Source organism: Streptosporangium sp. NPDC048886 (assembly GCF_055586905.1).
Map to the genome: position 1 here is coordinate 1 of NZ_JBVJHH010000008.1, position 226,244 is coordinate 226,244.

200 protein-coding genes, 1 other RNA gene, 2 pseudogenes and 1 riboswitch are annotated in these 226,244 nt (G+C 72.1%); of the genes and pseudogenes, 102 read left to right on the top strand and 101 right to left on the bottom strand.

Translation table 11 applies throughout. The features are described 5' to 3' along the window. Positions 1-182, bottom strand: a pseudogene (locus ACZ6R6_RS11455) (membrane dipeptidase); the annotation flags it as partial. Positions 183-298: 116 nt separating this feature from the next. Continuing rightward, a complete protein-coding gene (locus ACZ6R6_RS11460; protein WP_470092368.1) occupies positions 299-1,738 on the bottom strand; it encodes a flavin-containing monooxygenase in 1,440 nt (479 codons plus the stop codon). Between the two features lie 80 nt (positions 1,739-1,818). Here ACZ6R6_RS11460 and ACZ6R6_RS11465 point away from each other — a divergent pair, with 80 nt between their 5' ends. The 4 genes from ACZ6R6_RS11465 (at position 1,819) to rnpB (ending at position 5,094) form a co-directional block, all read left to right on the top strand. After that, positions 1,819-2,655 (top strand): Nif3-like dinuclear metal center hexameric protein, encoded by an 837-nt coding sequence (locus ACZ6R6_RS11465; protein WP_470092370.1) that lies wholly within the window; start codon positions 1,819-1,821, stop codon positions 2,653-2,655. Continuing rightward, the gene (locus ACZ6R6_RS11470; protein WP_470092372.1) at positions 2,652-3,392 is read left to right on the top strand and encodes a zinc ribbon domain-containing protein; all 741 of its coding nucleotides are present in this window, start codon (positions 2,652-2,654) and stop codon (positions 3,390-3,392) included. The genes ACZ6R6_RS11465 and ACZ6R6_RS11470 overlap by 4 nt, the downstream gene beginning before the upstream one ends. Beyond that, positions 3,389-4,630 carry a bifunctional RNase H/acid phosphatase gene (locus ACZ6R6_RS11475; protein WP_470092374.1) on the top strand — a complete coding sequence of 414 codons (1,242 nt, stop codon included), beginning with the start codon at positions 3,389-3,391 and terminating at the stop codon, positions 4,628-4,630. The genes ACZ6R6_RS11470 and ACZ6R6_RS11475 overlap by 4 nt, the downstream gene beginning before the upstream one ends. Before the next feature lie 71 nt (positions 4,631-4,701). After that, positions 4,702-5,094: RNase P RNA component class A (gene rnpB, locus ACZ6R6_RS11480), an RNA gene on the top strand. A 159-nt stretch (positions 5,095-5,253) separates the two neighbouring features. On the opposite strand, the gene ACZ6R6_RS11485 is transcribed toward rnpB, so the two are convergent. Next, positions 5,254-6,354, bottom strand: coding sequence for an AI-2E family transporter (locus ACZ6R6_RS11485; RefSeq protein WP_470092376.1), 1,101 nt, complete (start codon positions 6,352-6,354; stop codon positions 5,254-5,256). A 334-nt stretch (positions 6,355-6,688) separates the two neighbouring features. Here ACZ6R6_RS11485 and ACZ6R6_RS11490 point away from each other — a divergent pair, with 334 nt between their 5' ends. From ACZ6R6_RS11490 to ACZ6R6_RS11505, 4 genes are all read left to right on the top strand, one after another. Continuing rightward, positions 6,689-7,000: a UBP-type zinc finger domain-containing protein gene (locus ACZ6R6_RS11490; protein WP_470092378.1), complete on the top strand. Its 312-nt coding sequence runs from the start codon at positions 6,689-6,691 to the stop codon at positions 6,998-7,000. After that, the gene (locus tag ACZ6R6_RS11495) at positions 6,997-7,998 is read left to right on the top strand and encodes an acyl-CoA desaturase (protein ID WP_470092380.1); all 1,002 of its coding nucleotides are present in this window, start codon (positions 6,997-6,999) and stop codon (positions 7,996-7,998) included. The genes ACZ6R6_RS11490 and ACZ6R6_RS11495 overlap by 4 nt, the downstream gene beginning before the upstream one ends. Before the next feature lie 117 nt (positions 7,999-8,115). Continuing rightward, positions 8,116-9,087, top strand: coding sequence for a LysR family transcriptional regulator (locus ACZ6R6_RS11500; RefSeq protein WP_470092382.1), 972 nt, complete (start codon positions 8,116-8,118; stop codon positions 9,085-9,087). Between the two features lie 151 nt (positions 9,088-9,238). After that, positions 9,239-9,589: an STAS domain-containing protein gene (locus ACZ6R6_RS11505; protein WP_470092384.1), complete on the top strand. Its 351-nt coding sequence runs from the start codon at positions 9,239-9,241 to the stop codon at positions 9,587-9,589. Between the two features lie 76 nt (positions 9,590-9,665). On the opposite strand, the gene ACZ6R6_RS11510 is transcribed toward ACZ6R6_RS11505, so the two are convergent. Both ACZ6R6_RS11510 and ACZ6R6_RS11515 read right to left on the bottom strand, forming a co-directional pair. After that, on the bottom strand, positions 9,666-10,370 hold the full coding sequence (locus ACZ6R6_RS11510; RefSeq protein ID WP_470092776.1) for a DUF5994 family protein: 705 nt from the start codon (positions 10,368-10,370) through the stop codon (positions 9,666-9,668). 238 nt (positions 10,371-10,608) lie between these two features. Next, a complete protein-coding gene (locus ACZ6R6_RS11515) occupies positions 10,609-11,055 on the bottom strand; it encodes an STAS domain-containing protein (RefSeq protein WP_470092386.1) in 447 nt (148 codons plus the stop codon). 190 nt (positions 11,056-11,245) lie between these two features. On the opposite strand from ACZ6R6_RS11515, the gene ACZ6R6_RS11520 reads away from it, so the two are divergent. Next, positions 11,246-11,521, top strand: a complete 276-nt coding sequence (locus ACZ6R6_RS11520; protein ID WP_470092778.1) for a GntR family transcriptional regulator — start codon at positions 11,246-11,248, stop codon at positions 11,519-11,521. A gap of 22 nt (positions 11,522-11,543) precedes the next feature. On the opposite strand, the gene ACZ6R6_RS11525 is transcribed toward ACZ6R6_RS11520, so the two are convergent. Continuing rightward, the gene (locus ACZ6R6_RS11525) at positions 11,544-11,720 is read right to left on the bottom strand and encodes a hypothetical protein (RefSeq protein ID WP_470092388.1); all 177 of its coding nucleotides are present in this window, start codon (positions 11,718-11,720) and stop codon (positions 11,544-11,546) included. After that, a complete protein-coding gene (locus tag ACZ6R6_RS11530) occupies positions 11,717-11,932 on the bottom strand; it encodes a hypothetical protein (RefSeq protein ID WP_470092390.1) in 216 nt (71 codons plus the stop codon). Before ACZ6R6_RS11530 ends, ACZ6R6_RS11525 begins: the two co-directional genes overlap by 4 nt. Positions 11,933-12,082: 150 nt before the next feature. On the opposite strand from ACZ6R6_RS11530, the gene ACZ6R6_RS11535 reads away from it, so the two are divergent. Both ACZ6R6_RS11535 and ACZ6R6_RS11540 read left to right on the top strand, forming a co-directional pair. Then, complete coding sequence (locus tag ACZ6R6_RS11535) at positions 12,083-12,553, top strand: helix-turn-helix domain-containing protein (protein WP_470092392.1); 471 nt, start codon at positions 12,083-12,085, stop codon at positions 12,551-12,553. Beyond that, complete coding sequence (locus ACZ6R6_RS11540) at positions 12,543-13,229, top strand: hypothetical protein (protein WP_470092393.1); 687 nt, start codon at positions 12,543-12,545, stop codon at positions 13,227-13,229. The genes ACZ6R6_RS11535 and ACZ6R6_RS11540 overlap by 11 nt, the downstream gene beginning before the upstream one ends. Positions 13,230-13,510: 281 nt before the next feature. Here ACZ6R6_RS11540 and ACZ6R6_RS11545 read toward each other — a convergent pair whose 3' ends face one another. The 8 genes from ACZ6R6_RS11545 to ACZ6R6_RS11580 all read right to left on the bottom strand — a co-directional run bounded on the left by ACZ6R6_RS11545 (position 13,511) and on the right by ACZ6R6_RS11580 (position 23,399). Further along, positions 13,511-14,083, bottom strand: a complete 573-nt coding sequence (locus tag ACZ6R6_RS11545; RefSeq protein WP_470092395.1) for a hypothetical protein — start codon at positions 14,081-14,083, stop codon at positions 13,511-13,513. Positions 14,084-14,336: 253 nt separating this feature from the next. Further along, positions 14,337-16,280: a carbohydrate-binding protein gene (locus ACZ6R6_RS11550; protein WP_470092397.1), complete on the bottom strand. Its 1,944-nt coding sequence runs from the start codon at positions 16,278-16,280 to the stop codon at positions 14,337-14,339. A 76-nt stretch (positions 16,281-16,356) separates the two neighbouring features. Further along, the gene (locus ACZ6R6_RS11555; protein WP_470092399.1) at positions 16,357-17,352 is read right to left on the bottom strand and encodes a LacI family DNA-binding transcriptional regulator; all 996 of its coding nucleotides are present in this window, start codon (positions 17,350-17,352) and stop codon (positions 16,357-16,359) included. After that, complete coding sequence (locus ACZ6R6_RS11560) at positions 17,349-19,097, bottom strand: glycoside hydrolase family 36 protein (protein ID WP_470092401.1); 1,749 nt, start codon at positions 19,095-19,097, stop codon at positions 17,349-17,351. Before ACZ6R6_RS11560 ends, ACZ6R6_RS11555 begins: the two co-directional genes overlap by 4 nt. Further along, a complete protein-coding gene (locus ACZ6R6_RS11565) occupies positions 19,094-19,921 on the bottom strand; it encodes a carbohydrate ABC transporter permease (RefSeq protein WP_470092403.1) in 828 nt (275 codons plus the stop codon). The genes ACZ6R6_RS11560 and ACZ6R6_RS11565 overlap by 4 nt, the downstream gene beginning before the upstream one ends. After that, positions 19,918-20,841 (bottom strand): carbohydrate ABC transporter permease, encoded by a 924-nt coding sequence (locus ACZ6R6_RS11570; protein WP_470092405.1) that lies wholly within the window; start codon positions 20,839-20,841, stop codon positions 19,918-19,920. The genes ACZ6R6_RS11565 and ACZ6R6_RS11570 overlap by 4 nt, the downstream gene beginning before the upstream one ends. Before the next feature lie 122 nt (positions 20,842-20,963). Continuing rightward, a complete protein-coding gene (locus tag ACZ6R6_RS11575) occupies positions 20,964-22,307 on the bottom strand; it encodes an ABC transporter substrate-binding protein (protein ID WP_470092407.1) in 1,344 nt (447 codons plus the stop codon). A gap of 606 nt (positions 22,308-22,913) precedes the next feature. Then, the gene (locus tag ACZ6R6_RS11580; protein ID WP_470092409.1) at positions 22,914-23,399 is read right to left on the bottom strand and encodes a hypothetical protein; all 486 of its coding nucleotides are present in this window, start codon (positions 23,397-23,399) and stop codon (positions 22,914-22,916) included. 266 nt (positions 23,400-23,665) lie between these two features. Here ACZ6R6_RS11580 and ACZ6R6_RS11585 point away from each other — a divergent pair, with 266 nt between their 5' ends. After that, positions 23,666-24,403 carry an ABC transporter ATP-binding protein gene (locus ACZ6R6_RS11585; RefSeq protein ID WP_470092411.1) on the top strand — a complete coding sequence of 246 codons (738 nt, stop codon included), beginning with the start codon at positions 23,666-23,668 and terminating at the stop codon, positions 24,401-24,403. Next, entirely contained in the window at positions 24,397-26,865 is a 2,469-nt protein-coding gene (locus ACZ6R6_RS11590; protein WP_470092413.1) for an ABC transporter permease, read from the top strand. Before ACZ6R6_RS11585 ends, ACZ6R6_RS11590 begins: the two co-directional genes overlap by 7 nt. 151 nt (positions 26,866-27,016) lie before the next feature. On the opposite strand, the gene ACZ6R6_RS11595 is transcribed toward ACZ6R6_RS11590, so the two are convergent. Further along, a complete protein-coding gene (locus tag ACZ6R6_RS11595; protein WP_470092415.1) occupies positions 27,017-27,535 on the bottom strand; it encodes a pyridoxamine 5'-phosphate oxidase family protein in 519 nt (172 codons plus the stop codon). A 192-nt stretch (positions 27,536-27,727) separates the two neighbouring features. Here ACZ6R6_RS11595 and ACZ6R6_RS11600 point away from each other — a divergent pair, with 192 nt between their 5' ends. After that, on the top strand, positions 27,728-28,252 hold the full coding sequence (locus ACZ6R6_RS11600) for a winged helix-turn-helix transcriptional regulator (RefSeq protein ID WP_470092417.1): 525 nt from the start codon (positions 27,728-27,730) through the stop codon (positions 28,250-28,252). A gap of 49 nt (positions 28,253-28,301) precedes the next feature. Here ACZ6R6_RS11600 and ACZ6R6_RS11605 read toward each other — a convergent pair whose 3' ends face one another. The 5 genes from ACZ6R6_RS11605 to ACZ6R6_RS11625 all read right to left on the bottom strand — a co-directional run bounded on the left by ACZ6R6_RS11605 (position 28,302) and on the right by ACZ6R6_RS11625 (position 33,252). Then, the gene (locus ACZ6R6_RS11605; RefSeq protein WP_470092419.1) at positions 28,302-29,288 is read right to left on the bottom strand and encodes a DUF1838 family protein; all 987 of its coding nucleotides are present in this window, start codon (positions 29,286-29,288) and stop codon (positions 28,302-28,304) included. Positions 29,289-29,428: 140 nt separating this feature from the next. Next, positions 29,429-30,028 (bottom strand): GTP-binding protein, encoded by a 600-nt coding sequence (locus ACZ6R6_RS11610; protein ID WP_470092421.1) that lies wholly within the window; start codon positions 30,026-30,028, stop codon positions 29,429-29,431. After that, complete coding sequence (locus ACZ6R6_RS11615) at positions 30,009-30,404, bottom strand: DUF742 domain-containing protein (protein WP_470092423.1); 396 nt, start codon at positions 30,402-30,404, stop codon at positions 30,009-30,011. The genes ACZ6R6_RS11610 and ACZ6R6_RS11615 overlap by 20 nt, the downstream gene beginning before the upstream one ends. Beyond that, positions 30,401-30,832 (bottom strand): roadblock/LC7 domain-containing protein, encoded by a 432-nt coding sequence (locus tag ACZ6R6_RS11620; protein WP_470092425.1) that lies wholly within the window; start codon positions 30,830-30,832, stop codon positions 30,401-30,403. The genes ACZ6R6_RS11615 and ACZ6R6_RS11620 overlap by 4 nt, the downstream gene beginning before the upstream one ends. Next, on the bottom strand, positions 30,829-33,252 hold the full coding sequence (locus tag ACZ6R6_RS11625; RefSeq protein WP_470092427.1) for a sensor histidine kinase: 2,424 nt from the start codon (positions 33,250-33,252) through the stop codon (positions 30,829-30,831). Before ACZ6R6_RS11625 ends, ACZ6R6_RS11620 begins: the two co-directional genes overlap by 4 nt. A gap of 253 nt (positions 33,253-33,505) precedes the next feature. Between ACZ6R6_RS11625 and ACZ6R6_RS11630 the strand changes: the two genes are divergently transcribed. Beyond that, positions 33,506-34,126, top strand: coding sequence for an L-threonylcarbamoyladenylate synthase (locus ACZ6R6_RS11630; protein ID WP_470092429.1), 621 nt, complete (start codon positions 33,506-33,508; stop codon positions 34,124-34,126). 61 nt (positions 34,127-34,187) lie between these two features. Here ACZ6R6_RS11630 and ACZ6R6_RS11635 read toward each other — a convergent pair whose 3' ends face one another. The 8 genes from ACZ6R6_RS11635 to ACZ6R6_RS11670 form a co-directional block, all read right to left on the bottom strand. Beyond that, complete coding sequence (locus ACZ6R6_RS11635) at positions 34,188-34,967, bottom strand: SDR family NAD(P)-dependent oxidoreductase (protein ID WP_470092431.1); 780 nt, start codon at positions 34,965-34,967, stop codon at positions 34,188-34,190. A gap of 88 nt (positions 34,968-35,055) precedes the next feature. Further along, a complete protein-coding gene (locus ACZ6R6_RS11640) occupies positions 35,056-35,523 on the bottom strand; it encodes a hypothetical protein (RefSeq protein ID WP_470092433.1) in 468 nt (155 codons plus the stop codon). Between the two features lie 95 nt (positions 35,524-35,618). After that, positions 35,619-36,017 (bottom strand): STAS domain-containing protein, encoded by a 399-nt coding sequence (locus ACZ6R6_RS11645; protein WP_470092435.1) that lies wholly within the window; start codon positions 36,015-36,017, stop codon positions 35,619-35,621. 71 nt (positions 36,018-36,088) lie between these two features. Further along, positions 36,089-36,445 carry an STAS domain-containing protein gene (locus ACZ6R6_RS11650; RefSeq protein ID WP_470092436.1) on the bottom strand — a complete coding sequence of 119 codons (357 nt, stop codon included), beginning with the start codon at positions 36,443-36,445 and terminating at the stop codon, positions 36,089-36,091. Between the two features lie 46 nt (positions 36,446-36,491). Continuing rightward, the gene (gene fxlM / locus ACZ6R6_RS11655) at positions 36,492-37,685 is read right to left on the bottom strand and encodes a methyltransferase, FxLD system (protein WP_470092438.1); all 1,194 of its coding nucleotides are present in this window, start codon (positions 37,683-37,685) and stop codon (positions 36,492-36,494) included. A 201-nt stretch (positions 37,686-37,886) separates the two neighbouring features. After that, complete coding sequence (locus ACZ6R6_RS11660) at positions 37,887-40,130, bottom strand: SulP family inorganic anion transporter (RefSeq protein WP_470092440.1); 2,244 nt, start codon at positions 40,128-40,130, stop codon at positions 37,887-37,889. A 72-nt stretch (positions 40,131-40,202) separates the two neighbouring features. Beyond that, positions 40,203-41,747 carry a hypothetical protein gene (locus ACZ6R6_RS11665; protein ID WP_470092442.1) on the bottom strand — a complete coding sequence of 515 codons (1,545 nt, stop codon included), beginning with the start codon at positions 41,745-41,747 and terminating at the stop codon, positions 40,203-40,205. A 183-nt stretch (positions 41,748-41,930) separates the two neighbouring features. Further along, complete coding sequence (locus ACZ6R6_RS11670) at positions 41,931-42,497, bottom strand: YbhB/YbcL family Raf kinase inhibitor-like protein (protein WP_470092444.1); 567 nt, start codon at positions 42,495-42,497, stop codon at positions 41,931-41,933. A gap of 120 nt (positions 42,498-42,617) precedes the next feature. Here ACZ6R6_RS11670 and ACZ6R6_RS11675 point away from each other — a divergent pair, with 120 nt between their 5' ends. After that, complete coding sequence (locus ACZ6R6_RS11675; RefSeq protein ID WP_470092446.1) at positions 42,618-46,010, top strand: AfsR/SARP family transcriptional regulator; 3,393 nt, start codon at positions 42,618-42,620, stop codon at positions 46,008-46,010. A gap of 42 nt (positions 46,011-46,052) precedes the next feature. On the opposite strand, the gene ACZ6R6_RS11680 is transcribed toward ACZ6R6_RS11675, so the two are convergent. From ACZ6R6_RS11680 to ACZ6R6_RS11695, 4 genes are all read right to left on the bottom strand, one after another. Further along, entirely contained in the window at positions 46,053-46,388 is a 336-nt protein-coding gene (locus ACZ6R6_RS11680) for a hypothetical protein (protein ID WP_470092448.1), read from the bottom strand. Position 46,389: 1 nt separating this feature from the next. Continuing rightward, positions 46,390-49,500, bottom strand: coding sequence for an SNF2-related protein (locus ACZ6R6_RS11685; RefSeq protein WP_470092450.1), 3,111 nt, complete (start codon positions 49,498-49,500; stop codon positions 46,390-46,392). Positions 49,501-49,599: 99 nt separating this feature from the next. Next, the gene (locus ACZ6R6_RS11690) at positions 49,600-50,406 is read right to left on the bottom strand and encodes an ABC transporter permease (protein WP_470092452.1); all 807 of its coding nucleotides are present in this window, start codon (positions 50,404-50,406) and stop codon (positions 49,600-49,602) included. Beyond that, the gene (locus tag ACZ6R6_RS11695) at positions 50,403-51,377 is read right to left on the bottom strand and encodes an ATP-binding cassette domain-containing protein (RefSeq protein WP_470092454.1); all 975 of its coding nucleotides are present in this window, start codon (positions 51,375-51,377) and stop codon (positions 50,403-50,405) included. Before ACZ6R6_RS11695 ends, ACZ6R6_RS11690 begins: the two co-directional genes overlap by 4 nt. A 142-nt stretch (positions 51,378-51,519) precedes the next feature. Between ACZ6R6_RS11695 and ACZ6R6_RS11700 the strand changes: the two genes are divergently transcribed. Both ACZ6R6_RS11700 and ACZ6R6_RS11705 read left to right on the top strand, forming a co-directional pair. Further along, positions 51,520-52,119 (top strand): PH domain-containing protein, encoded by a 600-nt coding sequence (locus ACZ6R6_RS11700; RefSeq protein WP_370879709.1) that lies wholly within the window; start codon positions 51,520-51,522, stop codon positions 52,117-52,119. Further along, the gene (locus ACZ6R6_RS11705) at positions 52,116-53,885 is read left to right on the top strand and encodes a PH domain-containing protein (protein ID WP_470092456.1); all 1,770 of its coding nucleotides are present in this window, start codon (positions 52,116-52,118) and stop codon (positions 53,883-53,885) included. Before ACZ6R6_RS11700 ends, ACZ6R6_RS11705 begins: the two co-directional genes overlap by 4 nt. Before the next feature lie 187 nt (positions 53,886-54,072). On the opposite strand, the gene sepH is transcribed toward ACZ6R6_RS11705, so the two are convergent. Then, the gene (sepH, locus tag ACZ6R6_RS11710; RefSeq protein WP_470092458.1) at positions 54,073-55,590 is read right to left on the bottom strand and encodes a septation protein SepH; all 1,518 of its coding nucleotides are present in this window, start codon (positions 55,588-55,590) and stop codon (positions 54,073-54,075) included. 606 nt (positions 55,591-56,196) lie between these two features. On the opposite strand from sepH, the gene ACZ6R6_RS11715 reads away from it, so the two are divergent. Further along, complete coding sequence (locus ACZ6R6_RS11715; protein WP_470092460.1) at positions 56,197-57,234, top strand: hypothetical protein; 1,038 nt, start codon at positions 56,197-56,199, stop codon at positions 57,232-57,234. A gap of 9 nt (positions 57,235-57,243) precedes the next feature. On the opposite strand, the gene ACZ6R6_RS11720 is transcribed toward ACZ6R6_RS11715, so the two are convergent. Together ACZ6R6_RS11720 and ACZ6R6_RS11725 are read right to left on the bottom strand one after the other, a co-directional pair. Next, complete coding sequence (locus ACZ6R6_RS11720) at positions 57,244-58,560, bottom strand: D-arabinono-1,4-lactone oxidase (RefSeq protein WP_470092462.1); 1,317 nt, start codon at positions 58,558-58,560, stop codon at positions 57,244-57,246. Positions 58,561-58,671: 111 nt separating this feature from the next. Further along, on the bottom strand, positions 58,672-59,862 hold the full coding sequence (locus ACZ6R6_RS11725) for an MFS transporter (protein WP_470092464.1): 1,191 nt from the start codon (positions 59,860-59,862) through the stop codon (positions 58,672-58,674). Positions 59,863-59,988: 126 nt separating this feature from the next. Between ACZ6R6_RS11725 and ACZ6R6_RS11730 the strand changes: the two genes are divergently transcribed. Further along, positions 59,989-61,260, top strand: coding sequence for a lytic transglycosylase domain-containing protein (locus ACZ6R6_RS11730; RefSeq protein ID WP_470092466.1), 1,272 nt, complete (start codon positions 59,989-59,991; stop codon positions 61,258-61,260). Between the two features lie 34 nt (positions 61,261-61,294). Here ACZ6R6_RS11730 and ACZ6R6_RS11735 read toward each other — a convergent pair whose 3' ends face one another. Continuing rightward, positions 61,295-62,257 carry a ferrochelatase gene (locus ACZ6R6_RS11735; RefSeq protein WP_470092468.1) on the bottom strand — a complete coding sequence of 321 codons (963 nt, stop codon included), beginning with the start codon at positions 62,255-62,257 and terminating at the stop codon, positions 61,295-61,297. Positions 62,258-62,371: 114 nt separating this feature from the next. Between ACZ6R6_RS11735 and ACZ6R6_RS11740 the strand changes: the two genes are divergently transcribed. Both ACZ6R6_RS11740 and ACZ6R6_RS11745 read left to right on the top strand, forming a co-directional pair. Beyond that, entirely contained in the window at positions 62,372-64,354 is a 1,983-nt protein-coding gene (locus ACZ6R6_RS11740) for a S9 family peptidase (RefSeq protein WP_470092470.1), read from the top strand. Between the two features lie 34 nt (positions 64,355-64,388). After that, entirely contained in the window at positions 64,389-65,183 is a 795-nt protein-coding gene (locus ACZ6R6_RS11745) for an inositol monophosphatase family protein (RefSeq protein ID WP_470092472.1), read from the top strand. 47 nt (positions 65,184-65,230) lie between these two features. On the opposite strand, the gene ACZ6R6_RS11750 is transcribed toward ACZ6R6_RS11745, so the two are convergent. Continuing rightward, complete coding sequence (locus ACZ6R6_RS11750; RefSeq protein WP_470092474.1) at positions 65,231-65,389, bottom strand: hypothetical protein; 159 nt, start codon at positions 65,387-65,389, stop codon at positions 65,231-65,233. Positions 65,390-65,604: 215 nt separating this feature from the next. On the opposite strand from ACZ6R6_RS11750, the gene ACZ6R6_RS11755 reads away from it, so the two are divergent. From ACZ6R6_RS11755 to ACZ6R6_RS11775, 5 genes are all read left to right on the top strand, one after another. After that, positions 65,605-66,258, top strand: coding sequence for a response regulator transcription factor (locus ACZ6R6_RS11755; protein ID WP_306867559.1), 654 nt, complete (start codon positions 65,605-65,607; stop codon positions 66,256-66,258). Positions 66,259-66,338: 80 nt separating this feature from the next. Continuing rightward, positions 66,339-67,637 carry a sensor histidine kinase gene (locus ACZ6R6_RS11760; protein ID WP_470092780.1) on the top strand — a complete coding sequence of 433 codons (1,299 nt, stop codon included), beginning with the start codon at positions 66,339-66,341 and terminating at the stop codon, positions 67,635-67,637. A 271-nt stretch (positions 67,638-67,908) separates the two neighbouring features. Next, entirely contained in the window at positions 67,909-68,208 is a 300-nt protein-coding gene (locus ACZ6R6_RS11765) for a DUF4193 domain-containing protein (RefSeq protein ID WP_012893211.1), read from the top strand. Positions 68,209-68,294: 86 nt separating this feature from the next. Continuing rightward, the gene (locus ACZ6R6_RS11770; protein WP_470092477.1) at positions 68,295-69,101 is read left to right on the top strand and encodes a hypothetical protein; all 807 of its coding nucleotides are present in this window, start codon (positions 68,295-68,297) and stop codon (positions 69,099-69,101) included. Positions 69,102-69,154: 53 nt separating this feature from the next. Next, complete coding sequence (locus ACZ6R6_RS11775) at positions 69,155-70,528, top strand: alpha,alpha-trehalose-phosphate synthase (UDP-forming) (protein ID WP_306867568.1); 1,374 nt, start codon at positions 69,155-69,157, stop codon at positions 70,526-70,528. 171 nt (positions 70,529-70,699) lie between these two features. Here ACZ6R6_RS11775 and ACZ6R6_RS11780 read toward each other — a convergent pair whose 3' ends face one another. Further along, positions 70,700-70,996, bottom strand: a complete 297-nt coding sequence (locus ACZ6R6_RS11780) for a DUF4235 domain-containing protein (protein WP_470092479.1) — start codon at positions 70,994-70,996, stop codon at positions 70,700-70,702. 91 nt (positions 70,997-71,087) lie between these two features. On the opposite strand from ACZ6R6_RS11780, the gene valS reads away from it, so the two are divergent. The 7 genes from valS (at position 71,088) to ACZ6R6_RS11815 (ending at position 77,999) form a co-directional block, all read left to right on the top strand. Beyond that, positions 71,088-73,640 carry a valine--tRNA ligase gene (valS, locus tag ACZ6R6_RS11785; protein ID WP_470092481.1) on the top strand — a complete coding sequence of 851 codons (2,553 nt, stop codon included), beginning with the start codon at positions 71,088-71,090 and terminating at the stop codon, positions 73,638-73,640. A 312-nt stretch (positions 73,641-73,952) separates the two neighbouring features. Next, positions 73,953-75,137, top strand: coding sequence for an AI-2E family transporter (locus ACZ6R6_RS11790; RefSeq protein WP_470092483.1), 1,185 nt, complete (start codon positions 73,953-73,955; stop codon positions 75,135-75,137). A gap of 11 nt (positions 75,138-75,148) precedes the next feature. After that, positions 75,149-75,703, top strand: a complete 555-nt coding sequence (locus ACZ6R6_RS11795) for a PaaI family thioesterase (protein ID WP_470092485.1) — start codon at positions 75,149-75,151, stop codon at positions 75,701-75,703. After that, the gene (dut, locus tag ACZ6R6_RS11800) at positions 75,700-76,143 is read left to right on the top strand and encodes a dUTP diphosphatase (RefSeq protein ID WP_470092487.1); all 444 of its coding nucleotides are present in this window, start codon (positions 75,700-75,702) and stop codon (positions 76,141-76,143) included. Before ACZ6R6_RS11795 ends, dut begins: the two co-directional genes overlap by 4 nt. Before the next feature lie 33 nt (positions 76,144-76,176). Beyond that, positions 76,177-76,860, top strand: a complete 684-nt coding sequence (locus ACZ6R6_RS11805; RefSeq protein ID WP_470092489.1) for a DUF3710 domain-containing protein — start codon at positions 76,177-76,179, stop codon at positions 76,858-76,860. 47 nt (positions 76,861-76,907) lie between these two features. Continuing rightward, positions 76,908-77,300: an OB-fold nucleic acid binding domain-containing protein gene (locus tag ACZ6R6_RS11810; protein ID WP_306867587.1), complete on the top strand. Its 393-nt coding sequence runs from the start codon at positions 76,908-76,910 to the stop codon at positions 77,298-77,300. Positions 77,301-77,333: 33 nt separating this feature from the next. Continuing rightward, a complete protein-coding gene (locus tag ACZ6R6_RS11815) occupies positions 77,334-77,999 on the top strand; it encodes a DUF3159 domain-containing protein (RefSeq protein ID WP_470092782.1) in 666 nt (221 codons plus the stop codon). A 135-nt stretch (positions 78,000-78,134) separates the two neighbouring features. Here ACZ6R6_RS11815 and ACZ6R6_RS11820 read toward each other — a convergent pair whose 3' ends face one another. Both ACZ6R6_RS11820 and ACZ6R6_RS11825 read right to left on the bottom strand, forming a co-directional pair. Beyond that, complete coding sequence (locus ACZ6R6_RS11820) at positions 78,135-78,806, bottom strand: potassium channel family protein (protein WP_306867589.1); 672 nt, start codon at positions 78,804-78,806, stop codon at positions 78,135-78,137. Continuing rightward, complete coding sequence (locus ACZ6R6_RS11825; protein WP_470092492.1) at positions 78,806-79,471, bottom strand: potassium channel family protein; 666 nt, start codon at positions 79,469-79,471, stop codon at positions 78,806-78,808. The genes ACZ6R6_RS11820 and ACZ6R6_RS11825 overlap by 1 nt, the downstream gene beginning before the upstream one ends. Before the next feature lie 115 nt (positions 79,472-79,586). Here ACZ6R6_RS11825 and ACZ6R6_RS11830 point away from each other — a divergent pair, with 115 nt between their 5' ends. From ACZ6R6_RS11830 to ACZ6R6_RS11845, 4 genes are all read left to right on the top strand, one after another. Continuing rightward, a complete protein-coding gene (locus ACZ6R6_RS11830; RefSeq protein WP_470092494.1) occupies positions 79,587-81,701 on the top strand; it encodes an APC family permease in 2,115 nt (704 codons plus the stop codon). Positions 81,702-81,820: 119 nt separating this feature from the next. Beyond that, positions 81,821-83,068, top strand: coding sequence for a class I SAM-dependent RNA methyltransferase (locus tag ACZ6R6_RS11835; protein WP_470092496.1), 1,248 nt, complete (start codon positions 81,821-81,823; stop codon positions 83,066-83,068). Between the two features lie 464 nt (positions 83,069-83,532). Continuing rightward, positions 83,533-83,682 carry a hypothetical protein gene (locus ACZ6R6_RS11840; RefSeq protein ID WP_470092498.1) on the top strand — a complete coding sequence of 50 codons (150 nt, stop codon included), beginning with the start codon at positions 83,533-83,535 and terminating at the stop codon, positions 83,680-83,682. Further along, entirely contained in the window at positions 83,679-84,098 is a 420-nt protein-coding gene (locus ACZ6R6_RS11845; RefSeq protein WP_470092500.1) for an NUDIX domain-containing protein, read from the top strand. The genes ACZ6R6_RS11840 and ACZ6R6_RS11845 overlap by 4 nt, the downstream gene beginning before the upstream one ends. A 110-nt stretch (positions 84,099-84,208) precedes the next feature. Here ACZ6R6_RS11845 and ACZ6R6_RS11850 read toward each other — a convergent pair whose 3' ends face one another. From ACZ6R6_RS11850 to ACZ6R6_RS11880, 7 genes and pseudogenes are all read right to left on the bottom strand, one after another. Further along, a complete protein-coding gene (locus ACZ6R6_RS11850) occupies positions 84,209-84,772 on the bottom strand; it encodes a CGNR zinc finger domain-containing protein (protein ID WP_470092502.1) in 564 nt (187 codons plus the stop codon). Further along, positions 84,769-85,365 carry a pyridoxamine 5'-phosphate oxidase family protein gene (locus tag ACZ6R6_RS11855; protein ID WP_470092504.1) on the bottom strand — a complete coding sequence of 199 codons (597 nt, stop codon included), beginning with the start codon at positions 85,363-85,365 and terminating at the stop codon, positions 84,769-84,771. Before ACZ6R6_RS11855 ends, ACZ6R6_RS11850 begins: the two co-directional genes overlap by 4 nt. Next, positions 85,362-85,784 (bottom strand): nuclear transport factor 2 family protein, encoded by a 423-nt coding sequence (locus tag ACZ6R6_RS11860; protein WP_470092506.1) that lies wholly within the window; start codon positions 85,782-85,784, stop codon positions 85,362-85,364. Before ACZ6R6_RS11860 ends, ACZ6R6_RS11855 begins: the two co-directional genes overlap by 4 nt. Further along, a pseudogene (locus ACZ6R6_RS11865) lies at positions 85,699-86,840 on the bottom strand (alpha/beta fold hydrolase). The gene ACZ6R6_RS11860 and the pseudogene ACZ6R6_RS11865 overlap by 86 nt, the downstream one beginning before the upstream one ends. A gap of 2 nt (positions 86,841-86,842) precedes the next feature. Next, the gene (locus tag ACZ6R6_RS11870; RefSeq protein WP_470092507.1) at positions 86,843-87,466 is read right to left on the bottom strand and encodes an HD domain-containing protein; all 624 of its coding nucleotides are present in this window, start codon (positions 87,464-87,466) and stop codon (positions 86,843-86,845) included. Continuing rightward, positions 87,463-88,599 (bottom strand): MFS transporter, encoded by a 1,137-nt coding sequence (locus tag ACZ6R6_RS11875; protein WP_470092509.1) that lies wholly within the window; start codon positions 88,597-88,599, stop codon positions 87,463-87,465. The genes ACZ6R6_RS11870 and ACZ6R6_RS11875 overlap by 4 nt, the downstream gene beginning before the upstream one ends. Then, the gene (locus ACZ6R6_RS11880) at positions 88,596-89,159 is read right to left on the bottom strand and encodes an NADPH-dependent FMN reductase (RefSeq protein WP_470092511.1); all 564 of its coding nucleotides are present in this window, start codon (positions 89,157-89,159) and stop codon (positions 88,596-88,598) included. The genes ACZ6R6_RS11875 and ACZ6R6_RS11880 overlap by 4 nt, the downstream gene beginning before the upstream one ends. Before the next feature lie 93 nt (positions 89,160-89,252). Here ACZ6R6_RS11880 and ACZ6R6_RS11885 point away from each other — a divergent pair, with 93 nt between their 5' ends. From ACZ6R6_RS11885 to ACZ6R6_RS11895, 3 genes are all read left to right on the top strand, one after another. After that, entirely contained in the window at positions 89,253-89,540 is a 288-nt protein-coding gene (locus ACZ6R6_RS11885) for an AfsR/SARP family transcriptional regulator (protein ID WP_470092513.1), read from the top strand. Positions 89,541-89,829: 289 nt separating this feature from the next. Continuing rightward, positions 89,830-90,369 carry a carboxymuconolactone decarboxylase family protein gene (locus ACZ6R6_RS11890; protein ID WP_470092515.1) on the top strand — a complete coding sequence of 180 codons (540 nt, stop codon included), beginning with the start codon at positions 89,830-89,832 and terminating at the stop codon, positions 90,367-90,369. Between the two features lie 281 nt (positions 90,370-90,650). Next, entirely contained in the window at positions 90,651-91,580 is a 930-nt protein-coding gene (locus ACZ6R6_RS11895; RefSeq protein ID WP_470092517.1) for a DMT family transporter, read from the top strand. On the opposite strand, the gene ACZ6R6_RS11900 is transcribed toward ACZ6R6_RS11895, so the two are convergent. Beyond that, on the bottom strand, positions 91,514-94,453 hold the full coding sequence (locus tag ACZ6R6_RS11900; RefSeq protein ID WP_470092519.1) for an AfsR/SARP family transcriptional regulator: 2,940 nt from the start codon (positions 94,451-94,453) through the stop codon (positions 91,514-91,516). The genes ACZ6R6_RS11895 and ACZ6R6_RS11900 overlap by 67 nt on opposite strands. A 461-nt stretch (positions 94,454-94,914) precedes the next feature. On the opposite strand from ACZ6R6_RS11900, the gene ACZ6R6_RS11905 reads away from it, so the two are divergent. After that, the gene (locus ACZ6R6_RS11905) at positions 94,915-95,115 is read left to right on the top strand and encodes a hypothetical protein (protein WP_470092521.1); all 201 of its coding nucleotides are present in this window, start codon (positions 94,915-94,917) and stop codon (positions 95,113-95,115) included. Between the two features lie 74 nt (positions 95,116-95,189). Here the strand turns inward: ACZ6R6_RS11905 and ACZ6R6_RS11910 are convergent, their stop codons facing one another. Both ACZ6R6_RS11910 and ACZ6R6_RS11915 read right to left on the bottom strand, forming a co-directional pair. Then, complete coding sequence (locus ACZ6R6_RS11910; RefSeq protein ID WP_470092523.1) at positions 95,190-95,936, bottom strand: Clp protease N-terminal domain-containing protein; 747 nt, start codon at positions 95,934-95,936, stop codon at positions 95,190-95,192. Positions 95,937-96,000: 64 nt separating this feature from the next. Then, on the bottom strand, positions 96,001-97,077 hold the full coding sequence (locus ACZ6R6_RS11915) for a glycoside hydrolase family 18 protein (RefSeq protein ID WP_470092525.1): 1,077 nt from the start codon (positions 97,075-97,077) through the stop codon (positions 96,001-96,003). 147 nt (positions 97,078-97,224) lie between these two features. Between ACZ6R6_RS11915 and ACZ6R6_RS11920 the strand changes: the two genes are divergently transcribed. The 6 genes from ACZ6R6_RS11920 (at position 97,225) to mug (ending at position 106,199) form a co-directional block, all read left to right on the top strand. Beyond that, positions 97,225-98,148 carry an LLM class F420-dependent oxidoreductase gene (locus tag ACZ6R6_RS11920; RefSeq protein ID WP_470092527.1) on the top strand — a complete coding sequence of 308 codons (924 nt, stop codon included), beginning with the start codon at positions 97,225-97,227 and terminating at the stop codon, positions 98,146-98,148. A gap of 260 nt (positions 98,149-98,408) precedes the next feature. Next, positions 98,409-99,953, top strand: a complete 1,545-nt coding sequence (locus ACZ6R6_RS11925) for a 3' terminal RNA ribose 2'-O-methyltransferase Hen1 (protein WP_470092529.1) — start codon at positions 98,409-98,411, stop codon at positions 99,951-99,953. Then, a complete protein-coding gene (locus ACZ6R6_RS11930; RefSeq protein WP_470092531.1) occupies positions 99,946-102,486 on the top strand; it encodes a polynucleotide kinase-phosphatase in 2,541 nt (846 codons plus the stop codon). The genes ACZ6R6_RS11925 and ACZ6R6_RS11930 overlap by 8 nt, the downstream gene beginning before the upstream one ends. 106 nt (positions 102,487-102,592) lie before the next feature. Then, on the top strand, positions 102,593-103,756 hold the full coding sequence (locus ACZ6R6_RS11935; RefSeq protein WP_470092533.1) for a VLRF1 family aeRF1-type release factor: 1,164 nt from the start codon (positions 102,593-102,595) through the stop codon (positions 103,754-103,756). 407 nt (positions 103,757-104,163) lie between these two features. Further along, positions 104,164-105,573, top strand: a complete 1,410-nt coding sequence (locus ACZ6R6_RS11940; RefSeq protein ID WP_470092535.1) for a sugar porter family MFS transporter — start codon at positions 104,164-104,166, stop codon at positions 105,571-105,573. Between the two features lie 140 nt (positions 105,574-105,713). Beyond that, positions 105,714-106,199 (top strand): G/U mismatch-specific DNA glycosylase, encoded by a 486-nt coding sequence (mug, locus tag ACZ6R6_RS11945; protein ID WP_470092784.1) that lies wholly within the window; start codon positions 105,714-105,716, stop codon positions 106,197-106,199. A gap of 31 nt (positions 106,200-106,230) precedes the next feature. On the opposite strand, the gene ACZ6R6_RS11950 is transcribed toward mug, so the two are convergent. Both ACZ6R6_RS11950 and ACZ6R6_RS11955 read right to left on the bottom strand, forming a co-directional pair. Next, positions 106,231-106,764 (bottom strand): DUF1707 SHOCT-like domain-containing protein, encoded by a 534-nt coding sequence (locus ACZ6R6_RS11950; protein ID WP_470092537.1) that lies wholly within the window; start codon positions 106,762-106,764, stop codon positions 106,231-106,233. Positions 106,765-106,771: 7 nt separating this feature from the next. After that, entirely contained in the window at positions 106,772-107,527 is a 756-nt protein-coding gene (locus ACZ6R6_RS11955; protein WP_470092539.1) for a PadR family transcriptional regulator, read from the bottom strand. A 223-nt stretch (positions 107,528-107,750) separates the two neighbouring features. Between ACZ6R6_RS11955 and ACZ6R6_RS11960 the strand changes: the two genes are divergently transcribed. Continuing rightward, positions 107,751-109,001: an MFS transporter gene (locus tag ACZ6R6_RS11960; RefSeq protein ID WP_470092541.1), complete on the top strand. Its 1,251-nt coding sequence runs from the start codon at positions 107,751-107,753 to the stop codon at positions 108,999-109,001. A 162-nt stretch (positions 109,002-109,163) separates the two neighbouring features. Here ACZ6R6_RS11960 and ACZ6R6_RS11965 read toward each other — a convergent pair whose 3' ends face one another. Beyond that, positions 109,164-111,125, bottom strand: coding sequence for a ricin-type beta-trefoil lectin domain protein (locus tag ACZ6R6_RS11965; RefSeq protein ID WP_470092543.1), 1,962 nt, complete (start codon positions 111,123-111,125; stop codon positions 109,164-109,166). A 212-nt stretch (positions 111,126-111,337) separates the two neighbouring features. Here ACZ6R6_RS11965 and ACZ6R6_RS11970 point away from each other — a divergent pair, with 212 nt between their 5' ends. The 7 genes from ACZ6R6_RS11970 (at position 111,338) to ACZ6R6_RS12000 (ending at position 121,063) form a co-directional block, all read left to right on the top strand. Further along, positions 111,338-112,066 carry a metal-dependent hydrolase gene (locus tag ACZ6R6_RS11970; RefSeq protein WP_470092545.1) on the top strand — a complete coding sequence of 243 codons (729 nt, stop codon included), beginning with the start codon at positions 111,338-111,340 and terminating at the stop codon, positions 112,064-112,066. A 185-nt stretch (positions 112,067-112,251) separates the two neighbouring features. Then, the gene (gene acnA, locus ACZ6R6_RS11975; RefSeq protein ID WP_470092547.1) at positions 112,252-115,023 is read left to right on the top strand and encodes an aconitate hydratase AcnA; all 2,772 of its coding nucleotides are present in this window, start codon (positions 112,252-112,254) and stop codon (positions 115,021-115,023) included. A gap of 332 nt (positions 115,024-115,355) precedes the next feature. Next, the gene (locus ACZ6R6_RS11980) at positions 115,356-115,958 is read left to right on the top strand and encodes a TetR/AcrR family transcriptional regulator (RefSeq protein WP_470092549.1); all 603 of its coding nucleotides are present in this window, start codon (positions 115,356-115,358) and stop codon (positions 115,956-115,958) included. Between the two features lie 677 nt (positions 115,959-116,635). Continuing rightward, positions 116,636-117,751 carry a sugar ABC transporter substrate-binding protein gene (locus ACZ6R6_RS11985; RefSeq protein WP_470092551.1) on the top strand — a complete coding sequence of 372 codons (1,116 nt, stop codon included), beginning with the start codon at positions 116,636-116,638 and terminating at the stop codon, positions 117,749-117,751. Positions 117,752-117,813: 62 nt separating this feature from the next. Further along, complete coding sequence (locus tag ACZ6R6_RS11990) at positions 117,814-118,578, top strand: ATP-binding cassette domain-containing protein (RefSeq protein ID WP_470092553.1); 765 nt, start codon at positions 117,814-117,816, stop codon at positions 118,576-118,578. Then, on the top strand, positions 118,575-119,822 hold the full coding sequence (locus tag ACZ6R6_RS11995; protein ID WP_306867665.1) for a sugar ABC transporter permease: 1,248 nt from the start codon (positions 118,575-118,577) through the stop codon (positions 119,820-119,822). Before ACZ6R6_RS11990 ends, ACZ6R6_RS11995 begins: the two co-directional genes overlap by 4 nt. A gap of 35 nt (positions 119,823-119,857) precedes the next feature. Continuing rightward, positions 119,858-121,063 carry an ROK family transcriptional regulator gene (locus ACZ6R6_RS12000; protein WP_470092555.1) on the top strand — a complete coding sequence of 402 codons (1,206 nt, stop codon included), beginning with the start codon at positions 119,858-119,860 and terminating at the stop codon, positions 121,061-121,063. A gap of 82 nt (positions 121,064-121,145) precedes the next feature. Here ACZ6R6_RS12000 and ACZ6R6_RS12005 read toward each other — a convergent pair whose 3' ends face one another. From ACZ6R6_RS12005 to ACZ6R6_RS12015, 3 genes are all read right to left on the bottom strand, one after another. Continuing rightward, positions 121,146-121,670 (bottom strand): hypothetical protein, encoded by a 525-nt coding sequence (locus tag ACZ6R6_RS12005; RefSeq protein ID WP_470092557.1) that lies wholly within the window; start codon positions 121,668-121,670, stop codon positions 121,146-121,148. Between the two features lie 222 nt (positions 121,671-121,892). Next, complete coding sequence (locus tag ACZ6R6_RS12010) at positions 121,893-122,672, bottom strand: neutral zinc metallopeptidase (RefSeq protein ID WP_470092559.1); 780 nt, start codon at positions 122,670-122,672, stop codon at positions 121,893-121,895. A gap of 90 nt (positions 122,673-122,762) precedes the next feature. After that, a complete protein-coding gene (locus ACZ6R6_RS12015; protein WP_470092561.1) occupies positions 122,763-123,554 on the bottom strand; it encodes a neutral zinc metallopeptidase in 792 nt (263 codons plus the stop codon). A 167-nt stretch (positions 123,555-123,721) separates the two neighbouring features. Between ACZ6R6_RS12015 and dxs the strand changes: the two genes are divergently transcribed. Then, complete coding sequence (dxs, locus tag ACZ6R6_RS12020) at positions 123,722-125,641, top strand: 1-deoxy-D-xylulose-5-phosphate synthase (protein WP_306867674.1); 1,920 nt, start codon at positions 123,722-123,724, stop codon at positions 125,639-125,641. On the opposite strand, the gene ACZ6R6_RS12025 is transcribed toward dxs, so the two are convergent. After that, the gene (locus ACZ6R6_RS12025) at positions 125,586-126,248 is read right to left on the bottom strand and encodes a DedA family protein (RefSeq protein ID WP_470092563.1); all 663 of its coding nucleotides are present in this window, start codon (positions 126,246-126,248) and stop codon (positions 125,586-125,588) included. The two genes, dxs and ACZ6R6_RS12025, sit on opposite strands and share 56 nt — an antisense overlap. Positions 126,249-126,402: 154 nt before the next feature. Between ACZ6R6_RS12025 and ACZ6R6_RS12030 the strand changes: the two genes are divergently transcribed. Continuing rightward, entirely contained in the window at positions 126,403-127,872 is a 1,470-nt protein-coding gene (locus tag ACZ6R6_RS12030) for an amino acid permease (protein ID WP_470092565.1), read from the top strand. Positions 127,873-128,046: 174 nt separating this feature from the next. On the opposite strand, the gene ACZ6R6_RS12035 is transcribed toward ACZ6R6_RS12030, so the two are convergent. Both ACZ6R6_RS12035 and ACZ6R6_RS12040 read right to left on the bottom strand, forming a co-directional pair. After that, positions 128,047-130,119, bottom strand: coding sequence for a 3-hydroxyacyl-CoA dehydrogenase NAD-binding domain-containing protein (locus ACZ6R6_RS12035; protein WP_470092567.1), 2,073 nt, complete (start codon positions 130,117-130,119; stop codon positions 128,047-128,049). Next, complete coding sequence (locus ACZ6R6_RS12040; protein WP_470092569.1) at positions 130,116-131,315, bottom strand: thiolase family protein; 1,200 nt, start codon at positions 131,313-131,315, stop codon at positions 130,116-130,118. The genes ACZ6R6_RS12035 and ACZ6R6_RS12040 overlap by 4 nt, the downstream gene beginning before the upstream one ends. Before the next feature lie 148 nt (positions 131,316-131,463). Between ACZ6R6_RS12040 and ACZ6R6_RS12045 the strand changes: the two genes are divergently transcribed. Continuing rightward, positions 131,464-132,456 (top strand): LacI family DNA-binding transcriptional regulator, encoded by a 993-nt coding sequence (locus ACZ6R6_RS12045; protein WP_470092571.1) that lies wholly within the window; start codon positions 131,464-131,466, stop codon positions 132,454-132,456. Positions 132,457-132,735: 279 nt separating this feature from the next. Here the strand turns inward: ACZ6R6_RS12045 and ACZ6R6_RS12050 are convergent, their stop codons facing one another. From ACZ6R6_RS12050 to ACZ6R6_RS12075, 6 genes are all read right to left on the bottom strand, one after another. Continuing rightward, positions 132,736-133,425: a hypothetical protein gene (locus ACZ6R6_RS12050; protein ID WP_470092573.1), complete on the bottom strand. Its 690-nt coding sequence runs from the start codon at positions 133,423-133,425 to the stop codon at positions 132,736-132,738. A gap of 137 nt (positions 133,426-133,562) precedes the next feature. Then, positions 133,563-134,390: a sugar phosphate isomerase/epimerase family protein gene (locus tag ACZ6R6_RS12055; RefSeq protein WP_306867685.1), complete on the bottom strand. Its 828-nt coding sequence runs from the start codon at positions 134,388-134,390 to the stop codon at positions 133,563-133,565. A 26-nt stretch (positions 134,391-134,416) separates the two neighbouring features. Then, positions 134,417-135,547: a dihydrodipicolinate synthase family protein gene (locus ACZ6R6_RS12060; RefSeq protein WP_470092575.1), complete on the bottom strand. Its 1,131-nt coding sequence runs from the start codon at positions 135,545-135,547 to the stop codon at positions 134,417-134,419. Then, positions 135,547-136,689 (bottom strand): Gfo/Idh/MocA family protein, encoded by a 1,143-nt coding sequence (locus ACZ6R6_RS12065; protein ID WP_470092577.1) that lies wholly within the window; start codon positions 136,687-136,689, stop codon positions 135,547-135,549. Before ACZ6R6_RS12065 ends, ACZ6R6_RS12060 begins: the two co-directional genes overlap by 1 nt. 135 nt (positions 136,690-136,824) lie before the next feature. Next, positions 136,825-138,051 (bottom strand): HRDC domain-containing protein, encoded by a 1,227-nt coding sequence (locus ACZ6R6_RS12070; protein WP_470092579.1) that lies wholly within the window; start codon positions 138,049-138,051, stop codon positions 136,825-136,827. Beyond that, on the bottom strand, positions 138,048-138,644 hold the full coding sequence (locus ACZ6R6_RS12075; RefSeq protein ID WP_470092581.1) for a DUF3000 domain-containing protein: 597 nt from the start codon (positions 138,642-138,644) through the stop codon (positions 138,048-138,050). Before ACZ6R6_RS12075 ends, ACZ6R6_RS12070 begins: the two co-directional genes overlap by 4 nt. 684 nt (positions 138,645-139,328) lie before the next feature. Between ACZ6R6_RS12075 and hemE the strand changes: the two genes are divergently transcribed. Beyond that, complete coding sequence (gene hemE / locus ACZ6R6_RS12080; RefSeq protein ID WP_470092583.1) at positions 139,329-140,366, top strand: uroporphyrinogen decarboxylase; 1,038 nt, start codon at positions 139,329-139,331, stop codon at positions 140,364-140,366. 15 nt (positions 140,367-140,381) lie between these two features. Here the strand turns inward: hemE and ACZ6R6_RS12085 are convergent, their stop codons facing one another. Continuing rightward, positions 140,382-141,479 (bottom strand): DUF4349 domain-containing protein, encoded by a 1,098-nt coding sequence (locus ACZ6R6_RS12085; RefSeq protein ID WP_470092585.1) that lies wholly within the window; start codon positions 141,477-141,479, stop codon positions 140,382-140,384. Positions 141,480-141,610: 131 nt separating this feature from the next. Between ACZ6R6_RS12085 and hemG the strand changes: the two genes are divergently transcribed. From hemG to ACZ6R6_RS12100, 3 genes are all read left to right on the top strand, one after another. Further along, entirely contained in the window at positions 141,611-143,050 is a 1,440-nt protein-coding gene (hemG, locus tag ACZ6R6_RS12090; RefSeq protein ID WP_470092586.1) for a protoporphyrinogen oxidase, read from the top strand. A gap of 90 nt (positions 143,051-143,140) precedes the next feature. Further along, complete coding sequence (hemQ, locus tag ACZ6R6_RS12095; RefSeq protein ID WP_306875617.1) at positions 143,141-143,782, top strand: hydrogen peroxide-dependent heme synthase; 642 nt, start codon at positions 143,141-143,143, stop codon at positions 143,780-143,782. A 288-nt stretch (positions 143,783-144,070) separates the two neighbouring features. Beyond that, on the top strand, positions 144,071-144,583 hold the full coding sequence (locus ACZ6R6_RS12100; RefSeq protein WP_470092588.1) for a hypothetical protein: 513 nt from the start codon (positions 144,071-144,073) through the stop codon (positions 144,581-144,583). A gap of 316 nt (positions 144,584-144,899) precedes the next feature. Here ACZ6R6_RS12100 and msrB read toward each other — a convergent pair whose 3' ends face one another. Further along, entirely contained in the window at positions 144,900-145,301 is a 402-nt protein-coding gene (gene msrB, locus ACZ6R6_RS12105) for a peptide-methionine (R)-S-oxide reductase MsrB (protein ID WP_470092590.1), read from the bottom strand. A gap of 355 nt (positions 145,302-145,656) precedes the next feature. Between msrB and ligD the strand changes: the two genes are divergently transcribed. Next, positions 145,657-146,661 (top strand): non-homologous end-joining DNA ligase, encoded by a 1,005-nt coding sequence (ligD, locus tag ACZ6R6_RS12110; protein ID WP_470092592.1) that lies wholly within the window; start codon positions 145,657-145,659, stop codon positions 146,659-146,661. Between the two features lie 54 nt (positions 146,662-146,715). Here the strand turns inward: ligD and ACZ6R6_RS12115 are convergent, their stop codons facing one another. The 5 genes from ACZ6R6_RS12115 to ACZ6R6_RS12135 form a co-directional block, all read right to left on the bottom strand. Continuing rightward, positions 146,716-148,914: an acyl-CoA dehydrogenase gene (locus tag ACZ6R6_RS12115; RefSeq protein WP_470092594.1), complete on the bottom strand. Its 2,199-nt coding sequence runs from the start codon at positions 148,912-148,914 to the stop codon at positions 146,716-146,718. 70 nt (positions 148,915-148,984) lie between these two features. Then, positions 148,985-150,424: an aldehyde dehydrogenase family protein gene (locus ACZ6R6_RS12120; RefSeq protein ID WP_470092596.1), complete on the bottom strand. Its 1,440-nt coding sequence runs from the start codon at positions 150,422-150,424 to the stop codon at positions 148,985-148,987. A gap of 231 nt (positions 150,425-150,655) precedes the next feature. After that, the gene (locus ACZ6R6_RS12125) at positions 150,656-151,015 is read right to left on the bottom strand and encodes a hypothetical protein (protein WP_470092598.1); all 360 of its coding nucleotides are present in this window, start codon (positions 151,013-151,015) and stop codon (positions 150,656-150,658) included. 48 nt (positions 151,016-151,063) lie between these two features. After that, a complete protein-coding gene (locus tag ACZ6R6_RS12130; protein ID WP_470092600.1) occupies positions 151,064-152,101 on the bottom strand; it encodes an ATP-dependent DNA ligase in 1,038 nt (345 codons plus the stop codon). 116 nt (positions 152,102-152,217) lie between these two features. Beyond that, positions 152,218-152,952, bottom strand: coding sequence for a pyrimidine reductase family protein (locus ACZ6R6_RS12135; RefSeq protein WP_470092602.1), 735 nt, complete (start codon positions 152,950-152,952; stop codon positions 152,218-152,220). A 122-nt stretch (positions 152,953-153,074) separates the two neighbouring features. On the opposite strand from ACZ6R6_RS12135, the gene ACZ6R6_RS12140 reads away from it, so the two are divergent. Further along, on the top strand, positions 153,075-153,479 hold the full coding sequence (locus ACZ6R6_RS12140) for a hypothetical protein (protein ID WP_451933332.1): 405 nt from the start codon (positions 153,075-153,077) through the stop codon (positions 153,477-153,479). A gap of 59 nt (positions 153,480-153,538) precedes the next feature. Here the strand turns inward: ACZ6R6_RS12140 and glgX are convergent, their stop codons facing one another. Both glgX and ACZ6R6_RS12150 read right to left on the bottom strand, forming a co-directional pair. Beyond that, entirely contained in the window at positions 153,539-155,659 is a 2,121-nt protein-coding gene (gene glgX / locus ACZ6R6_RS12145; protein ID WP_470092604.1) for a glycogen debranching protein GlgX, read from the bottom strand. Positions 155,660-156,188: 529 nt separating this feature from the next. After that, the gene (locus tag ACZ6R6_RS12150; protein WP_470092606.1) at positions 156,189-156,617 is read right to left on the bottom strand and encodes an OsmC family peroxiredoxin; all 429 of its coding nucleotides are present in this window, start codon (positions 156,615-156,617) and stop codon (positions 156,189-156,191) included. A 228-nt stretch (positions 156,618-156,845) separates the two neighbouring features. Here ACZ6R6_RS12150 and ACZ6R6_RS12155 point away from each other — a divergent pair, with 228 nt between their 5' ends. Together ACZ6R6_RS12155 and ACZ6R6_RS12160 are read left to right on the top strand one after the other, a co-directional pair. Further along, entirely contained in the window at positions 156,846-157,376 is a 531-nt protein-coding gene (locus tag ACZ6R6_RS12155; protein ID WP_451934760.1) for an RNA polymerase sigma factor, read from the top strand. Beyond that, complete coding sequence (locus ACZ6R6_RS12160) at positions 157,373-158,497, top strand: hypothetical protein (RefSeq protein WP_470092608.1); 1,125 nt, start codon at positions 157,373-157,375, stop codon at positions 158,495-158,497. Before ACZ6R6_RS12155 ends, ACZ6R6_RS12160 begins: the two co-directional genes overlap by 4 nt. Positions 158,498-158,571: 74 nt before the next feature. Here ACZ6R6_RS12160 and ACZ6R6_RS12165 read toward each other — a convergent pair whose 3' ends face one another. Continuing rightward, a complete protein-coding gene (locus tag ACZ6R6_RS12165) occupies positions 158,572-159,156 on the bottom strand; it encodes a hypothetical protein (RefSeq protein WP_470092610.1) in 585 nt (194 codons plus the stop codon). 205 nt (positions 159,157-159,361) lie between these two features. On the opposite strand from ACZ6R6_RS12165, the gene ACZ6R6_RS12170 reads away from it, so the two are divergent. Then, positions 159,362-159,967: a hypothetical protein gene (locus ACZ6R6_RS12170; protein WP_470092612.1), complete on the top strand. Its 606-nt coding sequence runs from the start codon at positions 159,362-159,364 to the stop codon at positions 159,965-159,967. Here ACZ6R6_RS12170 and ACZ6R6_RS12175 read toward each other — a convergent pair. Together ACZ6R6_RS12175 and ACZ6R6_RS12180 are read right to left on the bottom strand one after the other, a co-directional pair. Then, the gene (locus ACZ6R6_RS12175; protein WP_470092614.1) at positions 159,960-161,579 is read right to left on the bottom strand and encodes an isovaleryl-CoA dehydrogenase; all 1,620 of its coding nucleotides are present in this window, start codon (positions 161,577-161,579) and stop codon (positions 159,960-159,962) included. The genes ACZ6R6_RS12170 and ACZ6R6_RS12175 overlap by 8 nt on opposite strands. 148 nt (positions 161,580-161,727) lie before the next feature. Then, entirely contained in the window at positions 161,728-163,176 is a 1,449-nt protein-coding gene (locus ACZ6R6_RS12180) for an ankyrin repeat domain-containing protein (RefSeq protein WP_470092616.1), read from the bottom strand. A gap of 177 nt (positions 163,177-163,353) precedes the next feature. On the opposite strand from ACZ6R6_RS12180, the gene ACZ6R6_RS12185 reads away from it, so the two are divergent. The 3 genes from ACZ6R6_RS12185 to ACZ6R6_RS12195 all read left to right on the top strand — a co-directional run bounded on the left by ACZ6R6_RS12185 (position 163,354) and on the right by ACZ6R6_RS12195 (position 165,653). Then, on the top strand, positions 163,354-164,082 hold the full coding sequence (locus tag ACZ6R6_RS12185) for a DUF1707 SHOCT-like domain-containing protein (RefSeq protein ID WP_470092618.1): 729 nt from the start codon (positions 163,354-163,356) through the stop codon (positions 164,080-164,082). 274 nt (positions 164,083-164,356) lie between these two features. Next, positions 164,357-164,854 (top strand): SigE family RNA polymerase sigma factor, encoded by a 498-nt coding sequence (locus ACZ6R6_RS12190; protein WP_470092620.1) that lies wholly within the window; start codon positions 164,357-164,359, stop codon positions 164,852-164,854. 1 nt (position 164,855) lies between these two features. Then, the gene (locus ACZ6R6_RS12195) at positions 164,856-165,653 is read left to right on the top strand and encodes a hypothetical protein (RefSeq protein WP_470092621.1); all 798 of its coding nucleotides are present in this window, start codon (positions 164,856-164,858) and stop codon (positions 165,651-165,653) included. Positions 165,654-165,689: 36 nt separating this feature from the next. Here the strand turns inward: ACZ6R6_RS12195 and ACZ6R6_RS12200 are convergent, their stop codons facing one another. From ACZ6R6_RS12200 to ACZ6R6_RS12215, 4 genes are all read right to left on the bottom strand, one after another. Continuing rightward, positions 165,690-166,448 (bottom strand): sirohydrochlorin chelatase, encoded by a 759-nt coding sequence (locus ACZ6R6_RS12200; RefSeq protein WP_470092622.1) that lies wholly within the window; start codon positions 166,446-166,448, stop codon positions 165,690-165,692. After that, on the bottom strand, positions 166,445-167,173 hold the full coding sequence (locus tag ACZ6R6_RS12205; RefSeq protein ID WP_470092786.1) for a phosphoadenylyl-sulfate reductase: 729 nt from the start codon (positions 167,171-167,173) through the stop codon (positions 166,445-166,447). Before ACZ6R6_RS12205 ends, ACZ6R6_RS12200 begins: the two co-directional genes overlap by 4 nt. 82 nt (positions 167,174-167,255) lie before the next feature. Continuing rightward, positions 167,256-167,399, bottom strand: coding sequence for a hypothetical protein (locus tag ACZ6R6_RS12210; RefSeq protein ID WP_012893136.1), 144 nt, complete (start codon positions 167,397-167,399; stop codon positions 167,256-167,258). A 34-nt stretch (positions 167,400-167,433) separates the two neighbouring features. Then, complete coding sequence (locus ACZ6R6_RS12215; protein ID WP_470092623.1) at positions 167,434-169,116, bottom strand: nitrite/sulfite reductase; 1,683 nt, start codon at positions 169,114-169,116, stop codon at positions 167,434-167,436. 545 nt (positions 169,117-169,661) lie between these two features. Between ACZ6R6_RS12215 and ACZ6R6_RS12220 the strand changes: the two genes are divergently transcribed. From ACZ6R6_RS12220 to ACZ6R6_RS12250, 7 genes are all read left to right on the top strand, one after another. Further along, entirely contained in the window at positions 169,662-170,474 is an 813-nt protein-coding gene (locus ACZ6R6_RS12220; RefSeq protein ID WP_470092624.1) for a TIGR03084 family metal-binding protein, read from the top strand. 33 nt (positions 170,475-170,507) lie between these two features. Further along, a complete protein-coding gene (locus ACZ6R6_RS12225; protein WP_306867745.1) occupies positions 170,508-170,906 on the top strand; it encodes a YccF domain-containing protein in 399 nt (132 codons plus the stop codon). Positions 170,907-170,985: 79 nt separating this feature from the next. Then, positions 170,986-171,951, top strand: coding sequence for a YihY/virulence factor BrkB family protein (locus ACZ6R6_RS12230; RefSeq protein WP_470092626.1), 966 nt, complete (start codon positions 170,986-170,988; stop codon positions 171,949-171,951). Between the two features lie 8 nt (positions 171,952-171,959). Further along, a riboswitch (ZMP/ZTP riboswitch) is annotated at positions 171,960-172,041 on the top strand. Positions 172,042-172,072: 31 nt separating this feature from the next. After that, positions 172,073-173,329, top strand: coding sequence for a serine hydroxymethyltransferase (gene glyA / locus ACZ6R6_RS12235; RefSeq protein ID WP_470092628.1), 1,257 nt, complete (start codon positions 172,073-172,075; stop codon positions 173,327-173,329). A 363-nt stretch (positions 173,330-173,692) separates the two neighbouring features. Next, positions 173,693-174,811: a ribosome small subunit-dependent GTPase A gene (gene rsgA, locus ACZ6R6_RS12240; protein ID WP_470092630.1), complete on the top strand. Its 1,119-nt coding sequence runs from the start codon at positions 173,693-173,695 to the stop codon at positions 174,809-174,811. A 200-nt stretch (positions 174,812-175,011) separates the two neighbouring features. After that, a complete protein-coding gene (locus tag ACZ6R6_RS12245) occupies positions 175,012-175,386 on the top strand; it encodes a hypothetical protein (RefSeq protein WP_470092632.1) in 375 nt (124 codons plus the stop codon). A gap of 53 nt (positions 175,387-175,439) precedes the next feature. Continuing rightward, entirely contained in the window at positions 175,440-175,685 is a 246-nt protein-coding gene (locus tag ACZ6R6_RS12250; protein ID WP_470092633.1) for a hypothetical protein, read from the top strand. 231 nt (positions 175,686-175,916) lie between these two features. Here ACZ6R6_RS12250 and ACZ6R6_RS12255 read toward each other — a convergent pair whose 3' ends face one another. The 4 genes from ACZ6R6_RS12255 to ACZ6R6_RS12270 all read right to left on the bottom strand — a co-directional run bounded on the left by ACZ6R6_RS12255 (position 175,917) and on the right by ACZ6R6_RS12270 (position 179,660). Beyond that, positions 175,917-176,231, bottom strand: a complete 315-nt coding sequence (locus tag ACZ6R6_RS12255) for a WhiB family transcriptional regulator (RefSeq protein WP_012893126.1) — start codon at positions 176,229-176,231, stop codon at positions 175,917-175,919. A 103-nt stretch (positions 176,232-176,334) separates the two neighbouring features. After that, on the bottom strand, positions 176,335-176,997 hold the full coding sequence (locus ACZ6R6_RS12260; protein ID WP_306867758.1) for a sucrase ferredoxin: 663 nt from the start codon (positions 176,995-176,997) through the stop codon (positions 176,335-176,337). Positions 176,998-177,600: 603 nt separating this feature from the next. Then, the gene (locus ACZ6R6_RS12265; RefSeq protein WP_470092636.1) at positions 177,601-179,097 is read right to left on the bottom strand and encodes a glycerol-3-phosphate dehydrogenase/oxidase; all 1,497 of its coding nucleotides are present in this window, start codon (positions 179,095-179,097) and stop codon (positions 177,601-177,603) included. Then, positions 179,094-179,660, bottom strand: a complete 567-nt coding sequence (locus ACZ6R6_RS12270) for a TetR/AcrR family transcriptional regulator (RefSeq protein WP_470092638.1) — start codon at positions 179,658-179,660, stop codon at positions 179,094-179,096. Before ACZ6R6_RS12270 ends, ACZ6R6_RS12265 begins: the two co-directional genes overlap by 4 nt. A gap of 46 nt (positions 179,661-179,706) precedes the next feature. On the opposite strand from ACZ6R6_RS12270, the gene ACZ6R6_RS12275 reads away from it, so the two are divergent. Beyond that, the gene (locus ACZ6R6_RS12275; RefSeq protein WP_470092788.1) at positions 179,707-181,272 is read left to right on the top strand and encodes an FAD-binding oxidoreductase; all 1,566 of its coding nucleotides are present in this window, start codon (positions 179,707-179,709) and stop codon (positions 181,270-181,272) included. A gap of 116 nt (positions 181,273-181,388) precedes the next feature. Here ACZ6R6_RS12275 and ACZ6R6_RS12280 read toward each other — a convergent pair whose 3' ends face one another. Continuing rightward, positions 181,389-181,817, bottom strand: coding sequence for an acyl-CoA thioesterase (locus ACZ6R6_RS12280; RefSeq protein WP_470092640.1), 429 nt, complete (start codon positions 181,815-181,817; stop codon positions 181,389-181,391). 137 nt (positions 181,818-181,954) lie between these two features. On the opposite strand from ACZ6R6_RS12280, the gene ACZ6R6_RS12285 reads away from it, so the two are divergent. Together ACZ6R6_RS12285 and ACZ6R6_RS12290 are read left to right on the top strand one after the other, a co-directional pair. Continuing rightward, the gene (locus ACZ6R6_RS12285) at positions 181,955-183,463 is read left to right on the top strand and encodes a metallophosphoesterase family protein (protein WP_470092642.1); all 1,509 of its coding nucleotides are present in this window, start codon (positions 181,955-181,957) and stop codon (positions 183,461-183,463) included. 35 nt (positions 183,464-183,498) lie between these two features. Further along, entirely contained in the window at positions 183,499-185,094 is a 1,596-nt protein-coding gene (locus ACZ6R6_RS12290) for a bifunctional 3'-5' exonuclease/DNA polymerase (protein WP_470092644.1), read from the top strand. A 4-nt stretch (positions 185,095-185,098) separates the two neighbouring features. On the opposite strand, the gene ACZ6R6_RS12295 is transcribed toward ACZ6R6_RS12290, so the two are convergent. The 5 genes from ACZ6R6_RS12295 to ACZ6R6_RS12315 form a co-directional block, all read right to left on the bottom strand. Beyond that, positions 185,099-186,367 carry an MFS transporter gene (locus ACZ6R6_RS12295; protein ID WP_470092646.1) on the bottom strand — a complete coding sequence of 423 codons (1,269 nt, stop codon included), beginning with the start codon at positions 186,365-186,367 and terminating at the stop codon, positions 185,099-185,101. Between the two features lie 86 nt (positions 186,368-186,453). After that, on the bottom strand, positions 186,454-188,517 hold the full coding sequence (locus ACZ6R6_RS12300; protein ID WP_470092648.1) for a serine/threonine-protein kinase: 2,064 nt from the start codon (positions 188,515-188,517) through the stop codon (positions 186,454-186,456). Between the two features lie 229 nt (positions 188,518-188,746). Further along, positions 188,747-190,156 (bottom strand): YlbE family protein, encoded by a 1,410-nt coding sequence (locus ACZ6R6_RS12305; RefSeq protein ID WP_306867774.1) that lies wholly within the window; start codon positions 190,154-190,156, stop codon positions 188,747-188,749. A gap of 67 nt (positions 190,157-190,223) precedes the next feature. Then, positions 190,224-191,621: an FdrA family protein gene (locus ACZ6R6_RS12310; RefSeq protein WP_470092650.1), complete on the bottom strand. Its 1,398-nt coding sequence runs from the start codon at positions 191,619-191,621 to the stop codon at positions 190,224-190,226. Further along, positions 191,611-192,501: an oxamate carbamoyltransferase subunit AllH family protein gene (locus ACZ6R6_RS12315; RefSeq protein ID WP_470092652.1), complete on the bottom strand. Its 891-nt coding sequence runs from the start codon at positions 192,499-192,501 to the stop codon at positions 191,611-191,613. Before ACZ6R6_RS12315 ends, ACZ6R6_RS12310 begins: the two co-directional genes overlap by 11 nt. Positions 192,502-192,693: 192 nt before the next feature. On the opposite strand from ACZ6R6_RS12315, the gene ACZ6R6_RS12320 reads away from it, so the two are divergent. The 7 genes from ACZ6R6_RS12320 to cutA all read left to right on the top strand — a co-directional run bounded on the left by ACZ6R6_RS12320 (position 192,694) and on the right by cutA (position 203,057). After that, positions 192,694-194,256, top strand: coding sequence for a PucR family transcriptional regulator (locus ACZ6R6_RS12320; protein ID WP_470092654.1), 1,563 nt, complete (start codon positions 192,694-192,696; stop codon positions 194,254-194,256). Positions 194,257-194,299: 43 nt separating this feature from the next. After that, on the top strand, positions 194,300-194,521 hold the full coding sequence (locus ACZ6R6_RS12325) for an RNA-binding S4 domain-containing protein (protein WP_306867781.1): 222 nt from the start codon (positions 194,300-194,302) through the stop codon (positions 194,519-194,521). 123 nt (positions 194,522-194,644) lie between these two features. Continuing rightward, positions 194,645-197,419, top strand: a complete 2,775-nt coding sequence (locus ACZ6R6_RS12330; RefSeq protein WP_470092656.1) for a toll/interleukin-1 receptor domain-containing protein — start codon at positions 194,645-194,647, stop codon at positions 197,417-197,419. 397 nt (positions 197,420-197,816) lie between these two features. Then, positions 197,817-199,214 carry a uracil-xanthine permease family protein gene (locus ACZ6R6_RS12335; protein ID WP_470092658.1) on the top strand — a complete coding sequence of 466 codons (1,398 nt, stop codon included), beginning with the start codon at positions 197,817-197,819 and terminating at the stop codon, positions 199,212-199,214. Then, positions 199,211-200,080, top strand: a complete 870-nt coding sequence (locus ACZ6R6_RS12340) for an FAD binding domain-containing protein (protein WP_306867788.1) — start codon at positions 199,211-199,213, stop codon at positions 200,078-200,080. The genes ACZ6R6_RS12335 and ACZ6R6_RS12340 overlap by 4 nt, the downstream gene beginning before the upstream one ends. 39 nt (positions 200,081-200,119) lie before the next feature. Beyond that, complete coding sequence (locus tag ACZ6R6_RS12345) at positions 200,120-200,599, top strand: (2Fe-2S)-binding protein (RefSeq protein ID WP_470092661.1); 480 nt, start codon at positions 200,120-200,122, stop codon at positions 200,597-200,599. 49 nt (positions 200,600-200,648) lie between these two features. Then, positions 200,649-203,057 carry an aerobic carbon-monoxide dehydrogenase large subunit gene (cutA, locus tag ACZ6R6_RS12350; RefSeq protein ID WP_470092663.1) on the top strand — a complete coding sequence of 803 codons (2,409 nt, stop codon included), beginning with the start codon at positions 200,649-200,651 and terminating at the stop codon, positions 203,055-203,057. Between the two features lie 87 nt (positions 203,058-203,144). Here cutA and ACZ6R6_RS12355 read toward each other — a convergent pair whose 3' ends face one another. The 3 genes from ACZ6R6_RS12355 to ACZ6R6_RS12365 all read right to left on the bottom strand — a co-directional run bounded on the left by ACZ6R6_RS12355 (position 203,145) and on the right by ACZ6R6_RS12365 (position 206,926). After that, entirely contained in the window at positions 203,145-204,389 is a 1,245-nt protein-coding gene (locus ACZ6R6_RS12355; RefSeq protein WP_470092665.1) for an MFS transporter, read from the bottom strand. 148 nt (positions 204,390-204,537) lie between these two features. Beyond that, positions 204,538-205,479, bottom strand: coding sequence for a cytochrome d ubiquinol oxidase subunit II (gene cydB / locus ACZ6R6_RS12360; protein ID WP_470092667.1), 942 nt, complete (start codon positions 205,477-205,479; stop codon positions 204,538-204,540). 10 nt (positions 205,480-205,489) lie between these two features. Further along, on the bottom strand, positions 205,490-206,926 hold the full coding sequence (locus tag ACZ6R6_RS12365) for a cytochrome ubiquinol oxidase subunit I (RefSeq protein WP_470092669.1): 1,437 nt from the start codon (positions 206,924-206,926) through the stop codon (positions 205,490-205,492). Positions 206,927-207,258: 332 nt separating this feature from the next. Here ACZ6R6_RS12365 and ACZ6R6_RS12370 point away from each other — a divergent pair, with 332 nt between their 5' ends. Both ACZ6R6_RS12370 and ACZ6R6_RS12375 read left to right on the top strand, forming a co-directional pair. Then, positions 207,259-207,654, top strand: coding sequence for a hypothetical protein (locus tag ACZ6R6_RS12370; protein ID WP_470092671.1), 396 nt, complete (start codon positions 207,259-207,261; stop codon positions 207,652-207,654). 149 nt (positions 207,655-207,803) lie between these two features. Further along, a complete protein-coding gene (locus tag ACZ6R6_RS12375; protein WP_470092673.1) occupies positions 207,804-208,319 on the top strand; it encodes a hypothetical protein in 516 nt (171 codons plus the stop codon). 92 nt (positions 208,320-208,411) lie between these two features. Here ACZ6R6_RS12375 and ACZ6R6_RS12380 read toward each other — a convergent pair whose 3' ends face one another. Then, the gene (locus ACZ6R6_RS12380) at positions 208,412-209,281 is read right to left on the bottom strand and encodes a polysaccharide deacetylase family protein (protein WP_470092675.1); all 870 of its coding nucleotides are present in this window, start codon (positions 209,279-209,281) and stop codon (positions 208,412-208,414) included. A gap of 158 nt (positions 209,282-209,439) precedes the next feature. Here ACZ6R6_RS12380 and ACZ6R6_RS12385 point away from each other — a divergent pair, with 158 nt between their 5' ends. The 11 genes from ACZ6R6_RS12385 to ACZ6R6_RS12435 all read left to right on the top strand — a co-directional run bounded on the left by ACZ6R6_RS12385 (position 209,440) and on the right by ACZ6R6_RS12435 (position 220,141). Next, complete coding sequence (locus ACZ6R6_RS12385; RefSeq protein ID WP_470092677.1) at positions 209,440-209,625, top strand: hypothetical protein; 186 nt, start codon at positions 209,440-209,442, stop codon at positions 209,623-209,625. 120 nt (positions 209,626-209,745) lie between these two features. Continuing rightward, positions 209,746-210,132 carry a VOC family protein gene (locus ACZ6R6_RS12390; protein WP_470092679.1) on the top strand — a complete coding sequence of 129 codons (387 nt, stop codon included), beginning with the start codon at positions 209,746-209,748 and terminating at the stop codon, positions 210,130-210,132. A 280-nt stretch (positions 210,133-210,412) separates the two neighbouring features. Next, entirely contained in the window at positions 210,413-211,495 is a 1,083-nt protein-coding gene (locus tag ACZ6R6_RS12395) for a fatty acid desaturase family protein (RefSeq protein WP_470092681.1), read from the top strand. 247 nt (positions 211,496-211,742) lie between these two features. Beyond that, positions 211,743-212,459 carry an SRPBCC family protein gene (locus ACZ6R6_RS12400; RefSeq protein WP_470092683.1) on the top strand — a complete coding sequence of 239 codons (717 nt, stop codon included), beginning with the start codon at positions 211,743-211,745 and terminating at the stop codon, positions 212,457-212,459. Between the two features lie 118 nt (positions 212,460-212,577). After that, positions 212,578-215,367: a Na+/H+ antiporter subunit A gene (locus ACZ6R6_RS12405; RefSeq protein WP_470092685.1), complete on the top strand. Its 2,790-nt coding sequence runs from the start codon at positions 212,578-212,580 to the stop codon at positions 215,365-215,367. Continuing rightward, positions 215,364-216,182 (top strand): Na(+)/H(+) antiporter subunit C, encoded by an 819-nt coding sequence (locus ACZ6R6_RS12410; RefSeq protein ID WP_470092687.1) that lies wholly within the window; start codon positions 215,364-215,366, stop codon positions 216,180-216,182. Before ACZ6R6_RS12405 ends, ACZ6R6_RS12410 begins: the two co-directional genes overlap by 4 nt. Positions 216,183-216,375: 193 nt before the next feature. Beyond that, positions 216,376-217,989: a Na+/H+ antiporter subunit D gene (locus ACZ6R6_RS12415; RefSeq protein WP_470092689.1), complete on the top strand. Its 1,614-nt coding sequence runs from the start codon at positions 216,376-216,378 to the stop codon at positions 217,987-217,989. Next, positions 217,986-218,528, top strand: a complete 543-nt coding sequence (locus ACZ6R6_RS12420) for a Na+/H+ antiporter subunit E (protein ID WP_470092691.1) — start codon at positions 217,986-217,988, stop codon at positions 218,526-218,528. Before ACZ6R6_RS12415 ends, ACZ6R6_RS12420 begins: the two co-directional genes overlap by 4 nt. After that, entirely contained in the window at positions 218,525-218,785 is a 261-nt protein-coding gene (locus ACZ6R6_RS12425) for a monovalent cation/H+ antiporter complex subunit F (protein WP_306867816.1), read from the top strand. Before ACZ6R6_RS12420 ends, ACZ6R6_RS12425 begins: the two co-directional genes overlap by 4 nt. Before the next feature lie 34 nt (positions 218,786-218,819). Then, the gene (gene mnhG / locus ACZ6R6_RS12430) at positions 218,820-219,149 is read left to right on the top strand and encodes a monovalent cation/H(+) antiporter subunit G (protein WP_470092693.1); all 330 of its coding nucleotides are present in this window, start codon (positions 218,820-218,822) and stop codon (positions 219,147-219,149) included. Positions 219,150-219,241: 92 nt separating this feature from the next. Further along, entirely contained in the window at positions 219,242-220,141 is a 900-nt protein-coding gene (locus ACZ6R6_RS12435; RefSeq protein ID WP_470092695.1) for a hypothetical protein, read from the top strand. 132 nt (positions 220,142-220,273) lie between these two features. Here the strand turns inward: ACZ6R6_RS12435 and ACZ6R6_RS12440 are convergent, their stop codons facing one another. Further along, the gene (locus tag ACZ6R6_RS12440) at positions 220,274-220,936 is read right to left on the bottom strand and encodes a response regulator (RefSeq protein WP_470092697.1); all 663 of its coding nucleotides are present in this window, start codon (positions 220,934-220,936) and stop codon (positions 220,274-220,276) included. Then, entirely contained in the window at positions 220,924-222,105 is a 1,182-nt protein-coding gene (locus tag ACZ6R6_RS12445; RefSeq protein WP_470092699.1) for a sensor histidine kinase, read from the bottom strand. Before ACZ6R6_RS12445 ends, ACZ6R6_RS12440 begins: the two co-directional genes overlap by 13 nt. A 210-nt stretch (positions 222,106-222,315) precedes the next feature. Here ACZ6R6_RS12445 and ACZ6R6_RS12450 point away from each other — a divergent pair, with 210 nt between their 5' ends. After that, positions 222,316-222,744 carry a DUF6069 family protein gene (locus tag ACZ6R6_RS12450; protein WP_470092701.1) on the top strand — a complete coding sequence of 143 codons (429 nt, stop codon included), beginning with the start codon at positions 222,316-222,318 and terminating at the stop codon, positions 222,742-222,744. A 209-nt stretch (positions 222,745-222,953) separates the two neighbouring features. On the opposite strand, the gene ACZ6R6_RS12455 is transcribed toward ACZ6R6_RS12450, so the two are convergent. From ACZ6R6_RS12455 to ACZ6R6_RS12465, 3 genes are all read right to left on the bottom strand, one after another. Then, positions 222,954-224,132 (bottom strand): acyltransferase family protein, encoded by a 1,179-nt coding sequence (locus ACZ6R6_RS12455; protein WP_470092702.1) that lies wholly within the window; start codon positions 224,130-224,132, stop codon positions 222,954-222,956. Next, on the bottom strand, positions 224,125-225,078 hold the full coding sequence (locus tag ACZ6R6_RS12460) for an alpha/beta hydrolase (RefSeq protein WP_470092704.1): 954 nt from the start codon (positions 225,076-225,078) through the stop codon (positions 224,125-224,127). The genes ACZ6R6_RS12455 and ACZ6R6_RS12460 overlap by 8 nt, the downstream gene beginning before the upstream one ends. Before the next feature lie 241 nt (positions 225,079-225,319). Further along, positions 225,320-226,183 (bottom strand): haloalkane dehalogenase, encoded by an 864-nt coding sequence (locus ACZ6R6_RS12465; RefSeq protein ID WP_470092706.1) that lies wholly within the window; start codon positions 226,181-226,183, stop codon positions 225,320-225,322. Positions 226,184-226,244: the final 61 nt, after the last annotated feature.

Consider the following 226,244-nt stretch of genomic DNA (forward strand, 5'->3'; position numbering starts at 1 on the left):
CGGTACTCGTCGTCGATGAAGACCGGCAGCACCTGCACGTTCACCCCGCCCTCGTGGAGCTGGGGCAGCCAGCGCTCGCGGAAGAACGACGCCCACTGCCGCGGGGGGCGTGCCGTGACCGCCATCAACAGGTCGTTGTGGGTATCGGCGACCACGGCGTCACGGTGGAGGTCAGCGGACACGGGCAGGCCCTTCTTCGCAGGTGGCTCTCGTCACCGCCGACGCTATCGACAGTCCGCGCCCGGCGCCCGGACGGGGCACCGTGTGAGGCCGGCGGGTGGCGGGCGGGGCGGGCCGGTCAGCGCGCGAAGCGGAAGGCCGCCGGACGGGGGGCCCTGGTGATCCGCCGGTAGACGGTCGTCGGAGCCGGCCAGTTGTTGGTCACCCGGCCCGCCGAGTTCTTGTACCAGCTCGTGCAGCCCGCCCCCCACACCATGGTGTCCATCGCCCGCCCCAGGCTCCGCCGCCAGGCGTCCATCGCCTCCGGCCTGACCTCCATCGGTCCTCTCCGCGCGAGGTGCGGCAGGCAGCCCATGACGTATCCGACCTGGCATTCGATCATGAAGACGATCGAGTTGTGGCCGAGGTTGGTGTTGGGGCCGTAGAGCAGGAACAGGTTCGGGAAGTGCGGCACCGCGATGCCCAGGTAGGCCTCCGCCCCGTCCTTCCACTCCTCGCCGAGACGGCGCCCCTGACGGCCGGTGATCTCGATGGGGGCCAGGAAGTCGGTGCTGTGGAAGCCGGTGGCGTAGACGATCACGTCGGCCTCGCGGAGGCCGGCGGCGGTCTCGACGCCCGCCGCGGTGATCCGGGTGATCGGTTCGGTGACGAGGTCCACGTTGGGACGGGTCAGCGCGGGATAGAAGTCGCTGTCGATGACGACCCGCCTGCAGCCGACCGGATAGCCGGGGGTCAGCCTGGCCCGCAGCAGCGGATCCCGGACCTGGTCGTGCAGATGGGCCAGGGCGCGTCTGCGCAGCATCCCCGCGCTCCACCCGCCGGCCAGGGCAGGGTGGAGGGCGCCCTCGGCATATCGGTAGACCCACTCGCGGTAGCCCCGCTGCAGGAACGGCACATGGCGGAAGGCCGTCCGGACGCCCTCGCCGAAGACGGCGTCCGGCTTGGGGATCACCCAGTTGGGGGTGCGCTGGAAGACGTCCACCCGCCCGGCGACCTCGGCCACCCGGGGGATGAGCTGCGCCGCCGACGACCCGTTCCCGATCACCGCCACCCGCCTGCCGGTCAGGTCCTGCGCGTGGTCCCAGCGGGCGGAGTGGAAGGCCGCGCCCGCGAAGTCCGGCATTCCTGGGATGTCGGGCAGCCGGGGGCGGTTGAGCTGCCCCACCCCGGACACCACCACGTCGAAGAGCTGCTCGCCGGCCGCGGTGCGCACCCGCCACCTGCCCAGCGACTCGTCGAACGTGGCGGCCGTGACCTCGGTGTCCAGCCGGATCCGCGGGCGCAGGCCGTACTTGTCGGCGCACATCTCCAGGTAGGCGAGGATCTCCGGCTGCCCGGGATAGCGGCGGGTCCAGCTGGAGTATCTCTCGAAGGAGAAGGAGTACAGGTGCGAGGGGATGTCGCAGCCGGCTCCCGGATAGGTGTTGTCCCGCCAGGTGCCCCCGACGCCGGGCCCCTTCTCGAAGATCGTGTAGGAGCCGATCCCCGCCCGCTCCAGCTGTATGGCCATGCACAGCCCGCCGAAACCGGCACCGATGATCGCGACAGTCGGACTCACAGACCAGCCCTCCGGAGGTCGGGATCCACTTACATTAAGCGATTCGCCTCCGTCCGGACATAGGCCGGTAGTCTGCGCACGTGCCTACCCTCGCCGACGTCGTCCGAGAGCTCGAATCGACCTACGACCCCCGATGGGCGGAGTCGTGGGACGCCGTCGGGCTCGTCTGCGGAGAGCCCTCCTCGGAGGTGCGCAGAGTCCTGTTCGCGGTGGACCCGGTGGCCGCCGTCGCCGACGAGGCCGTCGAGTGGGGCGCCGACCTGATCGTCACCCATCACCCGCTCTACCTGCGCGGCACCACGAGTGTCGCGGCCACCACCTTCAAGGGCCGTCTGGTCCACACGCTTATCAAGAACGACATCGGCCTCTTCACCGCCCACACCAACGCCGACGTCGCCGACCCCGGCGTCTCCGACGCGCTCGCCCGCGCCGTGGGCCTGGCCGGTCCGCTCACGCCCCTGCTGCCCTCGGCCGACGACCCGCGGCGCGGGCTCGGCCGCGTCGGCTCGCTGCCCGCCCCGCTGTCGCTGCGCGAGTTCGCCCGGCAGGCCGCGCGCGGGCTCCCCGGCACGGCGGGCGGGCTGCGGGTCGCCGGTGACCTCGACCGCGAGGTCCGGCTGGTGGCGGTGAGCGGGGGATCGGGAGACTCCCTCCTCGGCACGGCCCGCGCCGCCGGGGTGGACGTCTTCCTCACCGCGGACCTGCGCCACCACCCGGCGTCCGAGTTCATGGAGGCCCCCGGCGGGCCGGCGTTGATCGACGCCGCCCACTGGGCCACCGAGTGGCCCTGGCTGGCCGAGGCGGCACGCCGTCTGGAGTCCGGATTGGCCGGGAAGGGGATTACTGTTGAGACGCGCGTATCCGAGACGGTCACGGACGCTTGGAAGACAACAGCAGAGTGCGAGGATTTGAAGTGAAAGCAGCCCCGGCGGCCCAGAAGCGTCTGCTCGACCTGGCCGAACTCGACTCCGTCATCGACCGGCTGGCCCACCGCCGCCGCACCCTGCCCGAGCTGGCCGAGATCGACGAGGTCTCCACCCGCGTGGCGAGGCTCGCGACCCAGGTGATCGCCGCCGAGACCGAGGCGGGCGACCTGGCCCGCGAGCAGTCCAAGGCCGAGGCGGACGTCGACTCGGTCCGCATCCGCGCCGAGCGCGACCAGAAGCGCCTCGACTCCGGCCAGGTGTCCTCGCCGAAGGACCTGGCCAGCCTCCAGTCCGAGATCGCCTCCCTGAACCGCCGCCAGGGCGACCTGGAAGAGGTCGTGCTGGAGATCATGGAGCGCCGCGAGTCGGCCGACGCGCAGGTCGCCAAGATCGTCGCTGAGCGCGACGAGCTCGCCGCCGCCCGCGGCGCCGCCGAGGACCGCAGAGACGCCGCCTTCGCCGAGATCGACAAGGAGAGCGCCGAGGTCAAGGGCAAGCGCTCGGGCGTCGCCGCCGACATCCCCGCCGACCTGCTGGCCCTCTACGAGAAGCTCCGCGAGCAGTTCGGGGTGGGCGCCGCGATGCTGCAGGGCGCCCGCTGCCTGGGCTGCCGCACGAGCCTGTCCATCGCCGAGATCAACCGCATCAAGGCCGCCTCGCACGAAGAGGTCATCCGCTGCGAGGAATGCCGCCGCATCCTGGTCCGCACCGCAGAGTCGGGGCTGTGACCGCCTACGTCGTCGAGGCCGACGGCGGGTCCCGGGGCAACCCCGGCCCCGCCGGCTACGGCGCCGTCGTCAAGGACGCCGCCGACGGCCAGGTGCTGGTCGAGACCGCCGAGGCGATCGGCACCCAGACCAACAACGTCGCCGAATACCGCGGCCTGATCGCGGGCCTGCAGTCGCTTCTCGCCCTCGCGGGCGACGGCGCCGTCGTCGAGGTCCGGATGGACTCCAAACTGGTCATCGAGCAGATGGCCGGCCGCTGGAAGATCAAGAACGAGGGGCTGCGCCCGCTCGCGCTGGAGGCGGGCGCCCTGGCCCGGCGCCTGCGGGTCACCTGGCAGTGGATCCCCAGGGAGAAGAACAAGGACGCCGACCGGCTGGCCAACGAGGCCATGGACGCCGCCGCCAAGGGCCGCCCCTGGCAGCTCAGCGGATCCTCGATGGCCGGCTCCACCGCGGGCGGAGCCCCGTCCCGCGGGGCCGGCTCTCCCGCCTCCGCGGCCGCCGCCGCGCAGGACTCCCTCCTCGACCTCCTCGACTCCGATGACGTCTCATCGGGGCAGCAGGCCGTGGCGGCCACCACCACCGGCAGCGGCTGGCGCGCGCCCACGACCGTGGCGACCTCGCTGCTCCTGCTCCGGCACGGCGAGACGCCGCTCTCGGTCGAGCGCAGGTTCTCCGGGCTCGGCGACCCGGAGCTCACCCCCAACGGCGTCGCCCAGGCCGAAGCCGCCGCCGCCAGACTGTCGCGCGGGCCGTACGGCGTCCAGGTGGTCGTCAGTTCGCCGCTCAGGCGCGCCCGCGCCACCGCCGAGACCGTCGCCGCCCGGCTCGGGCTGGAGGTGGTCGTCGACGAGGGGCTCAGGGAGGTCGACTTCGGCGACTGGGAGGGCCACACCTTCACCGAGATCCAGCGCCGGTGGCCGGACCTGCTCGCCGCGTGGCTGGCGGACCCGTCCGCCGCGCCGCCGGGTGGGGAGAGTTTCGGGGAGGCGGCGCGGCGGGTCCAGGCGACCGGAGACCGGCTGGTCGAGCGCTACGAGGGCAGGACGGTCCTCGCCGTCTCCCACGTCACGCCGATCAAGATGCTGCTCCGGTCCGCGCTGCTCGCTCCCCTCGCCGCGCTGTACCGCATGCATCTCGACCTGGCAGCCCTGTCCCTGATCGAGTACTACGCCGACGGCCCGGCGGTGGTCAAGGTGTTCAACGACACCTCGCACCTGGCTGAGACGGCACCCTGATTCCACCGGAGGCGACTTGCCACTCGGTTGGAGACCACTTGAGGAGCCGTTAGGCTGGGACGCACGGCGGACGAGCCGGCCGGGCGGCCGCGTCGGGTCTCTTCGGAGACCCGCCGAGGAAGGTCCGGGCTCCACAGGGCAGGGTGGTCGGTAACGCCGACCCGGGGTGACCCGCGGGACAGTGCCACAGAGAACAGACCGCCTCCCGCGAGGGAGGTAAGGGTGAAACGGTGGTGTAAGAGACCACCAGCGCCCACGGTGACGTGGGCGGCTTGGTAAACCCCACCTGGAGCAAGGTCAAGAAGGGATGCTCCCCGGAGTGTCCCGCGCACGACGTTCGAGGGCTGCCCGTCCGAGTCGTGCGGGTAGACCGCTTGAGGCCGCCGGCAACGGCGGCCCTAGATGGATGGTCGCCCCTTCACGTCAGTGAAGGACAGAACCCGGCCTACAGGCCGACTCGTCCGCCCTCCCCGCCCCCGACCTGCGGCGGAGCCCTCGTTTAGGGAGCTGGAAACCCTGAGAGGGCACATCGGGGGCACATTCAGGCGGCTCCGGCCGCCGCAGCGAAGGCGTTGTCCAGCGCCGGCCGCGCCCGCTCGGACGCCTCTCGGTCGAGGACGAGGTCAGTCCTCGGGAACGGACGGCTTGCCGCCCGCCGGTCTGTCCGGCGGGTTGGGATCGCCCTGAGCGGATACGGCCGGCGTTTCTGCCTTCCGGGCCGGCCGGGGAGGGGAGACGGGCCTACCTTCCGTGAAGAGCTCGGGTATCGCCCGGTAGAGAATCGCGACGATCGGCACGGCCACGACCGCGCCCGCGATACCGGCGAGGATGCCGCCGACGGCGAGCACGACGATGATCGCCAGCGGGTGGAAGTGAAGCACCCGGCCGACGATCAACGGCTGCAGGACGTGGTTCTCCAGCTGCTGCTCGACGATCAGGATGCCGAGAAAGACCAGGGCGAAGACCGGGCCCTTCGCGCCGAGCGTGACCAGCGCCGCCACGGCTCCGGCGAAGAAGATACCCACGATCGGGATGAAGCTGGCCATGAAGATCAGCACGGCGAGCGCGGCCCAGAGCGGGACGCCCATGACCGCCAGCACGATGCCGATGACGACCCCGTGCACCGCGGCCACGGCCACGGTTCCCTGTACGTAGTGGGAGAGCGTGACCCAGGCGACCCGGCCGGCCCGGTCGACCCGGGGCGCGGCCGTACCGAACGCCTTGAGGAACCAGGCCCAGATCCGGTCGCCGTCCTTGAGCAGGAAGAACGTCACGAACAGCAGCAGTACGATCGAGGCCAATACCTCCAGTACCACGACGGTACCGGCGAGCACCGTAGAGGTGATCTGCTGCTGCCGTTGGGTGACCATGTCGGCGATGTCGTCGACCCATCTGCTGATCTGGTTCGGCTCCAGGTGCAGGGGGCCGGTGTAGAGCCAGCCCTCCACCGTCTTGGCGGTCTGCCGCACCTGTGTCACCAGGCCGGGGAACTCTACGGCGGCCCGTACCCCGATGATCCAGAATGTCCCGCCCAGCACCGCGAACGCGACGAGCATGGTGGTCCACGTGGCGTAGATCGCTCGCCACCCTGCCGCGCGCAACCGCCTGGTGAGCGGGAACAGCAGCGCGGTCAGCAGCAGGGCGACCGCCACTGGCAGGGCGACGATGCGCATCGTCGCCACGAAGCCGAACACGTAGTTGGCCACGAAACCGACGAGGATCAAGCACCCGCTCCATGCGGCCATCCGCGCCAGCGTAGGAGGCACGAGCCCCCAGAGAGGTTCCCCGTCCGACTTTGCGCGTTTCAGACTGTTACCTCTGTTTACGGTGCGCATACTCGTCTTCTGCCCTTCAGTGGGCAGTTCAGGCAATATCGAAACACCTGAACCGTGACCGGCCAGAGGATCGATGTCCGGAGGGCGGCCGAATGCCGGGCTCGTGATCGCGGTTGATGATGAGGTTTGCTCAAATCGGATGTTTCCCCTGGTCCGCCCGCCGCGTTGACTTGAGGGGAGATCAGTCGACGTAATTCCTACCGCTGTCGATAAGGGGGTCGCGATGACCCTGGACATGCAAGGCGCCGGTATCCCGGCACACGCGAGCCCGAACGGTCAGACCGCGTGCTGCGACCACCTGGACACGGCTCCGGCCGCCGAGCGCGGACCACCGGAATGCGAGCAGTGCCTGGCCCGGGGACTGGCCTGGAAGAGCCTGTGGGCCTGCCTGACCTGTGGCTGGGTGGCCTGTTCCGACGATTCGCCGGGTGGCCACGCGAGGAAGCACTACGAGGAGACCGACCACGCGGTGGTCGTCTCGCTGGAACCGGATGCGGCCTGGCGCTGGTGTTACGTACACGGACGGATCGCATGACCGAGAATGGAAAGAGACTCATGACCCTCTCGACCAGGGCGCTGAAACGCCACGCAGACTACGACGGCGAATCCCCTTTCCCCGAGACCGCGCAGCACTTCACGGCGGGCAAGTCCCAGATAGGGCTGATGGCGGCCCTCGTCGTCATGCCGTTGGCCGCGCTGGGAGCAGGCATCTGGCTGGCGTGGGGCAACGGGCTCGCGCTCCACGATCTGCTGCTGGCCGGAATCCTCTACGTGGTCACCGGGCTGGGGGTCACCGTCGGATTCCACCGGCTGCTCACCCATGGTTCTTTCACCGCCCGGCCGTGGCTGCGGGTGGTGCTGGCGGTCGCCGGGTCGATGAGCTTCCAGGGCAACGTCATCGACTGGGTGGCGACCCACCGCCGCCACCACGCCTTCACCGATCGACCGGGCGATCCGCACTCCCCTTACCGGTACGGCACCAGCCTGCGCGGGCAGCTTCGGGGGCTTGCCCACGCGCACCTCGGCTGGATGTTCACCGATGATCCGACTCCGGCCACCCGGTATGCTCCCGACCTGCTCGCCGATCCGGCCATGGTCAAGGTGGCGCGTGCCTTTCCCGCCCTGTCCATCGGGTCCCTGGCCTTGCCGTTCCTGGCCGGTTGGGTGATCAGCGGAAGCCTGTACGGCGGGCTGACCACGTTCCTGTGGGCCGGGTTGATCCGCGTCACCCTGCTGCAGCACGTCACCTGGAGCGTCAACTCCCTCTGCCACGTCATGGGCAGCCGGCCGTTCAGAACCCGCCGGCATGACCGGGCGACGAACCTGTGGCCGCTGGCCCTGCTGTCGTTCGGGGAGAGCTGGCACAACGGCCACCACAGCGAGCCCACATGCGCCCGCCACGGCATGGGCCGCCATCAGATCGACCCCTCTGCCGGGTTCATCCGTCTCCTCGAACGGCTTGGGTGGGCTGAGGCCGTACACTGGCCCGACCCTGGCCGACTGGAAAGCCGCCGTGTCGGCGGGTCCAGATGAGATGAGTTTTCAGAGTTCGGATGGTCCGCCGCCGTACCGCGGCCGGCCGCCCCGAGGGCCTATGGTGGAACCAGACGGTCCACATCAGCGCCGCCCGGTTAGGAAGGGGTGGCGGGCATGGAACTACGCCAACTCCGCTACTTCGTGACCCTGGCAGAAGAGTTGCACTTCGGCCGGTCGGCGGCCCGCGAGCACATCGTGCAGTCGGCGTTGAGCCAGCAGATACAGCGGCTTGAGCGTGAGCTCGGGGTGCGGCTGCTGAATCGCAGCACCCATCATGTCGAGCTCACCCCGGCCGGTGCCGCCTTCGTCGTCGAGGCACGTCAGATCCTCGACCACGTGGGCCGGGCGGCGCAGGCCGCGCGCAGCGCCGTCGCCATCCCGCGCACGCTCCGGGTCGGCATCATCGACGCCGGCTACGACTCCATGCCACAGATCCTGCGCGAGGTCCAGCGGCGCCTTCCGGACCTGACGATTCACCAGGTCGAAGCCAGCACTCCCGACCAGTACCGGCAGTTGGCTGACGGGCGCCTGAACATCGGGATCGGACGAGCCTCCCAGACGCCTCCTGACATCGACTCCGAGCTGATCCGGCTCGACCCGCTCGGTGTGCTGGTCCCCGACGATCACCGCTTTGCCGCGCAGGAGGGCGTACCCGTCGCCGCGCTCTCCGACGAACCGCTCCTTTTCGGAGAGGACGCCCGGTCGCCGGAGTTCAACCAGTTCGTCATCGAGCTCTGCCGCACCGCCGGCTTCACGCCCACCGTCTACGAGGGGACCGTCGAGAGCACCCGTGCCGCCGCCGACCTCGTGCTCCAGCACCGCTGTGTGCTCTGCGTCCCCTCCTCCTCACGCACCTCCAGCCAGCCGGGTACCGTCTGGCGTCCTCTGATCGAACCCGTTACGCGCTACCCATGGTCGCTACTGTGGCGTTCCGGCGACCGGTCCACTCACGTCATCGCTGTCATCGACAGCGCCAGACAGCTCGCCCGCCGGCTCGGCTGGCTGCAACCCGCCGTCCCGCCCACCGACCTGACGCCCGACCCGGGTGTGCCGACGGTCATCAGCGGCGGTGATGAGCCTTTCTGAGATTGGACGTTTCCCCGGAGCCGGCAGGCGGCTTCACTGGGGGTCGTCACCGTGACAGGAGCGGTCGTCTTTCGGGAGGTCTCTCCTCGCGGAGGCCGTGGCCGGCAGTTGCCTGTGAACGGCTGATCGCGTTCATCGAGAGGAGGTCCGCATGGACCTGTCAACACACACCCACTCTCGCTGGACGGTCTGCAGCGTCGCCGGAGAGGTCGACATCTCCACCGCATCCGCGTTCCGTGAGTGGCTGCTGACCGTCCTGGACGGGCCGGGACAGGGAGTTCTCCTCGACCTGTCCGCTGTCACGTTCATGGACGCCAGCGGACTGGGGGTGCTCGTCTTCATCAAACGCATGGTCGAAGAGCGTGACGGGACGCTACGCCTGCTCGCCCCGCCTCCGGCGATCCGCCGGCTGCTGGAAGCCGGCGGTCTGTCCGGTCAGTTCCCCGTGAGTATCGACCCGGTGACCGTGGAGCGGACCGGGCCGGTGCTCGGGACCGCCTGATCCGCCGGGGGCCCGGCCGGCGCAGCCGGGCCCGGGGTCCGGGGAAGGCGCGACGTATCAGCGTGACACGCCGAGATCACGCCTGTCCGGCAAGAGTGTCCAGGCGGGCGTTCCCACATCCGCCCTCATTCTCCCAGCCGTCCTGCCCCTCGTCGGTTTCCTGCTGAAGGGGGGACTCCGCAGACCGGTCCCGGAGGATGTTCCGACCGGTGGTGGGGACATCTGAGGATGACTGCCCGTTCACCTCGCCGGTGGCCGACGCGAATGCGGCCTCCGCGGATGCCTCCGTGGCCTCCGGGGGGATCACTCGCAGTGTGATGCCTTGCCTGCCCCTGACGCTCAGGGTGACCAGCCGAATGTCCATGGATCGGAACCATCCGACCCTGACTGCCCGGCCGGGGGCTGGAATCCGGTGCGGGATGTTGTCCCAGGCGTCCACGTTCAGTCCCACCCGGAGGGTCATCTCCCCGAGGCGCTGGTCGAGGGCCGCGATGAGGTCCGGAAGTTCCGCCGACGCGTCGGTTGACCGGGGCCACCATGCCCCATCCACCGGTCCTGGACGGTCGCGGGCAGGCGCGATGCTCAGCCTTACGGTGGTTGCCTTCGCGGCAGGCACCGACCGAACGTGGGTGACGGGAACCGCCGGGGGGAAGGTGGCTTGCGTTGTCGTCATGATCGACCGACTGTCCCGGCCCGGCTGGGCCGTACTGATGAAACGCCTCGGACGGCGTCGGCATGATTGCCGGCGTGCGAAATATCCTCGACAATTTCCATTGTACATCTTTTGATAGATCAACAGGAGTGTGCATATCACCGCAACCCGTCAGGGGCTGTCGAAGATACCGCGCCCGGCCGGGCGGATCTCATCGGCGGGAGATCCCAGGAATCAGCCCGACGGCCGTCCGGATTCAAGTGACAGGAGTTCTCGCGGTCACGCCGTAGGAGTTCGGAATACTTTCCGGATTCATCCGCCCTGTGAATCCGGCACAGAAAATGGAGGGATTCTATGGGCGGGGCGGTCAGGGAGGCGGCGGTGACCGCCGGAAATCCGGTGCCCGTGTGGGGCGGCGCGGCGCGGCGGGAGCCGGGATGGGCGTCGTGACGTCCAACTGGAGCCGGGGCGCCTCGCGCCGGCCGGTGAGGTTGAGCAGGCGGCGCACCCGCGGCGGAGTGGACCGCAGCGGCAGGACATGACCGTCTTGGAGTTGAGCCGCGGTGACGACCAGGGCGCGCAGGCCACCGACGTCGATGAACTCCAGACCGGCCAGATTCACGTATGTGTCACCGTCGCTCGGGATCGAGTCCAGTAACCGGACGAGGACAGGCAGCGAGAAGCGGTCGAGATCTCCGTCGATCTGCAGTCCTGACGGGTTGAGGAAACAGGTGATGCGCAGCCGACTATGGTGGTGTACGGCCGGTTCGGGGGTGAAGGCGTGTGGAACATCGGCATCGTCCGTGATGCTCATGCCGATTCTCCAAGAGAACGTCGAACACGATGACCGTAAAGTTCGGCAAACATTGCGGTGTTTCGGTGGTGTCTGCCTGATCACGCGGTGGTCCAAGCATCCGGCGGAATCGCCCGGACGGAAACGAGTAATCGCAGATGAACTCATCACGGGCCACGGGTGGTGATCGTGCGGCCCGTTCCCAGGGCCGATCCGGCGCGGGACTTTGGCGCCCGGCGACCCGCTGCCCTCCACCACCCGGCTCGCGACCGCCTACGACGCGTCGCTGAGCGTGGTGAAGCCGGCCGTCGAGGTCCTACGGGCCGAAGGGCCGGTGATCGGCCGGCAGGGCAGGGGCGTCTTCGTCCGCGAGGACTCCGCCCCCACCCCGCCGGCCTCCGATGAGCTCGCCGAGATCCGCGCCACGCTGCGGGACCTGTCGGAGCGGCTGGAGCGGGTGGGATCCAGGCCGGCCGAGCGCGAGTAGCGCGCTCATCCCCGCACCGCGCTCATCCCCGCATGTGGCAGCCGGTGACCCGGCGGGCCAGGCCCGCCGCCCTGCTCGGCGGAAGGTCGGCCAGGCGCATCCGCCGGTCCTCCTGACGCATCCCGACCAGGACGAGCACGTAGCCGGCGGCTACAGCGATGCCGAGCACGAGAGCGATGATCAGGGGGATCGCGGTCACGTCCAGATCACCCCCGCCTTGACGAGGCCGCGCGGACGGTTGGCCGGACGTCGGAGCTGTCCGTTCCTCGTGGTCGTCCTGTGCTTGGCCGCCTGACGCCGCCTCCAGCGGTCCCGGGCCCGGCACCTGCGGCAGAGGAACCGCCCCTGCTCCGGGGCCGCGCCGCACTCGCAGGCGGGCGTCTCGCCGATCGATCCGATGTAGTTGATCATTGCCGTCTCTCCTCTCGTCGCGGTCGGTGGTGCCGTGCGGTACCGAGAATGCGGTGGAGGGGCGGGACGAGATCACTACAGGACGGGACATGTTCAGGACGTCCGGACTACGATTGCCACGTCCCTGGACGTCCCCTCTGGGCAGGTGGAATGGCGAACGAGCGACTGCGCGCGGCCCTGCTCGAACGCGGGGCATCGGTGGCCGAACTGGCCGAGGCGATTGCGGTCGACCCGAAAACGGTGGAGCGGTGGATCGCCAAGGACCGCACGCCGTACCGAAAGCACCGTTACGCAGTGGTTCCGTTCCTGGAAATGGACGAGAGATACCTGTGGCCCGAGGCGCTGACGCCTCAGCAGGTGGCCGCCGCGTCCGAGAGCGAGATCGTCACCGTCCACCCGCATCGCTGGGCCGTCCCCAGGGACGCCTGGGGACGTCTGTTCACACACGCCGAGCGAGAGATCGGGGTGCTGGTTTACAGCGGCATCTTCATCGCTCAGGACACCGGCATCATGCGGACGTTCACGGAGAAGGCCAAGGCCGGTATACGGGTGCGCATCCTGCGCCGCCCAGGTCTCCCAGGCCAGGGCGTCCGCGGCTCCGACCGCAGCCGTGGTCGGTAACTTCAACTACACGCACCCGTCGCTGGAGGACTGCCACGCCACCACCAGGGCGCCCAGATCAACCGACGCGTATTCCCGCATGCAGGAGCGACCACATTCCGCATGCTGGACCACCTGGATCGGACACGGAGGATGGGAGGAGTACGACGACAACGGCGTCAAGAAGCGCAAGAACAGGACGGCCTGGTGGGTCAGGATGTTCCCCGGGCCCCTGAGAATCCCGGCGGCGGTGCTGGACAAGGTGACCGACGATGACGTGTTCACCTTCCGCGCAACCTGGGTGGCGCACACCTACATCGGTGACGCCACCGGAAATGCCGTCTGCAAGGGCGGCGCAACCACCGACGGCCTGAAGCCGCAGAACATCAAGTTCTCTGTGAAGCTGACTGACTTCGGCGTCTGGAACAGAGGCGTCCGTCGCACGGAACTCGACGATGATCTGAACGATGTCCAGATCGAATTCGACCTCTCCGCGCGAGGATGCGAAATCCAGAAGGGGAATCCCACCCAGCTCAAGACGATCGCGAGCTGGCGTGCGACGCCGTATGTCGAGTATCTGCTCAGGGCGTCCAAGCCGGCGGCTGTATCTACATCAGATCTGGCCGGGGGTTCACGATGTCCAAGAGCAAGGATAGTGAATTCCTGGACGTCATCCTCCACATCGAGAAGGCACTGAACCCGGCGACGAACGCCGGCACCTACCCGCCGTATCGCCCTGGAGACACCACCGCTGGACGAGATATCAAACTCCCGCCGGTCAAGGGCCCGCTGGGCAACGAACTGCCGAAGGTCATCGCGGGCAACTACGCGAAGCCGTCGAACACCCCTGAGGGCCAACCCCTGCGGAGGGGTGAGGACGAGAACTACGAAGAAAACCGGAAAATCTTCTCCAAGCATGAGTTCTCTATGTGGACGACCGGCGATGAGGCCGCGCGGCTCTCGGACCGGTTCGACGGCTCACACGTCGTCAGGGCCGAAGGGTGGGAAATAGGGCTCGCTGAGGCGGGTGACCCGAAGGCCGGGGGTCCGCGCGGCGGCGATGTCGACGTCGACCTCTGCATGCAGAACGAGCTCGGTGAGGTGATCGAGGGGTGGCAACGACCCGAAGTCGCCATGCGCCAGAGCGAGAGATCTCAGGCCCACGATGTCCTTCAGGCCCGACAGGTCCGCCACGTCTACATTCGACAAGATGAGTCGGCGGACGGGGGTTCCGCTCAATTGCTTCATATCCACCCTGGCGGGGCCGCCCAACTGGAGCAGCTGCCACGACCGGCCCGTCAACGGCCCCAGATCCATGCCGTTCTCGTCCCACAGCAGCGCCTGCGTCACGGCCGGCAGCGACCTGACGGGCTCGAACGTCCCCACCCACTCGAAGTCGGTGGTGAGGCGGCGTCGACGCAGGATCGGAGCCGCGGGCGGGGGCGTGAGGGTGTCGGAGCCGCACAACACTCGCCGCCACACCGGCGAGAGATTCACCCAGAACTCCTCCCAGACGTCGTCCGAGACGGACGCGCTCTCGCTGCCGGTCATCAGTGCCTTCCTTGTCCCATCGCATCATCGGACGGTGCCGGCTTCCTCAAACCCCCCGCACGCAGTGCTCCATCGGATGGCCGAGCCGGGACGATGACGCGCGGCTCTGCCCGAAACGACATTCGAACGGCCAGTGGCGGCAGCCCAGCGGCCTTCAGCCCGCTGTCGTCACTGGCCGTTCCGTTGTTGCTCAAGCCCTGTGCCGATCCCGGAAGGCGGGAAGCCGGTACGGCGGGGCGGCGGCGGACGTGGGTCAGCCGGAGACCTTGACCGTGGCGGTCTGGCCGGCGCGCACGGGCACCAGGGCGACGGTGTAGCCGACGCCGTCGATCACCTTGGGTATGCCGATCATGCGGTGCCCGTCGACCTCCAGCCAGCGGTGCTTGCCCGGGAAGCGTGCCTCCCAGAAGGTCTGACGGTCGGAGCCGTTCGTGAGCGTGGTCGAGGTCTGGCCGTCGTGCCGGACCGTCACCTTGCCGTCCCCGACCGGCACGTCGGCCACCTCCAGCCAGCCGATGTCGGCGGGCAGCCGCGACTGGGTGGCGACGGTGCGCCGCGGGGCGTCGGGCTGGATGCCCATCAGTCCCTCGACCGTCTGGCTGACCAGGGTGAACGACACCTCGGGGTAGTCACCGTTGAGCCCCTGGCGCCCGACGACGTGCCTGTTGTCACGCCTGTCGTAGACGCTCTGCATCCACTTCCAGGCGGTCTCGTTGCGGTTGTGCCTGAAGAACGTGTCAGGCAGGTAGGTGAACGCCTCGATGTTGACCGGCCCCTCCGGGCCGGAGGCCTGGGTGTCGATGAAGTCGAGGTAGGCGTCGTTGCGCGGGCCGGCGTCGATGATCCCCTTCATCGGCATGAACCAGCTGTTCTCCTTGCCGAAGCCGGTCACCGGCTCGCCGGCGACGTTGTAGGCGCGGACGAAGTCGGTGCTGCCCTCCTTCCGGCTCCAGGTGTCGTTGAAGTAGCGCTTGAGCTCGCGCGCCTTGGCCGCGTACTCCGCCGCCAGCTTCAGGTCGCGCTTGTCGACGGCGAGGTCCGCCAGCGCCCTGTACGCCTGGTACTGGGAGCCGATCCCGTCACCGGCCTCGATCAGCGGCTCGCCGTCCTCGTTGTAGCTGGCCGTGCCCTGGAAGATGCCCTTGCCGGTGCCCTCGGCGACCTTGACGGAGCCGTTGGAGCGCGTGCCGTCGTGCAGCTCGACGAACTCCTTGGTGGCGTGCCTGTAGTAGTCCCAGAACACGGGGTCGTCGATGTAGGAGCGGTCACCGCTCCAGCGGAACGCGTGGTTGGCCTTCTCGACCAGCTCGAACGTGGCCGGCACCTCGCGCACGAAGTTGGTGGGGCTCCGGTAGTCGATGGAGAGGTTGGTGGAGGCGTCGAAGTTGAGCGCCCACACCGGGTAGTACTTGTGCTCCTCGGTCGCCGAGGCGGCGAACGAGCGGAGCATCGTCTTGTTCTCGTCGGACAGGCCGAGGATCTGCGCTCCGGCCAGCTGGTGGGCGAAGTCGCGGGAGTAGTAGCCGCTGCGGTGGGCGTATCCGGCCCAGTAGGTGGAGGCGTAGCTGCCCTGGCCGGTGCCGGCGGGCTGGCGCTCGTCCACGTTGAGCGGGCCGGAGACTCCGCTCTGGTGCACCCAGCTGCCCGCCTTGTCCTTGGCCCAGTCGAACAGCTCCACGATCTTGGTGTTGGATGAGCTCACGCGGGGCTCGGCGGTCGTGCCGGGCGAGACCATCACGTCGTCGGCGTTCACCCAGCCGGAACCGGAGCCGAACACGATCTTCAGCTGGTCGCCCTCGGCGAGTTCCACGTCGGAGACGGTGTAGCGGGTGTAGGTGGAGCGGGCCGGCAGGGTCACGGAGCCGGCGGCGACGCCGTTGCGCAGCACGGTGAAGGTGCCGCCCGCGCCGCCGGTGGCGATCCAGGCGGAGACGGAGTAGCGGCCCGCGGCGGGGGCGACGACGGCCTGGCTTACGCTCCTGCCCTCACCGGAGTCGAGGTAGATCAGCTTGGTGCCGCCGTGCGGCAGGTTGGTGGCGACTCCGGTGCCGGAGGTGAACGTCCAGCCTTCGGTGCCCTTCTCGAAGCCGGGGTTGACCACGACGAGCGGGCCGCCCGCCGCCGCCTGGGCCGGGGTCAGGGCCGCGGCGGCGAGAAGGGAGGAGCCGAGCAGGACGGATAACGCGATGTACCTCATGGGGTCTCCCGATTCAGGGGGTGATCGGATGAATCTCAGGCGATTAACGGTGAGATGAGGCGGAAATTCGAGAAAATCAGGCGGAGCGCGGCGGCGCCGTCGACGCCCGCACCACCAGCTCCGGATTGAACAGAAGCTCGCCCGGCGGCACCTCGCGGTTGCTCACCAGGGCGACCACGCTACGGGCCACTTCCTTGGCCAGGCGGTCGATGGGCTGCCGGACCGTGGTCAGCGGCGGATCGACGAACTCCATGATCATCGAGCCGTCGTAGCCCACGACCGAGACGTCGCCGGGCACGGACAGGCCCTCCCTGCGCACACCCCGTATGGCGCCCAGCGCCATGAAGTCGCTGGCCGCGACGATCGCGGTGACGTCCTGCCTGAGCAGGGTGGACGTGGCCGACTGGCCGCCCTCGATCGTGTAGTACTGCCGGACCACCCACTGGTCCGGCTCCTCCACCCCACGCCGCTCCAGCGCGGAAAGGAAGCCCTCCACCCGGCGATCGGCGGGCCTGTTGCCGACGGGACCGGCGGCCATGCCGATCCTGCGGTGCCCCAGCGCGAACAGGTGCTCCACGGCCAGCTCGGCGGCGAGGAAGTCGTCGGTGGAGAAGACCGGCGCTTCGTGCCCCTCGAAGCCGCCGTTGACCCCCACGAACGGGATCCGCCGCGCGGCCAGCACGTTGTATGTCTCCGGGTCGGCGTTCTCGACCGTGTTGCTGGCCGACAGGAACACCACCCCCGCGACGCCGTGGTCGGCCAGCGCGGTCACGAACTCGCGCTCCTGGATGCCGCCCGGCAAGGCCGGGCAGAGCACGCCCTTGAGCCCGTGTGGCGCCAGCGCCGACTCGATCAGCTCGGCGACGTCGGCGAAGAACGGGTTGGACAGCCACGGCGTTATCACCGCGACGATCTGCCCCCGGGTGGAGCGCTCGTAGCCCAGCTCGGCCATGGCCCGCTCGACGGCCTCGCGGGTCTTGGCGGAGACACCGGAGCGGCGATTGACGACCCGGCTGACCGTGGCCTCGCTCACGTCAGCCCGCGCCGCCACCTCGGTGATGCCGATCTTCACGGGGTCTCCTCCAGAGTCGCCAGGCCCGAGGGCGGGACGACCAGCGCGCACAGGCCGGGCTCGAGCCGCCGTTCCACCCGCTCGATCATAGATCCGGCCGCGTCGTAGACGGTCTGCTCCACCATGATTCCCGGTCCCGTGATCTCGAGGACGAGGCGCCCCGCGGCGGTGCCGTTGACGAGTGTGATCCGCCGGTGCCGCGCGGTGTCCAGCACGGCCACCCGGTCGGCGCTGACAGTGATCACACAATCTTCTCCCCGCGACGCCGTGATGACCGGGTACAGCTCGTCGGGGCGGCCCGGCTCCACCTCGCCGTCGAGCAGGAGAGGCCGCAGCCTGCGCCACTGGCCGAGCCAGAACGCCACCATCCGCCGGTGCTCCTCGCTGAGCCCGGCGAGCCTCGCGGAGATCTGGGGCACGGCGTGCAGCGGGCCGATGAGCTGGCGGGCGGCGCTCCGCGCCTCCCCCTCAGGGTCCCACATCAGCATGTCGGCGTGGACGGCCCCGCGCACGGAGAGCAGGCCGACGTCGATCGTGCGGACCCGGTTGGCGGTCACGTCGGCCGGGCAGTCGTCGGCCCGGAGCATGTTGCCGAAGGGCGCCATGCCCGGCCCGACGTACGGCTGGCGCAGCTCGATCAGCACGTCGGGCCGGATGGCCTCGAGCGCGGTCCGGAGCTCGGTCAGCAGCACGTGCATGGCGGTGCCGACGTCGGTGATGTCCGCGTCATGCGCGGGCGTGCCCGCGTAGACCATGACCTGCTCCAGGAAGTCGAGCTTGAGCCCGTCGAGCCCGTAGTCGGCGACCAGCGAGGCGCACAGCTCCACCACATGCCGCCTGACCTCGGGCCTGCGCGGGTCGAGCACCCGCGCGCCCGGCACAGCGGCCGGAGCCGGAGCGTAGGGCGACAGCTCCGCGAAGCATTCGGCTTCCGGGCCCAGCAGCAGCGGGGCGACCCAGAGGAGATACTTCAGCCCGAACTCCCGAACCCGGGCGACGTGTCTCGCGAGGTCTGGAAACTTCGTCTTGTCCGGACGCCAGTCCCCTACGCCCGGATAGCCTCGCCCGTTCCCCAGCTCCTGCCATCCGTCATCGATGATGATCACTCCGCAGCCCAGCTCCGCCGCCAGCGCCGCCTCGGCCTCGATGGCCGACTCCTCGACGTCCTGGGTGAAGCTGTACCAGGTGGAGTAGACCGGCAGCCGCGCGGCCTCGGGCACGGGCGCCAGCCCCGCCCCCAGCCAGGTCCGCAGCCCGCGCATCGCCGCCGCGACCGACGGGGCCGTCCTGGCGAAGACCATCCTGTACGGCGAGGCGCCCGCAGGCACGGTCAGGTGCACGACGAAGGTCTTGTTCTCCTCCGAGACGCCGAAGCGCATCACGGTCTCCGGCACCGGATCGACGGCGGCGAAGGCGAGCAGCGAGCGGCCGGCGCTGTCGTACAGGCAGCCCGCGGCGACCCCTTCGACCAGCGACACGTGCACCAGGCCCGCCCAGTCGGCGACGAGCGGGCGGCTCCAGGAGCGGGTGGGGTGCCAGAACCCCACCACGTCGCCCAGCGGGACCGAGAGCCGGACCTCCGCCTCCCCGTCGGAGCGGATCTCCAGCAGGTCGGGGCCGTCCTGTTGCGCGATCAGCTCCCAGCTCGCCGACGCGCCCGGCGTATGCGTCAGGACGGCCAGCCGTACGTCGTCGAGCAGGTGCTCGGTTGGCGCGGGCGCTAGCCCGGCGGTCGTGACGCTCACTCTTTCACCGCTCCTGCGAGAAGTCCGGACACGAAGTGTCGTTGAAGTAGAAGGAAGAGCAGGGCCATCGGGAGCGCGGCGACGGCCGTTCCGGCGAGGATCTGGCCGTAGTCGGTCTCGGTGGCGCCCTGCAGGGAGGCGATCGCGAGCGGGATCGTGTAGGCGTCCCGCGTCCGCAGCGCGATCAAAGGCCAGACGAAGTCGTTCCACTGGTAGAGGAACAGGTAGATGCCCAGAGCGGCGAGAGCCGGTCGCATCGGCGGCAGCACCACGCGGACGAACAGCCGCAGCTCCCCGCAGCCGTCGATCCGGCCCGCGGCCAGCAGCTCGTCGGGCAGCGCGGACATCGACTGCCGCATCAGGAAGATGCCGAACGGCAGCGCCAGATTGGGCAGCACGATCGCCTGATACGTGTTGAGCCAGTCGAGCGCCAGCATCATCTTGAACAGCGGTACGAGCGTGACCTGGCTGGGGATGACGAGGCCGAGCATCAGCAGGCCGAAGAGGAGCTCCTTGCCGCGAAAGTCGTACTTGGCGAAGCCGTACCCCGCCATCGTGCACACCAGGCCGGCCAGCACCGTGTAGATCGTGGAGATCAACACCGAGTTGAGCACCACCCGGCTGAAGCCGATGCCGGCCTCCAGGTTGGCGAGGTTCTCCAGCAGGTGCCCACCCGGCAGCAACGGCGGCGGGCTGTCGAAGACCTCGGCCGTGCTGTGTGTGCTGCCCACGACCAGCCAGTAGAACGGCACCAGCACCACGGTGACGGCGATCAGCAGCGACGACGTCAGCATGACGCCGCCCGCCGCGTTTCTGCGGTTCACGACTTGTCTCCCAGGAAGCGGAACTGCACGATGCCGAGGAACCCGATGATCACGGCGAGCGCGTAGGCGATGGCCGAGGCGTAGCCGAAGTCGAAGAACTTGAAACCGTTGTTGTAGAGGTAGAGACCCAGAGTCAGCGTGCTGTTGTCGGGGCCGCCGTTGGTGAGGACGTACGGCTCGTCGAACAGCTGCAACGTGCCGATCGTGGACATGACCAGCGTGAGCAGGACGACCGGGCGCAACCCCGGCAGGGTCACGTGCCTGAACCTCTTCCACGCGTTCGCCCCGTCCACGGCGGCCGCGTCGTAGTGGTCCCTGGGCAGCGCCTGCAGCCTCGACAGGAAGATCACCGCGTTGTAACCGGTGTAGTGCCAGGTGAGGGCCAGACCCAGGGCGATCCGCGCCCAGAGCGTGTCGGCCAGCCACGGCACCGCCGGGATGCCGGCGAGCCCGAGGAACCAGTTGACCAGGCCCGACTGCGGGTTGAGCAGGACGGCGAAGAGGACGCCGTATGCCACGAGCCCCGTCACCATCGGAAGGAAGAAACCGAGCCGTATGAAGGCGCGGAACCTCAGCAGCGCCGAACCGAACGCCACAGCCAGTCCGATCGCGATGGCCAGCATCAGCGGCACCTGGACGACGAGGATGACGCCGGTGTTGCGCAACGCGGTCCAGAACAGCGGATCTTTGAGGAGCCGCTCGTAGTTGGCCGTCCCGGCGAAGCTCTGCAGCGCCCCGTCGGTCCGGAAGAGGCTCAGCCAGAACGACCACGCGATCGGGTACAGCTTGAAGACCGCGAACAGGGCGAGCGCGGGCAGCACGAACAGGTAGGGGGCGGCCTTCGTTCCCGGGCGGCGCACCCGTCGGGGCGTCTTGGCGGACGCCCCGACGGTGGCCCGCTCGGAGACCACTGTGCTCATCAGTCGCTCACCCCTCCTCATTCGCTCCGCGGACGGCCTCGTCCCTCGGCCGGCCACTGCGCTCACTGCGTCGGGTTCGCTCCGTGCTCATCAGTCGCTCACCACTCATGGCTTCCCAGCCGTCATCGCAGGACCTTGCGGCCGGTCTGCTGGGCGATCAGGTCCGCCGCCTCCTTGAGGACCGTGGCCGGGTCCGCGCCCTTGAGCAGCACCTTGCTCTGCGCGTCGGTGACGGCCTTCAGCGCGCGGGAGTAGTCGGCGGAGTAGTTGGTCACGTAGGACGGCTGCTTGAGGGCGTTGAGGAAGACCTCACCCTTCTTCTGGCCACTGAAGAACTCCGACTTCTCGTGGAAGGCAGGGTCGTCGTAGGCGGCCAGGAGGGCGGGCGCGATGCCCTTCTCCTTGTAGATCTTCACCTGCGAATCAGGCCTGGTCAGCACGTACTCCGCGAAGGCGAACGCGGCGGCCTTGGCCTTGCTGGTGTTGGCGACGGCCAGGTGGGTGGAGTTGACGGTCGCGGAGACCTTGCCGCCGGCAGTGACCGCCGGGGGGAGACGGACCTTCCACTTGCCCTTCTCGTCGGGCACGGTCTCCTCGATGATGCCGCCGAACCAGGTCGGCATCGCCTGCACCGCGACGGCGCCCTTCTTGATCGAGGCGATCATCGCGTTCCAGCCGCCCGCGGTGTCGGCCACCAGGCCCGCGTCGTTCAGCTTCTTGATGATCGTCATGGCGGTGACCGCCTGGGGCGTGTCGAGCGTGATGTTGCCCTGCATGTCGAAGTAGAAGCTGTCCTGGAGCTGCAGGAGCGTCTGGAAGAAGCCGGCCGAGTCGCCCACCGAGGCCGGCTTGTCGATGCCGATCAGCTGGACGCCGGTCTTCTCCTTGAGTTTGATGCCCGCCTCGATGACCTCGTCCCAGGTCTGCAGGGCCTCGACGTCGACGCCGGCCTTCTCGAACAGGTCGGCCCGGTAGTAGAAGCCGGCCGAGTTCGCCTCCCACGGCAGGGCGTAGACCTTGCCGTTACGGCTCACCGTCTCCCACATGCCCTGGACGAACTTGTCCTTGTGCTTGTCGGCGCCGAGCGGCACGAGGTCGGCCAGACCGTCCGGGAACTTCTCGATGTAGGCGGGCAGGTAGTCGACGCCGATGTGAAGCACGTCGCCCAGCCCCTGGCCGCCGGCCGCGAGGCCCGCAGTGATCTTGTCCCAGATGGCCGGGTTGCCGATGTCCTGGACGTCGACCTTGATGCCGGGGAATTCCTTCGTGAACTCCGGCACCAGTGCCTTCATCATCGCCGCGGGGCCCTGCCAGCTCCACACGGTGATGTCGCCGGTGGCGGCGGCGCCCGTCGGACCGACGGGCGCGGGGGCGGCCGTGGAGCCCGCGCCGCAGGCGGTGAGGACCGTGCTCCCGGCGGCCAAGGCGCCGAGCTGGAGGAAACGGCGGCGGTCGAGGTGGGCCATGTGCGGCCTCCTGGGGGGTGCGTGCGATTGGCCTGACGCGCTGGAACGTTACCCCCACGTTTCGGTCGATTGCAATAATTGGATGAAATATTTCAGTAGACTGTGAGTCCACTCCTGCAACTTATGTGGACCACGAGTGGCGGAACCGGCTCCCTTGGGACCTGAGAGAGGTGCGAATACTCGCCGGTCACTCCATTCGGACGAGTGCGATGGACACCCTTGAGGGGGAGACGGGGGTGGACCTGCAACGGAACCGTTCCGTACGGTAAGCGCATTCCCGCAGGTCAGAGTAGGGCGCCGTACAAAGCGTGCTCGGAGGCGTTGGCGTACGGAACGGTTCCGGCACCGACGCGGCCGGCTTCCGATCTTTGGTTTCGAGGGCGGGTGCCGCCAGCGGCATCCGTCGCCTGAAGCACAGCGGACTCGACGTCCACCTGCTGGCCGAGAACCGGCGCCGGCGCGACCCGATCGAACGGTGCGCGCCGGCGCGACGGCGAGCGGCACCAGGCGCTGCGCACCTTCACCGACGGCGGGACCGCAACACCGCCTCACACGATCACACGTCCCGCCGGCATCCACCGCCTGGCCAGAGCGGAAGGTCGCCGATCAGGCGCCTGCCCTTCCCCGCGGGTCAGCGGGTGTCCGGCTGGTGCGCTGACTGTCCCGGTTCCAGATTTCGGTGCATCGAGGGAGGTCTTCGATGCCTCCGCCTTCGGGGATCATGCCCCAGAGGAAGGGGATCAGGTATCGGGGTGGTCCGCACAGGAGCACGGCCAGTTCGTTCTCGGTGACGGTGAGGGCGAATGCCGGGCCCCGTTGCCCGGGGTCCCAGCCCTGTCCGAGGGCCTGTCGGATGCAGCCGGCGACGAGGACGGGCCGGACCGCGATCGTGCGCTCTCCGTCCCAGTTGTCCGGCCGGGCGCAGGGGAGCGACACCACGAGAACGCACCCCGGCTTCTCGGCCCGCTCGGCGGCGAAGGTGAGGGGACTCCAGCCGTTGCCCTGGGAGTAGGTGGGCCTGTGCCCGATACGCCAGCGGAAGGCGGCGCCGTCGACGGTGATGGGCCGTGAGCCCTTTCTGGGCATCGTCACGGGCGCCTCCAAGCTTCTTCTCTGCTCCGTCGCTGTTCCGTGGAAGTGCCAGAAGCAGCGAGAAGTGACGCTGGACGCCCGTAAGCGTAACCGCTGCCCGTCTCCATGATCGAGCTGTTTTCGCGGGCGACCTGATCATGTGAACGAGTCCCTCCCGTACGGCTAGCCCTACCAACGGATGGGGGTTCACCGGCTCGTGCCCGGAATATCCGAATCTCTAGCGTGAGGTCCGAACAAACAGTGGATCCGGAGACAGGGGACGACAGGTGGCGACGCACGCGGTGCGCCTCAACGCGGTGACCAAGACTTACGGGAAGGAGGTGTACGCGCTACGCGGGGTCACGGTCGACCTGCCCCGCGGCGGCTTCACCGCCGTCATGGGCCCGTCGGGTTCCGGCAAGAGCACTTTCCTGCACTGCGCCGCGGGGCTGGACACACCCACGTCGGGAACGGTCCACATAGGCGAGACGGAGCTGTCGCGGATGAACGAGACCCAGCTCACCAAGCTGCGCCGGGAGAAGGCGGGTTTCGTCTTCCAGGCGTTCAACCTGATCCCCTCGCTCAGCGTGGTCGACAACGTCCTGCTGCCGTTCCGGCTCGCGGGCACGCGGCCCGATCACGCCTGGCTGGCCGAGGTGATCGAGCGGGTCGGACTGGGCGAGCGCGCGCGGCACCGGCCGTCCCAGCTGTCCGGCGGGCAGCAGCAGCGGGTGGCGATCGCCCGCGCGCTGGTGACCAGGCCGGAGGTGGTCTTCGCCGACGAGCCGACGGGCGCGCTGGACACCCAGACCGCCGCCGAGGTGCTCGTCCTGCTCCGCCAGGTGGTGGACACGACGGGCCAGACCGTGGTGATGGTGACCCACGATCCGGTGGCCGCCTCCTACGCCGACCGGGTGCTGTTCCTGGCCGGCGGCGCGCTGGTGGACGAGGTACGCGCCGCCGGGCCGGAGACGATCGCGCGGCGCATGGCCGTGCTCGGCCGTCCGGGGGCCGTGCGATGCTGAGGCTTGCCCTGACCACCTCGCGCGGCCGCCTGCTCTCGCTCGCGGGCCCGTTCGTCGCGCTGCTGTTCGCCGTGGCGCTGGTCGCCTCGTGCGGGCTGCTCATGGACAGCGGCCTGCGCGCCCACGTTCCCGCCGAGCGGTACGGCGCGGCCCCGGTCGTGGTGGCGGGACAGCAGCAGGTCACCCTCCAGACGGAGGAGCCTGACCTGGGGCAGCAGCTGTCCGAGCCGGTCGCGATCCCGGCCGCCCTGGCCGGGAAGATCGCCAAGGTGCCCGGTGTCACCCGGGTCGTGCCCGAGACCAGCTTCCCGGTCGGGCTGGCGGGCGCCGACGGGCGTGTGATCGGGCGTTCCTGGGGGTCGGCGGGGCTCACGCCGTACACCCTGCAGAAGGGGCGCGCGCCCGCCGCGGCGGGAGAGATCGTCGTGGACGTCGCGCTGGGCCGGAAGGTGGGCGAGAAGGCGCGCGTCGCCGGCAGGGACGGCGTCCGGGAATACACCGTGACCGGGATCGCCGGGCCCGGCCTGGCCCGGCAGGCGTCGGTGTTCTTCACCGGGGAGCGCGCCGAGGAGTTGTTCGCCCGCCCCGGCAAGGTCTCGGCGTTCGGGGTGTTCGGCGAGGGCGAGGGCGAGCGGCTGGCGGAGCGGGTCGAGCGGGCGCTCGGCGACTCCGTGGCGGTGTACACGGGAGACCAGCGCGGGCTGGCTGAGGACGCCTTGGCGCTGGAGGGCCGGGAGCTGCTCATCGTGCTCAGCGGCAGCCTCGGCGGCGTGATCGTCATGGTGGCGGTGCTGGTGGTCTCCGGCGCGTTCGGGCTCGCCGTCCGGCAGCGAGACCGGGAGATCGCGCTGCTGCGGGCGATCGGGGCGACGCCCAAGCAGGTCCGCGCCATGATCGGACGGGAGGCACTGGCCGTCGGGCTCGTGGCCGCCGTGCCGGGGCTGCCGCTGGGAGTCGCGGTGGGGAGGTGGTTGTTCGGCCAGTTCGTCGCGCGGGGCATGGTGCCGGAGGGGTTCACGCCGATGGTGGGGCCCGTTCCGATGCTGGTCGCGGCCGGGGTCGGGCTGGTCACGGCCTGGCTGGCCGCCCGCGGCGCCGTACGGCGTGCCGCCCGTATCAGGCCGACCGAGGCACTGGGCGAGGCCGCGGTCGAACGCAGGGAGCTCGGCCGCGGCCGGATGATCGCCGGTCTGGTCTTCCTCGCCCTGGGCGCGTCCGCCTCGGGCCTGTCCGTGGTCGCGGCCGGGGAGACGGCCGCGGCGAGCGCCGGCGCGATCGTGCTCCTCCTCATCACCGCCGCCGCCCTCCTGGGCCCCTGGCTGGTACGGCTGGCCGTACGCCTGGCAGGCGGCGTGGTCGGCCGCACCTCGCCGGTCAGCGGCTACCTGGCCGTGGCGAACACCGGGACGGCGGCCAAACGGCTGGCGGCCGTCGCCAGCCCGCTCATCCTGATGTTCGCCTTCGCCTCGACCACCCTTTTCTCCCAGTCCACCCTGGGCCACGCGGCCACCCAGCAGGCGATGGAGGGCAACCGCGCCGACTACGTCCTGGAGTCGGCCGGACCGGGCCTGCCCCCCGACGTCGTCCGGGCCGCACGGGACCTGCCCGGCGTCAAGGGGGTGACCGAGACGATCGGCACCACGGTGATCGCCGACACGGAGGAACTGGGATCACGCACGCTGAAGCCGCTGGAGGCGATCGGCCTGACCGTCCCCGCGCACGGGATCGACCTCGGCGTCACGTCCGGCTCGCTGGACCGGCTGCGCGGCGACAGGGTGGCGCTGAGCACGCTGGCCGCCGGCAGTCTCGGCGCCTCGGTGGGAGACACGGTCCGGCTGCGTCTGGGCGACGGCACACCCGTCAAGCTGACCGTGGTGGCCCTCTACGAGCGCGGTCTCGGGTACGGCGCCGTCGCCCTGCCGTACCCGCTGGTGCGCGACCACTCGGAGGCCGGGATGGCCGGCCGGGTGTACGTCACGGGCGGCACGGCGGAACGGCTCACCGCGCTGGCCCCCGGCCTGACGGTCCTGGACCGGGCGGGCGCCGGCGCGGCGGTCAACGCGGCGCAGGAGTTCGGCGACTGGGTCAACCTCCTGGTGCTCGGGCTGATCATCGTGTTCATCGCGATCTCGGTGGTCAACACGCTGGTGACGGCCACCGGCGCGAGGGTCCGGGAGTTCGCGCTGCTGCGCCTGATCGGCGGCACCCGGCGGCAGGTGCGCGGCATGGTGCGCTGGGAGGCACTGCTGGTCGGCGGGCTCGCGGTGATCACCGGGACCTTGATCGCGGCGCCGACGCTGGTGGCGCTCAGCTACGGGGTGACCGGTTCGCCGCTGCCGCACGTGCCGTCCGTCGCCTATGCGGCGATGGTGGTGGCCACGATGGGGCTGGCGTACGCGGCGACCCTGACGCCGGCCCGGACCGTGCTGCTGGGCCGGCCCGCCGAGCAGATCCGCGGGTGAGCTCAGACTCGGTGCCGGACAACCTTGAGCGACCGGCAGGCTTGAGCGACCGGCAGGAGGGCCGGCACCGCGAGGGCGGGGCTCCTCCTGCCGGCCCGCTGGATCGCCGCCGCCGCGGCAGGCGAGGCCGGCCGGTATGGCGCCGGGTCCGTCAGAAGCGCCAGCGGGTCGCGGTCAGGCCGTCCGGGCCGTACCCGAAGGCGCGCACGGGCGTCACCCGGTAGAAGGCGTACTCGGGGGGGCCGGGGAGGCTGCCGTCGTAGACGGAGCCGTCAAGTATCGTGAACCGCCACTGATACTTCGCCATGAAGGCGTCGGCCACCTGCCGGAGCCGGTCCGGGTCCTGGACCCGGGTGGCGGTGCCCTCGACCACGAGGTCGAGGTCCGCGCCGGCGACGGTGAGGACGCAGTTGGGGTTGCCGTCGAGGTTCCTGGCCTTACGGGAGGCCGGGCGGGTGGCGATGTACGGCGCCCCGTCCGCCCAGCCCGGCATCACCGGCATGGCATGCGGGCGTCCGTCGGGCCGCACCGTCGACAGCCACGCCTTCGACGCCGCCTGTAAGCACGCGGACGCCTGGCTCCATGGCTTCACCGTCGCCGCGTCGGTGCTCATCGGTGTCGCGTCCGCCTCGCTGAACAGCAGCTCGGCGACAGGCATCGGATCGGTCATGTGGGGTGGTCCCTTCGGTCGGATCACGGCAGGCGTTCAGGCGTTGTATCCGTCGTGCGGCCGCCACCGGCTGTAGGGCCGGGGCTGCGGCCGTCCTTCGGGCGAGTCCCCCGGGCCCTCGGCCACAGGACGTCAGATCGCACCATAGCCGAGTCACTTTCCTGAGGGAAGGGACTCGGCTAGACTGGCCGCATGCAGCGAACCCGGTTCGGCGACATGGCCTGCTCCATCGCCCGCACCCTGGACATCATCGGTGAGCCGTGGTCTCCGCTGATCCTGCGCGACGTCTACGTCGGCATCACCCGCTTCGAGCACCTCCAGCAGGACCTGGGCATCTCCAGCAAGGTGCTCACCGCGCGGCTGAAGTGGCTGGTCGACAACGACGTGCTGCAGCGCCGGGAATACTCGCACCGCCCGCCGCGCCACGAGTACACGCTCACCGCCAAAGGCCGGGAGCTGTGTGACGTGCTGCTGGTGCTGGTGCGCTGGGGCGACCGGTGGACCGCCGGGGCGTCAGGCCCGCCGGTGCTCCACCGACACCACGCCTGCGGCCAGATCAGTCACGTGGAACTGCACTGCTCGGTATGCGACCAGCCGATGCGCGCCACGGACATCGACGTGCTGCCCGGTCCCGGAGCCGATCCCGGTCCCGGAACCGATCCCGGTCCCGGAACCAGAGCCGGTCCCGGTCCCGGAACCGAGGCGGCCTCGGCCTGAACCGCCGCCCAAGCCGGCCTGTCCGCCGACGACGACCTCACGCGTGGCGTCATGCCCTCCCGTTGGCGGCGCACCAGCCGGCCCACGTGGTGGCGCCCTTGCCCAGCTGCTTGTTGTAGAAGGAGGTCCAGGAGTTCTCGCTCGGGCCGGGCGCGGTGGGAGCGGCTCTGAAGAGCGGGTAGGCGGTGTCGACCTCCGCGCGCAGCCACGGCTCAAGGTCGTTGTAGGACTGCAGCGACCAGCTGCGGGCGTGGTAGGTGAGCTGCCCGCGGACGTCGGTCTCCGGCAGGCACATGAACGGCGCCCACGGGCTCGTCCGCGCCCAGCTGATCTTGGTCTTCATCGCGCCCTTGGGGACGGTGCCCGCGACCGTGCGGGCCGCGACCTCGCGATCGTCGACGTAGAAGTCGAACATCTCCTGGGCCGCGTAGACGCCGTTCACCAGCCCGAACGGCTCGCCCAACGCGGCCTTGAGGTCGGCGCGCACCGGGATGTCACTGGTCCACTCGGTCTCGTCGTGCATCTGCCGCAGGGGCGGGCCGGCATAGGAGGAGGTGACGTTGAACGGGCCGAAGTTCACCGTGTCGTTGTTGATGGGGACGACGGGGTAGGTCTTGAGGTCGATCGGGTTCTTCCACTCCCGCAGGATCTTCGTCGGGTCGGCGGGGTCGGTGTAGAAGACGATCTCGCGGGAGAGCTGGTAGAGCTGCGTGGTGCCGGGCACCCGGTACAGCCGCCGGATGTTGTAGCCCTCGACGTTGAACAGTTTCTGGCCGTGGCGCAGCTGCGGGTCGTGAGCGTTGCCCTCGATGTTGGCGTAAACGGCCCCCGAGATCCGGAAGACCATGTCCTGCCCGTCCGGACGCCCATTGGTCTGCAACGACAGCTGCCCGCTCCGGTCGGTGACCGTCCGGTAAACCGGCCCCGGATGCGTCGGATCAGCCGACTCCCCGCCCGCCGCCGCCCCGGGGACGGCGACGCACACGGACACCGCGGTGAGGGCTGCCGACAGGGTCAGACCACGACGATTGAACAAGAGTGCTCCTGCGATGCCGAGAGACGACGGGACCATTCTGATCATTCCAGACGGGGACCACTCTGATCACTTCAGCCGGCGGGAGCCGGCCTCAACCGGGCCTGTCGTTGACGACCCGGCCCGGTCCTGGGACGGCCTGGTCAGGCCACGGGGTGCGGTGCGGTGCGGGACCGAGCGGCCATCAGGTGGTCGATGAGCGCCAGCAGCACGTCGCGGACCGCCGTCCGGTCGCGGGCGTCGCAGAGCACCAGCGGCACCTGCGGATCGAGATCGAGCGCCTTGCGGATCTCCTCCTGCGTCCGGTCCCTGACACCGTGGAAGCAGTTGACGCCGATGACGAAGGGGATGCCGCGGCTCTCGAAGAAGTCGATCGAGGCGAAACTCACCTCCAGCCGGCGGGTGTCGACCAGGACGACCGCGCCCATCGCTCCGTTGACAAGGTCGTTCCACATGAACCAGAAGCGTTCCTGCCCGGGGGTGCCGAACAGGTAGAGCACGAGTTCGCTGTTGATGGTGATGCGCCCGAAGTCCAGCGCGACGGTGGTGGTGGACTTGCCGCCCACCCCTTCCAGGTTGTCCACGCCGACGCTGGCATGGGTCAGGTACTCCTCGGTCCGCAGCGGGGCGACCTCGCTCACCGCGCCGACCAGGGTCGTCTTCCCGACGCCGAAACCACCGGCGACAAGGATCTTCACTGCCAGGGGAGCGGCGTCCCCGTGGTCAGAGCTTGCGTAATCCATCCCTCACCGCCTCAAGGATTGTCATACCGGGGAAGCCGCCTGCCTGTGCGAAGGCCAGCGGCGGTCGGGCCCGTATCTGACCGGCCTCGATCAGATCGCCGATGAGGATCTTGGTCACCGACACCGGGAGGTTCAGCGCGGAGGCGACCTCGGCCACCGCCATGGGCCGCTTGCACACAGCGAGGATGGTGCGGTGCTCCGGCTGCATTCTCCGCAGGCCGTGCCCGGCCTCCGGAGAGGCCGTGGAGACCGTCGTCACCAGGGTGATCAGCGTCAGGTCGTCCCGCTCGGGGGCGGTCCGTCCGCCGGTGATCGTATAGGGACGGACGAGGGACTCGTCGGCGTCGTCGTCGAAGCCCTCCGTCCAGTGCTTCATCTGTGTCTCCCCGCGTCCTCGGCCTGCGGGGTGCGCGCGTCGGTCCCCAGCTTCTGGCCGACCTGCTGGACCAGGGTGTGCATCGCGACGCTCATCAGCTCGGCGTCGACCTCCTGGGAGGCGACCACGGCCAGATGGGTGCCGCGGCCGGCAGCCGTGACGAACAGCCACAGGTCGGCCATCTCGATGATGACCTGGTGGACCGGTCCGCCGCTGAAGAGCTGCCCGACACCTCGGGCCAGGCTCTGCTGGCTGGTGGCGATCGCGGCGAGGCGTTCGGCGTCCGAGCGTTCGATGGTCCGGGACCGGCTGATCAACAGACCGTCGTCGGACAGCACGATGGCGTGCCGGGTGCCCGCGACCTGATCGACCAGACCGTCCAGGAGCCAGTCCAGGTCGGTGTCGGTGGCGGTGGTTCGCTGCGTCATCTTCGATCTTCCGTCGTAGGGGAGCTCGGCTCGGGGGATCCGTCCGGCCGGGGTTGGAAGGCGTCGTCACCGGTCCGGCGCCTGCGGGACTGCCGCTGGAACGCGCCGATCGTGGCGCTGGACCGGCCGGGCTGGTCGCGTACGGCCCAGGTCTCCTGGTCGGCCTGTCCGTCCCCGTCCGCCGGGACCCTGAGCTCGGTGATCAGGTTGGCCTGGCGCACCCGCTGGGGCAGCGGCTCGCGGCCGGACGGCAGGGACGCGGCGTCCCGATCCGGTGATCCGGCGGCGGGTGCTGTCACATATGCCATCGCGCGTCCTCTGGAGCGGGTCGGCAACCGCGCGTCCTCGTGGGGCGGGCGGGGACCGGCCGCGTCCTCCTGCGGGTGGGGCCGCGGACCGGTGGGGTCCCGGGGGACATCCTCGGGGGCCGGGGCCGGGGCCGGCCCGGGCACCGCGCGGGGGCGGTCCACCACCAGCGATTCCGGGAGCAGCACGATGACACGGGTGCCGCTGAAGGCCGACGGCCGCAGTTCCACCTGGAGACCCAGGCCCGCGGAGAGCCGAGCGACCACGTACAGGCCGAGACGCACATCGTCGGCGTGGGTCATCACATCGAGCTGCGGCGGCGACTGCATCAGGGCGTTGGCGGCGGCGTACTGCTCGGGTTCCATGCCCAGACCGCGGTCCTCGATCTCCACGGCGAGGCCCCGGCTGACCGGTGCGGCCCGCACCTCGACGGGGGTCAGCGGCTTGGAGAAGGCGGTGGCGTTCTCCATCAGTTCCGCCAGGACGTGGACCAGCGGTCCCACCCCGCGCTCGGTCACCCAGGGTTCGCCCTCGACGTCGATCGAGATCCGCCGGTAGTCCTGGACCTCGCCCTGCGCGGCGCGCAGTACGTCGAGCAGGCGTACCGGCTTGCGCCAGCGGCGCTGTGGCTGGCCGCCGCCGAGGATCACCAGGTTCTCCTCGTAGCGGCGCAGCCGGGCGGTGAGGTGGTCCAGGTCGAACAGGCCCTCCAGCACCTCGGGGTCCTCGTGCCTGCGCTCCAGCTCGTCCAGCTTCTTCAGCTGAAGGCCGATGAGGATCTGGGTACGGCGGGCGATGCGCTGGAGCATGCGTTGGAAGCCGCGGTGCTGTTCGGCCTGCCGTACGGCGGTGAGGACGGCGCTGCGGCTGGCCAGATTGAGGGCCTGCCCGAGCTCGCCGAGCTCGTCGGGGGTGGGCTCGACCAGGTGCACCTCCGCGTCCACGTCGACGTCCTCGCCGCGCTCCAGCCGGGCGACCACATCGGGCAGCCGCTCCTGGAGTTCATGGGCGTCCTCGCGCAGGTGGAGGATGCGCCGGCGGAGAATGGCGGTGAGACGCCAGCTGGTGACGACGACCAGGACCAGGGCGAGCACGCCCACGGCGGTGATGCTGATGAAGGTCACGAAGAGCTGGTTGGCGTGGCTGTAGCCGATCCTGGCGACGTTCTCGAGCCGGAGGCCGAGGAGTTGCACCAGTTGCTCGGTGACCGTGTCAACCGAGGCGCGCCACACGGGGGCGACCTCGCGGAGTGTCACCTGGCTGCTCTCGGCGCCGGTCCCGGGGGTGACCAGCCGCCCCTCCAGGGCGGTCATGGTCTCCCACGCCTTGCTGGTCATCAGCGTCGCGTACTTGGTCTCGTTGCCGGTGAGACTGGGGATCACCCGGGACCGCAGGAGGTGTTTCCTGGTGCCGATGGCGTCGGCGACGAGGCCGTACTCCTCCCTCGTCAGGCGCCCCTTCTCCCAGCCGCGGGCCAGAACGGCGTGTTGGCGGCCGATCATGTCGACGGCCCAGAAGAGGTCGACCAGTGTCTGCGCCTTACCGGTCACCTCTGCGTGATCGGTCTGGCTGAGGGCGCTGAACACGCTGAGGTCCGACTCGAGGACTCCGCTGTAGTAGTCGAACGCCTTCTGCTCGCTGGCCCAACCGGCGTCCACCGCCTGGCGCTGCTGGTCGAGGAGTCCGAGGCCGCGTCCGGTGCGGGCGATGGCGTCGGCGAGCCCCTCCTGCGCGTCGGTGGTGTCCAGGGCGGTCAGCGGGCGGAAGGCGCTCACGGCCTGGTCGGTCAGCACGCGCTGCTCGGCGAGCTTGGCGCGGGTGGTGCTGTGGGGGCTGGCCTGCATCTCCGCGGTGAGCTGTCGCTCCTTGTCAAGGCTGAAGAACAGGTCGGCCGCGGGGCTGCCGACAGTTGTGGTGGCCAGGTCCAGCTGGACCTTCTCCGCCCGCCACTGAGAGGACAGCTGGTACATGCCCGAACCCAGCAGCGGGGTGAAAGTGATGCTCGGTACGAAAACGACGATGATCAGCACGGTGCGCAGTGGCAGCCGGCGGGCACCGGCCAGCCGCCGCGGCCGGTCGCCGGTCGCCCCCGGCAGCCCGTCCCCGTCGCCCATGATTGCCGTTCTTCGCCGCCCGACCCTGCCCAACCTGGCCACGTGCAGGACACTCTCCTCAACGATCGGTGCGTCTATGACGAAAATCGCCAAAGTAGGCGATTGGTTGCCCGATAGTAGCCATACGGCAGTTGGGGCGGAAGCCCCCGTTCCACCGTTCCGGCCGTCCCGTCAGCCGCCCGGCGACCGCTGTGGACGGACCATGCGGCCCCACGGATCGTGGTGAGGAGCATCCGCTTCTAAGCTCCCATGCATGGCAAGGTACTTCGACGTGCATCCGGACAACCCACAACCTCGGGCCCTCCGTCAGGTGGCGGACCTCGTCCGCGCGGACGGGCTGATCGCGTACCCGACGGACTCGTGCTTCGCGCTCGGGTGCCGGCTGGGCAACCAGGAGGGCATCGACCGGATCAGGGAGATCCGCCGTCTCGACAGCGGCCACCACTTCACTCTGGTGTGCCGGAATTTCGCTCAGCTCGGCCAGTTCGTCCACGTCAGCAACGCGCTGTTCCGCTCGATCAAGGCGGCGACTCCCGGCAGCTACACCTTCATCCTGCCGGCGACGAAGGAGGTGCCGCGCCGGCTGCTGCATCCCAGGAAGAAGACCGTCGGCGTCCGGATCCCGGATCATGCCGTCGCGCAGGCGTTGCTGGCCGAACTCGGCGAACCACTGCTGTCGAGCACCCTGCTCCTGCCCGACGAGACCGAACCCATGACACAGGGCTGGGAAATCAAGGAAAGACTCGACCCCGTGGTGGACGCGGTGATCGACGCCGGTGAGTGCGGCGCCGTGCCGACGACGGTCGTCGACTTCTCGCAGGGCGGGCCCGAGATCCTCCGCAGGGGCGCCGGAGACCCGTCCCGCTTCGAGTAGCACGGCCGTCGCCGTCCAGGGTGCTGCCGTTGCGGCCCTCACCCATGCTCCCGCGACGGACTCAGTGGACGGAGAATCCGCCGTCGACGAAGATCGACTGTCCGGTGACGTAACCGGAGGCGCGGCTCGCCAGGAACACCGCCGCGCCCGCGAAGTCCTCGGCCAGACCGTTGCGTCCGACCATCGTGCGCGCGGCCAGCGCCGCCACCTTCTCGGGGTCGGACGACAGCCGCGCGTTGAGCGCCGTCATCACGAATCCCGGCACGAGCGTGTTGCAGGTGACGCCACTCGACGACCACGCCTCGGCCTGCGAGCGCGCCAGTGACTCCAGCGCTCCCTTGGAGACGCCGTAGGCGCCGCTCTGGACGAACGCCCGGTGCGCCTGCTGGGAGCTGATGTGGATGATCCGCCCGAACCCCCGCTCCGCCATACGGGGACCGAACCGCTGTCCCAGAAGGTGGGGCGCCGCCAGATTCACCGCCATCGTGACGTCCCACACGTCCTCGCCCAGCTCGCTCATCGGCGGGCGCAGGTTGATCCCGGCGCTGTTGACGAGGATGTCGGGCTCTCCGAACGCCTCGACCGCCTTCTCCGCCGCCAGGCGCACACCGTCGCGGGTGCTCAGGTCCGCGCTCACCCAGGCCGCACGGCAGCCGTGGGCCGTCAGGCCGTCGACCGTGGCGATCAGGTCCGCCTCCCTGCGCGCCACGACCACGACACTCGCCCCCGCGCGCGCGAGTGCCTCGGCTATGGCGCGGCCGATGCCGGAGCTTCCGCCGGTCACCATGGCGACCCGGTCGTCCAGGGAGAACAGTTCGGACAGGTAAGGCTGTGTGGTCATGCCCGCACACTCTAGGGGATCGGTCCCGGGGCGCTGAGGGAGGCCGGGAGTCGACCCACGGACCGGCTCCACCGGCCGTGGGCCGGGCTCAGCCGCCCTGGGACCAGACGCCCTCCCAGCCGGAGCACCTGCCGGTGACCCTGGCCGAGGTCCCCCGGCAGACCTTGGCCTGGGCGGACAGCATGTAGCCGGCGTTCACCCGGAAGGCGAGGGTCCGGGACTGCGAGCAGTTCTTGAAGGTCGCGGTGCGGTGCCTGCCCCTGTCCGTAAGCCACTTGATCTTCAGCCACGAGCAGGTGCGCGCGCCTCCGCCGTCGTACAGGTCGCCGGAGATCCGCAGGCCGGAGCCGGTGCTCCGGACGACGCCGCCGGCCCAGCCCTTGGTGTCGGAGGAGGCGGTCGGTCCCCAGTGCCGGGTCCCGGCCGCGGAGACTCCGGCTGCCGCGGAGACCTCCGGGGTGGTCCCGGCGGTGGAGGCCGTCGCGGCGGACGGCAGGCCGAGCGCCACGACGGCGGCGGTGGTGAGTCCGAGTGAGAAGCGCAGGGCGCCACGCATGGGTCTGTCTCCTGAAGCCTGAGGAAGGTGGGAGCTGTCTGCCTCAAGAGATAGGGCAGCGGGCTTGCAGGTGACTTGGGAGTCCTTGCAACGGCTCACCCGCCGCCGGGCCGGTCCCGCCGCTCCGGGGCCGCCTGGCGGAGCGCGTCGTCGGCCGTGGGGTGGATCTCGAAGGCCTTGCGGAGGCCGGTGATCGTCAGCACGCGTGCCAGCGGTCCGTGGACGCCGCTGAGCACGAATCGGGTGCCGGTCGCCTCACCGTGCTGCAGTGCCGAGACCAGCTCGCTCAGTCCCACCGAGTCGCAGAAGGTGACCTCGGTCAGGTCCACGATGAGGAAGGGCGTGCCGGGCCCGTCCCAGACGCGGTGCAACTGCTCCCGCAGGAGCGGGGCGGAGTGGAACCCGAGCTCTCCGCCGACGCGGATGACGGCCGCGCCCTCATGGAGGTCGCACGAGATGGTGAATGCCGAGCCATGTCCGGCCCCGAACAACATGATGAGCTCCTCACGCCTGCGGGCTTCAGGGCAGGCGTGTACCTTCCTACCAGTCCTGAGGAGTCCGGCCGTCAGCGGACGGCCAGCGACCGCAGCGCCTCGTCCAGGGTGCCGAAGACCGGCAGCCGGGCCGCCAGGCCCGTGATGCGCAGCAGCCGCGCCGGCTGCGGGGTCGGGTCGGCGTAGACGACGACCGTGTCGCCGTCGGCCAGTCGCCTGCGCATCGCCAGCAGCGCGGCGAGCCCGGGGGAGTCGATGAAGGTGAGCCCGGAAAGGTCCACCAGGGTCGCGGGCCGGGAGTCGCCGGTGAGATAGTCGTCCACCCAGCCTCGCAACTGCGCCGCGGTGTTCACGTCCAGCTCCCCTTCGGGCCGCAGGACCGTCGTCGTGCCGTCGGACCTCACCCGCAGGCGCAGAGCATCAGTCATAGCGGAGCCCCTTCTCTTCCCCTCTCGCTTCCCCGCCCGCGGAGGATCAATCGTCTTCCCGGCGGAAACCGCCGGCGTCCCAGGTCAGCGCGAGCGTGGTGTGCCGCTTGGGGATGAGCAGCCCGCCGGCGGGCACGGTCGCGACGTGGGCGTCGACGCGCAGCCCGGCCGTCATCGGCCGTCCCGCTCCCTCCCATGCCTGGACGTGGGCGACGAGATCGGCGCCGAGCCTCGCGCGGCCGGGTCCGAAGGCCCGCACGGCCGGCGCGTCGTAGGTGTCCGGCTCCAGCACGCAGAGGCTGTCGCCCTCGATGATCCCGACGACCGTCTTGAATCCCCGCTGATCGAGGGGGCCCGACGCCAGCCGCCCCGGCTGTGTTTCGGACAGCGTGCAGCAGCGGGGTTCGTGCGCCGCCAGCCACAGACTCAGCCCGTCGACGAGCTGCGCGTGGCCCGCGTCCACTCCGGTGGACAGCTCGGTGACCGGACCGTCGAGGGCCGCCAGGACATCGCCGATCTCGCCTCCCTCCGGCAGCGAGATCGTGAGGTCGGACCCCTGGTCCAGCACCCGGACCGTCTCCGGGCCGGCGAAGGGGCCCCGCATCCGCATGAACCCGCAGGGCACCACCGACCGGCTCGTCCAGTGCCCGCCCGCCCGTTCCAGCGCCACCGAGCGCTGCACGCCGTGCAGGTCCAGCGGGACGACGATGCGCCCGCCGGGCCCGAGCTGCTCCAGCCAGGCGGGGGCGAGATCCCACACCCCGACGGTGGCGATCACCCGGTCGTAGGGCGCCTGCGGCGCGTACCCCTCCGCGCCGTCCCCGCACACCACGCTCACCCCCGCGCACCCGGCCCTGTCCAGGTGCTCCCGGGCCCGCGCGACCACGTCGGCGTCGATGTCGACGCTCACGACCCGGCCCTCCGGCCCCACCAGGTGCGACAGCAGCGCGGCGTTGTAGCCCGTCCCCGCGCCGATCTCCAGCACCCGCTGTCCCGGCTCCAGGCCGAGCTGGTCGAGCATCAGGGCCATGATCGCCGGCTGCGAGGAGGAGCTGATCGGCCTGCCCTGCGCATCGCGCTTGGTCACGATGGCGTCATCGCGGTAGGCGGTGTGCGGGGGGACCTCCGGCAGGAACACGTGCCGGGGCACCGCCCGCAGCGCACCGGCCACGGCCCGGCTGATCCCGCGCTCGCACACCTGCGCGACCAGTTCCTCCCGCAGCTCACGCCAGTCAGTCATCGCCGACCTCCAGGAGCCTCGCCCTTCCCGCGCTCGGACGGATCCTACGCCCGGACCGGGCCGGGCGGACGGTCCTGTACCGGGCGGATCGCGCTGCGCCCGGTACCGGAGCCGCCGATCACCAGAGCGCGCACAGCCGCCCGTTCCTCGCTCCGCCCCGGCCGAGATCACGCGCTTCCACCCCTGGCGCAAGCCGTACGCTCACAGCGGGCTGGCCGTGAGCGGGGGCTGCTGCAGGACATGGACCCGGGCCGTGCCGATGTCGAAGTAGAGGCCCACCAGCTGCAGGCGCCCGGCGTGGACGAGCCGGTCCACCTGGGGATAGGTCCGCAGGTTGTCCAGCTGCTGGATCACGTTGGACCGGCACAGGCGGTCCAGCGGTCCGCCGTCGTCACCTCCGGAGGCGGCCCAGCGGGTCAGGCTGTGGTCGCCGTGGCGGAGCCAGCGGCCCAGCGCGGGCAGATCGTGGGTCTTCTCGCCGCCCTCCAGCAGCGCGGCCATGGCCCCGCAGCCGGAGTGGCCGCAGACCGTGATGGTCCGGACGTCGAGCGCGCCCATCGCGTACTCGATCGCCGCCGCCACCGAGTCGTCCGGCGGCGCCGAGTCCAGCCGCGGCACCAGGTTGCCGATGTTGCGGACGGTGAACAGGTCGCCGGGGCCGCTGGCGGTGATCAGATTCGGCACGATCCGGGAGTCCGCGCAGGTGATGAACAGGTGCGAGGGCTCCTGCTTGCGGGCCATCGCCGACAGGAACGGCTGGACCAGCGGGGCCGTGCGACGGTGGAACTCCCGTGCCCCGGCCAGCAGGTCCGGCACGGCGGGGCTGTCCCCCGCCGCCATGGGCTGGGCCGGGACCAGCGGGCCCGTGGGCACGGGCCGCCTGCGCCGCCGGTGGGCCCAGGGCAGCCACCAGCGCTCCGGCGCCCGCGGCGGGGTCTTTGCGGGAAACATCCGGGCGCCGCTGGCGGCCATGGCGTACCACTCGTCGTGGATCTCGTCGATGTCGACGGTGCCGCCGCCGCGCTCGTGATCCTGCCGCCAGGTGTGGATGGCCTCGAAGGCCGCGTTGTCCATGAAGTCGATGTTCAGATCCAGCTCCACCGCCGCTCCGGCCGGTACGGCGCGCAGCTCCGAGGTGAGCCGCGGCACGCCCAGGAAGGTCAGCGAGCCGCCGATCAGCACGTGCCAGCGGCCGTCGGACTCGGGCCTGGCCCGCACGGTGATCCAGGTGAGGCGGCGCAGCGCCGACAGGGCGGCGAGGCCGAGGCCGATCAGCACGCCCTCGGCGAGACCGATCAGCACGACCCCGGCCATGGTGACGACGTAGACAGGGATCTCACCGTGGCCGCGCAGGTTGCGCAGATGCCCCACGTTGACCATCTGGACGCCGATGAAGACCAGCAGCGCGGCCAGCGCCTCCATGGGGATCAGTTTGATCGTCCAGCCCAGGCAGACCGCGAACACCAGGATCCAGAGACCGTGCATGGCCGTCGACCAGCGACTGCGCGCCCCCGCGCGGACGTTGGTGGTGCTGCGCACGATGACCCCGGCGACGGGCAGCCCGCCCAGCGCGCCGGTCACCATGTTGGCCACGCCCTGGGCGGTGAGCTCCCTGTCCAGATCGGCCCGCCTGCCGCTGTGCAGCTTGTCGACGGCCACCGCCGACAGCAGCGACTCCACCCCGGCCAGCAGCGCCACCAGCAGCACCGCTCCGATGATCCCGTGCCAGTCGCCCCGCGGCCACAGCGGCGCGGTCCACCCGCTCAGGCTCTCGGAGAGGTCGACTCTGGTGACGTCCCAGCCGAGCGTCCCGGCGGTCACCGAGGCGGCGAACAGGGCCGCCAGCGGCGCCGGGACGATCCGCAGCCGCCGCGGCAGGCGGGCCCAGCCGACCAGGACCGCGATGGTGAGCAGGCCGGTGAAGACCGCGTGGCTGTGGTTGTCGGCGATCTGCTGGGGCAGCTCGATCAGGTTCCCGACCGCCGAGCGCTGCGGGCTGCCGCCCAGCACGACGTGCAGTTGGGAGAGGGCGATCACCACGCCGACCCCGGCGAGCATGCCGTGCACCACGGCGGGGGAGACCGCCAGCGCCGCCCGGGCGACCCGGAACAGCCCCAGCAGGAGCTGCAGGGCGCCCGCCATCAAGGTGATCGTGCAGGTGGCGCGCCAGCCGTACGTCATGACCAACTCGGCGACCACCAGCGAGAGACCGGCGGCGGGGCCGCTCACCTGGACGGTCGAACCGCCCAGGGCGCCCACCACCACGCCACCCGCCACCGCCGCGATGAGCCCGGCCGCCAGTGGTGCTCCTGAGGCCACCGCGATGCCCAGCGAGAGGGGCACCGCCACCAGGAAGACCACCAGGGAGGCGGGCAGGTCGTGCCGTAGCACGGATGCAAGGCCGCTGCTTGTGAGCGGCATGTAACTCTTCGTGTCCGTCCCCATGGGGCAGACCTTATGGTGTCGGCCCCCTCCGCCTGGGCGGTTATCAGCGGCCTTTACGCAGAGCGGGAGAAATCAGCGGTAATAGTCGGGGTAGTCCGGCTCCTGTGCCCGGTGGTGGTTGCCCCGGGAACCGTGGCCCTGATCGTCGGGGACGGCGGCGGTCCCGGTGGGGCCGGTGCCGTAGAGGTCGCCGTAGCTGGGCCAGGCCGCGTTGGCGCCGTCACCGCCGCCGGAGGCGGGCTCCGGCCAGGCGGCCGGGGCCGCCGGGGCCGCCGGGGTGGCGCGCTGGGCGGGATCGTAGCCGTAGCCCGGCCCGGGCCGCGCCTCGGCCGTGCGGTCGTCGTAGGGGGAGACGCTGCGGGAGGGGCCCGTCGGGGTCGACAGCGCCGGGGTGGGGCCGGTGAGCGCGTCGTCGTCGATGGTGGCCCAGCCGGAGCTGACCTCATAGGAGGCCGCGGGCGGAGCGTTGTAGACCGGCGTCTGGTAGGAGCTGTAGGACGGCGCCGGGTCGTCGAGGATGTCGGCGGTGTTGGCGGCCGGCCATCCCCCGGAGCCCGGGGCGGTGGCCTGGGCCCAGGGGTTGTCGGAGATGGGCCTGGGCGGTTCGGGCGCCGCGCCGTACGGCGCCGCGAGCGGGTCCGCGCTCGGTGACGCGGGGAAACCGCCGCTGGTCGTGGGGCCCATCGGAGGCATCGGGGGGAGCGGACCGGCGCCGGCCTCGGGGCCGAGGGGCCCGCCGGTCGCGCCGAGGGCGGGCATCGAGCCGCTGGAGGTCACCGGACCGGTGCCGCGCGGGTAGGGGCCGCCCAGCGGGTCGCTCAACGGGTCGGGCCGGGAGGGCGTGCCCTTGCCGGGGGCGCCGCCCGAGGCGGAGCCGCGGCTGCTCCGGCGGGAGCGCGGGGTGTTCGGGCGCGGGGCGCGGCCCTCGCCGAAGGCGCCGGGCGTGGGGGCCGCGAAGGTCACCGTCTTCTGCTCGGCGAGCGCGGCGGTCGTGGGGGCCGGCTCCGGCTGGACCGGACCGACCAGATCGGCCAGGCCCGAGGGCAGGGAGGAGGAGGCGACGGCCGGCGCGGGCGCGGCCGGGGGGCGGGACGGCGGCTTCCGGTTGGGCAGCGGGGCCTGCACGGTCACCGCGTCGGCGTCCGCCCGGGGAGTCTGGGACCGGCTCGGCAGCGGCACCTGCATGGTCGCCTCGGCGTCCGCCTGGGGCGGGCCGTCCTCGCCGACGGGACGGCTGGCGCCCATCCGAGCTGCCAAGGACCCTCCGAAACCGCCCTCGTCAGCCTGGAGCCGCGTCCAGTAGTCGTCGTCGTAGTCGTCGGCCTGGCCGAACTCGTTCACGCCCCGCTTGCCGCGCGAGCCCGCCGGGCGCGGCGGGCGCGGCGGCTTGGGCTCGTCGAACGGGGTGAGGTCGGGCGAGAAATGGTTCATCTTCGGCTCACGCGTGGCGAAGTCGTCGATGGACGTGGTGGGGGTCTGCGCCTCCTTCTCCGCCATCTCGCGCAGGCGTTCCGCAGGGAGCGCGCTCTCCCTGCGGTTCATCGACCGCATTCCCAGTGCCACGACGACGAGCACGAGGAGCACGACGGCGACCAGACTTACTACGACCGCGATCATTGCACCACCCTCAAGGCCATGGCCTTCCAGCGGCGCCGGTGAGGTCGCGCGGCCATCGACGCGACCTGCCCCCTTGCATCACCTGCGCTCGGACATTGGATCTGATTGTGTCGGACCACTATGAGCGTTGTCACACCCTAAGTGAAGAATTGGTAACCATTAATACCTCCGGTGTTTGGCCTGTCACTCGATGTGCGCCGTGGTGAGCCGTCCCCAGGCGATCGTCTTGTCCGCGATGCTCTTCAAGGTCTTGTCGAGGGAGGCGCCCTTTTTAAGGTCGACCTTGCCGTCGAGCGCGTAGACAGTGAAACGATAGTTCTCCCGGGCGCGACATGGAGGGGTGTAGCCCACCTTGCCGCCTGTCGTGCTTCCTTCCACAGCTCCCACCGGGACGCTGTTCTCGGCCAGTTCGTTGGTACGCGGGTCGATGTCGAACACGACCCAGTTCACCTCTCCACCGGCGCGCGCGTTGTTGTCGGCCACGATCGCGACGGACTTCGTGCTGTCCGGCACCCCCGACCAGCGCAGTGGCGGGTTGCCGACCGAGCCGTTGCACGAGTAGTCGGACGGCAGCGGAGCGCCGTCCTTCAACCGAGGACTCGAGACGTTGATCGGCTCCAGCTGCAGCCTGTCGGCCGAGGCGGAGCTGCCCACCATCCCGCAGCCGGAGGAGACGACGACGAACGCCGCGGCGAGCACCGTTCCGACGGTCCGCCGCGGGCGGCGCGTAGACGTATTCGGCTGCCCCATGCCCGATGATGCTACGCGGGTCTGGAAGATGCGCAGACCGGATCGCGAGGTTCCATGGCTCGGAAATGCCCGGGAATCGGACAGAATCGAAGGATGGAGGGGGTGAGGTTGGACACGGAAATGACCTTCGCCATCCTCGGCCCCCTGGAGATCCGCCGGCGAGGAGAGGCGGCGGAGATCGCCGGGCAGCGCCTGCGGACCCTCCTCGCCCTGCTCCTTCTCGACGCCGGCCGGACCGTGCCCGTCGGCCGGCTGGTCGCCGGAGTGTGGGAGGAGCGCCCGCCGAACGCGGTGGGCAACGCGCTGCAGGCTCTGATCTCCCGGCTGCGCGGCGCGCTGGGCGATCAGCGCGGACTGGTGGAGGCCGACGCGGCCGGCTACCGGCTGGCCGTCGATCCCGACCGGGTGGACGCCCACCGGTTCGCCCGGCTGGCCGCCGAGGGCCGCGCGGCCCTCGGGGCGGGCGCCCCGGCCGACGCCGCGACCGCGCTCCGGGCCGCGCTCGCGCTGTGGCGCGGGCCCGCCCTGGCCGACCTGGCGGGCAACGACGCCGTCGCCGCCGCGATCACCAGGCTGGAGACCCTCCGCCTGGCCGCCGTCGAGGACCGCGTCGAGGCCGACCTGCTGCTCGGACGGCAGGCCGAGGCCGTCGCGGAGCTGCCCGCCCTGATCGCCGCCCACCCGCTGCGCGAGCGGCTGCGCGGCCAGCTCATGCGCGCCCTGTACGGCTCGGGCCGCCACGTCGAGGCTCTGGCCTCCTACGAGGACGCCCGGCTGGTCTTCGCCGGCGAGCTCGGCGTGGACCCCTCACCCGAGCTGGCCGGCCTCCACCTCGCCATGCTGCGCCGCGAATGGGCCGAGACCGGCCTGCGGCCCCGGAGCGGCCCGGCGGCCCCGCCGCCCGGCGAGGACGGTCCGGGGTCCCGGCCGCCGGCCGAGGACGGCAGGCGTCCGCCGGCCGAGGACGGCAGGCGTCCGCCGCCCGCTGGAAGCGGCCCGCCGGTCCGGAGCGGCCCGGAGGCCCCGCCGCCCGGCGGGAGCGGTCCGGGGCTCCCACCGCCCGGCGAGGCCCCGCGGCGGGGCAACCTGCCAGCCAGGCTCACCAGCTTCGTCGGCCGCGAGCGCGACCTGGCGCGGACGGCCGGACTCCTCGCCGACAACCGGCTGGTCACCCTGCTCGGCCCCGGCGGCGCGGGCAAGACCAGGCTGGCCGTCGAGTCGGCCGAGGCGGTCGCCGGCCGGATGCCCGACGGGGTGTGGCTGGTCGAGCTCGCCCCGGTGGCCGAGCCGTCGGAGGTCCCGCAGACCGTGTTCTCGGCGCTGGAGCTGCGCGACCCTCCGCCGCAGGCGTCCGCCGCCGGCCACGGCGCGATCCCCGTGCCCGCCCGCCGCGATCCGCTGGCCCGCCTCGTCTCGGGACTCACCGGGAAACGGCTGCTGATCGTCCTGGACAACTGCGAGCACGTGGTCGAGGCGGCGGCGGAGCTCGCCGACCGGGTGCTCGCGGGCTGTCCCGGGGTGCGCATCCTGGCCACCAGCCGTGAACCCCTCGGCATCACCGGAGAGCTGACCTGGCCGGTGCCGCCGCTCGGGCTCCCGCCGAGCGGCGGAGACCCGGGCGAGGCCCTCGGCTACCCGGCCGTCCGCCTGTTCGCCGAGCGCGCCGCGGCCGTCCGGCCCGGCTACCGGCCCGAGGACGAGGCCGGCGCGGTGGTGCGGATCTGCCGGGAGCTCGACGGCATGCCGCTCGCCATCGAGCTGGCGGCCGCCCGCCTCCGCTCGCTGTCGGCCGAGCAGATCGCGCACCGGCTCGACGACCGCTTCCGCCTGCTGACCGGCGGCAGCCGTACGGCGCTGCCCCGCCACCAGACGCTCCGCGCGGTGGTCGGATGGAGCTGGGATCTGTTGGACGGGCAGGAGCGGGTGTTGGCCCGCCGCCTGTCCGTCTTCGCCGGGGGCGCCGCTCTCGACTGCGCCGAGGAGATCTGCTCGGGGGAGGGCCTGGACCGGGCCGACGTGCTCGACGTGCTGGCCCGGCTGGTGGACAAGTCCCTGGTGGTGGCCCACAGCCACGACACCGTCGTCCGCTACCGGATGCTGGAGACCATCCGCGCCTACGCCGCCGAGCGGCTGGCCGAGTCGGGCGAGCAGGGCCGCGTGCGGCTGGCCCACGCGATGTTCTTCACCGAGCTGGCCGAGACCTCGGATCCCGGCCTCCGCGATCACCGGCAGCTCGCCGTCATCACCCAGATGGCCGCCGAGCACGACAACCTGACGGCCGCGCTGCGCTGGACCGTCGAGGTGGCCCGGACCGACCTGGCGCTGCGGCTGGTCGGCGCCCTGGGATGGTACTGGTGGCTGCGCGGTTACCGGGTCGAGGGCGCCCACCGCGCCCGGGAGGTGCTCAGGCTGGCCGGAGAGGGCGCCGACCCCGTCTCGCTCGCCCTGGCCCGGGCCTGCTACGGGTCCAACGCGGTGGGCGCGGGGATCGAGCTCGACACGGCACGGGCCGAGCTGGAGGAGGTCGTACGGCTGGCGCCCGAGACGCTGCCCCGGCCGTGGCACCCCCTGGTCGTGATGGCGAGCCCGGTCCTCGCGCTGTTCTCGGGCCTGTCCGCGGACAACGACCTCTATCTCGACGAGATGTTCGCCCACCCCGACCCCTGGGTGACCACCTCGGCACGGCTGTTCCGGGGGTTCGAGCACCTGTTCGCGGGCCGTATCCCCGAGAGCAGGACCGAGCTGTCCGCCGCCCTGCGCGACTTCCGGGCCATCGGGGACCGCTGGGGCGTCGCCAACGTGCTCGCCTCCCTGTCGGATCTGGACTTCCTGCACGGCGAGCCCGAACGGGCGCTGGAGGAGGTCCACGAGGCGCTCGCCCTGATGGAGGAGCTCGGCGCGGTCGAGGAGGTCGCCTACATGCGGGGGCGCCTGGCGCTGGGGCTAAACCTCGCCGGAGACCGGGCGGCGGCGGAGGAGCTCCTGGAGGAGACCCTCCGCGCCGCCATCGGCAACGGGGACCGGATCGCCGCACTGAACCTGCTCAGCGCCCGGGGAGATTTCGCCCGTGAGGACGGCAAGCTCAACGAGGCCAGGCATTACTACGCCGAGGCCATGCGCGTGATCGACGAGACCCCCAGCATCCCGCTGCACTCCCGGGCCTCGATCAACACGGCGCTGGGCCTGCTGGCCGAGCAGGAGGGCGACCTGGTCCGCAGCCGGCGGCTGCTCGACACCGCGCTGGCGCAGGCCGCGGAGACGCGGGAGGTGGCCGTGCTGGGCCTGGTGCTGATCGGCTGCGCCGGGCTGGTGCTGTCGGAGGGCGACCCGGCCACCGCGGCCGTGCTCCTGGGCGGCGCCGCGGCGGTCCGGGGCATCGACGCGGTGGTCGACTTCGACCACGTGCGGATCACCGAGCGCACGGTCGCCGCGCTCGGCCGGCGGGAATACTCCCGCTGCTACGAGCGCGGCCGCCTGCTGTCCCGGGAGGAGATCATCGCCCTCGCGGGCTAGACGCGCCGCCCGCGCGGGCCAGGCGCGCGGCGGCGGGGTGCCCTACTCGCCGCCCAGCTCCCGGTAGTGCCTCCGCAGCAGGTCGACGAGGGGGATGTGCCGTACTTTGACCGGCGGCGGCTCCAGCGCCCGCAGCAGCAGGTCCGCGGGGGCCGCCGCGGCGTCCGGCCGCGGCCGCAGCCGGCTCAGCGAGACGCCGGGGGAGTAGAAGCCGGCCGGCCGCCCGTCGAAGGGCGCCTCCGGCTCCGGAGCGGCCGTGGGGGCGGGTCCGCCGGAGAGCGCCCCCGGCGCCGGTCCGGCGGCCACGGGGCCGGGTCCCTCGCAGGGGGCGCCCGGTGCCGGTCCGGCCGGTGAGAGCGCGTCGTCGCCGTCGGTCATGTCAGCTCACCGCCCCGGGGCCGAGCTGGAACAGCTCGCGCAGCTGCTCGGTGGACAGGTCGGCGATCCAGTCTTCGCCGGTGCCGACCACGCGCTCGGCGAGCGCCTTCTTCCGTTCGATCATCTCGTCGATCCGCTCCTCAAGTGTGTCCACGCAGACGAACTTCCTGACCTGGACATTCCTCCGCTGGCCGATCCGGAAGGCCCGGTCGGTCGCCTGGTCCTCCACCGCGGGGTTCCACCAGCGGTCCACGTGGATCACGTGGTTGGCGGCCGTCAGGTTGAGGCCGGTGCCGGCCGCCTTCAACGACAGCAGGAACAGCATCGGCTCGTCGTCGCGCTGGAAGCGCTCCACCAGCTCCTCCCGCCTGTTCTTGGACAGCCCGCCGTGCAGCCACAGCACCGGCCGGTCCAGGTGGGCGGCCAGGTAGGGCTGCAGGAGGGAGCCGAACTCGGTGTACTGGGTGAACACCAGGGCCTTGTCCCCCTCCTCGACGATCTCCTCCGCCAGCTCCTCCAGGCGGGCCAGCTTCCCCGACCGGCCGGCCAGCCGCGAGCCGTCCTTGAGCAGGTGGGCGGGGTGGTTGCAGATCTGCTTGAGCCGGGTCATCGTGGCCAGCACGTTGCCCCGGCGTTCGATGCCCCGGGAGCCGTCGATCCTGTCCAGCATGTCGTTCGCCACGGCCCTGTACAGCGCCGCCTGCTCCGGGGTGAGCGTGCACCAGACCTTCATCTCCAGCTTCTCCGGCAGGTCGGAGATGATCGACCGGTCGGTTTTGAGGCGCCGCAGCACGAACGGCCCGGTTGCCCGCTTCAGCGCCCGGGTGGCGTGCTCGTCGCGCCGTGCCTCGATCGGCTCCTGGTAGCGCCTGCGGAACCGCTTGGCCGGGCCGAGCAGCCCGGGGTTGCAGAACTCCATGATCGACCAGAGCTCCGACAGGCGGTTCTCCACCGGGGTGCCGGTCAGCGCCAGACGGGTGCGGGCCGGGATCGACCGCACCGCCCGCGACTGCTGCGCCCCGCTGTTCTTGATCGCCTGGGCCTCGTCGCAGACCACCCTGCCCCACTCCAGGGCCGCCAGCGCCCCCAGGTCCCGCAGTGCCGTGCCGTACGTGGTGACGACCAGGTCGGCCTCCCGCACCGCCGCCGCCAGCTCGCCGTCCCGCTTGCGCGTGCCGCCGTGGTGGACGTGGACCCGCAGCGAGGGGGCGAACCTGGCCGCCTCCTTCTGCCAGTTGCCGACAAGCGACATCGGGCAGATCAGCAGCGTCGGCGGGGGCGTGCCGCCCTCGCGTTCGGACAGCAGCAGGGAGAGGGTGGACACGGTCTTGCCGAGCCCCATGTCGTCGGCGAGGATGCCGCCCAGCCCCAGATCCGACAGGAAACTCAGCCATGACAGGCCGCGCTCCTGGTAGGGGCGGAGCGTCCCCTTCAGGCCCCTGGGCGCGCCGACCGGGGTGAGCCGGCGCTCGGCCTCGCCGGAGAGGAGATCGCCGAGGAGGCCGTCGGCGTCCACCGCGACCAGCGGCAGGTCCTCGTCACCGCCCTCCACGACCTCGCGGATCACCTCGCCCACGGTCCGCTCGCCGCCGCCGCGCTGCTCGACGACCTTCAGCGCCGCCTTGAGCTGCTGGTCGTCCAGCTCGATCCACTGGCCCTTGACCTGGACCAGGGGGATCCTGAGCCGGGCCAGCCCGGCCAGCTCCTCCTCGGTGACCGTGTGGTCGCCGATGGCGACGTCCAGCCGGAAACTCACCCGCCGGTCCAGGCCGGACCCCTCCTCGCCGGCGACCGTCCGAGTGGTCAGCTTCAGGCCCAGCCCCTGGCGCCCCGCCCAGGCCGGCAGCAGCACGCCGTAGCCGGCGGCCCTCAGCATGGGGGCGCCGTTGCGCAGGAACGAGAACGCCCAGGCCGTCTCGACGGCCAGGCCGGACGGCTCGGGGTCGCGCAGCGCGCTGTAGAGGTCGGGGTGGAGGCGGACGGCCCGGGCCAGGTCGGCGCGGAGGACCTCCTGCGGCCGCTCGGGCAGCCAGGGGGCCCGCTCCCCGGCCCGGATCCGGTCGGCCGACAGGTAACCGGCCGCCTCCCCGGCCCCGTCCGCGTCGCCGGGCCCGGCGGGGCTGGGGGCGAGGCCGAACTCCACCTTCCAGGACGTGCCCTCCCCGACGGGCTCGATGAGCCGGAAGCAGGCCCGGACCGGCCCGTCCAGCTCGTGCGCCGAGGCGTACCACGCGTCGAGCGCGTCGGCGAGCGGCGTCACCTCGGCGGGTCTGGCGCCGGGGAGCGCGGCGTCCTCGCCGGTCAGCGCGTACAGCCAGCGGTCGGGCAGGGGCGCCTTGGCCCCCGGCCGGTGGCCGAGGATGAGGCGGTCGGGCAGCGCCAGGCGCGCCGCGCCGTCCACCAGGCCGTCCAGGGCCTCGTGCAGCACGTCCCCGGCCGGGCGCTCCCCGGCCACCGCCCGGCAGACCGGCGGCATGGCGGCGGCGAGGTCGCCGAGCGCCGCCGGGTCGGCGCCGGTGAGCACGGGCCGCCAGCGGGCGGCCCGGCCGCCGTCCTCCAGGACGAGCTGGGGCAGGATCCGGCCGCGCCGCACCAGGGCGCGCGCGTGCTCGGCGACCACGGCGAAGTAGCGCAGGGAGAGCCCGGGACCCCATTCGAGCCCCTGCGCGCCCCCGCCCGTCTGCTCCGAGCCGAGGCCGGACCGGCCCGCGCCCGCCTCCGGACCGGACAGGGAGCCGAGCAGGCGGAGCGCCCCGGCCGGGGGGAGCAGCAGCGCGGGGACGCGCCAGGCGGAGATCCTCGGGGTGCGCGCCGAGCCCGTGAGCCCGGACTCGGGCGAGGGCAGCGGGCCCCTGGTGGAACCGGGGAGCAGGATGGTCAGCTCGCGCTCCTCGGCCCCCCGCCCCACCTCGGTCCCGCCTCCGGCGGAGGTCTCCCCGGCGGCCGTCGCGGCCGGGCCGGTCACGCCGAGGGCCGTGGCCAGGACCGCCGCGGGGGCCGCGAACGGATGGGGGCGGAGCGTGGCCCGGGAGGCGGGGCCGGGGGCCCGGGCGGTGTCCTCCGCCCAGACCCCCAGCCGCCCGTCCACCCATGCGCCGTGAACCACCAACACGCGATCACTCCGGTTTCTCTTCGATGCTTCTCCGCGGCGTCCGGGCCGCCTTCCGCAGTCCGCGGCGTCCCGACAGACGGTCCGCGGCGTCCCGACAGGTTAGGCCCGGCTGCGGAATGCGCGGATCGCCAGAGGAGCGAAGACCACCGCCAGCGCGGCGGCCCACAGCAGCGAGCTGACCGCCGCTCCGGCGACCTCGCCGCCGATCAGCAGCCCGCGGACGGCGTCGGCGAGCTGCGTCACGGGGTTGACGTTCACCCACACCTGCAGCCAGCCGGGCATCGTGTCGGTCGGCACGAACGCGTTGCTGGTGAACGTCAACGGCATCATCAGGGAGAATGCGAAGATCTGCACCTTCTCCGGATCCTTCGCCTTGAGGCCGATGAGCACCGACATCCAGGACATCGCCAGCGCGAAGACCAGCAGCAGCGCCACCGCGCCCAGCACGCCGGTCACTCCGGTCTGGATCCGGAAGCCGAGGATCGTGCCGATCCCGAGGAACAGGAACAGCGCCCAGAGCTGCTTGGCGGTGTCGGCGACGATCCGGCCCGCCAGCGGCGCGGTGCGGGCGATCGGCAGGCTGCGCAGCCGGTCGAAGACGCCCTTGGTGATGTCGGTGTTGAGGCCGATCGCCGTGGTCAACGTGGCGAACAGCGCGTTCTGCACGACCAGGCCGGGCAGCGCGAACTGCAGGTAGTCTCCGGTGCTCCCGGCGATGGCGCCGCCGAACACGTAGGTGAACAGCAGCAGGAACATCACCGGCTGCACGCTCAGGTCGAGCAGCTCCATGGGGTTGTGCTTGATCTGCACCAGGCTGCGCCAGGTGAGCGTCATCGTCTGGCGGAACCCGGCCGACAGGCCGGGACGCCTGGCAGCGGCCGGGACCGGTGCGGTCGTCGTGGTCATGCGAACACCTCTTCGTCCTTCATGGTTCCGGCGGGCTCGTCCTCGGCGGGGTGACCGGTCAGGGCCAGGAAGACCTCGTCGAGGCTGGACTTGCGCAGGGCGAGCTCGGAGGCGACGACCCCGAGGTCGTCCAGCCGCCGCACGATCGCCGGCACCACCGCGGGGTCGTGCACCGACGCCACGACCTTCCCGCCGGCCGATGCCGGGGTGTCACCGACGACGTCGGCGACGACCTGGACGACCAGGTCGAGCTGGTCGGGCCGGAGCGGCCGGACCTCCAGGACCTGCGCCCCGGTGGTCGCCTTCAGCTCGTCGGAGGTGCCCGAGGCGATCACCCTGCCGTGGTCGAACACCACGATGTCGTCGGCGAGCTGGTCGGCCTCCTCCAGATACTGGGTGGTGAGCAGCACCGTCACCCCGTCGGCCATGAGGTCGCGCACCACGCTCCACAGCTCGGTGCGGCTGCGCGGGTCGAGGCCGGTGGTCGGCTCGTCGAGGAACAGCACCTGGGGCCGTCCCACCAGGCTGGCCGCCAGGTCGAGGCGGCGGCGCATGCCGCCCGAGTAGGTCTTGGCCGCCCGGCTCCCGGCGTGCGTCAGCTCGAACCGCTCCAGCAGCTCGGCCGCCCTCGCCCGGGCGGCGGCCCGCGACAGGTCGAGCAGGCGGCCGAGCATCACCAGGTTCTCCACGCCGGTGAGCGTCTCGTCGACCCCGGCGTACTGTCCCGTGAGGCCGATCAGCGACCGCACCTGGTGGGCCTGCTCCGTCACGTCGAACCCGCCGACCGACGCCCTGCCTCCGTCGGGGCGGAGCAGCGTCGCCAGGATCCGCACGGCGGTGGTCTTGCCCGCCCCGTTGGGCCCCAGGACGCCGAGCAGCCGTCCCTGCGGCACGAGGAGATCGACCCCGTCGAGGGCACGGGTCTCCCCGTAACGCTTCACCAGACCCTCCGCCTGAATGGCGTATCGCATGATCGGCACCTCTTCCTAGTGATCGGGCCACCAGAGTGCACCGCCCCACTGACACTTCTCTGATCGCCCGCTGACCCCGGTGGGGCCCGCTGACAGATCGCTGACACGAGGGGCCGCCCGCCCGACCCTCTAGGCTGACAGCGTGAGCGACCGAGCCGATGAGCACAGGGATGTCACGAACGGCGCCCCGGCGGCAGGCGGGGCGGGCGCGCGGCCCCCGGGAGGCGATCGCGTCCCGTTGCGCGCCCCGGCCAACCCGGTCTCCCGCAAGGCCGTCACGCTGTGGCTGCTGGAACAGGCGTTCTGGGCCGTCGTGCTGGTGGGCGGATCCTTCCTGCTGGCCCGGTGGGCCGACGGCGGCCGGTGGTCCTGGCTGCCCGGCTGGGCGCTGGACGGCGTCTGGTGGCTGCCGGCCGTGGTGGCGGTGCTCGTCGTGCCGGCCGCGATCGTCGAGCCCTTCTGGCGCTACGCCGTGCACCGGTGGGAGCTCAGCGGGGACGTGGTCTACGCCCGGTCCGGGTGGATCAGCAGGGAGTGGGCCTTCGTCCCGGTCAGCCGGATCCAGACGGTGGACAAGACGCAGGGCACGCTGGAGCGGACGCTCGGGCTGGCCACGGTCGAGATCCGCACCGCCTCCCACGCGGGGTCGTCCACGATCCAGGGCCTCGACTACGAGGTCGCCGCGGCCCTGGCCGAGGAGCTCGCCCGGCGGGCCGAGGAGCTGAGGGACGACGCCACATGACCGAACCTCCCGAGCGGCGGAGTCCTCCCGCGGCGCCTCCAGGGCGGCAGAGCCCTCCGGGGGAGCCGGGTGCGCAGGACGAGGCCCGCTCCGACGCCACCCCCGGCGGCCCGCCCCCAGGCCCGCAGGCCGCGCCGGCGGGCCGGGAGTACGGCCCGCCGCCGACCGGCCCCAGGCTGAGGCTCAGCCCCAAGGTGCTGCTGACGGATCCGATCCGGATGCTGCCCTCGCTCTTCCTGCCGCTGGCCGGCGTCCTGTTCATCGGCGGCTTCTCGCCGGGCTCGTTCGGGTGGGCGGCCTTCGGCGTCGTCGGCTCGGTCGTCTACGCCGCCGTCCGCTGGGCCACCTTCACCTACCAGGTCGTCGGCGACCGGCTGGAGCTCACCCGGGCGCTGGTCAGCAGGTCGGTGCGGACGATCCCGCTGGAGCGGATCAGGGGCGTCGACGTCAGCAACCCGCCCCTGCACCGGCTGCTCGGCATCGCGGTGCTGAGGATCGACACCGGAGCGGGTGGTGACGAGAAGCAGGAGGGCGAGCTCGACGGGGTGACCGTCGAGGAGGCCGAGCGGCTCAAGGCCGTGCTCCTGTGGCACGCCCGCGCCCGGATGGCGCGGCGGGCCCAGGCGCAGGAGGCCGCCCGGGCGGGCGCGGGGCCGGATCCCGCGCTCCCGGGGACCGGCCCGGCCGGCGACGCCGTGACGGACTCCGGCGCTCCCACGGGGACCGCCGTCACCGCCACGGCCCGTCACGAGGTCGGTGAGACGACTCCCGAGCGGGTGTTCTTCGTGGTGCCGCGCAAGTGGCTCGCCTACGGTCCCCTGTCGGGGGCCTACCTGCTGACCCCGTTCGCGCTGGTGGCCGGTGCCGTGGGCCTGGCCTTCCAGTGGGGCTCGGAGCTCAAGATCGACGGACGGGCCGTGGTGAGCGCGGGGGAGTGGCTCTGGGGGCACCCCGCCCTCCTCGTCGGCGCCCTGGTGCTGCTGGTGCTCGCCATGCCGGTCGTCGGCGCGATCATGTACGCCGTGTTCAACTGGGACTTCACCCTGCGCGCCAGGGAGGGCTATCTCATCGCCGAGCGCGGCCTGGTCACCCGCCGCAGCGTGTCGCTGGAGCGGCGCAGGGTGCGCGGGTTCGAGCTGGTGGAGGGGCCGGCCGAACGATGGGCGGGCTTCGCCCGCGCGTGGGCGATCGTGACCGGTCTCGGCGACTCCGAGACCCGGGGGCAGCTGATGCCGGTGGTGCCGCGGGCCATCGTGCTCGACGTGGTGGGCGAGGCGATCGGCCCGATCGCCACCGGGCTGCGGCCCCACCCGGCGGCGGCGCGCAGGCGCCGGCTGTTCCGGGCGGTCTTCCCGTGGCTGGTGGTCGCCGCCTGCGCGGCGGTGGCCGCCGTGACGTGGTCCCCGCTCTGGTGGGGGCTCGCGCTGCCGGCGCTGCTCCTGGCGGCCCTGGGCGTCCCGCTCGGCCTGGACCGCTACCGCTCTCTCGGCCATACCTACGACGGGGCCCGCCTGTCGGTCCGGTCGGGGTCGCTGCGCCGCTCCCAGGCCGTGGTGGAGGAGCGGGCCGTGGTCGGCTGGACCCTCCGGCAGACGTGGTTCCAGCGGCGTGCCGGGGTGCTGACCGTGGTCGCCGGAGTCGGCGCGGGCACCGGCGGCTACGAGGCGATCGACGTCGGCGAGGCCGAGGGCGTGGCCTTCGCCGCCGAGGTCACGCCCGGCTGGCTCGCCCCGTTCGGCACCGGCGGAGCCGCCACCCGGCCCTGACCCGCCTGACCGGCGGAGCGGTCGTGATCCCTCCGTACGGCGTGGCACTGTGATCTGCCCGTGCGGTGGATGGTTGTGACTGCTCCGTGCGGCGGGTGCTCCGGGCGCTCCGTGGATCCGTGACCCGTCCACACGGCGGAGCGGGGGCGACCGGCTCTCCGGTCACCCCCGCTCCGCCGCGCTGTGGTCAGTCCTGGCGGCGGGCGCCGAACATGATCTCGTCCCAGGTCGGCACCGACGCGCGCCGTCCCCGGGCCTTCTTCGCCGGCCGTGCCGGGGGCGGTGCCGGCTTCGGCGGCTCCGCGGGCTTCGGCGCCTCGGCAGGCTTGTCCACCGCGGGCTTGGCGGCCTCGGGCTCCTGCGCCGCGGGCTTGTCCGGCTGCCGTGCCCCTTCCTTGACCGGTCCGGCCGGAGCAGGCCGTTCGTCCGCGCTGACGCGTGCCGCCGGCACGGCTATCGGGGCCTCCCGGGCCGGTTCCGGCTCGGCCGCGGGCTCCTCGGTGTCGGGCGCCGCCTCGGGTGCCGTCGTCTCCTGCTCGGCGGCCTGCTCCCGGACGGGCTCCGGCGCGGCCGGCTCGGGCGCGGTCTCGGGAACCTCCGCGACGACCGGCTCCGGCGTGGCGACCGGCTCCTCCACGGTGACCGGCTCGGGCGCGGCGGCCACCGCCGGCGCGACGGGCTCGGGCTCCGGGAGGCGGGCCGGCTCCGGCGCGGCCGGTGCCGTCCCGGCCGCCGGCTCCGGCTCGGCGGCGCCGACCGGCGGGGCGGGCTCGGCCGGCTCGTGGACGGCGGGATCGGGCCTCCTGACCGGCTCCGGCGCCCTGGCCGGTGTGTAACCGGGCTGGTCCGGGGCGCGCAGCGGCGGCACCGAGGACCTCGGCGCCTCGTATCCGGCCGGGAGCGGGGGCATCGGCGGCTGCACGTAGGCGGCCGGGGACTCGGGCTGCTCGTAGGCGGCCGGAGGCTCGGGCTGCTCGTGGGCCGGAGCGGCCGGGGGCTCGTTGCGCACCACCGAGGGGAACGACACCGGCGGCTGGTTCAGCGGCTCGGGCGCCAGCGGCGGCACCGGTGCGAGCTTGGCCACGCGCGGCACGAACGGCGTGACGATGGAGTCCTCGACCGGTTCGACGTATTCGCCGGCGGACAGGCGCATGGCCTCGTCGTCGTGCGGCGTGATGTGGCGCCGGCGCGGATCGAAGATCCACTCGGCGTTGCGGCTGTGACCGTTCCAAACGAAACCGAGCTTGATCCGCCACAGGTTGTCGTCCCTTTTGGCGGAGTCCCAGTCGATCTCGTCGGCGGGCACGCCGCGACGGGTCAGCCGCTCGGCGACCAGGTCGCCGAGGGTGGGACCGGGAGCGGAGTCGCCCGGCAGCCGCACGGCGCAGCGCTGCGCCTGCTGAGCCATGTACTCACGTTCCTGGAGCACGGGGCCCTCGAACCACCGCACCCGCTCGACCGGGATGCCCGCCGTGGCGGCGATCTCCTCCGCGGTCTCGCCGGCACGGATCCGGGCCTGGATCTCCTTGGGGCGCAACGGACTCTCCACTTCGATCTCGTACTGGCCGAGACGGGAGAAGTTGCCGCGGACGGCAGCACGGAGCCGGTCGTCGACGGGCAGCGTGAACCGGGTCCCCCGGCCGGCTGTCGCCAGCACGAGATAGGTCCCGTCCTCACTCACCGCGACGAGTCGGAGCTCCTGCATGCGAGTCCCTTCGTCGTCGTGCTCAATCTTCCCCCGGACCCTTGAGTCTCTCGCGTGTGCCGGTTGCCTGCCAGCACCGTACCCGGCATGTCCGAACATCGCCTTCCTGGATGGGGCTCGCAGCGATGTGACGCCGGTCACATTTGCTCCATTCATCTACTTGCAGGCACCGGTGTGGAGCAGCACGTTCAGGGTCCTCGACGGATTCTCCCCAATAACGCCGGGTGCCGTTGTGGACTTCGGCCAATAGCCGGGAGATGACATCGGGGCCCGCCGGCCGGTCCCCGGGTGGCGTGTCGCGGCCACGGGGGCGTGGGGCGGCGGTCCGGTGCGGTCCGGGCCGTCACCGTCGCCGGAGATCATGGCAGCCGGTGCGGCGTGGAGCGGCGGTCGGTGTGGACGGCAGGAGAATGTCATCTCCGGCGTACTCCCTCGGGGTTGGGCGGCGCGGGGCGTCTGCGAATCTGCCTGTCGCACAGGTCACAGGAACAACAGGACACGCGGATGCGTCATTCTTCGAGGGAGCCTTTACGCACCCCTTTACCGAAAGCTTGTGAGAAGGGACTGATTCGGGGAATGGGCGGCCAGCAGAGATTCGATCTGAGCGTGCCGCAGATCGTGGGGGGCGCTCTGGCCACGATGACGGCGGCGGTGGCCGCATCGTATCTGGGGGTCGCCGGTACGGTGATCGGCGCGGCCGTGATGAGCGTCGGGAGCACGGTCGGCGGCGCCGTGTACACCCACTACCTCAAGCGCACCGGCACCCAGCTCACCCTCCTCAGAGGACACGAGGCCGCCGACGACCCGCCCAGAAAGGTGGAGGGCAAGGGCGAGCTGGCGACGGCCGCGCGGGCCACCGTGCGGGGCGGGGCGCAGGCTCGGTGGGCCGGCGGGCCGGCCCCGGCGGACCCCGACGCCCCGACCTCGGTGCTCCCGGCCGTCGGCGGCGCGGTGGATCCGGACGCCCCGACCTCGCCGTTCCCGGTGAGCGGGCCGGCCCCGGCGGACCCCGAGGCCCCGACCTCGGTGCTCCCGGCCGTCGGCGGCGGCACGGCGCCGAGCGCCGACGACCTGAACGGCCTCGTCGTGGTGGACGTCGACCCGGCCACGGCCGAACTGCCCAGGATCACCGACGGCACCCACGCCGACGGCTCCCGCGTCAGGGTCTGGATGCTGGCGGTGACGGCGGTGGTGACGTTCGCGCTGGGCATGGGGGCCATCCTGGGGTTCGAGGGGCTCACCGGGCAGCCGGTCTCCAGCACCGTCCGGGGGGAGAAGGGGTCGGGCACCAGCCTCAACCCCGGCGCGGGCAAGCGGGACAAGAGCCCCGACCGGGTCAAGCACTCCAGGCCGGCCAGCCCGGCGCCGCCGGCGACCCCCGACCGGACCCCCGGGCCGGCCGCGACCGCCGACTCCGGGCAGTCCGAGCGGCCGGAGTCGGAGCCGCCCGCCGAGCCCACCCCCTCGGCCACTCCGACCCGCACCCCGGCCCCGGACCCGACCCCCGGTCCCACCCAGATCGACCCGTCGCCGGAGCCCAGCGACCAGCCGACCGGCCCGCCGCCGAGTGAGCTGCCCCCTCCCGACGAGGGCGGTCCGCAGAGCGAGGGGCCCGAGGAGCAGAGCGTCCTCGACGGCCGCTGAGGGGCCGTCTCAGCCCAGCACGGCGTCCAGATAGTCGTTGGTGAACACGCGCTGCGGGTCCAGCCGGTCCCGCAGCGCCCGGAAGTCGCCGAACCGGGGATAGACCGTGGCCAGGTAGGCCGCGTCACGGGTGTGGAGCTTGCCCCAGTGCGGCCGGCCGCCCAGCCGGGTCATGATCTCCTCGACGCCCTCGAAGTAGGCCGGGTTCGGCGTCGGCCGGTAGATGTGGCAGGCGATGTAGGCCGAGTCCCTGCCGTAGGCGGTGGACAGCCACGCGTCACTGGGCGGGGTGACCCGCACCTCGACCGGGAAGGTGATCTTCCAGTCCCGCCGTTCCACGAGGTCGCGGGTCTCGCGCAGGGCCTGGCCGAGGTGCTCGCGCGGGATCGCGTACTCCATCTCCAGGAAGCGCACGTCCCGCACGCTCGTGAAGATCTTGTACGAGGTGTCGGTGTGGGTCGAGGCCGACAGCGCCGCCGCCGAGATCGCGTTGAGCCGGGGGATCGCGCCGGGGAAGCGCCCGCCGATCCCGCACAACGCGCCGAACAGGGTGTTCTCCAGGAACTTGTTGTCCAGCCAGTGCCTGAAGGCGCCGGGCGGATCGGCCGGCCCCGCGCTCCGGTTGTTCCGCTTGGTCAGGCAGGTGTCGGTGTGCGGCAGCCAGAAGAAGTCCAGGTGCTCGTTGTCCGAGGTGATCGTGTCGAGCGAGTCGAGGATCCCGGTCAGCGTCATCGGCTGCCGGACGCTGCGCAGCAGGAACGACGGCTCCACCCGGAAGGTCACCGCGGTCACCACGCCGAGCGCGCCGAGGCCGACCCGGGCGGCGTCGAACAGATCCTGCTCGCTCACCCCGTCGCGGACCTTCCCCGTGCCGCCGCGGGTGACCGTGACGACCTCGCCGTCGGCGAGCACCAGCTCCAGCCCGGTCACCTGGTCGGCCAGACCGCCGACCTCCCGGCCGGTGCCGTGGGTGCCGGTCTGGATGGCGCCGGCGAGGGTCTGGGCGGTGATGTCGCCCATGTTCGCCAGGGCCAGGCCCATCCGGTCGAGCTCCTCGTTCAGCACGTGGAGCGGTGTGCCAGCGGCCGCCGTCACCCAGCCGTCGCCGCTCTCGCGGACGCCGGTCAGGGCCTCCGGCCGCAGCAGCAGGCCGTCGGTCAGCGCGACCCCGGTGAAGGAGTGCCCGGTGCCGACCATCCGCACCCGGCGCCCCGAGGCGGCGGCGTCCCGTACGGCCCGCGCCACCTCCTCCGTCGAGGAGGGCACGCGGACCTCCTGCGGGGTGGCGGACTGGTTCCCGGCCCAGTTGCGGAATGTCTCGCTCATGCACGCTCCTGCCTGTCGGCGTCATGGAGCACGCATGGTCTGCGCCTTCGGCCTACGCCGCGGGCACCTGTTCACCCCCGCTCCGCTCGCGAATGTGAACAATACTCATGATTACTGCTGGGGGATAGGGGTCCGCAGCCAGGTGGAGCCGCCGACGCCGATGAGCACGGCGAGTATGGCGCAGGCGAAGGAGAACCCGTAGGCGTTGGAGGCGCCGAAGACGTCGGTGAGCCGGCCGCCCGCCCAGGCGCCGAGCGCCACGCCGAAGCCGACCGCGGTGGAGACCCACGACATGCCCTCGGTGAGCAGGTGGGCCGGGACCAGCCGCTCGACCAGCGCGTAACCGGTGATGATCGTTGGGGAGATGGCCAGCCCGGCGAGGAACAGCGCCGGGACCATGATCTTGACGTCGCCGATCAGGGCGATCGGGGTCAGCCCGGCGGCGAACACCCCGAGGGCGCGGACGAACCGGCGGCGCAGCGAGATCTTCCACCGCCGCGCGCCGTACCAGAGGCCGGAGACCAGGCTCCCGCTCGCGATCGAGGCCAGCAGCAGCCCCGCGGCGGGCTTGGCCCCCTGCTCCTCGGCGAACGCCACCGTGATCAGGTCCACCGAGCCGAAGACCGCGCCCATCGCCAGGAACACGCACGACAGCAGGGCGATCCCGGGGATGGTGATCGGGGTGCCGGAGTGCTTCTCGCCGCGGCGGACCGGCGGCTCGGTGCCGCGCTGCATCGCGAAGGCGATCGTGCCCACGATCGTGCAGACCAGGGCGACGATCAGGCCGGCGTAGGGGTTGACCGCGGTGGCCAGGGCGCTGACCAGCGCGGGCCCGGCGACGAAGATGACCTCGTCGGCGACCGACTCGAAGGAGAACGCCGCGTGCAGCTTGGCCGACCCGGCCAGCAGGTGCGTCCAGCGGGCCCGCACGAGCGAGCCGAGCGACACCGCGCTCGCGCCGGCCGCGACACCGGCGGCGAACAGGCTCCAGACGGGCGCCTGGAGCTCGGCGCAGAGCATCAGGCCCGCCAGCGCGGCGCCGTGGGCCAGGGTGAGCGGGACGATTACCCTGGCCTGGCCGAACCTGTCCACCAGCCGTCCGGTCAGGGGCGCGGCGACGGCGTAGGAGACGTTGACGGTGGCCGCGACCGCGCCTGCCATGGCGAAGGAGTCGGTGAGAGCCTCGATGAGCATGACGATGCCGATGCCGAGCATCGACATCGGCATCCGCCCGAGGAATCCGGCGATGACGAAACCCTTGACGCCGGGCGTGCTGAACAGCCCCCGGTACGGCCCGACCACTGACAGCTCCCCCTCGTGCGCTTCCGGCGTAGATCGTAGCGACCATTTCCTGCCGGACCGCCACCCGGCAAGCCATTTTCCGCGCAATGGCACACATCATGGCTTCTTGGAGCTAACGTGAGCGCGGTGTCGCATCTTCCCCGGTTGTGGGCGTTCGTCACGGTGCTGGCCGTGGTGGCCGCGCTCGCGGTCGTCGGCGGCGCGGTGTTCGTCGCCACCCGCCCCACCGACTCCCTCACCGCCGCCGCCGCCGAGTCCGACGTCCGGGACCTGGCCGGGATCGTCCCGCTGGCCAGTCCTCCGGCCGCCGGGGCGACCGCGCCGGCCACCCCTGCGGCGGTCGGCCCGACCCCGGCGGCCTCGGCCACCGGCGGTCCCGGGATCACCCTGACCCCGCCCCGGCTGCTGGTGATCTCCCAGTCGACCCTGTCCCAGCAGACCAAGGAGGACATCTCACAGCTCAAGCACGTCCAGAAGATCGACTCCTTCGACGGCGGGGCGGTGAAGGTGTCCGGGGCCGGGCTCAACCTGCTCGCGGTCGACCCCGCCCGGTTCCGCGCCTGGGCGCCGAAGGCGGTGGCCCAGCAGCCCGCGGTGTGGAGCGCGCTGGCCAAGGGCGAGTTCGTCGCCGACAGCTCGGCGGTGCGCCGCCTCGGGCTGGTCCTCGGCTCGCACTACCAAGTGGACGGCGGGCCCCTGCTCCGGGTCGCGGCCTCCGCCTCCTTCGGCCTGCCCGGCGTGGACGGCCTGGTGGGCGCCGAGACCGGGCGGCGGCTCGGGCTGCTGCCGGGCGTGGCGCTGCTGGTGCACGGGCCGGAGAAGGCGGTGGCGGCCCTCGACGCCGGGGTGCGCAAGCTGCTGAGCTCGGGCGCGCAGGTGATCACCGTGGGTGGCAGCCGTACGGTCGGGACCGCCACCGGGAAGACCACCGCCGACAGGACCACGGGCAAGACCACGGGCAGGACCAAGGACAAGACCGCCGAGCGGCCGCGGGCGGCCCGGCGGGTGGCGGTCGGGCGGCCCGGCAGCTATCTGGAGCTGTACCGCAGGTCGGCCACCGTCTGTCCGGGCCTCTCCTGGACGGTGCTGGCCGCGATCGGCCAGGTGGAGAGCTCGCACGGGCGCAACAACGGGCCGTCCTCGGCGGGCGCCCAGGGGCCGATGCAGTTCATGCCCGCCACCTGGAAGGCCTACGGCGTCGACGGCGACGGCGACGGCGTCGCCGACATCTGGAGCCCCTACGACGCCGTCCCCTCGGCGGCCAACTACCTGTGCGCCAACGGCGCGGGGCAGGGCGGCAAGAAGCTGGAGAAGGCCATCTGGTTCTACAACCACTCCTGGGCGTACGTCAGCAAGGTCATGTCCGTCTCGCGGGGCTACGCCGCCGCCTACCCGTGACGGAGCGGGGCCACGCCGCCCACCCGTGAACGGGTCAGCTCCGGCGGCGGGGCGGGGCGGGGCAGCAGGTGGCCGCGCAGGCGGCCGGCTCCGGCTCGGCCAGCAGTTCCCCGACCATCGAGACGAATCGGGGGTGGGTGCCCGCGGTGGCGGCCCTGGCCAGCGGGAGGCCCAGCTCCCGGGCCAGCTCCGCGGCCTCCACGTCGAGGTCGTAGACCACCTCCATGTGGTCGGAGACGAACCCGATCGGCACCAGCACCACCGCGGGGGCGTCGATCTCACGCAGGTGGTCGCAGACGTCGGGCTCCAGCCACGGGATGTGCGGGGCGCCGCTGCGGCTCTGCCAGACCAGGTCCCACGGCCGGTCGCCGCCCAGCTCGGCGCTGATCAGCGAGGCCGTCCGGCGCAGCTGCGCCTCGTACGCCCCGCCGTGCGGCCCGGACGTCTCGGCCATCGAGATCGGGATGCTGTGCGCGGTGAAGACCAGGAGCGCGGAGTCGCGGTGCTCGGCCGGCAGCTCCTCCAGGGCCTCACGGGTGTGGTCCACCATGGCCGCGACGAAGCCCGGGTGGTCGAAGTAGTGCCGGAGCTTGATGATCTCCGGGGCGTCCTCGACCGCGGCCCTGGCCAGGGAGATGTCGTCGATGTACTGCCGGCAGGCCGAGTAGGAGCTGTAGGCGGCGGTGACGAAGGCCGCCGCCCGGCGCACGCCGTCGGCGGCCATCCGGCGGAGCGTGTCCTCCAGGTAGGGGTGCCAGTTGCGGTTGCCCCAGTAGACCGGCAGGTCGACGGTCGGCTCGACCGCGGCGATCAGGTCGCGGCACTGCTGGTTGATCGGGCTTGCCCCGCCGAAGCGCTGGTAGTGCGCCTCGACCTCCAGCAACCGCTCGCGCGGGATCCCCCGGCCCCGCACCACGTTCTCCAGAAACGGCATCACGTCGTCGGGCTTCTCCGGCCCTCCGAACGAGACGACGAGCAACGCGTCGTAAGTCCCCATGGCATTCATCAAACCGCATTCGGGGGCTCCTCTCACATGGTCGTCCCGGTTGTCCGCATCCGGGTGTCGACCCGGATGCGCGACCGGGGGTGAGGACCGATGTAAGTTCGGGTCGTGACCCCTTTCAACGACATTCGTGACTATGTCGGCGTACCGCGGGTAGCGTCCCTGCGGCTCTCCCCCGACGGAACCCGCCTGGTCAGCGTGGTGCAGGCGCTGAACCCCGATGGCAAGTCCTACGGAACGTCCCTGTGGGAGATCCCTCTCGACGGGCGCAGGGCCTACCGGCTGACCAGGTCCGTCAAGGGCGAGGCCGGGGCGGAGTTCACCGCCTCGGGCGACCTGGTCTTCGGTTCGCGGCGCCCAGACCCGGAAGTGAAGGAGCCCGACGAGGAGGTCCCGGCACTCTGGCTGCTGCCCGCGGTGGGCGGCGAGGCCAGGCAGATCGCCTCCCGGCCCGGCGGCGTGGCCGGGTTCGCGACCGGCGGCCGGAGCGTGGTCTTCGGCTCCGACGTCCTGCCCGGTGACGAGACCACCGAGGAGGAGCGGCGCAAGACCCGCAAGGACGCCGGGATCAGCGCGATCCTGCACGAGAGCTCCCCGGTGCGCTACTGGGATCACGACCTCGGCCCCGGCGAGCCCCGGCTGTTCGCCGGGACCCTCGGCGACGACGACCGGCTGGCCCAGGTCAGAGACCTCACCCCGCAGCCGGGCAAGGCACTGGTCAACGCCTCCTACGACGTCACCCCCGACGGGGCGACGGTCGTGACGACCTGGTCGGTGCCGCAGCCGGCGGGCGAGCTCCGCTCCCGGCTGGTGGCGATCGAGACCGCCGACGCCGGGGCCCTGCGGGTCGTGGCCGAGCAGGAGGGCCACGACTTCAACGGCCCGGTCAAGGTCTCGCCCGACGGGCGCCTGGTCGCCTGCGTCCGCGAGCGCCACGCCGACACCTCGCGGATCCCCGAGGTCACGATGTGGATCGTGGACCTGGCCACCGGCGAGGGGCACGCCGCCGGCGGCGACCTGTGGCCGGCCGACATCATCTGGGCGCCGGACTCGCGCTCCCTGTACGTGGCCGCCGACCACCAGGGCCGCCGCCCGGTCTTCGAGGTCCCGGCCGACGGCTCCGAGCCGGTACGGCTCACGCCCGACGACGCCGCCTACCTGTCGCTCAACGTCGCGCCCGACGGCACGCTCTACGCGCTGCGCAGCGCCGTGGACCGCGCCGCGGGGCCGGTCCGGATCACCGCCGGTGGCACGGTCGAGGAGCTGGCTTCCCCGGCCCCCGCGCTGGAGCTGCCCGGCACCCTGACCGAGGTCACCGCGACCGCCGACGACGGCGCGACGGTCCGGGCCTGGCTGGTGCTGCCGGAGGGGGCCTCGGCGGAGAACCCGGCGCCGTTCCTGCTCTGGATCCACGGCGGCCCGCTGTCGAGCTGGAACGACTGGTCCTGGCGGTGGAACCCGTGGATCATGGCCCAGCACGGCTACGCCGTACTGCTGCCCGACCCGTGCCTGTCCACCGGCTACGGGCCCGAGATGATCCGGCGCGGATGGGCGGACTGGGGCCCGCGCACCCACGCCGACCTGATGGCGGTCACCGACGCCGCCCTGGAACTGCCGGAGGTCGACGCCACCCGGACCGCGGCCATGGGCGGCTCGTTCGGCGGCTACATGGCCAACTGGGTCGCCGGTCACACCGACCGGTTCAAGGCGATCGTCACCCACGCCTCGCTCTGGCACCTGGACCAGTTCTCCGGCACCACCGACGGGCCGATGTACTGGCAGCGCGAGTTCGGCGCCCTGGGCGGCGAGCTGTACGGCAAGCTCTCCCCGCACCTGTCGCTGGCGGAGATCTCCACGCCGATGCTGGTCATCCACGGCGACAAGGACTACCGGGTGCCGATCGGCGAGGGCCTGCGCCTGTGGTGGGACCTGCAGCGTTCGGGCGTGGAGTCGAAGTTCCTCTACTTCCCCGACGAGAACCACTGGGTGCTCAAGCCGGGCAACGCCGTGGTCTGGTACGAGACCGTGCTCGCCTTCCTGGCCCAGCACGTTCTCGGCCGGGAGTGGAAGCGGCCGGAGTCGCTCTCGTGACCCTGGCCGAGCCGACGAGGAGGGGGCGGAGACCGTGGAGAAGGTAGGGGTCTTCGCCCACCTGGCCGAGGAGATCGCCCGGGAGGCCGGGGAGATGCTCGTGGCCAAACGGCCGGCCCGGCCGGAGGTGCTGGCCACCAAGTCCAGCCCCACCGACGTGGTGACCGCGCTGGACAAGGCGTCGGAGGAGCTGATCCGCTCCAGGATCCGGGCGGTCAGGCCGGACGACGCGATCCTCGGCGAGGAGGGCGGCTCGACCGGCGGCGGCCGGGTCCGCTGGATCGTCGACCCGATCGACGGGACGGTCAACTTCCTGTACGGCCTGCCCGAGTGGGCGGTCAGCATCGCCGTCGAGGTCGACGGTGAGGTCGTCGCCGGGGTGGTCAACGTCGTGCCCCGGGGCGAGGTCTTCACCGCGGCCAAGGGCGAGGGCGCGTGGCTGGCGGGGCAGCGGCTGCGCTGCAACACCGGTGTGCCGCTGGAGCGGGCCCTGATCGCCACCGGGTTCGGCTACGAGGTCGGCCGGCGGACGGTCCAGGCGGAGGTGCTCGCCCAGGTGATGCCGCGGGTGCGCGACATCCGCCGGGGCGGTTCGGCGGCCGCGGACCTGTGCTCGGTGGCGGCCGGCCGGGTGGACGGCTACTACGAGCGCGGCCCGCAGGCGTGGGACTACGCGGCCGGCGGCCTCGTCGCCACCGAGGCCGGAGCCGTGATCGGCGGGCTGAACGGCAGGCCGGTCGGCCCGGACTTCACGCTCTGCGCGGCGCCGGGCCTGTTCGAGGAGCTGCACGGGCTGCTGGCGCCGCTGGACCCCGAGCGCGACACCTGACGCGAGGGAGCCCCCGGCCGGCGGCCGGGGGCTCCCTCGCGTCAGCGCTAGATGGAGACGCCGTTGTCCGTGGCCAGACGGTGGAGGTCCTCGATCTCGGCGGTGAAGGTGTCGGCGAGGTAGTCGTCGCCGGCGGATCTGGCCTCCTGCAGGTTCTTGTAAGCCTGGTTGAGGCGGTGTCCGATCGTGGTCGTGAACTCGCCCATTTCACCTTCTTTCAAAAAGGGGGCTGAAGGTAGGGCTGCTGGGGGCTGGCTCCGGCTCTACCCACTGTCGGGTATCGGCTAAACCTGTATGTGTCACACATCACGGACAGTGCCTATCCTGGCACCTGCCTTACCGTCGGCTTACGGCGGGTGTGGCGACAATGGGGAGCCGTTCCAGCGGCTGTTTCCATATCTCACGGGAGGTACCAGAGGCCGTGCGGGTGCTTGTGGTTGAGGACGAGCGGGTGCTCGCCGACGCGATCGCGACGGGGCTCCGGCGCGAGGCCATGGCTGTCGACGTCGCCTACGACGGCGCGGGCGCGCTGGAACGGACCGGCTACATCGACTATGACGTGATCGTCCTGGACCGGGACCTGCCCAAGGTCCACGGGGACGAGGTCTGCCGCCGCCTGGTGGCCGAGCGGACCGCCTCGCGGATCCTGATGCTGACCGCCTCGGGCGACGTGGACGACAAGGTGGAGGGGCTGGGGCTGGGCGCCGACGACTACCTGGCCAAGCCCTTCGTGTTCGTCGAGCTCGTGGCGCGGGTGCGGGCGCTCGGCCGGCGCTCCGCCCCGGCGCTGCCGCCGGTGCTGGAGCGGTCCGGGGTCCGCCTGGACCCGGGCAAGCGGCTGGTCACCAGGGACGGCGAGGAGATCTCGCTCACCAAGAAGGAGTTCGCGGTCCTCGAGGAGCTGATGCGCGCCGAGGGCGCCGTCGTCAGCCAGGAGGACCTGCTGGACAAGGCGTGGGACGAGAACATCGACCCGTTCACCAACGTGGTGCGCGTCACCATGATGACCCTGAGGAAGAAGCTGGGCGAGCCTCAGGTGATCGAGACGGTGCCCGGGGTCGGATACAAGTTGTGAGTGTTCCAGCAGGTGGGGGGGAGGACCGGCCCGACATCGTCCCGGCCGGTGAGGCGCGCGAGTCCGTGCCCACCCACCCGATGATCAGCCCGCACTCCGAGAGGGGGGCGGCCAGGGGAGCCCGGCCCGCCCCCGGCGCGCCGGGGCGCGCCCAGCCGCCACCGCCCTCCGGTCCGCCGGTGTGGGACGGCCCGCCCCCGGCGGGCGCCGTCCCGGTCAGCCCCACGCCCCTCGACCGGCTGAGGGTGGCCATCGACCGGCTCAGCATCCGCTGGCGGCTGACCATCACCTACGGCGTGCTGTTCTTCGTGGCCGGGATGCTCCTGCTGTTCGTGATCTACATGATGGTGGGCTGGGCCATCAACGGGGCCTGGCCGGATGTCAGCCTGCAGAACGCCTCGCCCGTGCTGGAACAGAAGTTCCAGCAGGAGTGGCTCGGGTGGAAGCACGCCGCGATCGACGAGGCGCGCAACGCCCTGCTCAGCCGCTCGCTGCTGGCCCTGGCGGGCGTGGGCATCCTGGCGATCATCATCGGCTACCTCGTCGCCGACCGGGCGCTCAAGCCGATCCAGCAGATGACCGCCACGGCCCGCAAGCTCTCCGGCACCACGCTCGCCCATGAGCGGATCGGCCTCAAGGGGCCCGACGACGAGCTCAAGGAGCTGGCCGACACCTTCGACGCCATGTTGACCAGGCTCAATGTGGCGTTCGACACACAACGGAGGTTCGTGGCCAACGCCTCGCACGAGCTCCGCACCCCGTTGACGATCAACCGGACGGTCCTGGAGATCGCGCTGGGCGACCCCGAGGCGTCGGGGGACCTCAAGGCGCTGGGCCGTACGCTCCTGGAGGTCAACGCCCGCAACGAGCAGCTCATCGAGGGCCTGCTGCTGCTGGCCCGCAGCGAGCGGGAGCTGAGCGTGCGCAAGCCGGTGGACGTCAAGGACGTCGCCGAGACCGCCGTCGAGCAGCTCGCCTCGCGTGCCGAGGAGGCGGGGGTCACCATGACCACCGAGCTCCAGAGCGCCGAGACGGAAGGCGATCCGGTCCTGCTGGAGCGCTGCGTGGCCAATCTGGTGGAGAACGCGATAAAGCACAACCTCCCCGAATCCGGGCGCCTGTGGGTGCGCACGGGAATGGTGGAGGGGGCCTTGGTTGTTCAGGTGGCCAACACGGGGCCGCATGTGCCCGCATACGAGGTGAACAGCCTGTTCGAGCCGTTCCGGCGGCTCAACGCCGACCGGGTCGAATCGGCCCGCGGGGCGGGTCTCGGGCTGTCCATCGTCCGTGCGGTCGTGCGCGCTCACGGGGGTAATGTGACCGCCGTCCCCAGGGATGGCGGGGGTCTCGTGGTGACCGTGAGACTCCAATCACGTTGATCCGGCGGGGGGCGTCTCGTTCACGCCGTACATGTGGTTGGATGTGCCGTCGAACACGGTGGTTCATGTCGCCAATGCTGTGGTTTACGCCATATTTGGCTAACCGCGCCTATTGGCGGTAGGTCCCTCACGTGTAGGGAGGTTCAGCGACCATTCCAGCAGGGTACCGAGCAGGAATCTCTCTGTCGGATTGGGCACAAGTTGGGCCTCTCGGACGTTACACACGCGCGAGCCGGCGCAGACAGATAGATGAGGGGGATGGAGCAGACCAATGGCTACCGATTACGACAGCCCACGCAAGACCGATGACGACCTCAATGAGGACAGTCTTCAGGAACTGCAGGCGCGCCGTACCGACAAGTCCTCGGGCAGTATCGACATCGACGAGACGGACCTCGCCGAGTCGCTCGAACTGCCGGGTGCGGACCTGTCCAACGAGGAGCTCTCGCTCCGGGTGATCCCTCGTCAGGCCGACGAGTTCACCTGCGCACGCTGCTTCTTGGTGCACCACCGCAGTCAGCTCGCCGTTGAGAGGAACGGCCAGCAGATCTGCCGGGAGTGCGCGGCCTGACGATGGTTTCCGATGGCCTGTCCGATGTGTGCCCTCAGGTGCAAGGGTAGAGGGCCCCAGGACAAGCCTTGAGGAGGTTCCGAGACATGACGTCAGAGAACAAACAGACCGGTGCCGAGCCGGGCGACTCCACGGCCGCGGAGTCGGCCGGCACACCGGAGAACGAGGTGGCCGAGATCGTCGGCAGGCTCGCCGAGCCTGGCGACCTGGATGGCGCCGAGCGGCGACGGCTGCTCGGCCGCCTGACCGCCACGCTGGCCGACGGGGCGAAGAAGGCCAGGTCCTCCGGGGTCGGCCGGGGCCGGTGGCTGGCCGACGTGTTCATGGCCGTGGCCCCTCGCATCCCCATCCGCGACCTCGCCACCCTCTCCGAGCACCACCACGGGCTCACCTCCGAGGCGCTGGCCGACGACCTGGCGCGCACCGCCTCCAAGGCCACCATGACGGTCGGCGCGATCGGCGGCGCCCTCGCCGCGGCCGAGTTCGCCGCCCCGCCCCTGCTGCTGTCGGCCCCCGCCCAGCTCGTGGCCGAGACCCTCGTGGTCGCCGCGATCGAGGTCAAGCTCATCGCCGAGCTCCACGAGGTCTACGGCGTACCGGTGCAGGGCACCGGATCCCAGCGGGCCGTGGCCTTCGTGACCGCCTGGTCCAAGCAGCGCGGGGTCGACCCCATGTCCCCCGGTTCGGTCACCGTCGCCCTGGGCGCCGCCACCAAGACCGCGCTGCGCAACCGGCTGATGCGCACCCTCGGGCGCCACCTGACCACCCTCGGCCCCTTCCTCACCGGCGCCGTGGCCGGAGGCGCGCTCAACCGCGCCGCCACCCGGAAGCTCGCCGACGTCGTCCGGGCCGATCTGAGGGTCCATCGGGCACTTCCACCTGGAAAGTCATAGAAACGCCCGAATTGGGTAGTCGTTATGGGTAGGACGACTATCTGGAGGAATCTGTGCAGGGCCGCAGCTCGTTTCTGATCGTGGCTAACCGCCTTCCCGTGGACCGGGTGGGTGAGGACATGTGGCGGCGCAGCCCCGGCGGCCTCGTCACCGCGATCGCCCCCGTCCTCCAGCGCCGGGAGGGCGCCTGGATCGGATGGCACGGCGCCCCCGGCGAGCGGCTCGAACCCTTCGACCACGACGGCATGCACCTCATCCCCGTGCCGTTGTCGGAGTCGGAGGTTGAGCTCTACTACGAAGGCTTCTCCAACACCACGCTCTGGCCGCTCTACCACGACGTGGTCGCCCCCCCGGTCTACTCGCGCGCCATGTGGGAGGCGTACCGCACGATCAACGAGCGCTTCGCCCAGGCCGCCGCGGAGCAGGCCGCGCAGAACGCGGTCGTGTGGATCCAGGACTACCAGCTCCAGCTCGTCCCCGCCATGCTGCGCGAACTCCGCCCCGACCTGCGCATCGGCTTCTTCCTGCACATCCCCTTCCCGCCGGTGGAGCTGTTCTCGCAGCTGCCCTGGCGGCGGGAGATCGTCGAGGGTCTCCTCGGCGCCGACCTCGTCGGGTTCCAGCGCCCCGGCGGCGCCTCCAACTTCATCCGGCTCTGCCGCCGTCTGCTCGGCCTCCAGCACCACAAGCACGAGATATACGTGGAGGACCGGGTCGTGCGGGCCGGGGCCTTCCCCATCTCGGTGGACTTCGGCGAGCTGGACTCCCTGGTCCGGGAGCCGCACATCATCGAACGGGCCAAGGAGATCCGCGCGGAGCTGGGCGACCCCGAGTGCATGCTGCTCGGCGTGGACCGGCTCGACTACACCAAGGGCATCGGCCAGCGGCTGAAGGCGTTCGAGGAGCTGTTGTGCGAGGGCTCGGTCAAGCCCGGGGAGGCGGCGTTCGTGCAGATCGCCACGCCGAGCCGGGAACGGGTCGAGGAATACATGCGGCTGCGCGACTCGATCGAGCTGCAGGTCGGCCGGATCAACGGCGAGCAGGGGGAGCTGGGCCTGCAGCCGGTGCAGTACATGCACCAGTCCTACGGCCGTGACGAGCTGGCCTCGCTCTACCTGGCGGCGGACGTGATGGTGGTGACGCCGCTGCGCGACGGGATGAACCTCGTCGCCAAGGAGTACATCGCCTGCCACAACGACCTGCGCGGCGCCCTGGTGCTCAGCGAGTTCGCCGGGGCGGCCGACGAGCTGCGGCAGGCGTTCATGGTCAACCCCTACGACATCGACGGGCTCAAGCGGATGATGCTGACCGCGATGCGGGCCACGCCGCACGACCTGTCGCGCCGGATGCGCTCGCTGCGCAGACGGGTGGCGACCTACGACGTGGACCGCTGGGCGAAGGAGTTTCTCGCCGCCCTCGAATCCTGAGAGCCCGCACGGGCGGCCTCCGGACCCCGGGCCTGCGCGCTCCGCCGCCTCCCGCTCCCGAGAGCCCGCGCGGCGGCCGCCTCCGGGTCCCGGACGCCCCCGTGGTCCTGTCGCGGCCTCTGACGGCGGCTCACGGCCTCTGACGGCGGCGGGGCGCACCCCGCCGCCGGGTCAGGAGGCGACCTCCTTGGCCGTCTCCTTGACGGCCTTCCAGGCGTTGTAGCGCTTCTTGGCGGTGCGGCCGACCACGATCTGGGCGACCTGCATGCCCACCCCCATCACCACGGCGTAGCCGATCGCCTCACCGAGGCTGATGTCCAGCGACTCGCTGTCGGCCGGCGGCTTCTTGCCGGTGGCCTTCTCCCAGGCGAACCCGATGACCTTCTTGGCGGCCCAGGCCGTGGCCAGCCCCACCAGGCCGCCGATGGCCCGCCACGCCATGTCCTGCTTCTCGGTCTTGTCGGCCATATGGGTCCCTCCCTTTTCTCCGCTTCCGCTCCGCACAGGAACACTAGTCTCCTCCAGCGTCGCATCGCGTGAAGCCATACCATAGGGAGGCATGACACAACAGCGACTGCGCCATGCGCCCATGCCCGAGAAACCGACTCTCGACGGGCTGGAAGCCGTATGGGTGGACCGCTGGGAGACCGAGGGCACCTACCGCTTCGACAGGACGCGCACCCGGGAGCAGATCTACTCGATCGACACCCCGCCGCCGACCGTCTCCGGGTCCCTGCACGTCGGCCATGTCTTCTCCTACACCCACACCGACACCGTCGCCCGCTTCCAGCGCATGCGCGGCCGCGAGGTCTTCTACCCCATGGGCTGGGACGACAACGGCCTGCCCACAGAGCGCCGGGTGCAGAACCACTTCGGCGTGCGCTGCGACCCCTCCATCCCCTACGACCCGGGCTTCGAGCCGCCCGAGCAGCGTCCCCGCGGCCGCGGGGACGCTGCTCGGCAGGTCCCGATCTCGCGCCGCAACTTCATCGAGCTGTGCGAGCGGCTCACCCTCGAGGACGAGAAGGCCTTCGAGGAGCTGTGGCGCCGCCTGGGCCTGTCGGTGGACTGGTCGCTGACCTACGCCACCATCGACGGCGGCGCGCGGGCCGCCTCCCAGCGCGCTTTCCTGCGCAACCTGGCCCGTGGCGAGGCATACCTCTCGGAGGCGCCCACGCTGTGGGACGTCACCTTCCGCACGGCCGTCGCCCAGGCCGAGCTGGAGGACCGGGAGTGGCCCGGCGCCTTCCACCGGCTGGGCTTCACGCTGTCACCGGAGCAGCGGGCCGCGGGGTTCGGCGACCGCGTCTGGGTCGAGACGACACGCCCCGAGCTGATGCCCGCCTGCGTGGCGCTGGTCGCCCACCCCGACGACGAGCGCTACCGGCCGCTGTTCGGCACCACGGTCAGGACGCCGCTGTTCGGTGTCGAGGTGCCGGTGCTGGCCCATCACCTGGCCGAGCCCGACAAGGGGTCCGGCATCGCGATGATCTGCACCTTCGGCGACATCACCGACGTCACCTGGTGGCGCGAGCTGAACCTGCCCACCAGGGCGGTCATCGGCTGGGACGGCCGGATGCTCCCCGAGGCGCCCGAGGGCGTCCCCGCCGAGCCGTACGCCGAGCTGGCGGGCCGGACCGTGCACGGCGCCCGCGAGCGGATCGTGGAGCTGCTGCGCGGGTCCGGCGACATGGAGGGCGAGCCGCGGCAGGTCAGGCGGGCGGTGAAGTTCTACGAGAAGGGCGACCGGCCCCTGGAGATCGTCACCACCCGCCAGTGGTACATCCGCAACGGCGGGCGCGACCGCGGGCTCAGGGAGGCCCTCCTGGCGCGCGGCGAGGAGCTGTCCTGGCATCCGCCCCACATGAAGGTCCGCTACGACAACTGGGTGGAGGGCCTGGCGGGCGACTGGCTGATCTCCCGGCAGCGGTTCTTCGGCGTGCCGATCCCGGTGTGGTACCCGCTGGACGGCGCGGGCGAGCCCGACCGCTCCTCGCCGATCCTGGCGGAGGAGTCCATGCTGCCCATGGACCCCTCCACGGACGTGCCGCCCGGCTACACCGAGGACCAGCGCGGCAAGCCGGGAGGCTTCGCCGGCGACCCGGACGTCATGGACACCTGGGCCACCTCCTCGCTGAGCCCGCAGATCGCGGGCGGCTGGGAGCGGGACGAGGACCTGTTCGAACGGGTCTTCCCGATGGACCTGCGCCCGCAGGCCCACGAGATCATCCGCACCTGGCTGTTCTCGACGGTGGTCCGGGCCCACCTGGAGCGGGGCGTGCTGCCCTGGCGCAACGCCGCCATCTCCGGGTGGATCCTCGACCCGGACCGCAAGAAGATGTCCAAGTCCGTGGGGAACGTCGTCACCCCGCTCGGCCTGCTGGAGCAGTACGGCTCCGACGCCGTCCGCTACTGGGCGGCGCACGGCCGCCCGGGCACCGACACGGCCTTCGACACCGGCCAGATCAAGATCGGCCGCCGTCTGGCGATCAAGATCCTGAACGCCTCCAAGTTCGTGCTGGGCATGGGGGAGGACGGCGGCGAGGTCACCGAGCCGATCGACCTGTCGATGCTGGCCCGGCTGTCGCAGGTGGTCGGCGAGGCCACCGAGGCGTTCGAGGACTACGACTACACCCGCGCGCTGGAGCGGACCGAGCGGTTCTTCTGGGAGTTCTGCGACGACTACCTGGAGCTGGTCAAGGCCAGGGCCTACGGCGAGGGCGTTGCCGCGCGCTCGGCCCACGCTGCGCTGCGTGAGGCGCTCGACGTCATGCTCCGGCTGTTCGCCCCCTTCCTGCCGTTCGTCACCGAGGAGGTCTGGTCCTGGTGGCGTGCGGGGTCGGTGCACCGGGCGCCCTGGCCCACGGCATCCGCGCGGGGCGGCGAGGCGGAGCTGCTCCCGGTGGTGGCGGTGGTCCTCGGCCGGGTGCGCAAGGCCAAGTCCGACGCCAAGCTGTCGATGCGCGGCGAGGTCTCCCGGCTGACCGTCACCGGCGCCCAGGCCGATCTCGTACGGCAGGCGCAGGACGACCTGTGCGGCGCGGGCGTCATCGAGGAGTTCGTGCTGCAGGACGGCGAGGGTGACCTGCGGGTGGAGGTCACCCTCGCCTGACCCCACACAAGTCTGTCCTTCCGGTCGGACGGTCCTGCCGTACGGTCGAGACACGACAGGCGAGGGGAGGACAGGGCATGACTCCAGGCTGCGGCAGCTGTAGCTGCTACCTCGACGACAGGGTGCTCTCCCGGCCACCGGGAGAGCGCTGACCCGGACCGGGCGACCACGCGCCGGAGAGGGGCCGGCCGCCCGGCCGGCCCCTCCTTTCCCGTCCCCGATCCCGTGTCCGGCCGATAACCGCGCGCGTTGTCGGCCGCGGCGTGACACTCTGGAGAGGTGCTCTCCGATCGGGAACGTCTGACACAGCTGGTGCCGCGCACTCTGCTCCGCCTGGCCACATGGTGCCTGTGCCTGATCATCATCGGCTGGGCCGTCTTCTACTTCGCGCAGTTCATCGCGACGCTGCGCATCGTGGTCCTGCCGGTGGCCGTCGCGCTCCTGCTCACCGCGCTGCTGTTCCCGATCACCCGCAGGCTCCGCACGATGGGCATGCGGCCGATCTACGCCACGTGGCTCACCATGCTCGTCGCGCTCGCGGTGCTGGGCGGCACCGGCTGGTTCATCGGGCTGCGGGCCAACGACGAGTTCCCGCGCCTGGTCGAGCAGGTGCGGGTGACGGCCAAGACCGTGGAGCAGTGGCTCTACACCGGGCCGCTGCACCTGCAACGGAACCAGATCACCACGTGGATCGACGAGATCACCAAGCAGGTCACCGCGCAGCGCAACCAGATCACCCAGACGGTGCTCACCGGCGCCACGGTGGCGATGGAGGTGCTGGCCTCCATCGTGCTGCTGCTGTTCGTCATGTTCTTCCTGCTCAAAGACGGCGACCGGATCTGGTCGTGGTTCCTGCGGGGCTTCGGCGGGGCCGCGCCCCGCGTCGACCGGGCCGGGCGGGCCGCCTGGGTGACGCTCTCCCACTACGTGCAGGGCACGGTGGCGGTGGCCGCCGTGCACGGTGTGATCATGGGCATCGTGCTCGCCGGGATGGGCGTGCCGCTCTGGGCGCCGCTGGCAGTGTTGATCTTCCTGGCCAGCTTCATCCCCATCGTCGGCATCTTCTTCGCCGGCGCGATCGCCACCCTGGTCACGCTCGGCGCCAAGGGCCCGATCTACGCCCTGATCTTCCTCGGCATCCTGGTGGTGGAGCAGCAGCTGGAGAACCACGTGCTCCAGCCGCTGATCGTCGGCCGGGCGCTGAGCTTCCACCCGCTGGCGATCATTCTGGTGCTGGCCGTGGGCGGCATCCTGGCCGGCATCGCCGGGGCCGCGGTGGCGGTGCCGGTCGCCGCCGTGATCTACCGGGCGCTGCCCGAGCTCAGAAGCGACCCACCGGCCGCGCTGCCCGCCGGGACGGCCTCTCCCGAGCCGGCGGAGCCGGCAGGGCCCTCCGGGGCGCTCGGCCCGTCCGAGGGGCCGGAGCCGGCCGGGCCGCTCCGTCCGGTCCCCCTGGTCCGTCCGGCGGATGAGGGATCACCGCAGCCCAAGGGGTAACGTTCTGCTCCGTGACCCGTTCCACCGTGACAACCCCTCCCCCGGGAGCGGTCCGGCCGCAGGCGCTCCCGGGCGCCCCCGCCCCCGGCACCCCGCTCGGCCCGCACTACAGCCGCTGCTTCGGCTGCGGCGACCAGCACCCGACCGGCCTGCATCTGAACGCCACCTCGCCTGACGGGATCACGGTGACCGCCGAGTTCACCGTGGGGGAGGCGCACCAGGGCGCGCCGGGCCTCGCGCACGGCGGCGTGCTGGCCGCGGCGATGGACGAGGTCATCGGCATGTCCATCTGGCTCCTCCAGCGCCCCTACGTCACCGGGCGGCTGGAGACCGACTACCTCGCGCCGGTCCCGGTCGGCACCACGCTGCACCTGCGCGCCTGGTGCACCGGCGTGTCCGGCCGGAAGGCGTACCTTGAGGCTGAGGGGCGGACCGGCTCCCCGGACGGCCCGGTCGCCGTGCGGGCCGCCGCGCTCTTCGTCGAGGTGGGCATGGAACACTTCGCCAAACACGGTGACGCCCAGGCCCTCATCGACGAACATCACGAGTACGAGGTGAATCCGTGACCGACAACGTCGAGGTGCTGATCCACCGGCTCGACGCCGGGCTGCCGCTGCCGTCCTACGCCCATCCGGGCGACGCGGGCGCCGATCTCTACGCCGCCGCGGACGTCGAGCTGCTCCCCGGGGAGCGGGTCATGGTAGGCACCGGGGTGGCGATCGCCCTGCCCGATGGGTATGCCGCGTTCGTCCATCCGCGTTCCGGTCTGGCGGCCAAATACGGTGTGACGCTCGTGAACGCCCCCGGCACCGTGGACGCGGGCTACCGGGGCGAGATCAAAGTGACGCTGCTCAACACCGACGCCAAGGACTCGCTACGGCTGCGCAGGGGAGACCGCATCGCGCAGCTGGTGATCCAGCGGGTGGAGAGGGCCGCGTTCTACGAGGTGGACCGGTTGCCCGGATCGGCGCGGGGCGCCGACGGGTTCGGGTCCACCGGTCGTTGACAGAGAGCGAACCCGACAAGGAGCGTGAGAGAAGTGTTCGGACGTCGCCGTCGCGAAGAGTCCCCGGCCGTGGCCGGGGAGGCCGGGCAGGACGAGCGGGTCGAGCGGGAGCCGGCACGCGAGTCCGGCCCGTGGGACTCCGGTGAGCCGTATCCCGAGCGGGAACGGGTCGACCTCGGCGGCATGCGCCTGCCGGTCGACCCGGGATTCGAGGTCCAGCTGAACCTGGCCGGTGACCACATCGTCGGTGCGGTCGTCATGGTCGGCGAGAGCGCCCTCCAGGTGCACGCGTTCGCGGCGCCCAAGCGCAACGGCATCTGGGACGAGGTGCGGGACGAGCTCGCCGAGGGCGTCAAGGGCGCCGGTGGCACGGCCGAGGAGCGGCAGGGGCCGTTCGGGGTCGAGCTGGCCGCGCAGGTCCCGGCCGACGGGGTCGCCCAGCCGGTCCGCTACATCGGCGTCGACGGCCCGCGCTGGTTCCTCCGCGCGGTGATCAGTGGGCGCGCCGCGCTGGACGCCGAGGCGGCCGCACCCCTGGAGGGGGTCGTCCGCGACATCGTGGTGGTCCGCGGGGACGAGCCGATGGCGCCCAAGGAGGCGATCGAGCTGCGGCTCCCGCCGGAGGCCAGGCAGGCGGTGGAGCAGCAGGCCGCCGAGGGCGAGGTGCCCGACCTCAACCCGTTCAAGCGAGGCCCGGAGATAGCCGAGCTCCGCTGACGTGAGGATCGCGTACGCTGATTCAACACGTATGTGAAGGAGAGGTCGTGGGTTCTCAGGAACCGCATAAACAGGGCGGGTTTCGGGGTTTTTTCCGGCGGCTGACGACAAGTCAGGCAGAGCTGGAGGCCACCGAACTCCAGCAGGACCTCGATCGTCATGGCGCCACGCCCATCGTCTCGTGCGGCGCCCGCCGCCGGTTCTGCGTTACCGGTACGCTACGGACCGTGACGCTGAGGCCCCGCGGTGGCGCGCCCGCGCTCGAAGCGGAGCTTTACGATGGTTCGGATGTGATCGACCTGATCTGGCTGGGCCGCCGGAAGATCGCTGGGATAGAGCCCGGCCGGATGGTCCTGGCCGAGGGGCTCGTCAGCGTGCAGGACGGGCGCAAGGTGATGTTCAACCCCCGATACGAGCTACGTCCGGCGGGCGGTGCGTGAGCGATCGACGACCACGGAGCGGTGAGCGAGAAGATGACCACCAGCGATGAGACCACCGCGCACGACACGGTGGAGGCCGCGATGCGCGTCCAGCTCGCCAAGGCCTTCGGCGGGGTGCGCGGCATCATCGAGGCCGCCGTGCCCACGATCACCTTCACCGGGATGTGGATCGCCACCTCGGAGCTGAAGACGTCCCTGATCGTCAGCATCTCGGCCGCGGTGGTGCTGCTGGTCGTGCGGGTGCTGCAGCGCTCGACGCCGCAGTTCGTCCTCAACAGCCTCGTCGGCATCGGCATCGGCGCGTTCTTCGCCTCCCGCACCGGCGACGCCCGTGACGTCTACCTGCCCGGCATCCTCTACAACGCCGCCTACTCGGTGGCGATGCTGATATCGGTCGTCACCCGGTGGCCGGTGGTGGGCTTCATGATCGGCTCTGTCACCGGCGACCCGACGGGCTGGCGCAAGGATCCGGCCGTGGTACGGCTCTGCTCCAAGCTCACCTGGATGCTGATGGTCCCGTGCGTGGTCCGGGTGGCGGTGCAGCTGCCCGTCTACCTGATCGGCGGGGACGACGCGGTCGCCGAGCTGGGCATCCTCAAGATCGTGATGGGCTGGCCGCTGCAGGTCGCGGCCCTGGCCGCCATGGTGTGGCTGCTGGCCAGGGGCCGGACCCCGGTCCGGCCGCCCGCCCTGCCCTGAGGCCGCCCGCCCTGCCCTGAGGCCGCCCGTCCTGCCCTGGAGGTCCGAGGCGGCCCGTCCCCGGCTCCGGGAGGGCGTCCGGCCCTGCTGACGGGTCCCGGTCCCGTACGGCGACGCCGTACGGGACCGGCGCGGTCAGTGGATGGAGCGGTGTGCCGACAGGAGCCGGGCCAGCTCCTCCTCGACCTCCTGGCTGGCCACGAACATCAGCTCGTCGCCGGCCTCCAGCGGGTCGTCGGCGGTGGGCACCAGCACCCGCCCCTCGCGCAGGATCGCGACCAGGGCGGTGTCGGTCGGCCACGGCACCGAACCGGCGCGCTGGCCGACGACCGGCGCGTCCTCGGGCAGGGTGAGCTCCACCAGATTGGCCTGGCCCTGGCGGAAGGTCATCAGCCGGACCAGGTCGCCGACGCTCACCGCCTCCTCGACCAGGGCGCTCAGCAGGCGCGGGGTCGAGACGGCCACGTCCACGCCCCACGACTCGTTGAACAGCCACTCGTTCTTGGGATGGTTGATCCTGGCGACCACGCGCGGCACGCCGTACTCCGTCTTGGCCAGCAGCGACACGACGAGGTTGACCTTGTCGTCGCCGCTGGCGGCGACGACCACGTGGCAGTCGGCCAGGCCCGCCTCGTCCAGCGAGGAGATCTCGCAGGCGTCGGCGAGCAGCCACTCCGCCCGCGGCACCGTGTCGATCTTGATGGCCTTGGGGTCGATGTCGATGAGCAGGACCTCGTGGCCGTTCTCCAGGAGCTCGGCGGCGATGGACCTGCCGACGGCTCCGGCACCCGCGATGGTGACGCGCATCAGTGACCCTCCTCCGGCGCACCGGACAGCACCTTGTTGATGCGGTCCATGTCACTCCCGACCGCCATGACGTGCAGGATGTCGCCTTCCTGCACCACGGAGTCGCTCCTGGGCAGCAGGGTCTCGCCCATCCGGTTGACGAACGCCATGCGCGTGCCCGCGGCCTCCTCCAGGTCCTTGGTCCTGGTGCCGATCCAGGCCGGGTGGTAGGCCACCTCGGCCAGCACGACGGACCCGGTCGGGTCGCGCCACAGCGGCTCGGCGCCCTCGGGCAGCACCCGCCGCAGGATCTGGTCGGCGGTCCAGCGGACCGTGGCGACGGTGGGGATGCCCAGCCGCTGGTAGACCTCGGCGCGCCGGGAGTCGTAGATGCGGGCCACCACGTTGTCCACGCCGAACGTCTCGCGTGCGACCCGGGCGGAGATGATGTTGGAGTTGTCGCCGCTGCTCACCGCCACGTAGGCGCCGGCCGACTCGATGCCGGCCTCTTCCAGGACGTCGCGGTCGAAGCCGATCCCGGTCACCCGGCGACCTCGGAAACCGGCCCGCAGGCGGCGGAACGCCTGCGGATCCCGGTCGATGATCGCGACCGAGTGGCCGCTGTCCTCCAGGATGTGCGCCAGGGTCGAACCCACTCGGCCACACCCCATGATCACGATATGCATGCTCCCCCGCCGGTCGCGTTGAGGCGGATCTTGTTCCGATGTACTTAGTCAGTATGGCCCGCTGGGGGAGTGCCGCGTCAGCGGGGCGGGTGGATGGGGACTAGCATCGGCAGACGTGTCAAAGGTGACGGACCTTGTCAAGCGCCTGTTCATCGGGCGTGCGCTGCGTAGCACGCAGTTGCATGAGCAACTGCTCCCGAAACGGATCGCACTGCCCGTCTTCGCGAGCGACGCGCTCTCCTCGGTGGCCTACGCGCCGCAGGAGATCCTTGTCATCCTCTCCATCGCCGGGGTCTCCTTCTACGGCTTCGCCCCGTGGGTCGCGGTCGCCGTCGTCCTGGTGATGCTCACGGTCGTGGCCTCCTACCGGCAGAACGTGCACGCCTATCCCAGCGGCGGCGGAGACTACGAGGTCGCCACCGTCAACCTTGGCCGCAACGCCGGCCTGACCGTGGCCAGCGCCCTCATGGTCGACTACGTCCTCACCGTCGCGGTGTCGGTGGCCAACGGCGTCGACTACGTGGGCGCCACGATCCCGTACGTCGCCCAGCACAAGCCGACGGTCGCGATCGCCATCGTCGTCGTGCTGACGGTGGTCAACCTCCGGGGCATCCGCGAGTCCGGCGCCGCCTTCGCCATCCCCACCTACGCCTTCATGTTCGCGGTCATCGGCCTGGTCGTGTGGGGCGGCTTCCGGCTGCTGGTGCTGGGCGACGAGCTGCGCGCGCCCACCGCCGACTACGAGATCGTCGCCGAACAGGCCAACCTGACGTCCTTCGCGGCGGCCTTCCTGATCCTGCGGGCGTTCTCCTCCGGCTGCGCGGCGCTCACCGGCGTCGAGGCGATCAGCAACGGCGTGCCCGCCTTCCGCAAGCCCAAGAGCAAGAACGCCGCCAACACGCTGCTGATGATGGGCCTGGTGTCGGTGACGATGTTCGTCGGCATCATCACGCTCGGCCTGGCCTCCGGCGTCAAACTCGCCGACCCCGCCGCCGCGGCCCACGACGTGCTCATCAACGGCCGGCCCGCCGGGCCCGGCTACTACCAGCCGCCGATCATCGCCCAGGTCTCCGAGGCGGTCTTCGGCACCGGGTCGCTGTTCTTCATCGTCATCGCCGCCGTCACCGCGCTGATCCTGTTCCTCGCCGCCAACACCGCCTTCAACGGCTTCCCGGTGCTCGGCTCCATCCTGGCCCAGGACCGTTTCCTCCCCCGCCAGCTGCACACCCGGGGCGACCGGCTGGCCTTCTCCAACGGCATCGTCATCCTGGCCGCCGGCGCCTGCCTGCTGCTGTGGGGATTCCAGGCCGACGTCAGCCGCCTGCTCAACCTCTACATCGTGGGCGTCTTCGTGTCGTTCACGCTGAGCCAGATCGGCATGGTCCGGCACTGGACCCGGCACCTGCGGACCGAGACCGACCGGAAGGTCCGCGCGCAGATGAGGCGCTCGCGGGTCATCAACTTCTTCGGCGGCGTCATGACCGGCGTGGTGCTGGTGGTCGTGCTGCTGACCAAGTTCACCCACGGCGCGTGGATCGTCTGCGTGGCCATGCCGGTGCTGTTCCTGATGATGAAGGCCATCCACCGCCACTACGACAACGTGGCCCACGAGCTCGCGGTGTCGGAGGACACCGAGGTGGACGAGACGATGCTGCCCGCGCGCAACCACGCCGTCGTCCTGGTCTCCAAGATTCACAAGCCGACCCTGCGCGCCCTCGCCTACGCCCGCGCCACCCGGCCCTCCACCCTGGAGGCGATCACCGTGGGAGTGGAGGGCGAGGAGGCCCGGGCGCTGCAGGAGGAGTGGGAGCGGCGGGGCATCCCGGTGCCGCTGAAGATGCTCGACTCGCCCTACCGGGAGATCACCCGGCCGATCCTGGAGTACGTCAAGTCGCTGCGCCGCCGCTCGCCCCGCGACGTGGTGACCGTCTACATCCCGGAGTACGTCGTCGGCCACTGGTGGGAGCACCTGCTGCACAACCAGAGCGCCCTGCGGCTCAAGGGCCGCCTGCTCTTCCAGCCCGGCGTGATGGTCACCAGCGTGCCCTGGCAGCTCCACTCCTCCGACCGCCTCAAGGGCCGCCCCGAGCGCTACGCCCCCAACGCCGTCCGGCGCCGGGAGCGCGAGGCGGCCGGCGACGAGGTGCGCCACGGCGAGGCGGCCCGGGGACAGGCGGCCGGTGACGGGGCCGCCGCGGAGGGGCCCAGCCCGCGGCGCGGGACCCCGTGAGGGGATGGCGCGGCACCCCGTGACGGGATGGCCCGGGGCGAGGACGGCAAGGCATAACCTTTCGTATGTACTCCTGGCCACAGGGAGGCTCGAACGACGACGGACTGCGAGGACATGGCATGGCGATCGAACTGACGGTGGGACCGGTCGCGCACGGCGGCTGGTGCGTCGCTCGCCATGACGGCCGGGTGGTCTTCGTGCGGCACGCCCTGCCCGGCGAGCGCGTCCTGGCGGAGATCACCGAGGAGACCAGCCGGTTCCTGCGGGCCGACGCGGTCGAGATCCTGGAGCCCTCCGCCGACCGGGTGACCCCGCCGTGCCCGTTCGCCGGCCCCGGCCGCTGCGGCGGCTGTGACTGGCAGCACGCCTCGCTCGACGCCCAGCGCCTGCTGAAGACCGACGTGGTCGCCGAGCAGTTGCGGCGGCTGGCCGGGATCGAGTGGAAGGGCATCGTGGAGGAGGTGCCCGGCGCCCCTGACGGCCTCGGCTGGCGCACCCGCGTCCAGTTCGCCGTCGACCGTGACGGCGTCCTCGGCCTGCGCCGCCACCGCTCCCACGACATCGAGCCGGTGGACGCCTGCCTGATCGCCCACCCCGAGGTGGAGAACGTCGGGGCCGAGGTCATGAACTGGCGCAACGCCTCCTCGGTCGAGGTCATCGCCTCCAGCACCGGGGAACAGGCCGTCGTGGTCGCCCCCAAGCCCCGCCGTACGGTGGCCGTGCCCGACCTCGACACCGGCGTGGCCGTCTTCGTGGACGAGGGCAAGGGCCGCACCCGCGTGGTCCACGGCCGCAACCATCTCACCGAGCGCGTCGGCGACCGCGACTTCCAGATCACCGGCAGCGGCTTCTGGCAGGTCCACCCCGGCGCCGCGGCCACGCTGCTGGCCACCGTCCTGGACCTCGCCGCCCCGCAGCCGGGGGAGTGGGCCCTGGACCTCTACTGCGGCGTGGGCCTGTTCGCCGCGGGGCTGGCCGAGGCCGTCGGCCCGGAGGGCGCCGTGTTCGGCGTCGAGTCCGAGGCCGTGGCCGTGCGCGACGCCGAACGCAACCTCCGGGACCTGCCGCAGGCGAGCTTCGCCCGGGGCCGTGTCGAGCACGCCCTCGACCGCTTCGACATCGAACGCGCCGACCTGGTCGTCGTCGACCCGCCCCGGGCCGGTCTGGGGCGCGACGTCGTCGACCGGATCGCCACCCTCCGGGCCACCCGGATCGTCTACGTCTCCTGCGACCCGGCCACCCTCGCCCGTGACCTCGCCTGGCTCGCCGAGCACGGCTACCGCCTCGCCGACCTGCGCGCCTTCGACGCCTTCCCGATGACCCACCACGTGGAGTGCGTGGCCCTGCTGGTCAGCGATTCGATCTAGGCGCTGACCGGCGAAAACGCAACACGTGATGTCTCGTCGAACCCCGGCGTCACCCACGGCAAACCAAGATCATGGCGCACGGAGAGCGCACGATCACGAAAACGCCCCGCGACCGATCCGGTCGCGGGGCGTCGTTCACAGAGCTGTGTGATCGGCCACCAGTCGGTCGGACGAGAAGCGGAACCCTCACTGTGGCCCGTCGAGCCTCTGGGCGCCCACAGGAGCCCTCTGAAGGTCTTGTGGGCCCTACGTGCGCCTAAGGGTGTCCGTGCCTCACTGAGGCATCTGGGGGCTGCTCCGGCTCCCGGAACGGACCTGTGAGCAATCGGGGCGCCCCGGACGTCATAGCCGTGAGCGACATACGGTGTCCGTCCACCTCATGATCTCCGGCCGCCGCGGATCCCCACTCCGTGGCGGTAGAAGGTGTCTCCGGGGAGGACCCGGTATCGCTGCCAGGGATCTTCTTGCCGGAGGTCATCGTCCAGGCCGAGATCATCGCCGCGCTCGCCGTGCTCGTCTCCACCGAGCACGACACGGGCGTGCATGAGGTTCCGGCCGATATCCGGCAGCCGATTGCCGCCCAGTGGCTCAGCTACTTCGATGGGGTGTCATGACAGTCTCTCGTGACGAGATCCGCGCCGTCCTGGACCGCTACCTCGCCGCCCACCCGGGCCGCGTCGAGGACGTCGCACCGCTGACCGACGCGCTGGCCGGTGAGCACGACCCCACCTCCCGCAAGGCTCTCCCCCTGCACGTCACCTGCACCGCCGTCGCGATCAACGACGCCGGGCAGGTGCTGATGATCCACCACCGGGCGCTGAACCGCTGGCTGCTGCCCGGCGGGCACGTCGAGCCGGAGGACCGCAGCCTGTACGGCGCCGCGCTGCGGGAGCTGGAGGAGGAGACCGGCATTCCCCGCCGGTCCACGACGTCGTGCCGCTCGACGTGGACATTCACGAGATCCCCGCCAACCCGGCCAAGGGAGAGCCCGCGCACTGGCACGCGGGCTTCCGGTTCGCCTTCTGGGTGAAGGCCGGCGAGGTGTCGATCCAGGAGGAGGAGGTGTCGGCCTTCGCCTGGCGTGACCGGCCCGACTCGGCCGCCCTCAGAGGACATCCGCGCCGTCCTGGCCGATCTCGGCTACTTAGCGCGCGCCTGGCTGTAGTGGCGGGCGGCGCGGGCGCGGTTGCCGCAGGCGGCGGAGCACCATTCGCGGCGATGGTGATCCTTGACGAAGAAGAGCACACAGCCGGGCGCGTGGCAGGCGCGCAGGTTGGCCAGTTCGGGTCCGGTGAACAGGTCGACGGCCTGCTGGGCGATGGCGGACAACGCAGCGGGCACGACCGGCGCTGAGCTGTGCGAGTGCGCGGTGGGTGCCGGGTCCCAGCTCAGTTCGCGCCAGTGGGGAGCGGCGCGGACGTGCTTGTTGACGGCCTCGACCGCGTCCGGTTCGGGCGGGGAGCCGGCGGTCGCGGCGGTGGCCAGGGCGCGGATGCCGTCGCGGAGCTCGCGCGCCCCGGCCAGGTCGGCGGTCGTGGGCTCGATGGAGTCGGGCAGCGGGAGCGCGAGCCGTCCGCGGACCGCCTCCAGCCAGGCGGCCAGCTCCACGACGGTCCGCAGGCCGTCCTGGAGCCGGCCGCGCACGGCGTAGGTGGCGTTGGCCAGTTCGATGGGCAGCGGTTCGCCCATCACCGGTGCGCTCATGACGAGGCTCCGCGCAGCCGGGCGTTCTCCCGTTCGAGCTCGGCTATCCGTTCCTGCAGGTGGCCGAGGGCGTGCTCGACGACGTCGCGAGAGAACAGCTGGGGGATGTGCTTGGGGCAGTTCCAGTCGGACCCCTCGACCTGGATGATGACGGCGCGCTCCACCTTGGCAGGGTAGTCCGCGACCACCAGCGAATGGTCATCCTCCACCACCCGGGCGCGGCCGAGCAGCTTGAGCCGTGCCTGGTTGGCGTAGTCCATGAGGAACAGCGAGACGCGGTCGTCGTGGTCGAGGTTGCCGCGAGTGATGTACTGCCGGTTGCCGCGGAAGTCCGCGAAGCCGAGCGTCTGGTCATCCAGCACCTTCAGGAACCCGCGCGGGCCGCCGCGGTGCTGAATGTACGGCCAGCCGGTCTCGCCGACGGTGGCCAGGTAGAAGCTGTCGCACTCGGCGATGAAGGCGCGCTCGTCGGGTCCCAGTCGGTCGGCCTCGACGGAGCCGTTGAGCATGCGGCGGTAGGCGCGTTCGCTGCCGTGCGCCTTCTGGTGGGCCAGGACGCCGTTGGTGAAGGCGAGCTGGGCGAACCTGCTCATGATCGTGGTCCGAAGATGACGCGGTCCTTCTCGTCGATGGGGACGTCGTTGACGCTGGCCTCGCGGCGGGCCATCAGCCCGTCGGGGGTGAACTCCCACAACTCGTTGCCATGCGAGCGCCACCATTGGCCGTTGTCGTCGTGCCACTCGTACTGGAAGCGGACGGCGATGCGGTTCTCAGTGAAGGCCCACAGTTGCTTGCGCAGGGCGTAGCCGTTCTCCTTGGCCCACTTGCGAGTCAGGAAGGTCCTGATCTCTTCACGACCGTTGAGGAATTCGTCACGGTTGCGCCAGACCGAGTCGGGGGTGTAAGCCAGGGCGACCCGCTCGGGGTTACGGGTGTTCCAAGCGTGCTCGGCCAGCTGGACTTTCTGCGCGGCCGTCTCGGCGGTGAAGGGGGGAAGCGGCGGACGGGACATGAGGATGCTCCTTGCGAAGAGGTGGTGCCGGTACGGCAGGCGACCGCGCTTGCCGTACCGGACTCCAAACGGGATCGGTGGCGGGCAACCGGCCGGTCAATCTCGGTGTCGGCGACCTTGCCAGTGGCGTCCTGCGACTGGATCGAGGAGAGACGAGACACGGGTGTTGCTTAGAGGTGGTCGGAAAGTGGGCCTCGACGTCCTTTCGTCCGAGGAAGTCGCGGATCAGGTCGGCGATCTCGGCGCCGTGGGTCTCCAGCGCGAAGTGGCCGGCGTCCAGCAGGTGGAGCTCGGCCTCGGGCAGGTCGCGCAGGTAAGCCTTGGCGCCGTCGGCGCCGAAGATCTCATCGTTCTGCCCCCAGGTGATCAGGGTCGGCGGCTGGTGGGCGCGGAAGTACTCCTGGAAGGCCGGGTAGCCGTCGAGGTTCGCCTTGTAGTCGTAGAAGAGCTGGAGCTGGATCTCCTTGTTGCCGGGCCGGTCCAGGTAGGCCTGGTCCAGGGTCCAGGTGTCCGGACTGATCAACTCCAGCCTGTCGGCCGGGACGCCATGGGTGTACCGCCAGCGGGTCGCGTCCGCTTCCAGCAGCGTCCTTACGGCGGGCTCGTGCGTGACGCGGTCGGAGGCGTGGGCGAACAGCACCTCCCAGCACGGGGTGAAGCCCTCCAGGTAGGCGTTGCCGCTCTGGGTGATGAGCGCGGTGATCCGTTCGGGGGTGCGGGAGGCGATGCGCAGGCCGATCGGGGCGCCGTAGTCCTGGATGTAGAGGGCGAACTGGTCGATGCCGAGGGTGTCGAGCAGCTCCAGGGTGATCTCGGTCAGCGTGTCGAAGATGTATCGAACTCCTCGACGGAGGGGGCGGCCGACTGGCCGAAGCCGAGGTGGTCGGGGGCGATGAGGTGGTAGGAGTCGGCCAGCGCGGGGATCAGGTTGCGGAACATGGCCGAGCTGGTCGGGAAGCCGTGCAGCCGGACCAGCCTCGGGTTCGCCGGATCGCCCGCCTCCCGGTAGAAGATCTTCTGGCCCTGGATCTCGACGGTGCGGTGCGTAACGGTCATGACTATTCCTTCCAAGGTGAGGTCTGGATGACCTCGACGAAGTCACCGCGGCGGAAGCCGGGGACGAAATGGGCGAGCACGTCGGCCTTGACGTTGCCGAACGTGGTGTCGGGACGGTCCTTGACGCCGTCGGTGAACGCGGCGAGGATCTGGCGCTTGAAGTCGGGGCGCGGGTGCTGCGCGACCACGGCGGCGCGCTGCTCCTCGGTGATCTCGTGGTAGCCGAGGCCGAGCACGTCCAGCTCGACACCCGTGGTCACCAACGCGATCTCGGGCGCCATGTGCAGGGGGACCTCGGGGGTGGTGTGCAGCGCGATCCCGGTCCAGGCCAGTCGCGCCACGTCTTCGGCGATGCCGTGCGAGAGCAGGAATCTGCGCGCCTCGTCGGCGCCGTCGATCTCGAAGCGCCGGGCCGTGCGAAACTCGGGCACCAGGCCGAGGTCGTGGAAGAGCGCGCCCACGTAGAGGATTTCCGGGTCGTACCGCAGGTTTTCGCGCTGGCCGCGTAGCGCTCCCCAGAAGTAGACGCGGCGGGAGTGGTGGTAGATCAGCGGCGAGGCGGCCTGCCGTACCAGGTCGGTGGCCTCGGCCACGAGCTTCGTGTCGGGAACGACGGGCAGCGTCATGAGACGGTCACCGGCTTTCTGGTCGGAGTGAGCAGTACGGCTGCTGCGACGCTGAAGGCCAGGCCCAGCGCGAAGTAGCCGCGGTAGCTGTCGGTCAGGGTGTGGACGATCGCCGCCACGCCCAGCCCGGCCGCGGCGGCCAGCTGGTGCGTGACCCAGGCGGGGGCCAGGGTCTGGCCGATCCTGGCGCGGTCGAGCCCGCGTGACAGGACCGCCATGGTCAGCGGGATCATCGGGAAGGAGGCGGCGCCGAACAGCACCGCGACCGCCACCAGCGCCTCCGGGCCGGGGACGAGGACGGCGAGCGCCAGGGACAGGGCGCGCACGCCGTACAGGAAACGCAGCAGCGTCTCTGGGCTGTGACGGCGCAGCAGGCGCGAGACCAGCGCCGAGGTGAGGCCCGCCGACACCGCGGCGAGCGCGACCAGCCGGCCGGTGCCGGCGACCGACCAGCCGGCCTCGACGGCGTGCTTGGGCAGCATGAGGACGACCACGTACATGGTCGCCGCGTGCAGGCCGAAGGAGGCCAGCACCTTGACCCGCCCGGCCAGCGACTCACCGCGCGCGGACCTCGGGGTCTCCACCCGGTCGTCGGGCAACTGCGTCCACAGGACGGCGGTGACGACCAGGCCCACCGTGCCCAGGAGCACGTAGGTGGCCCGGACACCGACCGGCTCGAACAGCGAGGTGGCCGCCCACGGAGCGAGCACCTGGCCCAGGTTGATGCCGATCGCCGCCCGGGCGAGCGCGGGCCCGGCCTCGCTGCCGTACGAACGGGAGATCAGGGTGGTGATGGTGAGGCTGGAGGAGGCGGCGAACCCGAGCCCGCCGAGCACCATGTAGGCGGCGACGAACTCCCACGTCTCGTGGACCACCGACAGGACGAGGTAGCTCCCCGAGGTCAGGATCAACCCCACCGCCAGCACCGCCCTGGCGCCGACCCGGTCGAGCAGGGCGCCGATGCGCCACTGCACCAGCCCGGTGAGCGCGGTGCTGAGCGCCGCGGCCAGGGCCAGCGCCGTGGCGCTGATCCCGTAGGCGGCAGCAGTCGGCGCGAAGAAGACACCCATGGAGAAGTTGAGCCCGAAGGACACCGTCATCGCGGCCAGAGCCGCGTTCGCCGTGCGGATCATCGGAGGATCTTCTCTTTGAGCGCGGTGAGCAGAGCCGCGACGAGGTCGGCCGTGGCATCGTCGAGCAGGTTGCCGTCCGCGTCGAACCGCTCACCGGAGCGGAAGGCGATCACCTCGGGCTTGACCACGACGTCGGAGTGGGTCCACAGGAACACCTGGCGCAGGGCCAGCTGGGCGCGCACCGACCCGAAGTTGGTGGGCGCGGCGCCCATGATGGCGATCGGCTTGTGCAGGAGCGGCAGGCCTTCGGTCTTGGTCCAGTCGGTGCTGACCCAGTCGATGGCGTTCTTCAACGTGCCGGGTATGGAGTAGTTGAACTCGGGCGTGGCGATCAGCAGCCCGTCGGCCTCGCTGATACGCCGCCGCAGATCCCGCACGATCGGGGGCCGGTCCTGCGGGGTGTCGAGATCCAGGTCATAGGGCGGAATGTCCCGCAGGCTGTCGTAGATCTCGATGTCCAGGCCGCCAAGGTTGACCTTCTGGGCAGCACGCAGGAGGAAGGTGTTGTGGGAGGCGGCACGGAGGCTGCCGGAGATCGCGAGAATCTTCAGGTTGGTCACGTGAAGAGCGTGGAAGGCGCGGTTGATGCATTCCCTATCCCATCGCTATGCACGACTGGATAGGGGCGAGCGCACTTCACCGTCCTCGGGCCGGTGACCCTTCCCGGAGCAGCTCCGCGGCACCGGGCGATCCTGGCCCACCTCCTGCCGCACGCGCGCACCGTCCTCAGCGCCGAGCAGCTCATCGACGCCCTGTGGGGGCTCACCCCGCCGGACAGCGCGCGGGCGCAGATCCACAGCTCGATCGCCGCCGTCCGCCGGGCCCTGCGGGCGGCGAGAGCCGGACAGACACTGGAGACCCACGCGGGCGGCTACCTGATCCGCCCGGAGCCGCACCAGTTCGACCCGGAGGAGTTCACCGCCCAGGTGGCGAAGTCGTAGCCCCAGGAATCCTCATCCGTAGGGTGAACGTTCAGGATCCGCAGGTTACGCGGGGAGGCGGCCTTAACAGCTTCTTCGGACGGTGTGCGGCGCGGGCACACGAACGCTCCCGGAACGCGGCCTGTCGGCGACGCTGCACTTGTGATCGCCACACCGGAGCCGGCCGCGGCCAGTGCGCGACCTCGGCCCTATGGGGCTGTCGATGGCGAATGCATGGGGGATCTATCAACCCGCTCTCGCATGATCTGGCTCAGTACCGAACCACTCGAAAAGAATGCGAGACGGGAACATGTCAGGACTTACCCTGATCCAGCCAGACTCCGCCACCGGCCAGGCCGCCGAGCTGCTGGCCGCCGTACAGAAGGCCCTTGGCCTCGTCCCGAACATGACCAAGGCGATGGTCAACAGTCCCGCCGTGCTCAAGGGCTACCTGGAGTTCTCCGGCGCCCTGGGCGGCGGCAGCCTGGGCGCAGCCGTCCGCGAGCGCATCGCGATCCTGGTCGCCCAGGAGAACGGGTGTGACTACTGCCTGTCGGCCCACACCTACATCGGCACCAAGCTGGCCGGGTTGAGCCAGGACCAGGCCGCCGCCGCCCGCAAAGGCCAGGCCGATGACGCCCAGGCCGCCGCGGCTCTCACCCTGGCCCTCGCGCTGGTCCGCGGCCAGGGCAGTGTCACCGATGCCGAACTGGCCGAGGCCGGCGAATACCTGTCCGAAGGTGAGATCGCCGAGGTCGTCGCGAATGTGGCGCTCAACGTCTTCACCAACTACCTCAACAAGGCCGGCCGCGTGACCGTCGACTGGCCGCTCGTTCGCCACACCGCCTGACAGAGGACCTGTACGGCTCGCGCCAGACGACGCGAGCCGTATCGCAAGAACGGAGCGCACATGCAATCCGGGAGCTTCAGCGCCCGCACGGTGACGGTCGATCCGAGCAGGGCAGGATCGGGCGATCTGCCGGGATGTGTTCACCCCCGGCGAGCACCACGAACGACCTCATGAAGATCGCCGACGACTACGCGCCACGACTCTCGTGATCGCGGACAGCCCGCAGCAGGCCATCGACAAAACAGTTCGACCCTTCTCTCCTACGACGTTCTGAGGCCGCCATGAGTGCACATCGCCGTTTCGTACTGATCGCGGTTCTAGGGGCTCTCGTCATCTCGACGTCGGCGCCTCTCGTCCGGCTCTCGGGGGTATCGCCCGCCACTTCTGCGTTGTTCCGCTGCTTGTACGCGGTGCCTCCGCTGCTGGCGCTGGCCTGGCTGGAGTGGCGCAAGCTGGGACCGATGCCGTCCAGAGCGCGCTACCTCGCCTGGGGCGCGGGTACGATGTTCGCGCTCGACCTGCTCTTCTGGCACCACGCCATCGCCTACGTGGGCGCCGGACTGGCCACGGTGCTGGGGAACCTCCAGGTGTTCCTGGTGGCGTTCGGCGCTTGGGTCGTCTTCAGCGAAAGGCCCCCGCGTCCACTGATGATGGCCACGCCGGTGGTCTTCGGCGGCGTCATGCTCATCTCAGGTGTCTTCGACAGCGCAGCCTACGGGGCCAACCCGCTGCTCGGCGTCGTGTTCGGGCTGGCGACCTCGATCGCCTACGCCGTCTACCTGCTGCTCATGCGCGCTGTCTCCGGCGAGCCACGCCGTACGGCCGGCCCGCTCGCGCACAGCACGCTCGTCGCCGTGGCCGCCATAGCGCTGCTCAGCCCGCTCTTCGGCGGCGCCGACCTGATGCCGAACTGGCAAGCACACGGCTGGTTGCTCCTACTCGCGCTCGGCCCGCAGGTGCTCGGCTGGATGCTGATCACCTACTCGCTGCCCAGGCAGCCCGCGGCTCTCACCGCGCTGCTGCTGCTCGTCCAGCCGATGGCGACTGTCAGCATCTCCGCGGTGTTCCTCGGTGAGCGCCCGTCAGGGCTCCAACTCGCCGGCTGCGCCGTGGTCGTGCTGGGCGTCCTGTACGGCTCGCGCCATCAGCGGGATGCCCCTTCGACCGATATGACCGCCCCGCAAATCGAGAACGCACGATGCCCGGGATGATGGTCCTGTTGGGCGTCCGGTACACCGAGGTCGGCGAACAGATCCAGGGCCCGCGCGGCATGCGTGCGCGCAAGATCGTCTTGGCCTAGGTCGCGATGCGCCCGCGCCAGGCCGTGGTGGGCCGCGGCCTGGCGGGGGCGGTTGGCGATCTCGTCGGCGATGGTCAGGGCTGCTTGGAGGTCGGTCGCGGCCTGGGCGGGGTCGCCCATGGTGCGAACGGTTTCGCCGAGTTGGCTGAGCACCTCGGACTCTCGGTAGCGGTTGCCGAGGTCGCGATAGACCTCGAGGGCCTGACCGTAGTGGTCGAGGGCCCGCCGGAAGTCCCCCATCCCCTGGTACGCACCCCCCAGGCAGGCCATGCAGTGGGCCTCCAGTGCCAGGTATCCCACGTTGCGGGCGATGGCCAAAGCCTCCTGAAGGTACTCAAGGGCCTGGTGGTAGTTGCCAAGCTCCACTTCCAGGAGGCCCAGGTTGCTCAGCGCGACGGCCTCGCCGACGCGCTCGCCGTACCGGTGGTAGACCTCCAGACACCGGGTGTAGGAGGAGCGGGCGCGCTCGTAGTCACCGAGCGACATGTGGATGCCGGCGAGGTTGTTCAGCGCATTGGCCTCGCCGCTCTGGTCGCCGGCCTCCCGGAAGCGTTCCACGGCCCGCGTGAAGCACTCATCGGCTTCGGCATAGTCTCCCTGCGGCCAGTGGACGTCCCCGAGGTAGCTGAACGCGAGACCTTCTGCGGATACGTCGCCGAGGCGACGGCTGGCCCGTGCCGCCGCCGCATTGATGGTCAAGGCATCCCCATAATGCGTGCGTTCGACCAGAAAGCGATGAAAGGTCTGAGCAATGCCCACCGCGTGCACGGGCCAGTCGGCGTCAGCGGCGTGGACACCGGCACGGATCAGATTGGCCCGCTCCGCGTCCAGCCAGGCCGTCGCTCCCGCCGGGTCGGCGAAGGGCAGCTCCTTCGGCTCAGCGAAACGCGGCCGATGGTGGCGCCCGTCCGGGTAGAGCAGATCCATGGCGGCGGCCGCAGTGTGCAGGTAGTGGTTGAGTAGCCGGATCAGGGCCGTGTTCCGCGTCTCGGTGCTCTCCTCATCGGCGACGGTCCTGCGGGCTTGCTCGCGAAGGAGATCGTGGAAGGTGTAGCGGCCGATCTCGTGTTGCATCAGCATGTGGGTGTCCAGCAGGTCTTCCAGGATCTCCTCGCCCCGCTCCGGTGGCAGGTCGGCGAGCAGCGCCGCGGCATGCACGTCGGCGTCGATGCCTGGGTGCAGGCCCAGCAGCCGGAACATGCGCTGCTGGTCTGGGTTCAGCTGCTGGTAGGACAGGGTGAACGCGGCTGCGACGCCTCGCTCGGCGGTGGACAGCTCGGCCAGCCGGCGGCGTTGGTCGCGGAGCCGATCGGCGAGGTAGGTCACCGTCCACCGCGGGCGGTGGCGCAGGCGGGCGGCGGCGATCCGTACGGCCAGTGGCAGGAACCCGCACAACTGCAGCACGTCCAGCACGCTGATGGGTTCGGCCAGCGCCCGCTCACCCACGATCGAGATGAACAGCGCGCTGGCGTCCTCGGCGGGCAGCACCTCCAGCGACAGCGTGTGGGCACCGTCCAGATCGACCATCCGCCGACGGCTGGTCACCAGGACCAGGCTGCGGGAGGCACCGGAGAGCAGCGGACGCACGTGATCGGCGTCGCCCGCGTTGTCGACCACGACGAGCAGGCGGCGATGGGTCAGCTCTGCCCGCCAGAGCGCGGACAGCTCCACGGTGCCCGCCGGTAGGCGCTCCGGGGGGATGCCGAGCTGGCGCAGCAAGGTCTCCAGCACAGCGTCCGGTTCGACTCGCGCCTGGCCGACGGTGTGGGCGTGCAGGTCGATGAAGAGTTGCCCGTCGGGGTAGTGCTCGGCGAGCCGGTGCGCGGCGCGGACGGCCAGGGTGGTCTTGCCGATCCCGGCCATGCCGTCGATCGTCACGATCCCGCCGTTCTCAGACAGCGAGTCGATGATCCAGTCGAGTTCACCGGGTCGCCCGGCGAAGTCCGGGATGTCCATGGGCAGGAACGAGGCCGGCCGCCGAGTCGCCGGCTCGGCCAAGGCGACCGGCTCCGGCGCTTGCCGGGCAGGTGGGCTCAGGCTCGGGTCGGCACGCAGAATCGACTGCTCCAGAGCCAGAAAGGACCGGCTGGGGTCGAGTCCCTGTTGATCGGCCAGCCGTTCCCGGAAGCTTCGGGCGACGTTCAGCGCGTCGGTTTGCAGGCCGCTCCGGTACAGCGCCAGCACGAGCTGGCCGCAGAGCCGTTCCCGCAGGGGGTGCTCGGCCAGTTCGGCGGTCAGCGTGTCGACAAGCTCCGCATGGCGGCCCATGGTCAGCTCCAGCTCGACCAGCCGTTCGACGACGGCCAGCCGCCGCTGTTGCAGTCGCGTCCTGGCCTGGTCGACGTAGTCGGCGGTCAAACCGGCCAGCGGTTCGCCCTGCCACAGTGCCAGCGCGGCGCGCAGCTGCTCCGCGTCGGCGTCGGGGGCGGCGACCTGGCGGGTGAACACCTCCAGGTCCACCTGGTCGGGCTCGGTGAGCAGGATGTATCCGGCTGTTCTGGTCTGCAGGATCTCCCCGGCGCCGGCCGTCCGCAGCACCTGGCGGATCGCCGCGATCGCGGACTGGAGCTGGGCGCGAGCCGTGTCGGGCGGAGTCATTCCCCACATGGCGCCGATGAGCCTGTCCGCGCTGATCACCGTCCTGGGGTGCAGCAGCAGGTAGGCCAGGACCGCCTGACGCCGCGGCGCGGCGGCCGGCACAGGGCGGCCGGCCGCCGACACCGTCACCGGGCCGAGCACCGCGAACCGCACGTTCATCATTCCTCCGCAGGGCGCCGACCTCATAGGACCTCCATGGGGCAATCCATGGCGATCGCGTGGGGAACCTATCAACGGCCACCCGCATGCTCGGACTCGGCTCCCTTCGACCGGAATATTTTCTAATGGTTAAAACATGCTACAACAATTAGACTGAGGAGAGATGACCATGTCCAGGCTTGACAACATGTAGATTGCCTACTTATATCCTTGCTCGACGAGGCGCGCCCGGGCAGGCGCTAAAGGGGACAGTCGGAATACGGGGATGAGGAACCGGCGGACAGCCGTTGGCGTTGAGAAGGATCTTGGTTGCGACGAGCGAGGTCGCTCTTGGTCAGGGGGCCCGGCATTGGGGCGCTGGGCCAGAGGACGCCGCGCGGAACGGTCAGTACACCGGGCTCGTCTACTGTCACTGGTTCCGCGGGGGTGGCCCTTGTCTGCCGGGCTTCTACTGCGAGGTGTACATCCCCTGAGCTTCGACAGGTGTGATGGGCGAGCCCCAGCCACCGGTGCGGCGAGGCGCGCCGCACACTGAAACCGCGTGGATGCCGGTCGCGGCGCAGAACGAAGTTATCCATGCCGAGGTGACGATGCCGATGAAGGAGGCATGGTTAAAGATCAACGCGCACCAGGAGCGCACAGAGAGCGATCGTGAGCCGGTTACCTCACTCCGACCTGTGGCGACGTGAATTCGACGTGGTCCCGATGACCAATCACGTGGAGTGCGTGGCCCTGCTGGTCAACGGCGCCGACTGGGGCCGGCTCACTCCTCGCCCAGTCGCGCCTCCAGCCGGTCCAGCCGCTGGAGGACCGGCCCCAGTTCCTGGCGGATGGCGGCGGACAGGGCCGCGGCCGAGTCGGCCGGGGCGCCGGCGGCCTGTGTCTGCGCCCGGAGGTGGACGTAACCGGCCAGGGCGGCGGCGACGGTGCGGCGGGTCAGCCGAGGTTCGGCGCCCAGGCTCCGCAGGATCCGGCCGCCGGCCCCCTCGGGCTCGGCGATCAGCCCGAGGAGCAGGTGCTCGCAGCCGACGTAGTTGTGCCCCATGCCGGTCGCGTCGACGACGGCCAGTTCCAGGGCCCCCGCCGCGGACCTGCTGAACTGGAGCGGGGAGTCGCCCGGCGCGGCGGAGGGCGCGCCGGTGGCCGGCCGCTCCAGCTCGCGCCGTACGTGGTCGGGGTCGATCTCCATGGCGCGCAGGATGTGCAGGGCCAGGTTGCTCCCCTCGGCCAGCATGCCGCCCAGCAGATGCTCGGTGCCGACCTCGGCCGTCCCCTCGGCGCGCGCCCGCTCCACCGCGAGCTTGACCGCGGTGCGGGCCCGCTCGGTGAAGTGGGTCAGGCGGGCCGCCGGGTCGTCGAGGTCGGGGCTGCCCAGCGCCGTCTCCCGGATGGCGGTGACCCGCCGTACGGCCTGCTCCAGGGCGCGCTGGCAGATGGCCGAGACCGGCACGCCCGCCTCTCTCACCGCCTCGGCCAGGTCGTCGGGCAGATAGACGTTGATCTTCGGCATCACGCCCCCTTGTAGGGTTAGTAAAGGGTTATAACCCAGTTATAACCCCGCTGGGGGTAGCTGTCTAGGGAGAGGTGGCCGCGAGGAGCCGGGCGACCTCGGAGGTGGGGGCGGCGCCCCGGGTGGAGAGCCAGGCCAGGCCGTTGCGGGCGGTGAAGGCGGTCAGCTTGCGGGCGTCGGCCGCGGTGAGGTCCTGGGAGCCGGTCAGGACCGGGGTGAGGGCGATCCTGTGCCAGGCGGTGGGCTCGGCGAGGGAGCCGGCGACCTGGGGGTGGGCGGCGCGGACGGCCGCGGCGACGGCGCGCAGGTCCGACCGGCCGCCGGAGGCGGCCTGGAGCGGGGCGAGGAGGTTGACGGCGGAGATCTCGGCGCCGGCCTCCCGGGTGGAGCGGAGCATCGTCTGGTCGCCTGGCGTCAGGCCCGTCCCGGACACCGGCAGGGTGAAGCTCACGGTGAGCGGGCGGCCCCGCGCGGCGGCCTCCCGCTGGAGGGCCGCGATCGCGCCCGCGCGGCGCAGCACGCTCTCGCCGTCACCCGGGTCCCGGACCTCGAAGTCGACGTAGGTGGCCCCGAAGGCGGCGACCGCCCGGCGGTAGGCGGCGACGAGGCGGCCGGGGTCGGTGCAGGCGGCGGCCAGCTCGCGGCCGGCCGGGCCGCCGAAGGCCAGACCCGCGTCGCCGCCGGCCGCGCGCAGGCGGCCCAGGCGGCCGGCGACCGGGCTGCCGGGCCGCTGCCGGCCGCCGGCCCACTCGGCCGTGCAGCCGTCCGGTCCGGCGGTGAGGTGGCCGAGGGTGAACCAGCGGACGCCGCCCTGCCGGGCGGTCCTGGTCAGGTTGGAGAGCGGCCCGTCGCCGGTGTCGACGAACGGCACGTAGCCCGACGGGCGGACGGAGGCGCGCGGGGAGAGGGGCGCTCCGGGGGCCTGGTCGGCCGCGGGCAGGGTGGTCAGCCGGGGAGGGCCGACCTTGGGGTGGGGGGCCTGCCCGGCCGTCGGCGGCCCATCGCTCCCGGCCGGCAGGAGCCAGACGGCGAAGCCGGTCCCGGTGACGAGCGCGGCCGCCGCGAGCGCGACCAGCGATCGGGGAGGGGTGCCCGGCTCGCGGGTCCGGCGAGCGGTGGAGCGGTCTGTCGCCACCGGCATGGGTTCCACCTTCTCCACGGCGTCGATCCGTCGCTTTGGGTGCATGAGCCGCTACAGAGCGGACCGGAAGTCTGAACGCTAGCAAGCGCCCCGCCGCCGCGCGGGCTTTCTGCGGATGCCGTCCGGAGTGCCCGGATAATGGGGTTCATGAAGTTGAGGATCTTCACTGAACCGCAGCAGGGCGCCACCTACGACGAGCTGCTCACGGTCGCGCGGACCGCCGAGCGTCTGGGGTTCGACGCCTTCTTCCGTTCCGACCACTACATGCGGATCGGGCCGGGCGACCCCGGTCCCGGCTCCAGTGACGCCTGGGTGACCCTCGCCGGCCTGGCCAGGGAGACCACCACGATCAGGCTCGGCACCCTGGTCACCCCGGTCACCTTCCGGCTGCCCGGCCCGCTGGCGATCAGCGTGGCCCAGGTGGACCGGATGAGCGGGGGCCGGGTCGAGCTGGGCCTGGGCACCGGCTGGTTCGACGCCGAGCACACCGCGTACGGGATCCCGTTCCCGCCGACGGGCGAGCGCTTCGGCCGCTTCGAGGAGCAGTTGGAGATCCTCACCGGCCTGTGGACCACGCCCGCGGGGGAGAAGTTCTCCTTCGAGGGCGCCCATTACCGGCTGGCGGACTCGCCGGCGCTGCCCAAGCCCGTGCAGAGCCCCAGGCCGCCGATCATCATCGGCGGATTCGGCGCCAAGCGCACCCCGCGGCTGGCCGCGCGCTTCGCCGACGAGTACAACCTGCCCTTCCACACCCTGGACGACACCGAGCTGGCCTTCGGCCGGGTCCGGGAGGCGTGCGAGGCGGAGGGGCGCTCGAAGATCGTGTGCTCGGCCGCCCAGACCGTCGCCGTCGGCTCCGACGAGGCCGAGGTGGCGCGTCGGGCCGAGGCCGCCGGACAGGACCTCGCCGCACTGCGCGCGAGCGGCCTGGCGGGCACCCCGGCGGAGGTGGTCGACAAGCTCGGCAGGTTCGCCGAGCTGGGCGCCGAGCGGGTCTACCTCCAGGTGATGGACCTGTCGGACCTGGACCACCTGGAGCTCATCGCCGCCGAGGTCCTGCCCCACGTGTAGGAGGTCCTGCCCCACGTGTGGGCCGTGGACCTCCGCCGCACCCCTCACGGGCGCGGCGGCCCGGCCGGGCGGATCACCGCCGGACCGGCGGGGCGGCCGGCGCCGGGCGGTGCGGCCGGGGGGCGCGCCGCCGCGCGCCCGGGAGCCCTCCGGGCGGCCCCGGCCCGTCCGGCGTGACCGTGGGCGCCGGGGGTTCCGCGATCACATCCGGCCCGTTAACCCATGGCCCGTCCGGCCGGATGTCGGGCAGACTGAGCCGGGTGTTGCTCACGATCTCCACGACCGTACGGCCCGCCACCGACCTCGGTTTCCTGCTGCACAAGCATCCGGACCGGGTTCAGGAGTTCGGCCAGTCGTACGGCGTGGCCCGCGTCTTCTATCCGGAGGCCGACGAGGAGCGTTGCACGGCGGCGCTGATGCTCGAGGTCGACCCGGTCCGCCTGGTCCGCTCGCGCGGCCGCTCCACCCCCGACTACGCGCTGGGCCAGTACGTCAACGACCGGCCCTACGCCGCGTCGTCGCTGCTGGCCGTGGCGCTGGCGGAGGTGTTCCGCACGGCCCGCGCCGGCCGCTGCGACAGCCGTCCCGAGCTGGCCGCCGGCCCCATCCCGCTGGAGATCGCGCTGCCCGTGCTGCCCTGCCGGGGCGGCCCCGGGATGGCCCACCGGCTGTTCGAACCGCTGGGCTGGGAGGTCGAGGCGCTGCCCGTGCCGCTGGACGCGGAGTTCCCCGAGTGGGGCGACTCCCGCTACGTCCGGCTGTCGCTGCGCGGCGAGGTGCGGCTGGCCGACGCGCTCAACCAGCTCTACGTGCTGCTGCCGGTGCTCGACGACGCCAAGCACTACTGGGTCGCCTCCGACGAGGTGGACAAGCTGATCCGGGCGGGCGAGTCCTGGCTGGCCGCCCATCCCGAGAGGAGCCTGATCACCCGCCGCTACCTCGGCCGCAGCCAGACCCTGACCCGCACCGCCTTCGCCCGCCTGGCCGAGCTCGGTGACGACGTGGAGGAGGACCTCGAACCTCCCGTGGAGGAGGAGACCGCCGTCGGCGCCCTCCCGGAGGAGACCGCCGGCCCCCGCGCCGAGGAGGCCGCGGCCGGGCTCCCGCCGGTGGAGGCCCCCTCCGCGACGGCGGGACAGGTCCCCGCGCCCGAGGAGGAGCCGGGCGGCGCGCCCAGGCGGCCCCTGAACGTCCTGCGCCGCGAGGCCGTGGTCGAGGCGCTGGGGGAGCTCGGCGCGCACCGCGTCATCGACCTGGGCTGCGGTTCCGGGCAGCTGGTCGGGGCGCTGCTGGGCAGGCCGGAGTTCACGAAGGTGACCGGGGTGGACGTGTCGGCGCAGGCGCTGGCGCTCGCGGCCCGGCGGCTGAAGCCCGACCGGATGCCCGACCGGCAGCGGGAGCGGCTGGAGCTGTTCCAGGGGGCGCTGACCTACACCGACGCCCGGTTCGCCGGATACGACGCCGCCGTCCTCATGGAGGTCGTCGAGCATGTCGACCCGCCGCGGCTGGACGCGCTGGAGCGGGTGGTCTTCGGCACCGCCCGGCCCGGGCACGTGATCGTGACGACGCCCAACGCCGAGTACAACGTGCGCTACGACTTCGTGGAGGGCATGCGCCACCCCGACCACCGCTTCGAGTGGACCCGGGCCGAGTTCCGGGCGTGGGCGGCGAAGGTCTGCGACGACTACGGCTACCACGTCGCCTTCCGGCCGGTCGGCGACGACGACCCCGAGGTGGGCCCGCCCACCCAGATGGCCCTGTTCGGTCTCGGAGACGGTGTGAACGCGGGAGGCGGAGATGACTGAGATCACCGTGCCGGAGATGTCGCTCGTCGTGCTCGTCGGGGTCTCCGGCAGCGGGAAGTCGACCTTCGCCCGCCGGCACTTCAGGCCGACCCAGGTGGTCTCCTCCGACTTCTGCCGCGGCCTGGTGTCGGACGACGAGAACGACCAGAGCGCCACCTCCGACGCCTTCGACGTGCTGCACTACATCGTCGGCACCCGGCTCAGGCGGGGCCTGCTGACGGTCGTGGACGCCACCAACGTCCAGTGGGAGGCGCGCAAGAAGCTGGTCGAGCTGGCCAAGTCCCACAACGTGCTCGTCGACGCGATCGTCATGGACGTGCCGGAGGAGGTGGCGATCGAGCGCAACGCCGCCAGGCCCGACCGGGACTTCGGCCCCCACGTGATCCGGCGGCAGCGCAAGGACCTGCGTCGGTCCATGGCGAAGATCTCCCGCGACGGCTTCCGCCGGGTCCACGTGCTGCGCGGGACCGACGAGATCGAGGCCGCCACCGTCGTCACCGAGAAGGCGTGGACCGACAGGCGCGAGCTGACCGGGCCGTTCGACATCATCGGCGACGTGCACGGGTGCCGGTCGGAGCTGGAGACGCTGCTGCGCGCCCTGGGGTGGGAGATCGATCCCGGCGGCACCGGCGCGACCCACCCCGAGGGCCGGACGGCGGTGTTCGTCGGCGACCTGGTCGACCGGGGGCCCGACTCGCCGGGCGTGCTCCGGCTGGTCATGGGCATGGTCGCGGCCGGGACCGCGCTGTGCGTGTCGGGCAACCACGAGCAGAAGCTGGCCCGCGCGCTCAACGGCCGCAAGGTCAGGGTCGCCCACGGGCTGCAGGAGTCGCTGGACCAGCTCGCCGCCGAGCCCGAGGAGTTCCGCGCGGCCGCGCTGGCCTTCATGGACGGGCTGATCAGCCACTACCAGCTCGACGGCGGCAGGCTCGTCGTCGCGCACGCCGGGCTGAAGGAGGACTACCACGGCCGCGCCTCGGGCCGGGTGCGCGCCTTCGCGCTGTACGGCGACACCACCGGCGAGACCGACGAGTACGGGCTGCCGGTGCGCTACCCGTGGGCGCGGGAGTACCGGGGCCGGGCCATGGTCGTCTACGGCCACACCCCGGTCCCCGAGACCGAGTGGATCAACAACACGATCTGCCTGGACACCGGCGCCGTGTTCGGCGGGAGGCTGACCGCGCTGCGCTACCCGTCCAAGGAGATCGTCTCGGTGCCCGCCGAGAAGGTCTGGTACGAGTCGGTCAGGCCGTTCGGGGCCCCGGGCCGGCGCGACCCCGAGGCGCTCGCCATCGGCGACGTCCAGGGCACCAAGCACATCGAGGTGCGTCACGGCGGCGGCCGCGTCAAGGTCCGGGAGGAGAACTCGGCCGCGGCACTGGAGATCATGAGCCGGTTCGCGGTCGACCCGCGCTGGCTGGTCTACCTTCCCCCCACGATGGCGCCGCCGGAGACCTCCGGGCTCGACGGCTACCTGGAGCACCCGGCCGAGGCGTTCGCCGAGTTCGCGGCCGCGGGGATCACCCATGTCGTGTGCGAGGAGAAGCACATGGGCTCGCGGGCGGTGGCCGTACTGGCCAGGGACCCGGAGACGGCGGCGGCGCGGTTCGGGGTCACGGACGGGACCACCGGGGCCGTCTACACCCGGACCGGCAGGCCGTTCTTCCCCGACACCACCGGACTGGTGGACCGGCTCAGGCGGGCGTGCATGCCGCTCATGGACGAGCTGGGCACCGGCTGGCTCGCCCTCGACTGCGAGCTGCTGCCCTGGTCGGCGAAGGCGGAGGGGCTGATCCGCAGCCAGTACGCCTCGGTGGGGGCCGCGGCCCGCACGGCGCTGCCCGAGGCGATCGCCGTCCTGGAGGCGGCGGCCGGGCGCGGATTGGATGTGGGCGATCTACTGGGCCGCACCCGTCGCCGCCACGCCAACGCTGCCCGGTTCCGGGACGCGTATGCGCGTTACTGCTGGCCGGTCTCGGGTCTGGACGGGATACGGCTGGCGCCCTTCCAGATCCTCGCCTGCGAGGGCCGGGCGACCGCCGCCGAGGAGACGCACTCCTGGCACCTGGACATGCTCTCCCGGCTCACCGATCCGCTGATCGCACCCACCCGGCACGTCTCCGTCGACCTGGCCTCGCAGGAGTCCAGGGACGCGGCGACCGACTGGTGGTCCGCGCTGACCGCCGACGGCGGGGAGGGCATGGTGGTCAAGCCGCTGCGGTGGCCACGGGAGGCCGATGGCGAGCAGGCAGGCGGAGCGGGCGCGGCCGTGCCCGGGGGCCGGGTGCAGCCGGGGATCAAGGTGCGCGGGCGGGAATACCTGCGGATCATCTACGGCCCCGACTACACCGAGAGCCTGGAGGTCCTGCGCCGCCGCTTCCTGGGGCGCAAGCGCTCCCTCGCCCTGCGCGAGCACGCCCTCGGGCTGGAGGCGCTGTCCAGGCTGGCCGAGGGCGAGCCGCTGTGGCGCGTGCACGAGCCGGTCTTCGCCGTCCTGGCGCTGGAGTCCGAGCCGGTGGACCCGCGTCTGTGATCTCCAGGTAAAGACAGATGAAGCAGGAAGGCATTTTCCCGATTGGGACGATCGTTCCCCCCATGCAGGTCCATATCGTTGGAGGCCGGACCACCAGGGAGGCGTCGTGAGATTCGATCGTGCGGCTCTGCGGGACGTCGTCGCCATCCACGACGACCAGGGAGTGCTGTCGTTCTACGTGACCGCCGACCCCCGGGAGGAGGCGGCGGTCCGGCCCGCGTGGCGGATCCGCTTCGGCAACCAGCTCACCGAACTGCGGGAGCAGGTCTCGGCCGACGGGGACCGGGCGCGGCGGATGGCCGTCCTCAAACGGCTGGAGGGGCTGGACCAGGAGCTCGGGCTGCTGCTCAACCCGACCGAGTCGGGGCTGGGGCGGGTGCTGTTCGCGCCGATCAGCAGTGACGAGGTGTGGACCTTCTCCTTCCAGCTGCCGGTCGCCGACCAGATCGTGCTGGAGTCGACGGCCTACGTGCGCCCGCTGGTCAACACGGTCGAGGCCGCGCCGCCGGCCGGCCTCGTGCTCGTCTCCCGGGACGGGCTGCGCATGATCGACTACCGGTACGGCACGGCCGAGGACGCCGAGCGGGCGTACTTCGAGGTCTCCGCCGAGGACTGGCGGCAGATGCGCGGCCCCGCCGCCTCGGAGCTCGCCCGGCAGGGCGCGGCGCACCGGGACAGGTTCGAGCGCCGGGTCGAGGACAACCTCACCAGGCTGGTGCGCGCCGCCGCGCCGGACGTCGCCCAGCAGGCCGAGAGCCGGGGCTGGACCACGATCGTGCTGGTCGGCGACGTCCAGCTGACCGAGGTCGTGGCGGCGGAGCTGACCGGAGACGTCATCCAGATCGACGCGGTGGTCGACTCGCTGCCCCCGGCGAAGATCGCCGAGTACGCGGAACCGCAGCTGCTGGCCGCCCGGACCCGGCGTGCCACCGAGCTGGCGGAGCGGGCCAAGGACGCCGCCCTGTCCGGGGGGCGCGGGGCCCTCGGCACGGGAGAAACGCTCAACGCGCTGAACGAAAGCCGGGTGGCGCAGCTGCTGCTGGCCGAGTCCCGCGAGTGGAGCGGCAGCCGTACGGCCGACGGGCGGCTCTGGCCGCCCGACCAGGTCCCGCAGGGGGAGTCGGAGCAGACGCTCGTCCAGGAGCCCAGGATGGGCGAGCGCATGATCGAACGGGCCCTGGACATCGACGCCGAGGTGATCGTGCTGGACCAGCAGGCGTCCGAGGCCCTGGCCGAGTTCGACGGGCTCGCCGCGATCCTGCGCTGGTAGTCGCCGATCCCACGGGGCTCGCCGCGATCCCGCGCTGGTAGCCGCCGATCCCACGGGGCCGCCGTGACCTCGCGGGCTCGCCGCGATCCCGCGCCGACCGGTGCCGGGTGGCCCGGTGGGCGGACCGGCGGGCGGCCGCACGGCGGATGCCCGCTCCCGTCCCCGAGGGCGGGCATCCGCCGTGCGCGGGCTCCGACGGCGGGCGTCTGCGGTGTGCGGGCACCGACTGCGCGGGCCGGGAACCCGAGAGCCGCGCTGATCCACAGCGGGACGCTGTGAGACACTCTCCATTAAGTCGAATTACGTTTTCGCAGCTCATGTCGTGAACAAGCCCCCCGGACCGGATCGGGTGCGATCTCTCGCGGTCGATCCAGGGATACCTGCGTTCTTCGGGGGAAAGGACCGTCATGGTCGGCACCGCCTCTTCGGGCACATCCAGCGAGCACCTCGGACACGTCGTCTTCATCACCGCCGCAGCGGCGCTGGGCGGGTTCCTGTTCGGCTACGACAGCGCCGTCATCAACGGCGCCGTCACCGGGATCCAGAAGCACTTCGGGGTCGGTCCGGTCCAGATCGGCGTCGTGGTGGCGATCGCGTTGCTGGGATCGGCGGTGGGCGCGTGGATCGCCGGAGGCATAGCCGACCACTGGGGGCGCACCAGGACCATGCAGGTGGCGGCGCTCCTGTTCGCGGTCAGCTCCGTCGGCCAGGCGCTGCCGTTCGCGATCTGGGACCTGGCCTTCTGGCGGGTGCTCGCCGGCGTCGGGATCGGCATGGCCTCGGTGATCGGCCCCGCCTACATCGCCGAGGTCGCGCCACCCGCCTACCGGGGTCGCCTGGGGTCCTTCCAGCAGCTCGCGATCGTGCTGGGCATCGCGGTCTCCCAGCTCGTCAACTACGCGATCGCGCAGACGGCCGGGGGCAACGTCAACAACGAGCTGTTCGGCCTGCAGGCGTGGCAGTGGATGCTCGGCGCCTGCCTGGTCCCCGCCCTGCTCTACCTGCTGTTCTCGACCATCATCCCCGAGTCGCCGCGCTATCTCATCGCGGTGGGCAAGACGGAGCAGGCCCGCCGGGTGCTCCGGGAGGTCGAGGGCGACGACGTCGACCTGGACACCCGGGTGACGGAGATCTACAACCTGCTGCGCAGCGAGCACCGGCCCCGGATGCGTGACCTGCGCGGCCCGGCGCTGGGGCTGCTGCCGATCGTCTGGATCGGCATCCTGCTCTCGGTCTTCCAGCAGTTCGTCGGCATCAACGTGATCTTCTACTACTCGGCGTCCCTGTGGCAGTCGGTGGGGATCAACCAGAGCGACTCGCTGCTGATCAGCTTCTCCACCTCGATCATCAACATCGTCGGCACGTTCATCGCCATCGCGCTGGTCGACCGGATCGGCCGCAAGCCTCTGCTGCTGATCGGTTCGGCGGGCATGGCGGTCTCGCTCGCCGTGGCCGCGTGGGCCTTCAGCGCGGGAGTCCGCACCGGGGAGGCCGTCAAGCTGCCGGAGACGCAGGGCACCGTCGCGCTGGTCGCCGCGCACGTCTTCGTGCTGTTCTTCGCGCTGTCCTGGGGTGTCGTGGTCTGGGTGCTGCTCGGCGAGATGTTCCCCAACAGGATCAGGGCCGCCGCGCTGTCGGTGGCCGCCTCCGCCCAGTGGGTGGCCAACTGGCTGATCACCGTCTCCTTCCCGTCCCTGGCGGCGTGGAGCCTGGCCGGGGCCTACGTGGGTTATGCCTTCTTCGCCGCGCTGTCCTTCGTCTTCGTGCTGTTCATGGTGCGGGAGACCAAGGGGCGCAGGCTGGAGGAGATGGGCTAGGGTCCGTACCCGTGCCCGAGGTGAACCCCGTGCCCCCGGCGGAACCCTCCGCCGCCGAGCCCCCGGCCGCCCCCGCCGTCAGGGCCGGGCCGCCGACGCGGGCCGAGCTCGACGCGGCCAGGGACCGGACGGTCGACGACGTGCTGGGGCCGTCGCTGGAGGTGCTGTTCTGCGGCATCAACCCGGGGCTCTACTCGGCGGCCACCGGCTGCCATTTCGCCCGGCCGGGCAACCGCTTCTGGCCCGCGCTGCACCGCTCCGGCTTCACTCCCCGGCTGCTGTCCCCGGCCGAGCAGGATCTGCTCCCCTCCTTCGGGCTGGGCATCACCAACGTGGTGGCGCGGGCCACCGCGCAGGCGGCCGAGCTGTCGGCGCGGGAGCTCCGCGAGGGCGGCGAGCGGCTGGCGGAGCTGGTCGCCGAGGTCGGGCCCCAGGTGGTGGCGGTGGCCGGGGTGACCGCCTACCGGATGGCGTTCGCCCGGCCGAAGGCGGCGATCGGACCGCTGGAGGACAGGATCGGTGGCGCGCGGGTGTGGGTGCTGCCCAACCCGAGCGGCCTGAACGCCCACTGGACGCTGGAGCGGATCGCGGGGGAGATGCGACGGCTCCGGGAGTCCCTGCGCTGACCGGGCCGGGGCGCCCGGCGGCCGGAGGTGTTCAGTGGCCGGGGCCGCCGGTCCGGGGGTGGTGCCACCGCCTGCGGCGGAGCAGGCCCAGCACGGCCACCGTCAGCCAGGCGGCGAGGACGAACTTGAGCGTCCAGAACCCGGCGGTCGCCACCCCGACGACCAGCATCAGCATCAGGAAGGGGGCGATCGGCGGCCCGCCCCGGCGGCCCGTCCGGTGGTGCCAGGCCGCGTGGTGGTGCCAGGCGGCGGGGTGGCGGCCCGCCCGGCGGGGACCGCGTCCGTGGTGGCCGCGGCCCCCGTGCCACGGCCCGGGCCGGCCGGGTCCCCGATCCTCCCATCCGTGCTCGGCGGCGTCCGGATCTCCGTGGCGGGAGCCGGGCAGGTCAGGCAGGTCCGCCGAGACCAGGGCCAGCTCCCCGCCGGTGCGCGCGGCCAGGGTCCGTTCGATGCGTTCGTCGAGCTCCTCGTGGGTCAGGCGGCCCTGCGCGTAGTGCTCGCGCAGGGCCGTCATGGCCGTGTCACGCTCGGCGTCTCCGATGCGGAGGTCGTCCCGGGACGTCATCGAGTGCTCACTCCTCGCCGGAGTCGCCGTCGGCCAGGATCTGGTACAGCTTGCGGCGCGTCTCGGTCAGGATCTGCTGGGCCTGGCGGATCTGCGCGTCGCTGCCGGTCTGCAGGATCTGGAACATGGCGAATCCCGACTGGCGGGCCAGGTTCATCAGCTCCCAGGTGCTGTCGTCGACGTCGGGTGTCATCTCCTCCCAGGGCGCGCGCACCTCGTCGGCGTGCTCGGCCACGTAGGTCCGGCCCGCCTCGGTGAGCCGGAAGGACTTGCGGCCGTCGCTCTCCTCCGCCAGGACCAGGCCCTCGTCGGTGAGCTGCTGCAGCGCCGGATAGACCGCGCCGGGGCTGGGCTTCCAGCCTCCCTGGCTGCGCCGGTCGATCTCCTGGATGATCTGGTAGCCGTTGCGCGGCTCCTCCGACAGCAGGGCGAGGATCGCGGCGCGGACGTCGCCCCGCTTCGCCTTGCGCCCCCGGCCGAACGGCGAGCGTCCGCCGAACGGGCCGCCGCGCCCCGAGCCACCCCTGCCGAAGTCCCACGGGAAGGGGCCGCCGGGGAAGGGGCCGCCGCCGCGGCGGCCCCGGTGCCGGTGCTCGTGGGGGCCCCAGCCGTGCGGGCCGGGCCCGCCGTGGTGGGACTCGTCCTGCTGCCAGCCGGCGGCCATGTTCCGCCAGGCCTCCCTGGCGGCGTGCCTCATCTGGCGGCGCACCTCGTGCGGGATGGCGCCGGCCCAGTGACCGCCCATCGTGTGTGCGGAAGTCATGGTTCCTCCTCCTGTCGCGACCGTCTTTAGATCGCTCTCGATGCTTCAAAGATATATCGAGACCGTTCTAAGAACAAGCTATTGAGGTGATATGGGGGTTTTGGCTGGTCGGGGCCCGTGGGCCCCTGTGACTTCCACCCGGCCGGCCGAACGGATAAGGTGTGACCACCTAAAGGCTTTAGATGGTTACTTGCGATCTTCTGGGTGGGACGGTGACGTGACGGTGCGGCGTAATGAGAGGGTGCTCGTCGGGTTCACCGTGGCGACCAACCTGGCCGACGGGGTGGCGAAGGTCGTGCTCCCGCTGCTGGCGGTCGGTCTCACCGACTCGCCGGGCCTGGTCGCCGGGGTGGGGCTCGCCCTGACGCTGCCGTGGCTGCTGGCCTCGCTCCATGTCGGGGTGTTCGTCGACCGCGGCGACCGCAGGCGGCTGGCGGCCGCGGCCAACCTGGTCAGGCTCATGGCCGTGCTGGGCCTGCTGGCGGCCGTCGCCGCCGGCGCGCTGTCGCTGCCGGTGCTCTACCTGGCGGGCCTGTCCATCGGCCTGGCCGAGGTGGTGGCGGACTCCGCCGTCGGCGCCCTGGTCCCGGCGGCCGTGCCGCGGGAGCGGCTCGGTCCGGTCAACGCCTGGATCGCCGGTGCCGAGACCGTCGCCAACGAGTTCGCCGGGCCGGCCGTCGGTGGCCTGCTGGTCGGCGCCGGCGCCGCGCTGGCCCTGGGCTCGTCGGCCGCGGCCTTCGCCCTGGGAGCGGTGCTGCTCGCGCTGCTGGCCGGCCGGTTCCGCGTGAGCGTCCCCGGGGAGGGGGGCTCCGGGCAGCCCCTCCGGCCGGGGAGGGTCCGGGCGGAGATGGTCGAGGGGCTGGCCTTCCTCTGGCGCCACCGCCTGCTCCGCACGATGTCGCTGACCATCGCGGCGCTGGTGGCCTGCTGGAGCGCCTGGCTGGCGCTGCTGCCCTCCTACGCCGTCCGGGTGCTCGACCTCGACCCGGCCGGGTACGGCCTGCTGCTCGGCTCGATCGGGGTGGGGGGGCTGCTCGGCGCGGTGCTCGTCACCGCGGTCAACCGCCTGCTGGGCGTGCGCTGGGCGCTCTTCGCCGACCTCGTCGGCACCGTCGTCATGATGACCGTCCCGGCGGTGTTCCCCGAGGCCTGGGCGGTCGCCGCCGCCGCGCTCCTGGGCGGCATGGGCGGCACGCTCTGGACGGTCAACAGCCGCACCATGGCCCAGATGATCGTCCCGGACCGGCTGCTCGGCCGGTACGGCGCGGCGGCCCGCCTGCTGACCTGGGGGACACTCCCCATCGGCGCCGGCCTGGCCGGCCTGCTGGCCGAGATCATGGGCCTGACCGGGGCTTTCGCGGTCTTCGCCGGGGTGGCCGCGCTGCCTGTCGTACCCTTCCTGATGACCGTCACCGACAGTGAGATCGCCATCACTCAGCGAAGAAGTGAGCTAGATCACGCAATTCTCGGCTGATTTCGGAACAAGCATCGAGACCTGCACGTTACAAAGGACATAGACGGGATTCGTTCCGTGCCGGAAGGGCTGGGGGGTGCTTTCGGTGCGGAACGGTCCCGTCTGTCGTTTCCGGGATGTGCGGGCGGCCGGGCGGAGATTCTCCGCCCGGCCGCCCGTCTCTCAGTAGATGTCCGCGGTCAGGAATTTCCACGGGTCGGGCGCCCGGCCCGCACCGGTGCTCCACCGCTGCCCCGCGGCCCGCTGGAGCACGACCGCCGAGCCGTCCGAGGTCCCGGCCGCCGCGATCGCCCATCCGGTGTCCTTACGCGACAGGAACGTCCCGCCGGTCAGGTCCCACCGCATCGACGCCGAATACTGGCCGACCGCCGAGGAGCAGTGCGCCACCTGGATCGGCTGCCCGGCCGTGACCGTGCCCCCCTCCAGGTCCACGCAGAGGCCCGGGTCGGCCAGGTTGTGCAGCTGCCCGGAGACCGGGTTGTGGGCCCAGAACTGGTCGGCTCCGCCGTCGCAGGTGTACAGCAACAGGTTCGCGCCGCTCGCCGGGGCGCCGCCGGGCACGTCCAGGCACTTGCCGCCCGACTTGAGCTCGGTGTAGGCCAGTGCCTTCTTCGTCTCCCAGGTGAACACCTGCCGGGAGTCGCCGGAGTCGCAGGGGGCCAGCGTCAGCCGGTCGCCGTGGGCGCCGCCGGGGAGCGTGGCGCACAGCGTGGGCGCGTCGGCGGCGTGCAGGCGCGCGCCGTCATGGGTCCAGCGCTGGGCGGGGCCGCCGTGGCAGTCCCACACCTGGATCGCGGTGCCCGCGGCCAGCCGGCCGCCGTCGACGTCCGCGCAGCGGTCGTGCGAGAGCTCGGTGTGCAGGGTCCTGCGCGCCGGGTCGTACCAGAACGCCTGGTTGCGCGTGCCCTCGCAGGCCCAGCCGATCAGCTTGCGGCCGTTGCGCGTGGAGTTGCCGTCCACGTCCAGGCAGTCGCCGGTCGCGCCGTTCCTGAGCTGCCTGAACTCGGGCAGGCCGGGGTAGAGCGCCGGGGTGAGCGTGCCGGCGGGGAGCATGCAGGTGGCCTGGGTGGCGTCGGCGGCGTAGAAGCGCCCCAGGCAGGCGCCGAACGCGGCGTGCCCGGCGGAGTTCGGGTGGAAGGACTGCTGGGTCGCCCGGGGGTTGAACAGGTCGCCGTTCACCGCGTGCAGCCCGGTCACCCAGGGGCCGTCCATGCAGACCTCGCGGCCGTGGAAGAGTCGGCTCGCGTCCAGGTAGCGCGCGCCGGCCAGGCTCGCGGCCCTGCGGATGCCCTGCTCGAAGATCGGCACCGCCTTGTTGCGGGCGAAGGCCAGGTCGGAGAGGTAGCCGAGACAGCCGCCGTTGTACCAGCCGGGGAAGTTCGGGTTGTCCTCCACGTCCGGGCTGGCGGGGCCGGGGTAGCTCATGGCGACGAGCTGGTAGTCCGCGGCCGTGTAGCCCGCCTCCGTCATGATCTGCCGGACGTCGCGCAGGGCCTTCTCCACCCGGGGCACGATGAAGTCGATCCGGCCGGCCCAGGTCGGGGAGTGCTCGGGCCAGCAGTTCCCCCTGAACAGGACCCGTCTCTCCACGCACCCGGTCATGGTCGGCCCGAACTCGGGACCTCCGGTGTCGTTGGCCCCGGCCACCACGGTGATCATCTTGATCCGGGTGTTGCGGGCCTTGATCGCCAGGTTGTCGCCCTGGTTGAGCTCGTCGTACTGGTGGGTCCCGCCGATGGTGATGTCGTTGGTCTGCGCGCCGGAGCAGGCGAGGTTGAAGGTCACGTCGGCCGGGATGCCGGTGACGTGGATGGCGGCCTTCTTCGACCGGTGGCACCAGTTGTCGGGCCCGTCCGTCCCCGGCTCGTAGAGGGAGCGGTCGAAGGCGCCCTCGCCGGAGATCTCGCTGTCACCCAGCGAGACGAGCCCGGTCTTGCGCTGGTCCATGGGGCGGACGGCCTCGTCGCCGTAGAGCTTGACGGCCTCGGCCCTGCGGACGGTCTCCAACTGCGGAGGGAGCGGACTGACCTCGTTCTGTGCGGCGTGCGCCGCGGGGGCGGTGAGGACGGCGCCGATGACCGCGACGAGCGCGGCCATGACGGGTCCGGGCAGGCGGAGGGGCATGGGGGGTCACCTCTCGCGTAGGGATGGGAGGTCGGGACAAGCGCTTGTTACGCCCAGGTAACCCCAGAATCCAGAAAAGATGAACAGAGCTCATGTATCGGATTGGTCTCGCCCTCCCGACGCGCCGATGATGCAAAATGGCACGGTCCCTTGCTTGACGCGGGCTTTGCCGTACAGTCGCTTAGCGTGATCTTGATAGGAGTGTTCGGCCGATGATGGGACACACGCACGCGCTGACGGGGGCCATCGCCTGGCTGGGGGTGGCGCCGACGCTCGCGGCCCTGCCGCTGCTCACCGAGTCCTCCCGGTTCATCGAGACCGGCGTCATGGCGGACGCGCTCACCCCGGCCGAGTTCATCGCCGGGGCGCTGGTCTGTTCCGGGGCCGCGATGCTGCCGGACCTGGACCACCCCAGCGCCACGATCGCCCAGACCTTCGGCCCGGTGACCTGGGGGCTGAGCAAGGCCGTCGCCTGGCTGAGCGGCGGTCACCGCAACGCCACCCACTCGCTGCTGTTCGCCGTCGCCGCCGGATTCGGCGCCCACTACCTCGCCAACACCTATCCGATCGGCCGCGACATCCTGGTCGTGCTGCTCATCGGCCTCGCGCTGCGGTCGATCGGGATCGGCGTCCCGGGCAAGAAGTTCGCCTCCGCGATGGTCAACATCGCCCTGACGGTCGGGCTGTTCGCGGTGTTCCGCAGCGACAACGTGGGCTATGCCTGGCTGGGGCTGGCGGTCGCGGTCGGGTGCCTGACCCACGTCGTCGGCGACTGCTGCACCGAGAAGGGCTGTCCGGTGCTGTGGCCGATGAAGCAGCGCTGGCTGCTGCCGTGGAAGATCGGGATCAAGACCGGCCGTGCCTTCGAGCAGAAGTTTCTCGCCCCGGTACTTTCGGTGGTCGTTCTCGGGCTGCTGTACTTCCGCCTCGCCCCGCTCTGAGCATACTGGGAGGTAACTTGATGTCGAGATATCTCTGGGGATATCTTGATGTCGAGACATCCGCTGCAACCTGTGGCTACGGGTTAGGCATACCTAACTGACGTGGGCACTCCGACGGTGCGGCAGGATTCAATTGCGCCTTTACAGTGGCGCGCCGGACAACTGGGTGATGAGGGAGGCGAACCGTGTCCGCGAACAGCTTCGGCAGCCGTGACACGCTCCGCGTCGGTGACGCGGGATATGAGATCTACCGGCTGGACGCCGTCGAGGGGTCGGGGCGCCTCCCGTACAGCCTGAAGATCCTTCTGGAGAACCTGCTCCGCACCGAGGACGGCGCGAACATCACCGCCGACCACATCCGTGCCCTCGGCCAGTGGGACCCCGCGGCCGCGCCGAGCGTGGAGATCCAGTTCACCCCGGCCCGTGTGATCATGCAGGACTTCACCGGCGTCCCCTGCGTCGTGGACCTGGCCACCATGCGCGAGGCCGTCCGCGACCTCGGCGGCGACCCGGCCAGGATCAACCCGCTCGCCCCGGCCGAGATGGTCATCGACCACTCCGTCATCGTCGACTTCTTCGGCGGCCCCGACTCCTTCCAGCGCAACGTCGACCGGGAGTACGAGCGCAACCGCGAGCGCTACCAGTTCCTGCGCTGGGGCCAGACCGCCTTCGACGAGTTCAAGGTCGTCCCGCCGGGCACCGGCATCGTGCACCAGGTGAACATCGAGCACCTGGCCCGCGTGGTGATGGTCCGCGACGGCAAGGCCTACCCCGACACCTGCGTCGGCACCGACTCCCACACCACCATGGAGAACGGCATCGGCGTCCTCGGCTGGGGCGTCGGCGGCATCGAGGCCGAGGCCGCGATGCTCGGCCAGCCGATCTCCATGCTGATCCCGCGCGTGGTCGGCTTCAAGCTGACCGGCAAGCTCCCCGCCGGGGCCACCGCCACCGACCTGGTGCTCACGATCACCGAGATGCTGCGCAAGCACGGCGTCGTCGGCAAGTTCGTGGAGTTCTACGGCGAGGGCGTCTCCAGCGTGCCGCTGGCCAACCGCGCCACCATCGGCAACATGAGCCCCGAGTTCGGCTCCACCTGCGCGATCTTCCCGATCGACGGCGAGACGATCAACTACCTGCGCCTCACCGGCCGCTCCGAGGAGCAGGTCGCGCTGGCCGAGGCCTACGCCAGGGCCCAGGGCCTGTGGCTGGACCCGGAGGCCGAGGAGCCCGTCTTCTCCGAGTACATCGAGCTGGACCTGGCCACGGTCGTGCCGTCCATCGCCGGTCCCAAGCGCCCGCAGGACCGCATCGCGCTGTCGGAGGCCAAGAGCGCCTGGCGCGCGGCCGTCAAGGACTACGCCCCGACCGACCTCAGTCCGGCCGACGAGGCGTCCGACGAGTCGTTCCCCGCCTCCGACTCCCCGGCGATCTCCCATGACAGCAACGGCGGCAAGCCGCATGCGCCCGGTCTCAACGGTGACCGCCCCCGCAAGCCGGTCCAGGTCACGCTGGCCGACGGCACGAGCTTCGAGATCGACCACGGCGTGGTGACGATCGCGGCCATCACGAGCTGCACGAACACCTCCAACCCGTTCGTCATGATGGGTGCCGCGCTGCTGGCCAAGAACGCGGTCGAGAAGGGCCTGACCCGCAAGCCGTGGGTCAAGACCTCCCTGGCCCCGGGCTCTCAGGTCGTCACCGGCTACTTCGAGCGCTCCGGCCTCCAGCCGTATCTCGACAAGGTCGGCTTCAACCTGGTCGGCTACGGCTGCACCACCTGCATCGGCAACTCCGGCCCGCTGCAGGAGGAGATCTCCGCCGCCATCCAGGACAACGACCTCGCGGTCACCGCGGTGCTGTCCGGCAACCGCAACTTCGAGGGCCGGATCAACCCCGACGTCAAGATGAACTACCTGGCCTCGCCGCCGCTGGTCGTCGCCTACGCCCTCGCCGGCACCATGGACCTCGACCTGAACACCGAGCCGCTGGGCATCGGGACCGACGGCGAGCCGGTGTTCCTGGCCGACATCTGGCCCTCGCCGGAGGAGGTCTCGGCGGTCGTCGCGTCCTCCATCGACCAGGAGATGTTCCTGCGCGACTACGCCGACGTGTTCAAGGGCGACGAGGCCTGGCAGTCGCTGCCGGTGCCGACCGGCGACACCTTCGAGTGGGACCCGGCCTCGACCTACGTCCGCAAGGCCCCCTACTTCGACGGCATGCCGGCCTCCCCGGAGCCGGTGACGGACATCGCCGGCGCCCGGGTGCTGGCCAAGCTGGGCGACTCGGTCACCACCGACCACATCTCCCCGGCCGGCTCCATCAAGCCCGGCACCCCGGCGGCGGAATACCTCCGCGAGAACGGCGTGGCGGTCAAGGACTTCAACTCCTACGGCTCCCGCCGCGGCAACCACGAGGTGATGATCCGCGGCACCTTCGCCAACATCCGGCTGAAGAACCTGCTGCTCAACGGCGTGGAGGGCGGCTACACCCGCGACTTCACCCTTGAGGGCGGCCCGCAGTCGTTCATCTACGACGCTTCGGCCAACTACCAGGCCGCGGGCATCCCGCTCGTCGTCCTGGCGGGCAAGGAGTACGGCTCCGGCTCCTCGCGCGACTGGGCGGCCAAGGGCACCGCGCTGCTCGGCGTCCGCGCCGTGATCGCCGAGTCCTACGAGCGCATCCACCGCTCCAACCTGATCGGCATGGGTGTGCTGCCGCTGCAGTTCCCCGAGGGCGAGACGGCCGAGTCGCTGGGGCTGACCGGCGAGGAGAGCTTCGACATCGTCGGCGTCGAGGAGCTCAACAAGGGCGGCATCCCGCAGACCGTGACGGTCAGGGCCGGTGACAAGCAGTTCCAGGCGGTCGTGCGCATCGACACCCCCGGAGAGGCGGACTACTACCGCCACGGCGGCATCATGCAGTACGTCCTGCGCTCCCTGCTCGCCAAGAGCTGACGCAGGGGGGCGGGGCCGCACGTAAGCTCCGCCCACGACAGGGGGAACACCCCGGACGTGAGCCGCCCGGCGGGACATCATCCCGCCGGGCGGTTCCGCGTCCCGGACCCCCGAGGTCCGGGTGCGGCCGTGTCCGTATCGGCGCCCATGCCGGGCAGGGCGACCGCGGCCCCCGAGATCGACACGGGGATGACGAGGAAGCCGGGCGGCACGACCGCCGGCGGCAACGGACGTGATCTCAAGGGATCCTCCTGGCGGCCACCGGGAGGTGAATGCCACTAGATGGCAAAAGAATTCAAAGGGCAACCGCCTCTGAGAGGTAAGATGGCGTCATGGCCATGCCGCTCCGTGAACGCAAGAAGCTCCGCACCCGTAAGGCGCTGACGGACACGGCTCTGCGGCTGTTCATGGAGAAGGGCTACGACGCCACGACGCTCGACGAGCTGGTCGACGCGGTGGATGTGTCCAAGCGCACGTTCTTCCGCAACTTCCCCTCCAAGGAGGATGTGGCGCTGGCCGCCGACACCGAGCTGTGGTCGACGTGGCTGCGGGAGGTGGACGCGCGTGAGCTCCAGGGGCCGCTGCTGGCCTACCTGCGGCAGACGCTCGACGTGAGTCTCGGCGAGATGGACGACGACTGGGAGCGGCGCTTCCTGGCCGCCCGCGCGCTCTGCGCGAAGGTGCCGTCGGTGCAGGCCCACAGCCTGCGATACTGCAACGACACCACCGGGGCCGCCGTGGAGCGGGTCGGCGCGCGCGCCGGGCTCGCGGGAGACGTACGGCTCCGCCTCGCGGTGGAGATCATGATCGCGGCCTGGCGGTGCGCGGCGCTCGAATGGACCGAGACGGGCGGCGCGGGCGGGCGTCAGGGGCTCGGCCGCCTGCTCGACGAGACCTTCGCCGCCGTGCCCGACAGCATCGTCCTGTCGATCTGACCCCGGCCGCCCCGAGCCTGGGCCGCCGGAACTCACGGCGCCGGACCGCGCCCGGGCCGGTCCTGCGGCGCTCGACCACGCCGACCTGGTCCGGCCGGGCCCGTGGCCTGGACCGTTCTGGGTTGAGCCATGCCGGGCTGGACCCGGTCCGGTCGTGCCGGGTTGAGCCGTGCCGGGCTGGACCCGGTCCGGTCGTTCCGGGTTGAGCCGTGCCGGGCTGGACCGTGCTGAACCGGGCGGCGCTGGGCTGGACCGTGCCGGATTGGGTAGTACTCAGTTGAGGCCTGCCGGGCCGGATCCTGCCGGACCGGGTAACGCGGGCCTGTGACCAGGTGGACCAGGTCGGATGACCTGAGTCCGCCGCGTCGGTCCTGCCGCTCCGGGAGCGCGCCGGCTCCGCCGTCTCCTGGGTGGCGGGGTGCGATCCCCGGCCGGGCCGCGGCATCGGCCGTCTCGCTGATCCTCCAGAGCGCGCCTGGTTAAGTCCGCGTTTCTGGATTGTTACCGGCCACAACAAACTTTACCCATCGGGGGGCTGGCGTTCCTGGCCAATGGCGGAATACGTTGCCGCAAACAACATTCAACGGAACGGCTAGCCGAGATCCGGGGGCCGCGCCGGCGAATTCACCGTGCCCCACCCAGACCCCCCAACTTTTCGAAGAAAGGACCCGTGCACCATGCGCAAGGGGATCCTCAGCCTGACCGCCGCCGCTGCGGCGATGACCCTCGGTCTCACCGCCTGCGGGGGCGAGAGCGGCGACACCACCACTGCCCAGAACAGCGCCGCCCCCGCCGAGAACAAGGCGGCCGGCAAGATCGGCGTCATCCTGCCGGACAGCAAGTCCTCCGCCCGCTGGGAGACCGCGGACCGCAAGTATCTGGAGGAGGCGTTCAAGGCCGCGGGCGTCGCCTACGACATCCAGAACGCCCAGGGTGACAAGACCCAGTTCCAGACCATCGCCGACCAGATGATCACCAACGGCGCGACCGTGCTGATGATCGTCAACCTGGACAGCGGCACCGGCAAGGCCGTCCTCGACAAGGCCAAGTCCCAGGGCGTGGCCACGATCGACTACGACCGGCTGACCCTGAACGGCGGCGCCTCCTACTACGTCAGCTTCGACAACACCAAGGTCGGCACCCTGCAGGGCGAGGGCCTGGTGAAGTGCCTGACCGAGAAGAAGGCCGACAAGCCGATCGTGGCCGAGCTCAACGGCTCGCCCACCGACAACAACGCCACGCTGTTCAAGAACGGCTACGACGGCGTGCTCAAGCCCAAGTACGACGCCAAGGAGTACATCAAGGGCCCGGACCAGTCCGTGCCGGACTGGGACAACGCCCAGGCGGGCACGATCTTCGAGCAGATGCTCACCGAGCAGCCGAAGATCGCCGGTGTGCTGGCCGCCAACGACGGCCTCGGCAACGCCGCCATCACGGTGCTGAAGAAGAACAACCTCAACGGCAAGGTCCCGGTCACCGGCCAGGACGCCACCGTGCAGGGCCTGCAGAACATCCTCGCCGGCGACCAGTGCATGACGGTCTACAAGGCGATCAAGAAGGAGGCCGACGCGGGCTCCAAGCTCGCCATCGCGCTGGCCAAGGGCGAGAAGCCCACGGTGAGCGGTTCGGTGAAGGACACCGAGAGCGGCGCGGACGTGCCCGCCGTCCTGCTCGACCCGCAGGCCATCTTCCTCGACAACGTCAAGGACGTCGTCACCGACGGATACGTGACCAAGGACGAGCTGTGCACCGGCGAGTACGCCGCCAAGTGCACCGAGGCCGGAATCCAGTAACGCGCCGGGGGCGCGGCCGGCGGCACTCCGCCGGCCGTGCCCCTGCATCCGAGGAGCAACACATGACCCCCGTTCTGGAACTCCGCGGGATCGACAAGAGCTTCGGTCCCGTACAGGTCCTGCACGACGTCGCCTTCTCCGTCCACCCCGGGGAGGTGACCGCCCTGGTCGGCGACAACGGCGCGGGCAAGTCCACCCTCGTCAAGTGCGTCGGCGGCATCCACCCGATCGACTCGGGCGAGTATCTCTTCGACGGCAGACCCGTCCAGATCCACAGCCCGCGCGACGCCGCGGACCTGGGCATCGAGATCGTCTACCAGGACCTCGCGCTCTGCGACAACCTCGACATCGTCCAGAACATGTTCCTCGGCCGCGAGCACAGGCGCGGCATCGTCCTCGACGAGGACACGATGGAGGAGATGGCGGCCAGGACCCTGGAGAGCCTGTCGGTCAGGACCGTCAAGTCCATCCGCCAGCACGTCGCCAGCCTCTCCGGCGGCCAGCGGCAGACCGTCGCCATCGCCAAGGCCGTGCTCTGGAACAGCAAGGTCGTCATCCTCGACGAGCCCACCGCCGCTCTCGGCGTGGCCCAGACGGCACAGGTGCTGGAGCTGGTCCGCCGCCTCGCCGACCAGGGCCTGGCCGTCGTGCTCATCTCGCACAACATGAACGACGTGTTCGCCGTGTCCGACCGGATCGCGGCCCTCTACCTCGGCCGGATGGCGGCCCAGGTGAAGACCGCCGACGTCACCCACGCGCAGGTCGTCGAACTGATCACCTCTGGCCGGAGCGGGGACCTCGGCCTCACCAACGGAGTCACGGTATGAGCGCCACGATTTCCCCCGAGCGCAGGGCCGAGGCACCCTCGATCAGCGCCAACGTCCGCGGCTACGCCGAGCGGGTGCGCGGCGGCGACATGGGCGCGCTGCCCGCGGTGTTCGGCCTGGTGGTGCTCTGCACGGTCTTCGCCCTCCTGCGCCCCTCCTTCCTCACCGCGGGCAACTTCGCCAACCTGCTGACCCAGGGCGCCGCGGTCACCGTGATCGCCATGGGCCTGGTCTTCGTGCTGCTCCTCGGCGAGATCGACCTGTCGGCGGGCTTCGCCAGCGGTGTCTGCGCCTCGATCCTGGCGATCCTGCTGACCAACCAGGGGCTGCCCTGGTACGTGGCGGTGGCCGCGGCCATCCTGGCCGGCGTGGTGATCGGCGCCACGCTCGGCTCCATCGTCACCAAACTCGGGATCCCCTCGTTCGTGGTGACCCTCGCCGCCTTCCTGGCCTTCCAGGGGCTCGTCCTGCTGCTGATCAAGGGCGGCACCATCATCGCCATCCGCGACGAGACGATCCTCGCGGTCGCCAACAAGAACCTCCCGCCCGCGCTGGGCTGGGCGCTGCTGGCCGCCGGAGTCGTCGCCTACGCCGGGCTGCAGCTGCTGCGGGCGCGCAAGCGGATCGGCCGGGGCCTGACATCCGACCCGATCTCGCTGATCGCGGTCCGGGTGGGCGCCCTCGCCCTGCTCGGCGGGGTCGCGGTCTACTTCCTCAACGTGGAGCGCAGCCGTAACGCGGCCGTCGTCTCGCTCGCGGGCATGCCGATCGTGGTCCCGGTCATCCTGGTGCTCCTGCTGATCTGGACGTTCGTGCTCCGCCGTACCGCGTTCGGCCGTCACCTCTACGCGGTCGGCGGCAACGCCGAGGCCGCGCGCCGGGCGGGCATCAACGTCGACCGGATGAAGATCAGCGCGTTCGTGATCTGCTCGTCGATGGCCGCCGTCGGCGGCATCATCGCCGCCTCCCGGGCCAGCTCGGTCGACCCCAACACCGGCGGCAGCAACGTGCTGCTGTACGCGGTGGGCGCCGCCGTCATCGGCGGGACCAGCCTGTTCGGCGGCAAGGGACGGGTGCTGGACGCGATCCTCGGCGGCACCGTGGTCGCGGTCATCGAGAACGGCATGGGCCTGATGGGCTACAGCTCCGGCGTGAAGTTCATGGTCACCGGCTCGGTCCTGCTGCTGGCCGCCGGGGTGGACGCACTGTCCCGCAAGCGGGCGGCAGCCACTGGTCTAAGGTGATCAGCGACCCCGACCCCCCGAAGGAAACCCAAACGATGCGGGCTGGCCCCTCCCAGGAGGAGATCCGGCGCCACAACCTCGGCGCCCTCCTCCGCCACGTGCACCTCGGCGGCCCGACCTCGCGTGCGGAGCTCACCAGCCGGATGGGGCTCAACCGCAGCACCATCATGGCCCTCACCGCCGACCTGACCGCCGCCGGCCTGGTCAGGGAGGAGCTCCCCAGGGAGACCGGCAGGGCCGGGCGCCCGTCCCTCGTGGTGCGCCCGGAGTCGGCCCGGGTCTACGTCTTCGCCCTCGACGTGGGCGTCGACCGGCTGGTCGCGGCCCGCGTCGGCCTGGGGGGCACGATCCTGGACCGCCGCGAGGCGGTACGGCGGCGCGGGCCGTTCTCACTGGAGGAGATCGTCGGCCCGCTGGCCGGGTTCGCCCGGCAGATGCACCGCAAGACCCGGCCGGACACGGTGTGCGTCGGGGTGGCGGCGGCCTTCTCCGGCGGGGTGGGCCGCGCCGACGGGGTCATCAGATTCGGGCCGAACATGCACTCGGTGGACGTGCCGCTGGCCGAGGAGATGGCCCGCAAGCTGGCCCTCGGCCTGCCGGTGTCCGTCGGCAACGACGCCAACCTCGCCGCCCTCGCCGAGCACACCCGGGGGGTCGGCGTCGGCTGCCGTGATCTCATCTACCTCCACGGGGACGTGGGCATCGGCGGCGGAGTGATCGTCAACGGCCAGCTCCTGGGCGGCCACGCCGGCTTCGGGGGGGAGGTCGGGCACATGATCGTCAACCCCAAGGGCCGTCTGTGCGGCTGCGGCTCGCTCGGCTGCCTGGAGGCCGAGGCGGGGGAGCGGGCCGTGCTGGAGGCCGCCGGCCGCTCCGGCACGCACCAGCTGGGCAGGGACGCCGTCCGTGACGTGGTCGACGCCGCCGACCGCGGCGACATCGTCGCGCAGGCGGCGCTCAGCCGCGTCGGCGACTGGCTCGGCCTGGGCGTCGCCAACCTCGTCAACGTGTTCAACCCCGAGATGGTCATCTTCGGCGGCATGCTCCGGGAGGTCTACCTCGGCTCCGCCGCGCAGGTCCGCAGCCGCCTGGCCGTCGACGCCCTGCCTCCCTCGCGCGACGGCCTCCGCCTGCGCACCTCGGCACTCGGCGATGACGCCACCCTCGTCGGCGCCGCCGAGCTCGCCTTCGCCCGGGTCCTCGCCGACCCCCTCGAAGTCCTGGCCCGCGCGGGCTCCTGATGCCCCGTACGGCGGCGGAGCAGACCGGGGACGGACAACCGCCGGCACCCCTCGTCCGAGGAGTGCCGGCGGCCGCCGCGTGTCACTTGATCAGGCCGGCTACCAGGTTGCGCAGCTCGACGTGACCGGCCTTGAGCTCGGCCACGTCGTCCTCGACCCGCCGCGTCGAGGTCTCCAGGCTCCCGACGGACCGCTTGACGGAGACCATGTCCGAGCGGAGCTCGTTCTGCCCGCTCTGCAGGTCGGTGGTGGCGATCCGGAGTCCGGCGACGCTCGCCCGGAGCTCGTTCTGGCCCCTGCGGAGCTCGTCCTGGCCCCTGCGGAGGTCGTCGGTGACGGCCTTGAGTCCGGTCACGTCCGTCCTGAGCTCGGTCACGTCCGTCCTGAGCTCGGTCACGTCCGTCCTGAGCTCGGTCACGTCCGTCCTGAGTCCGGTCACGTCCGTCCTGAGTCCCGTCACCTCCGTCCGCAGCTCCGTGGTGACCGTGCGCAGGTCGTTGAGCACCTCGAACATCGCCGAAGTCATCGTCCTGTTCTCCTCCGTCCGCAGGTGGAGCACGGCCACGTCGGTCTCCAGGGCCTGCAAGCGTGCGTCTGTCGCGTTCAACGCGTTCTTCTCCTCGCCATCGAGCGATCGGGGGGCCGACCCTGGTGTTGCCGTGGCGCGGAGGCGTTCAGGTCGGTAAGGGCACGATACTCCGAGTCGGCGGACGGTCGCCGTCCGTGTCCGGCGCCGGGGTGGCGCACGCCGTACCCGGGTAGAAGAAAGCCACCCGGCGCGCGGCTGTGGGACGGCGGCGGGTGGCTCTCGGTGCGGGTGCGGTGGGGGTCAGGCGACCTTGGACTTGGGGGCGGAGAAGGTGTTGCAGGCGCCGGGGCCCTCCTGGTCGAAGCCGCGCTTCAGCCAGTAGGCGATGTTGGCGGCCTTGCCGTGGGTGGCGGTGTCGTAGGCGGCGCGCAGGACGTAGGTGAAGTCGGACTCACGGCGGTTCAGGGACTGCCAGACGCTGCCGATGAAGGCGCCGCTGAGGCACTCGGCCTGGAGCTCGACCTTGCGGAGCTCGGGGAGGAAGGCCTTGTCGTTCTTGTAGTGACGGCTCGCGACGGCACCCATGATCCCGGACAGCTGCTGCACGTGGTGGCCGTACTCGTGGGCCATCACCTGGAACAGGAACAGCTCGGTCGACTGGGAGAGGATCCCCGGGTCCAGGAAGAAGGTGATCTTCTTGTTGGCCGGGCAGTAGACCGCCTGGGCGCCCTCGGGGAACGCGCCGCAGCCGGTGGCGCGGCCGATGCGCGAGATCGTCTCCAGCCTGGGCTTGGAGAAGGGCAGCTTCGCCTTGGCGAACTGGTACTCCCAGCTCTCGTTGAGGCAGTCCATCAGGAACTCGAGGTAGACCCGTGAGGAGTCGAGGTCGTTGGGGATGACGGGCTGTTCCTCGCACTGCTTGAGTTCGAGCTTCCCGGTCCTGTAGATCGGGTTGGCGGTCAGGGCCGTCTTGCCCGTGGGCGCCGGTCCGGACCGCTCCGCGACGCCTGCGCCGGCCGTACCGGTCAACAGCAGGCTTGCGAGCACGCCGGACAGCATGGCGATGAGGGGGGTACGCATGATCCCGAACCCTAGTAGAGGCGCAGGTGGGGGTAAAGCGGAATGCGGCCGTGCGGGGAGCGCACGGCCGCATGATCGGCGGGAGAGGGGTCAGGCGACGCTACGGGAGGAGGCGGTCCAGGTGTTGCACGCCGACGGGGAGCCGGCGTTGAAACCGCGCTCCATCCAGTAGGCCTGGCTGCGGCCCCTGCCGTGGTCGTTGGACGCCCAGGTCTTGTGGCCGTTCTCGGAGACCCAGCGGACCATCGAGTCCCACTGCTCCTGCTCGACCGGCAGGTCGTCGGCGATCTGCCGCAGGAAGGCGGAGCCCAGGCAGTCGGCCTGCAGTTCGAGGCGGCGGGAGAAGGCGAGCTTGGTGGAGGTCCTGGCCCGCCAGACGCTCTGGCCGTAGTAGTTCATGATGCCGGACAGCTGCTGCACGTGGTGGGCGTACTCGTGCGCCATGAACTGGGCGTGGTTGGGGGCGTAGGGGTTCTTCAGGACGTCGCGGAAGACGCCGATGTAGATGGTGCGGTTGCTTGAGCAGTAGTAGCCGCCCGCGCCGCCGGGCCAGCGGCCGCAGGGGCTGCCCACCTTGGTGGTGGTGAAGCGGAGCCTGGGCTGGGCGAAGGGCAGCCTCGCCTTCTTGAACTGGGTCTTCCACGCCAGGTTCAGACAGCGGTTGACGCGGGTCATGAAGACCTTGTAGGAGGCCGCGCTCCCCGCGCGGATCTGTCCGGTCGTGCAGCTCACGGCGGGCAGCGTGCCCGTCCGGTAGATGGGGTTGGCCGTGGCGGCGGTACGGCCGCGCGGTACGGCCTGCTCCTTCGCGACGGAGGCCTTGGCGGTCGACGGAGTGGCGGCGTTCGCGGCACCGACGCCCGTGACCAGGGTAAAAGCCAAGGAAGCGACGATGAGTGACGATAGTTGCCTAAAGGGGAGAGTGCTCATGGTGAGGCAAAGGGTATTGCAAGTGTGAATAAAACGTGCAGAATCCTCGTCCCTGGGAGGAGCGCCCACCGCGCGAACTAGACTCGGTCTGATGCTGACTGGACAGAGGGGATGATTCCGTGAGTGAGCGGACCGGACGGCCTGGCAGTCTTCTGGAATCGGTCAAGGGGCCACGGGACCTGAAGCTGCTGGGAGCCGAGGAGCTGCCCCGGCTCGCCGCCGAGATCCGCGATCTGCTGGTCAGCTCCACGGCCCGCATCGGAGGCCACCTGGGGCCCAACCTCGGCGTGGTCGAGCTCACGATCGCCCTGCACCGGGTCTTCGACTCGCCGCGCGACCGCATCCTCTGGGACACCGGCCACCAGGCGTACGTCCACAAGATGCTCACCGGCCGCGCCGGGCGGTTCGAGACGCTCCGCCAGGAGGGCGGCCTGTCGGGCTACCCGAGCCAGGCGGAGTCCGAGCACGACATCATCGAGAACTCCCACGCCTCGACCGCGCTGTCGTACGCCGACGGCCTGGCCAAGGCCTACAAGCTGCGCCGTGAGGCCGACCGCACGGTCGTGGCGGTGATCGGCGACGGGGCGCTCACCGGGGGCATGGCCTGGGAGGCGCTCAACAACATCGCCGCGCACAAGGACCTGCCGCTGATCATCGTGGTCAATGACAACGGCCGCTCCTACTCGCCGACCATCGGCGGCCTCGCCTCGCACCTGGCCTCGCTGCGCGCCACCCAGCGCTACGAGGACGTGCTGGAGTTCGTCAAGGACAACCTGACGAAGGTCCCGGTGGTGGGGCCCCCGGTCTACGACGCGCTGCACGGCGTGAAGAAGGGCATCAAGGATGTCCTGGCCCCGCAGGTCATGTTCGAGGACCTCGGCCTGAAATACATCGGGCTGGTCGACGGTCACGACGAGCAGGCCGTGGAGACCGCGCTGCGCAAGGCCCGCGGCTTCCGCCGCCCGGTCATCGTCCACGTGCTCACCAAGAAGGGCTTCGGCTACTCCTTCGCCGAGAACCACGACGAGGACTGCTTCCACTCGCCGGGCGTCTTCGACCCGCTGACCGGTGAGGAGAAGCCCAAGCCGCACGGCTGGACCAACGTCTTCAGCCAGGAGATCGTACGGCTGGGCGCCGAGCGGCAGGACATCGTGGCGATCACCGCCGCGATGCTCGGCCCGACCGGCCTGATCCCGTTCTCCGAGGCCTACCCCGACCGCCTCTACGACGTCGGCATCGCCGAGCAGCACGCCCTGACCAGCGCCGCCGGCCTGGCGCTCGGCGGGCTCCACCCGGTGGTGGCGGTCTACGCGACCTTCCTCAACCGGGCCTTCGACCAGCTCCTCATGGACGTCGCCCTGCACCGGCTGCCGGTCACGGTCGTGCTCGACCGGGCGGGCGTCACCGGCGACGACGGCGCCAGCCACAACGGCATGTGGGACCTGTCGATCCTCCAGGTCGTCCCGGGCCTGTCCGTCGCGGTCCCGCGTGACGAGCCGCGCCTGCGCGAGCTGCTGGCCGAGGCGGTGGCCGTCGACGACGGCCCCACCGTCGTCCGCTACCCCAAGGGGCCGGTGGCCACCGAGATCGAGGCGGTCGGGCAGCTCGGCGGGATGGACGTGCTGCGCGCCGGCGACGCCGACGTGCTGATCGTCTCCGTCGGCCCGATGGCCGAGCTGTGCCTGGAGGCCGCCGCCCTGCTCGACGCGCAGGGGATCTCGGCCACCGTGGTGGACCCGCGCTGGGTCAAGCCGCTGGACGAGGCGCTGGTGCTGGCCGCCGGCGCGCACAAGCTGGTCGTGGTGGTCGAGGACAACGGCCGGGTGGGCGGCGTCGGCGACGCGGTCGCCCGCATGCTGCGCGACGCCGACGTGGACGTCCCGGTCCGCACCTACGGCATCCCGCAGCGCTTCCTCGACCACGCCAAGCGGGCGAAGATCCTCAACGAGATCGGCCTGAACTCGCAGGACATCGCCCGCGAGATCACCGAGGCGGTGGCGAAGCGGTCCGCGGTGCTGGAGAACCATCCGGCTCGCTGACCTCGCTGACCTCGCTGACCTCGACGGCCCTGGCCGCCCGGACCCGCCGGCCGATCACCATGAGGCCGGCGGCCAGGATGGCGAGGCATCCGGCGATCGGCACCGTCAGGTGCTCGTTGTGCCGGACGAAGTCGCCCGCGAGGGAGCCGAGCACCAGATAGGTGCTCACCCAGACCGTGCCGCCGGCCAGCGCCCAGCGGATGAACCGGCGGTAGGGCATGCCGAGGGTCCCGGCGAGGATGGGGGTCAGCGAGTTGACCACGGGCAGGAAGTAGGCGGCGGCGAGGGCGGGGCCGCCGCCCTCGCCGGTGGCCATCCGCTCGGCCCGGGCCCAGCGGTGCTCGCCGATCCAGCGCCCGGCCCTGCTGTGGCGCACCCGCGAGCCGTACCGGCGGCCGATCAGCCAGCCGCCGGTGGCACCCAGATAGCATCCGGCCACCCCGGCGACCGCCGCCACCACGACTTCGGCGGGACCCGTCAGCGCCGTCCCCGCCACGACGATCGCCGCGTCCCCGGGGAGCACGGCCCCGATCAGCAGGGAACCGTCCAGCGCCAGCACCACCAGCAGCACCGCGCCGACCAGATATGGGTCTAACTGTCCCAGCATGTCCAAGAGCATGACCTGATGTTGCCGCGCCGGAGGGGCCCAGGGCATCGGGACTTTCCCCGAAAGAACCCCTAGTCCACCGTTCAGCCGTTGATCAGATGGGCATGACTTGATCTGTGGATGACAACGACTCCAGATGGTCAAGGGGGATCCCATGGAGGTTTTCCGCGTCAAGTCGATAGAACAGTCGATCCGCGACACCGAAGAGCCCGAGCATCGGCTGCGCAAGGACCTCTCCGCCATCGACCTGACCGTCTTCGGCATCGGCGTCATCGTGGGCACCGGCATCTTCGTCCTCACCGGCCGGGTGGCCAGGGACCTGGCCGGTCCCGCGGTCGCCCTGTCGTTCGTGGCCGCCGGGATCGTCTGCGCGCTGGCCGCGCTCTGCTACGCGGAGTTCGCCTCCACCGTGCCGGTGGCGGGCTCGGCCTACACCTTCTCCTTCGCCACGCTCGGTGAGTTCCCCGCCTGGATCATCGGCTGGGACCTGACACTGGAGATGGCGCTGGGCGCCGCGGTCGTGGCGGTCGGCTGGTCGGGCTACCTGACCTCGCTGCTGTCGTCCCTGGGGATAACGCTGCCCAGTGCGATCGCCGGGGAGGGGGCGACCTTCAACCTGCCGGCGGCGCTGGTCGTGCTGGCGCTCACCGCGATCCTGGTCGCCGGGATCAAGCTCTCCTCACGGTTCAACCTGATCGTCGTCACGATCAAGATCGCGGTGGTGCTGCTCGTCATCGTGGCGGGGCTGTTCTTCATCAACGGGGCCAACTACAGCCCGTTCATCCCGCCGGCCAAGCCCACCCCCGCCGTGGGGGGCCTGGCGGCGCCGCTGATCCAGGTGCTGTTCGGGATCACCCCCGTCGCCTTCGGCGTGCTGGGCATCTTCAGCGCCGCGGCGATCGTGTTCTTCGCCTACATCGGCTTCGACGTGGTGGCCACCGCGGCGGAGGAGACCCGCAACCCCCAGCGCGACCTGCCGATCGGCATCATCGCCTCGCTCGTCATCTGCACCGTGCTGTACGTCGCCGTCTCCCTGGTCGTCGTCGGCATGCAGCCCTACTCGCAGCTCAGCGAGGCCGCGCCGCTGGCGGACGCGTTCAAGGCGGTCGGCCAGACCTGGGCGGCGACGCTCATCAGCATCGGCGCCCTGGCTGGCCTGACCACCGTCGTGATGATCCTCATGCTGGGCCAGTCGCGGGTGCTGTTCGCGATGTCCCGTGACAACCTGCTGCCGCGCGGGCTGTCCAAGGTGCACCCGAGGTTCGGCACGCCGTACCGGATCACCATCCTGATGGGCGTCATCGTGGCGGTCCTGGCGGGGCTGGTGCCGCTGTCGACGATCGCCGAACTGGTCAACATCGGCACGCTCTTCGCGTTCGTGATCGTCTCGATCGCGGTGGTCATCCTGCGGCGCACCCGCCCCGACCTCCCGCGCTCCTTCCGCACCCCGCTGGTCCCGCTGGTGCCGATCCTGTCGGTGCTGGCCTGCCTCTACCTCATGCTCAACCTGCCGGTGGAGACCTGGCTCAGGTTCGTCATCTGGATGATCATCGGCGTCGTCGTCTACGTCACCTACGGCTACCGCCACAGCCGGGTGGCGCGGCAGCCGCTGACGGGCCGGTAGCCGCCGCGGCCGGGTCCGCCCGCGGACGGCACGGAGTGCGGCCCGGCCGGGCGGCGGCCCCGGCGCGGGCCGGCGCCCGGAGCTCCCTCCCGGCCGGTGAGCGGGTCACCGGCCGGGAGGGATCCGGCCCGTCGGGGTGGGCGGCCCGGCCCGGGCAGGCCGCTCCAGGAGCGGCTAGGCGGGGACGGAGGCCACGCCCGGCGGCAGGAAACGCGGCTCGGCGATCCCGGCCCGGTCCAGATAGGGGGTGATGCCGCCCAGGTGGAACGGCCAGCCCGCGCCGAGGATCATGCACAGGTCGATGTCCTGGGCGGCCGCGACCACGCCCTCGTCGAGCATGATGCGGATCTCCTCGGCGAGCGCCCGCAGCGCGCGCAGCCGTACCTCCTCGGCGCTCGACGGGGAGGTCCCGCCGGAGAAGAGGGCCACCGCCTCGGCGTCCAGCGAGAAGTCCGGCGCGTAGACGCCGGGCTTGCCCGCCGCGACCAGCCTGGCGAGGTTGTCCGACACCCCGTAGCGGGAGGGGAAGGCCGCGTGCATGGTCTCGGCGACGTGCAGCGCGACGGCCGGGCCGACGAGCTGCAGCAGCGCGAACGGGGTCATCGGCAGGCCGAGCCCGTCCAGCGCGTGGTCGGCGACCTCCAGCGGGGTGCCCTCGTCGACCGCGCCGATGACCTCGCCCATGAAGCGGGTCAGCAGCCGGTTGACCACGAACGCGGGCGCGTCCTTGACCAGCACCGACGACTTCTTCAGCGACCTGCCGACGGCGAAGGCCGTGGCCAGCGTCGCGTCGTCGGTCTCGGCGCCCCGGATGATCTCCAGCAGCGGCATCACGGCCACCGGGTTGAAGAAGTGGAAGCCCACGACCCGCTCGGGGTGCCGCAGCGCGGCGGCCATCTCGGTCAGCGACAGCGAGGAGGTGTTGGTGGCCAGCACGCACTCGGCCGAGACGACCTCCTCCACCTCGGCGAACACCTTCTGCTTGACCTTCAGGTCCTCGAAGACGGCTTCGATGACGAAGTCGGCGTCGGCGAAGGCGTCCTTGGTCAGCGAGCCGGTCACCAGGGCCTTGAGCCGGTTGGCCTGGTCGCCGGAGATCCGGCCCTTGCCCAGCAGCTTGTCGATCTCGGCGTGGACGTAGCCGACGCCCTTGTCCAGCCGGGCCTGGTCCAGGTCGGTCAGCACGACCGGGACCTCCAGGCGGCGGGCGAACAGCAGCGCCATCTGCGAGGCCATCAGGCCCGCGCCGACGACGCCCACCTTGGTGACCTTGCGGGCCAGGGCCTTGTCGGGGGCTCCGGCGGGCTTCTTGGCCCGGCGCTGCACCAGGTCGAAGGAGTAGAGGCCGGCGCGGAGCTCGTCGCCCATGAGGAGGTCGGCCAGCGCCCGGTCCTCGGCGGCGAAGCCCTCCTCACGCGAGGCGGTGCGGGCCAGCTCGATCAGCTCCAGCGCCCGGTAGGGGGCGGGGGAGGCGCCGTGCAGCTTCATGTCGACCAGGAAGCGGGCGTCGGCGACGGTCTTGGACCAGTCGTCGGCGGTGTGGTCGGCGCGGGAGACGGTCACCTCGCCGCGCAGCACCCGGGCCGCCCAGCGCAGGGACTCCTCCAGGAAGTCGGCGGGCTCGAACATCGCGTCGGCGACACCGGCCGCGAAGGCGTCCCGGCCCTTGATCATGCGGTTCTGCGAGAGCGGGTTCTCGATGATCAGTTTGATGGCCGCGGCCGGGCCGATCAGACGGGGCAGCAGCTGGGTGCCGCCCCAGCCGGGCACCAGGCCGAGGAAGCACTCGGGCAGGGCCACCGCGGGCACGCCGGAGGAGATCGTCCGGTAGGTGCAGTGGAGGGCGACCTCCAGGCCGCCGCCCATCGCCGCGCCGTTGACGAACGCGAACGACGGCACCTCCAGCTCGCCGAGGCGGCGGAACACCTCGTGGCCCAGCCTGCCGATCGCGAGCGCCTGCTCCCGCTCGGCGACCGTGGCGGCGCCCTTGAGGTCGGCGCCCACCGCGAAGATGAACGGCTTGCCGACGACGCCCACGGCCGCCAGGTCCCCGCGGCCGACGATCGAGTCGAGGGCCTCGTTCAGGGAGGTGAGCCCCCCGGGACCGAACGTGGACGGCTTGGTGTGGTCGAAGCCGTTGTCCAGCGTGATCAGCGCCATGGTGCCCGCGCCGTAGGGCAGTTCCACGTCGCGGACGATCGCCTTGGTGACGACCTCGTCGGCGAACAGTTCCTTGATGTCCGTCACTTGTTACCTTCCCAGCCCAGGTTCTCCCAGATGACCGTCCCGCCCATGCCCATGCCGACGCACATCGTGGTCACGCCGTACCGGACGTCGGGGCGCTCGCCGAACTCGCGCGCCAGCTGCGTCATCAGCCGCACGCCCGAGGAGGCCAGCGGGTGACCGAAGGCGATCGCGCCGCCGTAGGGGTTGACGCGGGCGTCGTCGTCGGCGATGCCGAAGTGCTCCAGGAACGCCAGCACCTGCACGGCGAAGGCCTCGTTGATCTCGAACAGGCCGATGTCGGAGATGGAGAGCCCGGCCAGGCGGAGCGCCCGCTCGGTGGACGGGATCGGGCCGACCCCCATGACCTCGGGGTCCACGCCGGCGAAGGCGTAGGAGACCAGGCGCATCTTGGGCGCCAGGCCGAGCTCCTCGGCGACGTCGGAGGCGGCCACGATGCAGCCGGTCGCGCCGTCGTTGATGCCGGAGGCGTTGCCAGCGGTGACCCGGCCGTGCGGGCGGAAGGGGGTCTTCAGCGCGGCGAGCCCCTCCAGGGTGGTGCCGGGGCGGGGGGCCTCGTCGGCGGTGGCCAGGCCCCAGCCCTGCTCCGCCGACCGGGTGGCCATCGGGACCAGGTCGGGCTGGATCCTGCCGTCGGCGTAGGCCTTGGCGACCTTCTCCTGCGAGGCGAGGGCGAAGGCGTCCGCGCGCTGCTTGGTGATGGTGGGGTAGCGGTCGTGCAGGTTCTCCGCGGTCATGCCCATGACCAGGGCGGAGCCGTCCACGAGCTGCTCGGCCAGGAACCGGGGGTTGGGGTCGACGCCCTCGCCCATCGGGTGGCGGCCCATGTGCTCGACGCCGCCGGCGATGGCGACGTCGTAGGCGCCGAAGGCGATGCCTCCGGCGACCGAGGTCACGGCGGTCATGGCGCCGGCGCACATGCGGTCGATGGAGTAGCCGGGCACGCTCTTGGGCAGTCCGGCCAGCACCGCGGCGGAGCGGCCGATGGTCAGGCCCTGGTCGCCGATCTGCGTGGTGGCCGCGATGGCCACCTCGTCGACGCGCTCCGGCGGCAGGTTCGGATTACGCCGGATCAGCTCGCGGATGACGCGGATCACCAGATCGTCGGCGCGCGTCTCGGCATACAGCCCCTTGGGGCCCGACCTGCCGAACGGCGTGCGCACACCGTCGACGAATACGACGTCACGAGAGGAAGGCACGGGGTTCGCTCCTCGTTGCTGGGTAGCTTCCCCCCTATGCTACTGGTCAGTAACAATACTCCGCGCGGCCAGGGTGTCCGGCGGGTCCGGGATGCGGGAGGGGGGCGACTCTGGCAGACTGGGAAAACGCTTTCCCTGGAGGTTGCCGATGATCACGCTCGAAGATGTCGCCCGGCAGGCAGGCGTCTCGCTCGCCACGGCGTCGAGGGTGCTGAACGGGAGCACCCGTCAGGTGGGGGCGTCCCTGCGGGCCAGGGTGGAACTGGCCGCCGCCCAGCTCGGCTACCGGACCAACGTGGCCGCCCAGACGCTGGCCCGGGGGGCCAGCAACGTGATCGGGCTGGTGGTCCACGATCTTACCGACCCCTACTTCGCCGCGCTCGCGGACGGGGCCATGCGGGTGGCCGAGAGCCAGGAGCTCGTGGTCATGGTCGGCACCACGCACCGTGACCCCGAACGGGAGATCGCCTACGTCTCGACCCTGAACGCGCAGCGGGTCTGCGCGGTGCTGCTCGCCGGCTCCCGGGTCGCCGACCCCCAGGTGACCCGCCGGCTCCGGGAGGAGCTCGACCACTACCGGGAGACCGGCGGCCGGGTGGCCTGCGTCGGCCAGGACCTGCTCGGCGCCGACACGGTGGTGCCGGGCAACCACGAGGGCGCCGCCGCGCTGGCCCGGTCCCTGGCCGGGCTGGGCCACCGGCGCTTCGCCGTGCTCGCGGGCCCCGCCGGGCTGATCACGGCCCGTGACCGGGTGGCGGGATTCGCCGGGGCGCTCGCCGGGCTCGGCCTGCCCGCGCCGCAGATCGTGCACGGCTCCTTCGACCGGGACGGCGGCTACGCGGCGGCGGCCGAGGTCTCCGGCGCCACGTGCGTGTTCGCCGTCAACGACGTGATGGCCGTGGGCGCGCTGGCCTCCTTCCGGGATCGGGGCGTGCGGGTGCCGGACGACATCTCCGTGGCGGGCTTCGACGACATCGCCACCCTGCGCGACCTGGTCCCGGCGCTGTCCACGGTACGGCTGCCGCTGGCCGACATGGGCGCCCGCGCGCTGGAGTTGGCCCTCGACGCGGCTCCGGAGGTCCGGGTCGAGCCCGTGGCCGGAGAGGTGGTCCTGCGGGAGAGCACCCGCGGGCCGGCCTGAGGCCGCCCGCGGCACGTGGGAGCCCTTCCGGTCCCGGTGAGGGGCCGCCCCGCGCGGTCCGGGTCGCCGCCCCGGACCGCCCGGACGGCCCGTCGGTCCTGACCCGGCGGAGGTTGCCCCGCGCGGTCCGGGTCGCCGCTCCGGCCCACCCGGACGGCCCGTCGGTCCCGCTCCGGCCCGCTCGGACGGCCCGTCGGCCCGGGCCCGGTGACCGGCCCGTGACGGGGACCCGGACCGGACATCCGCGGAGGTCCGGTCCGGTGGCGCCGTGGGGGACGGTCAGCGGCTGCCGGAGGCCGGCCTTCCCTGCTCGTTCACGGGCGGGACGGTGAGCTGCCCCCGCAGCCAGCGGATCGTGCGGACGACCCCGTCGCCGTAGCCGGGAGGGTGCTGGCGGCCCCGGCCGAGCTGCCGGGAGACGTCCTCGGCCGCGCTCTCCTCCATCCCGAGGTTGAGCCCGGTCGGTCCGTGAATGGGCCGCGGCGTGTTCCGGACGGGTGACTTCCGGCGGGTGCCGAGCACCCATTCGCACACGGCGGCCGTCCCGGAGCACCACGCCCTGTCCGGCTCGCCGGAGGTGCCCGCCTGGCCCGCCCGGGCCAGCTCGGCGATCCGGCCGATCTCCGTTTCGGTGCGCACGATCACCCCGCGGCCGCCGACCAGATGTCCCCATCCCTCGGAGGAGCGGCGGCCGGGCATCGGCACCGTGTCCCTGACCCCGATCAGCCAGTGCAGGATGCTGATGACCCCGTCGGCCGGGACCACCCGGCCCTCGCGCGGGACCCGTTCGGCGGCGTCGATCTCCGCGCGCGCCTCGGCGAGGGTCGGCGGGGCTCCCGACGTCGGGCGGCCGCTGACGGGCGCCTGCTCACGCTTGCCCAGAGCCCACAGGATCGCCTGTCCCTGTCCGGACGGGGACGACCCCGGATTGGCGGCCTCCCACTCCTGGATCGCTTCGAATACAGCCATTACATGTTCCGCTGGCCGCTGTACGGCGGGGCTGGCTTCGCTGTCTGCGATCGTCATGTCCTCACCGTACGTTTATCTGCCTCATGACTCCAACGTGGAGCGGTCGTCCGGAGCGGGCGGACATGTCCGCCCGGGTCTCAGCCACCGATCAGCTCGCCGTACCTGGCCATGATCCGCGACAGCACCTCGTCGGGGTCGGCGGCCCACACGTCGGCGTTGAAGATCTCCACCTCGATGTCCCCGGTGTAGCCCGCCTCGGTCACCGCCCTGGTCAGGGGCGCGAAGTCGATCACGCCGTCGCCCATCACGCCCCGGCCGAGCAGGACGTCGGCCGGCAGGGGCGACAGGAAGTCGCACACCTGGTAGCCGGCGATCCGCTCCCCGGCCCTGGCGATCTGCTGGAAGACCTGCGGGTCCCACCAGACGTGGAAGGTGTCGACGATGACGCCGACCTGCTCGGCCGGGTACGGCTCGGCCAGGTCCAGGGCCTGGCCGAGGGTGGACAGCACGGCCCGGTCGGCGCAGTACATCGGGTGCAGCGGCTCCAGGGCCAGCCTGACGCCGCGCTCGCCGGCGTAGGGGGCCAGGACGGCCAGCGCCTCGGCGACCCGTTCCCGGGCGCCCGCCAGGTCACGGGAGATCGTGCCCAGGGGCTCGCCGGGGACCACCCCCGGCAGGCCGCCGACCACCATGACCAGGCACGCGGCCCGCAGCGCGGCGGCCTCGTCGATCGCCCTGCGGTTGTCGTCGAGAGCGTCCCCCGAGGTCAGGAAGCCGCCCCGGCACAGGGACGACACCCGGAGCCCGGCGTCCGCGACGAGCTTGACGGTCTCCTCCAGCCCCTGCTCGGCGACGTTCTGCCGCCACAGACCGATCGCCTCGACGCCGTGCCGCACGCACCCGTCGACGGCCTCGGCCACCGACCACCGCCGGGTGGTCCACTGGTTCAGCGCGAAACGGCTCATGTCCCGTCCGCTCTCCGCTCCCGCGCTCACAGTCCGTGCACCGCCAGCAGGGACCTCATCCGGGAGACCGCCAGCTCGGGGTCGGCCAGCAGCCCGGCCCGGTCGGCCAGGCGGAACACCTCGGCCAGGTGGGGGAGCGAGCGGGCCGCCTGGGCGCCGTTGACCATGGCGAAGGCGTCCTGATGACCGTTGAGCCAGGCCAGGAAGACGATGCCGGTCTTGTAGTTGTAGGTCGGCGTCTCGAAGATCTTCCGGGAGAGGGCGACCGTCGGGTCCATGATCTCGTCGTAGCGCGCGAGGTCGCCCGCGTCGAGCGCCTGCAGGGCCGCCGCCGCGGCCGGGGCGATCGCGTCGAAGACGCCCAGCAGCGCGTGGCTGCCCGACTTGATCAGCGAGGGGTAGTTGAAGTCGTCGCCGGTGTACAGCCTGACGCCCTCGGGCAGCGCCGCGCGCAGCCCGATCTCGTGGTCGGCGTCCAGCAGCGAGACCTTGACGCCCTCCACCCTCGGCGCGTGCTCGGCGATCAGCGCCAGGAACGACGCGGTGGCCTCGGCCACGTCCGCCGAGCCCCAGTAGCCCGCGAGCTGGGGGTCGAACATCTCGCCGAGCCAGTGCAGGATCACCGGGCGGTCCACCTGGGAGAGCAGCCTGCCGTAGACCGCGTGGTAGTCCTCGGGCCCCCGCGCGATCCGGGCGAGCTGGCGGCTGGCCATGACGATGACGCCGGCGTCCGCCTCCCGCACGGTCTCGATCTGCTCGGTGTAGGCGGCCACGACCTCCTCCAGCGTCGCCGCCCCCGGCGCGTGGTCGGTGCCCGCGCCGCAGGCCACCAGCGTGGCGGCCGGGCCGAAGGAGGCCGCCTCGGCGGCGCTGCGCCGGATCAGCTCGCGGGTGGCCGCCCAGTCCAGGCCCATGTTGCGCTGGGCGGTGTCCATGGCGTCGGCGACCCGCAGGCCGTGTGACCACAGGTGGCGGCGGAAGCGCAGCGTGGCGTCCCAGTCGACGGCGGCGGGGGAGCCGGGGGTGTTGTCGCCGAGCGGATCGGCGACGACGTGGGCGGCGGCGTAGACGACGCGGCTCCTGGCCGGACCGGCGGGCACCGCCCAGGTCACCGGCTCGCGCAGGGTGTGCTCCCCGCCGGGCAGCGCGATCCTCATCACGGCTCCACCGGCAGGCGGCGGCCCTCGGCGGAGGAGCGCAGGCCCAGTTCGGCGAGGCGGACGCCCCGTGCGCCGGAGGCGAAGTCGTGGGGGAAGGGCGCGTCCTCGATCACGTGGCGGACGAACATCTCCCACTGGATCTTGAATCCGTTGTCGAACTCGGCGTTGTCGGGCACCTCCTGCCAGTCGTCGCGGAAGCGCGCGGTGACGGGCAGGTCGGGGTTCCAGACCGGCTTGGGGGTGGTGGCGCGGTGCTGGACGCGGCAGTTGCGCAGGCCCGCGACCGCGCTGCCGTGCGTGCCGTCCACCTGGAACTCCACCAGCTCGTCCCGGTTCACCCTGACGTTCCAGGAGGAGTTGATCTGGGCCACGATGCCGTTGTCGAGCTCGAAGACGCCGTAGGCGGCGTCGTCGGCGGTGGCCGGGTAGGTCCTGCCCTGCTCGTCCACACGCTCGGGGATGTGGGTGACGGCCTGGGCGTAGACCGACCGCACCTGGCCGAAGAGGTTCTCCAGCACGTAGGCCCAGTGCGGGAACATGTCGAGGACGATGCCGCCGCCGTCCTCGGCGCGGTAGTTCCACGACGGGCGCTGCGCGGCCTGCCAGTCTCCCTCGAAGACCCAGTAGCCGAACTCGCCGCGCACCGACAGGATCCGGCCGAAGAAGCCGCCGTCGATCAGGCGCTTGAGCTTGAGCAGGCCCGGCAGGAAGAGCTTGTCCTGCACGACGCCGTTCTTCACGCCCCTGGCGGTCGCGGCGTCGGCCAGCGCCAGCGCGTCCTCGAAGGTCTCGGCGGTCGGCTTCTCGGCGTAGACGTGCTTGCCCGCCTCTATCGCCTTCAGCACCGACTTCACCCGGGCCTGGGTGACCTGGGCGTCGAAGTAGACGAGGTTGCCGTCGTCGGCCAGCGCGGCGTCCAGGTCGGTGGTCCAGTCGGCGATGCCGTGGTCGCCGGCCAGCTTCTCCAGCTTCTCGGCGCTCCGGCCGACCAGCACCGGCTTGAGCGTCACCCGGCTGCCGTCGGACAGCGCCACGCCGCCCTGCTCGTTGATCGCCAGGACCGATCGGACCAGGTGCTGGCGGTAGCCCATACGGCCGGTGACGCCGTTCATCACGACGCCGATGCTTCGCGGGGACATCTTCTTGAGCCTCCTATGGAAAGCGCTTTCCAAGCTACCGTACGGCAGCCGCCATCTCCTCGGCAAGCGCTTACCAGGGAGATGACGGCAGGAGCGGGCCGGCCCGGGGCGGGGGCGGCTCCTGGGACCGCCGGGTCAGATCTCGCCCTTGGTCTCCAGCCGGATCAGCGCCTTGGCCATCGGGTGGGCGGTCAGGCCGATCTGCCATTCCCGGGCGCCCAGCTCGCGCAGCCGGGCCACGACGCTCTCCTCGTCGACGACCGCGGGCGGCTCCCAGGTCAGCCGGCGCACCGCGTCGGGCTGGAGCAGGTTCTCCGTGGGCATGTGGTGCTCGTCGGCGAGCGCGGCCACCACGGCCCGGGCGGCGGCCAGCCGCCGGGCGGCGACCGGGTCGCGGTCCATCCACCGGTTGGCGGGCGGCGGCCCGTCACCCGGGGTGCTGGGCTGCGGGAGCTCCGACTCCGGCAGCGTCCGTCCCCGGCCGATCGCGGCCAGCCAGTCGCGCAGGTGCCGGCGGGCGCTGCGGCCGGTGAAGGGGGGGATCTCGGTGAGCGCCTTGGTGGTGCGGGGCAGCTCCAGGGCGGCGGTGACGATCGCCGCGTCGGGCAGGACCCGGCCCGGCGCGAGGTCCGACTCGCGGGCGAACTCGTCGCGGAGCGTCCACAGCTCCCGGACCACGGCCAGGCCGCGCAGCGAGCGGACCTTGTGGATCCCGGAGGTGCGCCGCCACGGATCCGAGCGCGGCGCGGGGGACCTGTGCGCCAGCACCGAGGCGAACTCCTCCTGCGCCCAGGCCAGCTTCCCGCTGGACTCCAGCTCCTCGTGGAGGACGTCGCGCAGCTCGACCAGGACCTCGACGTCGAGCGCCGCGTAGCGCAGCCAGTCTTCCGGCAGCGGGCGGGTGGACCAGTCGGCGGCGGAGTAGCCCTTCTCCAGCTTCAGCCCCAGGACGTTCTCCACCATCATGCCGAGCCCGACCCGCTCGTAGCCCAGCAGCCGCCCGGCCAGCTCGGTGTCGAACAGCTCCCGGGGATGAAAGCCCAGCTCCGCCAGGCATGGCAGGTCCTGTGAGGCCGCGTGGAGCACCACTTCCGCGCCGGCCAGCGCCGCGTCGAGCTCCGACAGGTCCGGGCAGTGGACCGGGTCGATCAGGGCGCTGCCCGCACCCGCACGGCGTAGCTGCACCAGATAGGCGCGGCCGCTGTAGCGGTAGCCGGAGGCCCGCTCGGCGTCCACGGCGACCGGGCCGGTGCCCTCGGCGAAGGCGCGCACGGCGCGTGCGAGGCCGGCGGGATCCTCGATGACGGGTGGGATCCCCTCACGCGGCTCCAGCAGCGGAACGATGGTTGTCTCGTCGGTCACGTTCGGAAGGGCTCCGGATCTTCGCGACGGCGTGGCGGCAGGGTCGCCACGTCGGGTGGCAGGGGGGGTATACCCGCCGCGAGGCACATCAGATCGCACCAGGCGGCGACATGGCCGGAGAGATCCTCCTCCAGCGGAGACCAGGAGGCGCGCAGCTCCAGCTCCGTGGTCACCGGGTCGTCGGCCTTGTTGCCGAAGCCCTCGGAGACCGCCCGGGTGACGGTCCCCCCGGCGGCGGCGTAGCCGGCGCCGTGCGCGTCGAGTGACTCGGTGAGCCAGCTCCACGCGACGGGACCGAGCAGCGGATCTTCGGTGATCTCCAGCTCCATGTCCGCCCGGACGTAGGCGACCAGGCGGAACGGCCCGTCCCAGCCGCGCTGGCCGTCCGGGTCGAAGAGCATGATGAGGCGGCCGACCGCCAGCTCGTCGTCGTCGCGATAGACCGACGCGCCGATGGCGGCCGAATAGGGGGCCAGGCGCTGCGGCGCCGGGATGTCCTCCAGCTCGATCTCCGGTCTGACCTCGGCCGGGCGCAGGGTGGCCGCCGCACGCCGGAAGGCGGCGGGAGCGGGCGGTGCGTCACCGAGGGTCATATCGGAAGCGTAGGTCGGAACTGAGCGCATTGGGACCACTGGGGTGTGTGTAGGAGCCATTGGAGCCAATCAAGCCACTGCCATCGACCGGCGGAGAGCGGGCGCGCCCTCGCCGTCGGGGACCCCCAGGAACAGGGCATGGCCGCACTCGACGCAGGCCCACTCGGGGCACCGGCCCGGTCCGTGGCCGTCGGAACAGGGGGGCTGCTCGAAAACCCGCTCGGCGGCACAGGAAGCACAGTGCTCACCGCGGCGTTCGGTTGAACTCCACATCGTGGACATCGCACGGGCCTTTCGTCGGGTCGTGGTCCGACGTTGGCACGTCGCGCCGACAATTCCGCGCAACGTGCTCGGCGTGTCCCGAAAGTGGTGCCGGAATCGATGCCGCGCGGTGACTTGACAGACATTTGGACCAGCCATGGGCCGTGCCAAGTTCATCAATGGGAGAAACTGTACCCGGAAACATGATCGCTCCGTGCCTTCCGCCGCCGCCGGATGCCTGCCGACATCGCTTTCTAGCGGACGAAGCACTCGAAACCGGCAGAACCCGATCGTCATCATGACTTGAAACTGTCTGGGCGTTGTTCGCCGTGATCTCATTGAATAACCGGTGATTTCGTACCGAGAACCTCGGTCAATGGCCTTGGTGAGCGGACCGCGCCCCCGGCATGGCACCCTGGGAGGGTGACTCCCGAGCTTGCCGACTCCCCGTTCGTCCGCGCCTGCCGCCGCCTGCCCGTCTCCCGCACGCCCGTGTGGTTCATGCGCCAGGCCGGCCGCTCGCTGCCCGAATACCGGGCCGTGCGGGGCGGGGTGCCGATGCTCACCGCGTGCGCCACCCCCGACCTGATCGTGGAGATCACGCTGCAGCCGGTCCGCCGCTACGGCGTGGACGCGGCCATCTTCTTCAGCGACATCGTGGTGCCGCTCAAGGCGATCGGGATCGACCTGGACATCAAGCCCGGCGTCGGGCCGGTGGTGGCCGAGCCGATCAGGGACGCCGACGCGATCAGGACGCTGCGCCCGATCGAGCCCGACGACGTCTCCTACGTCACCGAGGCCGTCCGGACGCTGACCGGCGAGCTGGGCCCGACCCCGCTCATCGGCTTCGCGGGCGCGCCGTTCACCCTGGCCTCCTACCTCATCGAGGGCGGCCCCTCCAAGAGCCACGACCGCACCAAGGCGATGATGTACGGCCGGCCGCAGCTGTGGCACGCCCTGATGGAGCGGCTGACCGGGATCACCCTCGACTTCCTGCGCATCCAGATCGCCGCCGGGGCCTCGGCGGTCCAGCTCTTCGACTCCTGGGTCGGCGCCGTCGCCCCCGAGGACTACCGCGAGTTCGTCCTGCCCTACACCAGCCGCATCTTCGCCGGGCTGACCGACCTGGACGTCCCGCGCATCCACTTCGGCGTCGGCACCGGCGAGCTGCTCGCCCTGCTCGGCGAGGCCGGGGCCGACGTGGTCGGCGTCGACTGGCGGGTCCCGCTCGACGAGGCCGCCCGGCGGGTCGGCCCGGGCAGGGCGCTGCAGGGCAACCTCGACCCGGCGACGCTGTTCGCCCCCTGGGAGGTCGTCGAGCGCCGCGCGGGCGACATCCTCGTCCGCGGCGCCAAGGCCGAGGGCCACATCTTCAACCTCGGCCACGGCGTGCCCCCCGGCGCCGACCCCGACCAGCTCGCCCGCCTCACGGACTTCGTGCACGAGGCCTCCACCCGCTGACCTCCCGCCACGGGGCTACGGACGCCCGGGCGGAGCCGGCTCCTCCGGCTGCCCGGGCCCCTCGGGGGCCCGCGCGGCTGCCTCGCCGTCCGGGGCCCGTCCGGGCCCGTCGCCGGCGAGGATCGGTCCGAGGCCGCTCCCGGGGAAGGCCCCCTGCGCCCCGCCCGGGCCGCCCCGGCGGGACGGTGCCGTCCGGACGGCGCGCTCGCGGCTACGGCGGAGCAGGAAGGCCAGCAGCAGCCAGAGCGGCACGATCAGGATCAGCCAGGGCAGCAGCACGCCCAGGACCGTCAGCCCGACCTTGAGGGCCGTGACGAAGCTCTTCCAGCCGGTCTGCAGCCCCCCGAGGAAACCGGACGGCTCATCCTCCTTCTCGGGCACCACGGTCGCCGGGCCCACCAGGTTCAGCGTCAGCGTCGCCATGCTCGTCTGTGAGGCGAGCGTCTTCTGCCTGGCCTGCAGCGCCTCCAGGTCGGACTCGCGGCCGGAGATCTCCCGCTCCACGTCCAGCACCTCGCCGATCGTGTCGGCCTTCTTCAGCAGCGCGCGCAGCGAGTCGAGCGCCGACCGCGCCGACCTCAGCCGGCTCTCCACGTCGGCCACCTGCTCGGTGACGTCCTCGGTGTTCTGCTGGAGCGACTCGCGTGTGCCGAGATCCTTGCCCAGGCGCTCCAGCACGCCGGGATAGCCCCCGGGCGGGACCTTGAAGACCAACTGCGCGGAGCCCTCGCCGCCGGTGTAGGCGTCCGACTTCTCCATGGACAGGTAGCCGCCGGCGGTGGTGACGATCTGCCGGGCCCTGTCGGCCGCCGCGGTGATGTCCTTGGCCCGGACCGTCATCTCCGCGGTGTAGATGATCGCCCGATCCTGCGGGACCAGCTTCACCTGCCCGTTCTGCCCGGGTTTCTGCTCCGCCTGGCGGGGCTCGGCGGCGCGCGCGCTCCCGCCCGCGCCGGACTCCGCCTCCTTGGCCGCGGTGTTCATGTCGGCGGCGGGGGCCGGAGCGCTGAGGGTGGAATCGCTGGTCGCCTGTCCGCCCGCGCAGGCGGACAGCGACAGCGCCACCCCCGCCAACGCGACCGCCGGGCCCATGCCGTACCGGAGTCTGCTCATGCCTTCCTTGACGGCCGCCGCGCCGGTGGGGTTTGGCGGAGGGAATCACGATGGAGTCACGTTCTCCATACCCGCCGATCACGGGGTGGCGGGAGCAGGGGCGGCTGCCGGGGACGGTACGGTCAGGAGTCATGGAAGGCAACCGGTGCCATGTGGTGGTCGTCGGCGGCGGGATCGCGGGGCTGGCCGCCGCGTGGTACCTGCGGCAGGGCGGCGAAGACGTCCGGGTGACCGTGCTCGACGGCGCCCGGCGGATCGGCGGCAAGCTCCTCGCCACCGAGGTCGCGGGGATCCCGGCGGACGCCGGGGCGGAGGCCATGCTCGCGCGGCGGCCCGAGGGCAGAGAGCTGGCCCGGATGGTCGGCCTCGGCGACGAGTTACGGCATCCCGGCACCACCCAGGCGGCCGTCCTGACCCGGGGCGCGCTGCGGCCCATGCCCAAGGGGCACGTCATGGGGGTCCCCTCCGACCTGACGTCGCTGGCCAGATCCGGCATCCTCAGCCCCGGCGGCCTCGCCCGGGTGCCCCTGGACCAGATCCTCCCGGCCACGCTCGTCGACACCGACGTGTCGGTGGCCGCCTACATCCGCGCCCGGATGGGCGGGGAGGTGGTCGAGCGCCTGATCGAGCCGCTGCTCGGCGGCGTCTACGCGGGCCAGGCCGACAGGCTCTCGCTGGAGGCGACGATGCCCAGGATCGCCATCGCCGCCCGTTCGGAGCGGTCGCTGCTCGCGGCCGCCCGGGAGATCACCGCCGAGGCGCCCAAGGACGCCGGGCCCGTCTTCACCACCCTGCGGCAGGGGATGGGCACGCTGCCCGAGGCGGTGGCCGCGGCCTCCGGCGCGGAGATCAGGACCGGCGTCATGGTGCGGGAGATGCACCGGACCGAGCGCGGCTGGCGGCTGGTGGCCGGGCCGGTGCCCGAGCCCGAGGTCATCGAGGCCGACGCGGTGATCGTCGCGGTCCCGGGGCCGTCGGCGAGCCGTCTGCTCGCCGCCGAGGTGCCCCAGGCCGCCGCCGAGCTGGCCCGGATCGACTACGCCAGCATGGCCATCGTCACCCTCGCCTACCCCCGGGAGGCGTTCCCGGAGCCGCCGGCCGGCAGCGGCTATCTGGTCCCGCCCGTCGACGGGCGCCCGATCAAGGCGGCCACGTTCAGCTCGGTCAAGTGGCCGCACCTGACCGAGGCCGACCCCAACCTGATCCTGCTGCGCTGCTCGATCGGCCGTCTCGGCGAGGAGGCGGTGCTCCAGCGCGACGACGCCGAGCTGGTCGCCCTGGCGATGGCCGAGATGGTCGAGGTCATGGGTGTGCGCGGGCTGCCGCGCGACTCCAGGGTGACCCGCTGGGGCGGCTCCCTGCCGCAGTACGACGTGGGCCACCTCGACCGGGTCGCCCGCATCCGCGCCGCCGTCGCCTCCCAGCCGGGGCTGGCGCTGTGCGGCGCCGCCTACGACGGCATCGGCATCCCGGCCTGCGTCTCCACCGCCCGGACAGCGGCGGCCCGGATTCTGGGCCACCTGGACCCCACGGAAGAATGGCAGAAGAGAGCCGATTCGCTGACGAGCTGACACGCCGGCGGAGCTGACGAAAGGGTGAGGACGACGGACGGGAACCCGCGGCCCAAGGCACGCGACCTGAACCAGGTGATCCGCTACACGATGTGGTCGGTCTTCAAGCTGACCGAACGCTGTCCGGGCAACCGCGAGGGCATGGCCGAGGAGGTCGAGGACCTGCTGGCCCAGATGGCGGAGAAGGACGTGGTCACCCGCGGCCTCTACGACGTGACCGGGTTCCGCGCCGACGCCGACTTCATGTTCTGGTGGCACGCGCCGACCGCCGAGGACCTGCAGGAGACCTACGCCCGCTTCCGCCGCACCGACCTCGGGCTGCTGACCGAGCCGGTCTGGTCGGCGATGGCGCTGCACCGCCCGGCCGAGTTCAACAAGTCGCACATCCCGGCCTTCCTGGCCGAGGAGGAGGCGCGCCGCTACGTCAGCGTCTACCCGTTCGTCCGTTCCCTGGAGTGGTACCTCCTGGACGACGCCGACCGCCGCCGGATGCTCGCCGAGCACGGCAAGATGGCCCGCGACTACCCGGACGTCCGGGCCAACACCGTCGCGTGCTTCTCCCTGAACGACTACGAGTGGATGCTCGCCTTCGAGGCCGACGACCTGCACCGCATCGTCGACCTGATGCGCACCCTGCGCGCCGCCGAGGCCCGGCGGCACACCCGGGAGGAGACCCCCTTCTTCACGGGGATCCGCAAGCCGGTCGGCGAGCTGATCACCGCGCTGCCGTAGCCGGACCGCGGCCCGTCACCACGGCCCGTCACCGCGCGGAGGGCGTCCCCGGGGGCGGCGGGAGCGCCGTCGCCCCCCGGGCGCGGACGTGGTCTCTCAGGAGCGTCGTCCGGCCGGATCCGGCGAAACCTCGGATATTCTCCCGCCATTTGTCATACTCAGGAAAAATCACCTGTCTATGTGAGGCCAAGGGTGAAAAGGGGCGAAGATCTGGCACGGTCCACACGGTGCGAGGGTGCGGGCCGACGGCGGCGGGCCCGGTCTCGGGTCGCCGAGGTCTCGGTGGGAGTGGCCGCGCTGGCGGTCGCGGGGCTGGCGCTGGGCGGGTCCCTGCTGCGGGCCCCGCACCAGCAGCCGCCATCCCACGGACAGGCGGCCCCGGTCGCTCCTGGGGCGCCGCAGGGGGCCGCGGCGGGCGGCGGGCCGGTGGCGGCGGCCGAGTCCGGCGGGGGGAAGCGGGCGGCCGACGAGTCGGAGGCGGCCGGGCTGTCCAAGCACACCGACAAGAAGGCGCTGGCCTACTTCGAGGGCCACAAGGCGGCCAAACGGGTCAAGGACATCCGCATAGTCGGCGGCTATCTGCGGATATATACGGATCTTCCGGAGTCGGCGGGCAACTCCAAACAGGCGCTCAAACTGTGTGAGACGGGTGTGAGCTATCTCGTCGGGGAGCTCGGGGTGTCCAGCCCGGTGGTCTTCGTCCAGGCGAAGTTCGGGGAGAACGGTAATCCGGTGCTCGCCAACATCCTCGGGCCCGACGACTCCGACTGCCGCGTCACCCATCCCAGGCCCGGCGGATAGCGGAGCGTCCCGGCCGGTCAGGTCACCCGGACCCGGGTCTTGCCGCAGATCTTGCAGCGCTGGGTGACCACCCGGCCGATGATCTCGATGATCACCCACTTGTGCCGGATGTGCACGGCGACTCCTCGAGGAAGATCACGTTACGGATGCGCCCGCGCACTCCGCGTGACTTCGCTCTACCCTGCCGCGGCCCGTCCTTACCTCCCGTGAAGGGGAGTGTGACCTCATCCGGCCGCCGGGCGCGGCCCGGACCCGCCTGAGGCCCGGATCCGCCCGCCGCCCGGGCGGCTCTCCCGTCCGGGCGGCGGTCCGGCGCTCAGCCGGTGGGCTCCAGCCGGAGGGACACGGAGTTGATGCAGTAGCGGTCGTCGGTGGGCGTCCCGTAGCCCTCGCCGTGGAAGACGTGGCCGAGGTGGGAGTCGCAGGCCGCGCAGCGGACCTCGACGCGGACCATGCCCAGCGAGCGGTCCTCGATCAGGGTCACCGCCTCCGACTCGGACGGCTCGTAGAAGCTCGGCCAGCCGCAGTGGCTGTCGAACTTGGTGTCCGACCGGAACAGCTCGGCGCCGCAGGCCCGGCAGCTGTAGACGCCTTCGGTCTTGGTGTCGACGTATTCTCCGGTGAAGGGGCGCTCGGTGCCCGCCTGGCGGAGAACGTGAAACTCCTCGGGAGAGAGCTGGACGCGCCACTCGGCGTCGCTCTTGACCACCTTGTCCATCTCGCCAGCCTATGCGGTCGCGGGCGCCCCCGGGGGGTGGGCGGAGCCGGGCGCCGCGGACGGCGCACTGCCCGAAATATCCGAAAAAATCTTTTAGGGCGAAGCATCCATTTATGTCTGATTTGGCGTCTTTATTGTTGTGGGGGGTTTTCGCCTTCCCTGATTGAGGGTGAGATCACCCGTCGGGCCGTCCACCGATCAACTTGGGCGGTCGAGGCCGCCGGCCGGGTGGCGCGCCAGCGCCCGGGACCGGAGAGCGAGACGGGTGGTCGCGGGGTCCGTCCCGTCGAGAGCCCGGTCCCGCCGCCGTGGCGGCTCCGGGACGGACCCGCCCTTTGTGGAGTACCTTCGATCCATGGCGTCGCCGTACATCGAACTCGCGGTCGGAGACCGGGTCGTCAAGGTCACCAACCCCGACAAGGTCTATTTCCCGGAGATCGGCGCGACGAAGCGCGAGCTGGTCGAATATTACGTCAGCGTGGGCGAGGGGGCGCTGCGCGCCCTCCGTGACCGCCCCACCTTCCTCAAACGGCACCCCGGCGGGGTCGAGTCCGAGGGGATCTACCAGAAGCGCGTGCCCCCCAAGCTCCCCGAATGGTTCGAGACGGTCACGATCCGCTTCCCCAGCGGGCGCACCGCCGAGACGCTCCGGATCACCGAGGTCGCCCACATCGCCTACTGCGCGAACCTGGGGACCATCGACTTCCACCCCTGGCCGGTCCGCGCCGCCGACGTGGAGCACCCCGACGAGCTGCGCGTCGACATCGACCCGCAGCCCGGCACGGGCTTCGAGGAGGCGCGCAAGGTGGCCTTCGCGGCCGACGAGATCCTGCGCGAGCTCGGCATGACCGGCTTCCCCAAGACCTCCGGCAACCGGGGCATCCACATCAACGTGCGGATCGAGCCGCGCTGGGACTTCATCCAGGTGCGCCACGCCGCGATCGCCTTCGCCCGCGAGGTGGAGCGCCGCGTGCCCGCCCTGGCCACCACCGCGTGGTGGAAGGAGGAGCGGGGGGAGCGGGTCTTCATCGACTACAACCAGAACGCCCGCGACCGGACCGTGGCCGCCGCCTACTCGGTGCGGGCCAGGCCGCACGCCCCGGTCTCGGCCCCGCTCACCTGGGAGGAGCTGGTCGACGCCGACCCGCGCGACTTCGACATCCGGACGGTCCCGGGCCGCTTCGCCAAACTGGGCGACGTGCACGCCGCGATCGACGACCGGGCCTTCCCGATCGACGCCCTGCTCGAATGGTTCGAGCGCGACGGCCGGGAGGACATGCCCTACCCGCCCAACTACCCGAAGATGCCCGGCGAGCCGAAGCGGGTGCAGCCGAGCAAGGCCCGCGACGACTCCCGCTAGGCGGACCGGCCCCGCCGTGCGGGATCCGGCCCCGCCGTACGGGACCGTGCGGGATCAGGGGTCGCGGGGGAGGCCCAGGGCGCGTTCGGCGATGATGTTGAGCTGGATCTCGGTCGTGCCGCCGCCGATGGTGAAGGCCCTCGTGGTGAGGATCATCCGGTTCCAGTACGGCGAGGCGGGGGCGACGGACCAGCAGAACTCCGAGACGGCCTGGGAGTGGCGCATGCCGAGGAGCTTGCGGACGCTCGCGGCGGTCCCGGAGTCGCCGCCGGACAGCTGGGACAGGGTGACGCGCAGACCGAGGGCGGACAGGGCCTGACCGGAGGCCCACAGGCGCCCGGCCTCCTCCAGGGCGGCCGGGCGCAGGGCGTCGGGGCCGCCCAGCTCGCCGATCAGCTCGACCATGTCGGTGTGCCGGGAGCCGGGGCCCCAGGAGTCGCCGAGGGCGACGCGCTCATGGGAGAGGGTGTCGCGGGCGATCCGCCAGCCCTGGCCGGTCCGGCCGACCACCAGATCGTCGGGGACGAAGACGTCGTCGAGGAAGACCTCGTTGAAGGTCTCCTCGCCGTTGATCTCCTTCAGCGGGCGGACGGTCACCCCGGGAGAGGACATGTCGACCAGGAAGTAGGTGATGCCCTCGTGCTTGGGGGCGTCGGGATCGGTCCTGGCCAGGCAGATGGCCCACTGGGCCCACTGGGCCAGCGAGTTCCAGATCTTCTGGCCGCTCAGGGACCAGCCGCCCGCCACCCGGACGGCCTTGGTGGACAGCGCGGCGAGGTCGGAGCCGGCGCCGGGCTCGCTGAAGAGCTGGCACCACATGATCTCGCCGGTCAGGGTCCTGGGCAGGAAACGCTCCTGCTGCCCGGGGGTGCCGTAGCGGACGATCGAGGGGACGGCCCAGGCGGCGATGCCGAGGTTGGGCCTTCTGAGCTCCCGGAACTCCTGGTGGATGACGACCTGCTCCAGCGGTGCGGCGGCGCGGCCCCAGGGCCTGGGCAGGTGGGGCATGATCCAGCCCTCGCCGGCCAGGCGGGCCAGCCGCTCGGCCGGCTCCGCCCGGGCCAGCGACGCCACCGTGGTCCTGATCTCCGCGCGGAGGGCCTCGGCCTCCTCGGGCAGGTCGGGCTCCATCGACCGGCGGACCCCGCCGGCGGCCAACCGGGCCACGCGCTCGGCCCACTCGCCGGGGTCGCCGCTCAGCGCCCGCAGCGACAGCGCCCGGCGGTAGTAGAGGTGGGCGTCGTGCTCGTAGGTGTAACCGATGCCGCCCAGGACCTGGATCGCGTCGGCGGTGCACCGTACGGCGGCGTCCGCGGCGAGCACCCCGGCCGTGCCGGCCGCCAGCGACGCCTCCTGTCCGGGGGCGTCCCCGTCGAGTGCCCGGGCGGCGTCCCACACGGCGGCACGGGCGTGTTCGAGCGTGACGAGCATCGCGGCGCACCTGTGCTTGACGCCCTGGAACTGGCCGATCGGGCGGCCGAACTGCTCGCGGACCCTGGCGTGGCCGGCGGCGGCGGCCACCGCCCAGGCGGCCACCCCGCAGGCCTCCGCGCCGAGCAGGACGGCCGCCAGGTCCGCCACGAGGCCGGAGGTCACCCCGGCCAGCACTCGGCCGTCCGGTACGGCGTGCGCCTCCACGGCCGCCAGCCGGCGTGACAGGTCGATGCCGTCGACCCCCTCGGTGCCGCAGTCGGCCCGGTCGAGGGCGGCCCAGCGGCCGTCGGGGAGCGGCAGGACGTACAGGTCGGCGTCGGGGGAGCCGAGCGCGGTCACGGCCCCGCCCGCCGCGGCAGCCGCCCGCGCCCCGCCGGGCAGTGCCACGGCGGCGGTCAGGGTGCCGTCGGCCAGGGCGGCGAGCAGGCCGTGCGCCGGCGGGGGCGCGGGACGGGTGGGCGCGGTGTCCCCGGCAGGGGAGAGGGTCACGGGAGGCGGGGCGTCCCCGGCGGGGGAGGGGTCCGGAGGGAGGGCGGGTGCCGGCATGGCGCGGGCGATGATCGCCGAGGCCAGGACCGTGGGCAGATGGGAGCCGGGAGCGCAGTGCTCGCCGAGCGCCTCCAGGGCGACGGCCAGCTCCGGCAGACCTCCTCCCTGCCCGCCGTGCTCCTCGGGCAGGTGGAGGCCGAGCAGTCCCTGGGCGGCCAGGGCGGCGCGGAAGGGCTCGTGGTCCATGCCCCGCGCCGTGATGTTCCGCCCGGCGAAGCCGTGGACGGAGGCCGCCAGCGCCCGGTGTTCTTCGGTGAGTCCGATGCCCATGCGCCGACTCTAGAACGATATTCGGTCCATCGTAAGGGGAGCCGCCGCCCCGTCCGCCGGGCGGCGCGGGTCACGACTGGATGATCGCCGCCTTCTCCCGGGTGTACTCCAGCACGGCGTCGTGGCCGTAGCCGGAGTCCTTGACGCCGCCGAACGGCAGGCCGGGCGGCATCTGGCGGAAGGTGTTCACCCAGACCGTGCCGGTCCGCAGCTCGGCGACGAACCGGTGGGCGCGGCCGAGGTCGCGGGTCCACACGCCCGCCGCGAGCCCGTAGGGGGAGTCGTTGGAGACGGTCAGGGCCTCCTCGTCGGTGTCGAACGGGATCGCCACGGCCACCGGGCCGAAGATCTCCTCCTGGCAGACGCGCAACGTGTTGTCGAAGGTGGTGAACAGCGTGGGGGCCACCCAGTAACCGCCGGGCATGGACGGGACGACGTCGGCCCCGGTCCGGCCGCCGAACACCAGCTCGGCCCCCTCCTTCTCGGCGATGTCGAGGTAGGAGGTGACCCGTTCGTACTGCCCCTCGGACACGATCGGGCCCATCGTGGTGGTCATGTCGAGGGGGTCGGCCAGCGTGACGTGCGCCGCGATCGCGGTGATCCGCTCGATCATCTCGTCCCAGACCGAGCGGTGGATCAGGATGCGGGACCCGGCCACGCAGACCTGCCCGGCGTTGCCGGTGTAGATCGAGTTCACCGTCACGCCCTGGGCGGCGGCGTCCAGATCGGCGTCGGGGAAGACGATGTTCGGGGACTTGCCGCCGAGTTCGAACGTCAGCGGCTTCAGGTGGTCGGCCGAGGCCCGGGTGATGGCCTGGCCGGTCTGGGTGGAGCCGGTGAGGCTGATCTTGTCGACCCCGCGGTGCCGGACCAGCGGGTCCCCGACGTCCTCGCCGAGGCCGCTGACGATGTTGAGCACGCCGGGCGGGAGCACCTCGGCCAGCAGCTCGCCCAGCCGCAGCACGGAGGCGCAGGCCTGCTCGGCGGGCTTGACGATCACCGTGTTGCCCGCCGCCAGCGCGTAGGCCGCCTTGGCGGAGAAGGTCGAGACGGGCGAGTTCCACGGGATGATGCACAGCGCCACGCCGTACGGCTCGCGCCGGGTGAGACCCATGCTGCCGGGGCCGAGGATCACGGTCTCGCCCTTGACCGCGTCTAGCACCTGGCCGGCGGCGATCTGCCACAGGTGGGTCATGCCGGGCAGGTCCTTCTTCAGGGTGTCCCGCAGGATGCGGCCGTTGTCGGTGGTCTCGATCCTGGCCAGCTCCTCGGCGTGCCGGGCGAAGACCCCGGCCACCTCGCGCAGGAAGTGCGCCCGGCCGAGCGCGGGCATGCCCGACCACATCGGGAACGCCTTGCGCGCCGCCGCCACGGCGGCCTCGGCGTCGGCCCTGCCGGAGGCCGGGACGCGGGCCCACACCTCGCCGGTGGCCGGGTTGACCGAGTCCAGCGTGCGGCCGTCGGCCGCGGACACCAGGCGCCCGCCGATCAAGTTGCGGTACTCGTTCACTGCTCACTCCCGCGTAGGCCCTACAGAAACGTAGCCAAGCGTACGCTTGCTTGACTAAGTCGGGAAGGCGGGACCCGTGGCCGGCGGGTCCGCCGGGACCGGCCGCGCTGATCCGGTCGGGCCATGGGGAGGGCGGAGGCCGGTGACACGTTCGCTGCGCGCCGATGAGCCCGGCGGGATCGCGTGGTGCGGGAGGCGCCGGACGGCACCTTGGCGGGAGAGGGGCGGGTCCTAGCGGCGCCGGCCGAGGGCGAAGGCCGCGTTCACCCCCACGATGCCGAGCCAGAGGATCAGTATCACGACCACCGGGATCTCCTGGGAGGTGACGGAGATGCCGGTCGTCGCCGACACGCCGAACACCAGGGAGAAGATGGACAGCGCCAGCCGCTGGCCGGCGTCCACGGACGGGCGGACCGCCGGGGCCTCCTTGTGGGAGCGGGCGGCGATCCGGTCGTCCACCCGCCGGTCGATCTCCTGGCCCATCTTCTCCAGGAAGCCCTCGACCAGGGAGTCTTCGTAGTCGGGGCCGAGGTCGCGGCGGGCCGCGACGGCGGCCCGCAGCTCGTCGTCAGAGGAGGATGATCTCACCATAGTCGAGATATATCGCTTCATGGCGCCCGTGTCTACGCGGGGGCCGCCCTAACCCGCCAGGATGTCGTCCAGGTCATAGGAGAGTGGCCGTTCGAGCTGCTCGAAGGTGCACGACTCGGGGGTGCGGTCCGGGCGCCAGCGGCGGAACTGGGCGACGTGCCGGAACCGGCTGCCCTCCATGTGGTCGTAGGCGACCTCCAGCACCAGCTCCGACCTCAGCGGCACGAACGACAGGTCCTTGGTGGCGCTCCACTTGGAGACCGCGCCGGGCAGCGACTCGGCGCTCCAGGGATGGCCGTCCTCGCTGACGTACGGGGCGAGCTCCTCGACCAGCTCGGCCCGGCGCTTCATCGAGAAGGCGGCCGCGACGCCGACATGGCGGAGCGTGCCCCCGGAGTCGTGCAGTCCCAGGAGGAGGGACCCGACCACCGGGCCCGACTTGTGCCAGCGGTATCCGGCCACCACCACGTCGGCCGTCCGCTCGTGCTTGACCTTCGACATCACCCGCTTGTCCGGTTGGTACGGCAGGCCGCCCGGCTTGACCACGATGCCGTCGAGTCCCGCGCCCTCGAAGGTGTCGAACCACTCGGCCGCCTGCTCCTCGGACGTGGTGACCGGTGTCAGCCGGATCGCCCGCCCCGCGCCGCCGAAGATCGACTCCAGCCGCGCCCGGCGTTCGGAGAACGGGGCCTCCAGCAGGGACTCCTCGCCCAGGGCCGGCAGGTCGAAGGCGATGAACGACGCCGGGGTCTGCTCGGCCAGCAGCTTCACCCGGGAGGCGGCCGGGTGGATGCGCTGCTGCAGGGCCTCGAAGTCGAGCAGCTGGCCGTCGCGGACGACGATCTCCCCGTCGACCACCACCCGGTCGGGCAGCTCCGCCTTCACCGCCTCGACCAGCTCGGGGAAGTAACGGGTGAAGGGCCGCTCGTTGCGGCTGCCGAGATAGACCTCGTCCCCGTCGCGGAACACCACGCACCGGAAGCCGTCCCACTTCGGCTCGTAGAACAGGGTGCCGTCCTGCGGCGGCAGGCCGTTGACGGTCTTGGCCAGCATCGGCGCGAGCGGTGGCGCTATCGGCAGTCTCATCCCGCGGCCCCGGCCGGAGGGACGGCGGCGGGGACCCGGCCGCGGTGCTCGACGTCGGACTCGTTCTGCTCGTCCACTACGGCTCCGAACATGTGTCGTCGTGCCCGGCGGTGAACTCATCTCACCGGTTCACCAGGGCTCCGAATATATCTGGTGAACAGGAAACCGTCCTCCTCCAGCACGTGGGCCAGGTGGAGCCGGGTGAGCGAGGCCGGGCCGTCGAGGACCCGGGAGGCGTCCCCGCCGATCAGCATCGGGCTCAGCGTGAGGCAGAGCTCGTCGACCAGGCCGGCCGCGGCGAGCTGGGCGTTGATCTTCGCTCCGCCCTCGCACAGCACCCGCCCCAGGCCGCGCTCGCCGAGCTCCCCGACCGCCGCCGCCAGGTCCACCCGGTCGTGACCGGCCACGATGACCTCGGCGTGCCGGGCGGCCTCCTCGCGCCGGTCCCTGGGGGCGGCGTCGCAGGTGATGACGATCGTCCGGGAGTCCGGCCCGGCCTCGGCGAACAGCGGGCCCGTCAGATCCAGGTCGAGGCGCCGGGTCACCACGGCCACCGGAGGGGCGGCCGGACGGCCCTCGCGCAGCGGGCGCCACGACTCCCTCGGCCGGGCCGGGCCGTACCCCTCGGCCCGCACGGTGGCCGCCCCCGCCACGATGACGTCGGCCAGCCCGCGCAGCACCCCGAAGACCCGCCGGTCGCCCTTGCCCGACAGCCCGCCGGACAGCCCCTCCAGCCAGGTCCCGCCGTCGGCGCTGGCCACCATGTTGACCCGGACGCACCGGCCGCCCGGATAGGCGTAAACCTGGGCGAGATCGACGTCGCCGGAGGTCGTGGGATGGATGAGACGCATCCCCCTACCTTGGCACAGCGCCGGTCGCCGGGCTCCCCGGCCCGGTCGATAACGGATTCGACGCGCCTGGTGACTTCGGTTGACTCCCGTTACATGATTCTCATGGAGATCCAGGAGGTTCCGTGGGGCTGGTCGCGATCGTGACATGGTTGATCACCGCGATGGTCGGGATCTACCTGCTGTATCTGTGGCTGTCCGGCGGGGGCCTGCGCCAGCAGGCGACGAAGGTCACCCGGTTCCCCACCGTGCTGGTCTTCGCCCATCCGGGGCTGGCGGTCTCCGCGCTGGCCTGCTGGATCGTCTACGTGCTCACCTCCGAGCGGGCCTTCGCGTGGCTGTCGTTCGGGGTGCTCGCGGCCTCGGCGCTGCTGGGGTTCACCATGTTCACCCGCTGGCTGGGCGGCGGCCGCCACGCGCGCGGCGCCGAGCAGCGCCTGCCCGTCCTCGCCGTCGCGCTGCACGGCGTGGCCGGGGTGACCACGTTCGTCCTCGTACTGCTCACCGCCGCCATCGCCACCGGGCTCTAGCCCCGCCGCCCCGCGCGCCCGCCCGCGGGGCACGCCCGATCACCGGTGACCGGCAGGACCTAGGTCCTGGGGCAGCGCAGGATCTGCATGGAGCGCGACGTCACCGGCACCACGGCCTCCGGCGGCCAGACCCTCTCGGCAGACCGCCCGTCCGCCGGCCTGTCGTCGGCGGTGTCCAGCACGGTCCGCCACTCCGTCCCGTATTTGGCGTCGGGGACGGTGAAGTCCATGTCCTCGTGATGACCGTTGATCAGCAGCAGGAACGAGTCGTCCAGGATCGGCTCGCCGCGCGGGCCCGGCTCGGTGATGGCGTCGCCGTTGAGGAAGACGGTCAGGGACTTGGCGTAACCGGTGTGCCAGTCGGAGGCCGACATCTCCTCACCGGCCGGGGTGAGCCAGACGATGTCGCGGGTGCCGTCCTCGGCCTTGCGGCCGTGGAAGAACCTGCGCCGCTGGAAGACCGGGTGCGCGCGGCGCAGCCCGGACAGGCTCCTGACGAAGTCCAGCAGGTCGTTCTCCCCCTCGACCAGCGACCAGTCGACCCAGGAGATCTCGTTGTCCTGGCAGTAGGCGTTGTTGTTGCCGCCCTGGGTCCGGCCGAACTCGTCGCCGGCCAGCACCATCGGCACGCCCTGGGAGATGAAGAGGGTGGCCAGGTAGTTGCGGCGCTGGCGGTGGCGCAGGCGCACGATCCCCGGATCCTCCACCGGACCCTCGGCGCCGCAGTTCCACGACCGGTTGTCGTCGGTGCCGTCGCGGTTGTTCTCCTCGTTGGCCTCGTTGTGCTTGCGGTCGTAGGAGACCAGGTCGGTCAGGGTGAAGCCGTCGTGGCAGGTGACGAAGTTGATGGAGGCCACCGGGCGGCGGCCGGAGGTGGCGTAGAGGTCGGCGGACCCGGTCAGCCGGGAGGCGAACTCGGGCAGCGCGGAGCCGTTCCCCCGCCAGAAGTCGCGCACGCTGTCGCGATATTTGCCGTTCCACTCCGTCCACAGGGGCGGGAAGTTGCCGACCTGGTAACCGCCGGGGCCGACGTCCCACGGCTCGGCGATCAGCTTCACCTGGGAGATCACCGGGTCCTGCTGGATCAGGTCGAAGAAGGCGCTCAGCCGGTCGACGTCGTGCAGCTCGCGGGCGAGGGCGGCGGCCAGGTCGAACCGGAACCCGTCCACGTGCATCTCCATGACCCAGTAGCGCAGCGAGTCCATGATGAGCTGCAGCGCGTGGGGGGAGCGGACGTTGAGGGAGTTGCCGCAGCCGGTGTAGTCGAGGTAGTAACGCCGGTCGCCGTCGTGCAGCCGGTAGTAGGCCGTGTTGTCGATGCCCCGGAAGCCCAGCGTGGGCCCCATGTGGTCGCCCTCGGCGGTGTGGTTGTAGACCACGTCGAGGATGACCTCGATCCCGGCCTCGTGCAGCGCCTTGACCATCGCCTTGAACTCCAGGACCTGCCCGCCGCGCTGCCCCGAGCTGGAGTAGGCGTTGTGCGGGGCCAGGTAGGCGATCGTGTTGTAGCCCCAGTAGTTCGTCAGCCCCCGGGCGACCATCGCGTGCTCGGGCACGAACTGGTGCACCGGCATCAGCTCGACCGCGGTGACGCCCAGGCTCAGCAGGTGCTCGATGACCGCCGGATGCCCCAGGGCCGCGTAGGTGCCGCGCTGCTCCTCGGGGACCGCCGGATGGCGCATGGTGAGCCCGCGCACGTGCGCCTCGTAGATGACGGTCTGGTGGTACGGCGTGCGGGGCAGCCGGTCGTCACCCCATTCGAAGAACGGGTTGACCACCACGTTCTTCGGCATGAAGGGCGCGCTGTCGGTGTCGTTGCGGCCGGCCGGGTCGGTGAACGGGTAGGAGAACAGCGCCTCGTTCCACGACAGGTCGCCTTCGACGGCCTTGGCGTAGGGGTCCAGCAGCAGCTTGGCGGGGTTGCACCGGTGCCCCTGGGAGGGCTCGTCGGGGCCGTGGACGCGGTAGCCGTACCGCTGTCCCGGCATGACCCCCGGGAAGTAGCCGTGCCAGACGAATCCATCCACCTCGGGCAGGTCGATGCGTTCCTCGCGGCCGTCGTCTCCGAAAAGGCACAGCTCGACCCGCTCGGCCACCTCGGAGAACACCGAAAAGTTGGTGCCCACGCCATCCCAGGTGCCACCGAGTGGATACGGCTCTCCAGGCCAGACTTCGCGCATGTGGCCCTATTCTCCTCCAGTTAAGCCCTCGTGCGCAGGGTGTCGTCGTGCTTGTCACCCTTGTGCGGCGGGGGACACGAGCGGCCGGACCGGCTGCCGGAGCATCGGGGAGCTCACGAGGTTACCCAGGTCTTCTTCGGCTGCTTGGTCTGTTGATCGGATCGTGACCGGGCCGCGGGGACGGCCCTCGGCCGGGACACGACGCCGTCGGGTGTCCCGGTCACCGGATGGTGCGCCCAGCAGGGCGGGATTGCCTGAGTGTATGTGCCCCCGGGCACTGTGCGGAACACCGGCGGCAGGGCCGGGACCTGCGGATTCGACGCGCCGGCCCGGGGCGGGGCGGGAGCCGGGCGCTGGGCCGCGGGGCCGTGCGGGAGCCATGGGGACGGGCGGGCCGCGGGGCCGTACGGGAGCGGCGGGGACGGGTGGGCCGGGACGGCCGGGGCCTCCCGGCCCCCGGGACGCCGGGAGGCCCTCCCCTGACCGCGCACGCCGCGGACGGGCGTGCGCGGCCACGGGAGGCCGGAGATCAGCTCAGCAGCTCGGCCTCGAGGTTGATCGTCGTGCCCGCCAGAGCCTTGCTCACCGGGCAGTTGGCCTTGGCGGTCTCGGCCGCCTGCTGGAACTGCTCGGCGGACAGGCCCTCGACCTGGCCGCGGACGGAGATGACGATCCCCGTGATGCCCTCACCCGGCTGGAAGGTGACGTCGGCCCTGGTCTCCAGGGACTGCGGCGGGGTGCCCGCCTGGGCCAGCCCGTGGGACAGGGCCATCGAGAAGCAGGAGGAGTGCGCCGCCGCGATGAGCTCCTCCGGCGAGGTCTTGCCGTTGGCCTGCTCGGCCCGCGAGGGCCAGGACACCTCGAAGGTGCCCACCCCGGACGAGTTCAGCTCGACGGTGCCCGACCCGTTGAGCAGCGCACCCTTCCACTGAGTCGTCGCGGTACGTGTCGTCGCCATGGCGATGTCCTTTCGATCACGAAGCGTTAGCCATCAACGACCCTACTCGCCGGGAGAGCGGTGATCATCCCCGGAGCGCTCGTTGCCGCCCGCCCGTCTCCGCCGGCGCGGCTCTCATCCGTCCGCGAGAGAACGCCGTCACTTTCGGTGGCCGTTCAGGTCTGTTCTGTAATCGAATCCTCGGTGCCGGACGTAAGAACGGTGACGGCATGTTGGGAAGGGGCGGCCGTGTCGGAGGACGACGAGGAGAAATGGTTCGATTGGATGTTCCGCACCTTCTATGAGCCCGTGTGGGCGTACGCGGCGCGCCGGGTCGGCCTCGCGGTGGCCGACGACATCGCCTCCTGCACCTTTCACACCGCCTGGCGCAAGAGACACCGGATCCCCCGGGACGACGACCGGGCCGTCGTCGCCTGGCTGTACCGCGTGGCCTGGGGGCACGTCAGGAACGCCACCCGCGGCGAGTGCCGCAGGCAGCGGCTGGCGGGGCTGCTGCGGCAGCTGCCGCCCGACCCGCCCGGGGGCGGCTCCCGGGACGAGGAGGTCCGCGGCGCGATGGAGACGGCCATGGCGCGGCTGCGCCCCAAGGACGGCGAGGTCCTGCGCCTGCACTACTGGGAGGACCTCGCCGTCGAGGAGATCGGCCGGATCCTCGGCCTGACCCCCAACGCGGTCCGCGTACGGCTGTGCCGGGCCCGCCTGCGGCTGGCCGAGTCCCTGCGCGGGATGCGCCTGGAGTGCGGGGAGGGGGAGCGGTGATCCCGGAAGACCACGACGAGATCCGCGAGCTGATGGTCCGGCACAACCCGGTCCCCCCGCATACGGCGCGCGGGGCCGGCCCCGGCGCGGAGGAGGCTCTCCGGCGGGTCATACGCGGGGACGCCGCCCGGCGGCCCGGACGGCCGTGGGGGCTGCGGGGGAGAGGGGCGGCGCTGGCGGTCACGGCCCTCGGGGTCGCCGTGGCGGCGGTGGTCCCCTTCCGGATCCCGCCGCAGCCCAGGCCGGTCCCGGCGCCCGCCGGGGCCACACCGCCGCCGGGTCCCGCCGGCCGTGCCGGCCCGGAGCTCTCGGAGGGCCTGGCGAGGATCGCCCGCATCGCGGCCAGCGAGCCCCTGGGGCAGCCGCCGCCCCGCCCGATGGCGTCCTTCCCGCCGGCCTCGGCCGAGCTGCTGGAGCTGGCCGCCCTCGCCGAGGCCCGGCCGCGTCCGGAGGCCGGGCCGTGGAGCTACGTCAGGACCGAGGAGTGGCTGCTGGCCACCACCGTGGGGCCGGGCGGCGCGACCTCGGAGATCATGCCGTGGGTGGTCCGGCGCTGGACCCCGGTGAGCGGCCGGGGGGCCTACCGCACGCTGCGGACGGCGGGCAGGCCGTTCGGGGGCGGAGGCTGGGCGAGGATCTCGCCCGAAGTCCGGCACTCGGTCCCGGGCCCGGCCGAGAACACCGGCCGGGCGGCGGACCTGCGGCCGCGGGCGGCCACGCTGTCGCGCTCCGGGCCACGGCTGCGCGGGCAGCTCCTGGCCACCGAGCCGCAGACCACGATGACGCGCACGCGCCGCCTCGTCCGGGCGATGGAGAACCTCCACTCCCACGACGTGGTCGAGCCGGAGCTGGCGGCGGCGCTGTGGCGGGTCCTCGCCCGCCAGGGCGACCTGCGCTCGCTCGGGCCGCTCAGGGACCGGTCGGGGAGGCCGGGGCGGGGGTTCGGGTTCGAGGACGGCCCGCTGCTGGGGGTGTTCGTCGTCAGCCCGGCCACGGGCGGGCTGCTGGCGACTGAGCTCATCAGGCTCGCCGGCGACCCCCGGTCCCTCCGTCCGGCGGTCGAGGAGTATCGGACCTACGCCGTCAGCGGCTGGGTCGACGGCGAGGGGCGGACGCCGTGACCGGCCGGTCACGGCCGGCGGTCCGGGACGCCGGGTGAGCGCCGGGCCGTCCGGGGCCCGGCGGGCGCGCGGGTTCAGAGATCAGGGCAGTCGCGCAGGGTGGGATGGGCGTTCACCCAGCGCCGCGCGCTCACCTGGCCCGTGTCTCCGTAGCCCCCGCCCGGCGGGAAACAGCTCCCGCGCTCCTCAGGGCTCCGCTGGACGAGGAAAACGAAAGGGCGGTCGTTTTTTATGGACATGATGATTCCCGTCCCGTTCAGCTTTATCGGCCCCGTCACCTTGACGGCCTGGCGGGATCCCTCGAACGCCCGGCGGTCGTACAGGCATACCGCGTTGTCGAGGACGCCGTCCTCGTCGCAGTCGCGCTCGGCGCCCCGGCGGGCGGCGCCGCAGGACGGCGGCCGGAACGTGATCACCTCCGCGCCGTCGCCGTAGGAGAGCGTGTCCGGCGGGACGAACCGCCCGTCCGGTGCCCGCCCCAGCTGCGACGCGACCGCCTGGGCGGTGTCGGACTCGCACCGGGACGGCGCGGCCGCGCGGCGGGTCGCGCCGGAGACCGTGCCGGGGAAGGCGGCCAGGGCCGTACCGGGGGCCGCGGCGAGGATCCCCGAGAGGAGGACGGCGCATGCCGCGCCCGGTCTCCTGAAGCTGGTTCTCATGATCAGTCCTTTTCGAGGGGGCCAATCGCGGCGGCGATATCCGACTGGTTTTCGCAGATGTGAGGGTAGACCGGTGAATGGGGCGCGCGCCGGTAAAGGATCGCGTTCTTTCCACAACGAACATCTGCGCATCTGCCTGTAATGAACGCCGCTCCGGCGGACGTTTACCACCGGAAACACTTCCCGGCAGAACGGAGCGCCCCGGATGCGGATCCCCCCTTGGAACCAGACGGGTTACCCCGGCCACCGCGAGCCGCTGCCCCGCGACGGCACCCGCGACTGCGGAGTGCTGGAGCGGGTGATCCGCCGGCACTGGTCCGGGGCGCCGCGGCGGGAGCTGGTGGCCGCGGTGGACGAGCTCGCCGGGCTCCCCGTGCACCTGGCCACCCGGCTGGCCGAGGACCTCGACGGGATCTGGCTCGGCGCCGACACGCTCGCCGAGCAGCCGGAGCCGGACGGCTCCTGCGACGCCCGGGTGGCCGACTCCGCCGGCCTCTACATGGGACGTACGGTCGTCATCGCCGGCGGGGCGCACTCGTCAGGGGCACTGGTCCACCACATGATCGGGCACGCGCTGTGCGACCTGGACGAGATGGACCGGACCCCGGAGTGGCGCAGGATCATGCGGTTCTGCCGTCCGCTGCTCGCCCTGGACCGCTACCGGGACCACCCCTCCGAGTGGTGGGCCGAGACCTACGCGCTCTGCGCGAGCCGCAGGCTCGACCGGCTCGCCCGGCTGCTGGCCGGCGACGGCGGGGCCGCCGCGGCCGTGGCGGCCTACCACCAGAGGCGTCAGGGGTGGGTCAGATGACGGCCCGCTCGATGAGGGCGTCCAGATCCAGGCGCGGGGGGAGGGTGCCGAAGGCGCGTCCCGCCTCACCGGCCAGACGGGAGGCGCAGAAGGCGTCGGCGACGGCCGCGGGCGCCAGCCGTACGAGCAGGGAGGCCTGCAGGACCAGGGCCATGTCCTCGGCGACGCGGCGGGCGCGGGCCTCGATGTCGGTCGGGTCGCCCAGAGACTTGCGCAGGCGGTCGACGGCCTCGTCCAGGTGCCGGTCGGCCCCGGCGGCGAGTGTGACCTCGGAGAAGAACGCCTCCAGCGCCTCCGGCTCGCGGCCCAGCGCGCGCAGCACGTCCAGCGCCGCCACGTTCCCCGAGCCCTCCCAGATGCCGTTGAGCGGCGACTCGCGGAACAGCCGGGGCATCTGTGACTCCTCGACGTAGCCGTTGCCGCCCAGGCACTCCAGCGCCTCGGCCGCGTGGACGGGCCCGCGCTTGCACACCCAGTATTTGCCCACCGCCAGCGCGGTGCGGCGCAGCGCGCTCTCGGCCCGGTCCCCGGCGACGGCCCGGTCGGTGGCCCCGGCCAGCCGCGTCATCAGGGTGGTCGCGGCCTCCGACTCCAGGGCCAGATCGGCCAGGACGTTGCGCATCAGCGGCTGGTCGATCAGCCTCCTGCCGAACGCGCCGCGGTGCGTGGCGTGGTGGACGGCCCGCGTCACGCCGTAGCGCATGCCGGCCGCCGAGCCGATCACGCAGTCCAGCCGGGTCATGTTGACCATCTCCAGGATGGTCCGCACGCCCCGGCCCTCCTCACCCACCAGCCAGGCGACCGCGCTGTCATATTCCACCTCGGCGCTGGCGTTGGACCGGTTGCCCAGCTTGTCCTTCAGCCGCATCAGGCGAATGGCGTTGCGGGTGCCGTCGGGCAGGACCCGGGGGAGCAGGAAGCACGACAGGCCGCCGGGGGCCTGGGCGAGGACCAGGAACACATCGCACATCGGGGCGGAGTTGAACCACTTGTGCCCGGTCAGGGCGTAACCGCCGTCCCCCAGGGGCTCGGCCCGGGTGGTGCCGGCGCGGACGTCGGAGCCGCCCTGCTTCTCGGTCATCGCCATCCCCGCGAGCACCCCGCGCTTGCCCAGCGGCGGGCGCAGCCCGAAGTCGTAGCTGCGGGAGGTCAGCAGGGGCTCCCAGTCGGCGGCGAGCGCGGGGCTGTGGCGCAGCGCGGCGACCGCGGCGTAGGTCATGGAGATCGGGCAGCCGTGCCCCGCCTCCACCTGGCTCCAGAGGTAGAACTTGGCCGCGCGGGCCACGTGCGCGCCCGGCCGGGCACTGGACCACGGGGCGGCGTGCAGGCCGTTCTCGACCGCCACGGTCATCAGCTCGTGCCAGGCGGGGTGGAAGTCCACCTCGTCGATCCGGTGGCCGTAGCGGTCATGGGTGCGCAGGACCGGCGGATGCTCGTTGGCCAGCCGCCCCCACTCCCCGGCCTGCTCCGACCCGGCGAGCGTGCCGAGCCGGCGCAGCTCCTCGGTGGCCCAGCCGGCGTTCTCGCGGGCCGTCCCCGCCAGCAGCGCCGGGTCGGCGGACACGTCGTGACCGGTGAGCGGGGGGACCTGGTTGAAGACGTCATGGGTCACGCGCGGCCTCCGATGAACTCAGCTGGACCCGTAACCGGGTGCTGTCCCCATCTCAGCACCCCTTCCATGATCTTCACACGTCCGGGGGAGCCGGGCCACCGGCGCCTCCCGGGCCCGACGCGGGCCTGCCCCCCGCCCGGCCGTGTTCCTAGGACTCGCGGACCAGGTCGCGGACGTAGTCGTCGTCCTCGTCGCTCTCGGCGAGCACGCGGGCCACGCCTCTGCGGGCGCGCGAGTCGCCCCGGGCGGCCAGACCGCGGGTGGCCTCGGCCACCGTGGTCAGGTCCTCGTCGTCGAGCCGCGCGGCCAGCGCGTCACGGATCTGCTCGGTGTCCTCCGTCAGCCCGGCCAGGCCCATGGTCGCCCAGTCGCGCACCTCCTCGTCGGGGTCCTCCGTCATGGAGACGAGCAGCGAGAGCCCCTCGGCGTGGCCCGGCGGCAGGACGGCGGCCAGCGCGGCCGGGTCGGCCTGGGTGCGGGTCCAGCCGTCGGCGGTGATGATCTCCAGCACCTCGGGCAGCGACCGCGGGTCGGCGTGGTGGCCGAGCGCGCCGAGCACCGAGCGCAGCACCCGCTCGTCGCCCTCGGTGGCGGCCATCCGCCGCAGGATCGGCAGCGTCCGGTCGAGGAAGGGCTTGGCGCCGTCGGTGAAGCCGAACTGCGCGAGCACGTCGACGGCGAACTCCCGCTTGCGCGGGTCCTCACTGACGCACAGGCGCGCCGCGGCCTCGAAGGTGTCCTCGTCGCCCCGCTCGCTCAGCGCGCTCGCCACCGTCCACCAGGTCTCGGCCTCCTCGTCGATGTCCCGGTACGGCAGCGCCCGCTCGACCAGCTCGTCGAAGGGCAGCCGCTCGGAGGTCGCGACCTCCAGGAGGGTGGCGACGGCGGCGTGGCCGCGCTGGCACACGACCTCGACCGCGCGCTCGCCGTCCGGTCCCACGGCCGTCACGGTCACCAGGTCGGTGCCGTCGGAGGCGCGGCTGCGGCCCACGACGAACTGGGAGTCCTCGGGGGCCTGCTCGGTGACCTGCTCCAGCAGGGCGCTCTCCAGCTGCGTGCCCAGCCAGTCGTAGGCGATGGCCAGCGGCGTGTCGCCCTCGCCGTCGGAGCGGGTGGGGTCGGCCCCGGCCGTCAGCAGCGCGCGCACGGCGCCCAGCGCCCCGCGCCGGGTGGCCAGGGTGAGTGCGGTCTCACCGCTGTCGTTGGCCTCCTCGGGGTCGGCCCCGGCGGCCAGGAGAAGGTCGAGCATGTCGGCCCGCCCGTTGGAGGCGGCCCACAGCAGGGCGGTCCACCCGCCGCCCTCCCGGCCGGAGGGCCCGGCCCCAGCGGCCAGCAGCGCCTGCGCGACCTCGGCGTGGCCGCAGGCCGCGGCCCCGCACAGCGGCAGCCCCTCCTCCTCACCGCCGCTGATCCGGTCGGGGTCGGCGCCGGCGGCCAGCAGCGCCCGCACGATCGCCGTCCGGCCGTCCACCGAGGCCCGGTAGAGGGCCGTCGTCTCACCGGCGCCGTCCGGATCGGCGCCCGTCCCGCTCTGGAGCAGGCGCTCGACCCGCTCGGCGTCGTTCCCGGCCACCGCGTCCAGCAGTTCTTCATACATGTCTCCGGATAATAGGTGGCCGGGAGGGCCGCCGGTCGCCTCCGCGGGAGGGCTCAGCCGGCCCGGGCCACGGCCGTCCCGCGGGCCGCGCGGCGCCCGGGACGTAGGCCGCCACGGGCGGTAGCTCCTCCTTCCGAAGGATCCACCGCGGAGAGAACTCGCGATATGTTGTGATTCATGAACGATCCCGGTGCGATACGGGCCTCCGACACCGAGCGGGAGGCCGTCGTCGAACGGCTGCGGGTCGCCTCCGTCGAGGGACGGCTGACCCTCGGCGAGCTGACCGAGCGCACGGAGATGGCCTACACCGCCGTCACCCAGGCTGAGCTGGCCGTCATCACCTCGGACCTGCCGTCGGCCGACCGGCCCCACGCGCCCGCCTACGCCCCTGACCCGGCTCCGGCGCCGCAGGGCGGCCGGGCGCGTCGCTGGTTCGTGGCCGTCATGGGCGATTCCAAGCGCCGGGGCAAGTGGCGGATCGACCAGGGGCTCGGAGCGGTCGCCGTCATGGGCGACGTGCTGCTCGACCTGCGTGAGGCCGAGGTCCGCACCGGAGTGGTGGACATCGTGGCCACCGCGGTCATGGGCGATGTGAAGATCATCGTCCCGGACGGCGTGGACGTCGACCTCGAGGGCATCGCGATCATGGGGGACAAGAAGGTCCAGGTCCTGGAGGCCCCCGCCGGGATGAACGTGCCGCTCATCCGGGTCAGGGCGTATGCCGTCATGGGCGACGTCAAGGTGATCGGCGACGCCAAGGCCAAGCCCGTCAAGAAGCCCTGGGCCGCATGGCGGGAGCAGTGGCGCGAGCTGCGCGGCGAACTCACGGGTGAGCCTCGGCCTCCCCTGCCGCCGGCCCCTCCCGCGGGCCCCCACGGGCACCCCGGCCATCACTGGCCCCACTGACCGTCCGGGCTCACCGGCGACCCGGGTTCACCCGGGAGCCGCTCCTCACCGGCCGTACGGTCCTCACCGGCGGCCGGGTCCTCACCAGGGTCCGCTCCTCGCCGGCGGCCGGAATGATCGGCGGCCGTCCGCTCCTCACCGCCGTCCGCTCCTCACCTGCCCTCCGGAGGCCGCCGGGGCCGTCTCCGGCCGGGACGTTCCACGGGGCGTGCAACGTCTGCGGGGGTCCGGCGCGTAGTGATCGGTGACGGACACCGAACAGTGAGGAGCCCGAATGCGAGATCGGGCCGACTTCGAGCGCTACGTGGAGCAGCGCTCGGCCCGGCTGCTGCAGACGGCCTACCTGCTGTGCCGCGACTGGGGCACGGCGGAGGACCTTCTGCAGACGGCGCTGGCCAAGGCATGGTTCGCCTGGCGGCGGGTGGGCGACAACCCCGACCCCTACGTCTACCGCATCCTGACCAACACCCACGCCTCCTGGTGGCGGCGTAAATGGCGGGCCGAGGTGCCGACGGCGGAGCTGCCCGACGTGGCGGGGGAGGACCGGACGGGCGAGATCGGGGCGCGCGAGGCCGTACGGCACGCCCTGGCGGGGCTGCCCGGCGGGCAGCGCGCCGTGATCGTCCTGCGCTACTTCGCCGACCTGCCCGACCCGCAGATCGCCGAGATCCTCGGCTGCTCGGTGGCGACCGTCCGCAGCCAGGCCAGCCGGGCGCTGGCCAAACTACGCGTCGATCCCGCGGCGGTCGCCGCGATCACCACGGGGAGCTGAGTTGACGATCACCGAATCCGAGCTGCGCGAGATCCTGAGCCAGGAGGGCGGCGACGGCCTGCACAGGGGCGTGACCGTCGCCGACGTCGACCGGCGCGCCCGCAGGATCAGGCGCCGCCGCCGCCAGGCCCTGGGGGGCGCGGTCGCGGCGGGACTCGCCGTCGCGGCGGCGTTCACCCTGCCCGCGGGCGGCGTCACCACGGTCCCCGACGACCTCTGGACCGGGGTCATGGCCCAGCCGTCGCCTGTCCTGCCGACGGTCTCGTGGCCCGGGAGAGAGGACATGGTCCCCCGCGGCGAGATCGCGCGGCGGGGGTACCGCGTGGCGGGGACGCGCGAGAGCCTCCGGGTCGAGGCGGGCAAGGCCCGGATCATGGTGCAGGTCATGTGCGCCGGGCCGCTACGGCGGATGGTCATCCGGGTCGACGGCGGCGCCCCCCACAAGCAGTTCTGCGGGCAGGGGCCCGAGGGCCTCACCTACGCGGGGTACTGGGAGGACAGGGTCGCCAAGGTCGCCAAGACCGCCGAGCGCGTCGTGTCCGTGGCCGTGCTGCCGGGCGAGGTCGACGCGGGCGCGATGACCGTCGAAGAGCTGTTCGCCCGGAAGGACACGCTGTTCGACGGCTGGGAGCGGCAGCTCGCCGGCGCGGAGAGGTTCCCCCTCGAATGGTCCGTCATGGTCAGGGAGCTGGCCCGTCCGGCCTGCCGGGACGACGTCCGCCAGGTCGACCCGGCCACCGGCCGGGTCGTCGTGGTCCGGTGCGCCGAGGGCGGTGAGGGCGGTGGGGAGACCGGCTGAGCCCCACCGGTCAGGCGACCGGCTGAGCCCCACCGGTCAGGCCGTCGCGAAGGCCCTCTCCCGCCGCACCGCCTGCTCGTAGCGTTCGATCAGCACGGCCGCGAGCTCGGGGGCGGCGCCCAGCACGTCGGCGACGGCCCCGGCGCCCGCGGCCAGGCTGTCACGGCGGATCTTGTCGGCGAAGTGGCCCGGGGCCAGCAGGTAGGGGGCCACCACCACGCGCGGGGCGCCGGCCGACAGGAGGCGCCGGACCTCCTGCGCGGGGGTGGGCTCGGCGGCCGAGGCGTAGGCCGCGGTCACCGACCACCAGCCTCGCCCGGCCCACTCTCCGGCCATCCCCGCGACCGTCGCGTTGGCCCGCCGGTCGCTGGAGCCGGCCGAGACCAGCACCACGGCGGTGCCGGGGTCGCCGGAGGCCACTCCGGCCTCGGCCAGGCGCCGCTCCAGGGCGGTCAGCAGCAAAGGATGCGGGCCCAGGGTGGCGCCCCGGTGCACGCGCAGCAGCGGACGGCGGGCCGTCACCTCGGCGAGCGCGCCGGGGATGTCCACGCGGCTGTGGTAGGCCTCGGTGAGCAGCAGCGGCAGCACCGCCGCCTCGGCCAGCCCGGACAGCGCCATGGGGAGCGTCGGAGGAGCGTGGTCGAGGTAGGCGGTGCGCACGGGGACCTCGGGGCGTGCCCGCCGTACCAGGTCGAGCAGGTCCTCCACCGTCGCGGCGGCGCGCGGGTCACGGGACCCGTGCGCCACCGCGACCAGCGGGACCGCCGGCGCCGTGCCGCGGACGCGCCACGTCATAGATGCAGCCCGCATTCCGTCTTCGCCATCCCGGCCCAGCGCCCGCTGCGCGGGTCCTCGCCCGGGGCGACCTGGCGGGTGCAGGGGGCGCAGCCGATCGAGGGGTAGTTGTCGTAGTGCAGCGGGTTGATGAGCACGCCGTTGTCGGCCATGTAGTTGTCGACGTCGTCCTGCGTCCACCGGGCGATCGGGTTGATCTTGACCATCTGGCGCTTGGCGTCCCACTCCACGACCCTGACACCGGCGCGGGTGGCGGCCTCGTCGCGGCGGATGCCGGAGACCCAGGCGAGGTAGGGCTCCAGCGCCCGGTTGAGCGGTTCCACCTTGCGCAGGTAGCAGCACAGGTCGGGGTTGCGCCCGAACAGGCGCGGGCCCAGGTCGCGTTCCTGCTCGGCCACCGTCCGGGACGGCTTCACGTCGATCACGTTGACGTCATAGACCTGCCGCACGGCGTCACGGGTGCCGATCGTCTCGGCGAAGTGGTAGCCGGTGTCGATGAACAGCACGTCGACACCGGGTTTGACCCGGCTGACCAGGTCGATCAGCAACGCGTCGCTCATCGAGGAGGTCAGGCAGAGCCGGTCGCCGAAGGTGGCCGCGGCCCAGCGGATGATCTCCAGGGCGGAGGCGTCCTCCAGGAACTGCGCGGCCGACTCGACGATGTCCTGCAGGTCGAGCGCGCCGCGCTGCTGTCGTAGTCCGACTTCGATGTCCACCAGTGTCATGTCGCTCACCACTCCTCGTTCGCCACGCGGGCCGCCCGTGCCTCGCCGACCACCGCGCTCACCGCGTCGGGCTCGCTCCGCGTCATGACCGCACTCCGATTCCCAGGAACTTCAACTTGAAGGCGCGCACGCATGAGCGGCAGTACCAGCCGCCGTCGCCCTCGTAGGGTTCGAGATCCTCTTCGCCGCAGTAGGGGCAGTGGAAGGGGACCGCTCGCTCACTCATCGGACCCTGCCCGCCCCGCGGCCCGCCGGGCCGCTCACTTGAGGTCCGTCTCGTCGGCCCGCTGGACCCAGTCGGAGAAGGTCTCGCCGTCGTTCTTCTGCTTGTCGAAGTTGCGCACGACGCGCTCCACGTAGTCGGGCAGCTCCTCGGCCGTGGCCTTCAGGCCGCGGACCTTGCGGCCGAAGCCCGGGTTGACGCCCAGGGAGCCGCCCAGGTGGATCTGGAAGCCCTCGACCTGCTCGCCCCTGTCGTTGACGACGAGCTGCCCCTTGAGGCCGATGTCGGCGACCTGGATGCGCGCGCAGGAGTTGGGGCAGCCGTTGACGTTGATGGTCAGCGGCTCCTTGAAGTCCGGCAGACGCTGCTCCAGCTCGTCGATCAGGTCGGAGGCGGTGGCCTTCGTCTCGACGATCGCCAGCTTGCAGAACTCGATGCCGGTGCAGGCCATGGTCTGGCGGCGGAAGGTGGAGGGGTTGACCCGCAGGTCGTTGGCCTCCAGCTCGGCGACGATGCTGTCGACCCGGTCGGGCGCGACGTCGAGGACGACCATCTTCTGCTCGACCGTGGTGTGCACCCGGTCCGAGCCGTGCCGCTGGGCGATGTCGGCGATCAGGTGCAGCTTGTCGCCGTCGAGGCGGCCGACCCTGGGCGCGAAGCCGACGTAGAAGTTGCCGTCCTTCTGCGGGAAGACGCCCACGTGGTCGCGGCGCCCGTCGCGCGGCTGCTCCGGCGCGGGGCCGTCGGGCAGCGCGTGTCCCAGGTATTCCGTCTCGAGGATCTCCCTGAACTTCTCCACGCCCCAGTCGTTGACCAGGAACTTGATCCGGGCCCGGTGGCGCAGGCGGCGGTAGCCGTAGTCGCGGAAGATGCCGATCACGCCGCCCCAGACCGAGGTGACCTGCTCGGGGGTGACGAAGACGCCCAGCCGCTTGGCCAGCATGGGGTTGGTCGACAGGCCGCCGCCGACCCACAGGTCGTAGCCCTTCTCGCCCCGCTCGTTGACCACGCCCACGAAGGCGATGTCGTTGATCTCGTGCACGGTGCAGTGCGCCGGGCAGCCGCTGACCGCGGTCTTGAACTTGCGCGGCAGGTTGGAGAAGGCCGGGTCGCCGATGTAGGTGTCGTAGATCTCGTCGATCTGCGCGGTGCCGTCGAGGACCTCGTTGTCGTCGATCCCGGCCAGCGGGCAGCCAAGGATGACGCGCGGGGTGTCGCCGCAGGCCTCGGTGGTGGACAGGCCCACCGCCTCCAGCCGCTTCCAGATGTCGGGGACGGCCTCGATCTCGATCCAGTGGAGCTGGATGTTCTGCCGGTCGGTGACGTCGGCGGTGCCCCGGCCGTAGAGGTTGGAGATGTCGGCGATGGCGCGGAGCTGCTCCAGGTTGAGCCGCCCGCCGTCGATCCGGACCCGGAGCATGAAGTAGCGGTCGTCGAGCTCCTCCGGCTCCAGGATCGCGGTCTTGCCGCCGTCGATCCCGGGCTTGCGCTGGGTGTAGAGCCCGTACCAGCGCATCCGGCCCCGCAGATCGGCGGGGTCGATGGAGTCGAAACCGTTCTTGGCGTAGATGTCGATGATCCGCTGACGGACGTTGAGCCCGTCGTCGTTCTTCTTGTTCTCTTCGTTCTTGTTCAGCGGTTCGCGGTAACCGAGAGCCCACTGACCTTCGCCGCGCGGGCGCTTGTGGTGGCGGTTAGCCGGCTTGGCCGGGGTCGTCATTTGCGCGTCCTTCGGATCGATGGAGTGATTTCCGGACACGCACAGACGGCACCTACCGCCTCATCGTCGAGTGCGGGGGTTGCTTGCTCACGAAGAGGACGCCTGTCGCGCGCCCGAGCTGGATGAAATCAGCGGAGGGCGACGGTCAACGGACGTCACAACAGATGGCACTGCGGACACGCAAGAGGTCGACGTGGCGTCGCACGACGAGCAATGGGTCCGCTGGCATGTCCCTGACGATACATTGGTCGACTGAGATGTCCAATGTCGGGTCCACACTCTGGACGGTCTCCAGGCTCAACCTTGGTCCGCGGGCCCGGTTCCGGCTGTCCGGATCATCCCTGGCGCGGCCAGTCCAGCGCCGACTCGTGGGGCCGCTCGGCCTCCTGGTGCTGGCAGTCGCACCATGAGCCGCCCCGGCACTCGCCGTGACGGCGGTCCTTGCACTGTTCGCAGATCACTCTTGTGGGGTGCCCCTGGAATCGGGGGACTATCCCCTAGAACATCGCTCGGTTACCCTTGCCTTGGCCGGATGGGGAGGTGCCGTGAGCCTGGTGGGCGAGTTGCTGGCCGATCTGCGCGCGGAGACCGCCGAGCTCGACGCCATGGTCCGCGGGCTCGATGCGGCGGCCTGGGAGCTGCCCACCCCCGCCGAGGGATGGGCGGTGCGCGACCAGATCAGCCACCTCGCCTGGTTCGACGACGCCGCCACCGCCGCGGCGACCGACCCCGACGGCTTCCGCGCCACCCTGCCCGCCTTCCTCGGCCGCGGATACTCGGCGGTGGACGAGATCGCGGCCGCCTCCCGCAGCCTCGCCCCGGGCCAGGTCCACGACTGGTTCCGCGCCGCCAGGGCGCGCAGTCTGGAGGCGTTCGCCCGGCTCGCCCCCGGGGTCAGGCTGCCCTGGTACGGCCCCGACATGTCGGCCGCGTCCTTCGTCACCGCGCGGCTGATGGAGACCTGGGCCCACGGCCAGGACGTGGCGGACGCGCTCGGCCTGGCCCGCGTCCCCACCGCCAGGCTCAGGCACGTGGCGACGCTCGGGGTGCGGGCCATGCCCTACGGCTTCGCGATGCGCGGCCTGCCGCCGCCGGCCGGGCCGATCCGGGTCGAGCTGACGATGCCCGACGGGTCGCCGTGGACGGCGGGACCGGCCGGGGCCGCGGACGTGGTCAGGGGGCCGGTGCTCGACTTCTGCCTCCTGGTGGTCCAGCGCCGCCACCTCGACGACACCTCCCTGGAGCTGCGGGGCGAGGGCGCGCGGGCGTGGGCGCGGGTCGCCCAGGCCTTCGCCGGGCCCCCGGGCAGGGGACGGGCGCCGCTCGGATCAGGGCTTTCTCAGGGACGGACCGGATAGAGCCCGCCAGATCCCGCCTGACATCCTCAAATCATGCGGACTCTGTTGAATGTCATCTGGCTGGTGTTCGCGGGGATCTGGCTGGCCGCCGGCTACGTCCTCGCGGGCGTCATCTGCTGCATTCTGATCATCACCATCCCGTTCGGCATCGCGTCGTTCCGGATCGCCGCCTACGCGCTGTGGCCCTTCGGGCGGACCGTGGTGCGCGATCCCGGCGCGGGCTGCCTGTCCACCGTGGGGAACGTGATCTGGTGCGTGGTCGCCGGGATCTGGCTGGCCATCGGACACCTGCTGACCTCGATCCCGCTCTTCCTGTCGGTCATCGGCATCCCGCTGGGGATCGCCAACATCAAGCTGATCCCGGTCTCGCTGCTGCCGCTGGGCGCCCGGATCGTCGACGTGGACGACCCGGAGGCGTTTTATCGCAGGTAGCGCGGACACTGGACACGAGATTCGATCGTTGCCGGACGGACTCGTGATCAAGCGTCACTAGGAAATACCGTTGTGTGCCATGACGTCCACTGATGCTCCGGCGCACCGCCCCGGGCCTGACAGGCGCTCGCCGCGCGGGCGGGGGGCCAGGCTGCGCGCCGGGCTCACCTGGGTGCGCGGGACGGGCGTCTGGGCACTGGCCAGCGCCACCGTCAACGCGGGCGTCACCTACCGGGTCACCGGCCTGGCCGGTGAGGCGGCCTTCTTCGCGCTGCTGTCGCTGCCGCCGTTCATGCTCGGCCTGATCGGCGTGCTCGGCCAGCTCACCCGGGTGTTCGGCCCGGACACGCTGCAGAGCGTCCGGGAGTGGATCGACGCGCAGGCGCACCTGCTGTTCACCGACAACGCCGTGGACACCGTCGTCACCCCGCTCGTCGACGACGTGCTGAAACCCGAGAACCAGGTCTCGCTGATCTCGCTGGGCTTCCTGCTGGCGCTCTGGTCGGGCTCGCGGGCGCTGTTCGTCTACGTGGACCTGATCTCGGTCGCCTACGGCCTCGGCGAGGAGCGCGGGATCATCCGCACCCGCCTGATGTCCTTCGGCCTCTATCTCGCCGGCCTGCTGACGGGGCTGCTCGTCATGCCGGTGCTCGTCCTCGGCCCGGCGGCGCTGCGCGGCGCCCTGCCCCTCGACTACACCCCGCTGGTCGACAGCCTCTACTGGCCGGTGGTCATCATCGGCTCGGTGTTCTTCCTCACCCTGCTCTACCACGTGAGCGTGCCGGTGCGCACACGCTGGTGGCGCGAGCTGCCCGGGGCGGTGCTCGCGTTCATCATCTGGCTCGCCTGCGCCGCGGTGCTGCGCTCGGTGCTGGCGGCCTGGTTCTCCCCGGTCTCGATCTACGGCTCGCTCGCCGCCCCGATCGCGGTGCTGCTGTGGCTCTACATCACCGCGCTGGCCGTGCTCATCGGAGCCACCCTCAACGCCGAGGTGGACCGGCTCTGGCCGGTGGACGGAGCGGGCCGCGCCGGCCGTGCCGGCTAGTCCGCTATCGTCTAAGACGCGACTGGCGCATTGGGTGGGAGGGACCACCGGGGAGCGTAATGGCGGAGGCCGTGCGCCTGGGTCTTCGCGACGTCAACGACGACAGAGGAGTGAAGGCCCCATGAGTTCTCTTTCCAGTGTCGATCCGCAGATCGCCGAGCTGATCAAGGCGGAGGAGCGCCGTCAGGCCGACACCGTCAAACTGATCGCCTCGGAGAACTACGTGTCCAAGGCCGTCCTGGAGGCCACCGGCACCGTCCTCACCAACAAATACTCCGAGGGCTATCCGGGCAAGCGTTACTACGAGGGCCAGCAGGTCATCGACCAGGTCGAGTCCCTGGCCATCGAGCGGGCCAAGTCCCTGTTCGGCGTCAACCACGCCAACGTCCAGCCCTACTCGGGCTCGCCCGCCAACCTCGCCATCTACCTCGCCTTCCTGCAGCCGGGCGACACCGTGATGGGGATGGGCCTGCCCTTCGGCGGCCACCTCACCCACGGCTGGTCGGTCTCGGCCACCGGCAAGTGGTTCAACCCGGTCCGCTACGGCGTGCGCCAGGACACCGGCCGCGTCGACATGGACGAGGTCCGCGAGATCGCCCTCCGCGAGCGGCCCAAGCTGATCTTCTGCGGCGGCACCGCGATCCCGCGCACGATCGACTTCCCGGCCTTCGCCGAGATCGCCCGCGAGGTCGGCGCGGTGCTCGCCGCCGACATCGCGCACATCGCCGGCCTGGTGGCCGGCGGCGCCCACCCGTCGCCGGTCGGCCACGCGGACGTCATCTCCACCACCACGCACAAGACCCTGCGCGGTCCCCGCGGCGCGATGCTCATGGCCACCTCCGACGAGCACGCCACCGCGCTCAACAAGGCCGTCTTCCCGGGTCTGCAGGGCGGCCCGCACAACCACACCACCGCGGCCATCGCGGTGGCGCTGAAGGAGGCGGCGACCGACGACTTCAAGGACTACGCCCGCCAGGTCGTCACGAACGCCCAGGCGCTGGCCGAGGAGCTCAACGGCCGCGGCTTCGACCTGGTCTCCGGTGGCACCGACAACCACCTCATCCTGCTCGACCTGACCCCGAAGGGCATCGGCGGCAAGCCCGCCGCCCAGGCCCTGGACAAGGCCGGCCTGGAGACCAACTACAACACCGTGCCCTTCGACACGCGCAAGCCGTTCGACCCGTCGGGCATCCGCATCGGCACCGCCGGCGTGACCAGCCGGGGCATGGGTGTGGCCGAGATGCGCCAGATCGGCGCCTGGATCGACCAGGTCGTCACCGCCCTGGCCAAGGACGAGGACGAGGCCAAGCACGTCATCACCCGGGTCCACGGCGAGGTCACGGAGCTGACCTCGCACTTCCCGGCCCCGGGCCTGTGACCTGATCCGTGGCGGGAAGGCCCCGGGACCCCGTCGGGTCCCGGGGCCTTCTCACGGGCGCGCCCGCCGTACGGGCCGGCGGGCCGTCGGGGCGAGGTGCCCGCAGGCGCCGCACGGCGGCGGCCCCGGCCGCGGCGCGCGGGTGAGGCGCGTGGGTGAGGCGGGGGATTAATGGGTTGCGTGGAATGGGGGGACCTGCGCTACTCTTCAGCCGAAGACGTCATCTGGCAGACAGGTGGCCGTGGACGCGGGAGGTGAGGACTATGCGGGTCGTTGTGACGAGCCTGCCATCCGTCAACCTCCGGGTGCCCGCCTAGCCACTTCACGCAGGGGCGCCCGGCTTCCACAAAGGGTGTACCCACGTTGTCATCGCCAGTCATTTCTGGTCTTTCCACACTGTCCCCGCTCGGCTGGGACGACTCTCTCGCCGCCGAACTGCCGGCCGGCCTGATCCCCGCCCGGGTGGCCCGCGTCGACCGCGGCGCCGCCGAAGTGCTGTCCGCCGACGGTCACGCACAGGTCCACTACAGCGCCCAGGTGCGGCGGGCCGCCGCCGCCGACCCCGTCGCCCTGCCCTGCGTGGGGGACTGGGCCGGTCTCCGCCGGCTCCCGGAGGGCCGCTTCGAGCTGGAGGCGCTGCTGCCCCGCCGTACCGCCTTCGTCCGCGGCGGCGTCGGCAGGCTCTCCCGGGGCGGCCTGTCCGGCGACTCCCAGGGGCAGGTGCTCGCCGCGAACGTCGACGTCGTCTTCGTCGCCGAACCCGCCCTGCACGCCACCGACACCGCCGACCTGAGCCGGATCGAGCGGCTGCTCGCGCTGGCCTGGGAGAGCGGCGGCCTGCCGGTGGTCCTCATCACCAAGTCCGACCTCATCGGCGAGGGCCTCGACCACCTGATGGGGGAGGTCGCCACGGCGGCGCCCGGGGTGGACGTGCACCCGATCTGCTCCCTCACCGGTGAGGGGGTCGAGATCGTGCGCGGCTACCTGGAGGGGACCCGCACCGCCGTGGTGCTCGGCGCCTCGGGCGCCGGCAAGTCCACCCTGGTCAACGCTCTGGCGGGGACGGCGGTGATGGAGACCCAGCAGGTCAGGGCCGGTGACGGCCGGGGGCGCCACACCACGGTGCACCGCGAGCTGATCCCGCTCCAGGGGGGCGGCCTCATCATCGACACGCCCGGCATCCGCCGCATCGGCCTGTACGACATGGGCGAGGGCGTGGACATGGTCTTCTCCGACATCGAGGACCTCGCCGAGCGGTGCAGGTTCGCCGACTGCCACCACGACAGCGAGCCCGGCTGCGCGGTGATCGCCGCGATCGAGGACGGCACGCTGCCCGAGCGGCGGCTGGAGAGCTGGAACAAGCTCCAGCGCGAGGCCGCCTGGATGGCCTCCAGGAGCGACGCCCGGCTCCGCAAGGAGCTGCAGAACAGGTGGAAGATCATCCACAAGGAGATGCGGAAGTCAGGCCGGAACCGGCCGTGACGGCCGGGGCGCCCCACCCCGGCCCGTGGCAGCATGGGCCGGGGCGGGGCGCCCTCCGGCGCCGGGGGCGGACGCGCCCGGCGCCGGTCCGCCACGTTCCGCACCGTTTCGGCGGCCCGGCGACGATCGCGTTCCCGGCGACTCGACTACTCTTACCAAGAGTAGGGTTTTGACTACTGTGAGTAGGCAAACCTTTAGGTGTGATCGCAGAATCGGGCAGACGGAGGTCGTCCCGGTGCCGCCGGGCGGCTCCGTGGATCGCGATCCTCATCTGCCTCGGGCTCTGTCTGGGCTGGCACTCCGACGTTCTCGGGCTGCCCGCGGGGATGGCCGCCGAGGTCGTCGCGGGTGACGCGCCGCCCGCCGACGACGTCCCCGCCGCACCCGTCACCCGTCACACCCAGAGCAAGCGCGAACCGCGCACGCAGCTCAGAGGGACCGCGACACCGGGGACCTGGGGGACGGTCCCGTCCGCGGCCGGGCGGCCGGCCCGCGGCGCCGCGGCCGGGGGGTCCCCAGCCGTGGCGCAGGCCGAGCCCGATCGGCTGATCCTGCTGAGCATCTCTCGCATATAGGTCCGGCGGCCCGCCGTCCGGATCAGCACGACATCCATGCGAGGAGATAGCTCATGCGAGAGATTCACGAGGTCACCGAGGCCTGGGACTTCCAGTGTCTGCGCTGCCTGCATGTCTGGGAGGACATCTACGAGGCGTGCCACGCCGATGACGGCCGGCCGGTCGTGTGGCGCAGGCAGGGGATCGTCACCACCGCGCCGTGGGCGGACCGCAGCTGTCCCAGCTGCTCCGCCCCCCAGGTCAAGCCGCTGCCCTCACGTGGCCGGCGGGACATCCCGAAGGTCCCCCCACAGGGCTGAGCCGTCTGCGGGCGGTCGATGATGGCTTACAGTGATAGGAGCTGCAGGCGGTCGTCCGGGAGGCGGCCACGGTGTGGTGCGTATGGCGGCCTCCCCGGCGGGCGTTCCCGGCGGACCGGCCGTGGTCGGCGGATCGGCCCGCGAAACACCCTGACCATACACAACAACGTGTGATCTCGCAGGGGAATCAGCGAGATCACACGCGAGGGGAGAGCCGGGTGGAGGTGCTGCTCAGGCGACGGCGCTGATGCCGGCGCTGGCGGCGCGGCGCATGCGACGGCGACGCTCGGAGGCGCGCTCGTCCTCGTTCAGACCGCCCCAGGTGCCGTACTTCTCCGGACGGGACAGCGCGTAGTCGAGGCATTCGGCGCGTACGGGACACTGGGCGCAGATGGCCTTGGCCTTACGCTCGCGAATGTCGCGCTCAGGCTGACGCTCGCCGTCGGGACCGAAGAAGAGCACGAGGTCCTCGCCCCGGCACGCGGCGTCATCCTGCCAGCCCCAGCTGGGCCGAGGCCGGGCGGTCTGCCGACGTACCTGAGACATGAGAAAACCACCTTTTAGTGAGGGTATTTCGGGTTGATGCCGCATTGGACGTTTATGGCGTCCCTGTGTCCAACGCCTGGATAGGCCGTGATGTTCCCTCAGGTCAGGTGAGGGCGGACGTGGCGTACCGCACAGGCGCGAGCCTGTCCAGCGCGACCAGCCGATAGGTGGTGATCGTGTCGGCACAAGCCGTACCACATGGCGTTGTTAGCGTCATGGGTTCAACCACTACCCGAAAACGAGCGGCACTACCGCGCACGAAAGCCTCGGTGGTGTCGCCGTCCGACCTGGAGGACTCCACGGCCACTCCGCCGACCGAGAGCTCGCCCGTGTGGGAACGGACGAAATGCTCGACGGCTTGCAATGGCTCAGGGATGCCTGCGCGTCCCCGGAAACGGTCGAGGATGACCTCGCCGGACCGGTACGCATTCGCTGCCGCGACCGCGGCAGCCTGAGACATGCTGCCGTAGTAAAGCCCGTGTGGCAAGCACACGAGGTTGGCGGCGTATCGATCGCCGCCAACATGTGATGTTTCCCATACTCTGTCCGGCAAAACTTCGGCCAGAGAACGAGCGAGGGGTAGTCCAATGCGGGCGCAGCACGCGTTGCGCTTGGCATGCGTGCAGACCAGAAAAACCGGCTCACTCACAAGTATGCAGGACTCCGGGACCACTCCGGCCACCAGAGCGTCCATGTCAAGATCGTCCGGACCTGCGATGACGCCTTCGGCGAGCCACGGCTCGGCCGCCGTGGAGTCGGCGACCATGACGTGAATGCCGCTCCCATAGGGGATCCGGCGCCCCGGGCGGCGGATGAGCTGGGGTCGGATGCCGAGGCTCGTGGCCCGTTTGATAAGAGTGTGCACGTCCTCGGGGAGCCGGCAGTCCTCCAGATGGGAGGCCCAGGGGCCGGAGTGCTCGATGAGCAGCCAGAACCGGGCGCCCACCGTCGCGCTGGCGAGGACGGGCAGGTCGCCCGAGTGGCATCCCTGAGGGTGCGCGCAGCTCCTGGCCGCCATGCTCGAAACGCCCCCCGTGGCCACCTGCGCACCCCTCCTATTTCGACTTAGGTAAGACTAACCTAATGCTGACGGAGATGTGACGTCCGGGGCTCCGGAGGCGGGCGGTCCGGGTGGAGCCATAGGGCCTGCGGAGGGTCCCCGTCAATAGGCCGGTCTCAACAGGCGTCAACACGTCCTTGTCAATAGGCGGATTGGAAAAAGCCCGCCTGCGTCGTAGGCGGATTGGAAAAAGCCCGCCTGCGTCGTAGGCGGATTGGAAAAAGCCCGCCTGCGTCAGCGGGCAGACCGGAAAAGTCCGCCCGCCGGGGCGAGGCGCCGGCCCCGGCGGACCGGGGCGGTCCGCCGCCGTCAGTACGCCAGCGCCGCCCGTGCGGCGGGCAGGGCCGCCGTCCGGTCGCCGGGGACCAGGCCGATCCGGGTCCGGCGGTCGAGCAGGTCGTCGACGTCCAGCGCGCCCTCGTGCCTGACGGCCCAGACCAGCTCGGCCCGGGTGATCCCGGTCGGCAGCGGCTCGGCCAGCGCGGGATCCTCCACCGTCAGCGCCCGCACCGCCGCCGCCTCGCTCCCGTACCGCTGCGCCAGCCGGTCCCCGGCCCCGGCGCCCTCCGCGGTGAACCCGACCAGGGGCAGCCGCGCCGTACGGCTCGGGCCCGCGGCCAGGCCCCGTAGCGACACGGCCCGGTCGACCGCGTCCTGGGCCATCCGCCGGTAGGTGGTCAGCTTGCCGCCCACGACCGTGACGACGCCCTCCGGGGAGGTCAGCAGCGCGTGCCTCCTGGACAGGTCGGCGGTGCGCCCCTCGCCGCCGAGCAGCGGGCGCAGCCCGGCGTAGGTCCCGGCGACCTCCTCCCGCCTGAGCGCCACCTCCAGCACCGAGTTGAGCACCCCGAGCAGGAACGTCACGTCCTCCTCGGGCGCCTGCGGGACGTCGGGGACCGGTCCCCGCACCGGCTCGTCGGTGAGCCCGACGTAGACCCGGCCGTCCGGCTGGGGGAGCACCAGGACGAACCGGTTGCTCTCCCCCGGGATCGGCACGTGCAGCCCGGCCCTGAGCCCGGGGAGGGACTGCGGCCGGAGCACGAGATGGGTGCCGCGTGAGGGGCGCAACGGGATGGCCGGATCGAGCTGGGCGGCCCAGACCCCGGTGGCGTTGACCACGGCCCTGGCCCGGACGGTGAAGGTGCCGCCGGTGAGCTCGTCGCGGACCCGCGCCCCGTCCCCGGTCAGCTCCAGCGCCCGGCAGCGGGTCAGGACCCTGGCCCCGTGCGAGGCGGCCGTCCTGGCCAGGGCGACCACCAGCCGGGCGTCGTCGGTCAGGCGCCCGTCCCACGACAGCAGGGCGCCGCGCAGGCCGTGCGGGTTCAGCGGCGCGGCGAGGGACCGGGCCCGGCCCGCGGAGATCCGGGACGGGCCGGGGAGGAGGCGGCGGGGCGTGCGCGCGGCCATCCGCAGCCCGTCGCCGAGCCGGTAGCCGGCCATCACCGTCGCGGCCTGGCCGCCCGAGACCGCGGGGGTCAGCGGCAGCAGGTACGGCTGGGCCCGCACCAGGTGCGGGGCGGTGTGCCGGAGCAGGACGCCACGCTCCACCGCGCTCTCGTGCGCCACCCCCACCTGGCCCTTGGCCAGGTAGCGGAGCCCGCCGTGGATCATCTTGGAACTCCACCTGGAGGTGCCGAACGCCAGGTCGTGGGCGTCGATCGCGGCCACGGACAGGCCGCGTGAGGCGGCGTCGAGCGCCGCCCCGGCGCCGGTGGCGCCCAGCCCGACCACCAGCACGTCCACCACGAGGTCCGCGGCCTCGGCGAGTTCGCGCGAGCGGCGGGCGGCGTTGAGGGAGGAGTTCACGGGCGCAGATACCTCTCCAGGAGCGTGGTGAGCTCGGCGTCCAGGGCCTCCTGGGTGAGGGGGCCGAGCATGGTCGGGCCGGACAGCAGGAACGACTGGGCGGTCAGCACCACGGCGGCGGCCAGTGCCCCGGGGTCGCCGGGCCGTACGGTGCCCAGCTCCTGACCTCGCGCGATCGCCGACCCGACGAGCGCGAGCATGGCCTCGTGGCTGGAGCCCCTGCGCCGGAGCAGGTACGGCAGGAGCAGCTCGGGGTCCACTTCGACGATCTTGCGCCAGAGGGGGTGGCCGCGCAGCTCCCGGACCACCCCGACCGCCGCGGTGACCGGGTCCTCGGTGGCGAACCGGCTCGCGACGAGCACCCACTCGCGGGTCATCAGGTCGGCGACGAGGCCGCGCACGTCGGGCCAGCGGCGGTAGATCGTCATCCGGGACAGCCCGGCCCGGCGCGCCACGTCGGTGAGCGTGGTCCGCCGTACGCCGACCGCGAGCACCATCTCGCGGGCGGCGTCGAGGACCGCGTCGCCGCCGCCCATGGTCGCATTGTGACGGATAGACGTCATGTGTCACAGTGTAGAGGTGGAAACTCCGACGACCGCCGCCGAACCCATGCTCTGGTCCGGCTGGGGCGACCCCGCCAAGGCCACCGACCTGCCGGAGCCGGTCCGCAAGCTGCTCCAGGACATGCTGGGCGTGCGCGCGCCGACGACCCCGGCCGCCAGCTTCGGCGAGGTCCGGCTGCCCGCCGTGGCGCTCTCCCCGCTCGTCCTCACCGAGCTGCGCGGCATCGTCGGCGCCGACCACGTCCGCTTCGACGACGACGCCCGCATCCGGCACACCCGGGGCAAGTCCACTCCCGACCTGATCCGCATGCGCGCGGGCGACGGCTCCGACGCCCCCGACGCCGTGGTGCTGCCCGGCTCGCACGAGGAGGTGCTCGACCTGCTGCGGACCTGCGCCGCGCACCGGGTCGCGGTGGTCCCCTTCGGCGGGGGCACCTCGGTGGTGGGCGGCCTGGTGGCCGCCCGGCAGGGCTTCGCCGGGGTCGTCGCCCTCGACCTGGCCCGGCTGAACCGGCTGGTCTCGGTGGACACCGAGTCGATGGTGGCCGAGTTCGAGCCGGGGCTGCGCGCCCCGCAGGCCGAGCAGCTCCTCGCCGGGCACGGGCTCACCCTGGGCCACTTCCCCCAGTCGTTCGAGTACGCCACGCTGGGCGGCTTCGCCGCGGCCCGCTCCAGCGGCCAGGCGTCGGCGGGGTACGGCCGTTTCGACGACATGGTCGTCGGGCTGACCGTGGCCACCCCCCGGGGCACCCTCGACCTCGGCCGCGCCCCCAAGTCCGCCGCGGGCCCCGACCTGCGCCAGGTGATCCTCGGCTCCGAGGGCTCGTTCGGGGTGATCACCTCCCTGCGGCTGCGCGTACGGCGGGCCCCCGCCGAGCGGGTCTACGAGGGCTGGCGGTTCGCGTCGTTCGCGGCGGGTTCGGCCGCGCTGCGCCGGCTCGCTCAGGACGGCCCGCTGCCCACCGTCCTGCGGCTGTCCGACGAGACCGAGACGATGGTCGGGCTGGCCAGGCCGGGGGAGCTCGGCGGCCTGGCGGCCGACGCGGGCTGCCTGGTCATCGCGGGTCACGAGGGCTCCTCAGAGGTGGCCGGCCGGCGCGAGAGCGCCGCGGCGGTGCTGTCGGAGTGCGGCGGCGTCTACCTCGGACCCGGCCCGGGGGAGTCCTGGGCCCACGGCCGCTACGCGGCGCCCTACCTGCGCGACTCGCTGCTCGCGGCGGGGGCCACCGTGGAGACGCTGGAGACGGCCGGATTCTGGTCCAACCTTCCCCGGCTCTACGACGCCGTACGGCTGGCGCTGCACGCCTCGCTCGGCTCTCCGCTGGTGATGTGCCACGTCTCCCACGTGTACGGCACGGGCGCCTCGCTCTACTTCACCGTCGTCACGGCGCAGAGCGGCGACCCCCTCGCGCAGTGGGAGGCGGCCAAGCGGTCGGCCTGCGAGGCGATCGTCGCGGCCGGGGGCACGATCTCCCACCACCACGGCGTCGGCCGCGACCACCGGGAGGCCTACGCCGCCGAGATCGGCGACCTGGGCGTGGAGATCCTGCGCGGGGTCAAGGACAGGCTCGACCCGGAGGGCATCCTCAACCCCGGCGTGCTGATCGGCTAGTCCCCGCCGCCGAGCGGGGCGGCTGATTCGAATCTACAATGTAAAGACATCGGGCCGGGTGGGCTCCGGCCGCGGTGACGGGCGAGGGCCCTCGGCGGGGCGGCGCCGTACGCCGGTCACGGTGGGCGCGGGAGGTCGTCTCCGACCACCAGTTCCCCCATGGCCTCGCGCAGCGGCCCCGGGATCCCGGCGGGCCGCCGGGTCTCCCGGTCCACGAACACGTGGACGAAGTGGCCCTCGGCCACGACCGTCTCGCCGTCCTCGCGGAACAGGCCGAGCTCGTAGCGGACGCTGGAGCGGCCCAGGTGCCCGACCCGCAGGCCGATCCGGATGGGTTCGGGGAAGGAGACCGACGCCTTGTAGACGCAGTGCGACTCCACGCACAGGCCGATGGCGTCGCCGTCGTGGATGTCCAGGCCGGCGGTCCTGACGAGCCAGGTGTTGATCACGGTGTCCATCAGCGAGTAGTGGACGGCGTTGTTGACGTGTCCGTAGACGTCGTTGTCCTTCCACCTGGTCGCGACGGTCTCCCAGTAGGCGTACACGGTAGAACTATATTCCAGAGCTGTTCCGGGGCGCCCTCGCCGTGATGATCGATCTCCGGGGGCGCGCGGGCGGCTCCGGGACGGGCACGTCTCCGGGAACGGATGCGGCTCCGTAAGATCAACGCCAAGATATGGTCATGGTCGATGTCGGGCAGGCCGCGGAACGCGGGCGTGAGGTCTCCTCCCGGGTCTCGGAGGAGGGGGCGGGCTGGGACTGCGTCGAGATCGGCGCCTTCAAGGAGCTGCGGCCCAACGAGGAGAGCTTCACCTGGCTCAGCCCGCGCACCGTCTGGAAGTCGAGGAACGAGATCCTCGCGGGACTGTTCGGCGACCCCTCGGGCCAGGTCCGGGCCCGCTGGGTGGCCTCCCAGCGGGAGCGGGGCGTCGACCCCTCCTTCCGGATCCCGGTGGACGTCGGGCCGGAGTTCTCCTTCCTCGTCCTCGGCGACACGGGGGAGGGCGACGCCTCGCAGTACGCCGTGGTCCCCGGGATGCTCAAGCTCGGCGCCGACACCGCCTTCGCCGTCATCGCCAGCGACGTGATCTACCCCACGGGGTCCGGCAACGAGTACGACGACAAGTTCTTCCGCCCCTACCAGGACTATCCGGCGCCGATCTACGCGGTCCCCGGCAACCACGACTGGTACGACGGGCTCGGCGGCTTCATGCGCGTCTTCTGTGACGCCCCGGCGCTGAAGGCGGAGCGGGAGGGGTTCAGGCTGACGCCCTCCGGGCTGCGCGGGCTGCTGTGGCGCCGGCCGGAGAAGATCGACGAGGCCGGGCTGGCCAGGGCGCGCGAGCGCCGGGCGCGGCCCGGGCAGCAGGCCGTGCAGCCCGGACCTTACTGGGCGATGGAGACGCCCGGACTGCTCATCGTGGGCGTGGACACCGGCATCCACAGCACGCTGGACCGGGAGCAGACGCGGTGGCTGCGTGAGGTCTCGCGCGATCCCCGGCCCAAGGTGCTGATCACCGGCAAGCCCATCTACACCCGCAACGATTACAAGCCCTCCAAGCTCGAGGGCGGCGGCACGATCGACGACATCGTCACCGATCCCGCGCACAACTACGTCGCGGCGATAGGCGGCGACGTGCACAACTACCAGCGTTTCCCGGTCAGGGCCGGCGGCCGGACGATCCAGTACGTCGTGGCGGGGGGCTCCGGGGCCTTCATGCACGCCACCCACACCACCCCCAGGGTCACGGTGGGCGGCGTGGACGAGGACGACTACAGGTGCTACCCGCTGCGCGGCGACTCGCTGTCGTTCTACAGCAAGCTCTACAGCGACCGGCTGCGCATGCGCTGGCTCTACCTCACACCGGCGCAGAGCGCGACGCTGATGTCGAGGCGGATCGGCAACACCCCGGTCCGGGACGTCCCGCCCGTGGCCATCACGCGGCGGATGCGGTGGGCGGCGCGGATCCTCGGCGGCTGGCCGATGCCGTTCCGGCTGCCCGTGGGCAGGATCTTCCACCGCTACCTGTCGGAGCTGTCGGACTGGGACACCCCGCCGTTCTTCAAGAGCTTCCTGCACGTCTCCGTGACGCCGCAGACCTTGAAGATCCGCTGTTTCGCCGCCACCGGATGCCTGCCGCAGGAGATCGAACCCCCGCTCGAAGACGAGGTCGTCATCTCGCTCGTCTGATCGGAAATGTCGGTCCTCCGTGGCAGGCTAGGCGTATGAACGTGGCAGTCGCGGCAGGTCCCGGCGGTGGGGGGCTCCTGCGCCCGGACGGGCGGGCCGCGCGGGCCGTCGACGACCTGGCGGGGGCCGCGCGCGAGCTGGAGGCCGGGCGGCCGCGCTGGGTCTGGGCCGACACCCGGGAGGTCTATCCCGCGCTGCTCGACGCCGGGGTGCGGCTGTCGCGCTGCCACGACCTGGCGCTGACGGAGGGCCTGCTCCTGGGTTACGAGGGGCGCCACGACGAGCCCCGCTCGGCCCCGGCCGCCCACGCACGGCTGCACGGCCTGCCGGTGCCGCAGGACCACCAGGGGCCGCAGGCGCGGCAGGCCACGCTGTTCGAGGAGGAGCCGCCCGCGCCCGACGTCGACCTGGTCGCCGAGGTCCACGCCGACCAGCTCGGGCGGATCGAGGCCACCGCCGACCCGCGCCGGTTCCGGCTGCTGGTGGCCGCCGAGTCCGCCGGGGCGCTGATCGCGGGGGAGATGGGTCACGACGGCATGCCGTGGCGGGAGGACGTGCACGACACGCTCCTGACCGGCCTGCTCGGGCCGCGCCCGGTGCACGGCATGCGGCCGGCCAAGCTCCAGGCCCTCGCCGACCGGGTGGCGGCGGCCTTCGGCACGCCGTTCAACCCCGACTCCCCGCAGCAGATCGTCAGGGCGTTCAAGTCGGCGGGCGTGCCCGTCGTCTCCACCCGGGCCCACGAGATCAAGAAGGTCGACCATCCGGGCGTCGAGCCCCTGCTCGCCTACAAGGAGATGGCCAGGATCTACAGCTTCCACGGCTGGGTCTGGGCCGACCAGTGGGTCCGCGACCACCGCTTCCGGCCCGAATACGTGGTGGGCGGCGTCGTGTCGGGCCGGTGGGCCACCAGCGGCGGCGGCGCGCTGCAGATCCCCAAGGTGATGCGCCAGGTCGTGGTGGCCGACGAGGGCTGGACGCTGGTCGTCGCCGACGCCGCCCAGCTCGAACCCCGGGTGCTGGCCGCGATGGCCGGCGACGGCGGCCTGGCCAGGGCGGCCGGGCAGATCGACCTCTACCAGGCGCTGGCCCAGGCGTTCGGCGGCGAGCGCGACCACGCCAAGATCGCGATGCTCTCGGCGATGTACGGCGGGACCAGCGGAGACGCGCCCAAGCTGCTGGCCGTGATGCGGCAGCGCTTCCCCCGGGCCTACCAGTTCGTGGAGGACGCCGCGCGCAGCGGCGAGGAGGGCAGGCTGGTCCGTTCCTGGCTCGGCCGCACCTGCCCGCCGCCCTCGGCCCGCTGGCGGGAGCTGGTCTCGGGTCCCGAGGGGAATCGGGCGGCCCGCGACCGGGGCCGCTTCACCCGCAACTTCGTGGTCCAGGCCACCGCGGCGGAGTGGGCGCTGGTGCTCATGGCCGTGCTGCGCGGGCTGCTGCCCGATCCGGCCAGGCTGGTGTTCTTCCAGCACGACGAGGTGATGGTGCACTGCCCGCAGGAGCTGGCCGGGGAGGTGGTCGAGGCGGTCGGCCGGGCCGCCGAGGAGGCGACCCGGCTGCTGTTCGGCCCGACCCCGGTGCGTTTCCCGATGCAGGCCGTCGCGGTGCGGTGCTACGCCGACGCCAAATGAGCCGTCATGCGCGCCGCAGCGTCAGCCACGCGCCGGTGACCGTCACCATGACCGCCACGACCGTTCCGAGCACGCCGTAGGACAGGGCTCCCACGATCACCCCGGCGACCACCGCGCCGCCCGCGCCGCAGACGTTCATCAGTAGGTCCGACAGGCCCTGTACGGCGGGGCGGTGCTCCAGCGGCACGGCCTCGCTGAGCATCGCGGAGCCGGAGATCAGCCCGCATGACCAGCCGAGGCCGAGCAGGGCCAGGCCGGCCGAGACCTGCATGACGCCGTGCGGTCCGGCGGTGCCGGACAGGACGGCGGCGGCGAGCAGCAGGCCCATGCCGAGCACCAGCACCCGGGGCCGGCCGATCCGGTCGGCCAGCCAGCCGACCAGCGGTGACAGGACGTACATGCCGGCGATGTGCAGGCTGAGCACGATCCCGATGACCGAGTAGGTGGCGCCGCCGTGGTTGAGGTGGACCGGCGTCATGGACATGACCGACACCATCGCCGTGTGGCTGACCGCGATGGCGACGAGGGCCCGCAGCGCGGCCGGGGAGTGGCGCAGGACCTGCCACGCCGTGCGCAGCGTGCCCCGGGGCCGGACGGCGGGCGCCGGCGCCGCGGGGGCGGCCGAGCGGGCCAGGAGCAGGGGGTCGGGACGCAGGCAGACCACGATGACGCCCAGCGCGATCGCGAAGGTCAGCAGGGCGAGTGCGAACGGGCCGGTGTCCGGGGCCAGGCCGAGGCTCTGACCGAGGCGGTCGGCCGGTTCGGCGAGGTTCGGGCCGGCGACCGAGCCGATCGTGGCGGCCCACACCACCCATGACAGGTGCCGGGCCGAGTGTCCGGGCGGGGACAGGTCGGTCGCGGAGTAGCGGGAGGCCAGGTTGCCCGCGCTCGCGCTGCCGAACAGCACCAGCCCGACCAGCAGCAGCGGCCAGGAGTGGACGGTGATGGCGGCCACCGTGACCAGGCAGCCGAGCAGGGCGCAGCCGTAGGCCAGCGCCAGCCCGGCCCGGCGCCCGCCCCGGCCCGAGACCTTGGCGGTGGGCAGTGCCAGCAGCGCGGCGCCGAGCACGGTCGCGGTCCCGGCCAGCCCGCTGATCGACACGGAGCCGGACAGGCGGGCGACCACCAGCGAGCTGAAGGCGAACCCCACCGCGACCCCGATCCCGCTGGTGATCTGCGCGATGGACAGGACGGCGAGTGTCCGCCGCTGGACGGCGGCGATTTGTCCCCCATCCTTAGGGGAAATGTCGGCATTTATGCGGGTTTCGGTCACGAGTGAAGTCTGTCATCACTCGTGACGGAGGCCGGGGGCGGGCGCCGGAACCGGCCGGTTCCGGCGCCGGAGGACCGGGGACGGAGTCAGTCGACCGGGGTGAAGGTGTCGAAGAAGGTCTGCCGGAGCGGGGCGCTCTTCTCCCACTCGAAGTCCTGCACCGCGAAAGTGATCTGGTAGGCGCTCCGGTCGTCGAGCGCGACGTAGCGGGTCAGCCCGTGCATGGGGACGACGCTGTCGGGCCGGACGTAGGTGTATTCCCAGTCGGCGGCCTGCCACGTCCCGTAGCGCACGGGCGTGACCCCGACCTCGATGTATTCGTCCAGGCCCTTCTTGCTCGCCCGCCTGAGCGCGGCCACCGGATCGGCGACGGGGACCTCGGTGACGAGGATGCTCCGCCCGCTGTTCTTCGGGCCCGAGAAGGCGACGGAGCCGTCGTCCTCCGTCTTGACCGTCCAGCCCTTGGCCACCGCGCCGGAGACGCCGCCCCCGCTCAGCGTCCTGAACCCCTCCGGGACCTCGCCGCGCGCCCGCGGCGGCGGATCGGCGGGCGTGGAGACCTCCGGGGCCGGGGCCGGGGAGGCCGGGGCCGCGGTGCCGGAGGCGTCGCCGGGCAGCAGGACGTACAGCGCGACGGCCAGCACGGCCAGCAGCCCGGCCCCGGCGGCCAGCAGCAGGCGCGGTGTCGGACGGCCGTCGCGCATCCAGCCGCCCTTGCCCGCCGCCCGGCGGCGGGCGCTCCGGCGGCCCCCGACCCGGCTGGGCGCGGTGACGGCCTGGGAGTCCTGTCCGCCGTCGCGGGCGGCCCGGCCGGCCGGGGCGGGGAGGGGCCACAGCCCGGCTCCGGAGGCCGCGCCGGAGGAGCCGCGCGGCGGGGCGCCGGCGGGCTCGCCGGCAGGGGTGGCCGGCGGATCACCGGGGAAGGGGCCTCCGAGGCCGGCCGAGGGGCTGCGCAGCGCCTCGTAGCCGCGCTGGTGCCCGCCGGCCGGGGTGGCCGGCGGATCGGCGAGCCTGGAGGGGGAGCGCCCGGCCACCGACAGCAGGTCCGCGTGGTGCCCGCCCGGGGCGCCGGACGGCGTGTCGCGGGAGGGGGCCTGAGCGCCGGCCGGCGAATCGTAGGGCACCCGCACCGGGCCGGAGGGGGTCTCGATGATCCGTGAGGGCATCGGACCGGCCGGCGGGTCCAGCGGTGACATGAGATGCGCCGCGACGGACTCGGCCAGGACCGGCGCCGGAGCGGGGACCTGCACGGCGGGCCCGCGGTTCGGGGGGACGGAGCCGTGGCTGCGCAGCACCCGGTCCAGCAGGTCCGACACCTGGGCGGCGGTCATCCGGTCGGCCGGGTTCTTGCGGAGCAGCCCCTCGATGACGGTGATCAGCGCCCCGGCCCGCTGCGGCCGGGTGGGTTCCTGGGTGAGGATCGCACCGAGCACGGCCACCGCGTCGGGGCCCTCGTACGGCGGGCGGCCCTCCACCGCCGCGTACAGCGTGGCGCCGAAGGACCACAGGTCCGCGGCGTGCGTGACCGGCTGACCGGACAGCCGCTCCGGCGGGATGTAGGCGGGGGAGCCCATCAGCAGGCCGGTCTGGGTGATCGTGACATCGCCCTCTATCGCGGCGATGCCGAAGTCGGTGAGCACCACCCGGTCGGAGGTGAGCAGCACGTTGCCGGGTTTGACGTCGCGGTGCAGGATCCCGGCGGCGTGGGCGTGGCGGAGCGCGTCGAGCACCCGGACGCCGATCTCGGCGGCCTGGTGCACGGGCAGCGGCCCGCTCTGCCGCACGGCCTGCTCCAGCGACCAGGCCCGCACCAGCTCCATCACGATCCAGGGGCGGCCGTCCTCCTCGACGACGTCGTGGACGGTGACGATCCCGGGATGGCTGAGCCGTGCGGCCGACCGGGCCTCGCGCAGCATGCGCCGGTGCGCCAGCTGCTTGCCGGCGTGGTCCAGCCCGTAGGGGAGCATCAGCTCCTTGACCGCGACGTCACGGTCGAGCAGGACGTCATGGGCGTGCCACACCATGCCCATGCCGCCGCGGCCCACCGGGGAGACCAGGCGGTAGCGCCTGCCGACCAGCCTGCCCTGTGCCGCCGGGACGCCCACGTCCTCCGCTCCCCCCGGGGCCCTGCCGAGCAAGCGATCGGTCATCGTACCCCGTCCCCCCGAGCCACCCCATTTGTAAGATTCGACACGATATCGGGATCACAATCGGTAATGGAAGTTGATGCGGGGGAAACCATGCCGCACTAATTGTCAGTCGGCGCCGTTCTCGCAGGTCTGACCTGCTCTCCGAGGACTCCCCGCGGAGGCCGTGATACGCCGCCGTCCCCTGCCGCGCGCCGATCACGAATTTCCGGATCACGGCCCGCGGAAACGATTACTCGGCCGTTCCGCCGCCCTGATCGGCGGCCTCGGCGAGGGCGGCCAGGGCGGCGGTGAAGGCCGAGGCGGGCGGGCTCACCAGACCCGCGCCGACCTGTCCCGTGCCCGCCACCCGCCCCGCGATGCCGGTGTTCACGGTGGGCAGCAGACCCGTCCTGGCGACCAGCGCGACGTCGACGCCGACCGGCGTCCCCCGGAAGTCGAGGCCGGGGATCTGGTAGGCGGGGTGCTCGGCGAGGGTGATCTCGTACATGGACCGGGTGGCCGCCATCGCGTCCGACACGTCACCGCCGATGAACCTGACGATCGCCGGGGCCGCGGCCATCGCGAAGCCGCCCAGGCCCGCCGTCTCGGTGATCGTGGAGTCGCCGATGTCGGGATTGGCGTCGGCCGGGCCGTACGCGCCGAGATAGAGGCCGTCCGGCACACCCGCGGGGCCGGTGAACCAGCGCCCGCCCAGCCCGGAGACCTGGACGCCGAAGTCCGTGCCGTTGCGGGCCATCGCGACGACCATGGTGGAGCCCGGGACGTCCCTGGCCGCGTCCGCGCTGACCTTGCACGCCGCCATGCCGGCGTTGAGGAAGAAGTGGTCGTTGCCGTTGACGAAGCGCAGCACCTCGGCCGCGTGGCCGGGCGCGGCCTCCACGATCGCCGGAGCCAGCTCCCGGGCCAGCAGCGAGGTGGCGGCGCGGTTGCGGTTGTGCAGCTCGTCGCCCATCTGCAGGGCCTGCGCGACCAGCGCCCGCAGGTCCAGCGGCCCGGTCCGCTCCAGGGTGGTCCGCAGGACGGGGCCGAGCACCTTGCCCATCCAGTCCAGCCGCTCCAGCACCTCCGGGCCGTAGGCGCCGTAGCGCAGCACCTTGCCCAGACCCTCGTTGAGCGAGCAGTAGGCGGTGCCGCCGTGCTCGGCGTCGCGCACCTCGAACATCCACATCGACGGGCTGACCACGCCCGCCATCGGCCCCACCGTCCGGTGGTGATGGCAGGGCTCCAGCCGGGCCCGCCCGGCCGCGAGCCGCTCACCGGCCTCCTCGGCGTCGGCGGCCAGTCCCTCCAGCAGCATCGCCCCGATGAGCGCGCCGCGCATCGGGCCCGACGCCCGCTCCCACTCGATCGGCGGCCCGGCGTGCAGGAACGTGCCCCTGGGCAGGTCCAGCACCTCGTGCGCGGGCCGTACCCCGACGAGCTGGGGCCGCGCCGACACCAGGCGGCCGACGGCCGTCTCGTTGGCGCGGACCCGGCGCGGGTCGGCCAGCACCCGGGCCAGGTCGCCGGCTGTGCCGGGCATCGGCGGGCGCCAGTCCACCCCCACCCTGGGCACGGCCTGCGCGTCCAGGGCCTCGCCGAGCAGCTCGGCGCCGGCCGTGATCACCTGAGGCTCTCCGGAGAGCATGGGCAGTGTCATCGGATACTCCTGAGCGGGCAACGGCGGCCCGCGGCCGGGCGGTCGCCGGTCCGGGACGGTCGGCGGGTCATCGGGCGTCCCGGAGCAGGCCGGCCGCGTGCCGGGCGGCCTGGGCGTTGGAGACGAACACCGCCGCCCCCGCCGCCCGCAGCGCCCGCGCCTGGGCGGCGGTCCCCTGGGGGTCGCCCTCGGAGCCGACCAGCGCGACGACCACCGCCACGCCCCCGGCGACGGCGGCGGCGATCCCGGGCGCGAGCCGCGCCGAGGGGTCCGGGTCGGCGCCGTGGCCGAGGACCACGTCGAGCAGGGCGACGTCGCCGGACGGCACCTGGGCCAGGGCCTCCAGGCGGAGCGTGGGGTCGATCATGGGGTGGGCCCGGCCGCGGGTGTAGGCGTCGTCGCCGAAGTCGGTGAACTCCCCGGCCCCGGCGATCAGCCGGGCCTCCGTGCACAGGGTCCCGCCCGAATAGACGCCCCGCAGCGTCCCCGTGCCCACCGGGGCCACCGGCCCGGGCGCGGGCCAGGACCGCCACCGCGGCACCGGCGCGCCGAGCGCGCGCAGCGCCGTCTCGGCCGCGGTGGTCAGGTCGTCCTGGCCGGGGCCGAGCAGTGCGCTCACCACCGGGGTCGCGAGCTCCGCGACGGCCTGCCCTACGGCGTGCGCGACCTCGGAGGCGGGGGGTTTGGAGACGAGGACGATCAGTTCGGTCGCCGGATCGGCGTCCAGCGCCCGCAGGGCGCGGAGCGTGGACAGCCCGCCCACCTCCCGCGACAGGTCCCTGCCGCCCACGCCCAGCACGTGGCTGACCCCCACACCCGCCAGGTCCAGCAGGCAGCTCACCTGCTGGGCGCCGGTCCCCGAGGCGGCCACCACCCCGACCGGCCCCGGCCGCAGCACGTTGGCGAAGCCCAGGCCCGCGCCGCCGATCACGGCGGTGCCGCAGTCAGGCCCCATGACCAGCGCGCCCAGCTCCCCGGCGCGTTTTTTGAGCAGCACCTCCTGCTCGACCGGCACGTTGTCACTGAAGATCATCACCGACAGGCCGGCCTCGATCGCGTCCAGGGCCTCGGCGAAGGCGTACGGCCCCGGCACCGAGACCAGCGCCAGGGTGGCGGCCTGGCCGCCGGCCGTGCGGGCGGCGGCGCGGACGGTCCGCGGGGGGTGTTCGGCCGCGGCGCCGCCCGCGGTCCGCCCGGCCAGGCCGCCCAGCAGCCGCTCCAGCTCGGCGGCGGCGGCCTCCAGCGCGTCCGGTCCGCCGCCCCGCACCGCGATCAGCAGGTCCGCCGGGCCCGCTCCGGGCAGGACGAAGCCCAGGTCGGCGGCCAGGTCGCGGTTGAGCTCGGTGGCCATCGCCACCATCGCGACCTCGACGCCGGGCAGCGCGGTGACCGCCTGGCTGATCCGCATCAGGCTCACCGAGTCGTGGTAGACCCCCGTGCGCACGTCGACCAGATCAGTGCTCATACGTCCCCACCCCCAGGTTGACGACGGCGGCCAGGCCGATGCGCAGCCCCCAGGCCAGGTCCGCCCCCGATGTGTGGCCGAGCTGGAGCAGCCGCTGCAGCGCCGGCTCCAGCGCCTGCCGGCCGGCCAGGCCCCGCAGCACGGCCAGCACCTCGCCGCTGGCCTGGCCCCGGGCCGCGCAGTGCAGCAGCGCCGCCGAGATGGGGGTGGTCCTGCCCCGGGCGTCGAAGGTGACCGCGGCGGCCAGCCAGTCGGCCAGCCAGACGGCCCGGCCGGCCCCGGCCGCCGTGCCCAGGTGACGGAGCGCCACCAGAACTCCGGCCAGCATGTCGTCACCGCTGGGAGTCAGCCCCGGACCCAGCCCGACGAGCTGTTCGGCGGCCGTGACGCCGTGCAGCAGCGAGGCCCGGGCACACCCCTCGGCCAGCAGGCCGGCCGCGCCGTTGCCCTCCAGCCCCGGACGTCTCGCCGACCGCTCGCACAGGCCGGCCAGCCGGGGCAGCGCGGCCGCCAGCCGTGCCGGATCCACCGGGCCGAGCGGCGGGGCCGGGTCCCACCAGCGGTGTGCCCGCAGACTGAGCCGCCCGACCTCGATCGAGCCGTCGCCGACGCACGCCTCGTCCCCCACGGCGACCCGCGGCATCGGGCCGGTGACCACCATCGCGTTGGGCAGCCGGGTGGCCGTCCCCGTCACCACCGCGATCACCTGGGGCTCGAGCTCGGTGCGGACCTCCAGGTAGATCCCGGCGGGGAAGGCCGCCAGCACCCGGGCGGGCCGGCGGGGCGACTCCAGCAGCCGGCGCAGGGCCGTGCTGGCCGCGCCGGTCGCCTCCGTCCGCGGGCGGGCCCGCTGGACTCTCGGGCGCGTTCCAACGGTCACGGGACCTCCCTCGGCGGCCCCGTGCCGGTGCGGTGCCCATCGGCTCGCTCGCTGCGCTCGATCACGGATCCCCCCATCCATTGAGCCGACGGTAGAACGGTCCTGGAGCCGCTCCGTACGGAGAAAGGTGCCAACAGTCAGCCCAATGGTTGGCTCTTCCTGACAGACGGCTCCATCAGTCACAATCGCTGCATGGAACCTCCCGTGCGTCTGGCAAGCACCGGCACGATCATCCACGGCGTCGCCGTCGGGGAGGTGCTCGGAGTCTCGACGCTGGCCGGAGCCCGGCTGATCGCCGGGGAGCGGGGTCTGGGCCGCATCGTGCAGCGGCTCAACGTGATGGAGGTCCCCGACGTCCTCGCCTGGGTGAAGCCGCACGAGCTGCTGCTGACCACCGGCTACCCGCTGCGCAACACCCCCCAGTCGCTCGACCGGCTGGTGGCCGACCTGGACGAGCGGGGCCTGGCCGCGCTGGCCATCAAGCTCGGCCGCTATCTCGACCGGCTGCCCGAGGAGATGGTGGAGCAGGCCGACCGGCTGGGCTTCCCGTTGATCCAGCTGCCCGACGACGTCGGCTTCGACGACATCCTCAACCAGGTGCTCACCGACATCCTCAACCGGCAGGCCGCCGTGCTGGCCCGGGCCGAGGAGGCGCACCGGGCCCTGGTCCAGGTCGTGCTCGCCGGGGGCGGGCTGCGTGAGGTGACGGCCGAGGTGGCCGGGCTGCTCGACGTGGCCGTGGCCGTGCTGGACGGGACCGGTCAGGTGCTGGCCGCCGCCGGGCCCGCCGAGCACCTGGCGGCGCTGCGCGGCGCCCCCGAGGGCGGCCACACCTCGGTCCCCGTCGTGGCGGGCGGCCACCACCACGGCCGGATCGTCGCCTGCGGCCCCGTCGGGTCGGTGCGCGACAGCGACGTCGGAATCTTGGAACGTGCCGCTACCGTCGCCGCCCTGGTGGTGACCCGGCAGGAGGCGGTCAACGCGGTCGAGAGCAAATACCGCGCCGACTTCCTGCGCGACGTGCTCACCGGCCGGGCCGGCGGCTCCGAGCGGGTCGCCTCACGGGCCAAGGCGTTCGGCTGGGACCTGGAGCGCCCGGTCACCGTGCTGGTGGCCGAGCTCGACCCGGAGGGCGACGAGCGCGTCGCCCAGGACCGCCTGGTCACCTGCTGGACCGCCGCGATGCGCCGCCACGACCCGCGCGGCGCGGTGGCGGGCTTCTCCCACGAGGTCGTCGCCGTCATGGACGCGGCCGTCGACACCGGACGCCTGGCCAAGGACGCCGCCGCGGCCTTCGCCGAATGCCTGCCCGCCACCTTCTCCACCGGCGCCAGCCGGGTCGCCGCCGGGGCCGAGACCCTCCCCGAGGCGTACGGCCAGGCCCTGAAGGCGGCCAGGGTCGGCCGCCAGCTCCACGGCCCCGGCGCGGTCGCCCACTTCGACCAGCTCGGCGTCTACCGCCTGCTGTCGCTGGTCAACGACACCGCCGAGCTGCACGCCTTCGTCCGCGAGACCCTCGGCCCGCTCGCCTCCGACGACGACGCCGAGAACGCCGACCTCCGCCGGACCCTGCAGGTGCTGCTGGACACCAATCTCAACGTCGCCGAGACGGCCCGCAGGCTGCACTTCCACTACAACACGTTGCGCTACCGCATCGGCAAGCTGGAGCGGATGCTCGGCAACTTCACCGAGGACGCCCATCTGCGGCTGAACCTCACCCTCGCGCTGCACGTCCTGCGGATGCGGGGCATCTGAACCCGCGGCCCCGTCCGGACCCGCGGCCCCTAAACTCGGGGGCGTGAACGAGACCTTTGAGCTGGAGACCGACTACATCCCGCTGTGCGACCTGCTGAAATACTGCGCCGTCACCGACACCGGCGGCCAGGCCAAGCACTTCATCGCCGAGGGGAACGTCATGGTGGACGGCGAGGTCGAGCTCCGCAAGACCTGCAAGATCCGCGCCGGCCAGGTCGTCACCGGCGACGGCTTCGAGATCCGCGTCGTCGGCGCCCGGAGCTGACGTCCGGGCCGCCGGGATTTTTCGATGAAAGCCGGTCGGCCGCCGCCATCCGTGCGACTCTGACGATGTCCCCGGGGCGCGGGTAACACCTCTCCGCCGGGGCGCGGCTCGGACGGAGCGTGTATGACGGCAGCGCGCGGCTCGGCGTACGACGCGTTCATCTCCTACAGCCACGGCCACGACGGCCTGCTCGCGCGGGCGCTGCAGGAGCGCCTGCAGCGGTTCGCCAAGCCGTGGCACCGGATGCGTGCCCTGCGCGTGTTCCGCGACCAGGCGAGCCTGGCGGCCAACCCGGGCCTGTGGACCTCCATCGAGGCGGCCCTGAGCTCGTCGGAGTGGCTCATCCTGCTGGCCTCGCCCGAGGCGGCCGGTTCGGTCTGGGTGGAACGCGAGCTGGCCTGGTGGCTGGAGCACCGGTCCGTGCGGCGGCTGCTGCTGGTCTCGACCGGCGGGGGGCTCACCTGGGATCCCGGGACCGGCGACTGGGCGGCCGGCGCGGTCGTCCCGCCCGTGCTGCGGGGGGTCTTCGCCGAGGAGCCGCTCTGGGTGGACCTGCGCGACGTCCGGAGCGCCCGGGGCGAGCCGCCGGAGATACCCGACGAGAGGATCGCCGCGATCGCCGCGCCGATCCGGGGGATGGACAAGGACGAGCTGCACGGCGAGCACCTGAGATCGCACCGCCGTAACATGCGCGTGGCGTGGACCGCGGTGGTCGCCCTGGCGCTGGCGGCGGCGGTGGCGGTCGCGGGGGGAGCGGTCGCGCTGGACCAGCGCGACCGGGCGCGCACCCAGGCCAGGCTGGCCACCTCCCGGCTGCTGGCGGCCGAGGCGATCGCGAGCCTGGGGACGCGCTTCGACCTCGCGCAGCTCCTCGCGGTCGAGGCGTACCGGATGGACCGTAACCCGCAGACCCGGGCCGCGCTGTTCCAGGCCGTCTCCGCCAACCCGCGCCTCGTCCGCTGCCTGCCGGCGGGCGCCGTGATCACCGCGCTCGCCGCCTCGGCCGACGGGAACGTGATCGTCGCCGGGACCGCCGCCGGCACCGTGGTCCGGTGGGACCTCCGGGCCGGGACCCGCGCCGAGACCAGGGTCGGCGACAGGGCGATCGGAAGCGTCGCGACCAGCTCGGACGGCCGTACCGTCGCCGTCGCCGACGGGGCCGGGGCCTCCGTCCTGGAGGCGGGGGCGGGGGCGGGGGCGGCCGCCCGGCCGGTCCCGCTGGAGTCCCGGCGGGCGGCGAAGGTCGCCCTGTCGGCCACGGGCCGCTACGTCGCCGTGCTGGAGCCGCCGCCGGCCGGCGTGCTGGCGGTGCGCGACCGGCGCACCGGCCGGGCCGTGCGCGCCGCGACCGACTCCGAGATGATCGGGATACGGGGCGATTCGTCGGTGGCGCTGGTCAACAGCAGCGGGACGTGGGAGCGCAGGAGGCTCACCGACCTGCGCAGGATCGGCGCCTCCTCGGAGTTCTTCAGCCCGGCCGGCAACTACACCTACGGGATCTCGGCCGACGCGGGCCACTACGGCTACGTGAAGTACGGAGGCGTCGCCACCCTGGCGACGGGCCGGGGGACGGGCCGGGCCGGCCGGCTGCCCGACGGGCCGTACGACAACCTGGAGCTCAGCGGTGACGGCCGGTACGCCGCCGCCTCGCGGAGCGGCAGGATGTACGTCCTGGAGCTGGGCGCCGACGTCGAGCGCCTCAGGCCGCCGCTGGAGCTGACCGGCGGCGGCAGCGTCAGCATGATCCGGTTCCTCGGCGGCGACGAGCGGCTCGTCTCCGCGACCGGCGACACCCTGTTCCTGTGGGACCTCCGGGAGACCAGCCGGATCACCGTGTCCACCGGCATCGAGATCGAGAGCGGCCCCACCTTCGACCCGCCGCCCCGCCTGGCGGTGTCCCCGGAGGGCAGGACCGTCGCGGTGGTGGGCGGCCTCTACACCGGGGGAGACGTCTACGACCTGAGCGGGCGCGAGCCGCGCAGGCTCGTCCACGCCGAGGGGCTGTCCGGCGCCTCCGTGGCGGCCGCGGACTCGGGCCCGCGAGTCCTGCTGATCGGTTCCGTCGGCGCGGAGCCCGCCCGGTCCGTCCGGGTCTGGTCCGCCGGCCCCGACGGGCGGCAGGTGCGCGACATCCGGCTCGGACCTGCCGCCCTGGAGAGACCGGCGGCCGTGCGGGCGCTCCCGGGCGGCAGGAGCGTCGCGATCCTGCACGGAGGCGGCTACGGCGTGCTGGACCTGACCACCGGCCGGCCGGCCGGGCCCGGCGGCCTGCGGCCCGAGGCGGTGGCGGACCTGGAGACGGCCGACATCAGCCGGGACGGCACCGCGGTGGCCTGGAGAGCCGGCGACGGCCCCGTCGTCCTCGCCGACACCCGCACGGGCAGGACGCGCACGGTCGGGACGGGCGCCGCCGAGCTGGTCCTGTTCGCGGGTGACCGGCTCCTCGTCCAGCGCAGCGGCGGCGACCTGGAGGTGTGGGACAGCTCGGGCCGGACCCGGCTGACGACCCTGCCGGGCGACGCGGGCAACAGGCCGGCGGCCGCGGTCAGCCCGGACGGCCTGACGGTCGCCCGGCTCCGCGGAGACGGGAGCGTGCAGCTGGCGAGCCTCGGCACCGGCGACATCCTCGGCGCCTTCCCGCTCCCGCCCGTCACGGGCGGCGGAGGGTATCCGTGGGACGCCACGGCCATCGCCTTCACCGCCGACGGCCGCGAACTGCTCTCCGCGACGTCGGGAGGCGTCCTCGCCCGGACCGCCGTCGACCCCGCCGCGTGGACGAGGAAGGCGTGTGAGATCGCCGGCCGCGACCTGTCGGCCGACGAGTGGCGGAGGTCCGCCCACGCCGATCCACCGCCGGACCTGGCCTGCGACCGTTCCGAGCAGGGCCAGGGACTATGATCACATGATGTGAACGATCATTCTGGTCGTCTCCCGCCGCCCGGCGTGCGGGGGTCCTGCGCCGGTGCTCCTGAAGGCCCGCCCGCCCCGGGGACGCCGCAGGTCACCGGGGCCGTGGACGGCAGGGCCCGCGGGGCGCGACGGCCCGCGCCGTGATCCCGCACCGGGTTTTGGCGCCGCCGCGCCCGGGAACCCTCCGTAGTCCCTCATCTCCCCACCGGACGTCGTCGCGGCCGGTGGGCGAGGCGGTCACTGGCCGGCGACTCAGATTTGGCAGATCATGACGGTGTACGGGGGCGGGCACGGGCCTAATGTGCCCGCAACGACAGCATGGGGATCGCCGGAGGGATGCCTGCGGGGCGGCCACCGACCGACGGCCCGGTGAGAGGTGGGCTTGATGGTTGCAGGTTGGACCAAGCACGGAGACGGCAAGTCCCTGGCGCCCGGAGAGGTCGTCAGACCGGACGAGAGACTGTCCTGGCCGCGAATGATCGGTTTCGGGGCCCAGCACGTCATCGCGATGTTCGGCGCGACGTTCGTCTTCCCGCTGGTCATGGGCCTGAGCCCGAACGTCGCCATCATGTTCTCCGGCGTCGCGACGATCATGTTCCTGCTCATCGTGAAGGGGAAGATCCCCAGCTATCTCGGGACGAGCGCCTCGTTCGTGGGCGGGGTCCTGGCCATCCGGGCGATCCACGGCGGCGACACCCCCGCCGCCGACGCGATCGTCACCGGGGCGATCCTCGTCGTCGGCCTGGTCCTCGCGCTCGTCGGAGTGGCGATCCACTTCCTCGGCGTGCAGATCATCAACCGGATCTTCCCGCCGGTCGTCACCGGCGCGGTCGTCATGCTCATCGGGTTCGGCCTGGCCTACGTGGTCGCGGACGTCTACTGGCCGCAGGACCAGTGGATCGCCCTGATCACGATGCTCGTCACCTTCGTGATCATCGTGTTCTTCAAGGGGTTCGTCGGCCGGATCGGCATCCTGCTCGGGCTGATCATCGGCTTCGCCCTCTCCTGGGCGGCCGACCGCGTCTTCGGTGACATCACCGCCTACAACGCCGCGACCGCCACCGTCGACACGCATCCGCGGGTGAGCTTCGCCGCGGTGGCGGAGGCCCCCTGGATCGGCTGGCCCGACACGTTCCTGCCCGACATCAGGTTCTCCGCCGTGCTGCTGGTGCTCCCGGCCGCGATCGCGCTGGTCGCCGAGAACATCGGCCATGTCAAGGCCGTCGGCGAGATGACCGGTACCAACGTCAACCCGTACATGGGCCGGGCGATCCTCGGCGACGGCGCCGCCACCGTGGTCGCCAGCACCTTCGGCGGCTCCCCGACCACCACCTACGCCGAGAACATCGGGGTCATGGCCGCGACCAGGGTCTACTCGACGGCCGCCTACTACATCGCCGCCGTCATCGCGATCCTGTTCGGCCTGTGCCCCAAGTTCGGCGCGCTGGTCGCGGCGACCCCCGGCGGTGTGCTCGGCGGCATCACCGTGATCCTCTACGGCATGATCGGCCTGCTCGGCGCCAAGATCTGGATCGAGAACCAGGTGGACTTCTCCAGCCCGGTCAACATGGTCCCGGTCGGGGCGGGCATCATCCTGGCCATCGGCCCGGTCCGGCAGATGATCGGCTCGCACTTCGTCCTGGAGGGCATCGCCCTGGGCACCATCGTGGTGGTGGGCGGCTACCACCTGCTGCGGGCGATATCCGGCGGGCCCGAGACCGGGCCCGCCGCGGCCGCGCGGCCCTCCGAGGGCGGGACGGGGCGGGAGGAGGCGTCCGGGTGAAACCGCCTCCCTTCGACTACCACGCCCCCCGCTCCGTCGGCGAGGCGCTCGACGCCCTCGACGCGGCGGGCGAGCACGGCAAGGTGCTCGCCGGCGGGCAGAGCCTCATCCCGATGCTCAACATGCGGCTGGCCGCCCCCGGGTGCCTCGTCGACATCAACCGGCTCACCGAACTGGCCACCGTCGACGTGGAGCCCGGCGGCGTCCGGGTCGGCGCGCTGGCCAGGCACGCCCAGGTGGAGCGCTCCGGACGGGTCGCCGCCGCCCAGCCGCTGCTGCGCCAGGCGCTCCGGCTGGTCGCCCACCCGGTGATCCGCAACCGGGGCACGGTGGTGGGCAGCCTGGTGCACGCCGACCCGGCCGCCGAACTGCCCGCCGTACTCACCCTTCTCGGCGGCTCGGTACGGCTGGCCCGGCGCGGCGCCACCCGGGACGTCCCCGCCGCGGACTTCTTCACCGGCCCCCTGGAATCGGCGGCCGGACCGGGCGAGCTGGCCGTCTCCGCGCTCTTCCCCCTGCTCTCCCCGCGCTCGGGCACCGCCTTCCGCGAGGTCGCCAGACGGCACGGCGACTACGCCCTGGCCGGGATCGCGGCGCTGATCAGCCTGGACGACGACCTCCGGATCACCGGGGCCAGGGTGGCGTGCGTGAGCGTGGGCCCCGTCCCGGTGCTCGTCGACGTCACCGACGCCTGCGGCCACCGCCCCCCGGCCTCGGCCGACTGGGCCGCGGCGGCCCGCGCCGTGCAGGAGCGGATCGAACCGGAGGCGGACATCCACGCGACGGCCCACTACCGGCGCCACCTCGCCGGCGTCCTGACCCAGCAGGCCCTCCGGGACGCGGCGCGGGAGGCCCTCGATGCGTGAGCGGAGCCGCCGCGGCCGGCGGGGAACGGTGAGCCGAGGATGAACATCGCGATCACACTGACCGTCAACGGGGTGGTCCGGCAGGCCGAGGTGCCGGCCCGGCGACTGCTGTCGGACTGCCTGCGGCACGACCTCGGCCTGACCGGCACGCACGTCGGATGCGAGCACGGGGTGTGCGGGTGCTGCACGGTCCTGCTGGACGGGGAGCCGGTCCGGTCATGCCTGACGTTCGCCGTCACCGTGGACGGGCATGACATCACCACGGTGGAGGGGCTCTCCGCCCCCGGCGGCGCGATGTCGCCGGTGCAGCGCGCCTTCGCCGAGTGCCACGGCCTGCAGTGCGGTTTCTGCACTCCGGGCTTCCTGTGCACGGTCACCGCCCTGCTGCGGGACAACCCGGCGCCGACCGACGCGGAGGTGCTGGAGGGCATCTCCGGCAACCTGTGCCGGTGCACGGGCTACCAGAACATCGTCAAGTCCGTCCACCGCGCGGCCGAGATCATGGCGGAGGAACCGTGAGCGGGCGGGCCGGGAGAGACGGTACGGCGGGCCGCCGGACGGGGGCGACATGACGACGAAACTGTTCGGGGAGCCGGTGCGGCGGCGGGAGGATCCCCGGCTGCTCACCGGGCAGGGCCGCTACCTGGACGACCTGGGGTCGGACGCGCTGGCGGCGGCGTTCGTCCGGTCCCCGCACGCGCACGCCCGCATCCGCGACATCGACGTGTCGGCGGCCCTCGACGTGGACGGGCTGGTGGCGATCTACACCTGGGAGGACCTGCCCGCCCTGCTCGCCCAGCCGCTGCCGCTGCTCATCCCGCACCCCGCGCTGACCCACGGCCGCACCGCCCACCCGCTCGCCCGCGATCTGGTCCGGCACGTCGGTGAGCCCGTCGTGATGGTGGTCGCCCGCGACCGCTACCTCGCCGAGGACGCCTGCGCGCTCATCCGGGTGGACTACGAGATCCTCAAACCGGTCGTCGGGGTGGAGGAGGCGGCGCAGTCGGCGCAGCTCGTCCACGACGACGTGCCGGGCAACGTCGGCGCGCACCTGGTGCAGGAGGTGCCCTCCGCGGCCGGTCTCGGCGCGCGGGAGGCGATCGAGGCCGCGCCGCACACGCTGTCCTTCCGGCTCGACATCGAGCGCAGCGCCTCCATGCCGCTGGAGGGGCGCGGCGTGTACGCCCGCTGGGACGCCGACGACCGCTCCCTGCGCGTGTACACGAGCACCCAGACCTCCACCAGCGTCCGCATGGCGATCGCGGCCAAGCTCGGCCTGCCGCTGCCCAAGGTCGAGGTGATCGCGCCCGACGTCGGCGGCGGGTTCGGGGTCAAGATCGTGCACCCGTGGCCGGAGGAGGTCCTGGTCCCGTGGGCGGCCATGCTGCTCGACCGCGAGGTCAAGTGGGCCGAGGACCGGCGCGAGCACTTCGTCTCCTCGGCGCACGAGCGGGCCCAGGTGCAGCACGTCCGGGTCGGTTTCGACGGCGACGGCCGGGTGCTCGGCCTGGAGGTGACCATCCTGCACGACCACGGCGCCTACACGCCGTACGGGATCATCGTGCCGATCATCACCTCCACCCAGCTCCTCGGCCCCTACAAGATCGGCGCCTACCGGGTCGAGTTCTCCTCGATCTACACCAACACCGTGCAGGTCACGCCGTACCGGGGGGCGGGCCGCCCGCAGGCCGTCTTCTGCATGGAACGGACGATGGACCACATCGCCGCACATCTGAAGGCCGACCGCACGGCGGTGCGCGAGGTCAACTTCATCGGGCCCGAGGAGTTCCCCTACGACCAGGGCCTCATCTTCCAGGACGGCCGCCCGCTGATCTACGACAGCGGCGACTACCCGCAGTCGCTGCGGATGCTCAAGGAGCTCATCGGCTGGGACTCCTTCCCCGGGTTGAAGGCCCGGGCGGCGGCCGAGGGGCGCAGGATCGGCATCGGCATCGGCTGTTACGTCGAGGGCACCGGCGTCGGGCCGTACGAGGGCGGCCACGTCCAGGTCACCTCCGACGGCCGGGTGCACGTCTCCACGGGGCTGACCTCCCAGGGGCAGGGCCACGAGACCGTCTTCGCCCAGATCGCCGCCACCGAGCTGGGCGTCCCGCTGGAGCGTGTCTCGGTGGTGACCGGCGACACCCGCAGGTTCGGCTACGCGGTCGGCACGTTCGCCTCGCGGGCCGCGGTGATGAGCGGCAACGCGATCGCGCTGGCCTGCCGGAAGGTCCGGGAGAAGGCCCTGCGGATCGCGGCCGACGCGCTGGAGGCCGATCCGCGCGACCTGGAGATCGTCGACGGCGAGGTGAAGGTGGTGGGCGCGCCCGGCGTCTCCCTCCCGCTGGCGACCGTGGCGGTGCTGTCTAACCCCCTGCGCTACGCCTTCGACGAGGAGGCGGCCCGGGCGACCCAGTTCGCCGGGGCGGCGTCCTTCGACAGGCCGCCGGTGCGGGAGGGGGAGGAGCCGGGGCTTGAGGGGCGCGACTACTACTCGCCGCTCCGCTCGACCTTCGCCTCCGGCATGCACGCGGCGATCGTGGAGACCGATCCGCTGACGGCCGAGATCCGCATCCTGCGCTACGCCGTCGTCCACGACTGCGGCAACCTGATCAACCCGATGATCGTCGAGGGGCAGATCCACGGCGGCGTCGCCCAGGGGGTCGGCGGCGCGCTGTACGAGCGGATGGTCTACGACGAGCACGGCCAGCTGCTGAACGCCTCGTTCATGGACTTCCTGATGCCCTACGCGACGGAGATCCCGGCCGTGGAGACCGCGCACCTGCAGACGCCGTCGCCGCTCAACCCGCTGGGCATCAAGGGCGCGGGGGAGGCGGGGGTCATCCCGGTGTCGGCGGTGATCGCCTCGGCCGTCGAGGACGCCGAGGGCATCGGCATCGACAAGATGCCGATCTCCCCGTCGGAGCTGTTCGACCTGCGCCGCTCCGCGACACCCTCGCCTCCGGCCCCGTCGTGACGCGGCAGGCACCCGCCATGGCGGTGCCGGAGCCCGTGCCCGCCGGGACAGCACCTGGCGCGTGCCCGCCGTCCCGATCCGGGGGGGTCAGGCGCTGACCTCGTCGGGGGCCGGCAGGTCGCGCATCGTGCGCAGCGGGGACAGCAGCAGCGGGACCACGGCCAGCAGTGCCAGCACCACGCTGATCCACAGCGTGGCGCGGGCCCCGAAGAGCTCGCCCAGCACTCCTCCGGCCAGGCCGCCCAGGGGGAGCGTGCCCCACACGACGAAGCGCATGGTGGCGTTCATCCGGCCGAGCATGTGCTCGGGGGTGACGCCCTGGCGGAAGCTGACCTGGCTGACGTTGTAGAGGACCACGCCGATCCCGTGCATGAACATGCCGACCGCGAACAGCGACGTCTTCCAGCCGGGCCCGCTGAGCGGCACCAGGAGCATGAACGGGGCGGTCGCGAGGATGGACAGCCAGATGATCCTGGCCGTGCCGACACGGCGGCTGACCGTGCCCACGATCGCCGCGCCGGCGAGCCCGCCGAGGGCCGCCGCGGAGAACAGCAGGCCGATGGCGCCGGGGGCGAGGCCCACCACCCGGGTCAGGAAGATCATCTCAACGGCCGCCATCATCCCGCTCGTGAAGTTGGCGGTGGCGGTGGAGGCGCTGATCATCCGCAGGATCGGGTGCGTGGCCACGTAGCGGAGCCCTTCGCCGATCTCCTTCAGCAGTCCCTGCCGGCCGGCCGGGTCCGGCGCCTGCTCGGTGGCGTCGATCCGCCACAGGAACAGCGCCGAGCCGAGGAAGCTGACGGCGTCCGCCAGCACCGCGACCGGCGCGGTGAGCATCTGGACCAGCCCGCCGCCCACGCCCGGCCCGGCCACGCCCGCCGCCGACCGCACGATCTCCAGCTTGGCGTTGCCGTCCATCAGCTGGTCCCGGCCGACCAGGCTCGGCAGGTAGCTCTGGTAGGCGATGTCGAAGAAGACCGTGGCCAGGCCCATGCCGAGCGCCACGCCGTACAGCTGGGGGAGGCTCAGCGCGTCCAGCCACCACGCGATCGGCACTGACGCCAGCAGCGCGCCGCGGACCACGTCGGCGGTGATCAGGATCCGCCTCCTGCGCATCCGGTCCACCCAGACCCCGGCCGGCAGTCCCACCAGCAGGAAGGCGGCGGTCTCGGCCGCGACCAGCAGTCCGGTCTCGAACTCGCTCGCTTCGAGCGCGAGCACCGCGACCAGCGGGAGCGCGAGCATGCTGATCTGCGTGCCGAGCTGGCTGACGGTGTCTGCGCCGAACAGGAGCATGAAATTCCGGTGGCGGAACAGGCTGAGGGGCTTCATGAAGGGAATCCTTCAGAGCTGACCGCGGGAAATCAACCGCCTTTCCCGCGGGGCCCGTACGGCACGCGGCGAGACGGGACCCGCCGGAGCCCGGAGCGCCACGGCGGCGCCCGGCCCTCGCGGGTCCCGTCCGTTCCGGCGGGAGGCGTCAGGACACCTCGGCGACCAGGCGCTTGCGGAACACCCAGTAGGACCAGACCTGGTAGCCGAGCACGAACGGCAGCGCGATCAGGCCGATCCAGGTCAGCATGCCCAGCGTGTAGGGGCCGGAGGCGGCCTCGGCGACGGTGAGGCCGGGCAGGGGGGCCGGCCAGAGGGCGCCGAACAGGGCGACCGAGCCCAGCGCGATGGACGAGGCGGTGGCGGCGAACGCCCAGCCGTCCCGGCCGCGCCAGGTCAGCGCGACCCCGGCGGCCAGGGCGGCCATCGCGCTCAGCGCGCAGGCCCACAGCCACGGGGCGGCCGTCCAGTCGGCGACGGCCGTGCCGGCGGCCGGGATGTTGGACAGCGCCACGACCGCGGCGGGCAGTGCCACCGCGGAAGTGATCATCGCGGTACGGCGGGCCCGGGCACGCACCGGGCCGGACGTCTTGAGGGCGACGAAGACCGCGCCGTGCAGCACGCACAGCGACAGGGAGAACACCCCGCCGACCAGCGCGGCCAGCGCGCTGTTGTGCAGCAGGTCGGCGAAGACGGCGCCCCAGAGGAAGGCCGGGAGCGCGCTGCCGACCAGGATGCCCAGGTCGCACCAGGCGCGGTCGGAGGAGTGGTGGACCTTGCCCCGCCACTCCAGGCCGATGCCGCGCACGATCAGCCCGACGAGGACCAGCGCGATCGGCAGGTAGAACTCGCTGAGCAGCCCGGCGTACCAGGCGGGGAAGGCGGCGAACATCGCGCCGACCGCGGTGATCAGCCAGACCTCGTTGCCGTCCCAGACCGGGCCGATCGTGCCGAGGACCTGCTTGCGCTCGGCCTCGTTCCTGGACAGCGCCGGGGCCAGCAGGCCCACGCCGAAGTCGAAGCCCTCCAGGACGAAGAATCCGGTCCAGAGGAAGGCGATGATCGCGAACCAGAAGGTGGTGAGTTCCATCGTTTCCGCCTCAGTACATCAGGGTCGGCTGGAGCCGGGCGCCCGCGTCCTCGCCGTCGCGGGAGGGCGGCGTGCGGGGAGCGGGGGAGACGGGCTCGGGACCCGTCCTGACGTGGCGGATGATCAGCACGGCCTCGGCCAGCGCGAGCGCGCCGTACAGGGCGGTGAAGACCGCCAGCGTCACGGCCACCTCGGTGAGGCTGACGCCGGGTGACACGCTCGCGGCCGTGAGCAGCTCGCCCTGGACGGTCCACGGCTGGCGGCCGATCTCGCTGAGCAGCCAGCCCGCGATCATCGCGAGGGTCGGCAGCGGCAGCGCCAGCACGCAGGCCCGGGCGAACCACGCGGGGATCTCGCGCGGCGGGCGCGGGTCGCGGCGGCGCCCGCGGGTCAGCCAGAGGCCGAGGACCGACAGGGCCACCGTGGCCATCCCGAAGGTGATCATCACGCGGAAGGACCAGTAGACCACGGGCAGGTTGGGGCGGTAGTCGGCCGGGCCGAACTCCTCGGTGAAGCGGGCCTGCAGGTTCTCGGTGCCCTGGACGACCGCCCCGGGATCGTTGGTGGCCAGGAAGCTGAGCAGCATGGGCACCTCGACCCCCGGCACGGGGGAGAACGGCGCGCCCGCGGTGTCGTGCCTGAGCCCCTCGGCGGCGGCCAGCTTCATCGGCTGCTGCTCGTACAGCAGCTTGGCGGACATGTCCCCGCTGCCGGCGACCACGATTCCGGCGATCGCCGTCATGACCAGTGCGGCCCGCATCGGGGTCCGCCAGATGTCCACCGCGCCCCGCCGGACCGGGGTGGTCCGGTCGGGGTCGGCGCGCCGCTCGCGCAGGACCTGGTAGCCGCAGACCGCCAGCACGAACCCGCCCGCGACCACGAAGGCCGCGCCCACCACGTGGGGCACCTGGGCGAGCGCGGTGGAGTTGGTGAGCACCGCCCACAGGTCCGTCATCCGGGCCTTGCCGTCGACCACCTCGTAGCCGACCGGGTGCTTCATCCAGGCGTTGGCGGCGAGGATGAAGTAGGCCGACAGGTTGGAGCCGATGACCGCGGCCCAGATCGTGGCCAGGTGGACACGCTTGGGCAGCTTGTCCCAACCGAAGATCCACAGCCCCAGGAACGTCGACTCCAGGAAGAACGCGAGCAGTGCCTCCAGGGCCAGCGGGGCGCCGAAGACGTCGCCGACGAAGATCGAGTAGTCGCTCCAGTTCATGCCGAACTGGAACTCCTGCACGATGCCGGTGACCACGCCCATCGCGAAGTTGATCAGGAAGAGCTTCCCGAAGAACTTCGTGAGCCTGAGGTAGTGCTCCTTGCCCGTGCGGTGCCACGCCGTCTGCAGGCCGGCCACGAATACGCCGAGGCCGATCGTCAGGGGTACGAACAGAAAGTGGTACACGGTGGTGACCCCGAACTGCCACCGCGCAAGGTCCAGTGCGTCCATCTTCCCCTCACGGGTCCTGAGCTCTACAAGCTGTAGTTCTACTAAAAGTAGTACTACAAGCCGTAGAGCAATGGGTGGGGTTGGCGCCGCGAGCTGTTGCGATCTTTGTCACATGGTCCGTCCGGGACCGCACTTCCCGGACGGGCCGAGACCGCCCCCTCCGCCCGCGACGCCTGTTCTCCCCCCTGCGCCGCCGGAGGTCGTGCCCCGGGCGGCCCGGCCGGTGGGGGCGTGCGCCCTGCCGGCCTGATGCGCCCCGGGCCTGCCGGGCCCCGGAGGCGCATGACCTCAATGGTGGTGCGAGAGGTGCCCGCCGGACATCAGCCGCTGGGGTGATTCCGGGGTACGCCGGGCGGCGGACGGTGCGGGCCGGGTGGGTGGGCGCCTGGGGCGCGCCGACGCCGGTGGAGCGCTGGGTGGAGGGCTGTCTCCCCCGGCTGCAGCCGGAGCCCGGACAGGTGGAGCCCATCGGCGACTGGCCGGAGGCACTCGGCGACTTCCGGCGGGTGACCGACTGGAGCGGATACTTCAGCGCGTTCACCGCCCGCGCCACCCCCGAGCCGCCGCCGTACGGCGACCCGCCCGGCCCCGAGGAGGTGGCGGCGCGGGCGGTGGACGACGGCGACGAGCACGCGATCAAGCTCGCGGAGGCATGTCTCCGCGAGCACGCCCGCACCCCCGACCCCGTCTACCTCCACGCCGCCGCGCGGGCCGCCGAGATCCTCTGACCCCCGGGCCGGCCGGCCCGCAGGCTGCAAGCCCGGCTACGGGAGGCTGCAAGCACCGCTAAGGGAGGCTGCAAGCACCCCCCGTTCCAATGGGGCCACGCCCAGGGGGGATCCGGCAGGGAGCCGGTCCGGGGGTCGAGGAGATCACCATGAAGCGACTGACCACTGTCCTGCTGGCCACGGCCGCCACCGCCGGCGCGCTCGCGCTCGCCCTGCCGGCCACCGCGGCCACCGCGGGCGCGGCCACGCGGGCCACCGCCGCGGGCCCGTCGGACTACGACTACGACGACTACTGGGGCCCCTACTTCTCCGCCGGCGGCAGGGCCAAGGCGGCCGGCTGGATCGGCGTCGAGTGGGACCGCCACCAGGAGTCCAACGAGGTGCACGTCAGGGGCAAGCTCTACGACCTCGACCACCGCACCTACCGCCAGGGCGGCAAGTGCGGCTACGTGCGGTTCCAGGTGAACCACTTCGACGACGGCTACGACGACTGGTCCGGCGGCAGGACCTACAAATACTGCGGGGCGGGCGGCGCCAAGCGGTTCCACTTCGCCGAGGAGGACGCGCGGAGCGTCCGCGTCAAGGTGTGCCAGGCCGGTCCGCACAGCTCCTACCCGACCAGGTGCGGCGGCTGGAAATACCTCTACACCGCTGAGAACGAGTGACCGGACACCTCCCGGACGGCCCGTCCCCCGGGGAGGCGGGCCGTCCGTCGTCGCGTGCGACCGGCCGGGCGGGGCCGTGCGGGCCGTGGAGGCTAGCGGGTCGCGGCCTTCAGGTAGGCGTCCAGATTGCCGATCTCGAACCCCCGTCGTTTGATCTTGTTGACCAGGACGCGGAAGTCGCGTGACAGGCCCGGGCGGAAGTGCAGCAGCAGCACGTCACCCGGGCGGAGCTTCTTGTCGGGCACCTGGTAGGCGATCTTCCCGCCGGGCTGCACGGTCGCGGTCCAGAGCAGGAGCGCGTCGATGCCGCAGGCCTTGGCGGCCCTGCGGGTCAGGGTGTTGTGGTTGCCGAACGGCGGCCGGAACAGCGTGGGCCTGCTGCCCACATGCTTGCGGATCAGCGTGGAGGTGCCGCAGATCTCGGCCCTCTGCCGCTGGTAGCCGAGCGCCGGCAGGTTCGGATGGGTCAGCGTGTGGTTCTCGATCGTCGCCCCAGCCTCGTGCAGGGCGCGTACGTACTCCCACTTGCCGGCGCCCAGGAATCTGCCGCCCTGCGCGGTCGGGTCGGTCGTGCCCCTGGCCTCCACGGCGTCGCGGGTGACGAAGGCCGCGATGGGGATCCGCTGGTCCCTGACCTGCGCGAGGAAGCCCGGATCCTGCTCCCAGCCGTCGTCGATGGTGAGGAAGACCACCTTCCGCCCGGTGGGGATGGAGCTGATCACCCGGGGCAGCCCGTCGGAGGGCGCCGGGATCCGGCCCACCTCACCCGGTCTGGGCAGCGCCCCCGGCGGCCCGGCGGGTCTGGCCGGCGAGGCGCTGACCCTCGGGGAGCCCGGGGTGGAGGAGGCGCGGCCGGCGCCGGGCTCCGGGACGCCACCGGTGCCGCCGGCGCATCCCGCGCCCGCCGCCAGGGCCATGAACGCCGCCGCCGATCTGCTCGCCCATGATTTCCCCGGTGCCATGGGCCACCATCCTGCCAGCAGCCGGAGCTCCAGCTGACCGGCCGGGTGCGGGAGACGCCGGCGGTACGGCGGCCGGAGAAGGCATAGGCGGGTCCGTCGGAGGGGAGGGTGCCCGGTATCGACGAGCAAGGACGAGCAAGGACGAGCAAGGAGGACACATGTCGCAGTCCGATGAGAGCCGGCCACTGGCCGACCGCCGGGAGAATCCAGAAGATCATGATGTTCCGGACTTCGCCGAGGAGTCCGCCCCCTCTCCCACCGACCCGGCCAACCAGCCCGAGGGCGATCCCGACAAGCGCGTCTACGGGGAGGATGAGGGCTATGAGGAGCCGACCCGGGCCTGAGACCGGGGGCGTGGGCTCCCCGCGCCGCCCACGGGAGGCGGCCCGGGTGGGCCGCGTGGACCGTCCGGCGGATCGGGGGTCGGGGGGCACGAGGGCGCCGGAGGGAGGTCAGGCCGACACATGGAGGTGCTGAGCAGCCGCATCCTCGTGCGCCCCTCCGATCCCGGGCGCAGCCGCCGGTTCTACCGGGACATCCTGGGGCTGGCGGTATACCGGGAGTTCGGCCCCGCCGAGGACCCGGGCCTGGTCTTCTTCCTCGGCCAGGGCTTCCTGGAGCTCTCCGGCCGCTCCGACGGGGCCGCGGGGCAGACCTCCGCGGTCTGGCTCCAGGTCCGCGACCTGTCGGCCGAGCACGGGCGGCTGCGCGATGCGGGGGTCGACGTGGTCCGCCCTCCCCGGCGGGAGCCGTGGGGGCTGATCGAGATGTGGATCGAGGATCCCGACGGCCTGCCCATTGTCCTCGTCGAGATCCCCGACGACCACCCCCTGCGGCGCGACCAACGGTGACCCGGCCCGGCCCGGGGCGGCCGCGGCGCGGCCGTCGGACCGGAAGCCGGTCGTGTCGTCCATCCGGGTCACCACGGCCGCCCTGCTGTCGGAGGCGGCTGAAGGCGTGGCCGTCGGACCGGAAGCCGGGTAGGGTCAGCACCACCACGGATCCGGGTGGTCGCGGGGGTCCGCGGTCACGATGATCACGGAACCCTGGGACAGGACATCAGCTCTGACGCCGATCTACGGCGCTGAAGCCGATCAATCCTGTCTGGCGTCCGCGCTCCCGAGGAGAACCGTGACCAATTCGACCGTGATCGACCCCCCGGACCGGTCCGCCGGCACCCCGGACGCGGACAGCGGCGCCCGGGGCAGCGACTTCGCCCACCTGGCACGCCGGATCGCCGAGGCGGGGCTGCTGGAGCGCCGCCCGGGCCACTACGCCCTGCGGCTGGCTCTCGTCACCGCCGCCTTCGCCGGAGGCTGGGCCGCGTTCTTCGCGGTGGGCGACTCCTGGTACCAGCTGCTGGTGGCGGCCTTCCTGGCGCTGGTCTTCGCCCAGATCGCGCTGGTCGCCCACGACCTGGCCCACCGGCAGGTCTTCCGCTCCCGGCGCTCCAGCGGGATCGCCGGCCTGGTGGCCGGCAACCTCGCCATCGGCATGAGCTACGGCTGGTGGATGGACAAGCACACCCGCCACCACGCCAATCCCAACCACGAGGACCACGACCCCGACGTCTCACCCGACTTCCTGATCTGGTCGGCCGAGCAGGCCGCCGCCAGCCGGGGGCTGCCCAGGTTCCTGGGACGCCGGCAGGCGCTGCTGTTCTTCCCGCTGCTCACGCTGGAGGGGTTCAACCTGCACGTGTCCAGCTTCCGGGCCCTGGCGCGCCCGTCGCTGAAGCGCCGCGGGCTGGAGGCGGTGCTGCTGACGGCGCACGTGGCCGCCTACCTCGCCGCGCTGCTGACGGTGCTGTCGCCCGGCCGGGCCGTCGCCTTCCTCCTGCTGCACCAGGCGGTCTTCGGCGTCTACCTGGGCTGCACGTTCGCGCCCAACCACAAGGGGATGCCGATGCTGAGGGGCGACGACCGGCTCGACTTCCTCCGGCGTCAGGTGCTGACCTCGCGTAACGTGCGCGGCGGGCGGGTGCTGGACACGGTGCTGGGCGGGCTCAACTACCAGATCGAGCACCACCTCTTCCCGAGCATGCCGATGCCGAACCTGCGCCGTGCCCAGCCGATCGTGCGGGAATACTGCGAGGAGCTGGACATCCCCTACCTGGAGAGCGGGCTCATCAGCTCCTACGCGCAGGCGCTGCGCCACCTGCACGAGGTGGGGGCGCCGCTGCGGGGCCGCCCCTCCACGGCGGCCCGTCCCTGAGAGACGTCCGACCGAGATCCCCGTCGGCAGGAGGAGCTCGACCGAGCTCCCCGACCGGGAGAAGGGACCGACCGAGATCCCCGTCGGCAGGAGGGACCCGGCCGAGATCCCCGGCCGTGAGAGGGACCGGTCGGGGTCACCGGCCGCGGGCCGACGGCGCCACGCGGGGCCTGTGACAATCGCGCGCCCCGCCGACGGGCAGATGTTGCTGTTATCGATACGGCGGGCGATTGCCTATGGTGCTGCTGTGAAGCTCGCAGGCAGTGCCGTACTCGGCATCGACAGGGACCGCGTGTGGTCCGCGCTCCAGGATCCGGCCGTGCTCGTGCGCACGATCCCGGGCTGCGAGCGTCTGGAGGAGACGGGGCCCGGCATCTACCGGATGACGGTCACCGCCGGAGTCGCCTCGATCAAGGGCGTCTACCAGGGAGAGGTCGCCCTGTCCGAGCCCGACGCCCCGCAGCGTTTCGTGCTCAGGGCGCGGGGGCAGGGCGCGCCCGGGACCGTGGACGCCACCGTGGAGATCCGCCTCAACGAGGTCGAGGGCGGCACCCGGATCGACTACGACGCCGAGGCCGTGATCGGCGGCATGATCGGAGGGATCGGCCAGCGCATGCTCGGCTCGGTCGCCAAGAAGACCGCGGGGGAGTTCTTCTCCGCCGTGGAGAGCCATCTCTCCGCCGCCCCCGTCTCCTCCGGCGCGCCGTCTCCAGAGGCGCCGTCTCCGGGGGCGACGTCCCCGGCCGTGCCGTCCCCTGTGGCGTCATCCTCCGCCGTGCCGTCCCCGGCCGGGGACGTCGCCGGGCCGCTCACAGCCCCGCGGATCTTCGAACGCCCCGCCGAACAGCCCCCCGCGGGCGCTCGCGTGTGGCCGGTCCTGACCGCGTTCGGCATGGGCGCGGGCGTCGCGCTCGGCAGTGCCGTGATCGGCTGGCTGCTCGGCCGTACCGGCCGGAAGAGCTGATCATGCGCCGGTGAAGAACCGGCGGTGTTCGGGTCAAGCCGCTGGTGTGCTCAAGTGGTGAAACGGGTGGCTCCTGGCAGTTTGGGATACGTCGGCCACGACGGTTGCCCGGGGGAACATGGAGCCGCTGCTGATCCTGCACGCCGTCGCGGCGGTGTGCGCGCCGGCGCTGATGCGCCGTCTCGGCCGTGACGGTTTCCTCGTGCTCGCCGTGCCGCCCGCCTGCGGGCTCGGCTACGCGCTGTGGGTGGCGCTGAACGGCGGCCCGGCCGGATCCGAGCACCCCTACGCGCCCACGCTGGGCTTCGCGCTGTCCTTCCGCGTCGACGCGCTGGCCCTCCTCATGACCTTCCTGGTCACCGGTGTGGGCGCACTGGTCCTGCTGTATTGTTCCCGCTACTTCGACGCCGGGGAGGAGGGGCTCGGCCGGTTCGGCGGGGTGCTGGTGGCGTTCGCCGGGGCGATGCTCGGGCTGGTGGTCGCCGACAACCTCCTACTGTTGTACGTCTTCTGGGAGCTGACCACGGTCTTCTCCTACCTGCTGATCGGCCACGACCCCGCGAGCAGGGCCAGCCGCAGGGCGGCGATGCAGGCGCTGACCGTCACCACCTTCGGCGGCCTGACCATGCTGGCGGGCATGGTCGTGCTCGGTGAGGCGGCGGGGACCTACGAGATCTCGCGGATCGTCGCGGACCCGCCGGCCGGTGGCTCCGTCCCGGTGGCGATGGCGCTGATCCTGGTCGGGGCGCTGTCAAAGTCGGCGATCTTCCCGCTCAGCATGTGGCTGCCCGCCGCGATGGCCGCGCCGACCCCGGTCTCCGCCTACCTGCACGCCGCGGCCATGGTGAAGGCGGGGGTCTATCTGATCGCCCGGCTCGGCCCGGCATTCGGCGGACTGCCCGCCTGGCAGCTGATCGTCGTACCGCTCGGCCTGCTCACGATGGTGCTGGGCGGCTGGCGGGCCCTGCGCGAGCACGACCTCAAGAGGCTGCTGGCCTACGGCACGGTGAGCCAGCTCGGCTTCCTGACCGTGCTGTTCGGCGCGGCCACCAGGGACACCGCGATCGCGGGCGTCGCCATGCTGCTCGCGCACGCGCTGTTCAAGGCGTCGCTGTTCCTGGTCGTCGGGGTCATCGACCACTCCACCGGCACCCGCGACCTGCGCGAGCTGAGCGGCCTGCGGCATTCGGCGCCCTGGCTCTGCGCCACCTCCGTGGCGGCGGCGGCCTCGATGGCGGGGATCCCGCCGTTCCTGGGGTTCGTCGGCAAGGAGGCCGCGTTCGAGTCGCTGCTGACCGGACGGACCACCGACACCGTGACGCTGGCGGGGGTGGTCGTCGGGTCGGTGCTCACCGCCGGCTACAGCCTGCGCTTCCTGTGGGGGGCCTTCGGCGACCGGCCGGGCCGGGAGCCGGTCCCCGCGCACGGCTCCGCCGCCGCGACGTTCCTGCCGCCCGCGCTGCTCGCCGTACTCGGGCTGGTCGCCGCCCCCTTCGCCGGACGGTACGGCCAGGCGATGGAGAGCTACACCGACACCTTCGCCGGGCCCGGCCACGGCACCCACCTCGCGCTGTGGACCGGCGCGCCCGTGCCGCTGCTGCTGTCGGCCGTCGCCCTGGCCGGGGGCGTGCTCCTCCTCCTGGCCGGTCCCGCGGTGGAGCGGACCGGGCGGATCCTGCGCCTGGTCGACTCCGGCCACGTCTACTGGAGCGTCATCCGGGCGCTGGACCGCTCCGCCCTCCAGCTGACCGGCGTCACCCAGCGGGGCTCGCTCCCCGACTACCTCATGATCGCCCTTGTCTCCATGGCCGGGATCGGGGGCTTCTCGCTGCTGTACGGGCCCGTCCGCGACGTCCGGCTGGACGTGGTGCCCTGGGAGCGCGTCGAGCAGCCCGTCATCGGCGTCCTGCTCATCGCCACGGCGCTCGTCGCGCCGCGGGTGCGCTCGCACATCGTGCTCGCGCTGCTGGCGGGGGTGACCGGGTACGGCGTCGCGCTGCTGTTCCTGGTGCACGGCTCGCCGGACCTGGCACTGACCCAGTTCCTCACCGAGACGCTGAGCCTGGTGGTGTTCGTGCTGGTGCTCCGCAGGCTCCCGGTGGGGCCGAGGGAGGGCTCGCCCCGGGTGCCCTTCGGCGTGCGCGTCGCCCTCGGAGTGGTGAGCGGCGTGATGATCGTCGGTGCCGGGATGCTGGCGGCGAGCGCGCGCACGGCGATGCCGGTCGGCCGGCTGATGGCCGACGCTGCCGAGGAGTCCGGGGCCTCCAACATCGTCAGCGCGCTGCTGGTGGACATCCGGGCGTGGGACACCATGGGGGAGAGCTCCGTGATCGTCGTCCTCACTCTCGGGGTGACCAGTCTGGTCTTCCTGCGCCGCCGTACGTACGCGCTGGAGCGCCCGCCCGCGGAGGCCAGGCGGGAGGACCGGACGCACTGGCTCGCGGCGACCCTGCCCGCGGGGGAGCAGGCGGTCGTCCTGGAGGTCGTGGCCCGGCTGACCTTCCACACGGTGATGCTGATCTCGCTCTTCCTGCTGTTCACCGGGCACAGCTCGGTGGGGGGCGGGTTCGCCGGCGGCATCGTGGCCGGGCTGGCGCTGGTCATCCGCTACCTCGCCGGCGGCCGCTACGAGCTGGCCGTCGCGGCGCCGGTGGACGCCGGGGTGCTGATCGGCCTGGGGCTCCTGCTGTCCACCGTCACCGCGCTCTGGGGGCTGCTGGCCACCGGCGCGCCGCTGGACATGCTCTCCGCGGACCTGGCGATCCCGCTGATCGGTGAGCTCCACCTGTCGACCGTGCTGCTGTTCGACATCGGGATCTACGTCACGGTGGTCGGCATGGCGCAGGACGTCCTGCGCAGCCTGGGGGCGGAGCTGGACCGGCAGATCGAGGCCGAGGAGGAGCGGTGACCGTCTCGCTGCTGCCCCTGCTGGTGTCGGGGACCCTGGCGGCCGCCGGGGTGACGCTCCTGCTGGAGCGGAGCCTGGTCCGGCTGCTGGTCGGCGTCATCCTGCTCGGCAACGGGGTGAACCTGCTGATCCTCACCGTCGGCGGTCCCGCCGGGGAGCCGCCCATCCTCGGCAGGTCCGATCCGGCGAGGATGGCCGACCCGCTGCCGCAGGCGATGGTGCTCACCTCCATCGTGATCACCCTGGGCATCACCGCGTTCCTGCTCTCCGTGGTCCACCGGTCCTGGCAGCTCACCGGCGGCGACGAGGTCCAGGACGACACCGAGGACCGCAGGGTACGGTTGCGCGCCCGGCGCGGGGAGCTCACCCAGGCCGTGCTCGCCAAGCAGGAGGCGTACCGGCGGCTGGTCCAGGAGCAGCGCGCGGAACTCGCCCACCTGGAGTCCGCCCGGCGCGAAAGGGAACACCGGGAGGCCCAGGAGCTGGAGAGACGGATCCTGGACGTCAACGTGGACCTGGGCCGCTGGCTCCAGGCGCACAAGGACGCCGGCCTGTCCAGCGAGCAGATCGAGGAACGGCTCGCCGAGGCCCGGCGCGAGGAGGCGGTGTCCAAGGAGAGCCGGCAGGAGCGGATCGACAAGCTGCGCGCGGACTTCGCCCGGCGGGAGCGGGAGCAGGCCGAGCGGGAACGGGAGATCCGCAGGCGGTTCCGGCTCCGCCAGCGCGAGGCGCGCAAGGAGATGCGGGCGGCCATCCGGGCCGACCGGGAGCGGCAGGCCAGGGCAGAGGATCCGGACCTGGAGGGGGACGACTGATGACTGTGCCGCATGCCCTGCCGGACGCGGGGCGGGGGACGCCGGGGACACGGGCCGTGCCGGACGGGGGCGGGTGGCCGTGGCTCCGGCGGGTTGTGCCGGAGGCGGGCCGGTGGTCGTGGACGGAGCCGGCCGTGCCGGGCGTGAGACGGAGGTCACGGGAGCGGCACGCCGTGCCCGGCGGGGAGGGCCGGTGGAGAAGCTGATCGCGGTCCCGGAAGGGGGGCTGGTCGCGGCCCCGGTGGTGCTGCCGCTGCTGGCCGCCGGGCTCAAGCTGGCCATCGGCGGGCGGCTGCGCAGGCTGCAGGCGCTCATCAGCGTGGTGACGCTCACGGCCGTGCTGGTGGTGTCATGCGTCCTGCTGCTGGCGGCCGACGGAGGGGGGCCGTTGGTGACCTACGCCGGAGGCTGGCCGGCGCCGATCGGTATCGCCCTGGTCGCCGACCGGCTCGCCGCGCTGATGCTGGTGGTCTCCTCGGCGGTGACGCTGTGCGTGATGATCTACTCCATCTCGCAGGCCTACGCCGACCAGGAGCGCATCGCCCCGCTGTCGATCTTCCACCCGGCCTACCTCATCATGATCGCCGGGGTGTCGGACGCCTTCCTCGCCGGTGACCTGTTCAACCTCTTCGTAGCCTTCGAGATGCTGCTCAGCGGCTCCTACGTGCTGCTTACCTTCGGCGGCACCGAGTCCCGCATCCGCGCGGGCGCCACCTACGTGGTGATGGGCCTGGCCTCCTCGATGCTCTTCCTGGTCGGGATCGCGGTGGCCTACGGCGCGACGGGCACCGTGTCGATGGCCCAGCTCGCCGAGCGCTTCTCCGTGCTGCCCGGGCACGTCAAGCTGCTGGTCGAACTCCTGCTCCTGCTGGTCTTCGTGGTCAAGGCGGCCATCTTCCCGATGTCGGCGTGGCTGCCCGACTCCTATCCGACCGCGCCGGCCCCCGCGACGGCGCTGTTCGCCGGGCTGCTCACCAAGGTCGGCATCTACGCGATCATCCGGCTGGAGGCGCTGCTGTTCCCCGGCGGGCCGGTGAGCGGCCTGCTGATGTGGGTGGCGCTGCTGACCATGCTGGTCGGGGTGTTCGGTGCGGTGGCCCAGACCGACATCAAACGGATGCTCTCCTTCACGCTGGTCAGCCATATCGGCTACATGGTCTTCGGGGTGGCGCTCTCCTCGGTCCTCGGTCTGGCGGGTGCGGTGTTCTACGTCGTCCACCACATCACCGTGCAGACCAGCCTCTTCCTGGTGACCGGGCTGATCGAGCGCCGCACCGGCACGACCGCGCTGGAGCGGCTGGGGGGCCTGATGAGGCTGGCGCCCCTGATCGCGGTGCTCTTCTTCGTCCCGGCGATGAACCTGGCGGGCATCCCGCCGATGTCCGGCTTCCTCGGCAAGCTGACGCTGATCCAGGCGGGGGTGGCCGATGGCGGTCCCATGGCGCTCGTCCTGGTGGCGGGGGGGCTGCTGACCAGCCTCCTCACCCTGTACGCCGTGGCCACGACGTGGAACAAGGCGTTCTGGCGGACGCCGCCCCCCGGCATGATCAAGAAGATGGGGACCGTGCTGGAGGGCGAGGAGGCCCCCGTCGTCCGGGCCTCCGGCACCGAGGGGATCACCGGCCGGGCGATCGTCACGAGCGCGAGCATCCCGCTGCCGATGCTCGGCTCCGCCATGGCCCTGGTGGCGCTGGCCCTGTCGTTCACCGTGCTGGCCGGGCCGCTGTCCGCCCTGGCGCGACGGACCGCCGGCGAGCTGATGGCCCGCGAGCCGTACATCTCGTCGGTGCTCAGGAGCCTGCGGTGAGCGGCCGGGGACTCACCCCCCGACTGCTGGGCAGGCCCGTCCCGCTGCCGCAGGTGGCGTGGCTCACGGTGGTCTGGCTGCTGCTCTGGGGCGACCTCAGCGTGGGCAACGTGCTCGGCGGCCTGCTGGGCGGGGTGCTCGTCGTCTGGCTGCTGCCCCTGCCGGTGCTGGACACCGGCCTGCGGATCCACCCGGTCGCGGCGCTCGTCTTCCTGGTCCGCTTCGCGCTGGACCTGGTGGCCTCCAGCTTCCGTGTCGCGTTCTGGGCGCTGCGCCTGGGGGCGATGCCGCCGGTCCAGATCGTCGAGGTACGGCTGCGCACGTCGTCGGAGGTGATGGCCGTGCTGATCACCGTGGCGCTGTCGGCGCTGCCGGGCAGCCTGGTGCTGGAGGTGCACTTCGGCGACAGGGAGCTGGTGCTGCACGTCCTGGGCATCACCGGGGACGTCCAGGCCACCGTCCAGGCGGACGTGACGCGGCTGGAGAAGGGCATCGTGGCGGCCTTCGGCACCGGTGCGGACCAGGAGGAACTGCGGTGACGGCGGTATATCTGGCGGCGCTGGCGCTGCTCGGCTGCGCGGCGGCGCTGACGCTCCACCGGCTGGTGCGCGGCCCCTCCATGCTGGACCGGGCGGTCGCGCTGGACGTGCTCACCGCGGTGGTGATGTGCGGGATCGGGACGGGGGCGGCGGTGGTGGGGGAGTATTCGGCGCTGCCGGTCCTGCTGGTGCTGTCCTTCGTCGGGTTCGTCGGATCGGTCTCGCTGGCCAGGTTCTTCTCGGGGAGGGCGCGTTGACCGCACCGGCCGGGCCCCTCCCGGGGAGGGCACGTTGACCGCGCTGGACGTGGCCGCCGCGGCGTGCCTGCTGCTGGGTGCCGCGCTCGCGTTCGTGGCGGGGGTGGGGATGGTCAGGTTCCCCGGCACCCTGTCACGCATGCATCCGGCGACCAAGCCGCAGGTGCTCGGCCTGCACCTGATCCTGCTGGCCATGTGGCTGCGCCGGCCCACCTGGGCGATCGCCGGGACGCTGGCGCTGGTCGCGGTCTTCCAGGTGGTCACCGCGGCGGTGGCCGCCTACATGGTGGGCCGGGCCGCCTACCGGGCGCGCTCGCCCGGCGACGACGGCACGGCCGTCCCGCCTGCCGACCCCCACGCGTGAGGCCGCCGACCCCCACGCGTGAGGCCGCCGGCCCCCACGGGTGAGGCCGCCGGCCCTCGCGCGCGGGGAGCGCCGGGCGTAGCGTGGCCCGTATGCGCGAGGCACGTGCGGAGGATGCCCGGACCGAGGCCAGACGACTGATCCGTGACCTTCTGGGCGAGGAGCGGCTGGAGGCCGGTGCCCTGCTCCGCGAGGTGGAGGCCGTGTTCGGCGCCGACCGTGCCGCCCGCTGTGCCGAGCTCGCCCGCTATGCCCCGCTGACCCGCAGGTCCACCGAGCTCGCCGCGCTGGCCGGGCTGCTGGTCGGCACCCGTGACCTGGGCGGGCAGTGGTGGCGGCGGACCCGCGGCGGCAAGCTGCCGGCGCCGGACGAGGTGCTCCGCAGCGCGACCGCCGTCGACCCGTGGACCGACCTGACCGTGCTGGAGATGCTCGCCGCCTGGATCGCCGACGACGCCGCCGACGAGGTCTGGGGCCGGCCCGCCGCGGTGACCGACCTGAACTCCTGGCAGGTGGAGGACCGGGTCGCGCTGCCCGAGGACGCCGCCCCCGGCCGGCGGATCGTGGTCTCCTTCGACGCGGGCGGCCGGCTCGACGCGGTGGTGGTCAGGCGCCGGGAGGGCGGCCTCGGCTCCAACCTCGACTTCGAGTCGCTGCGCTACTCCCGCCCGGCCGAGGCCCAGTGGAGCTGGGGGGTGGCGGCCGGTCTCGGCCCGCACCGGCTGGACGAGCACCCCGACCCCTACGCGCAGCCGGTCGACGGGTCCGCCGCCGGGACCCTGCACGCCTGGGCCCTGCGCCACGGGGCCACCGCCGCGCAGGCGGGCGGGCCGTGGCAGGTCACGGGCGACGTCATCGCCGCCATCGAGCGTGTCGACTGGATGTGGCGCAGCGGTGAGTGGTTCGCCTGGTGGCGCGCCGCGGCCGCGCTGGCCGACGGGGAGCCCGACCGGCTCGCCGCCCGCCTGGAGGAGATGGCCGCCGCTCCCTAGCCGGACCGCGGACCTCCGCCGCCGGAGGGCGGTCGCCGGTGGCCGGGGCTCGGGGTGCGGGCGGTGGGGCCGGATGAGCGTCATGCCGGGCGGTCGCGCCGCGGCGTCCGTCCCCGCCCGCCCCGCCGCAGGTCAGGCCAGGCCGGCGTCGTGTGCGAGCAGGGCGATCTGGGTCCGGTTGTCGAGGTCGAGTTTGCTGAGGATGTGGGAGACGTGGGCCTTGACCGTGGCCACGGTCATGAAGAGCTCCGCGGCGATCTCGGCGTTGGTCCGGCCCTGGGCCACGGCGAGGACCACCTCGCGCTCGCGGGGGCTGAGGGTGGCCAGTGCGGCACGGGCCCGCTGGTAGGTGCCGGCCTGGGTGGCCGCGCGGTCCATGAGCCGGCGGGTGACCCTGGGGGACAGGATCGGGTCTCCGGCGGCGACCTGGCGGACCGCTCCGACGATCTGCGCCGGCGGGGTGTCTTTGAGCAGGAAGCCGCTGGCGCCGGCGCGCAGCGCGTGCAGGATGTTCTCGTCGCTGTCGAAGGTGGTCAGCACGATGACCTCGGGCGGGTGTCGCCGGCTCCGTAGTCTGCGGGTGGCGGTGATGCCGTCCACCCGCGGCATCCGAAGGTCCATGAGCACGACGTCGGGGGCGTGCGCGTCGGCGGCCGCGGGCACCTCGTCGCCGTCGGCGGCCTCGCCGACCACGGTGATGCCGTGGATCCCGTCGAGCATCATGGACAGCCCGGCGCGGACGAGGGCGTCGTCGTCCACGATGAGCACGCGCAGCGGACGGTTCACGCCGGCCATGGTAGCCAGGCGCGCAGGTGGAACTCGCCGCCGGCGGTCACCTCGTGGTCGAGCAGCCCGCCGGCGAGTTGCACCCGCTCGGTCAGCCCGACCAGGCCGGTGCCGGTGCCGGGTGTGATCGGCGGGGCGGCCCCGCCCTCCGGCAGCGGGTTGCGGATGTCGATCACAAGCCGGTCGCCGGGCCGGCCCTCCAGCACGACCTGGACCGGCCGGCCCGCGGCGTGCTTGCGGGCGTTGGTCAGCCCCTCCTGCACAACCCGATAGGCCGTCCGGCCGACGGCGGCAGGCAGGGCGGCCGGGTCGACCACCCCGTTGCGCAGCCGTATCTCCTCTCCGGCGTCACGGGTCTCCTCGACCAGGCGGGGCAGGTCGGCGAGCACGGGCTGGGGCGGTCCGTCGGGACCGTCGTCCTCGTCGCGCAGCAGGATGATCACATCGCGGAGCTCGTCGAGTGCCTGGTGCACCCCGGCGCGGACCACGCCGGCGGCGCGGGAGAGCTGCTCGGGCGGGGAGTCCGGGCGGTATTCCAGCGCGCCCGCGTATGTGGCCAGCAGCGACAGCCGGTGGGCCAGCACGTCGTGCATCTCCCGGGCGATCCGGGTCCGCTCCAGCATCCGGGCCTCGGCCACCCGCCGGCCCTGCTCGGCCTCGGCGCGGCGGGCGCGCTCGCACAGCGAGGTGACGAGCGCGCGCCGCGCCCGGGTCAGCGCGCCCCAGCCGACCAGCGCGCCGTATCCGACGGTGATCAGGGCCAGCCACCAGCCGAAGGTGATCCCTCCGCTCGGCCGCCACACGCCCTGCGCCGCGTGCGCCGCGACCCCCGCCACGGCCACCGCGGCCGCGACGGGGAAGCTGCGCCGCTGAGCGACCAGCAGCGCGCCCAGCGTGGCCACCGGGGTGGCCGCCATCGACAGCGCCGCCAACGCGGTGAGTCCCAGCGCGCCGGTGACCGGCCGCCGCAGCAGGACGGGCAGCAGGGCGCACCCGAGCGCCCCGGCCGCGATGTCGAGACCGAGCAGCCCCTCCGCCGGATGCGCGTCGGAGCGGCCCCAGATCGTCAGCGCGACCAGGCTCCCCACCCCTACGATCATGCCGATCGCGGCGAGGGGCTCGGAGGCGTGCCGCCCCTCGGGCTCCGCCCCCGCCTCGCAGTGGATCTCGCCGTGCACCGACCAAGGGTAGCTCCGGGTACGGCGGCGCCGACACCTACCAAAGTCGGTGTCCGGCCCTACCACAGTCGAACCCGCCGCGGCCGCGCGGCCGATGCGGCGACCGCGCCGCGACGGCGACGCTCATGGACCAGACGGGGCCGCCGCGGCCGCCATCAGCGGACGGCGTGCGGGACGGCCCGCCCCGTCCGACTCCGAAAGGGGAAACGCGTGTCCGGTGAGACCATTCCCACCCGTGCCGTGCCGGAGCGGGCCGGCCGCACCGCCACCCGGCGGGCACTGACAGTGGCCGGCGCGACGGCTGCGGCCCTCGCCCTCTGGGCGCTGGCCGGCCCGGTGGCCGGAATCGGCCTGACCGTCCGGCTCGACGGGGCGGTTCAGCCCGTCGGGCCGGCCGCGGTCGCCACGGCGAGCCTGCTCGCCGGGCTGGCGGGCTGGGCGCTGCTCGCGCTGCTGGAACGGCTCCTGAAACGGCCGGGGCGGACCTGGACGGTCATCGCGGCCGTCGTGCTCGTGCTGTCGCTGGCCGGCCCGCTCGGCGCCGTCGGCACCGCGAGCACGGTGACGCTGGCCGGGATGCACCTGATCGTCGCCGCGGTGCTCATCCCCGGCCTGGGGCGTTCGGCCCGCGGCGCATGACCGTGCCCCACCTGAGCACTTGCCCGCGGCGCATGCGAGGACTTCACCGACTGGGTGCGGTCGACGAGGACGAGGTCACGCGAGGAGGCGCAGGAGGCGTAGCCCGGCCGGAGAACGCGCTCCAGGCGCCGCCCACGGCGGTGACGTCGTGGGACGCCCGGCCGGTCGCCACCTGCCAAGATCGCTTGCCGCCGTCCCGGACGCCGGGGTCAGCCGGGTCCTGACCCCTTCGCGGGCCGTCTCCGCTCGTGGGCGTGGAAGGCGGCCCAGCAGACCAGCAGGGCCAGCGCGAACGCCGGCAGCCAGGCCAGCCGGGCGAGCACCCAGCCGGGACCGTCGGGGGCGGTGTGCAGGCCGGGCAGGGTCTCGCCGGTGAGCAGGCCGGTCGCGGTGACGGCGATCATCGCGGTCTGGTGCCAGAGGAAGATCGTCATCGCGGCCAGGTTGACCAGCGCCACCGGCGCCCAGACGGCAGGGCGGCGCAGCACTCGCCGCAGCGGGCCGAGCAGCAGCAGGGCCGCCCCGCACTGGGCCAGGCCGAAGGCGACGGCCGCGAGGGTGGGCGGGGCGAGGTTGGAGATCCGGGCACCGGGCACCCCGACCATGGCCGCCGGGTAGCCGGCCCACAGGACGAGCCCGGCGGTGGCGGCGCCGCCGCCGAGCAACAGCGCCCATCCGGTCGCCCGGCCCCGCAGGGCGCCGCGGGCCCGGGCGGCGCCCAGGCAGTACGGCACCAGCCAGCCGGCCGCCACGTTGGCCCAGCCGAGCCAGGCGGGCCCGCCCAGGCCGTAACGGCCCAGGTCGACGAGCGCGACGGCGGCGAACGGCCACAGCGGGTGCAGCCTGGCCACCAGTGGGGTCGCCGCCGTCAGCACCGCGAAGACCAGCAGGAACCACAGCGGGGACAGCACCAGCTTGACCAGCGTGCGTACGGTCTCCAGGCCGGCCCCGGAGGCGAGCATCGCGCCCACCGCCACGGTCCACACCACCAGCACGGCGGCGACCGGCCGCGACAGCCGCGCCGTACGGGCGCCGAGCCACCGCCCGTACGTCGTCCCCCGGGCGCGGGCGGAGGCATGACTCTCCGCGCCCACCTGCCCGCCCACCAGGAAGAAGACCGCGAGGGTCTGGAACAGCCAGGAGACGGGGGTGAGCTGGGGCAGGTGCCGGAGCGGGCTGGCGGTGTGCACCGTGCCGCTGTCGGCCACCAGCGCGGTCACCAGCCAGTGACCGAGCACCACGCCGAGGATGGCCAGGGCGCGCAGCGCGTCGAGGGCACGGTCGCGGCCGGGCGGCGTCGCCGCGTCGACCCGCCGGACGAGGTCACGCACGGCGCGGTCGAGCCCGGGCGGGGCCGCCGGAGCGATCCGCCGGACGCGGTCACGCATGACGGTCCTGCCCGGCCGGGGTCTGTCCGGCGACGATGCGGGCGATGTTCCTCAGGGACGTGGAGCCGGACCTGAGGTAGTCGCTGTGGCCGCCGTCGCCCGTGGCGAAGACTCGGGCGCCGAACTCCGGCGAGACCGGGTCGGTCCCGAGTCCGACCGTCACGAAGGGCAGTCGCAGCCGCAGGTGCGGCACCCCGGCGACCCAGTCGCCGGCGCTCCGGCCGGCCCAGACGGTGGCCCGGGTGCGCAGTGCGGCGGCGCTGCCGGCGCCGACGCCCGCGCTGCCGTACAGGACGATGTCCGCGACGTCCAGCCCGGACGCGGCCCGTGCGCAGACCACCGAGCCGTAGGAATGGCACACCAGGGAGATCCGGGCGGCGGGCCGGACCGCGCTCAGCTCCCGCACGAACGCGCGCAGGGCGGGGGCGCCCTCATCCGCGCGGTCGGGTGTCAGCACCGCCGGACTCACCAGGTTGGGTGTCCGGTAGCCGAGCCAGGCGATGACGGCGGACCGGTCGTCGAGCGCCTGCCGCAGCCTCAGCGCGCCACCGCGCAGGAGCCCGTACTTGTCGAGGTTGGTGTCGCTGCCGGGGACCAGCACGGCGATCCGCTCGGCCGCCGACAGGTCGCCGAAGACCTCCGCGGTGCGGCCGCCGCCGCGGCCGTCGAAGAACAGGAACTGCCGCGCCGGGTCCGCCATGGCGCGCAGCATCGCGGCCCGCCACCGGTGGCCGTCGCCGGCGGCCATCCGCTCGGCCGCCCGGATGCCCTCGCGGCCGGCGGCGTACCGCTCGGCGAGGGCGGCGGGGGTCGCGGCCCGCATCGGGGCGAGGGCCGCCGGGACGGGCGCAGGGACGGCCGAGGGGCGGGCCGTACCCGACACCGGCACGGCCACCGAGGCGGTGACCAGTGCGGCGAGCAGGGTACGGCGCAGGCGGGACGCCATGGGATGGTCCTTCCATACCGGATCTCTGTCGTGATTCCGGCATCGAAGTTATGGATCACCCCTTGTGATCGGCGTCCCTACGGAGAGCGCACCTCCCGCGTAGCTCGGCGGGCTTCCGGGTAGCTCTGAAGTAGGGGGTCCGCGGGTAGTCCCGAGAGACCACGGGCGGACGGCGGACGCCCGCCCGCGACCCGGAGCTCCCCCCGAGACCCGGGGCGCGGACACGGCCCCCGGGGCGGGGTCAGCGGAGCCCGTGCCTGTCGGCCCATTCCGCGACGGCCGTGGCGATCACGTGGGGCTGGTCCTCCGGGGTGTGGTGCCCGGCGACCGCGCCGTGCCGCTCGATCTCGAGGCCGGCGATGTTCGCCGCGCACCAGTCGACGATCTCCGGGCCCATCATGGCCCCCGGACCGGGCTGGAAGGTGAGCAGCAGCTTGGGCACGTCCACGCTGGCCGCCAGCCACCGGTCGTAGGCCTCGATCCTGGCCACGACGTCGGCGGGCTCCCCGCCCAGCGGCATCGACCGCGGCCACCGCAGCAGCGGCCGGCGGCTCTCCCGGGTGGGGTACGGCCTGCGGTAGGCGTCGAGGTCGTCCTGGCCGAGGGGGGTGGCGACGGTGCCGGGCAGCGCCTGCTCGATGAAGGCGTTGTCGTCGAGGATCATGGCCTCGCCGACGCCCTCCGTCTTGATCGCCCGGAACAGCGGGCGGCCGCCTTCGGGGAACTCCTCCCAGGACATCGGCTTGACGATGGCCTCGGTGAACGCGATGCCGCGCACCCGTCCGGGATGACGGGCGGCCCAGTCGAAGGCGAGGGCGCCGCCCCAGTCATGTCCGATCAGCACCACGTCGTCCAGGCCGAGCGCGTCGAACCAGGCGTCCAGATAGCGGGCGTGGTCGGCGAAGGTGTAGTCGATGTCGGGTTTGCCTGATGCGCCCATGCCGATCAGGTCAGGGGCCAGGCGGCGGCCCGGGTCGCCGACCGCGGGGAGGATGTGCCGCCACAGGTGCGACGAGGTCGGGTTGCCGTGCAGGAAGACCATCGGCGCACCGGCGCCGAGCTCCTGGTAGGAGATCGTTGATCCGAGCACTTGCTGGACAGGCATGACGGGTCCTTCGGAGGTCGGGGGTTCATCACTCGATCCACCGCGTTCCCGGCCGGGGGCT

Excerpts from the sequence above, each read along its gene's own strand:
- ACZ6R6_RS12230 (WP_470092626.1), top strand. The coding sequence starts at position 170,986 with ATGACGTCCACTGATGCTCCGGCGCACCGCCCCGGGCCTGACAGGCGC.
- ACZ6R6_RS12130 (WP_470092600.1), bottom strand. The coding sequence starts at position 152,101 with ATGAGACTGCCGATAGCGCCACCGCTCGCGCCGATGCTGGCCAAGACC.
- ACZ6R6_RS12000 (WP_470092555.1), top strand. The coding sequence starts at position 119,858 with ATGCGGGCTGGCCCCTCCCAGGAGGAGATCCGGCGCCACAACCTCGGC.
- ACZ6R6_RS11490 (WP_470092378.1), top strand. The coding sequence starts at position 6,689 with ATGACCCTGGACATGCAAGGCGCCGGTATCCCGGCACACGCGAGCCCG.
- ACZ6R6_RS12330 (WP_470092656.1), top strand. The coding sequence starts at position 194,645 with ATGACGGCAGCGCGCGGCTCGGCGTACGACGCGTTCATCTCCTACAGC.
- ACZ6R6_RS12050 (WP_470092573.1), bottom strand. The coding sequence starts at position 133,425 with ATGGCTGTATTCGAAGCGATCCAGGAGTGGGAGGCCGCCAATCCGGGG.
- ACZ6R6_RS11920 (WP_470092527.1), top strand. The coding sequence starts at position 97,225 with ATGAAGTTGAGGATCTTCACTGAACCGCAGCAGGGCGCCACCTACGAC.
- ACZ6R6_RS12190 (WP_470092620.1), top strand. The coding sequence starts at position 164,357 with ATGCGAGATCGGGCCGACTTCGAGCGCTACGTGGAGCAGCGCTCGGCC.
- ACZ6R6_RS11915 (WP_470092525.1), bottom strand. The coding sequence starts at position 97,077 with ATGCCGGTGGCGACAGACCGCTCCACCGCTCGCCGGACCCGCGAGCCG.
- ACZ6R6_RS12300 (WP_470092648.1), bottom strand. The coding sequence starts at position 188,517 with ATGACCGATCGCTTGCTCGGCAGGGCCCCGGGGGGAGCGGAGGACGTG.
- ACZ6R6_RS12030 (WP_470092565.1), top strand. The coding sequence starts at position 126,403 with ATGGAGGTTTTCCGCGTCAAGTCGATAGAACAGTCGATCCGCGACACC.
- ACZ6R6_RS11680 (WP_470092448.1), bottom strand. The coding sequence starts at position 46,388 with ATGACCGACGGCGACGACGCGCTCTCACCGGCCGGACCGGCACCGGGC.
- ACZ6R6_RS11955 (WP_470092539.1), bottom strand. The coding sequence starts at position 107,527 with ATGACTTCCGCACACACGATGGGCGGTCACTGGGCCGGCGCCATCCCG.
- ACZ6R6_RS12270 (WP_470092638.1), bottom strand. The coding sequence starts at position 179,660 with ATGACGTCTATCCGTCACAATGCGACCATGGGCGGCGGCGACGCGGTC.
- ACZ6R6_RS11965 (WP_470092543.1), bottom strand. The coding sequence starts at position 111,125 with ATGCCCCTCCGCCTGCCCGGACCCGTCATGGCCGCGCTCGTCGCGGTC.
- ACZ6R6_RS12375 (WP_470092673.1), top strand. The coding sequence starts at position 207,804 with ATGAAGCGACTGACCACTGTCCTGCTGGCCACGGCCGCCACCGCCGGC.
- ACZ6R6_RS11855 (WP_470092504.1), bottom strand. The coding sequence starts at position 85,365 with ATGAGCAGGTTCGCCCAGCTCGCCTTCACCAACGGCGTCCTGGCCCAC.
- ACZ6R6_RS11505 (WP_470092384.1), top strand. The coding sequence starts at position 9,239 with ATGGACCTGTCAACACACACCCACTCTCGCTGGACGGTCTGCAGCGTC.
- ACZ6R6_RS11550 (WP_470092397.1), bottom strand. The coding sequence starts at position 16,280 with ATGAGGTACATCGCGTTATCCGTCCTGCTCGGCTCCTCCCTTCTCGCC.
- ACZ6R6_RS12215 (WP_470092623.1), bottom strand. The coding sequence starts at position 169,116 with ATGACGACCCCGGCCAAGCCGGCTAACCGCCACCACAAGCGCCCGCGC.
- ACZ6R6_RS11570 (WP_470092405.1), bottom strand. The coding sequence starts at position 20,841 with ATGAGCACAGTGGTCTCCGAGCGGGCCACCGTCGGGGCGTCCGCCAAG.
- ACZ6R6_RS12255 (WP_012893126.1), bottom strand. The coding sequence starts at position 176,231 with ATGTCTCAGGTACGTCGGCAGACCGCCCGGCCTCGGCCCAGCTGGGGC.
- ACZ6R6_RS11675 (WP_470092446.1), top strand. The coding sequence starts at position 42,618 with ATGACCTTCGCCATCCTCGGCCCCCTGGAGATCCGCCGGCGAGGAGAG.
- ACZ6R6_RS11825 (WP_470092492.1), bottom strand. The coding sequence starts at position 79,471 with ATGCATATCGTGATCATGGGGTGTGGCCGAGTGGGTTCGACCCTGGCG.
- ACZ6R6_RS12135 (WP_470092602.1), bottom strand. The coding sequence starts at position 152,952 with ATGCGTCTCATCCATCCCACGACCTCCGGCGACGTCGATCTCGCCCAG.
- ACZ6R6_RS11765 (WP_012893211.1), top strand. The coding sequence starts at position 67,909 with ATGGCTACCGATTACGACAGCCCACGCAAGACCGATGACGACCTCAAT.
- valS (WP_470092481.1), top strand. The coding sequence starts at position 71,088 with ATGACACAACAGCGACTGCGCCATGCGCCCATGCCCGAGAAACCGACT.
- ACZ6R6_RS11530 (WP_470092390.1), bottom strand. The coding sequence starts at position 11,932 with ATGATCAACTACATCGGATCGATCGGCGAGACGCCCGCCTGCGAGTGC.
- ACZ6R6_RS12440 (WP_470092697.1), bottom strand. The coding sequence starts at position 220,936 with ATGGCCGGCGTGAACCGTCCGCTGCGCGTGCTCATCGTGGACGACGAC.
- ACZ6R6_RS11665 (WP_470092442.1), bottom strand. The coding sequence starts at position 41,747 with ATGATCGCGGTCGTAGTAAGTCTGGTCGCCGTCGTGCTCCTCGTGCTC.
- ACZ6R6_RS11950 (WP_470092537.1), bottom strand. The coding sequence starts at position 106,764 with ATGACGTCCCGGGACGACCTCCGCATCGGAGACGCCGAGCGTGACACG.
- ACZ6R6_RS12335 (WP_470092658.1), top strand. The coding sequence starts at position 197,817 with ATGGTTGCAGGTTGGACCAAGCACGGAGACGGCAAGTCCCTGGCGCCC.
- ACZ6R6_RS12290 (WP_470092644.1), top strand. The coding sequence starts at position 183,499 with ATGAACGTGGCAGTCGCGGCAGGTCCCGGCGGTGGGGGGCTCCTGCGC.
- ACZ6R6_RS11610 (WP_470092421.1), bottom strand. The coding sequence starts at position 30,028 with ATGGATTACGCAAGCTCTGACCACGGGGACGCCGCTCCCCTGGCAGTG.
- ACZ6R6_RS11635 (WP_470092431.1), bottom strand. The coding sequence starts at position 34,967 with ATGACCACACAGCCTTACCTGTCCGAACTGTTCTCCCTGGACGACCGG.
- ACZ6R6_RS12085 (WP_470092585.1), bottom strand. The coding sequence starts at position 141,479 with ATGAGCAGACTCCGGTACGGCATGGGCCCGGCGGTCGCGTTGGCGGGG.
- ACZ6R6_RS11870 (WP_470092507.1), bottom strand. The coding sequence starts at position 87,466 with ATGACGCTGCCCGTCGTTCCCGACACGAAGCTCGTGGCCGAGGCCACC.
- ACZ6R6_RS11510 (WP_470092776.1), bottom strand. The coding sequence starts at position 10,370 with ATGTACAATGGAAATTGTCGAGGATATTTCGCACGCCGGCAATCATGC.
- ACZ6R6_RS11815 (WP_470092782.1), top strand. The coding sequence starts at position 77,334 with ATGACCACCAGCGATGAGACCACCGCGCACGACACGGTGGAGGCCGCG.
- ACZ6R6_RS12025 (WP_470092563.1), bottom strand. The coding sequence starts at position 126,248 with ATGCTGGGACAGTTAGACCCATATCTGGTCGGCGCGGTGCTGCTGGTG.
- ACZ6R6_RS12185 (WP_470092618.1), top strand. The coding sequence starts at position 163,354 with ATGAACGATCCCGGTGCGATACGGGCCTCCGACACCGAGCGGGAGGCC.
- ACZ6R6_RS12060 (WP_470092575.1), bottom strand. The coding sequence starts at position 135,547 with ATGAGGATCGCGCTGCCCGGCGGGGAGCACACCCTGCGCGAGCCGGTG.
- ACZ6R6_RS11760 (WP_470092780.1), top strand. The coding sequence starts at position 66,339 with ATGATCAGCCCGCACTCCGAGAGGGGGGCGGCCAGGGGAGCCCGGCCC.
- ACZ6R6_RS11750 (WP_470092474.1), bottom strand. The coding sequence starts at position 65,389 with ATGGGCGAGTTCACGACCACGATCGGACACCGCCTCAACCAGGCTTAC.
- ACZ6R6_RS11650 (WP_470092436.1), bottom strand. The coding sequence starts at position 36,445 with ATGACTGATGCTCTGCGCCTGCGGGTGAGGTCCGACGGCACGACGACG.
- ACZ6R6_RS12305 (WP_306867774.1), bottom strand. The coding sequence starts at position 190,156 with ATGACACTGCCCATGCTCTCCGGAGAGCCTCAGGTGATCACGGCCGGC.
- ACZ6R6_RS11630 (WP_470092429.1), top strand. The coding sequence starts at position 33,506 with ATGGCAAGGTACTTCGACGTGCATCCGGACAACCCACAACCTCGGGCC.
- ACZ6R6_RS12125 (WP_470092598.1), bottom strand. The coding sequence starts at position 151,015 with ATGGTGAGATCATCCTCCTCTGACGACGAGCTGCGGGCCGCCGTCGCG.
- ACZ6R6_RS12115 (WP_470092594.1), bottom strand. The coding sequence starts at position 148,914 with ATGGGCATCGGACTCACCGAAGAACACCGGGCGCTGGCGGCCTCCGTC.
- ACZ6R6_RS12170 (WP_470092612.1), top strand. The coding sequence starts at position 159,362 with ATGCGGATCCCCCCTTGGAACCAGACGGGTTACCCCGGCCACCGCGAG.
- ACZ6R6_RS11780 (WP_470092479.1), bottom strand. The coding sequence starts at position 70,996 with ATGGCCGACAAGACCGAGAAGCAGGACATGGCGTGGCGGGCCATCGGC.
- cutA (WP_470092663.1), top strand. The coding sequence starts at position 200,649 with ATGACGACGAAACTGTTCGGGGAGCCGGTGCGGCGGCGGGAGGATCCC.
- hemQ (WP_306875617.1), top strand. The coding sequence starts at position 143,141 with ATGTGGTCGGTCTTCAAGCTGACCGAACGCTGTCCGGGCAACCGCGAG.
- ACZ6R6_RS12390 (WP_470092679.1), top strand. The coding sequence starts at position 209,746 with ATGGAGGTGCTGAGCAGCCGCATCCTCGTGCGCCCCTCCGATCCCGGG.
- ACZ6R6_RS11875 (WP_470092509.1), bottom strand. The coding sequence starts at position 88,599 with ATGATCCGCACGGCGAACGCGGCTCTGGCCGCGATGACGGTGTCCTTC.
- ACZ6R6_RS12355 (WP_470092665.1), bottom strand. The coding sequence starts at position 204,389 with ATGAAGCCCCTCAGCCTGTTCCGCCACCGGAATTTCATGCTCCTGTTC.
- ACZ6R6_RS12380 (WP_470092675.1), bottom strand. The coding sequence starts at position 209,281 with ATGGCACCGGGGAAATCATGGGCGAGCAGATCGGCGGCGGCGTTCATG.
- ACZ6R6_RS12465 (WP_470092706.1), bottom strand. The coding sequence starts at position 226,183 with ATGCCTGTCCAGCAAGTGCTCGGATCAACGATCTCCTACCAGGAGCTC.
- ACZ6R6_RS12365 (WP_470092669.1), bottom strand. The coding sequence starts at position 206,926 with ATGGACGCACTGGACCTTGCGCGGTGGCAGTTCGGGGTCACCACCGTG.
- ACZ6R6_RS11850 (WP_470092502.1), bottom strand. The coding sequence starts at position 84,772 with ATGAGCGCACCGGTGATGGGCGAACCGCTGCCCATCGAACTGGCCAAC.
- ACZ6R6_RS11970 (WP_470092545.1), top strand. The coding sequence starts at position 111,338 with ATGATGGGACACACGCACGCGCTGACGGGGGCCATCGCCTGGCTGGGG.
- ACZ6R6_RS11495 (WP_470092380.1), top strand. The coding sequence starts at position 6,997 with ATGACCGAGAATGGAAAGAGACTCATGACCCTCTCGACCAGGGCGCTG.
- ACZ6R6_RS12285 (WP_470092642.1), top strand. The coding sequence starts at position 181,955 with ATGGTCGATGTCGGGCAGGCCGCGGAACGCGGGCGTGAGGTCTCCTCC.
- ACZ6R6_RS11845 (WP_470092500.1), top strand. The coding sequence starts at position 83,679 with ATGACAGTCTCTCGTGACGAGATCCGCGCCGTCCTGGACCGCTACCTC.
- ACZ6R6_RS12055 (WP_306867685.1), bottom strand. The coding sequence starts at position 134,390 with ATGAGCCGTTTCGCGCTGAACCAGTGGACCACCCGGCGGTGGTCGGTG.
- ACZ6R6_RS12310 (WP_470092650.1), bottom strand. The coding sequence starts at position 191,621 with ATGAGCACTGATCTGGTCGACGTGCGCACGGGGGTCTACCACGACTCG.
- ACZ6R6_RS12405 (WP_470092685.1), top strand. The coding sequence starts at position 212,578 with ATGGAGCCGCTGCTGATCCTGCACGCCGTCGCGGCGGTGTGCGCGCCG.
- ACZ6R6_RS11640 (WP_470092433.1), bottom strand. The coding sequence starts at position 35,523 with ATGCGTGGCGCCCTGCGCTTCTCACTCGGACTCACCACCGCCGCCGTC.
- ACZ6R6_RS11980 (WP_470092549.1), top strand. The coding sequence starts at position 115,356 with ATGGCCATGCCGCTCCGTGAACGCAAGAAGCTCCGCACCCGTAAGGCG.
- ACZ6R6_RS12455 (WP_470092702.1), bottom strand. The coding sequence starts at position 224,132 with ATGCGTGACCGCGTCCGGCGGATCGCTCCGGCGGCCCCGCCCGGGCTC.
- ACZ6R6_RS11660 (WP_470092440.1), bottom strand. The coding sequence starts at position 40,130 with ATGGGGACGGACACGAAGAGTTACATGCCGCTCACAAGCAGCGGCCTT.
- ACZ6R6_RS12010 (WP_470092559.1), bottom strand. The coding sequence starts at position 122,672 with ATGCGTACCCCCCTCATCGCCATGCTGTCCGGCGTGCTCGCAAGCCTG.
- ACZ6R6_RS11625 (WP_470092427.1), bottom strand. The coding sequence starts at position 33,252 with ATGGGCGACGGGGACGGGCTGCCGGGGGCGACCGGCGACCGGCCGCGG.
- ACZ6R6_RS12165 (WP_470092610.1), bottom strand. The coding sequence starts at position 159,156 with ATGAGAACCAGCTTCAGGAGACCGGGCGCGGCATGCGCCGTCCTCCTC.
- ACZ6R6_RS11895 (WP_470092517.1), top strand. The coding sequence starts at position 90,651 with ATGAGTGCACATCGCCGTTTCGTACTGATCGCGGTTCTAGGGGCTCTC.
- glgX (WP_470092604.1), bottom strand. The coding sequence starts at position 155,659 with ATGCGCGAAGTCTGGCCTGGAGAGCCGTATCCACTCGGTGGCACCTGG.
- ACZ6R6_RS11690 (WP_470092452.1), bottom strand. The coding sequence starts at position 50,406 with ATGACCACGACGACCGCACCGGTCCCGGCCGCTGCCAGGCGTCCCGGC.
- ACZ6R6_RS12225 (WP_306867745.1), top strand. The coding sequence starts at position 170,508 with ATGCGGACTCTGTTGAATGTCATCTGGCTGGTGTTCGCGGGGATCTGG.
- ACZ6R6_RS11670 (WP_470092444.1), bottom strand. The coding sequence starts at position 42,497 with ATGGGGCAGCCGAATACGTCTACGCGCCGCCCGCGGCGGACCGTCGGA.
- ACZ6R6_RS12320 (WP_470092654.1), top strand. The coding sequence starts at position 192,694 with ATGGAACCTCCCGTGCGTCTGGCAAGCACCGGCACGATCATCCACGGC.
- ACZ6R6_RS11905 (WP_470092521.1), top strand. The coding sequence starts at position 94,915 with ATGGGCGAGCCCCAGCCACCGGTGCGGCGAGGCGCGCCGCACACTGAA.
- ACZ6R6_RS11985 (WP_470092551.1), top strand. The coding sequence starts at position 116,636 with ATGCGCAAGGGGATCCTCAGCCTGACCGCCGCCGCTGCGGCGATGACC.
- msrB (WP_470092590.1), bottom strand. The coding sequence starts at position 145,301 with ATGGACAAGGTGGTCAAGAGCGACGCCGAGTGGCGCGTCCAGCTCTCT.
- ACZ6R6_RS11575 (WP_470092407.1), bottom strand. The coding sequence starts at position 22,307 with ATGGCCCACCTCGACCGCCGCCGTTTCCTCCAGCTCGGCGCCTTGGCC.
- ACZ6R6_RS11890 (WP_470092515.1), top strand. The coding sequence starts at position 89,830 with ATGTCAGGACTTACCCTGATCCAGCCAGACTCCGCCACCGGCCAGGCC.
- ACZ6R6_RS12065 (WP_470092577.1), bottom strand. The coding sequence starts at position 136,689 with ATGTCCCCGCGAAGCATCGGCGTCGTGATGAACGGCGTCACCGGCCGT.
- ACZ6R6_RS12435 (WP_470092695.1), top strand. The coding sequence starts at position 219,242 with ATGCGCGAGGCACGTGCGGAGGATGCCCGGACCGAGGCCAGACGACTG.
- ACZ6R6_RS11500 (WP_470092382.1), top strand. The coding sequence starts at position 8,116 with ATGGAACTACGCCAACTCCGCTACTTCGTGACCCTGGCAGAAGAGTTG.
- ACZ6R6_RS11645 (WP_470092435.1), bottom strand. The coding sequence starts at position 36,017 with ATGTTGTTCGGGGCCGGACATGGCTCGGCATTCACCATCTCGTGCGAC.
- ACZ6R6_RS11535 (WP_470092392.1), top strand. The coding sequence starts at position 12,083 with ATGGCGAACGAGCGACTGCGCGCGGCCCTGCTCGAACGCGGGGCATCG.
- ACZ6R6_RS11545 (WP_470092395.1), bottom strand. The coding sequence starts at position 14,083 with ATGACCGGCAGCGAGAGCGCGTCCGTCTCGGACGACGTCTGGGAGGAG.
- ACZ6R6_RS11595 (WP_470092415.1), bottom strand. The coding sequence starts at position 27,535 with ATGACCGATCCGATGCCTGTCGCCGAGCTGCTGTTCAGCGAGGCGGAC.
- ACZ6R6_RS12260 (WP_306867758.1), bottom strand. The coding sequence starts at position 176,997 with ATGGTCGCCGACTCCACGGCGGCCGAGCCGTGGCTCGCCGAAGGCGTC.
- ACZ6R6_RS11820 (WP_306867589.1), bottom strand. The coding sequence starts at position 78,806 with ATGCGCGTCACCATCGCGGGTGCCGGAGCCGTCGGCAGGTCCATCGCC.
- ACZ6R6_RS11835 (WP_470092496.1), top strand. The coding sequence starts at position 81,821 with ATGGCGATCGAACTGACGGTGGGACCGGTCGCGCACGGCGGCTGGTGC.
- glyA (WP_470092628.1), top strand. The coding sequence starts at position 172,073 with ATGAGTTCTCTTTCCAGTGTCGATCCGCAGATCGCCGAGCTGATCAAG.
- ACZ6R6_RS12180 (WP_470092616.1), bottom strand. The coding sequence starts at position 163,176 with ATGTATGAAGAACTGCTGGACGCGGTGGCCGGGAACGACGCCGAGCGG.
- ACZ6R6_RS11720 (WP_470092462.1), bottom strand. The coding sequence starts at position 58,560 with ATGAGCGAGACATTCCGCAACTGGGCCGGGAACCAGTCCGCCACCCCG.
- ACZ6R6_RS12345 (WP_470092661.1), top strand. The coding sequence starts at position 200,120 with ATGAACATCGCGATCACACTGACCGTCAACGGGGTGGTCCGGCAGGCC.
- ACZ6R6_RS12210 (WP_012893136.1), bottom strand. The coding sequence starts at position 167,399 with ATGAGTGAGCGAGCGGTCCCCTTCCACTGCCCCTACTGCGGCGAAGAG.
- ACZ6R6_RS11900 (WP_470092519.1), bottom strand. The coding sequence starts at position 94,453 with ATGAGGTCGGCGCCCTGCGGAGGAATGATGAACGTGCGGTTCGCGGTG.
- ACZ6R6_RS11940 (WP_470092535.1), top strand. The coding sequence starts at position 104,164 with ATGGTCGGCACCGCCTCTTCGGGCACATCCAGCGAGCACCTCGGACAC.
- ACZ6R6_RS11770 (WP_470092477.1), top strand. The coding sequence starts at position 68,295 with ATGACGTCAGAGAACAAACAGACCGGTGCCGAGCCGGGCGACTCCACG.
- cydB (WP_470092667.1), bottom strand. The coding sequence starts at position 205,479 with ATGGAACTCACCACCTTCTGGTTCGCGATCATCGCCTTCCTCTGGACC.
- ACZ6R6_RS12150 (WP_470092606.1), bottom strand. The coding sequence starts at position 156,617 with ATGGCGACGACACGTACCGCGACGACTCAGTGGAAGGGTGCGCTGCTC.
- ACZ6R6_RS11600 (WP_470092417.1), top strand. The coding sequence starts at position 27,728 with ATGCAGCGAACCCGGTTCGGCGACATGGCCTGCTCCATCGCCCGCACC.
- ACZ6R6_RS11590 (WP_470092413.1), top strand. The coding sequence starts at position 24,397 with ATGCTGAGGCTTGCCCTGACCACCTCGCGCGGCCGCCTGCTCTCGCTC.
- ACZ6R6_RS12205 (WP_470092786.1), bottom strand. The coding sequence starts at position 167,173 with ATGACACTGGTGGACATCGAAGTCGGACTACGACAGCAGCGCGGCGCG.
- ACZ6R6_RS12200 (WP_470092622.1), bottom strand. The coding sequence starts at position 166,448 with ATGACGTGGCGCGTCCGCGGCACGGCGCCGGCGGTCCCGCTGGTCGCG.
- ACZ6R6_RS11990 (WP_470092553.1), top strand. The coding sequence starts at position 117,814 with ATGACCCCCGTTCTGGAACTCCGCGGGATCGACAAGAGCTTCGGTCCC.
- ACZ6R6_RS11910 (WP_470092523.1), bottom strand. The coding sequence starts at position 95,936 with ATGCCGAAGATCAACGTCTATCTGCCCGACGACCTGGCCGAGGCGGTG.
- ACZ6R6_RS11705 (WP_470092456.1), top strand. The coding sequence starts at position 52,116 with ATGACCGAACCTCCCGAGCGGCGGAGTCCTCCCGCGGCGCCTCCAGGG.
- ACZ6R6_RS12275 (WP_470092788.1), top strand. The coding sequence starts at position 179,707 with ATGCTCTGGTCCGGCTGGGGCGACCCCGCCAAGGCCACCGACCTGCCG.
- ACZ6R6_RS11615 (WP_470092423.1), bottom strand. The coding sequence starts at position 30,404 with ATGAAGCACTGGACGGAGGGCTTCGACGACGACGCCGACGAGTCCCTC.
- ACZ6R6_RS11860 (WP_470092506.1), bottom strand. The coding sequence starts at position 85,784 with ATGTCCCGTCCGCCGCTTCCCCCCTTCACCGCCGAGACGGCCGCGCAG.
- ACZ6R6_RS11995 (WP_306867665.1), top strand. The coding sequence starts at position 118,575 with ATGAGCGCCACGATTTCCCCCGAGCGCAGGGCCGAGGCACCCTCGATC.
- hemG (WP_470092586.1), top strand. The coding sequence starts at position 141,611 with ATGGAAGGCAACCGGTGCCATGTGGTGGTCGTCGGCGGCGGGATCGCG.
- ACZ6R6_RS11620 (WP_470092425.1), bottom strand. The coding sequence starts at position 30,832 with ATGACGCAGCGAACCACCGCCACCGACACCGACCTGGACTGGCTCCTG.
- ACZ6R6_RS11695 (WP_470092454.1), bottom strand. The coding sequence starts at position 51,377 with ATGCGATACGCCATTCAGGCGGAGGGTCTGGTGAAGCGTTACGGGGAG.
- ligD (WP_470092592.1), top strand. The coding sequence starts at position 145,657 with ATGGCGTCGCCGTACATCGAACTCGCGGTCGGAGACCGGGTCGTCAAG.
- ACZ6R6_RS12045 (WP_470092571.1), top strand. The coding sequence starts at position 131,464 with ATGATCACGCTCGAAGATGTCGCCCGGCAGGCAGGCGTCTCGCTCGCC.
- ACZ6R6_RS12250 (WP_470092633.1), top strand. The coding sequence starts at position 175,440 with ATGCGAGAGATTCACGAGGTCACCGAGGCCTGGGACTTCCAGTGTCTG.
- fxlM (WP_470092438.1), bottom strand. The coding sequence starts at position 37,685 with ATGACTGACTGGCGTGAGCTGCGGGAGGAACTGGTCGCGCAGGTGTGC.
- ACZ6R6_RS11930 (WP_470092531.1), top strand. The coding sequence starts at position 99,946 with ATGACTGAGATCACCGTGCCGGAGATGTCGCTCGTCGTGCTCGTCGGG.
- ACZ6R6_RS12385 (WP_470092677.1), top strand. The coding sequence starts at position 209,440 with ATGTCGCAGTCCGATGAGAGCCGGCCACTGGCCGACCGCCGGGAGAAT.
- ACZ6R6_RS12075 (WP_470092581.1), bottom strand. The coding sequence starts at position 138,644 with ATGACCCTCGGTGACGCACCGCCCGCTCCCGCCGCCTTCCGGCGTGCG.
- ACZ6R6_RS11735 (WP_470092468.1), bottom strand. The coding sequence starts at position 62,257 with ATGGGGACTTACGACGCGTTGCTCGTCGTCTCGTTCGGAGGGCCGGAG.
- sepH (WP_470092458.1), bottom strand. The coding sequence starts at position 55,590 with ATGCAGGAGCTCCGACTCGTCGCGGTGAGTGAGGACGGGACCTATCTC.
- ACZ6R6_RS11515 (WP_470092386.1), bottom strand. The coding sequence starts at position 11,055 with ATGAGCATCACGGACGATGCCGATGTTCCACACGCCTTCACCCCCGAA.
- ACZ6R6_RS12460 (WP_470092704.1), bottom strand. The coding sequence starts at position 225,078 with ATGGCGTCCCGCCTGCGCCGTACCCTGCTCGCCGCACTGGTCACCGCC.